This is a genomic window from Brevibacillus fulvus (assembly GCF_016908525.1).
GTDB classification, from domain to species: domain Bacteria; phylum Bacillota; class Bacilli; order Brevibacillales; family Brevibacillaceae; genus Brevibacillus_G; species Brevibacillus_G fulvus.
This window is the reverse complement of record NZ_JAFBEB010000003.1, coordinates 1-230,686: the sequence shown is the minus strand read 5'-3', so window position 1 is coordinate 230,686 and position 230,686 is coordinate 1. Positions and strand designations below refer to the sequence as shown.

General features: G+C 50.8%; 232 protein-coding genes, 2 pseudogenes and 2 riboswitches. Of the genes and pseudogenes, 36 read left to right on the top strand and 198 right to left on the bottom strand.

Annotation, left to right across the window (positions count from 1 at the left end; translation table 11 throughout):
• Positions 1-71 precede the first annotated feature (71 nt).
• The 7 genes from JOD01_RS06525 to JOD01_RS06495 all read right to left on the bottom strand — a co-directional run bounded on the left by JOD01_RS06525 (position 72) and on the right by JOD01_RS06495 (position 6,019).
• Positions 72-803, bottom strand: coding sequence for a ZIP family metal transporter (locus tag JOD01_RS06525; protein WP_204517453.1), 732 nt, complete (start codon positions 801-803; stop codon positions 72-74).
• Between the two features lie 154 nt (positions 804-957).
• Positions 958-1,740, bottom strand: coding sequence for an IucA/IucC family C-terminal-domain containing protein (locus JOD01_RS06520; protein WP_204517452.1), 783 nt, complete (start codon positions 1,738-1,740; stop codon positions 958-960).
• Positions 1,741-1,892: 152 nt separating this feature from the next.
• A complete protein-coding gene (locus JOD01_RS06515; RefSeq protein ID WP_204517451.1) occupies positions 1,893-2,408 on the bottom strand; it encodes a transcription repressor NadR in 516 nt (171 codons plus the stop codon).
• 36 nt (positions 2,409-2,444) lie between these two features.
• Positions 2,445-3,623, bottom strand: coding sequence for an MFS transporter (locus JOD01_RS06510; RefSeq protein ID WP_204517450.1), 1,179 nt, complete (start codon positions 3,621-3,623; stop codon positions 2,445-2,447).
• Positions 3,624-3,676: 53 nt separating this feature from the next.
• Entirely contained in the window at positions 3,677-4,204 is a 528-nt protein-coding gene (locus JOD01_RS06505) for a hypothetical protein (protein WP_204517449.1), read from the bottom strand.
• Complete coding sequence (locus JOD01_RS06500; protein ID WP_204517448.1) at positions 4,205-4,672, bottom strand: hypothetical protein; 468 nt, start codon at positions 4,670-4,672, stop codon at positions 4,205-4,207. It lies immediately after the preceding gene.
• Between the two features lie 147 nt (positions 4,673-4,819).
• Entirely contained in the window at positions 4,820-6,019 is a 1,200-nt protein-coding gene (locus JOD01_RS06495) for an ornithine--oxo-acid transaminase (protein WP_204517447.1), read from the bottom strand.
• Between the two features lie 219 nt (positions 6,020-6,238).
• Between JOD01_RS06495 and JOD01_RS06490 the strand changes: the two genes are divergently transcribed.
• Positions 6,239-7,657 carry a sigma-54 interaction domain-containing protein gene (locus JOD01_RS06490; protein ID WP_204517446.1) on the top strand — a complete coding sequence of 473 codons (1,419 nt, stop codon included), beginning with the start codon at positions 6,239-6,241 and terminating at the stop codon, positions 7,655-7,657.
• Positions 7,658-7,726: 69 nt separating this feature from the next.
• A complete protein-coding gene (locus JOD01_RS06485; protein WP_338028530.1) occupies positions 7,727-9,364 on the top strand; it encodes a putative polysaccharide biosynthesis protein in 1,638 nt (545 codons plus the stop codon).
• A 93-nt stretch (positions 9,365-9,457) separates the two neighbouring features.
• Here JOD01_RS06485 and pdxK read toward each other — a convergent pair whose 3' ends face one another.
• Positions 9,458-10,276 (bottom strand): pyridoxine/pyridoxal/pyridoxamine kinase, encoded by an 819-nt coding sequence (gene pdxK, locus JOD01_RS06480; protein WP_204517444.1) that lies wholly within the window; start codon positions 10,274-10,276, stop codon positions 9,458-9,460.
• Positions 10,277-10,453: 177 nt separating this feature from the next.
• A riboswitch (cyclic di-AMP (ydaO/yuaA leader) is annotated at positions 10,454-10,590 on the top strand.
• 141 nt (positions 10,591-10,731) lie between these two features.
• On the opposite strand from pdxK, the gene JOD01_RS06475 reads away from it, so the two are divergent.
• The 3 genes from JOD01_RS06475 (at position 10,732) to JOD01_RS06465 (ending at position 13,482) form a co-directional block, all read left to right on the top strand.
• A complete protein-coding gene (locus JOD01_RS06475) occupies positions 10,732-11,904 on the top strand; it encodes an ABC transporter ATP-binding protein (RefSeq protein ID WP_275581928.1) in 1,173 nt (390 codons plus the stop codon).
• Positions 11,864-12,511 carry an ABC transporter permease gene (locus tag JOD01_RS06470; protein WP_204517442.1) on the top strand — a complete coding sequence of 216 codons (648 nt, stop codon included), beginning with the start codon at positions 11,864-11,866 and terminating at the stop codon, positions 12,509-12,511. The genes JOD01_RS06475 and JOD01_RS06470 overlap by 41 nt, the downstream gene beginning before the upstream one ends.
• Positions 12,512-12,576: 65 nt before the next feature.
• Positions 12,577-13,482, top strand: coding sequence for an ABC transporter substrate-binding protein (locus JOD01_RS06465; RefSeq protein ID WP_204517559.1), 906 nt, complete (start codon positions 12,577-12,579; stop codon positions 13,480-13,482).
• 73 nt (positions 13,483-13,555) lie between these two features.
• Here the strand turns inward: JOD01_RS06465 and JOD01_RS06460 are convergent, their stop codons facing one another.
• The 3 genes from JOD01_RS06460 to JOD01_RS06450 all read right to left on the bottom strand — a co-directional run bounded on the left by JOD01_RS06460 (position 13,556) and on the right by JOD01_RS06450 (position 16,141).
• Positions 13,556-14,146, bottom strand: coding sequence for an acyltransferase (locus JOD01_RS06460; RefSeq protein WP_204517441.1), 591 nt, complete (start codon positions 14,144-14,146; stop codon positions 13,556-13,558).
• Positions 14,143-15,096, bottom strand: coding sequence for a Gfo/Idh/MocA family protein (locus JOD01_RS06455; RefSeq protein WP_204517440.1), 954 nt, complete (start codon positions 15,094-15,096; stop codon positions 14,143-14,145). Before JOD01_RS06455 ends, JOD01_RS06460 begins: the two co-directional genes overlap by 4 nt.
• A 154-nt stretch (positions 15,097-15,250) precedes the next feature.
• Positions 15,251-16,141 carry a DMT family transporter gene (locus JOD01_RS06450; protein ID WP_204517439.1) on the bottom strand — a complete coding sequence of 297 codons (891 nt, stop codon included), beginning with the start codon at positions 16,139-16,141 and terminating at the stop codon, positions 15,251-15,253.
• Between the two features lie 163 nt (positions 16,142-16,304).
• Between JOD01_RS06450 and JOD01_RS06445 the strand changes: the two genes are divergently transcribed.
• Positions 16,305-16,871, top strand: a complete 567-nt coding sequence (locus JOD01_RS06445; RefSeq protein WP_204517438.1) for a biotin transporter BioY — start codon at positions 16,305-16,307, stop codon at positions 16,869-16,871.
• 310 nt (positions 16,872-17,181) lie between these two features.
• Entirely contained in the window at positions 17,182-18,723 is a 1,542-nt protein-coding gene (locus JOD01_RS06440) for an ATP-binding protein (RefSeq protein WP_204517437.1), read from the top strand.
• Positions 18,724-18,778: 55 nt separating this feature from the next.
• On the opposite strand, the gene JOD01_RS06435 is transcribed toward JOD01_RS06440, so the two are convergent.
• The 6 genes from JOD01_RS06435 to speD form a co-directional block, all read right to left on the bottom strand.
• Entirely contained in the window at positions 18,779-19,243 is a 465-nt protein-coding gene (locus JOD01_RS06435; RefSeq protein ID WP_204517436.1) for a DUF6884 domain-containing protein, read from the bottom strand.
• A 130-nt stretch (positions 19,244-19,373) separates the two neighbouring features.
• A complete protein-coding gene (locus JOD01_RS06430) occupies positions 19,374-20,759 on the bottom strand; it encodes a DJ-1/PfpI family protein (RefSeq protein ID WP_204517435.1) in 1,386 nt (461 codons plus the stop codon).
• A 176-nt stretch (positions 20,760-20,935) separates the two neighbouring features.
• Entirely contained in the window at positions 20,936-22,231 is a 1,296-nt protein-coding gene (locus JOD01_RS06425; protein ID WP_204517434.1) for a sensor histidine kinase, read from the bottom strand.
• A gap of 43 nt (positions 22,232-22,274) precedes the next feature.
• Positions 22,275-22,955 (bottom strand): response regulator transcription factor, encoded by a 681-nt coding sequence (locus tag JOD01_RS06420; protein WP_204517433.1) that lies wholly within the window; start codon positions 22,953-22,955, stop codon positions 22,275-22,277.
• 254 nt (positions 22,956-23,209) lie between these two features.
• On the bottom strand, positions 23,210-23,857 hold the full coding sequence (locus JOD01_RS06415; RefSeq protein WP_204517432.1) for a nitroreductase family protein: 648 nt from the start codon (positions 23,855-23,857) through the stop codon (positions 23,210-23,212).
• A gap of 181 nt (positions 23,858-24,038) precedes the next feature.
• The gene (gene speD, locus JOD01_RS06410; RefSeq protein ID WP_204517431.1) at positions 24,039-24,848 is read right to left on the bottom strand and encodes an adenosylmethionine decarboxylase; all 810 of its coding nucleotides are present in this window, start codon (positions 24,846-24,848) and stop codon (positions 24,039-24,041) included.
• Positions 24,849-25,011: 163 nt separating this feature from the next.
• Between speD and JOD01_RS06405 the strand changes: the two genes are divergently transcribed.
• From JOD01_RS06405 to JOD01_RS06390, 4 genes are all read left to right on the top strand, one after another.
• Entirely contained in the window at positions 25,012-26,316 is a 1,305-nt protein-coding gene (locus JOD01_RS06405; RefSeq protein WP_204517430.1) for a helix-turn-helix domain-containing protein, read from the top strand.
• A gap of 213 nt (positions 26,317-26,529) precedes the next feature.
• Entirely contained in the window at positions 26,530-27,711 is a 1,182-nt protein-coding gene (locus JOD01_RS06400) for a M20 family metallopeptidase (RefSeq protein ID WP_204517558.1), read from the top strand.
• A gap of 15 nt (positions 27,712-27,726) precedes the next feature.
• Entirely contained in the window at positions 27,727-27,924 is a 198-nt protein-coding gene (locus JOD01_RS06395) for a DUF3311 domain-containing protein (RefSeq protein ID WP_239565250.1), read from the top strand.
• Complete coding sequence (locus tag JOD01_RS06390; protein ID WP_204517428.1) at positions 27,921-29,393, top strand: sodium:solute symporter family protein; 1,473 nt, start codon at positions 27,921-27,923, stop codon at positions 29,391-29,393. The genes JOD01_RS06395 and JOD01_RS06390 overlap by 4 nt, the downstream gene beginning before the upstream one ends.
• Before the next feature lie 183 nt (positions 29,394-29,576).
• Here the strand turns inward: JOD01_RS06390 and JOD01_RS06385 are convergent, their stop codons facing one another.
• From JOD01_RS06385 to JOD01_RS06250, 28 genes are all read right to left on the bottom strand, one after another.
• A complete protein-coding gene (locus JOD01_RS06385; RefSeq protein WP_204517427.1) occupies positions 29,577-30,161 on the bottom strand; it encodes a nitroreductase family protein in 585 nt (194 codons plus the stop codon).
• A 173-nt stretch (positions 30,162-30,334) separates the two neighbouring features.
• Positions 30,335-31,129 (bottom strand): sulfite exporter TauE/SafE family protein, encoded by a 795-nt coding sequence (locus JOD01_RS06380; protein WP_204517426.1) that lies wholly within the window; start codon positions 31,127-31,129, stop codon positions 30,335-30,337.
• 505 nt (positions 31,130-31,634) lie between these two features.
• Positions 31,635-33,188 carry a flotillin family protein gene (locus JOD01_RS06375; protein WP_204517425.1) on the bottom strand — a complete coding sequence of 518 codons (1,554 nt, stop codon included), beginning with the start codon at positions 33,186-33,188 and terminating at the stop codon, positions 31,635-31,637.
• Positions 33,189-33,199: 11 nt separating this feature from the next.
• On the bottom strand, positions 33,200-33,715 hold the full coding sequence (locus JOD01_RS06370; RefSeq protein WP_338028529.1) for an NfeD family membrane protein: 516 nt from the start codon (positions 33,713-33,715) through the stop codon (positions 33,200-33,202).
• Between the two features lie 86 nt (positions 33,716-33,801).
• Positions 33,802-34,812, bottom strand: a complete 1,011-nt coding sequence (locus tag JOD01_RS06365) for a FecCD family ABC transporter permease (protein WP_204517424.1) — start codon at positions 34,810-34,812, stop codon at positions 33,802-33,804.
• Positions 34,813-34,817: 5 nt separating this feature from the next.
• Entirely contained in the window at positions 34,818-35,849 is a 1,032-nt protein-coding gene (locus JOD01_RS06360) for a FecCD family ABC transporter permease (RefSeq protein ID WP_204517423.1), read from the bottom strand.
• Entirely contained in the window at positions 35,846-36,457 is a 612-nt protein-coding gene (locus tag JOD01_RS06355; protein ID WP_204517422.1) for a nitroreductase family protein, read from the bottom strand. Before JOD01_RS06355 ends, JOD01_RS06360 begins: the two co-directional genes overlap by 4 nt.
• 13 nt (positions 36,458-36,470) lie before the next feature.
• Positions 36,471-37,283 carry an ABC transporter ATP-binding protein gene (locus JOD01_RS06350; RefSeq protein WP_204517421.1) on the bottom strand — a complete coding sequence of 271 codons (813 nt, stop codon included), beginning with the start codon at positions 37,281-37,283 and terminating at the stop codon, positions 36,471-36,473.
• A gap of 40 nt (positions 37,284-37,323) precedes the next feature.
• Positions 37,324-38,280, bottom strand: coding sequence for an ABC transporter substrate-binding protein (locus JOD01_RS06345; protein WP_204517420.1), 957 nt, complete (start codon positions 38,278-38,280; stop codon positions 37,324-37,326).
• A gap of 213 nt (positions 38,281-38,493) precedes the next feature.
• On the bottom strand, positions 38,494-38,748 hold the full coding sequence (locus JOD01_RS06340; RefSeq protein WP_204517419.1) for a phosphopantetheine-binding protein: 255 nt from the start codon (positions 38,746-38,748) through the stop codon (positions 38,494-38,496).
• On the bottom strand, positions 38,749-40,506 hold the full coding sequence (locus JOD01_RS06335; RefSeq protein ID WP_204517418.1) for a CRTAC1 family protein: 1,758 nt from the start codon (positions 40,504-40,506) through the stop codon (positions 38,749-38,751). It abuts the gene before it with no gap.
• 9 nt (positions 40,507-40,515) lie between these two features.
• On the bottom strand, positions 40,516-41,499 hold the full coding sequence (locus tag JOD01_RS06330) for a DUF1702 family protein (protein ID WP_204517417.1): 984 nt from the start codon (positions 41,497-41,499) through the stop codon (positions 40,516-40,518).
• On the bottom strand, positions 41,483-41,728 hold the full coding sequence (locus JOD01_RS06325) for an acyl carrier protein (protein WP_239565280.1): 246 nt from the start codon (positions 41,726-41,728) through the stop codon (positions 41,483-41,485). Before JOD01_RS06325 ends, JOD01_RS06330 begins: the two co-directional genes overlap by 17 nt.
• Positions 41,729-41,754: 26 nt before the next feature.
• Positions 41,755-42,507 carry a 3-oxoacyl-ACP reductase family protein gene (locus JOD01_RS06320; protein ID WP_204517415.1) on the bottom strand — a complete coding sequence of 251 codons (753 nt, stop codon included), beginning with the start codon at positions 42,505-42,507 and terminating at the stop codon, positions 41,755-41,757.
• Positions 42,508-42,517: 10 nt separating this feature from the next.
• The gene (locus tag JOD01_RS06315; RefSeq protein WP_204517414.1) at positions 42,518-43,774 is read right to left on the bottom strand and encodes a beta-ketoacyl synthase N-terminal-like domain-containing protein; all 1,257 of its coding nucleotides are present in this window, start codon (positions 43,772-43,774) and stop codon (positions 42,518-42,520) included.
• Positions 43,761-44,612 carry a beta-ketoacyl synthase N-terminal-like domain-containing protein gene (locus JOD01_RS06310; protein ID WP_204517413.1) on the bottom strand — a complete coding sequence of 284 codons (852 nt, stop codon included), beginning with the start codon at positions 44,610-44,612 and terminating at the stop codon, positions 43,761-43,763. The genes JOD01_RS06315 and JOD01_RS06310 overlap by 14 nt, the downstream gene beginning before the upstream one ends.
• Before the next feature lie 10 nt (positions 44,613-44,622).
• The gene (locus JOD01_RS06305) at positions 44,623-45,468 is read right to left on the bottom strand and encodes an RnfABCDGE type electron transport complex subunit D (protein WP_204517412.1); all 846 of its coding nucleotides are present in this window, start codon (positions 45,466-45,468) and stop codon (positions 44,623-44,625) included.
• A gap of 9 nt (positions 45,469-45,477) precedes the next feature.
• A complete protein-coding gene (locus JOD01_RS06300) occupies positions 45,478-46,665 on the bottom strand; it encodes a beta-ketoacyl-[acyl-carrier-protein] synthase family protein (RefSeq protein WP_338028528.1) in 1,188 nt (395 codons plus the stop codon).
• Positions 46,666-46,679: 14 nt separating this feature from the next.
• The gene (locus JOD01_RS06295; protein WP_204517411.1) at positions 46,680-47,618 is read right to left on the bottom strand and encodes a tetratricopeptide repeat protein; all 939 of its coding nucleotides are present in this window, start codon (positions 47,616-47,618) and stop codon (positions 46,680-46,682) included.
• Entirely contained in the window at positions 47,615-48,280 is a 666-nt protein-coding gene (locus JOD01_RS06290) for a helix-turn-helix transcriptional regulator (RefSeq protein ID WP_204517410.1), read from the bottom strand. Before JOD01_RS06290 ends, JOD01_RS06295 begins: the two co-directional genes overlap by 4 nt.
• 312 nt (positions 48,281-48,592) lie before the next feature.
• Complete coding sequence (locus JOD01_RS06285) at positions 48,593-48,991, bottom strand: ApeI family dehydratase (protein WP_204517409.1); 399 nt, start codon at positions 48,989-48,991, stop codon at positions 48,593-48,595.
• Positions 48,988-50,055: a methyltransferase gene (locus JOD01_RS19975; RefSeq protein ID WP_204517408.1), complete on the bottom strand. Its 1,068-nt coding sequence runs from the start codon at positions 50,053-50,055 to the stop codon at positions 48,988-48,990. Before JOD01_RS19975 ends, JOD01_RS06285 begins: the two co-directional genes overlap by 4 nt.
• 21 nt (positions 50,056-50,076) lie before the next feature.
• Positions 50,077-50,499, bottom strand: coding sequence for a 3-hydroxyacyl-ACP dehydratase FabZ family protein (locus JOD01_RS06275; RefSeq protein WP_204517407.1), 423 nt, complete (start codon positions 50,497-50,499; stop codon positions 50,077-50,079).
• Entirely contained in the window at positions 50,496-50,840 is a 345-nt protein-coding gene (locus JOD01_RS06270; RefSeq protein ID WP_204517406.1) for a cupin domain-containing protein, read from the bottom strand. Before JOD01_RS06270 ends, JOD01_RS06275 begins: the two co-directional genes overlap by 4 nt.
• Positions 50,837-51,604, bottom strand: a complete 768-nt coding sequence (locus JOD01_RS06265; RefSeq protein WP_204517405.1) for a class I SAM-dependent methyltransferase — start codon at positions 51,602-51,604, stop codon at positions 50,837-50,839. The genes JOD01_RS06270 and JOD01_RS06265 overlap by 4 nt, the downstream gene beginning before the upstream one ends.
• The gene (locus tag JOD01_RS06260) at positions 51,597-52,946 is read right to left on the bottom strand and encodes an aminotransferase family protein (RefSeq protein ID WP_204517404.1); all 1,350 of its coding nucleotides are present in this window, start codon (positions 52,944-52,946) and stop codon (positions 51,597-51,599) included. The genes JOD01_RS06265 and JOD01_RS06260 overlap by 8 nt, the downstream gene beginning before the upstream one ends.
• 43 nt (positions 52,947-52,989) lie before the next feature.
• The gene (locus JOD01_RS06255; RefSeq protein ID WP_204517403.1) at positions 52,990-54,408 is read right to left on the bottom strand and encodes an AMP-binding protein; all 1,419 of its coding nucleotides are present in this window, start codon (positions 54,406-54,408) and stop codon (positions 52,990-52,992) included.
• A 12-nt stretch (positions 54,409-54,420) separates the two neighbouring features.
• Positions 54,421-55,329, bottom strand: a complete 909-nt coding sequence (locus tag JOD01_RS06250; RefSeq protein WP_204517402.1) for a glycosyltransferase family 2 protein — start codon at positions 55,327-55,329, stop codon at positions 54,421-54,423.
• Between the two features lie 159 nt (positions 55,330-55,488).
• Between JOD01_RS06250 and JOD01_RS06245 the strand changes: the two genes are divergently transcribed.
• Complete coding sequence (locus JOD01_RS06245) at positions 55,489-56,349, top strand: PDZ domain-containing protein (protein WP_204517401.1); 861 nt, start codon at positions 55,489-55,491, stop codon at positions 56,347-56,349.
• 95 nt (positions 56,350-56,444) lie between these two features.
• On the opposite strand, the gene JOD01_RS06240 is transcribed toward JOD01_RS06245, so the two are convergent.
• The 9 genes from JOD01_RS06240 to JOD01_RS06200 form a co-directional block, all read right to left on the bottom strand.
• Positions 56,445-57,434, bottom strand: coding sequence for a Gfo/Idh/MocA family protein (locus JOD01_RS06240; protein WP_204517400.1), 990 nt, complete (start codon positions 57,432-57,434; stop codon positions 56,445-56,447).
• Positions 57,431-58,342 carry a PDZ domain-containing protein gene (locus JOD01_RS19970; protein WP_204517399.1) on the bottom strand — a complete coding sequence of 304 codons (912 nt, stop codon included), beginning with the start codon at positions 58,340-58,342 and terminating at the stop codon, positions 57,431-57,433. Before JOD01_RS19970 ends, JOD01_RS06240 begins: the two co-directional genes overlap by 4 nt.
• Positions 58,323-59,513 (bottom strand): NAD(P)/FAD-dependent oxidoreductase, encoded by a 1,191-nt coding sequence (locus JOD01_RS06230; RefSeq protein ID WP_204517398.1) that lies wholly within the window; start codon positions 59,511-59,513, stop codon positions 58,323-58,325. Before JOD01_RS06230 ends, JOD01_RS19970 begins: the two co-directional genes overlap by 20 nt.
• Positions 59,514-59,587: 74 nt before the next feature.
• Complete coding sequence (locus JOD01_RS06225; RefSeq protein ID WP_204517397.1) at positions 59,588-60,109, bottom strand: hypothetical protein; 522 nt, start codon at positions 60,107-60,109, stop codon at positions 59,588-59,590.
• A gap of 106 nt (positions 60,110-60,215) precedes the next feature.
• Positions 60,216-62,420 carry a non-ribosomal peptide synthetase gene (locus JOD01_RS06220; protein WP_204517396.1) on the bottom strand — a complete coding sequence of 735 codons (2,205 nt, stop codon included), beginning with the start codon at positions 62,418-62,420 and terminating at the stop codon, positions 60,216-60,218.
• Positions 62,421-62,427: 7 nt separating this feature from the next.
• Entirely contained in the window at positions 62,428-63,294 is an 867-nt protein-coding gene (locus JOD01_RS06215) for an alpha/beta hydrolase (RefSeq protein WP_204517395.1), read from the bottom strand.
• Positions 63,295-63,296: 2 nt separating this feature from the next.
• Positions 63,297-64,106: an alpha/beta hydrolase gene (locus JOD01_RS06210; protein WP_204517394.1), complete on the bottom strand. Its 810-nt coding sequence runs from the start codon at positions 64,104-64,106 to the stop codon at positions 63,297-63,299.
• Between the two features lie 38 nt (positions 64,107-64,144).
• Positions 64,145-64,834: a helix-turn-helix transcriptional regulator gene (locus JOD01_RS06205; protein WP_204517393.1), complete on the bottom strand. Its 690-nt coding sequence runs from the start codon at positions 64,832-64,834 to the stop codon at positions 64,145-64,147.
• Between the two features lie 54 nt (positions 64,835-64,888).
• Entirely contained in the window at positions 64,889-65,710 is an 822-nt protein-coding gene (locus JOD01_RS06200; protein ID WP_204517392.1) for a phytanoyl-CoA dioxygenase family protein, read from the bottom strand.
• A gap of 203 nt (positions 65,711-65,913) precedes the next feature.
• Between JOD01_RS06200 and JOD01_RS06195 the strand changes: the two genes are divergently transcribed.
• Complete coding sequence (locus JOD01_RS06195) at positions 65,914-66,261, top strand: VOC family protein (RefSeq protein ID WP_204517391.1); 348 nt, start codon at positions 65,914-65,916, stop codon at positions 66,259-66,261.
• A gap of 21 nt (positions 66,262-66,282) precedes the next feature.
• Positions 66,283-67,092 carry a phytanoyl-CoA dioxygenase family protein gene (locus JOD01_RS06190; protein WP_204517390.1) on the top strand — a complete coding sequence of 270 codons (810 nt, stop codon included), beginning with the start codon at positions 66,283-66,285 and terminating at the stop codon, positions 67,090-67,092.
• 94 nt (positions 67,093-67,186) lie between these two features.
• Here JOD01_RS06190 and JOD01_RS06185 read toward each other — a convergent pair whose 3' ends face one another.
• The 13 genes from JOD01_RS06185 to JOD01_RS06125 form a co-directional block, all read right to left on the bottom strand.
• Positions 67,187-67,543, bottom strand: coding sequence for a VOC family protein (locus tag JOD01_RS06185; RefSeq protein WP_204517389.1), 357 nt, complete (start codon positions 67,541-67,543; stop codon positions 67,187-67,189).
• Positions 67,544-67,628: 85 nt separating this feature from the next.
• Positions 67,629-68,894 (bottom strand): alanine racemase, encoded by a 1,266-nt coding sequence (locus tag JOD01_RS06180; RefSeq protein WP_204517388.1) that lies wholly within the window; start codon positions 68,892-68,894, stop codon positions 67,629-67,631.
• 21 nt (positions 68,895-68,915) lie between these two features.
• Entirely contained in the window at positions 68,916-70,295 is a 1,380-nt protein-coding gene (locus JOD01_RS06175) for a preATP grasp domain-containing protein (RefSeq protein WP_204517387.1), read from the bottom strand.
• Positions 70,296-70,309: 14 nt separating this feature from the next.
• Positions 70,310-70,576, bottom strand: a complete 267-nt coding sequence (locus JOD01_RS06170) for a phosphopantetheine-binding protein (RefSeq protein ID WP_204517386.1) — start codon at positions 70,574-70,576, stop codon at positions 70,310-70,312.
• Positions 70,573-71,469, bottom strand: coding sequence for a hypothetical protein (locus tag JOD01_RS06165; protein ID WP_204517385.1), 897 nt, complete (start codon positions 71,467-71,469; stop codon positions 70,573-70,575). The genes JOD01_RS06170 and JOD01_RS06165 overlap by 4 nt, the downstream gene beginning before the upstream one ends.
• Positions 71,447-72,391 (bottom strand): 3-oxoacyl-[acyl-carrier-protein] synthase III C-terminal domain-containing protein, encoded by a 945-nt coding sequence (locus JOD01_RS06160; RefSeq protein ID WP_204517384.1) that lies wholly within the window; start codon positions 72,389-72,391, stop codon positions 71,447-71,449. The genes JOD01_RS06165 and JOD01_RS06160 overlap by 23 nt, the downstream gene beginning before the upstream one ends.
• 31 nt (positions 72,392-72,422) lie before the next feature.
• Entirely contained in the window at positions 72,423-72,668 is a 246-nt protein-coding gene (locus JOD01_RS06155; RefSeq protein WP_204517383.1) for an acyl carrier protein, read from the bottom strand.
• Positions 72,669-72,677: 9 nt separating this feature from the next.
• The gene (locus JOD01_RS06150; RefSeq protein ID WP_204517382.1) at positions 72,678-73,829 is read right to left on the bottom strand and encodes a glycosyltransferase; all 1,152 of its coding nucleotides are present in this window, start codon (positions 73,827-73,829) and stop codon (positions 72,678-72,680) included.
• Between the two features lie 17 nt (positions 73,830-73,846).
• Positions 73,847-74,947, bottom strand: a complete 1,101-nt coding sequence (locus tag JOD01_RS06145; RefSeq protein ID WP_204517381.1) for an aminopeptidase — start codon at positions 74,945-74,947, stop codon at positions 73,847-73,849.
• Positions 74,944-75,936 (bottom strand): hypothetical protein, encoded by a 993-nt coding sequence (locus tag JOD01_RS06140; RefSeq protein ID WP_204517380.1) that lies wholly within the window; start codon positions 75,934-75,936, stop codon positions 74,944-74,946. Before JOD01_RS06140 ends, JOD01_RS06145 begins: the two co-directional genes overlap by 4 nt.
• Positions 75,937-76,875 (bottom strand): BtrH N-terminal domain-containing protein, encoded by a 939-nt coding sequence (locus JOD01_RS06135; protein ID WP_204517379.1) that lies wholly within the window; start codon positions 76,873-76,875, stop codon positions 75,937-75,939.
• A gap of 21 nt (positions 76,876-76,896) precedes the next feature.
• A complete protein-coding gene (locus tag JOD01_RS06130) occupies positions 76,897-77,139 on the bottom strand; it encodes an acyl carrier protein (RefSeq protein WP_204517378.1) in 243 nt (80 codons plus the stop codon).
• A gap of 118 nt (positions 77,140-77,257) precedes the next feature.
• Entirely contained in the window at positions 77,258-78,289 is a 1,032-nt protein-coding gene (locus tag JOD01_RS06125) for a hypothetical protein (RefSeq protein ID WP_204517377.1), read from the bottom strand.
• A gap of 207 nt (positions 78,290-78,496) precedes the next feature.
• Here JOD01_RS06125 and JOD01_RS06120 point away from each other — a divergent pair, with 207 nt between their 5' ends.
• Positions 78,497-79,885 (top strand): MATE family efflux transporter, encoded by a 1,389-nt coding sequence (locus JOD01_RS06120; protein ID WP_204517376.1) that lies wholly within the window; start codon positions 78,497-78,499, stop codon positions 79,883-79,885.
• An 83-nt stretch (positions 79,886-79,968) separates the two neighbouring features.
• Here the strand turns inward: JOD01_RS06120 and acpS (JOD01_RS06115) are convergent, their stop codons facing one another.
• The 15 genes from acpS (JOD01_RS06115) to JOD01_RS06045 all read right to left on the bottom strand — a co-directional run bounded on the left by acpS (JOD01_RS06115) (position 79,969) and on the right by JOD01_RS06045 (position 93,157).
• On the bottom strand, positions 79,969-80,358 hold the full coding sequence (gene acpS, locus JOD01_RS06115; protein ID WP_204517375.1) for a holo-ACP synthase: 390 nt from the start codon (positions 80,356-80,358) through the stop codon (positions 79,969-79,971).
• Positions 80,359-80,370: 12 nt separating this feature from the next.
• Positions 80,371-81,558 (bottom strand): nucleotide disphospho-sugar-binding domain-containing protein, encoded by a 1,188-nt coding sequence (locus JOD01_RS19965; protein WP_204517374.1) that lies wholly within the window; start codon positions 81,556-81,558, stop codon positions 80,371-80,373.
• Between the two features lie 20 nt (positions 81,559-81,578).
• A complete protein-coding gene (locus JOD01_RS06105) occupies positions 81,579-82,334 on the bottom strand; it encodes a glycosyltransferase family 2 protein (protein WP_204517373.1) in 756 nt (251 codons plus the stop codon).
• Positions 82,331-82,690 (bottom strand): HAD hydrolase family protein, encoded by a 360-nt coding sequence (locus JOD01_RS06100; protein WP_204517372.1) that lies wholly within the window; start codon positions 82,688-82,690, stop codon positions 82,331-82,333. The genes JOD01_RS06105 and JOD01_RS06100 overlap by 4 nt, the downstream gene beginning before the upstream one ends.
• Positions 82,690-83,685, bottom strand: coding sequence for an aminoglycoside phosphotransferase family protein (locus JOD01_RS06095; protein ID WP_204517371.1), 996 nt, complete (start codon positions 83,683-83,685; stop codon positions 82,690-82,692). Before JOD01_RS06095 ends, JOD01_RS06100 begins: the two co-directional genes overlap by 1 nt.
• Positions 83,666-85,198, bottom strand: a complete 1,533-nt coding sequence (locus tag JOD01_RS06090) for a M2 family metallopeptidase (RefSeq protein ID WP_204517370.1) — start codon at positions 85,196-85,198, stop codon at positions 83,666-83,668. Before JOD01_RS06090 ends, JOD01_RS06095 begins: the two co-directional genes overlap by 20 nt.
• Positions 85,195-86,013: a sugar phosphate isomerase/epimerase family protein gene (locus JOD01_RS06085; protein WP_204517369.1), complete on the bottom strand. Its 819-nt coding sequence runs from the start codon at positions 86,011-86,013 to the stop codon at positions 85,195-85,197. Before JOD01_RS06085 ends, JOD01_RS06090 begins: the two co-directional genes overlap by 4 nt.
• Positions 86,010-86,852 (bottom strand): phytanoyl-CoA dioxygenase family protein, encoded by an 843-nt coding sequence (locus tag JOD01_RS06080; RefSeq protein ID WP_204517368.1) that lies wholly within the window; start codon positions 86,850-86,852, stop codon positions 86,010-86,012. Before JOD01_RS06080 ends, JOD01_RS06085 begins: the two co-directional genes overlap by 4 nt.
• A 13-nt stretch (positions 86,853-86,865) precedes the next feature.
• Positions 86,866-87,702: a phytanoyl-CoA dioxygenase family protein gene (locus JOD01_RS06075; RefSeq protein ID WP_204517367.1), complete on the bottom strand. Its 837-nt coding sequence runs from the start codon at positions 87,700-87,702 to the stop codon at positions 86,866-86,868.
• A gap of 41 nt (positions 87,703-87,743) precedes the next feature.
• Positions 87,744-88,574 carry a phytanoyl-CoA dioxygenase family protein gene (locus JOD01_RS06070; protein ID WP_204517366.1) on the bottom strand — a complete coding sequence of 277 codons (831 nt, stop codon included), beginning with the start codon at positions 88,572-88,574 and terminating at the stop codon, positions 87,744-87,746.
• A 34-nt stretch (positions 88,575-88,608) separates the two neighbouring features.
• Positions 88,609-89,418 carry a winged helix-turn-helix domain-containing protein gene (locus JOD01_RS06065; RefSeq protein ID WP_204517365.1) on the bottom strand — a complete coding sequence of 270 codons (810 nt, stop codon included), beginning with the start codon at positions 89,416-89,418 and terminating at the stop codon, positions 88,609-88,611.
• 15 nt (positions 89,419-89,433) lie between these two features.
• A complete protein-coding gene (locus JOD01_RS06060) occupies positions 89,434-90,393 on the bottom strand; it encodes a beta-ketoacyl-[acyl-carrier-protein] synthase family protein (protein WP_204517364.1) in 960 nt (319 codons plus the stop codon).
• 13 nt (positions 90,394-90,406) lie between these two features.
• Positions 90,407-91,363 (bottom strand): 3-oxoacyl-[acyl-carrier-protein] synthase III C-terminal domain-containing protein, encoded by a 957-nt coding sequence (locus JOD01_RS06055; RefSeq protein WP_204517363.1) that lies wholly within the window; start codon positions 91,361-91,363, stop codon positions 90,407-90,409.
• Positions 91,360-91,626, bottom strand: coding sequence for an acyl carrier protein (locus tag JOD01_RS06050; RefSeq protein WP_204517362.1), 267 nt, complete (start codon positions 91,624-91,626; stop codon positions 91,360-91,362). The genes JOD01_RS06055 and JOD01_RS06050 overlap by 4 nt, the downstream gene beginning before the upstream one ends.
• 127 nt (positions 91,627-91,753) lie before the next feature.
• Entirely contained in the window at positions 91,754-93,157 is a 1,404-nt protein-coding gene (locus tag JOD01_RS06045; protein ID WP_204517361.1) for a class I adenylate-forming enzyme family protein, read from the bottom strand.
• Positions 93,158-93,355: 198 nt separating this feature from the next.
• Here JOD01_RS06045 and JOD01_RS06040 point away from each other — a divergent pair, with 198 nt between their 5' ends.
• The 4 genes from JOD01_RS06040 to JOD01_RS06025 all read left to right on the top strand — a co-directional run bounded on the left by JOD01_RS06040 (position 93,356) and on the right by JOD01_RS06025 (position 97,341).
• Positions 93,356-94,285, top strand: coding sequence for a 3-oxoacyl-[acyl-carrier-protein] synthase III C-terminal domain-containing protein (locus tag JOD01_RS06040; protein WP_204517360.1), 930 nt, complete (start codon positions 93,356-93,358; stop codon positions 94,283-94,285).
• 16 nt (positions 94,286-94,301) lie between these two features.
• Positions 94,302-95,348, top strand: a complete 1,047-nt coding sequence (locus JOD01_RS06035) for a hypothetical protein (RefSeq protein WP_204517359.1) — start codon at positions 94,302-94,304, stop codon at positions 95,346-95,348.
• Positions 95,349-95,353: 5 nt separating this feature from the next.
• Positions 95,354-95,869, top strand: coding sequence for a chorismate pyruvate-lyase family protein (locus tag JOD01_RS06030; protein WP_204517358.1), 516 nt, complete (start codon positions 95,354-95,356; stop codon positions 95,867-95,869).
• Between the two features lie 125 nt (positions 95,870-95,994).
• On the top strand, positions 95,995-97,341 hold the full coding sequence (locus JOD01_RS06025; protein ID WP_204517357.1) for an esterase-like activity of phytase family protein: 1,347 nt from the start codon (positions 95,995-95,997) through the stop codon (positions 97,339-97,341).
• Positions 97,342-97,452: 111 nt separating this feature from the next.
• Here the strand turns inward: JOD01_RS06025 and JOD01_RS06020 are convergent, their stop codons facing one another.
• The gene (locus JOD01_RS06020; RefSeq protein ID WP_204517356.1) at positions 97,453-97,938 is read right to left on the bottom strand and encodes a restriction endonuclease; all 486 of its coding nucleotides are present in this window, start codon (positions 97,936-97,938) and stop codon (positions 97,453-97,455) included.
• A 353-nt stretch (positions 97,939-98,291) separates the two neighbouring features.
• On the opposite strand from JOD01_RS06020, the gene JOD01_RS06015 reads away from it, so the two are divergent.
• Complete coding sequence (locus JOD01_RS06015; protein WP_204517555.1) at positions 98,292-98,837, top strand: GNAT family N-acetyltransferase; 546 nt, start codon at positions 98,292-98,294, stop codon at positions 98,835-98,837.
• Here the strand turns inward: JOD01_RS06015 and JOD01_RS06010 are convergent.
• The 12 genes from JOD01_RS06010 to JOD01_RS05955 all read right to left on the bottom strand — a co-directional run bounded on the left by JOD01_RS06010 (position 98,834) and on the right by JOD01_RS05955 (position 109,099).
• On the bottom strand, positions 98,834-99,682 hold the full coding sequence (locus JOD01_RS06010) for an SDR family oxidoreductase (protein WP_204517355.1): 849 nt from the start codon (positions 99,680-99,682) through the stop codon (positions 98,834-98,836). The two genes, JOD01_RS06015 and JOD01_RS06010, sit on opposite strands and share 4 nt — an antisense overlap.
• Positions 99,666-100,754: a mannonate dehydratase gene (gene uxuA, locus JOD01_RS06005; protein WP_204517354.1), complete on the bottom strand. Its 1,089-nt coding sequence runs from the start codon at positions 100,752-100,754 to the stop codon at positions 99,666-99,668. The genes JOD01_RS06010 and uxuA overlap by 17 nt, the downstream gene beginning before the upstream one ends.
• Positions 100,755-100,779: 25 nt before the next feature.
• Positions 100,780-102,192, bottom strand: coding sequence for a glucuronate isomerase (gene uxaC, locus JOD01_RS06000; protein WP_204517353.1), 1,413 nt, complete (start codon positions 102,190-102,192; stop codon positions 100,780-100,782).
• 29 nt (positions 102,193-102,221) lie between these two features.
• Entirely contained in the window at positions 102,222-102,980 is a 759-nt protein-coding gene (locus JOD01_RS05995) for an SDR family NAD(P)-dependent oxidoreductase (RefSeq protein ID WP_204517352.1), read from the bottom strand.
• A gap of 24 nt (positions 102,981-103,004) precedes the next feature.
• Positions 103,005-104,285 (bottom strand): TRAP transporter large permease, encoded by a 1,281-nt coding sequence (locus JOD01_RS05990; RefSeq protein ID WP_204517351.1) that lies wholly within the window; start codon positions 104,283-104,285, stop codon positions 103,005-103,007.
• Positions 104,286-104,312: 27 nt separating this feature from the next.
• Complete coding sequence (locus JOD01_RS05985) at positions 104,313-104,822, bottom strand: TRAP transporter small permease (protein ID WP_204517350.1); 510 nt, start codon at positions 104,820-104,822, stop codon at positions 104,313-104,315.
• A gap of 12 nt (positions 104,823-104,834) precedes the next feature.
• A complete protein-coding gene (locus tag JOD01_RS05980; RefSeq protein WP_204517349.1) occupies positions 104,835-105,857 on the bottom strand; it encodes a C4-dicarboxylate TRAP transporter substrate-binding protein in 1,023 nt (340 codons plus the stop codon).
• 116 nt (positions 105,858-105,973) lie between these two features.
• Positions 105,974-106,654 (bottom strand): FCD domain-containing protein, encoded by a 681-nt coding sequence (locus JOD01_RS05975; protein WP_204517348.1) that lies wholly within the window; start codon positions 106,652-106,654, stop codon positions 105,974-105,976.
• Between the two features lie 187 nt (positions 106,655-106,841).
• Positions 106,842-107,330: a DUF3600 domain-containing protein gene (locus tag JOD01_RS05970; protein ID WP_204517347.1), complete on the bottom strand. Its 489-nt coding sequence runs from the start codon at positions 107,328-107,330 to the stop codon at positions 106,842-106,844.
• Complete coding sequence (locus JOD01_RS05965; protein ID WP_204517346.1) at positions 107,320-107,910, bottom strand: sigma-70 family RNA polymerase sigma factor; 591 nt, start codon at positions 107,908-107,910, stop codon at positions 107,320-107,322. Before JOD01_RS05965 ends, JOD01_RS05970 begins: the two co-directional genes overlap by 11 nt.
• A 139-nt stretch (positions 107,911-108,049) precedes the next feature.
• On the bottom strand, positions 108,050-108,649 hold the full coding sequence (locus tag JOD01_RS05960; RefSeq protein WP_204517345.1) for a GNAT family N-acetyltransferase: 600 nt from the start codon (positions 108,647-108,649) through the stop codon (positions 108,050-108,052).
• 75 nt (positions 108,650-108,724) lie between these two features.
• Entirely contained in the window at positions 108,725-109,099 is a 375-nt protein-coding gene (locus JOD01_RS05955; RefSeq protein WP_204517344.1) for a MerR family transcriptional regulator, read from the bottom strand.
• A 104-nt stretch (positions 109,100-109,203) separates the two neighbouring features.
• Here JOD01_RS05955 and JOD01_RS05950 point away from each other — a divergent pair, with 104 nt between their 5' ends.
• A complete protein-coding gene (locus JOD01_RS05950; protein WP_204517343.1) occupies positions 109,204-109,593 on the top strand; it encodes a carboxymuconolactone decarboxylase family protein in 390 nt (129 codons plus the stop codon).
• 315 nt (positions 109,594-109,908) lie between these two features.
• Here JOD01_RS05950 and dgoD read toward each other — a convergent pair whose 3' ends face one another.
• The 21 genes and pseudogenes from dgoD to JOD01_RS05845 form a co-directional block, all read right to left on the bottom strand.
• Positions 109,909-111,057 (bottom strand): galactonate dehydratase, encoded by a 1,149-nt coding sequence (gene dgoD / locus JOD01_RS05945; protein WP_204517342.1) that lies wholly within the window; start codon positions 111,055-111,057, stop codon positions 109,909-109,911.
• Positions 111,054-112,001, bottom strand: coding sequence for a fumarylacetoacetate hydrolase family protein (locus JOD01_RS05940; protein WP_204517341.1), 948 nt, complete (start codon positions 111,999-112,001; stop codon positions 111,054-111,056). Before JOD01_RS05940 ends, dgoD begins: the two co-directional genes overlap by 4 nt.
• A 54-nt stretch (positions 112,002-112,055) precedes the next feature.
• On the bottom strand, positions 112,056-113,216 hold the full coding sequence (locus JOD01_RS05935) for a UxaA family hydrolase (RefSeq protein WP_239565270.1): 1,161 nt from the start codon (positions 113,214-113,216) through the stop codon (positions 112,056-112,058).
• Complete coding sequence (locus JOD01_RS05930; RefSeq protein ID WP_204517340.1) at positions 113,185-113,523, bottom strand: UxaA family hydrolase; 339 nt, start codon at positions 113,521-113,523, stop codon at positions 113,185-113,187. Before JOD01_RS05930 ends, JOD01_RS05935 begins: the two co-directional genes overlap by 32 nt.
• A 43-nt stretch (positions 113,524-113,566) precedes the next feature.
• Positions 113,567-114,445 (bottom strand): fumarylacetoacetate hydrolase family protein, encoded by an 879-nt coding sequence (locus JOD01_RS05925; protein ID WP_204517339.1) that lies wholly within the window; start codon positions 114,443-114,445, stop codon positions 113,567-113,569.
• Between the two features lie 66 nt (positions 114,446-114,511).
• Positions 114,512-115,267 (bottom strand): IclR family transcriptional regulator, encoded by a 756-nt coding sequence (locus JOD01_RS05920; RefSeq protein WP_204517338.1) that lies wholly within the window; start codon positions 115,265-115,267, stop codon positions 114,512-114,514.
• Positions 115,268-115,324: 57 nt separating this feature from the next.
• A complete protein-coding gene (locus JOD01_RS05915) occupies positions 115,325-116,278 on the bottom strand; it encodes a U32 family peptidase (RefSeq protein ID WP_204517337.1) in 954 nt (317 codons plus the stop codon).
• Positions 116,279-116,282: 4 nt separating this feature from the next.
• Positions 116,283-118,478, bottom strand: coding sequence for a dihydroxy-acid dehydratase domain-containing protein (locus JOD01_RS05910; RefSeq protein ID WP_204517336.1), 2,196 nt, complete (start codon positions 118,476-118,478; stop codon positions 116,283-116,285).
• 37 nt (positions 118,479-118,515) lie between these two features.
• Positions 118,516-119,742, bottom strand: coding sequence for a nickel pincer cofactor-dependent isomerase, group 22 (locus tag JOD01_RS05905; RefSeq protein ID WP_204517335.1), 1,227 nt, complete (start codon positions 119,740-119,742; stop codon positions 118,516-118,518).
• 15 nt (positions 119,743-119,757) lie between these two features.
• On the bottom strand, positions 119,758-120,828 hold the full coding sequence (locus JOD01_RS05900) for a TRAP transporter substrate-binding protein (RefSeq protein ID WP_204517334.1): 1,071 nt from the start codon (positions 120,826-120,828) through the stop codon (positions 119,758-119,760).
• 13 nt (positions 120,829-120,841) lie between these two features.
• Positions 120,842-121,852 carry a C-terminal binding protein gene (locus JOD01_RS05895; protein WP_204517333.1) on the bottom strand — a complete coding sequence of 337 codons (1,011 nt, stop codon included), beginning with the start codon at positions 121,850-121,852 and terminating at the stop codon, positions 120,842-120,844.
• Between the two features lie 38 nt (positions 121,853-121,890).
• On the bottom strand, positions 121,891-123,168 hold the full coding sequence (locus JOD01_RS05890) for a TRAP transporter large permease (protein WP_204517332.1): 1,278 nt from the start codon (positions 123,166-123,168) through the stop codon (positions 121,891-121,893).
• Positions 123,169-123,179: 11 nt separating this feature from the next.
• Positions 123,180-123,728, bottom strand: a complete 549-nt coding sequence (locus JOD01_RS05885; protein WP_204517331.1) for a TRAP transporter small permease — start codon at positions 123,726-123,728, stop codon at positions 123,180-123,182.
• Between the two features lie 16 nt (positions 123,729-123,744).
• A complete protein-coding gene (locus JOD01_RS05880) occupies positions 123,745-124,770 on the bottom strand; it encodes a TRAP transporter substrate-binding protein (RefSeq protein ID WP_204517330.1) in 1,026 nt (341 codons plus the stop codon).
• A 103-nt stretch (positions 124,771-124,873) separates the two neighbouring features.
• A complete protein-coding gene (larC, locus tag JOD01_RS05875) occupies positions 124,874-126,181 on the bottom strand; it encodes a nickel pincer cofactor biosynthesis protein LarC (RefSeq protein WP_204517329.1) in 1,308 nt (435 codons plus the stop codon).
• A complete protein-coding gene (larB, locus tag JOD01_RS05870; RefSeq protein ID WP_204517328.1) occupies positions 126,178-126,858 on the bottom strand; it encodes a nickel pincer cofactor biosynthesis protein LarB in 681 nt (226 codons plus the stop codon). The genes larC and larB overlap by 4 nt, the downstream gene beginning before the upstream one ends.
• 40 nt (positions 126,859-126,898) lie before the next feature.
• A complete protein-coding gene (gene larE, locus JOD01_RS05865; protein WP_204517327.1) occupies positions 126,899-127,717 on the bottom strand; it encodes an ATP-dependent sacrificial sulfur transferase LarE in 819 nt (272 codons plus the stop codon).
• Positions 127,718-128,003: 286 nt separating this feature from the next.
• Positions 128,004-128,159 (bottom strand): annotated as a pseudogene (locus tag JOD01_RS19615) (NUDIX domain-containing protein); the annotation flags it as partial.
• Between the two features lie 97 nt (positions 128,160-128,256).
• Positions 128,257-129,630 carry an MFS transporter gene (locus JOD01_RS05855; RefSeq protein ID WP_204517325.1) on the bottom strand — a complete coding sequence of 458 codons (1,374 nt, stop codon included), beginning with the start codon at positions 129,628-129,630 and terminating at the stop codon, positions 128,257-128,259.
• On the bottom strand, positions 129,627-130,199 hold the full coding sequence (locus tag JOD01_RS05850) for an isochorismatase family protein (RefSeq protein ID WP_204517324.1): 573 nt from the start codon (positions 130,197-130,199) through the stop codon (positions 129,627-129,629). The genes JOD01_RS05855 and JOD01_RS05850 overlap by 4 nt, the downstream gene beginning before the upstream one ends.
• A 33-nt stretch (positions 130,200-130,232) precedes the next feature.
• Positions 130,233-130,685 carry a MarR family winged helix-turn-helix transcriptional regulator gene (locus tag JOD01_RS05845; protein WP_204517323.1) on the bottom strand — a complete coding sequence of 151 codons (453 nt, stop codon included), beginning with the start codon at positions 130,683-130,685 and terminating at the stop codon, positions 130,233-130,235.
• Positions 130,686-130,978: 293 nt separating this feature from the next.
• On the opposite strand from JOD01_RS05845, the pseudogene JOD01_RS05840 reads away from it, so the two are divergent.
• Positions 130,979-131,814, top strand: a pseudogene (locus JOD01_RS05840) (methyltransferase domain-containing protein).
• 20 nt (positions 131,815-131,834) lie between these two features.
• Here JOD01_RS05840 and JOD01_RS05835 read toward each other — a convergent pair.
• The 7 genes from JOD01_RS05835 to JOD01_RS05805 all read right to left on the bottom strand — a co-directional run bounded on the left by JOD01_RS05835 (position 131,835) and on the right by JOD01_RS05805 (position 138,444).
• Positions 131,835-133,148, bottom strand: coding sequence for a hypothetical protein (locus JOD01_RS05835; protein WP_204517322.1), 1,314 nt, complete (start codon positions 133,146-133,148; stop codon positions 131,835-131,837).
• Positions 133,138-133,614 carry a hypothetical protein gene (locus JOD01_RS05830; protein WP_204517321.1) on the bottom strand — a complete coding sequence of 159 codons (477 nt, stop codon included), beginning with the start codon at positions 133,612-133,614 and terminating at the stop codon, positions 133,138-133,140. The genes JOD01_RS05835 and JOD01_RS05830 overlap by 11 nt, the downstream gene beginning before the upstream one ends.
• A 42-nt stretch (positions 133,615-133,656) precedes the next feature.
• Complete coding sequence (locus tag JOD01_RS05825) at positions 133,657-134,031, bottom strand: HAD family hydrolase (protein WP_204517320.1); 375 nt, start codon at positions 134,029-134,031, stop codon at positions 133,657-133,659.
• Positions 134,028-134,624, bottom strand: a complete 597-nt coding sequence (locus tag JOD01_RS05820) for an SIS domain-containing protein (RefSeq protein WP_204517319.1) — start codon at positions 134,622-134,624, stop codon at positions 134,028-134,030. Before JOD01_RS05820 ends, JOD01_RS05825 begins: the two co-directional genes overlap by 4 nt.
• A complete protein-coding gene (locus JOD01_RS05815) occupies positions 134,621-136,129 on the bottom strand; it encodes a phosphotransferase (RefSeq protein ID WP_239565247.1) in 1,509 nt (502 codons plus the stop codon). The genes JOD01_RS05820 and JOD01_RS05815 overlap by 4 nt, the downstream gene beginning before the upstream one ends.
• 347 nt (positions 136,130-136,476) lie before the next feature.
• The gene (locus JOD01_RS05810) at positions 136,477-137,514 is read right to left on the bottom strand and encodes a Bug family tripartite tricarboxylate transporter substrate binding protein (protein ID WP_239565246.1); all 1,038 of its coding nucleotides are present in this window, start codon (positions 137,512-137,514) and stop codon (positions 136,477-136,479) included.
• Between the two features lie 39 nt (positions 137,515-137,553).
• Positions 137,554-138,444 (bottom strand): DUF1932 domain-containing protein, encoded by an 891-nt coding sequence (locus JOD01_RS05805; RefSeq protein ID WP_204517318.1) that lies wholly within the window; start codon positions 138,442-138,444, stop codon positions 137,554-137,556.
• A gap of 612 nt (positions 138,445-139,056) precedes the next feature.
• On the opposite strand from JOD01_RS05805, the gene JOD01_RS05800 reads away from it, so the two are divergent.
• The gene (locus JOD01_RS05800; RefSeq protein ID WP_204517317.1) at positions 139,057-139,437 is read left to right on the top strand and encodes a RidA family protein; all 381 of its coding nucleotides are present in this window, start codon (positions 139,057-139,059) and stop codon (positions 139,435-139,437) included.
• A 187-nt stretch (positions 139,438-139,624) separates the two neighbouring features.
• On the opposite strand, the gene JOD01_RS05795 is transcribed toward JOD01_RS05800, so the two are convergent.
• Positions 139,625-140,266: a GntR family transcriptional regulator gene (locus tag JOD01_RS05795; RefSeq protein WP_204517316.1), complete on the bottom strand. Its 642-nt coding sequence runs from the start codon at positions 140,264-140,266 to the stop codon at positions 139,625-139,627.
• A gap of 200 nt (positions 140,267-140,466) precedes the next feature.
• On the opposite strand from JOD01_RS05795, the gene JOD01_RS05790 reads away from it, so the two are divergent.
• Positions 140,467-141,099 (top strand): cupin domain-containing protein, encoded by a 633-nt coding sequence (locus tag JOD01_RS05790; protein WP_204517315.1) that lies wholly within the window; start codon positions 140,467-140,469, stop codon positions 141,097-141,099.
• 47 nt (positions 141,100-141,146) lie between these two features.
• Here the strand turns inward: JOD01_RS05790 and JOD01_RS05785 are convergent, their stop codons facing one another.
• Positions 141,147-141,989, bottom strand: a complete 843-nt coding sequence (locus JOD01_RS05785; RefSeq protein ID WP_204517314.1) for an aldo/keto reductase — start codon at positions 141,987-141,989, stop codon at positions 141,147-141,149.
• 280 nt (positions 141,990-142,269) lie between these two features.
• Between JOD01_RS05785 and JOD01_RS05780 the strand changes: the two genes are divergently transcribed.
• The gene (locus JOD01_RS05780; RefSeq protein ID WP_204517313.1) at positions 142,270-142,584 is read left to right on the top strand and encodes a hypothetical protein; all 315 of its coding nucleotides are present in this window, start codon (positions 142,270-142,272) and stop codon (positions 142,582-142,584) included.
• A 363-nt stretch (positions 142,585-142,947) separates the two neighbouring features.
• Here JOD01_RS05780 and JOD01_RS05775 read toward each other — a convergent pair whose 3' ends face one another.
• The 5 genes from JOD01_RS05775 to JOD01_RS19610 all read right to left on the bottom strand — a co-directional run bounded on the left by JOD01_RS05775 (position 142,948) and on the right by JOD01_RS19610 (position 145,438).
• Positions 142,948-143,592, bottom strand: coding sequence for a hypothetical protein (locus JOD01_RS05775; protein WP_204517312.1), 645 nt, complete (start codon positions 143,590-143,592; stop codon positions 142,948-142,950).
• A 49-nt stretch (positions 143,593-143,641) separates the two neighbouring features.
• Positions 143,642-143,845, bottom strand: a complete 204-nt coding sequence (locus JOD01_RS05770; RefSeq protein WP_204517311.1) for a hypothetical protein — start codon at positions 143,843-143,845, stop codon at positions 143,642-143,644.
• 48 nt (positions 143,846-143,893) lie between these two features.
• On the bottom strand, positions 143,894-144,433 hold the full coding sequence (locus tag JOD01_RS05765) for a cupin domain-containing protein (protein ID WP_204517310.1): 540 nt from the start codon (positions 144,431-144,433) through the stop codon (positions 143,894-143,896).
• A 124-nt stretch (positions 144,434-144,557) separates the two neighbouring features.
• On the bottom strand, positions 144,558-145,151 hold the full coding sequence (locus tag JOD01_RS05760) for a YdeI/OmpD-associated family protein (protein WP_204517309.1): 594 nt from the start codon (positions 145,149-145,151) through the stop codon (positions 144,558-144,560).
• 179 nt (positions 145,152-145,330) lie between these two features.
• Complete coding sequence (locus JOD01_RS19610) at positions 145,331-145,438, bottom strand: AsnC family protein (protein WP_239565245.1); 108 nt, start codon at positions 145,436-145,438, stop codon at positions 145,331-145,333.
• Between the two features lie 151 nt (positions 145,439-145,589).
• Between JOD01_RS19610 and JOD01_RS05750 the strand changes: the two genes are divergently transcribed.
• Complete coding sequence (locus JOD01_RS05750; protein ID WP_204517308.1) at positions 145,590-146,351, top strand: MBL fold metallo-hydrolase; 762 nt, start codon at positions 145,590-145,592, stop codon at positions 146,349-146,351.
• Between the two features lie 121 nt (positions 146,352-146,472).
• Here the strand turns inward: JOD01_RS05750 and JOD01_RS20030 are convergent, their stop codons facing one another.
• A complete protein-coding gene (locus JOD01_RS20030) occupies positions 146,473-146,595 on the bottom strand; it encodes a topoisomerase DNA-binding C4 zinc finger domain-containing protein (protein WP_204517307.1) in 123 nt (40 codons plus the stop codon).
• Positions 146,596-146,988: 393 nt separating this feature from the next.
• Here JOD01_RS20030 and JOD01_RS05740 point away from each other — a divergent pair, with 393 nt between their 5' ends.
• Positions 146,989-147,279 carry a hypothetical protein gene (locus tag JOD01_RS05740; protein WP_204517306.1) on the top strand — a complete coding sequence of 97 codons (291 nt, stop codon included), beginning with the start codon at positions 146,989-146,991 and terminating at the stop codon, positions 147,277-147,279.
• A gap of 203 nt (positions 147,280-147,482) precedes the next feature.
• On the opposite strand, the gene rlmD is transcribed toward JOD01_RS05740, so the two are convergent.
• A complete protein-coding gene (rlmD, locus tag JOD01_RS05735) occupies positions 147,483-148,862 on the bottom strand; it encodes a 23S rRNA (uracil(1939)-C(5))-methyltransferase RlmD (protein WP_338028534.1) in 1,380 nt (459 codons plus the stop codon).
• 127 nt (positions 148,863-148,989) lie between these two features.
• Positions 148,990-149,883 carry a diacylglycerol kinase gene (locus JOD01_RS05730; protein WP_204517304.1) on the bottom strand — a complete coding sequence of 298 codons (894 nt, stop codon included), beginning with the start codon at positions 149,881-149,883 and terminating at the stop codon, positions 148,990-148,992.
• Positions 149,884-150,024: 141 nt separating this feature from the next.
• Here JOD01_RS05730 and JOD01_RS05725 point away from each other — a divergent pair, with 141 nt between their 5' ends.
• Positions 150,025-150,990 carry an ROK family glucokinase gene (locus JOD01_RS05725; protein WP_204517303.1) on the top strand — a complete coding sequence of 322 codons (966 nt, stop codon included), beginning with the start codon at positions 150,025-150,027 and terminating at the stop codon, positions 150,988-150,990.
• A 56-nt stretch (positions 150,991-151,046) separates the two neighbouring features.
• Here the strand turns inward: JOD01_RS05725 and JOD01_RS05720 are convergent, their stop codons facing one another.
• The 27 genes from JOD01_RS05720 to JOD01_RS05590 all read right to left on the bottom strand — a co-directional run bounded on the left by JOD01_RS05720 (position 151,047) and on the right by JOD01_RS05590 (position 177,957).
• Positions 151,047-152,231 carry an ABC transporter permease gene (locus JOD01_RS05720; protein WP_204517302.1) on the bottom strand — a complete coding sequence of 395 codons (1,185 nt, stop codon included), beginning with the start codon at positions 152,229-152,231 and terminating at the stop codon, positions 151,047-151,049.
• Positions 152,228-152,959: an ABC transporter ATP-binding protein gene (locus JOD01_RS05715; RefSeq protein ID WP_204517301.1), complete on the bottom strand. Its 732-nt coding sequence runs from the start codon at positions 152,957-152,959 to the stop codon at positions 152,228-152,230. Before JOD01_RS05715 ends, JOD01_RS05720 begins: the two co-directional genes overlap by 4 nt.
• A gap of 174 nt (positions 152,960-153,133) precedes the next feature.
• The gene (locus JOD01_RS19960; RefSeq protein WP_204517300.1) at positions 153,134-153,901 is read right to left on the bottom strand and encodes a CbiX/SirB N-terminal domain-containing protein; all 768 of its coding nucleotides are present in this window, start codon (positions 153,899-153,901) and stop codon (positions 153,134-153,136) included.
• Between the two features lie 147 nt (positions 153,902-154,048).
• The gene (locus JOD01_RS05705; protein WP_204517299.1) at positions 154,049-154,399 is read right to left on the bottom strand and encodes a hypothetical protein; all 351 of its coding nucleotides are present in this window, start codon (positions 154,397-154,399) and stop codon (positions 154,049-154,051) included.
• Positions 154,400-154,455: 56 nt separating this feature from the next.
• The gene (locus JOD01_RS05700; RefSeq protein ID WP_204517298.1) at positions 154,456-155,139 is read right to left on the bottom strand and encodes an MOSC domain-containing protein; all 684 of its coding nucleotides are present in this window, start codon (positions 155,137-155,139) and stop codon (positions 154,456-154,458) included.
• A gap of 141 nt (positions 155,140-155,280) precedes the next feature.
• Positions 155,281-156,714 (bottom strand): Asp-tRNA(Asn)/Glu-tRNA(Gln) amidotransferase subunit GatB, encoded by a 1,434-nt coding sequence (gene gatB / locus JOD01_RS05695; protein WP_204517297.1) that lies wholly within the window; start codon positions 156,712-156,714, stop codon positions 155,281-155,283.
• 5 nt (positions 156,715-156,719) lie between these two features.
• The gene (gene gatA / locus JOD01_RS05690) at positions 156,720-158,189 is read right to left on the bottom strand and encodes an Asp-tRNA(Asn)/Glu-tRNA(Gln) amidotransferase subunit GatA (RefSeq protein WP_204517296.1); all 1,470 of its coding nucleotides are present in this window, start codon (positions 158,187-158,189) and stop codon (positions 156,720-156,722) included.
• 26 nt (positions 158,190-158,215) lie between these two features.
• Entirely contained in the window at positions 158,216-158,506 is a 291-nt protein-coding gene (gatC, locus tag JOD01_RS05685; protein WP_204517295.1) for an Asp-tRNA(Asn)/Glu-tRNA(Gln) amidotransferase subunit GatC, read from the bottom strand.
• A gap of 133 nt (positions 158,507-158,639) precedes the next feature.
• Positions 158,640-159,479, bottom strand: a complete 840-nt coding sequence (gene asd, locus JOD01_RS05680; protein ID WP_204517294.1) for an archaetidylserine decarboxylase — start codon at positions 159,477-159,479, stop codon at positions 158,640-158,642.
• Between the two features lie 155 nt (positions 159,480-159,634).
• A complete protein-coding gene (gene accC, locus JOD01_RS05675) occupies positions 159,635-160,981 on the bottom strand; it encodes an acetyl-CoA carboxylase biotin carboxylase subunit (protein WP_204517293.1) in 1,347 nt (448 codons plus the stop codon).
• A gap of 30 nt (positions 160,982-161,011) precedes the next feature.
• The gene (gene accB, locus JOD01_RS05670) at positions 161,012-161,518 is read right to left on the bottom strand and encodes an acetyl-CoA carboxylase biotin carboxyl carrier protein (protein WP_204517551.1); all 507 of its coding nucleotides are present in this window, start codon (positions 161,516-161,518) and stop codon (positions 161,012-161,014) included.
• 45 nt (positions 161,519-161,563) lie between these two features.
• Positions 161,564-162,559, bottom strand: coding sequence for an acetyl-CoA carboxylase carboxyltransferase subunit alpha (locus tag JOD01_RS05665; RefSeq protein ID WP_275581927.1), 996 nt, complete (start codon positions 162,557-162,559; stop codon positions 161,564-161,566).
• Positions 162,552-163,349 (bottom strand): acetyl-CoA carboxylase, carboxyltransferase subunit beta, encoded by a 798-nt coding sequence (accD, locus tag JOD01_RS05660; RefSeq protein WP_204517292.1) that lies wholly within the window; start codon positions 163,347-163,349, stop codon positions 162,552-162,554. Before accD ends, JOD01_RS05665 begins: the two co-directional genes overlap by 8 nt.
• 18 nt (positions 163,350-163,367) lie before the next feature.
• Positions 163,368-164,870: a phytoene desaturase family protein gene (locus JOD01_RS05655; protein WP_204517291.1), complete on the bottom strand. Its 1,503-nt coding sequence runs from the start codon at positions 164,868-164,870 to the stop codon at positions 163,368-163,370.
• Positions 164,851-165,927 (bottom strand): 3-oxoacyl-ACP synthase III family protein, encoded by a 1,077-nt coding sequence (locus tag JOD01_RS05650; RefSeq protein ID WP_204517290.1) that lies wholly within the window; start codon positions 165,925-165,927, stop codon positions 164,851-164,853. The genes JOD01_RS05655 and JOD01_RS05650 overlap by 20 nt, the downstream gene beginning before the upstream one ends.
• Positions 165,928-165,941: 14 nt before the next feature.
• Entirely contained in the window at positions 165,942-168,386 is a 2,445-nt protein-coding gene (locus JOD01_RS05645; protein ID WP_204517289.1) for a beta-ketoacyl-[acyl-carrier-protein] synthase family protein, read from the bottom strand.
• Between the two features lie 18 nt (positions 168,387-168,404).
• Complete coding sequence (locus JOD01_RS05640) at positions 168,405-169,685, bottom strand: beta-ketoacyl-[acyl-carrier-protein] synthase family protein (RefSeq protein ID WP_204517288.1); 1,281 nt, start codon at positions 169,683-169,685, stop codon at positions 168,405-168,407.
• Entirely contained in the window at positions 169,682-170,137 is a 456-nt protein-coding gene (locus tag JOD01_RS05635; RefSeq protein WP_204517287.1) for an ApeI family dehydratase, read from the bottom strand. The genes JOD01_RS05640 and JOD01_RS05635 overlap by 4 nt, the downstream gene beginning before the upstream one ends.
• Positions 170,134-171,399, bottom strand: coding sequence for a beta-ketoacyl-[acyl-carrier-protein] synthase family protein (locus JOD01_RS05630; RefSeq protein WP_204517286.1), 1,266 nt, complete (start codon positions 171,397-171,399; stop codon positions 170,134-170,136). Before JOD01_RS05630 ends, JOD01_RS05635 begins: the two co-directional genes overlap by 4 nt.
• Positions 171,396-171,848, bottom strand: coding sequence for a hotdog family protein (locus JOD01_RS05625; protein WP_204517285.1), 453 nt, complete (start codon positions 171,846-171,848; stop codon positions 171,396-171,398). The genes JOD01_RS05630 and JOD01_RS05625 overlap by 4 nt, the downstream gene beginning before the upstream one ends.
• A 5-nt stretch (positions 171,849-171,853) precedes the next feature.
• On the bottom strand, positions 171,854-172,234 hold the full coding sequence (gene acpS, locus JOD01_RS05620; protein ID WP_204517284.1) for a holo-ACP synthase: 381 nt from the start codon (positions 172,232-172,234) through the stop codon (positions 171,854-171,856).
• 7 nt (positions 172,235-172,241) lie between these two features.
• A complete protein-coding gene (locus JOD01_RS05615; RefSeq protein WP_204517283.1) occupies positions 172,242-172,643 on the bottom strand; it encodes an acyl carrier protein in 402 nt (133 codons plus the stop codon).
• Positions 172,644-172,687: 44 nt separating this feature from the next.
• Positions 172,688-173,461 (bottom strand): SDR family NAD(P)-dependent oxidoreductase, encoded by a 774-nt coding sequence (locus JOD01_RS05610; RefSeq protein ID WP_204517282.1) that lies wholly within the window; start codon positions 173,459-173,461, stop codon positions 172,688-172,690.
• Between the two features lie 12 nt (positions 173,462-173,473).
• Positions 173,474-174,427 carry an ACP S-malonyltransferase gene (fabD, locus tag JOD01_RS05605; RefSeq protein WP_204517281.1) on the bottom strand — a complete coding sequence of 318 codons (954 nt, stop codon included), beginning with the start codon at positions 174,425-174,427 and terminating at the stop codon, positions 173,474-173,476.
• A gap of 251 nt (positions 174,428-174,678) precedes the next feature.
• Positions 174,679-176,040 (bottom strand): MFS transporter, encoded by a 1,362-nt coding sequence (locus JOD01_RS05600; protein WP_204517280.1) that lies wholly within the window; start codon positions 176,038-176,040, stop codon positions 174,679-174,681.
• A 60-nt stretch (positions 176,041-176,100) separates the two neighbouring features.
• Entirely contained in the window at positions 176,101-177,342 is a 1,242-nt protein-coding gene (locus tag JOD01_RS05595) for an FAD-dependent oxidoreductase (RefSeq protein WP_204517279.1), read from the bottom strand.
• Between the two features lie 36 nt (positions 177,343-177,378).
• Positions 177,379-177,957: a TetR/AcrR family transcriptional regulator gene (locus JOD01_RS05590; RefSeq protein WP_204517278.1), complete on the bottom strand. Its 579-nt coding sequence runs from the start codon at positions 177,955-177,957 to the stop codon at positions 177,379-177,381.
• Positions 177,958-178,141: 184 nt separating this feature from the next.
• Here JOD01_RS05590 and JOD01_RS05585 point away from each other — a divergent pair, with 184 nt between their 5' ends.
• The 3 genes from JOD01_RS05585 to JOD01_RS05575 all read left to right on the top strand — a co-directional run bounded on the left by JOD01_RS05585 (position 178,142) and on the right by JOD01_RS05575 (position 180,313).
• Positions 178,142-178,723 (top strand): TetR/AcrR family transcriptional regulator, encoded by a 582-nt coding sequence (locus tag JOD01_RS05585; RefSeq protein WP_204517277.1) that lies wholly within the window; start codon positions 178,142-178,144, stop codon positions 178,721-178,723.
• 347 nt (positions 178,724-179,070) lie between these two features.
• Positions 179,071-179,706, top strand: a complete 636-nt coding sequence (locus JOD01_RS05580) for a LuxR C-terminal-related transcriptional regulator (protein WP_204517276.1) — start codon at positions 179,071-179,073, stop codon at positions 179,704-179,706.
• 19 nt (positions 179,707-179,725) lie between these two features.
• The gene (locus JOD01_RS05575) at positions 179,726-180,313 is read left to right on the top strand and encodes a TetR/AcrR family transcriptional regulator (protein WP_204517275.1); all 588 of its coding nucleotides are present in this window, start codon (positions 179,726-179,728) and stop codon (positions 180,311-180,313) included.
• 6 nt (positions 180,314-180,319) lie between these two features.
• Here JOD01_RS05575 and JOD01_RS05570 read toward each other — a convergent pair whose 3' ends face one another.
• From JOD01_RS05570 to JOD01_RS05525, 10 genes are all read right to left on the bottom strand, one after another.
• Positions 180,320-181,225, bottom strand: a complete 906-nt coding sequence (locus JOD01_RS05570; RefSeq protein WP_239565244.1) for an MraY family glycosyltransferase — start codon at positions 181,223-181,225, stop codon at positions 180,320-180,322.
• A gap of 196 nt (positions 181,226-181,421) precedes the next feature.
• Positions 181,422-182,969 (bottom strand): L-glutamate gamma-semialdehyde dehydrogenase, encoded by a 1,548-nt coding sequence (gene pruA, locus JOD01_RS05565; protein WP_204517274.1) that lies wholly within the window; start codon positions 182,967-182,969, stop codon positions 181,422-181,424.
• A gap of 218 nt (positions 182,970-183,187) precedes the next feature.
• Positions 183,188-184,261, bottom strand: coding sequence for a CamS family sex pheromone protein (locus JOD01_RS05560; RefSeq protein ID WP_204517273.1), 1,074 nt, complete (start codon positions 184,259-184,261; stop codon positions 183,188-183,190).
• A gap of 93 nt (positions 184,262-184,354) precedes the next feature.
• Positions 184,355-185,242: a hypothetical protein gene (locus JOD01_RS05555; protein ID WP_239565243.1), complete on the bottom strand. Its 888-nt coding sequence runs from the start codon at positions 185,240-185,242 to the stop codon at positions 184,355-184,357.
• Between the two features lie 37 nt (positions 185,243-185,279).
• Positions 185,280-187,301, bottom strand: a complete 2,022-nt coding sequence (ligA, locus tag JOD01_RS05550) for an NAD-dependent DNA ligase LigA (protein WP_204517271.1) — start codon at positions 187,299-187,301, stop codon at positions 185,280-185,282.
• A gap of 22 nt (positions 187,302-187,323) precedes the next feature.
• A complete protein-coding gene (gene pcrA, locus JOD01_RS05545) occupies positions 187,324-189,609 on the bottom strand; it encodes a DNA helicase PcrA (protein WP_204517270.1) in 2,286 nt (761 codons plus the stop codon).
• A gap of 183 nt (positions 189,610-189,792) precedes the next feature.
• A complete protein-coding gene (locus JOD01_RS05540; RefSeq protein ID WP_204517269.1) occupies positions 189,793-190,212 on the bottom strand; it encodes a DUF4395 family protein in 420 nt (139 codons plus the stop codon).
• 423 nt (positions 190,213-190,635) lie between these two features.
• Entirely contained in the window at positions 190,636-191,325 is a 690-nt protein-coding gene (gene pcrB, locus JOD01_RS05535) for a heptaprenylglyceryl phosphate synthase (RefSeq protein ID WP_204517268.1), read from the bottom strand.
• A 17-nt stretch (positions 191,326-191,342) separates the two neighbouring features.
• The gene (locus JOD01_RS05530) at positions 191,343-191,633 is read right to left on the bottom strand and encodes a YerC/YecD family TrpR-related protein (protein WP_204517267.1); all 291 of its coding nucleotides are present in this window, start codon (positions 191,631-191,633) and stop codon (positions 191,343-191,345) included.
• 101 nt (positions 191,634-191,734) lie between these two features.
• Positions 191,735-192,781: a DUF3048 domain-containing protein gene (locus JOD01_RS05525; protein WP_204517548.1), complete on the bottom strand. Its 1,047-nt coding sequence runs from the start codon at positions 192,779-192,781 to the stop codon at positions 191,735-191,737.
• Positions 192,782-192,959: 178 nt separating this feature from the next.
• On the opposite strand from JOD01_RS05525, the gene JOD01_RS05520 reads away from it, so the two are divergent.
• Positions 192,960-193,664, top strand: a complete 705-nt coding sequence (locus JOD01_RS05520) for a response regulator transcription factor (protein WP_204517266.1) — start codon at positions 192,960-192,962, stop codon at positions 193,662-193,664.
• A complete protein-coding gene (locus JOD01_RS05515; protein ID WP_204517265.1) occupies positions 193,661-195,079 on the top strand; it encodes a sensor histidine kinase in 1,419 nt (472 codons plus the stop codon). The genes JOD01_RS05520 and JOD01_RS05515 overlap by 4 nt, the downstream gene beginning before the upstream one ends.
• 114 nt (positions 195,080-195,193) lie before the next feature.
• Here the strand turns inward: JOD01_RS05515 and JOD01_RS05510 are convergent, their stop codons facing one another.
• From JOD01_RS05510 to JOD01_RS05495, 4 genes are read right to left on the bottom strand one after another with little or no spacing between them, the layout of a single operon-like run.
• Positions 195,194-195,901, bottom strand: a complete 708-nt coding sequence (locus JOD01_RS05510; protein WP_204517264.1) for an ABC transporter ATP-binding protein — start codon at positions 195,899-195,901, stop codon at positions 195,194-195,196.
• 17 nt (positions 195,902-195,918) lie between these two features.
• The gene (locus JOD01_RS05505) at positions 195,919-196,695 is read right to left on the bottom strand and encodes an ABC transporter ATP-binding protein (RefSeq protein ID WP_204517263.1); all 777 of its coding nucleotides are present in this window, start codon (positions 196,693-196,695) and stop codon (positions 195,919-195,921) included.
• A gap of 15 nt (positions 196,696-196,710) precedes the next feature.
• Positions 196,711-197,982 (bottom strand): ABC transporter permease subunit, encoded by a 1,272-nt coding sequence (locus JOD01_RS05500; protein WP_204517262.1) that lies wholly within the window; start codon positions 197,980-197,982, stop codon positions 196,711-196,713.
• 9 nt (positions 197,983-197,991) lie between these two features.
• The gene (locus JOD01_RS05495) at positions 197,992-198,945 is read right to left on the bottom strand and encodes a branched-chain amino acid ABC transporter permease (RefSeq protein ID WP_204517261.1); all 954 of its coding nucleotides are present in this window, start codon (positions 198,943-198,945) and stop codon (positions 197,992-197,994) included.
• Between the two features lie 537 nt (positions 198,946-199,482).
• Between JOD01_RS05495 and JOD01_RS05490 the strand changes: the two genes are divergently transcribed.
• Positions 199,483-199,974 carry a YgaP family membrane protein gene (locus tag JOD01_RS05490; RefSeq protein ID WP_204517260.1) on the top strand — a complete coding sequence of 164 codons (492 nt, stop codon included), beginning with the start codon at positions 199,483-199,485 and terminating at the stop codon, positions 199,972-199,974.
• A 12-nt stretch (positions 199,975-199,986) separates the two neighbouring features.
• On the top strand, positions 199,987-200,121 hold the full coding sequence (locus JOD01_RS19835) for an EYxxD motif small membrane protein (protein WP_275581925.1): 135 nt from the start codon (positions 199,987-199,989) through the stop codon (positions 200,119-200,121).
• 24 nt (positions 200,122-200,145) lie between these two features.
• On the opposite strand, the gene purD is transcribed toward JOD01_RS19835, so the two are convergent.
• The 9 genes from purD to purC all read right to left on the bottom strand — a co-directional run bounded on the left by purD (position 200,146) and on the right by purC (position 210,097).
• Positions 200,146-201,417, bottom strand: coding sequence for a phosphoribosylamine--glycine ligase (gene purD / locus JOD01_RS05485; protein WP_204517259.1), 1,272 nt, complete (start codon positions 201,415-201,417; stop codon positions 200,146-200,148).
• A gap of 14 nt (positions 201,418-201,431) precedes the next feature.
• Positions 201,432-202,976, bottom strand: coding sequence for a bifunctional phosphoribosylaminoimidazolecarboxamide formyltransferase/IMP cyclohydrolase (gene purH / locus JOD01_RS05480; RefSeq protein WP_204517258.1), 1,545 nt, complete (start codon positions 202,974-202,976; stop codon positions 201,432-201,434).
• A gap of 168 nt (positions 202,977-203,144) precedes the next feature.
• Positions 203,145-203,762, bottom strand: a complete 618-nt coding sequence (purN, locus tag JOD01_RS05475) for a phosphoribosylglycinamide formyltransferase (RefSeq protein ID WP_204517257.1) — start codon at positions 203,760-203,762, stop codon at positions 203,145-203,147.
• Positions 203,759-204,799 (bottom strand): phosphoribosylformylglycinamidine cyclo-ligase, encoded by a 1,041-nt coding sequence (gene purM / locus JOD01_RS05470; RefSeq protein WP_204517256.1) that lies wholly within the window; start codon positions 204,797-204,799, stop codon positions 203,759-203,761. The genes purN and purM overlap by 4 nt, the downstream gene beginning before the upstream one ends.
• Before the next feature lie 12 nt (positions 204,800-204,811).
• Complete coding sequence (gene purF / locus JOD01_RS05465; RefSeq protein ID WP_204517255.1) at positions 204,812-206,233, bottom strand: amidophosphoribosyltransferase; 1,422 nt, start codon at positions 206,231-206,233, stop codon at positions 204,812-204,814.
• The gene (gene purL / locus JOD01_RS05460) at positions 206,218-208,461 is read right to left on the bottom strand and encodes a phosphoribosylformylglycinamidine synthase subunit PurL (protein WP_204517254.1); all 2,244 of its coding nucleotides are present in this window, start codon (positions 208,459-208,461) and stop codon (positions 206,218-206,220) included. Before purL ends, purF begins: the two co-directional genes overlap by 16 nt.
• The gene (gene purQ / locus JOD01_RS05455) at positions 208,442-209,134 is read right to left on the bottom strand and encodes a phosphoribosylformylglycinamidine synthase subunit PurQ (RefSeq protein WP_204517253.1); all 693 of its coding nucleotides are present in this window, start codon (positions 209,132-209,134) and stop codon (positions 208,442-208,444) included. Before purQ ends, purL begins: the two co-directional genes overlap by 20 nt.
• 2 nt (positions 209,135-209,136) lie before the next feature.
• Positions 209,137-209,385 (bottom strand): phosphoribosylformylglycinamidine synthase subunit PurS, encoded by a 249-nt coding sequence (gene purS, locus JOD01_RS05450; protein WP_204517252.1) that lies wholly within the window; start codon positions 209,383-209,385, stop codon positions 209,137-209,139.
• Positions 209,378-210,097 (bottom strand): phosphoribosylaminoimidazolesuccinocarboxamide synthase, encoded by a 720-nt coding sequence (gene purC / locus JOD01_RS05445; RefSeq protein WP_204517251.1) that lies wholly within the window; start codon positions 210,095-210,097, stop codon positions 209,378-209,380. The genes purS and purC overlap by 8 nt, the downstream gene beginning before the upstream one ends.
• Before the next feature lie 234 nt (positions 210,098-210,331).
• On the opposite strand from purC, the gene JOD01_RS05440 reads away from it, so the two are divergent.
• Positions 210,332-211,534 (top strand): iron-containing alcohol dehydrogenase, encoded by a 1,203-nt coding sequence (locus tag JOD01_RS05440; protein WP_204517250.1) that lies wholly within the window; start codon positions 210,332-210,334, stop codon positions 211,532-211,534.
• A gap of 106 nt (positions 211,535-211,640) precedes the next feature.
• Here the strand turns inward: JOD01_RS05440 and JOD01_RS05435 are convergent, their stop codons facing one another.
• From JOD01_RS05435 to JOD01_RS05365, 15 genes are all read right to left on the bottom strand, one after another.
• Positions 211,641-212,204, bottom strand: coding sequence for a GNAT family N-acetyltransferase (locus JOD01_RS05435; protein WP_204517249.1), 564 nt, complete (start codon positions 212,202-212,204; stop codon positions 211,641-211,643).
• Positions 212,205-212,228: 24 nt separating this feature from the next.
• Positions 212,229-213,239, bottom strand: coding sequence for a LacI family DNA-binding transcriptional regulator (locus tag JOD01_RS05430; RefSeq protein WP_204517248.1), 1,011 nt, complete (start codon positions 213,237-213,239; stop codon positions 212,229-212,231).
• Between the two features lie 356 nt (positions 213,240-213,595).
• Positions 213,596-215,308 carry a GMC family oxidoreductase gene (locus JOD01_RS05425; RefSeq protein ID WP_204517247.1) on the bottom strand — a complete coding sequence of 571 codons (1,713 nt, stop codon included), beginning with the start codon at positions 215,306-215,308 and terminating at the stop codon, positions 213,596-213,598.
• A gap of 17 nt (positions 215,309-215,325) precedes the next feature.
• Complete coding sequence (locus tag JOD01_RS05420; protein WP_204517246.1) at positions 215,326-216,108, bottom strand: gluconate 2-dehydrogenase subunit 3 family protein; 783 nt, start codon at positions 216,106-216,108, stop codon at positions 215,326-215,328.
• A gap of 185 nt (positions 216,109-216,293) precedes the next feature.
• Positions 216,294-217,799 (bottom strand): ABC transporter permease, encoded by a 1,506-nt coding sequence (locus JOD01_RS05415; protein WP_204517245.1) that lies wholly within the window; start codon positions 217,797-217,799, stop codon positions 216,294-216,296.
• Positions 217,780-218,493, bottom strand: a complete 714-nt coding sequence (locus JOD01_RS05410; RefSeq protein WP_204517244.1) for a response regulator — start codon at positions 218,491-218,493, stop codon at positions 217,780-217,782. The genes JOD01_RS05415 and JOD01_RS05410 overlap by 20 nt, the downstream gene beginning before the upstream one ends.
• Before the next feature lie 80 nt (positions 218,494-218,573).
• Positions 218,574-219,071, bottom strand: a complete 498-nt coding sequence (locus tag JOD01_RS05405) for an RNA polymerase sigma factor (RefSeq protein WP_204517243.1) — start codon at positions 219,069-219,071, stop codon at positions 218,574-218,576.
• A 219-nt stretch (positions 219,072-219,290) separates the two neighbouring features.
• Complete coding sequence (purB, locus tag JOD01_RS05400) at positions 219,291-220,586, bottom strand: adenylosuccinate lyase (RefSeq protein ID WP_204517242.1); 1,296 nt, start codon at positions 220,584-220,586, stop codon at positions 219,291-219,293.
• A 3-nt stretch (positions 220,587-220,589) separates the two neighbouring features.
• Positions 220,590-221,735 (bottom strand): 5-(carboxyamino)imidazole ribonucleotide synthase, encoded by a 1,146-nt coding sequence (purK, locus tag JOD01_RS05395; RefSeq protein WP_204517241.1) that lies wholly within the window; start codon positions 221,733-221,735, stop codon positions 220,590-220,592.
• The gene (purE, locus tag JOD01_RS05390; RefSeq protein WP_204517240.1) at positions 221,732-222,217 is read right to left on the bottom strand and encodes a 5-(carboxyamino)imidazole ribonucleotide mutase; all 486 of its coding nucleotides are present in this window, start codon (positions 222,215-222,217) and stop codon (positions 221,732-221,734) included. Before purE ends, purK begins: the two co-directional genes overlap by 4 nt.
• A 198-nt stretch (positions 222,218-222,415) precedes the next feature.
• Entirely contained in the window at positions 222,416-223,786 is a 1,371-nt protein-coding gene (locus JOD01_RS05385; RefSeq protein WP_204517239.1) for a solute carrier family 23 protein, read from the bottom strand.
• Between the two features lie 292 nt (positions 223,787-224,078).
• Positions 224,079-225,617 carry a glutamine-hydrolyzing GMP synthase gene (gene guaA / locus JOD01_RS05380; protein WP_204517238.1) on the bottom strand — a complete coding sequence of 513 codons (1,539 nt, stop codon included), beginning with the start codon at positions 225,615-225,617 and terminating at the stop codon, positions 224,079-224,081.
• Between the two features lie 135 nt (positions 225,618-225,752).
• A riboswitch (purine riboswitch) is annotated at positions 225,753-225,854 on the bottom strand.
• A 23-nt stretch (positions 225,855-225,877) separates the two neighbouring features.
• Positions 225,878-228,139, bottom strand: coding sequence for a DUF4129 domain-containing transglutaminase family protein (locus JOD01_RS05375; RefSeq protein WP_420829071.1), 2,262 nt, complete (start codon positions 228,137-228,139; stop codon positions 225,878-225,880).
• Complete coding sequence (locus JOD01_RS05370) at positions 228,111-229,346, bottom strand: DUF58 domain-containing protein (RefSeq protein WP_204517236.1); 1,236 nt, start codon at positions 229,344-229,346, stop codon at positions 228,111-228,113. Before JOD01_RS05370 ends, JOD01_RS05375 begins: the two co-directional genes overlap by 29 nt.
• A gap of 11 nt (positions 229,347-229,357) precedes the next feature.
• Entirely contained in the window at positions 229,358-230,311 is a 954-nt protein-coding gene (locus tag JOD01_RS05365) for an AAA family ATPase (protein ID WP_204517235.1), read from the bottom strand.
• Positions 230,312-230,686: the final 375 nt, after the last annotated feature.

Below are 230,686 nucleotides of genomic sequence, written 5' to 3'. Positions count from 1 at the left end.
ATGCGTCTCTGCTTGTAGAGTGAGGCAAACGAGCAATTTTTATGCATGCCGTCAGCGGACCACGCCCAAAGCTAGCCCGCCCATTCGATCAGATAAATCATAATCAATAAACCGATAATAAACGAGAAAGTTGCGGAACGGGCATTGCCATCGCCATGACTTTCCGGAATAAGTTCCTTGTAAACAATAAACAGCATCGCACCGGCTGCAAAAGACAAACCATACGGCACCAACCCTTTGACAAAATTGGTCAGATAATAGCCGAGCAGGGAAGAAAAGATTTCGACCGTCCCCGTTAACGTAGCCAGCAGGAACGATTTGAACCGGCTCAAATTTTGGTTGATGAGAAACAGGGCCACGAGAAACCCTTCCGGCGCATTTTGCAAACCGATGGCAAAGGCGATCAATCCGCCTAACCCCTGTTGCTCACTCGAATAACTGACCCCTACCGACAATCCTTCCGGAATATTATGGAGTGTGATGGCTGACAAAATCAACAATGATTGGGTATCCATTTTTACATGCAATGAGGAATGATCCAGGTCAATATGCGGCACGATCATTTCCAACACGGTCAAGACAAGTGTTCCCAACAGTACTCCGGAGCAGAGCACCAACATATTGGAAGCGGCCAACGCCTGGGGTATCAGGCTAAACATCGAAGCGGCCACCATAATTCCCGCAGTGAGCGCAAGCAAAATATCGCGCCATCTGTGGGTCACTGATCTAAAAAACAGAATGGGGACGGCGCCCAATCCGGTCGACAAAGCCGATAATGTGCTGCCAATAATCACTTCGTTCATCCAATTTCCCTCATTTGCTTTCAAGGTTCGCTCGTTGTAAAACGGCTGGCATCTATAAACTTATGCAGTGCTAGCCAAATCATACCATGAGATCGTTTTGAGCTGCACTTTCCCAAACAAAAAAAGGTTGCCGCGATCATTTTCTCGGCAACCTTTAGCCTTTTAGCTTCCGCAATAGTTGTTCTTTCCGCTGCGTTTCATTCAGACGCGGGCATGTATAGCAGCAATTTCCTCCGCTGAGGCGATAGGCGAGACAGCATTGTTTGCGGAGCCGGATCATCTCGTTCGCTTCAACCGGGTGGGGCACATTCGCAAACGGGATATTCAACGGATTGCCGCTCTGTTCCCCAAACAACGCGGGAGGAGCATTGAGCAAACGTTGAAAATCGCGCTCGGATTGCTGGCGCAGGTCCGGTTGAACAGCTTTGCCACTCCATAACGAATAGTAGTGATGGACGATATAGGCGGTATGTGCCCAAAGGACGTTGCGCTGAAGACCGCTGGCCCCTGCCAAGACGCTGATCACCGGCTGTACCGTCTCAATGAACAACTGCCGCAGCACGTTCTCACGCCATGCATCCCGATCCAGCCATAACCGCTGTTGTTCGATCCGCTTCAAGAAAAAAACCGGCTTCTGCCATGTATCCTGAGCGAATAGCGTAATGTTGCCTGGGGCAAGATCCAGGGCGCATGAATGATGTGAGACACAATAGAGCCCGCCCGCGATTAGCGGGAGTAAGCGTTTATAAAACACCGATGCCGCCACTTTAACGGATGACGCTTGCAAGTCGCTTTGGACATCGCGCAAAAAACTTCGGCATGTTTGCAAATCAAGCAGATCAAGCAAAACAACCTGCTTGCTTTCCGCTGGGGGCGAATCTGGCTGGATGCGAAACTTTTCTTGCAAATCGTTCAGATCGATGGCAGAAGGGGTCATACACGCTCTCCTTTGAAAGCAGCTCAACGAACTATAATGATTTTCATTCTCAATTAATAGTATACCGTTTGCGGAAAAAGGTGTAAAGGTTGCAGCCCCAGATGCAAACAGGCATAAAAAAGCCTCCGCTTGAAGCGGAAGCGCTTTTCCAGTTACGCCATGACGCGAATCCCGTTTTTTTGCAATTGCTCGATCGCTTCTTGCAAGTAGGCAAACGAATTTGCCTGAATCGTATGCAAATGATAGCCATCTGTCAAAGTTGACAACAATGTCCCGGTGTTCGCTTCAATCTGCTTGAGAAAGTCCGCCACATCTCGGCGGGAAGACAGCTGCAGCGATCCGCGCAATTCTCCGTAAAACGGGTGTTCCACGATGACATCTTTTATCTGAAATCCGTAATCGACCAAAATTTGCAATTCCACTCCGGTCAGTTCCGGAGGATGGTACACAGACAGCACTCGTTCCTCCAGCCTTGGGCTTCGCTGCAGCAAATATCCCCGCGGGGTAGATACAATCGGTTCACCCGCTGCCCGAAGAATGGCGATATCGTGGACAACTACCTGACGTGTCACCTGACAGCGCTCGGCTAATTCGGAACCGGAAATCGCTCCATCGACAGATGCCAACTCGTTCAATAGTTTTTTTTGACGTTCGGTACGATCGCTCATGGAAAGCCCCTCCTGAGACTTATCCTACCTGAGCGGTCACTGCCGATCAAGTGAAATTCCTTTGGTTTCTTTGCCCCACAGGCCAACCACCGCAGCCCCAATCAAGGTAATACACAAAAAGATGCCGAAAATCCGGCCAAAGGAAAATTGGCTGGCCACAGCGTATCCGACGAAGAGCGGGCCCAAAATCCCCCCGACCCGGCCAACCGAGGCAGCAAAACCCGCACCTGTAGCCCGGATCACAGCGGGATATTGCTCCGGCGTATAGGCATACATCGCTCCCCATGCGCCCAAGTTAAAAAAGGAGAGCAAAATTCCGGAGATCATCAGGCCGGCCAATGATTCCGCCGATCCAAAAGCCCATGCACTGGCTGCAGAGCCGACCAGATAACTGACCAATACGAATTTGCGCCCCGCCTTTTCAATCAGCCAGGCGGCACTAAAATAACCGGGAAGTTGGGCAATGGTCATAATCAGGACATACTGGAAACTTTTAATTAAGGAATAGCCTTTCAGCACCATGACAGTCGGCAGCCATAAAAACATGCCATAATAGGAAAACACCACGGAAAACCAGAGGATTGCTAGCACGACGGTCGCCCGCAAGTAAGGCTTGGCCCAAATTCGCCCGATCGCTTCCCCGAAGGAGACCTTCTTGACTGTCTGCCTTTTCGTTTCCGGCAAGGAACTGCGGAGAAATACCGTATATAAAGCAGGTATGGCACAAATGATGAGTGCAACCCGCCAGCCGTAAGCGGGAATAACGAAATAGGCCAAAATCGCGGACAAAATCCAGCCGATAGCCCAAAAGCTTTCCAGCAGGACAACAGCCCGCCCCCTCGTCTCGTTTGCCTCGTGTTCAGCGATCAACGTTGAGGCAATCGGCAGCTCGGCTCCCAAGCCGACACCAATGAAAAACCGGAACAGCAAAAAGATGGCCAGACCGGTAGCCAACGCCGACAATCCGCTCGCCAGCGAAAAAATCAGCAAGGAAGCCAGCAACACCGGTTTTCTTCCCCAACGATCGGCAAACAGACCCGCCAGCATCGCCCCAATAGCCATCCCCAGCGAATTGATGCTGCCGATCCAACCTACCTGCTCCGAAGTTAACTGCCATTCTCCAACCAAAGCGGCGGCAATAAATGACACGATTCCGACATCCATCGCGTCAAACATCCAGCCCAATCCAGTCAACAGCAAAATTTTTTTATTCATTGTGACTCTCCCCTGTATACTAATGTGTATATACACCTTAATATACACCATTCTCAATCAAATGGTCTATCTTTTTCAGGACGCCCACGTTTGTTCTTTTCATATAGCTTTCTGATGTAGTCCACAAACAGCGTATACAGGTATATCAAGGGCAAATAAAAGTAGAAAGACCAGAGCAATTTCCAATGGTTATAGGTAAAAACGCCAAACAGAGTGGCAATCCATTCCAAAAAAACCGTCAGGCATGCCAAAATAAACGCCAGACCGAAACGCGCCCAGCCTTGCGGACGCCAGTAATCATAAAGCGCACTGAAAAAGTAACAGTACAATGGATAAGGAATGAGGTAAATAACCGCATCGATCCAGTCAAATTTGGGTGTATCAAAGGTATCGTATAAATCAAAAGGATAGTCGGTCCCCAAAATCCGATCGATCGTTAACCCCAAAAATGAACCTAACAGCATCACCAAGACGATCAATGCGGGAGGCATTTTGCGCGGAAGCTTGGCAAACAGCAGGAGCAGGAGCACAGAGATAATCAAAACCATCCATTCGTTGCTATCGAATTGGATGTCAGGCATTTATTCACTTCCTCTCCCCGGCAGCAAATTCTGGTAGTACTTATAAAATGCCAGACAAATCAGCAGAACAGCTACCCAATAAACAAGCAGCCCCCAAACCGGGAACGACCGAAAGACAATTACTCCCCCTCGATCGCCAATGTATTCCAGTCCCGTCAGCAAGAACGATATGACGAGGACCGATAAGATTCTGCTGAACCGTGTTGGCAAAAAACTGTAGTACTGAAAAAACAACACGACGAGCAAAGGAAGCAAGATGATTTGGCACAGGCAATGAGCCAAATACAAGCTCAAAACTTTCGTTGTCTTGATCAGCTGCATATTGTAACTAATAAAATTCATCACGATTTGCGTTACGATGGAAGCAAAAAGCAAAATGGCGATATTCTCCAATACCGACAGTATCCTGCCTCTCCAAAGGACAAATGAGGTGACGATGATGCAGATGATGATAAAGAGCAAAGCCATTTTTTTACACCTCTGGCAGCCGTCAGACTTTGAAAATGCTAATAAGCTTTTGGCTATATGTAACTAAAACTTGCGCCAATCTGGCAATTTTTATGCATGCGAACAAACAAAAGAGGGCATGATGAAAATGCCCCCTTCATGTATCGCTTATGCCGATACGGTTAGTACTTGTTTGATCCGCTCGATCGCCCAATCGAGCTCTTCCTGCGAAATAATCAGCGGCGGCGCGAAGCGGATCGTGTTTTCATGCGTTTCTTTGCAGAGCAATCCCAAACCTTTTAGCTTCTCGCAATACGGACGCGCTTTGCTGTTCAGCTCAACCCCGATGAACAAACCTTTTCCCCGCAGCTCGCGAATGTCCGGGTTGTCGATCTCCTTCAGTTTTTCCATGAAATAGGCGCCCAGCCGAGCGGACCGCTCCACCAAATTTTCTTCTTCGATTACTTCAAGCGCAGCGATGGCGACGGCGCAGCCCAGCGGATTTCCGCCAAATGTGGAGCCGTGCGAGCCCGGTTCAAAAACGCCCAAAACTTGCCGGTCTGCCGCAACTGCTGAGATCGGGAACACCCCGCCGCCCAACGCTTTGCCCAAGATGTACATATCAGGTTTTACCTCTTCCCAATCGCTGGCAAACAGTTTCCCTGTCCGGCCAAAACCGGTTTGAATCTCGTCACAAACGAGCAAGACTTGGTTCTCCCGGCAAATTTGTTGCGCCGAGCGCAAATAGCCCTCAGGCGGAATGAGAATGCCCGCTTCTCCCTGGATCGGTTCGACCAGAAAGGCGGCTGTATTTGGTGTAATCGCCTGTTTCAACGCTTCAAGGTCACCGTATGGAATGATTTTAAAACCAGGGGTGAATGGCCCAAAACCGCGCTTATACCCTTCATCGGAAGAAAAAGAAGTGATAGTCACGGTGCGTCCGTGAAAATTGCCTTCACACACAATGATTTCCGCTTGATTGGCCGGAACCTTTTTCACATCGTATGCCCATCTTCTCACTGCCTTCAAGGCTGTTTCCACGGCTTCTGCCCCCGTATTCATCGGCAAAATCATATCTTTTCCGGTCAGTTTGGCCAATTTTTCGTAGAACCGGCCCAGTTGATCGTTATGAAACGCGCGGGAGGTCAACGTGACCTTGTCGGCCTGCTCCTTTAATGCCTGAATGATTTTCGGGTGACGGTGTCCCTGATTTAACGCCGAATAGGCGCTCAGCATATCGAGATATTTGTGTCCTTCCGGGTCCTCGACCCAGACCCCTTCTGCCTTGGAGATGACGATCGGCAAGGGATGATAGTTGTTTGCGCCGTACTTTTCGGTTGTTTCCATAATCGTTTTGGAACTTTGCATGCTGGATTCCTCCTCGAGCTGTTGATGCTGCTCTCTCTTTCACAAATGATGCCAATGTTGCCGGCCGCTTGATGCGCCGCGATTTCAGGACATGTGCCACCCTATTATGCAAAATTGTTTTGCACCAAGCAAAAATATATGGCATTATCCGCAAAATCATTTTGCCCCTACCTTTGGCCGCATGGTAGAATGAGAGCGTTTGAAAGGCAGGTGAGACGGATGCTCGACAAATTTGAGCAAAGCAAGCTGCTGTTGTATTATGAACAAATTTTCGATCTGATCAACGAAGGAATCCATGTGATCGATGCCACCGGATGCTCTCTTCTCTACAATCAAAAGATGGCCCACCTGGAAGGAATGAGCAAACAGGAAGTTTTGGGGCAAAATGTTTCCGCTATTTTCCAATTCCCCCCCGGTCAGGAAAGCACTTTGCTGCAAGTGCTGCGAACCGGCCAGAGTATCCGCAATTCACGGCAAACATATTTCAACGATAAAGGGAAGCAGATTACGACAATCAACCACACATATCCGCTGTTTGCCAAAGAACAAATCATCGGCGCGGTGGAAATTGCCAATGACGTGACCAAAATGGAGCGATTGCTGCGGGAATCGCTGCGCGAACCGGAGAAAAACGGCACCCGCTATACTTTTGAGCAAATCGTTGGGGTCAGCGCCGCCATCCGCGAACTGATCGAACTGGCAAAACGGGCCGCCCGCACCAGCTCTTCCGTCCTGGTCGTGGGAGAAACCGGGACGGGCAAGGAGCTTTTTGTCCAGAGCATTCATAATGCGAGCGCCCGCAGTCAAGCCCCGTTCATTTCGCAAAACTGCGCGGCGATCCCGGAAAATTTGGTGGAAAGTCTCCTGTTCGGGACAGCGCGCGGTGCGTTTACCGGCGCGGTCGAACGGCCCGGCTTGTTTGAACAGGCGGAAGGCGGAACGCTGTTTCTTGATGAAATCAATTCGCTCAGTTTGCATTTGCAAACGAAACTGCTGCGGGTCCTGCAGGAAAAAACAGTACGGCGAATCGGCGACACCAAAGATCGATTGGTCAATGTCCGCATCATTGCCGCGATGAACGAAGACCCCATTGAAGCGATTTCGCAAAATCGGCTGCGAAAAGATTTGTTTTACCGCTTGAGCGTGGTCAGTCTGTTTGTTCCGCCGCTCCGCGAACGAAAAGAAGATATTCTCCCGCTCACCTTGCATTTTATCGAAAAGTACAACCAGCTGTTCCAGATGGATGTCAACGGAATCGAGCCGGAAGTGGAGCAATTTTTTCACCATTACGCTTGGCCTGGCAATGTTCGCGAACTGCAGCATTTTATCGAAGGGGCGATGAATTTGATGAATGGCGAAAGTTCGATTGCGATGGAACATCTCCCGCTGCAGCACACTGTCGGCAATGCCGCCGAGCATCGCTTGCTTGCGCCATCGCCTGCTGTCGACGCCGCTTCCGCGCAACCCGGCGCATCTTTCCGGCCGTTAAAAGAACAGATGGCCTTGCTGGAACAAAGCTATATCGAACAAGTCGTCAGCGCCGTACAGGGCAATATTTCACAAGCAGCCAAGCTGTTGGGCATCAGCCGGCAAAGCTTGCAATATCGGCTGCGGAAGTTTCGCGGAGTTTCGTCTTGAACATCGCCAAGCGGGACAAATATGTATATAATCGGTGTGATAAAGGTTACTACGGAAGAAGGAAAAACAGTGTCAAAGGATTCACTTGTCAAAGGTACAGCGATCCTCGCCATCGCTGCGTTAATCACGAGATTTATCGGTGTGTTTCAACGCGTTCCGCTCGTTCATCTGCTGGGTAACGACGGAATGAGCAGTTATACGATTGCCTTTAATCTCTATTCCAGTTTGTTGATTGTCGCCACTGCCGGGTTGCCGAGCGCGCTCAGCAAAACCGTCGCGGAAAAACTGTCGCAAAATCAGCGGCAGGAAGCGTTCCGTTTTTTTCAGGCGGCTGTGCTGTTTTCCTTGGCAATCGGTGTCGTCATGTGCATTTTGCTGTTCCTGCTCGCTCCCGGCTACGCCGCCGCCTCGGGTGATCCCCGGGCCGCTTTGGCGACCAGAGCGATTGCGCCGGCGATTTTGCTCTTCCCGTTGATCGCTGTTTTGCGCGGCTTTTCCCAAGGGAACCAATTTATGCTGTCCAATGGCGTTTCACAGGTGGTCGAACAAATTTTTCGGCTGGTCGCCTCAATCGGCCTCGCTTTCCTGCTGATCGGCTACGGAACAGACTGGGCGGCAGCCGGAGCGACGTTTGGCGGCGTGGTTGGCGGTGTCGCTGCCTTGCTGGTCATGCTGTACTACACGCGCAAATTGCTGGCTGAAACCAGGCTGAAGGCGGATTTCCCTGTCGGGAACGCCGCGTCATCTGACCGTAAAGGATTTCTCGCGCTTTACAAAACGCTGTTTCGCGTCTCCATCCCGATTGTGATCTATTCGATGGCCGTCACTTTGATCTATAACATCGACTCGTCGACGATTATCCCGCTGTTATCCGAGCAGATCGGCCTGCAAACAGCCCGCGAACTGAACGGCATCCTTGGCGGACAGGCCCAGCCTTTGGCCGGTTTGCCGATCATTTTGGCGATTGCCTTAAGCCAGTCGATTGTCCCGATTATTTCCGGAGCGCATGCCAAGGGCGATGTTGCCGAAGTGAAACAGCAGAGCTCACGCGTTTTCCAACTGGCGCTGCTCACTGGCTTGCCGATTGTCTTATTGATCAGCATCGGCGCCCGTCCGATCAGCGGTTTTCTATTCAACTACGGCGGCACGGCGATTGGCGAGCAGTACGCTCCGTCGATCATCGCTTTCGTGACAATCAGTTCGCTGTTTCAAATCATGATGCAAACTTCGGGAGCAATCCTGATGGGCATGGGCAGAATGAATGTGTTAATCGGGAGCGTGGCAGCAGGGATCAGCGTCAAACTGCTGGGGAATTATTTGCTGTCACCCGAGTGGGGCATCTATGGCATTTTGGCTTCGACCACACTCTGCTTTGTTGTGATGTGGCTGATCAACCTGGTTATTTTGAAGAAACAGGCCGCCTTCGCCATTTTTCGGCCGAAACGCTGGTTCAAGCTGGTGTTCGTGACCGCCGTGATCATCCTGCTCGGAGTTGGTCTGGAGACAGCCGCGCATTACCAGCTTCACCCGTTTGCGCAAGAGAAGCTGAACCAGGGGCTCAATGCGGTAGTCGTCTGCGGGTTTGTGCTTGTCGCTTATATGCTTCTGCTGGCCGCCACACGAATGATCGGCAGGCAGGAGTTGGCGCAACTGCCCGGTCCTTTCCGCAAATGGTTCAGGCAATCCAAACAAACGAGACGCGGCTAAGCGCAAAAAGATCGCCTCCCCCCCGACATCAAACGTCAGGATGAACGGCGATCTTTTGCTTTGTCTTTATGATAGTCCCGCTATTGCGATAATTTAGGCTTGCGCGCCTGGCCCAAATTTGCGGTAAGCGGCGTGATAAGTAGGCCCGGTGAAAGAGTTGAAGGCAAACGAATGGCGAATCGCTTCCGTGATAAAAGCTTTGGCCAGCTCTACCGCTTCGCGCACCGATTTCCCTTTCGCCAGTTCGGCGCAAATCGCTGCGGAATACGTGCAGCCTGCCCCGTGCGTATTGTGTGTATCGATTTTTTCCGAGACATATTCATCAAAGGTTTGGCCGTCATAAAGCAAATCGATTGCCTTATCACTGTTTTCCATTCGCCCGCCTTTAATCAGCACGTACGCGGGGCCGAGCTCATGAATTATTTTGGCCGCCTCTTTCATTTGTTCGACCGTTTCCACTTGCGGCAAACCGCTCAACTGGGCTGCTTCAAACAGATTGGGGGTTACGACTTTAGCCAATGGAACCAATGCTTTGCGCAAACTGTTGACCGTTTCCGGTTCCAGCAATTCTCCGCTCCCTTTGCAAATCAACACGGGATCGACCACGACATTTGTAAATTGATAATGGGCAATTTGCTCACCCACCAACTCAATAATTTCCGGTGTAAACAGCATGCCTGTTTTCAAGGCATCTACCCCGATGATCGACAGCGCGGTTTTAATCTGCGCTTTGATCGTATCCAGTTCAACCGGAAAAACATTATGGCCCCAGTTTTCATCCTGTGCCACAATGACCGTCAGCGCGTTCATCCCGTATACATCCCGTTCCTGAAACGTTTTTAAGTCGGCTTGGAGTCCAGCGCCGCCGCTGCTGTCAGAGCCTGCAATCGTTAATGCTTTGTAAATAGCCATGATTATCCCCCTCGGAAGAAATAGTGCCAATCAATTGTCTACTCTTATTTTAATGCTTGGGCGGTGCCGATTAAAGTCATAATTTTTATTCGGCGAATCCTGCAAATCCGGAAATGGGCTAAACTCAAACAACAAAAATCCCCTGGAAAGTTTGACAAATGATTTGATTTCGTTCATAATTTAGATACGCTTAATTCTCAATCATACAAATTGAGAAGCGGGGGAACCACTTTTTTGGGGCGTGTCGATACTTCGTAGGGAACCATCTTTCCCGAGCCCGTCAGCTAACCTCGTCAGCCGTTAGATGGGTCAAATTTGTTATTCCTGAGCTCTATATTTGTATTTTTGACCCTAAATTTGATTTAGGGTCTTTCTGCATTTTTGGCCCATTTTCTGGGTTATTTTTATACCCATCTAACTGTAAGGATTTACCAAATAGGAAGAGGGGGATGTTTTTGGAAAATGCAATCAAGTTTGAGCATGTCCGCAAGCAGTATGAAAACAATGTGATTATCGAAGATTTGAACCTGGAAATTCCCAAAGGAAACATCGTCGTGCTGGTCGGTCCTTCCGGTTGCGGCAAAACGACCACCATGAAAATGATCAATCGCCTGATCAAGCCGACCAGCGGGCGAATCATCGTCAACGGCAAGGATACGTCCGAGATGAACCCGGTTGAGCTGCGGCGAAGTATCGGCTATGTGATTCAGCAAGTTGGGCTGTTCCCGCATATGACGATTGCGGAAAACGTCGCACTTGTCCCACGATTGCGACAAGGCAAATCAGCGATAAATATGGCGAAGATTAACCAAATGCTTGAGCTGGTTGGCCTGGACCCCGATTTGTATCGAGACCGTTACCCCAACGAACTGTCTGGCGGGCAGCAACAACGGATTGGCGTAGCCCGCGCCTTGATGAGTGATCCCCCGATCATCCTGATGGATGAACCTTTCTCCGCGCTTGATCCGATTACACGCGAGCAATTGCAGGATGAACTGATCCGCTTGAATCAAACGCTCAACAAAACGATCGTCTTTGTCACGCATGATATGGATGAAGCATTGAAAATTGCCGACCAAATTGTGGTGATGCAAGGCGGAAAAGTGATTCAGCAGGCGACGCCCGACAAAATTTTACGTCACCCTGCCAACGACTTTGTCAAAGGATTTATTGGCGATAAGCGTCTCAACGGACATCTTTCCCAATTGGTCGATGACGTCATGCTAAAAACCCCTGTAACCATATCGCCAAACAAGGGATTAGCGGAAGCCGTTCAGCTCATGCACCGCAAGCGGGTAACCGGGCTGCTGGTCGTGGATAAGGAAGGCACCTTCCTCGGCATGGCCGATGCGTCTGACATTTACAGCCGCTATCAGGAAGAATCGACAGCGATCCGGGATGTCATCCGCACCAAAGCGACCACTGTTGCTCCCGGGACCCCGGTTACCGAAGCAATTTTGCTTGTTCAACGAGCGCCATACGGCTATGTGCCGGTTGTGGACGCAAACGGGAAACTGGTTGGTCTGTTGACGAGAGCCAGTCTGGTAGATGTGCTGGCAAAACCATATTTGGAGGGGATGGAAACGGATGAACGAAGTGATGAACGCGTTAGTCGATCGTTGGCCTGATATTTTGGATGCAACCTGGCAGCATATTATCCTGTCGATTATCTCACTGTTCTGGGCGACCGTAATTGCCGTGCCGACCGGAATCTTGCTGACCCGATTCCGCTTCTTGGCGGGACCGGTGTTAGGAATTGTGTCTGTCTTTCAAACGATTCCCAGTCTCGCTTTGCTCGGCTTTATGATTCCGTTCTTCGGGATCGGCCCGTTGCCCGCTATCATTGCGATGGTTGTCTATGCGTTGCTGCCGATCTTGCGCAATACTTATACGGGAATCATGGATGTGGATCGCTCCTTGCTGGAGGCGGGACGCGGAATGGGAATGACCAAAAGGCAGTTGCTATGGATGGTTGAGCTCCCTCTGGCTCGAACCGTCATCTTCGCCGGCATACGCACGGCAACCGTGATGACAATTGGGGTCGCTACGTTGGCCGCGTTTATCGGCGGCGGCGGATTGGGAGACCTGATCCTGCGCGGTATTGCCATGGTCGACAGCGGCATTATTCTTGCCGGTGCCATTCCGGCGGCAGTCTTGGCCATCTTGTTTGATTTGGCTCTTGCCTGGACAGATTGGCGCATTACTCCGAAAGGACTTCGGGTCCGCAAAAGCTGATTGCGCACAAGGAGAACATGCTTGTCAGTAAATCATTTGATTGTGAAGGAGAGGATTTTGTGAAGATGAGATGGCTTGGCAGGATTGGAGTAGGTGCTTTGGCACTGTCATTGGCGGTGCTGGGCGGTTGTTCCTCTCTAACCGGTTCTAAAGCGTCGGAGAAGATTACCGTAGTCGGAAAAAACTTCGTAGAGCAAGATATTATGGCAAACATGGTTGGGATTTTGCTGGAAAAAAACACAGATTTGGATGTCGATATTAAACCGTTTCTCGGTGGTACCGATGTATGCTTCAATGCAATGAAGACCGGCAATGCCGATCTTTACGTCGAATATACCGGAACCGGTCTGGTCAATATTTTAGGAATGCAAGCCGACAGCGATTCGGAAAAAGTGTACGACACGGTCAAGGCAGAATTCCAGAAACAATATCAAATGGATTGGCTGGAACCGATTGGTTTTAACAACACCTATGCCCTGGCAGTAACACAGGAAACCGCGCAAAAGTACAATCTCAAAACGATTTCTGACCTGAAAGAACACGCCGGTTCCTTAACATTGGGCAGCGATCAGGAATTTATCGAACGAGATGACGGATTGAAAGGCCTGGAAAAAACGTATGGCCTACACTTTACGAATACGAAAGCAATGGACTCCGGTCTTAAATATACAGCAATCAGTGCCGGCGAGGTGGATGTCGTCGATGCCTTCACTACCGATGGCCAGTTGATCAAACATAATCTGGTCATTCTGGAAGACGATCAGCAGTTCTTCCCGCCGTATTACGCTGCTCCGCTGGTGCGCAGCGACGTCCTCCAGCAGCACCCTGAAATCAAGGATGTGCTGAACAAACTGGCCGGCAAAATTGATGACAAGCAAATGGCGATGCTGAATGAAAAAGTGGATGTGGAAAAACAAAAAGCAGACGACGTCGCCGAACAATGGCTGAAAGAACAAGGATTGATCAAGTAAGAAGCGAAACACCAAAAAACGCAGAGGGCACCTCTTATGAGGCCCTCTGCGTTTTTGCTGTGCCTGTCTTTCTCTACTCTACCAATTTACGCACATTTTGCAGATCGACTTGTTCATATTTCCGCTGACAGGCCGGGCAAACTGCCTGATGATTGGTGAACTGCAGCGACTCGCCGCATTCACAGACCCAGCCGATGATTCTTGCCGGGACGCCGGCCATTTTGGCGTAAGCCGGCACATCTTTTGTCACAACGGCTCCGGCCGCGATCAAAGCGGCTTCGTGAATGGTCACGCCGCAGACGACGGTCACATTTGCTCCGATCGATGCTCCCCGTTTGACGATCGTCGCCATATAATCCGTACTCGTATTGCGCGGAAAAGCGGAACGAGGGGTTAAAACATTGGTAAACACCATGCTCGGTCCGCAAAACACATCGTCCTCCAGCACGACGCCCTCATAGACAGAAACGTTATTTTGAATTTTTACATTGTTGCCGATCTTTACCTGATTGGCGACGAACACATTTTGGCCCAATGTGCACCCTTTCCCGATCTCTGCTCCGCCCATCACGTGGGAAAAGTGCCAAATCTTTGTTCCTTCCCCGATCCGTGCACCTGGATCAATAACGGCTGATTCATGGACAAAGTAAACCTTTTCGCTCATACCTCCCCTCCTTTTTGCAAGAGACGTGTCGCTTCTGACAAAACGCGGATGACTGCCATTCCGTTCTTTCCGTCAGACTGCGGAGGTGTACGATTGGCCATACATTCCAGAAAATGAAGAGCTTCTCTTGTCAGCGGCTCTTGATCGCCACGAAACACCAGTTCGCTTCCTTCATCCTGGATCGTCAACGCCCCATCGACATACTTGCGATGCTTGATGACGGTTTGCTTCTGCTCATCATATTCCAGCATCCCTGCCGAACCGATCAAGATTGTTCGGCGTTCCCGTACCGGCCACAGCCAAGACATATGCAGATGGGCCTGGATACCTTTCGGGAAGCGCAAATGCAGATGCACCTCATCCTCGATCTGCGGTTGAAGCATCGCATGACCGCTTGCCATGATCCGTTCAGGCGTCGTTCCGATTATCGCCAACAACACCGCGATATCATGGACACCGAGGCTCCATAACACATTTTCCACCGTTCTGATCCGTCCCAACTGTTTGCGGTACTGGTGCAGGCTATACAGTTCGCCGAGGTTTCCTTCTTGAACATACTGCTTAATCCACTGTACCGCCGGTTGATACAACAGCAAATGGCCGACCATCAGAATCCGCTGCTTCGCTTGCGCCAACTGATCCAGTTCGCTTGCCTCGTCCACCGACAGCGTGATCGGCTTCTCCACAAATACATCTTTACCCGCCAGCAATGTTTCCCGGGCAATCTGATAATGCGTCTGCACCGGTGTAGCGATGACCACTCCCTCGACTTCGCTTTGCAAAAGCGGCTGGACGGAATCATAGACCGTTAACTCGGGATACAATGCTTTCAGTTGTAGGCGAAGCTCCTCGTTCATTTCCGCAACCGCAGCCAATTCCCCAAGGTCGCGGAAAGTCCGGACAAGATTCATTCCCCATTTTCCCGCTCCAACTATGCCAATTTTTTTCATCGCAACGCGATCCCTTCCTGACATAAGATGATTTTCGTTCGAAACCGCTAATGGTTTATTCCTAATAAATCATTTTATGTCAGTCTTTAAAAAGTTGCCTGGCCTCCTCACCTGATTCGCGCCAAGTACTTTTTGCGGTCGGGTCATGTTTGCTTCAATGGCTTAATTGTCTGCCTGCCGTTTTCAGTCGGGAAAACAACACACAGCCGACGATTACCAAAGCGCTGCCCGCCAGTTGCAGCCAAGTAAGCCGTTCATCCAACAGCAAAAAGGCGAGAATGCCGGTAAAAATCGGGTTAAAGTTGAGAAACATCCCTGCGGTGGTAGCTCCCAATCGCTGAACCCCGATGTTCCACATCACCATGCAAACAACCGTAGATAATACGCTTACATATAAGATCGACAGGCAAAAGGTGAGATCGACCTTCGTTACATGGAAATCACCCAGATTAAAAGGAAGCAAAAGCAGTACCCCGAACAAACCGGAATACAAGGTAGACATCATCGGCGATACCCATTTCATCGCCCACTTGCCGAAAACCGAATACAACCCCCACATGGCCACCGCCGCAACCATCCACAAATCACCGGTGTTAAACTGCAGAGCGACTAATTTGCCAATCTCCCCCTTGCATAAAACAATCAGCACTCCGATCAGGGATATCGCCATCGCCATTAGTTGAAACCGGTTCAGCCTTTCTTTGATCAGCAAAAACGAAAACAAGGCAATCGACACCGGATTCAAGGTAGAAAGCAAACCAACATTGGAAGAAGTTGTCCGCTGCAAAGCCCAAAACATAAACAGGTTAAAGAAGACAACCCCGGTAATTCCCATCAGAATTAAGGGGATAATCGCTTTTGCCGGTGGGATAATCCGTTTCTCCCGTATCCACACCAGCGGAACCAGGCACAGTACAGCAATAATCCAGCGCAGGTCAGTCAGCGTAATCGACGAGGCATAATCAACCAAAAATTTGCTGACCACGAAATTTCCCGCCCACAGAAAGCTGGTAAACAGCAGCAGCATAGTATACATGTATTTCATTTGGGGTACTCCTTTGCACAATGTAATTGTTCCGATTCTATCACTGTTCAAAAAAATCAGCCAGAGGCGGTTTTTTGTAAACCAAAAAGAAAAATTAGTTTACATATGAGGTGTTTCATAGTATCTTTTTGGTAAGAATCGTTAACAGAAAGGAGTGCTACACATGACGGAAACAAACCGTCGGTTGAAAAATTTCATTTTGGCTGCTTTGTTTGCCGCCTTGATCGCCATCCTGGCCCAAGTCACCATTCCTTTGCCGCTCGTCCCGATAACCGGACAAACTTTGGCGGTTGGTCTGACCGCCACTGTCCTGGGCAGCCGCTACGGAACGCTGGCAATCCTCATCTATATATTAATGGGAGTGATCGGACTGCCGGTCTTTAGTGAAGCCAAAGGCGGCCTGCCCGTTCTGATCGGTCCTACCGGCGGGTTTATCACCGGCTTTGTCGTAACGGCATATGTGACCGGACTTATTCTGGAAAAAAGCCGGTTTACCTTTTGGCCGGCTCTGCTCGCCAATCTCATCGGAATGGTGGTGACCTTGCTGTTCGGCTGGATTCAGCTGAAATATGTGATGAGCTGGGGCTGGGGCCAAGCATTGGCGGTCGGGGTCTATCCGTTTTTGGCGGTCGGGGTCATCAAAGCGGCTTTAGCTGCCTATCTCGGCGTACTCGTACGCAAACGCCTGGTTTCGGCCCGCCTGATCTCCTCGCCACACATAAGCCAATAGCTTTGGGCAAATGATTGTTCCACCTACGTTCCGCAAGGCCGGACAACCTGTCCATATACGCGAAAGTGAGCCAGCAGCTTTTTGTCTGGCTCTTTTTTTTCACTGCGTCACACGTGGCAAACAAATACAGGTCTTTTTTCTTATATTCCCCCCCCTGCCTTTGGACTAATCTTCCATATTGTTCAAAACTTCGTTATAATTTCTTTGATCTTTAACTAATTTTTATTTTTGCTCTTTTGTCTCTTTCATTCGTTAATTAATGAAAAAATATTGGGAAAAAGAATGAAAAGGATGGGGTGGATTGCCGGCAATGAATCAGGATAAACAAAACTTTCAAATATCACGGTTAGCTTCCGTGGGCCAAATTGCAGCTGGGATCGCACACGAGGTTCGAAATCCGCTGACAGCCGTCAAAGGATTTTTGCAATTGCTTCAGGAACAAGCCCCTCACACTTATCTGGATATCGCCCAGTCAGAACTGGACAATGCAATCGTTACATTGCAGAACTTGTTGAACGTGGCCAAGCCGGACATGGATGAAGAGCCTTTCGAAAAAATTAAAATTTGCACGGAAATCGAATCGATTTTGAATCTGTTTCAAGATCAGACATATCGCGTCACGATTATCAAGGATTTCAAACAAACCGAGACCGAATTGTTTGCAAAAAAGAATCAGATCAAAAAAGCGTTGTTCAATTTATTAAAAAATTCTTTTGAAGCCATCCCGGACAAGGGTGAAATTCGCATATCCCAGTATTGTTCGGACACTACCGTCTACATCATCATTTCCGATACTGGCATCGGTATTCCTGAAGAAAAACTGATCATGTTGGGTACCCCGTTTTTTACTACCAAAACCGACGGTACCGGTATGGGATTGGCACAAGTTTTTTCCACCATCTATCAGCATGGCGGAACGATCGAAGTACAAAGCGAGAAGGACCAGGGAACCACCTTTACCATACAGTTGCCGCTTGAGCTAGCCAAAGAAAAGAGGGTGAAACAGTTGAACCTACAGTATTCCGAAGATCAAACCCTTCAGGAATTTCTGCTCATCAATAAGGAGCAGTTTGAACAACACTTGCTCGCCGAAGCCTATCATTTGAAAGACTTGTTGAGTGAAGTAAAAAGAATCGGCAGTATTGATTTACTCAACAATGCCCACAAACTTGTCCATATGTTAATTGAAAACAAAGATTACGACATTATCAACTTCGGCAAACAGGAAGGGCAGATTTGGGCGAAGCATTCCACCCTCAATTTGGCGATCAAACTGGAGTGGTTCCAGGCTATCCGCAAAGTTCTATGGGACTTTTTGTACAACTTTGACCGCTTGAATCAAGTTCATAATAAACCGGAAGATTTCTACCAATTGGAGCGGCAAATCAATACAACGCTTGATATATTCTTACGTCACTTTTTCATGAGCTATACCGAATACAAAGATCAGTTGCTCAAAGGCCAGCGCGATATGATCGCCGATCTTTCCGTACCGATTATTCCGTTGTCTTCCACAATCTCCATCGTTCCCTTGATGGGCACAATCGACAACGACCGGGCGAACACCATTCAGCAAAAAGTGTTGGAGCAAATCGGAACAGCGCGGATTAAAACCTTGATCATCGACATGTCCGGGGTCGCCTATTTGGATGAAGAAATTGTTCAGCATTTGTTCAAAATTATCAAAGGTATCACCTGGATGGGCTGTACGCCGTTTATTACGGGAATTCGGCCGGAAATCGCCAACACAATGGTCAATCTCGGCATTGAATTCAACCAGCAGACACGGACGGTCGGTACCCTGCAGCAAGCTTTGGAAGAGCTTGGCTTTAAAGTCAACGGGAACGTCTAATTACGCTCATACATAGCTCCATGTTGTGAAGAAGAGGCCGGTTGCGCCTCTTTTTTTATGTCCTGCTTTGCGAAAGTTCTTGTCCGCTGGCGACTGCCTGATGCAACCGCTGCAGCATCTTCCCGATTCCGGGACAGCCTTGCAGCGGAAAGTCTGCCGGTGTCTGCGGGAAGACGGCAGCAACAATCGGACGGAACTTTTTTCCGCCCAGGATGACGAGTTGGTCAAATTGATAAAGTCCCTTTTCCGTCGCTTGTGTCCGCAACTGTTCGGCAGAGATTGTTTCCGGATGGCCCGAACCAAACGAGACATCGTAATTACCCGGAACCTGATCATCCGGAAGCAAAAACCCGTGTTTTGCCGAGAGAATCAGCCAATCTGTGAAAAACGCGCGGGCATAGCCCTGACAAGCCTGATGAAACGGACTGAGATAAGCCTGGTCCGCCCGGGTCGGTCCGGCGGCCGGCTGTTTGTCCCAAATTTTCTTCGCTCCGCATGGAATAATACACAGTCGTTTCATTGATGAAGCTCCTTTCTCTCTCCCCGCTTATCCATCCTGTTGTTGCGTCATACGTTGATTATGGACCAAACTGCCCGGACAAACCAGGTTTCATTTCCACCGCCAAAAATTGGCCTCGATTGATTCGTTGTTAATTCCGTTTCGGATACGTTTTGAAACCTGCCTTTTTCATGATAAATCGTCGATCGATCCAAAAAGCGACGAAAACGGAGAGGGCGGCAACAAGCAGGAGATGAGCATACGTCTCGTATGGAAGTGCCTTGCCTTGCAATTTGATGTTGCGGGCGCGGTATTCCAGCCGTTTCACGCCATGCTCGGCAGTGAACAAGTCTTCTTGTCTCGCCAAATCCTCCAACGGCGCTTCAAACACGTAGCGGTTCGGCGAATCACTGTGAATGAGCATCGTCTCAACATCAGCGCCATGTTCTTTCCAAAGTTCCATTTCTGCTGCAGCCAATGTTTTGGCATCATCGCCAGGGACGATCATTTTATCCAAATTCGGCGCATTGGTTATGGTATGTCTTGGCACGATATTGAGCTGATGTTTGGTCGACAGCGGAGCATCTGTGCCCGAAATCGTCAGTACCTGTGTTGTTCCGGTATCCGCGTACGAATCAAAAATCGAAGACAAGGCGATTTCATCCATATCGTTATACAGCAAAACCCCTGTTTTTGTCTTGGTCCAATGGAAAGCCGAATTCAAGATATAGGTAGAAAATTTCAAGTCGGGATAATACGGGTCCACCTGCGGGTTCGCAACCAGTTCGTAAGTAGGATAATGGATGTCTTTCGCTACTTTTGCAGCAACCGATTCCCCCAATTGTTGGGAGATCAAGTGTAAGACAGCGTCGATTCCCGCCGTTTGGCCGGCTGAGGTCAGAGTGTTCCCCTGATGCACATATCGCACATCCTCTTCCCACTGCGTGTCGGGATAGAGCCGTTTTAACGAACCGATCGCCTGCCAATGAGAGGTAGCTGATTTTCCTGTTAGGAGGCCCGCATCGGCAAGGTTGCCTGAACCGCCGCAAATGCTTAAGAAAGTGGTTTGACTGTTGCGGGAATGCTGTTGAATCCATTCTCGCGTAGGCTGATATTTTTCATTTAAGATCGGCATGAAAGGAACCACAATAATCTCGGGGCTTTTCCCCAGGAGCTGATCCAATTCGCGATACGAATAATGCGGAATGACATCGAGTCCACCCGATAATGATTTGACGCTCTTGTCCGGAGCGACAGCGAATACATTATACGCGTTTGTCATCGCGAACAATTCGTACGGAATCAGGAAATCGAAATCTTCCGTCGTGATCGACGAATCTCCCAAAACGACTGCCACCGTCGGTTTATGCGGATCATAGGCGGGAATTTTTACGCCTTCCAGCGAAGGAACAGGTTCAATGCGCAATGCTTCGTAAAATTCCTTTTGGGTATGAAGCATTCCGAGGAACCCGATCCCTCCCATAAAGATCACGAAACTGAATACATAGAGAGCTGCTCGCAATAACGTCTTCTTCATTTTATCCTCCTCGAACTTTAAAAAATTACTATACCACTGTACGGTATATTTCTTTCGCATTTACACTATAAACCATTTATTTGAACTCAATATGAACTGAGCCCCGGTCTTGAAGAAAAATTCGCGAAAAAAATGCCGCCTCAGTGGCGGCATTTTGAGGATGGATGTTCTTTGGCTCATTGCGGCAGGCTTACTTCAAATATCGCCCCGCTCCCCGGCTGCCCCGAAACTGCGATATCGCCGCGGTGCAAGTCGACAATTTGCTTGACTATGGCTAAACCGAGGCCATTGCCTTTCACAGATGAATTGCGGGCTTTGTCTACCTTATGAAACGGCTTGAAAATGTCCGTCCGTTCCTCCTCGGGTATGCCTATTCCATTATCGGCGATGATTACGGTGATCCGATTCTCTTTCTCGACCGTCTCGATCCGAACTTCTCCGCGGACCGGCATAAACTTGATGCTATTGCTGATCAAGTTGATCCACACCTGACTGAGCTGATCTTCGTCGGCCCGGATGGTCACGGGTTTCAGATTCAAATCGATGGCGATTTCTTTTGCTCCCCATTGCGGCTCTAAAGTGATCACAATTTTGCGAAGTTGTTCGTCGAGCCGGTAAGCGCTGACATGTAACGGACGATCGTTATGCTGCAAATGGGATAATTGCAACAAGTTTTGACTCAATCGGGACAAACGCTCGCTCTCCTCTTCGATAATGGTCAAATATCGCAGGCGGCTTTCCTCGCTTATTTGCTTTTGTTTTAACGCTTTGCTGAAACCGGAAATCGAGGTTAAAGGAGAACCAATCTCATGGGAAACGTTGGACACAAAGGCCCTGCGCATTTGATCCAGCTTAGCCAGTTCCTTTGCCATCTGGTTAAAGCTGACGCTCAGGATGCCAATTTCGTCCTTGCGTTTGGTCGGAAGTTCGACGTCAAACTGTCCTTTCGCCATTTTTCTGGTGGCTGCCGTCAGTTGGCGGATCGGGTTGACGATATAGCGCGCCGCGATGAGAATGAGGAAACTGCCGATAAACAAAATCAGCACATACAGCAGATGAATGGCATTCATCGCTCCATCGTCTGTCCCCTCCTTCGTCACGGTTAAAAACAAGGCATACGGCTGTCCATCAGCCTGCAAGGGAAGCCCGACCACAGGCTGGGCGGTATGGATCTGGTCGACACGGACAACTTTTTCTCCTCTCAGCACAGACTCGATCTCACCGGTTGACACTTGCACAGGCCACTCTTTGGCATCCAGCAGCGTTGTTCCGTTCCGGTCGTATAGCTGGATTTGCGTAAGAGAAAGTCCGGACAGATTTTGCATAAACGAAACAAGCTCAGCGGATGGCGTCGATTGAAATGTCTGGATGATTTGAGTGCCGTCCGTGGTCAGCATGTTTTGGATGAAGGCACGCGCCCGATCTTCATACATCCAGGAAGTCACAAAATAAGCGACAATCAAACTGAGCATGACAATACCGACAAAAATGAACACAATGCGCGTATATAACGATCTAATCTTGACTCACCTCTAATCGATACCCAAGACCGCGAATCGTCACAATCCGGAAATCAGACTCATGCGAAGCAAATCTTTCGCGAAGGCGCTTTATATGTACATCGACCGTCCGCTCATCTCCCTCATAATCAATTCCCCAGATTTGCTCGATCAGTGTATCGCGCGTAAATAACTGCCCGGCGTAGCTGCCTAACTTGTACAGCAATTCGAACTCTTTCATCGGCAACGTGAGCGCTTTGCCCTGCTCGTCGATAACGAGATAACGGGCGCGGTCGAGCGTGATGCTGCCCAGTTTGATCATATTGGAAGTGGAAATCCGATAGCGCTTTAACAGGGCCTTCACCCGCAACACCAATTCAAGCGGATCAAACGGCTTTACCAGGTAGTCATCCGTTCCCAACTTGAACCCATAAATTCGATCGGCCACTTCTCCTTTCGCCGTCATCATCAAAATCGGCATTTCGCCTAACTCGCGAAGTTTCGCGCATAACGCCCAGCCATCCATCTCCGGCATCATGATGTCCAGAATGACCAGATCGACATGATGATTCTCGGCATAAATCAGCGCTTCTGCGCCGTTGGATTTTTCCACAATTTCAAAGCCTTCATCTTTTAAATACAGCGCGGCCAATTCGCGGATGTGCGGTTCATCATCGACCAGCAATATTTTGGGCAAAATGATTCCTCCTCTTTGATTTTCGTCAAAACGAAAACAGCCTCGCTTTTCCTGCTTGTTTGCCAGCTTGCAAACTGACCACAGTTTTCTTTGTGTCGTTTAATTCTAAATCGTACAGCCGATTTCCTGTTGAACTCTCCGCCATTCTTGTTGTCGGCAGCTGTTTTGGAACATGAAGCTGCCAAAAAAAAAACAGCCAGTCCCGATTTAGCTTCGGAGACTGGCTGTTTGCCTGATCTTGCACTAGGCCATGCTTACATCACATAGCGAACGATTTCGCTGACTTCTTTGCGAGGCAGCTTTTTCGGAGATTCTTGCGGATAGCCGAGGGCGATCACCATGTTGATTTGTTTTTCCGGCTCGATTTGCAGATAGTGACGCAACTTGTCGGCAGCCAGCAATACCGGTCCCGTCATCGGGCACGTTCCCATGCCTTTGGCATATGCGGCCAGCATCAGGTTTTGCGCGGCCAGACAACTGCTCTTAATGCCTTCTTCTTCCCAAACCGATTCCGGCACCAATTGGATTGGTTCAAAAATCCGCTCGCGGAATTTGGACTGATACGGGGTAGCAAGGCAGACGATTAAAACCGGCGCGTCCGCAAAAGCGGTGGCATAAGGCCCAAAGGAGCGAACGAGCAATTTTCCTTCTTTCTCGAATCCTCGCGCTTCCGCTTGCTCCGCTTTCTCTTGCAAAGCCTGCAACGTCAGTTCGCGAATTTCTTTGATCTTTTCCCGATTTTTAATCACTACGAATTCCCACGTCTGCGAATTGGTATCACTGGGAGCATAACGGGCACAGTCAAGAATTTCTTCAATATCCTCGATGGAGACATCTTGTTCCGTAAATTTGCGAATGCTCCGTCTTCCGTGAATAATATCTTTAAAAGCACTGTAATCCATACGAATAAAGCTCCTTTATACCATAATTTAAGAAATACTCTCGTCTATTATAACTGAAAGTGTGCCAATACCAAACTATCTTAACCGCAGAACCGGATTTTCTTTGAGAAGGCAACGCTATGAATCCAAATGAAAAAAGGAACCGGCAGCCGCACAATGCCAGATTCCTCTTTCCGCTTCCTCAATCGTAAAGATTACGGCCGTAAAAAATTTCATCCATTTCTTCCTGCAGCCGTTGGGTAATTTCCGCTTGCTCGGCAGTACTCAGCCTATCTTTGGTATAGCCGAACAAATAGTTGTTCAGGTCAAAATTTCGCAATTTGCATTTTGTATGGAAAATGTTGGCGTCATACATGTTTACATCGATCATGTCATACAGCTCTTTCACTTCCTGGGGAATGTAATTTTGTATCGAGCTGATTTCATGGTCGATAAACAGCTTGTGCCCACTGATGTCCCGGGTAAACCCGCGAACGCGGTAATCAATGGTCATAATATCGGTATCAAACGAATGAATAAGATAATTTAACGCTTTGAGCGGCGAGATTTCCCCGCAAGTCGACACATCGATATCGGCACGAAAGGTACTGATGCCTTCATCCGGATGATATTCCGGGTACGTATGGACGGTAATATGACTTTTGTCCAGTTGCATCACCACCGAATCCGGAAGCGGCCCCGGCGATTCGGCAAACGACTCCGTTGGCACTTCCACAACCGGCCCTTCTGACACCAGCAGCGTCACACTGGCTCCCTGCGGTACATAATCCTGTTTGGCGATATTCAACACGTGCGCGCCGATAATTTCCGCCACCGCATTCAATATATTGGTCAAGCGTTCCGCATTGTACTGTTCATCTATGTATTCGATGTAGGCTTCCCGTTCCTCTTTCGTTTTCGTATAGCAAATGTCATACATATTAAAGCTTAACGTCTTCGTCAAATTGTTGAATCCATGCAATTTGATCCGTTGTTCCGGCGTCAGCACCATGCTGAAAACTCCCCCTTTCTCGACCGTCTCCCTTTTAATATTCCCTTTTCATAGCAGCCAATTCCCTTCAACGCTGCGCAATTCGCTTCCCGGCTATTGCGTGCCCCCGCTCGCCCGATTTGGTATAGTGAAACAAGAGATTGCAGAAAAAGAGGGATCGCTGTTGAAACTGAAACTAGGAGTAGTAGGGGCCGACGATTCATTGGCTGTCATCCAGTCGGTGGTAACGCAATTTTCTGAAATTGAATACCTCCCGATTGTTTACTGGAAAGAAGAAGAATTGTATACATTGCTTCCACCGCGCCTGGAGGAAGCGGATATGTGGCTGTTTTCCGGCCAGGTTCCCTATGCATTGGCGAAGGAATGGGGCATTACCGACAAGCCGATGGCCTACGTCCCGCACATTGGCGCCAGCCTGTACCGGACCTTATTTTCCTTGTCGCATCAAGATAAGCTTGCGGTCGAACAGCTTAGTTTCGACACCTTCCGTCCGGAGGAACTGAAGCAAATCATGGCGGAAGCAAACATTCACAGCCAGCCGCGTTACCTGAAATCTTACGAAGGAGCGATTACAGCCAGTGAATTAGCCGAGTTTCACTACCAATTATGGAAAAGCGGCAAAACGAAAGCGGCGGTTACTTGTTTGCGCACCGCTCATTTGGAGTTGCAGCGGCTGGGCGTACCGGTTTATCGGGTTTTGCCAACGTACAGCGGCGTACAATCCGTGATCAACATGCTGCTGCGGACACATGAAATGTACCGCTTCAAGGATACGCAAATCGCCGTGTTGTTGCTGGAAATCGACTCGTTTCGCGGATTGATCAACAAAACGTTTTCTACGGACGAACTGCACAAGCTGGAAATTAAAGCGACGGAGAAATTGCTTGCCTTCACCAAGCAGCTGCAGGGCTCGCTGAAATTGGCCGGCCCTGGCCGTTACGTCATTTTTACCACCCGCGGGATTTTGCGGGAGATGACGAACCAGTTCACCTCGATTCCTGACCTGGAAGGACAATACGGCATCGGCAATCAGCTGGTCACCTGCGGAATCGGCATCGGAAAGTCGGCTTACGAAGCGGAGATTCACGCCGGCAATGCGCTGCTGCATGCCAAAGAATTTGGCACAGGCACATGGATGGCTTTCTTTGACGACAAAACAATCGTCGGTCCATTGGGAAAACAGGAACAGATCAGCTTTTCCGTCTCGACCAAACAGCTCCAGGCGCTGAGCAAAAAAACCTCCCTCAGCGTCATGACGCTCAGCAAGCTGAATTCCATTCTGCACAAACTGGGGAGAACGGAGCTGAATGCCCACGAACTGGCCCAATATATGGGCATTTTGCCGAGAAGCGCCCGGCGTATCCTGATGGAGCTGGAAGCAAACGGACTGGCCGAAGTGATCGGAGAAGAGAGTCCGCACTCGCGAGGCAGACCGCGAAAACTGTATCGCCTGTTATTTCCATCCTAAATTTTCCTCAGTCGAAATCAAGCCTGTTCCCCCTGCGATTGGCTTTCTGTCAACGGCAGGGGGGTTTTTGGCTGGTTTGGGCCATTGTTAAATTGTTTGATAATTTCGTGTTTTTTGTCTTTTCAATTTACACAAAATGTTATAAAATTAGGGACATATCCTTAAATCAACCTTTATTTAACTTGACAGAAAAATAAGGAGGTATTTTGCATGATGACCGTAAGTGAACTGGAAAGTGCCGTTGAACAAATAAAAGATCAAGTGATCGAGTGGAGAAGATATCTGCACCGCAACCCGGAACTGTCCTTTCAGGAAGAGAAAACCGCACAATTTGTTTATGATACGCTGCTTTCCTTCGGCAACCTTGAGCTAAGCCGTCCTACCAAAACGAGCGTGATGGCCCGATTGATTGGCAATCGTCCGGGCAAGGTATTGGCGATGCGGGCCGATATGGATGCTTTGCCTATCACGGAAGAGAACGATTTTGAATTTGTCTCACAAAACGACGGGGTCATGCATGCCTGTGGACATGACGGGCATACAGCCATGCTGCTCGGAGCAGCCAAAATCCTCTCCGGATTGAAAGAGCAGCTCAGCGGAGAAGTGCGTTTTCTGTTCCAGCATGCGGAAGAGCTGTTTCCAGGAGGCGCGGAGGAAATGGTGCAAGCCGGTGTGATGGATGGGGTCGATCTCGTCATCGGCACACATCTCTGGGCCCCGATGCGTTACGGCAAGGTCGGCGTCATTGCCGGACCGATGATGGCCGCGCCGGACACCTTCTATATTACTGTCATCGGAAAAGGCGGTCATGCGGCGTTGCCTCATCAAACCGTTGACAGTATCGCCATCGCGGCGCAAGTGGTGACCAATCTCCAGCACATTGTCTCCCGGAATACAGATCCTCTGGACAACCTGGTGTTGTCTGTCACCCAGTTTGTCGGCGGCACGACTCACAATGTTATTCCGGGATCGGTCAGCATTTGCGGAACAGTTCGCAGTTTTGACCAAAAGCTGCGGGAATCGATTCCGCCGCTGATGGAGCGCGTCATCAAAGGGATCACCGATGCGCATGGGGCAACCTATGATTTTCAGTATGTATATGGGTATCGTCCGGTAATTAATGACGCTGAAGTGGCACAACTGCTGCAAGAAGTCGTACAGGAAACTTTGGGAGAAGAGTGGCTGGAACCGATGAAGCCAAATATGGGCGGGGAAGACTTCTCGGCCTATCAGCAAAAGGCTCCAGGCTGCTTTTTCTATATTGGTGCAGGCAACGAAGAAAAAGGAATTGTCTACCCTCATCACCATCCTCGCTTTACCGTGGATGAGGCTTCGTTGGAAGTGGGGGTGAAAATGTTCGTCAATGCTGCGCGCAAAATCCTGATTACAAGCTAAAAGGAGGAATTGCCATTGTTCCGATATATTTTGGCCGCTCTTCCCTTTATCGGCGTACTTGTCTGCATCCCGTTTGCCAATAAAGTGGAACCTTACGTTTTTGGATTGCCGTTTGTTTTGTTCTGGATCGTCATGTGGGTCGTCCTCACATCGATTTTGATGGGCATCATCTATAAGCTGGATCCGGCCAACAAGGAGGGGGAATCGAAATGAATATCGCCTTGGTCATTATTTTTCTCTTCCTGCTTCTCTCTCTGTACCTTGGCATACAGGCACGCAAGGGAAAAGATATGAACCTGGAACAATGGACGGTCGGCGGACGCGGTTTCGGCAGTGTGTTCGTTTTCTTGCTGATGGCTGGTGAGATTTACACCACCTTCACCTTCCTCGGCGGCAGCGGCTGGGCTTACAGCAAAGGCGGCCCCACTTACTATATCCTGGCCTACGGTTGTTTGGCCTATATCATGTCTTACTTTATGCTGCCGGTGATCTGGAGATACGCCAAGGAAAAGAAACTTGTCTCGCAATCCGACTTTTTCGTCAGCAAGTACAAAAGCCCCTATTTGGGTGTGCTGGTCTCCTTAGTCGGCGTCGTTGCGCTTGTTCCTTATTTGATTACACAATTAAAGGGGCTCGGCAGCATCGTGTCGGAAGCTTCCTACGGTTCGATCTCTCCGACCGCCGCCATCTGGATCAGCACGCTGGCGATCACGGTTTATGTAATGATTTCCGGCATTCACGGCTCGGCCTGGACGGCAGCGGTCAAAGATATCATGATTCTCGGCGTTGTCCTGTTTCTCGGAATTTATTTGCCTATTCATTATTACGGCGGACTTCAACCGATGTTCGAAGCCATTGATGCAGCCAAGCCCGGTTTTCTCACGCTTCCCGAAAAGGGGCAAAGTATTTCCTGGTTTGTCTCGACCGTTTTGCTGACCGCGCTCGGATTTTATATGTGGCCCCATTCATTCGGTTCTGCCTACTCGGCAAAAAATGAAGCCGTTTTTCGGAAAAACGCCATTGTAATGCCGCTCTACCAGTTAGTTCTGCTGTTTGTGTTTTTCGTCGGGTTCGCCGCAATCCTCCAGGTGCCGGGATTGGAAGGAGCAAACGGCGACCTCTCCTTGCTTCGTCTCTCTACGCAAACGTTTGATCCCTGGTTCGTCGGGGTGATAGGCGCGGCCGGGCTGCTGACCGCCTTGGTGCCAGGTTCGATGATTTTGATGGCAGCGGCGACCCTTCTCGCCAATAACATTTACAAAGTATTTGCGCCAAACGCGACCGATCAGCAAATTTCCCGTTTGGCAAAATATCTCGTGCCTGTGGTCGCCCTGATCGCTCTGTACTTCACCTTCCAGGGCGGTGCCGCCATCGTTGCCTTGCTGTTGATGGGATACAGTTTGGTGACCCAGCTCTTTCCGTCACTGCTGTTCAGCCTGTTCAAACGCAATTTTGTAACCAAACAGGGGGCTGCCGCCGGAATTATCGTCGGCGTGGCGACGGTTGCCTACATTACCGTGAGCAACAGTACGATTGGCACGATGTTTCCGTTCCTGCCGCAAGTGTTGAAAGATCTGAATGTCGGGATCGTCGCCATGGTTGTGAATGTGATTGCGATGATTCTCGTCAGTTTGGTCACAAGAAGTTCCGCGGTGGAAAGCGACCAGGCGAAAGCCGCTTGATCACCGAAGCAATTTGTTTCGGCACATCATATTTCTAACGCAAAAAGGCAGATTCACGCTGCGCTCCTTTTGTCAGACGCTCGTTGTTTGACAAAACGGAGTTGCATGTTGAATCTGCCTTTCGTTATATTTGCATTATGGCTGGCGCTTCACAGAAAAGCGGCCTTTTTCCGTACCTTTCCTTTACAACGCTGCTCTGCCAAATGTGCCTTCGAAGAGGGATTCTTTCAATGGCTGGCGATTGTTGGGCTGTTCGCGCTCCTGGAATTTCTCGGGCAGAGCATCCTTTTCCCCTTGATAGCCAATCGCGATCACCGCTTGAATGGCGTACTCTTCAGGCACTTGCAAGACTTCGCGGGCTTTCTCCGGTTCAAATCCGCCCATCGCATGGGTGATCAAACCTTGATGATGCGCTTCCAGTGCAAGATAACCCCAAGCGGTGCCCGCATCAAAAGCATGCCAGGCGTTTTCTCCTCGTTCGGTTGTTGTCTTCGACAGAAGAACAGCCAATACAGGAGCTTTTTTACACCATTCCAGGTTTCCGGGCAATATAAAGGAATGGAATTTTTCGCGGTCTTCTTCCGTACGGGCGATCACAAATCTCCAAGGTTGCAGGTTTGAAGCTGATGGAGCCCAACGCGCCGCCTCAAACACACTGTACAAAACATCATTCGGGATTTCCTTTTCCGCAAAAGACCGCGGAGACCAGCGTTCAATAAATTGCGGGGCTATGTCGAAATCAGGGTTGCGTGGATTGCTGACACTCATTGCTTATGATCCTCCTTAAACGACGCTTGCGAATTTAGGGTAACAATGAAAAACACTCTTTATGGGAGATTATAACATTGCCTCCAAATTGGTCACAAGCTTGCTGCTCTCTGCGGTATGCAGTCAAAAAAAATTTGGTTGGGTCACCAGGGACAAATTTCGCTCATACGCTGTTACAAGATCGTTGACCAAACCTTGATGGCTGTGATCGTGAGCAGGAGGACCAATCCATAACGCAGCAGCTTGACATCCAACTTTGCACTAACTCTCGACCCGATCGGTGCGCCCACAATACTGCCGATCACCACCAGGACGGTGGGCAGCAACGGGATGTGGCCAGCCGTTAATTTTCCGGTCACACCGCCAACTGCAGAGATAAACACGATCGCCAGAGAAGAGGCAATCGTCACCCTAGTCGGTATCTTCAGGACAGCAAGCATGAGCGGAATCAAGATGAACGCTCCGCCCGCCCCAACAATGCCGGAAACGATTCCCACCAGAAACGCAAGCATACTGGCCAACGTCTTGTTGAAGCTTACCTGCACACTTGTCTCGACCTGTTTTCCTTTCGACGGGATCAGCATCAAGAGCACTGCGATAACTGCCAATATGCCATAGATGAAATTGATCGTGTCGCTCGATAAATATTTTGAGCTTGCACTGCCCATCAAACTGCCGAGCAAAATACTGCCGCCCATATACAAAACGAGGCCGCGATGCACGAAAGAAGAACCGGATTTCTGCTGAAAACGATAAGCCAACACACCGGCCAAAGACGAAAAGAAGACCTGAAACATACTGATTCCCGATACCTCTTGTCCGCTAAACTGCGCGACGCCGACCATGGCCGGAATGAACAGCAGCAGCGGATAATTAATAATCGCTCCGCCGATCCCCAACAAACCGGAAAAAAACGAACCAATCAGGCCGAGCAGCGGCAGGACCAGATACAAATAAGCATGGCTCATCCCATCTCTACACTCCTAACTTGGCAAAACGCAAAATAATTGCCATTCACGCTATACGAATGATGCAAATCTGGGTACAATAAAACCAAGTAATAAAATCGGAAAATGGTGATTAAAACATGATTGCTTATTTCACGCATCTTTTTTCACCCGTATGCCCCGCTTGTCGACAACGGTTGCGCAGTGAACACACTGCCCTTTGTTCCGTAAAGCAATGCCCGGATGGCCACTATCGGGAAGAAACATATAGCCATTTGGGCGTGCGCATTGTTTATGAGGGCAATGACGGAACTGATTGAACCTCAACTCTCGTGTTCTCCTCTAAGTTTCCCATACGAACGACAACTTTTCCACTCTCGTTTCCATTTATTCACGCAGGCAGCAGTTCGTGAGTAGCTGTCAGTGGAAGTTTTTGTTTTTGCTGGCTTCATGCTGAGACAATGAAAAAAGCGTCTCCGTTTTTTTCAACGGAAACGCTTTTTTTCGCAACCACTCTTTCCTTTGCTTACGTTGCTGCATGATTGTCATCGAGTTCAGAATTCGATTTGACCGAAGCTTCCGTCTTTTCCTTCGGGCTGCCGGTCGTTGCCACAGCCGCTTCCCGCTGACCGCCAAACGATGTAATCATCTGGTTGAGATCCAGACCGGAAACATCTTTGAGCATCTCCGGCAATTGCGTCATCAGCTTGGTGACATTGGTACTGAATCGGGTAACACCGTCTCCTGACCCGGAACCGCTGTCAATAATCGTTACCTTATCAATCGCTTTGAGCGGTTCCGCCACTTTTTCTGCCAGCTCCGGCAACATTTTGGCGATAATATCCAATACGGCTGCCTGCCCGAATTTTTCGAACGCTTCCGCCAGCTTTTCTTTCCCCTCAGCTTCTGCGTTCAGCTTGAGTCGTATCACTTCTGCTTCAGCGCTTCCGCGAGCTTTTTCGGCTTCCGCAATGGCCAAACCTTCCAGGCGTTTTTGCTCGGCCAACGCCTTGGCTTCCGCTTCGATACGGTATTTCAGCGCATCGGCTTCCCGCATTTTCTTCGCTTTTTCCGCCTCCGCACTCTGTTCTACGGCATAGCGGTCAGCGTCCGCCCTTTTCTTCACTTCGGCGTCGTACTGCCGCTCGCGGCGCAGAATCTCCTTCTCTTCCAGTTCAATCTGTTTTTGCTTGCGCACAATATCAATTTTCATTTCTTCTTCGGTTACTTGTTGCTTGATCACCGCTTCCTGCAGCTTGTAGGCCTGATCGGCGGCAGCCCTGGCCCGGTCTTGTTCTTGCTTAAATGCGGCCACTTTCAATTCTTTTTCTTTTTCCGCTTCCGCAATATTCGTTTCTTTCAACAGTTCAGCCTTGCGCGCTTCCTCTTCGGCAATCGCCTGACGGATCCGCGCTTCCTTATCCGCTTCCGCCTGGGAGACGAGAGCGTCGCGTTTGACCGCAGCGATTTGCGGTATTCCCAACGCAGCCAAGTAGCCGTTTTTGTCGCGAACATCCTTGATTGTAAAACTGACCACATTGAGCCCCATCTTCTTCAAATCTTTTGCCGCCACTGCCTGCACTTCCTGGGCAAACCGCTCCCGGTTTTTATAAATTTCCTCCACGGTCATGCTGCCGAGAATGGCCCGCAAATAGCCTTCCAACACTTCTTGCGCTTCCGCTTTCAGAGCATCGTCCGCCTTGCCCATAAATTGTTCCGCCGCCGTGGCGATGTCCTCAATCGAGCCGCCTACTTTAATAATCGCCACGCCATCGGCCATTACCGGCACACCCTGTTCGGTATAAACCTCTGGTGTGGACACATCCAATTTGTGCGACAGCAGACTGATAAAATTGGCCTGTTGAAAAATCGGCAAAATGAACGATCCGCCGCCCCGCACAATCTTCATCTTGCGGCCCGCTTCATCGGTCAAAACATTTTTGTCTCCAAGCAAGCTCCCTGTCACAATCATCGCTTCGTCGGCACCCACCGTTTTGTAGCGCGCCCAAAAAGCAATGCCCAGCACGACCAAGATCCCCAGTACGGTGATCGCCATGGTCAAGATCAGCGTATTTTCCATAGAATCTCCCCCTAGTGAAAAAGTGCGACCTGCAACACATGGTCGCGGACGTCGACAACCACGACGCGGGTTCCCTCCGCTATTTCCGTCCGATCAACACTGACTGCCATATGACTGGTGGTTCCGCCTACCATCGTGACTACGACTTCGCCCAAGCCGTCAGCCGGAACCGTTGTCCATACATAGCCGATTTTGCCAATCAAATCGTTCATTGAGTAGCCGACCGAATTTTCGGCGTGCCGCATCGGGCGGACCAACAAAAAATAAACAGAAAGGGAAAGCACCGCCGCAATCGCCAAAGCGGCCAGGCAAACATAGATCAAGGCGAGATTGGCATATCGGTCAAGCAAAAAGCCGCTGCCGCCGAATGCGGTAACGCCGCCAACCAAAACAACCGGGTGCAATGGCGGGAGCACAAACCCATCCACCCAGCCCGTACTTGCATCCCCGAATAGCAAAAGCAGCAGAGCGTAAATGAGTCCGAAAGCAAAACAACCAAGAAAAAAAAGCTCTACCCCGCTCAGCAAAAAATCCTCCTTTCCGATAGTTGCCTACAATAAGACATACGGATGAAGAAGGATTTCGTTTCATGATTTTACAATTTCTGTATAACTTACAGCGATTTCATCAATAAATACAAGAAATACGGAGCGGCCAAAACAGAGAAAACGATCCCGACCGGCAATTCCGAAGGCATCACGATCACGCGCCCGATCATGTCAGCCAATAACAGGAATAACGCTCCCAGCAAGGCGCTGATCGGCAAGTAGCGCTGATGGCGCGCACCGACCAGCTTGCGGGCCATATGCGGCGCTACCAGCCCGAGAAAGGCAATATTCCCTCCGACAGCCACAGCCGCTCCCGTAATCGCGGCGGCAATGATTAAAAACAGCCAGCGTTCCCGCTCGACAGACAGTCCCAGCCCTTTGGAAACGGCGTCGCCCAACTGGATGAGATTGAGCGAACGCGCTCGGGAAAACACCAGCGGCAACAGCAGCAGAAACCACGGTAGCGTAACGAAAATGTACTCCCAGTTGGCCGTCCAGATGCTTCCCGACAACCAGACCAGCGCTTTGACAAAATCTTTGTCGGCCATTTGCAGTTGAAATATGATCAGCAAAGCGGACAGGATCGCATTAAAGGCGACGCCCACCAGCACGAGCCTAAGCGGCGAGATTCCCCGATTCCAGGCGAACAGGTAGATCAGCAAGGCGGCGAGAATCGCCCCCGCAAACGCGACAACCGGCAGAAGAACTTTTGAGGTGAACGGCAACACTTCGACCGTCCCGCCGGTCAAAAAGAGAAACGTCACAACAGCCAAACTGGCCCCTGTATTAATACCGATGATGCCGGGATCAGCCAGGTCATTTTGCGTCACGCTTTGAAAGACCGCGCCGGCAACGGCAAGTCCGCCGCCGATCAGCAGAGCCAGCACCATCCGCGGCAGGCGAAATTGAAAGAGAGTCAAATTGCTTTCATTGGTTCCCGAGCCAAACAAAGTCTGGAGCGCTTCCCACGGTGACAAGCGAATCACGCCAAGATTCAAACTGACAAAAAACAGGAGCAAAATCAGGCCGAAAATCAGACCAGCCAGCGTAGTCACAGACATGCGTCTTTGTTCCATCAGCCTCACCTCCTGCCTTCCCGCCGGGCCAAGTAGAGAAAAAACGGTCCGCCCAACAGCGTGGTGATCGCGCCGACCGGTGTTTCAAACGGCGGCTGAATCATCCGCGCCGCAATGTCGGCGGCGACGACCAACATCGCCCCCAGCAGCCCCGACAGCGGAAGGATCAAGCGATAATTCAGGCCGAATAACAGCCTGGTCACATGCGGCACGATCAAGCCGACAAAACTGATCACACCGGCAGCGGCAACAGAAATCCCCGTCATCAATAAAATCAAGACAATCGCCAGGCATTTGACCAGCATCAACCGCTGGCCCAATCCTTTGGCAACCTCCTCTCCCAGTGTCAACACCGTCAGGGCCCGGCCAAGCACGAGCAACAATGCGATCACGATCAACCCGATGACCAGCATCGGATAGACATAGGCCCACTTCATTCCGGAAAAACTCCCGGCAAAATAAAACTCGATTTGTTTGGCCAGATCTAAACGAATCGAGATCGCCGTTGACAGTGAGGTGAGCAGCGCACTGACGGCAGCACCCGCCAACGCCAATTTTACCGCGGTCAGACCGCGCTTGGACAGCATCCCGATGCTGAAAACCAACGCCGCTCCGCCGCAAGCACCTGCAAACGATAAGGCCATCAACGCGGGTGTCGATAATTGCGGAGCAAATGCGAAGCTTAAAGAAATGGCGAACGCAGCGCCGCTGGTAATCCCCATAATCGACGGATCGCCCAATGGATTTCGGGTAATCCCTTGCATCAATGTGCCGGACATCGCCAAAAACGCTCCTGTCAATGCGCTGGCGATCGTGCGCGGAAGGCGAATCTCCCGAACAATCGCCTGGTCGGTGAGCGCTGGATTGAACTGGAACAGACTGGTCCAAATCGTGTGGAACCCGATGGCGGCATTGCCCTGGCAAATGGAAAACAGCAGCAGTCCAAAGAACAGCACCATCAACAGCAGGATGAACCATCCTGTGGAAATCCGCAGCTTGCGGTTCGATAAAATGGGCGTTCGGCTTACTTCGTTCATGCTTCTCCCCGCCTTGCATGTCCAAGTTGGATCGGACGAACCCATGCCGTCAGCGGCCGCCGACTGAGCGGCTTTGGAACGTGTTTCTCTTCAAAATACCCCAAATGAAGGGAGCCAACGACTCGCTTTGTCTCCGGTATGCCAAATGCGGCAGCAAACTGGCGATCGAAAATGTATGGATTTGTTCTCCAGACAACGCCAATCTTCTTTTCCCAGGCAAGCAACTGCAAATTTTGAATGAAGGCGGCGGTTGCCCCCAGCGACTCCAAATTTTGTTTTTCGTCATCGAACAAATCTGCGGCGACGATCAGGTTGGCGCCTGTTTGAAAGAATGCCTTCTCATTGGCCTCCTTGATCTTTTCCAATTGTTGTTCGTTAAATTCAGCCAAAATATCGTTTCGTTCATAGCTCTCCAAGACACATTGCAAGAAATAGGCCTTCTCCTCGGCCGTGATCGCCATATAAACAGACCATGGCTCCGTTTTGCTGTGAAACGGGGCATACGCCGCTTTTTCCAGCAGTTCAAGCAAAAGCTGCCGGTCAATCGGTTGAGCGATTGTCTTGCGAATCGTCCGGCGGCCCGTCACGATCATCTCAAGCTCTGTCATCTTTTTACCCTCCTCAGCCCAATCGCTGCTGCTTGTTTTTAGTGTTGATCAAGTCGTAGGTCAGGCAGATCGGCCGTTTCAGCCGCGGATCTTCCACGATCTGCGCTTCAATCTGAAAGACGGTGCGCAAATGTTCGCGCGTCATCACTTGATGCGGGTCCCCTTCGCAGATGATCTGTCCGTCACGCATGGCGATCAAATGATCGGCAAACCGGGCGGCATGATTCAAATCGTGCAGCACCATGACGATCGTCCGCTCTTCTTGCCGATTCAATGTATACAAAATTTCCAATACTTCCAGCTGGTGTGCCAGATCGAGATAGGTAGTCGGTTCATCGAGCAAGATCAACTCGGTTTCCTGGGCAAGCGCCATCGCTATCCAGACTCGCTGCCGTTGTCCCCCGGATAAAGCTTCGATGGTGCGATGCTGAAAGTCGATCGTCCCGGTAATGCGGAGCGCCCATTCAATCATCCGCCGATCATGGGTTGTCAAGGTGCCAAATCCCTTCTGATGGGGAAAACGGCCGTAAGAGACCAGCTCGTAGACGGTCAACCCGCTTGGCGCCTCGGGAATTTGCGGCAAAATCGCCATCTGCTTGGCGATCTCTTTGGTCGACATTTGCGATAGCTCCTTCATATTGAGATAAATCGAGCCTTGCGTTGGTTTTACAATACGCGCCAACGTTTTCAACAAAGTCGATTTGCCGCAACCGTTCGGCCCGATGATCGTCGTAATTTTCCCCTTCGGTATCTCTACGTCCAGCTCCTTGATAATCGCTGTCTCTCCATAGGAAAACGTCAGCGCTTTGCCTTGCAAACTGTTCATCTCTCCATCCTCCAAATCGCTGATCGGATCAGCGGGTTTGTCAATGCTGGTGGCTCTCCGTTATTTTTTGCACCATGAGCTGCAGTTGGCTCTCCAAGGCATACGGATCGGCATAGTACATGGCGAAGTCCATCAGGAAAACTCGCTTCTGCTTGACGGCATCCAGACTGTTCCAGACCGGATTTGTCTGCAAATCGGCAAAACTGTCCGGAGCCGATCCTTTGGATGCTGCACTGTATGTTGTAACAAACATATTGTCAGCGGCGTATTCCGGCAACGATTCGATCGCCAATTCCTTATATTGCGTGCCTTGGCTGATCAGCTCGCGCATGATCGGGGGCGGGGACAGCTGCAGCGCCTTGTATAGCACTTGACCGCCGCGGCCCCAGTTGTCGCCGAACATCCAAACCTTCCCATCAGCCAATTCATACAGACCGAACGTTTCGCCTTCCGCTACGAGCGGCTCTATCTGTTTGCGCGCTTCCGCCGCCTTCTGTTCAAATGAAGCAATCCACTCTTCCGTCTTCTCTTGCTGACCGATGACGTCGGCTATTTTGCGCAATTCCCCGTAGAAATCGCCTTCGGATGCATACGGAATGACGACCGTTGGCGCAATCATGGACAGCTTTTCATAGTTTTCATCCGACTGTAAAATAATCAAATCCGGCTTTAAAGCAAGCACTTTTTCCACGGAGATCGGCGCTCCGATATCTTCGATACCTTCGATTTGTTCCTTTATGTAGGGGTTGCGCAAACTCCATTCGTTTGCTCCAACCGGCTTGATGCCCAACGCTAACACGTCGGCCAAATACAAGTCGGTCACAATCCGCTTCGGATGGACCGGAACGGTGACCTCTCCTTTGGCCGTTTGCACCGTGCGGGTCTCTGAGCCCGCAGCCGGTGCAGTTGAGCCGGCTTGCTGTCCGCAAGCGGTTAAAACAAGCAGCATGAGCAATGAGAAAATGCTGGCTATCATTTGTGTTTGTTTGTGTAACATGCGTATGTTTCGCTCCTTTCCAAACGATAATGAAAATCATTATCACTGGAATATTATCATGTGGTACCTTCGCTGTCTAGTGCAAAAATGCCGTCAGCAAATAAAAAGAAGCGCAGCAATTGGCCTGCGCTTCTGCTTCAGATAAAGCATTTGTCTCTGAGAATGGGCAATACCATAAGCTGCCCCTGCTCTGTTCCCGTTCTTCTCGATTGGTTACGTTTCTTTTGCCTCCAATGCTTTCTCGATCACCTGATGAATTTTTTCAACGTTACTGAAATTTTCGAGCAGTACCTCATTATCTTCAATCTCAATTTCCAAACGCTCTTCCAGCATCACGATCAACCGAACAAAGTTAATCGAGTCGATCCCAAGTTGCAGCAAATCGGTTGTACGAGAAACTTCCGCGCCAGGTGGAAGAAAGTTAACCAAGCATTCCATAATCGCTTTTTCATGGGGAAGTGTATCCATTTATTTCCTCTCCTCCTCTTTCATCGGCCCTGCTGCCTCGGTAATTTCGAGGATTTGATCGGCCGGTATATCCCGCAGCTCTTCTGTTCGTCCACTTGGCCAGTGAATCGTGATCTTGTCTACCTTATCCGCTTTCCCCAATCCAAAATGGATACGCGGATCGCTTTGCCCGCCAAAGCTGTTGCCTCCGTCACGTTCAACCAGCGTTTTGACACCGCTCACTTCAAAAATCACCTTTGCCCCAACTGCGTCGCGGTTGCTCGGCGCCCGCCCGGTCAATTTCAGTTTGATCCAGTGGTTTCCTGTGCGATTTTCGTTTTTGTAAACCCGGGCGGGAGCCCCTTGATTGGCAAAAACGAGATCGAGCACCCCTTTGTTTAACAAGTCGGCGACGGCAATGCCGCGGCCATCTTCCGTAAAGGTAATGCCGACATCTTGGGCGACATTGGTAAATGCACCGCCTTCGTTTAAAAACAAATACTTGCTCTCGTAACCCGATAGACTTTTATCGTTGAAAGCGGGCCAGTTTTTCGCATCTTCAATGACATTGGACGGCGTGGTCGCCAATGTCCCTAGATCGAACCAGTAATCGTGTTCCTTGCTTGCGGACAGAAATCCGTTCGTTACCATCAAGCTGAGCTGGCCGCTGTTGTTGGCGTCAAAGAAACGCGCACCCCAGCTAAATCCTGCCAAGTTGACTCCCATCTCTTCCGCACGGTCCACAAACGTTCCATCTGCTTGCTCGTGCCAAAGCTGGTTGCCTTCGAGTATATACCGTTCCTTGCTGACATTGCTGACATACATGCTGAGATGTCCGTCGTGAAAGACATCGGCGAAATCCACATTCATCCCTTTATATGTGTCATCACCTATGCCGCTGTGCTGAACAAGCTGTTTGAAGCCTTTCCCTTGATCGTTGAGATACAGCACATCGGGGCCGAAGTCGTTTGCATTGTAGAGGTCCGGCCAACCATCATTGTTGATATCGGCCGATCCGGTCGCCAATGTCCAACCGGTGTCTGCTACTTTCATTTCTTGGGAAACATCGGTAAACGTGCCATCGCCGTTGTTGCGCAGCAATATATTGCTTCCGCCGTTCCTCGCCCGCTCAAAATCGTTGTGCATAATTTTTGTCGTCTTCAAATTCCACAAGTCATGGCTGGGATGAAAATAACAGCCCAGATAAATGTCCAAATTGCCGTCGCGATTGTAGTCCAGACTGATCGCCTTGGAAACGTAGCCTTTCACCTGGATGCCCGCTTGTTCCGTAATGTCGGTAAACGTCCCATCACCGTTATTTTTAAATAGCTTGCTTTTCCCCCATTGTCCAACAAACAGACTAGGATATCCGGAGTTATCATAATCAAGCCAGAGAGGAGACGAGGAAACGCCGTCATGGTTAATATCCGCCAGTTTCAACTGTTCGGCCACGTCGGTGAAGGTGCCATCGCCATTGTTATGGTACAAAGCGTTCTTACTTCCTTTGCGAGAGTTGACGAAATATAAATCGATATAACCATCAAGGTCGTAATCGGCTGCCGCTACCCCCGCGCCCGTTGATTGCAGCCACGGCATTATATTGGCTACTTTCTGATCAAACACCGGCTTTTCATGGACAAAGCTGATCTTTGCCCTTTGGGTGATATCTTGATAGGAAAAGCCGTAATCCTTCTTTTTCTCACCATTGCTGCCCGAACATGCCGTACAGACTAATAACAACAATGCCGCACACCATCGAGAAACAGATCTCCACTGCATGGTCACTCTTCACCCCTTCATTCGTTGAAGACGTCGTCTCGTTTCATCCAACCATTTCGGATAAAAGGAGTCGTGGTCGGTCTGGTCAAAACAAGAGCGCACTTGATGAACCGTCTCAATGCCTCGTAACATCATCCGGCACTGCGAATCGGTGCAACGCGAAACCACTTCTTTCCAAAACATTGGATTTTGCAGCTTTCGCGCTTCCCATCCAAAGGCGAGCCCTTGCAAAAACGCCGCTTTATCCTTGTCCGGCACTTGCTTGAGAACAAGACAGACAAAATCCATCCGATCAAACATACTGTAAGCAATCGCGAGCCCAACACCGCTGTACGTATCCGCCCGGTACCGATCTGGCAGTCGCTCGATCTCCGCTGCGACCCGGGCAAAATCAAACTGGTAAAGAAACCAGAAACTTCGCCCCAATCCTTGAAAACAAACCCGTCGGTAATCGTGAACGAAGCCATTCCATTTTTCCAGGATGCGAGGATTCTGCCGGTAAAGGAACAGGCCAGTCCGAAACCCGACACCGTCAAATACGATCGGCCGATAACCCGGATGTAAGTTCGCCAGCCATTTCCGGTAGCCGGCCATGCGGAATCCGTAGCGAATGTGCAGCCACCAGCCAAGCCCGACATAATACTGGTAGACATATTCCGGAGCGATTCTTTGCATCTCCTGCTCAAATTGCGATTTGCCCCGCCAGACAACGGCCGAGCGAATGCCCAATCCCAGGCCGATTCCTTCAAAAGCAAATCCGCGGTAAAAGGCATCAAACCTTTGATCCAGCTGACAGCGGATTATTTCTCCATCCAACTGCGTATGCAGCACACTGTTACAACCGGTCAAAAAAGCTTGCAAAATCCGCGCAAATCGCTCGCGAAAAAATCGCGGTGCCGAATGATCGACAAATCGTCTGATCAGCCGATCCGGATTTTGCCATGCGAGCCGGAGAAGAAGGTCGCCCGGTTTTGCCTTACTCGTTTTTCGCATCGATCAATGCAAGCAGATCGGATAATTTGCTTACCGCAGCGATCTCTTCTTCGCTAAAATGGACGCCAAATTCCCGCTCCAGATGGACGGCAACTTGCAGAGACATCAACGAGTCCACTCCCAGAGCGGCAAACGGCTCATCCACCGCTTCCTCCCCGAGCGGCTGTTCGATCAGATCACCAATCAACTCAAGCAAACTCTGTTTGATTCCTTCCCGATTTTCCATCATCAACACCCACATCTCCTCTGAATTTTTTATAACAAGCCGCCATCTGCCACCAAGACTTGCGCCGTGATAAAAGAAGCTTGCTCAGACAACAAAAACAGGATGGCGGCAGCGATTTCATCAGCTTGGCCAATTCTCTTCAAGGCATTGGCGGCATATCGTTTCTTTTTCTTCTCTTCGGGTATGGCGGATACCATTTCCGTCTCCACATAGCCAGGAGCGACTGCATTGACACGAATCCCCAATCCTCCTACTTCCCGTGCCAGCGCCTTGGTGAAGCCAATCATTCCCGCTTTGGCTGCCGAGTAGTTCACTTGTCCGATCCCGCCGGCCATGCCGGCGACGGAAGCAACCGAAACGATGCTTCCCTGACTGCGGGACAGCGGACGAATCGCCGCCTTGGCAATGCCAAAGAAGGAATCAAGGTTTACCTGCAGCACTTCTTCCCATTGTGTATCCGTCATTTTATACAGCGGCGCATCGCTGAGCAGACCGGCATTATGGATCAAAAAATGCAGATGCGATTGCTGAGCAATTCGTTCCGCCAGACGCTCGCGATCGGCCTGCTCGCGAAAATTGGCCCGGATGGCCGTAATCTTGGCCGAACCGTTCCGGTAACATTCCTCGACAAGCTCATATGCCGCTTGCTCATGGCTGGCGTAAGTAAATATCACCTCCGCACCGGCGCGAGCCAACTGTTGGACACACGCCCGGCCAATTCCGCGCGATCCGCCCGTCACCAATGCCACTTTTCCGCTGAAGTCCCATTTGCAATCCGTCATGTTCCTCCTCCTATTCATCCCGTTGAAACAAAACCGCCGCGTAAAATCCCCCATAAGCCGAAACTGCCTTAAGCACGGTCCGCAGTTCCTTCTCAACCGTTTCTGTCACCAGCGGAAGTCCGATCTTCGGGTCGGGCTGGCGATAGTGAAGAGACGGCGGCAGCAGATTTCGTTTCAGGCTCTCCACAAGCAGAACAGACTCCACCAAACCGCTCGCCCCCAAAGTATGGCCGATGTAGCCTTTGAACGCGGTTACCGGAGGGATTTCGCGGCCCAATGCAGAAAACGCCTGGCGAATTTCGACCGCCTCGTACAGATCCCAAAGCTGACTGCCGGCCCCATGCGGAACAAGCAGATCGACAGGCATTGCTCCATTTTTGGCAATTACCCCGGCTATCACCTCGGAGTAGGCATGGTTGGTGACATCTGGCAAAGTCATCTTCCACGATTCCTGCTTGAAGTAACCGCCGGCATAGCTGCAGACAACCTTCGCCTTCCTTTTCCGCGCATGTTCGGCCGATTCCAGCACAAATGCGCCTGCACCGTCTCCTAAAATGGAACCATTCCGATTTTTATCAAATGGACGAAGCTCTCCGGTCGGCGAGATCAATCCTTTCTGTGCTAGCCACAAGTATTCGGTTACATGGCTGTAATCCGAGCAGACGACGATCACCACATCGGTTTGGCCGGATTGAATCAATCGGCTGCCTACTTCCAAACCGTAGAGCCCCGTGGCACAGGCATTGTTGATCGTAAGCGTCATTCCTTTCAGCCCAAGCGCCTTGGCCAAATAAAACAGATGCGGAAAGGATTGAATGTTGAAAAAATTTTCCTGATACTTCGCAAAAGAACGCAGGGTAAAAGCTTCCTCCTTTCCTCCATCTGCAGTGAGCAGCTTGTCGAGCAGACTGACGACCCCTAAATTTTCATGGCCCAGCACAAGCGAGACATGGGAAAAGTCATCTACCTGGAGATTGGCGTCGCGCAACGCCAGCATCGCAGCAACCAAAAGCAGGACAAAATCGGCGTCCTGATGAAGACCCGCTTCTTCGATCCAGCTATACGTCGGAGAAGGAAGCCAATCGCGCAGGTCAGGCAGTTGGATCGGATGGACAGGGTAACAAATGTGCTCGCGGTGATCGATATGATACGTTCGCTCTGATATTGCGTTCTGTTGCCGGAGCACTCCCTCCCAGACTTCGTCGTTGCCGATTCCCAGAGAGGTGAGCATACTCGTACCGGTTACACATACTTTAGCGGCTGACATCTGATCCCTCCCTCGTCAAGCGAACGTGATAGTTCCCTTCCCGGCCGCACGAAACAAGCAGACAACACTGCTTCTCCCGGTAATTCCGCAGCTTCTCCTCGGCGATCGCCACAGCCAACACCGTATGTTCGGGGGGGATACTGAGACTTTTCGCTGGCTCCGAATCGGAAACCAGCTCTACAGCCACTTGAACGGCCATGCTTGCTTGCGGGCACGTCTCTTGCCGCTCCAGGACGAGCGCGACCACTTGTTCAAAGGAGGGAAGAGTGTTGAATACCGTCTGTGCAAAGACATCCGGCGGCATGATATTGACAAGGCAAACGATGGCGCGATCGAGCTGCTTTCGCTCGAGCAGCAGGCAAGCGTAGTCCAGCGCTTTTATTGCGGATAGGTGACCGCAGGAAATCGTGACATTCGTCCCCGAGAAGCCAAAGTAGATAGAAGCATGACCGCCGATTACATTCAGCACCGTTTCCGGAAAAATGCCGGGGTTTACCTTCTGTACACCGTATTTTTGCGAGTCATCATACAAGCTGGCAATCGCCTCGAGGTTGCCATGGTTCGTTCCGATCAGCAAACCGACTCGATCTTGTTTGCCGTTTGGCTTGATCTGTCCGCCGGGAATGCCCGCAGGAAACAACGCTTGACCGATAGTCATACAGCCAACTTGCACGGAACGCGACAAGTTCTTCAACCCCCGCCAACCATAATCGGCTGGTGCAATCGCGGGGATGAGCGTCTGTCTCAGCTTGTCCAATTCCGCAATCTCCGGCAATTGCTTCACCCCAAATCCGTGTGTGGTCAAGACGCCTGTTCCGGTTACATATATTTTTTCCATACGTTTTCACCTAAGTTTCCCGAGCCGGGATATTTTGCAACTTTTTATCCATCCAATAGCGATACGGAATCATCAGCAGCAAGCATACAACGAATACCGCATAGAACTGCGGGTTTGTCACACGATTGACGCGCAAGATCGCGTCGATCATGGCGATGCAAAAGGCAACCGCGATTCTTGCCGGTCTGGTGGCTGGTGTTGTTTTAGGATCGGTAATCATAAAAAACGTGAACAGTTGCAAGGAAGCCCCCAACAGCGGGCCGAGCGCAGCCAGCAACGGAGCGCCAAAGAACCAGTGCCGCACGAACGCAAACAGCGTAAAGCTGCCCAGAAATGCCAGCACCGTATCGAGTCGGTTGGCGAAATAAGCGGCGATAAATCCGAAAACCAAGATGACAACCATTACCTCATAGCTATTTGTCCATTGCTTGGGGGTACTCACGGCATATTCAGGAAGCAGCAACAGCATGATCACCAGCGCCACATTGTTCGGATTGAAAACATGTCCTCCCTTGAAGCGTATGGCAAATTTCAAAACAATCGAGAGGATGGAAGTTACCACATAGGGCCAGATTTGAAAGGAGGACAACAGCAAGCTGACGCCGATTCCGGTGATGAACGCACTCAGCGGGAATTGCCATTTTTTTCGCAGAAGTCTGACCAATACCAATTCTGTAAGCGTCGTGGCCAAAACCGAGGCGATTACCGCATCCCATTTTTGGTAAAAACCGAGGTAGAGTTGACCGGCGGTGGCGAAGCTGGCGAGAAACAGCAGTATAAAAAAGCGGGGGTCCAGCTTGTAGTCCGCCCAGGAGGTAATCACACGGGATGTTTTCGCTTGTAAGTTGGTAAACATCGAAACACCTCAATTTTCTTTTGTTTTTCCGATCACGATGGAAGAATTAATTCCTCCGAATGCATAGGCATTGGACAGGATATATTCCACCGGTTTGCATAACGGCTCGTTTGCGATAACGTTAATGTCACATTCTGGGTCCTGTTCGCGGAGATTGAGCGTAGGTGGCAGTATGCCGGTCTCCAGCGCCTTCACACAGACAACCGCTTCAATGGCGCTTGCCGCCCCTAGCGTATGTCCAATATGCCCTTTGATGGAACTGACCGGAAGTTGCGGCGTTGTTTCCCCAAATACCGCTTTCAGCGCTTTTGCTTCCATTCGGTCGTTGGCTGGTGTCCCCGTGCCATGGGCGCTGACATAGCCGATACTCGCCTTGTCGAGCTGCGCCATTTTCAAAGCCGATTCAATTGAAGAAATCGCGCTTCTCGCCGCAGGATCAGGCTGCGTAATATGGTGGGCATCACAGCTTAGGCCGTATCCCATCAGTCGGGCGCGCGGACGATGTCCACGTCTGAGCAGATGTTCCTGCCTCTCCAGCAGCAACACCCCCGCTCCTTCACCCAGTATTAAACCTTGGCGGTGAATATCGAACGGCCGACATAAATCCGGCGTCATCGCCCGCAGGCTGCTAAATCCGGTAAAAGCGGCCCAGGAAAAGGCATCTACTCCGCCTACTATCATTATGTCAGCGCGGTTGGCCAATAGCTCCTCCATCGCCCGTGCAATTGCCACGTTGCCGGCGGCACAAGCATTGGTAATCGTCCATACCGGTCCGCTTAGCTTCAGCGTATCCGCGACATTCTCCGCAATCGCGTGCGGTCCACCGTTCACACCTTTCCCTTTGTTCATCAATGCCGCCTCAAGCGGTTCGATCTCTCCCATCGTGGTGCCAATACTAAGCCCCGTCCGCTCCCTGGCTAGCTCTTCTGCGGAAAGTCCGGCGTCACAGACCGCTTCTTCCAGGGCTAGCATAAAGATCCGAGTCGCCCTCCCCATGGTGCGCCCCGTCTCGAACAGCACCGGTTCACGAAGCGTGTCAATCTCACACCCATTTTTATTCTGGTGCCCAGACACATCAAAGCTCTTCACTCGCTTCACACCGGATTTGCCCGTCAAAAGTCCTTCCCATAACTCCTGAACATTTCCCCCAATCGGATTGATGGTCCCGATGCCGGTTACCATAATCTCTTCCAACACAGCTCACCTCTCCCTTATCTGCCGAGCGATTGCTCCCAGATCATGCTCAGATCAGTCAATTCCGGCTTGGGCCGCATAAAACTGTCCATGCCTCGCTCTGCTGTGACCAACTCTATCGCTCCCTCTTCCCCTGCCTCCACTCTTTTCTTCAACTCGGCGGAATCGGGAAACTTCCGGTACCCATCCTGCCAAACGGCATAACCTGCGCTTGCCTCCCCTTTTTTCACCAAAGCATCGCCATATGCTTCATAGGCCAATGGCCAAAAAGCAAACGTCTTGTTATCTGCCAGCTCGTAGGCCGCTACACAAAAACCGAGATCCTGGATTGCCGAATCAATTCGTTCCAGTCCAATCGGCCAGTACAAATTATTGAGGCCGCGTGCGTAATGAGCCGTCCAATCGTATGGCTCGGTCTGTAAGATGAGGTCGAGTTCACGGATCGAAAGGGCAGAACGTTTTCCCAGCGTCGCCGTCCCCACGTTTTTTTGCTGAAGCATGTCCACATAGGCGAGTGCCTTTTGCAAGCGGATCTCTCGTGTTTGCGGAACTTGCCGTTCTAACCAAGCGATCAACGCTTCTGTTTGATTGGCTTGTCCCATTTTGAGGCGAAGCGCATTGCTGTACACCATATTGTCCGGGTCTGCCTTGACAGCTGCTTGCAAATAGCCGATTTGCTTGTCCGGGTGATCCGTTAAAGACAGGGCATACGCATAAGCTACAGGAGCATTGTCCTTCGTGATTGATTCCGCCTCCCCTGAAAAACGGGCGGCGGCTTCCGGATTTGCCGCCTGCTTGACAGCGGCGATCTCGTCAGCAAAGTTGACGTGCAGCTGTTGTACCGAAACATCTGCGGAAATTGCCGGAAGCTCATAGCCATCCCGAACCTGTGCATAAAAGACAAGTCCCAATGCAACGGCGAGCACCGTCAATGCGGCTGCGGTTCGTTTGATCATGACGACCTCCCTCTGCTGCTTTCAGCTTTTTGCAAGCGATAAGTTGACGGGTTTACCCCCACTTTTTTGCGAAAGACGCGTGAAAAATGAGTGAGATCGTTATAGCCGACGGAGTAGCACACCTCTGTCACAAGCCTTCCTTTTTGCAGCAACGCTTTTGCCCGCTGGATTCGCTTCGTCATCACGTATTGTTTAAAACCTGTGCCCAGATACTTCTGAAACATGCGCGAATAGTGGCAGCGGCTCATATAGGCCAAGGAAGCGGCTTTGGTTAACGAAAGGTCATTCTCATGCAGATTTTCTTCGATGTACATCAGTGATTTGCGAAAGAGAGGATTATCTGTGGTGACATCAGTCTCTTCTTCAAACGTCTCGATGAACGAACGAAGGGAAAAAAGATTAAAATCTTTCGCACCAGCTAAAATGACCACCGGACTGTTGCAGCGGATTTCGTTGATCTTCCAGGTATCGGGGAACGACTCCGCGTACGTCATAATGATGACGATTTTATATTTGTGTTTCGCGACGATCTCACAAACTTGCACAAAATCGTCTGTCACTAAAACATTGACTTTCTTGGAAATTAATTCAATGGACTCTATCTGCGAATCGTCCAACTTCCCGTTGTTTACAACGACAACTAACTCATCCAAATGAATCATTCCTTTCTCATACAATGTTTCATGGAATTAATAAAATAAGACAAAAGTGAATATTATAATAAGATTAACTATTTTGAATTAATTACCTCCATATACAAAAATTTTATTTTATGGATAGGGCTCCCTTGTCATCATCTTACTGAATTATGAAAAAAATCACATATATTGAAAGTTACGTTTGCATAAGCCCTCTTTCACAGAGATAACACCCCTCCCGTCCACCTGTCGTATTTTGCCTGTGGGTAAAAAGCGTACGGAAAAAGGAAATCCTTGCAATAGCGATTGCTACCACAAGGATTCGACTTTCTTTTTCTACAAAATTTTCAGGTTGCATCGCAACACGACAATGTTATCCAATAGACCCACTGTAACCAAGTTCCCTTTCTGCTTTTCTTGATTGACCCAGTTCACTTGAAACCGAACCGCATCACCAGGCAAAATTGGCCGGAAAAACTTCGCTTTGAGCTCTGTTAGTTGAAACTCTTGCCGTTCATAACCGGAAGCGATCAGCAGCAGTTCGGCCGATTGCTTCGCTCCTTCCACCAGCAACATGCCTGGATAGATGCTGCGTTGGGGAAAGTGTCCCTGGACAAAAAAATCGCTGCTTGTGATATTTTTTTGTGCAACGAGAAAATCTCCCTCTTTCCACTCGATAACCTTATCCACCAATATCCAAGGTTTGCGGTTGGCCAGCATCTCTTCCGCTATCATTCGCGTACCCCCACGGCAATCGCTCCTCTTATGTTTCCGCCGGCATTGACAGAAATCTCAACATGACGGTAGCCGGCTCGTTGCAACAACCCTTGCCAATCCGCAGGTGTTAGAAAGCCGAAGGCAGGGTCGTCCGGTGAATGGTTGATCATTTCAAAACCAGGCATCAGTGAAAACATAAATTCCTGATGCAGCTTGTGCCCATAGCCGGACCGTACACATTCGGAAATGACAATCGTCCCGCCGGTGGACAGCATCCCGCGCAAATCCCTCAAAGTTTTTTCAATATCGCTTGCGCAATGCAACACATTGACCGCATAGATAAGATCAAACTGTTTCTCCGCGTGTTGCTCCAAACGGTTAATATCGATCGCAACCGATGTTATCACCGCTTCCTCTCTTTGCTTCAAGGCGTTTCGGGCTTTTCGCAGCAAGAACAGACTTTTGTCCGACAGCGTATATTCGATCTGAAGCTCGCGCAGCGCACATTCGGCGAGCAGCGCTTGAGTAGCGGATCCATAGCCTACACCCAATTCCAAAATTTTCGAGCGACCCTTCTGGATCAAATCTGCCAGTGTCTCGGCGGCCCACTGGTTATGCACGGCATACAAATCATGGCTATTGTTGAAGTAACGTTCCCATAGTTCTTCCCCCGACGCCCCGAACATCACCGGAAGGGCTTGCGCTTGACCGGTTACAATCTCAACCCAGGAACGTCCGACATGATCAATCAGTTGCAGAGACGGTTCAATGTTCACGCTTACCGAAGGCCGTTGCTTGGCAAAATTCTCGGCATAACCGGTTGTCTGCAGTACCCCTTCCTTCTCTTCCAAAAAATTTTGCTGAAGCAGAAAGGAAACAGCCCAGTAGACGAGCGACCGGTATTTTTCGACCGGCCGCAGCTGCTCGATCACTTCCCTTCGCTGATAACAATGCCTGGAAAAATGAATGCCGCCCGCTTGCAGACAGTCATAAATCACAGAAGCGACATAATCGGAAACATAGTTATATGCTTCGTGATAAACCGAGTTAAACAACGTATTGTCTCGATCTGTTTGGATCACATTCTCACCTCGCTTCCTGGTCTACGTTTGATAGGCGATCGCCACACCAATCATCGCCAACGCGATCTGCTGTCCGGTTGAATCAACCAAAGTGCCATCAAAAATTGCCCGCTTCTGCGCGATTCGCACTGGCTTAATCACATACGTTAACTGCTCGTCCCAATCGGCAGGGCGGATCAGGGACGCCTCGATGCTGCCCAGCAGTGGAAGTTCTTTCTGTTTCAGCGGCTCTGTTTCAAGCTGTGTCAAAATTACAGTGGCTTGTGCCAATCCTTCCAGCATGCAAGTTTCGGGGAAGTATCTTCCATTGCCGTAACACTGGCGCAAAGGAGCCGGTAAAAATTTGGCTTCCAACAGGCTTCCTGGCACATATCGCGTAACTTCATCGACAAAGCGAAAAGGGTATTGTTGCGGCAACAGTGTTAACAGCTCGTCCAGACTCAAGCTTCATCACCTGCACCCGTACTGTCCTGATCGATATACAGAAAAAACAGACAGCCCGTCTCGGTGTACACATCGTGAGACTCCCCCAGGCCAGCGGTCAGGAAGTCGCCTGCCTTCATGTAATCTTCGCCCAACCGCACCTCTCCTTCCAACAGCCAAGCAATTTCCCGCTGGGGATGATCGTGCTGAGGGATCATGCTTCCCGGGTGCATTTTCAGCAAAAAAGCCCGTTTGCCGGTCGCTTCGTCCGCCCACAGGTAGCACATCTCCGTTTTTTCATACAATCCTTCGCTCCATACCATTTTTTCCGCAGGAATTATCAAATGTTTTTGCGGTTTCATGTTTTGCCATCCTCCTTGCATGTCTTTTTCGCCCAGAGCGCCATTCGCGGACTTTGCGGGACAAGCGGTGAACGATCAAGCCCGCCGTAAATCGCTTCCACCCGCAAACCTGCCTGCGAGGTCAGCCTGGACAACTCCGTCGCGGTGTACAGTCTGACATCCAACACCGATTGCTTGAGCTCTGAACCCCTATACCAACGGATCGTCTCCCTCCATCGTCCGGTGACACAATCAAAGCCTCGCTCTGACCAAACCGGCTGACCGTGCATCTCCTCCCAGATTCGCGGTTTTAAGTGAAGCAAGCGAAAATCACGATTTTCGGTTTCCATCACAAAGTGTCCGTTTGGCTTCAATGCCGTGCAAATTCGCCGTAAAATTTCTGCATCGGCTTGTTCATCCTCCACATAACCGAAGGCGGTTCCAAGATTGAGCACAGCATCGAAGGTGTCGGCAAAAGCAAGCTCGCGCATATCCCCCAGCACGAAATCGATCTTTACTCCGGCGCTCTCGGCCCCATTCCTGGCTGCCTCCAGCAATACCGGTGAGCCATCGTAAGCCGTCACCTGATACCCTTGCTGGGCTAATGGGATCGACATTCTTCCTTGCCCACAGCCAAGATCAAGAATGCTGGCACCCGGCGGCAACTGCAGCATTTCCACTATTTGCTTCACTTCAAAGGCTGTCCGCTCGGGAGTCAGAATTTCATTGGAAAAATATAAATATTCCTCGCCAAAAAATGTTTGCCATTTTTCCTGCTCAGCCATGTTTCTCCTCCTTCGGCATCTTCGCCAACACATCAATCAGTCGGGTTACCAGATAATCCGCCTCGTCGTCAGAAAGCGTCAGCGGCGGATACATGGACAGCACGCCATTGAAGAAATTTGCCAGAATGCCCGCTTGGCGAAGGGTCGCTGTAAATGCCCGGCTCCACGCAAACGACACGCTTGTTTTCGTTTCGCGATTACTGACCAATTCGATTGCGAGCATCATGCCCATGCCGCGAATATCGCCAACCTGGGGATGATCAAGAAGCGACTGTTTGAGCCGATTTAAAATCCATTCGCCACGTTGACGCGCTTGCTCCAGCAGTCCGTCCTGCTCAATCATCTCCAGGATCGTCAAAGCGGCGACACAGGCGACGGGATGGCCGCACAAAGTAGATCCATGCAGAAAAATTCCGCCTTCCTTGTACAACTCGGCGATAATCTCCTCCGAAATAATCGTTGCTCCCATCGGAAAGTATCCCCCGGTCAATCCTTTCGACAAGGCCACCAGATCCGGCTTGATCCCATAGTGGTGACTGGCCAGCCAATGTCCTGTGCGTCCTAGTCCGGTCCCGACTTCATCAGCAATCAAGAGCAAATCGTATCGCCTGGCAATGCACTGTACTTTTTGCCAGAAATCTTGCGGGAAGAGAACGACTCCGTTTACGCCCTGAATCGGTTCGATCAATATCGCGGCAATCGTGTCCGCGCCCAGCGTAAGTATCGTCTTCTCCAATTGTTCCAGACAGTATTGTTCGAATGCCGCTTCATCTCCCGCAACCGGAGGACGATACAGATGAGGTGCCGGGATAGAAAAGCAACCCTCCAAACCGGGTCCAAACGATTCTTTTATCCCCATATGCGTCACCGAACCGGAACCAAACGTAGTGCCGTGATAGCTGCCCTCAAAAGAGAGAAACCGGGTTCTTTGCGGCTCCCCTTTGCTGCGGTAATATTGCCGAACCAGCTTCATGGCGGTTTCGACTGCTCCCGACCCATCATTGGAAAAAAACACCATCGCGTGTTCGTGATGAGCGATTCGGGTCAGACGCTCGCTAAGCTGATTCGCGAACGGATGGCCTTGTGCACACGTCGAGGCAAAGCTAAGCGTTTCATATTGTTCAGTCATCGCTTGAATGACGCGCCGGTTGCCCAGACCGACTGTGGGAACAGCCGTCGATAAATATAAATAACGGTTTCCCGCATCGTCATAGACCCATGCCCCCTCCCCTTTGGTCAAACAAGGATAAGTTTGACGCACTTCTTCTGCCGTTGCTTGCAGAGGGTTGTTCATGAAAGTAAACGGATGAAGAAAACGGTAACCCTTCGCTGATTGTTTCAAGGCGATCCCTTCTTTCCTGCGTAAATTGCCGCCGCGTTTTCGCTTAGCTTGGCCGCGGACGGATTAACTTGCCCGATTCGGTCTTGGGCAGTCTTGGCTTGATCGCAAGCACATCGGGCCAAAGTTTGCCGTCTTCGATCGTCTCCAAAACATATTTCCACAGTTCCCGCTCGCTCAATGTTTTTTCACCAACTACCCAGGCGTGGATCCGATGCCCCTTCTCGCCATCCCTTGTCCCGAAGACCAAAGCCTCCTGCACTTTCGGATGTCGCAGCAGCACCGCTTCGATCTCCTCCGGGTAAAGATTGTTTCCGGCGCGAATCAGCATGTGGTCGCTCCTTCCATACACGAAAAGCCGGCCGTCTCGCATGGCAGCCAGATCACCCGTGCGCAGCCAGCCGTTCTGTATTTTTTGGTGAGTCGCTGCCTCGTTCCGGAAGTATCCCTTCATCACATTGGGACCAGCCACCAGCAATTCCCCCGTTTCCCCGTCCGGCAGGCTATTCCCCGCGTCATCGACAATGCGAACTTGCACCTGGCGAAGCGGAGGCCCGACACAGGTATGGCCATTTAGCTCAAACGGCAAGGTTAAACAGCTGACTCTTGGCGAGGCTTCGGTCAAACCATACGCATGCCAGATACCGGCCTGGGGAAAAGCTGCGCGAACGCTATCCAGTTGCTTTCTGGTTGGAACCTCTCCACTGATCATGACGGTTTGCAAGGCCGTCTCAAAGCGCGGAGCAAAATGGGCGAGTTTGGCCGCCACGGTCGGGGTGGCGCCTAGTATCGTAATTCCCAATTGACTTAATAGTCGCAATGATCCGAGCGGTCCCATCTGCACCTCTTTGATGCACAATTGACTGCCGGCGAGAAGCCCCGCCAACAACTCACCTGTCAAAGCGGACGAATGCGTCAGCGGACGTATGATCAGGATTTTGTCCTTCGAACGGAATCGGGAGTAGGCGAGAATATCGCTGACATTGGCCCAAATATTGGCGCTGGTCAGCATCACCCCTTTTGGCTGACCGCTCGTCCCCGAGGTATAGAGCAAAAACGCCACATCGGCCAGCTCTCTGTGGCGGCCCACCGCGACAGAGGAAATCGCCGAGCTGATGATTTCGCCATTCCCCTGCACGGTTTGCCGATCAAACAAAAGCGCGGGCTTTGTTTCCTGCAAAATTTGTTTGGTCCGGTTGCTTCCGGAAGCAGCAGCGATCGGCAAAATGGCGAGTTCCTGCGCTAAGCATGCAAGAAAAATCGGAATACAACGCCAGCCTAGCGAGACATCCACCGCGATCAGCGTCCCGCCGTTCTTCCGGCCGCAGCCCAGCTTTGCCAAGATGGAGACGTTTCGTTCAACGACTTGCATCATTTCCGGGTACGTTATGTCAGCACCGGTCGGATTCAGGACGCAGATCCCCTGATGCCGCTGCAATACAGAGAGAAAGGTGTCTGTATCCACGTGCTCCCTCCCTCAAAAGTTTGTGATTCGCACATACAAGCTGGCGTGATCTTCCTGCTGCACCACAGATCCATATGCAGCCAACTGCTCCAGTTGGTTCATGCTCAATTTCCCAAGCATAAACGGGAGAAAGCTTTCGATCGCCGGATCGGGATGCTTTTGCAAAAAGTAGGCGTGACTTGCGCGAATCTTCTCTTCATAGGAAAAGCCTTCTCTTCGATGTGCCAGATGAACGTTGCTTGCCTGCGGTTCATAGACGAAGGAAAACTTTTGCCGATAAGCGCGATACCCTAATTCAAAATGTTCGAAGCCCCATTCGCGGAAATTTTCATCAAAGCCGCCTAACTGACGGAATCCTTCAACCGACAGCGACATATTGCCGCTGAACGTGGCGATCCAGCAAATGGGCGAGGCGGTTTGTCCGCGACTATCGAACAGTCGATAAACCAATTGGCAATATTGTGGAATCCTTTGATGCTTTTGCTGACGCAAATAAACGTCGACTCGCTGTCGATTTTTCGTCGGATCGGAAAGATACGTTTCACGCACTTGTCCGATAACAACTCGCTTCTGGCCGACTGGAGCCCGCTGATGAGCATCATAATGCGCCGCTAAAAAGTCAGGTGCCGGGATACGATCCGCATCACAGAAAACGAGCAGCCCTTTTTCCGCGCGGGAGCTGCCAAGATTACGCGCGACCGCTCTCCCGCTCCGCGATATTCGCACATAATCGATCCGCAATTTATCCTTGAACGCCTCGACAACCGCACGGATCGGCTGCGTTGAGCCGTCGTCCATCACGACAATCCGCGAATGCTGAAAAGGGGGCGTTTGTCCGGCAAACCCTTCGAGCGTCAGCGATAGCGCTTCGGCCTGATTGTAAACCGGGATAATCACCGTAACGTCATCTTGGACATTCATTTCGTTCCGCTTTTCCCCCTGTTCCTGTTCATTTTTACCATCATTATAAAGAGAAAGCGGATCGCCCTCTCGTGGTTTATTGCCCTTTATCCTGCATGGAAAGCCGAGCGATCGTCCCACTGGCAAACGGCATAATGGGGAAAAAGGAGATGGTGTTTGATGTTAGATGGCGACCGAACTACTACGGTCAATACAGAGTATATTGAGGCAGCGATTGAGGAGGTGTGGAGCTTGCTGGCAACTCCTGACGGAATGAATCGATATTTGACCGATAAAGTCGAGGTGGCTGGCGGAAAAGAACAGGTGCAGGCTGGAGATGCACTGAAAATTTATATCGGTGATCTCGTGAATCATGCGCTCTGCGTTCGCTGCAAGCCTCCTGTTGTTTTTCAGTTGGCAGATCGGTTTCAGCCGCTTCTTCCTGATGGAAGCTCATGGGAGTACCGTCTGACTACCGCGTTTTTTCTGGAAAAGCTAGGGAAGATGACCAAAGTTACGGTCAAAGTGGAAGGCTATACGGAGGAAGAATGGATGCAATGGATCAGACAATCGGGAGAAATGGGCTGGCGACAGTCGCTGTTTAACTTGAAATGTGTTTTGGAATTGGGGTTGGATTTGCGCAACGAAGTATTTGGCTATCCTCGCCTCGGGGTGAGCAACTATGCCGCATCCCCGCAGCAAATTGCAGGGATGGGGCTAAATCCTGACAGGATACGCGGCAATTACCTGATCGATGTTTTTCCGGGCAGCCCTGCTGCCAATGCCGGCTTACGGTCCGGAGATCTCGTCACCTGTATTGGCGGCAAAGCGGTTGATTCTTACCAAGCATTCGTCCAGGCTCTCGCGCTATCAGCTCGGCAAAATCGGCCGGTGACTATCACCTTTTATCGCGAGCGGCAGCTGATGCAAACCGAAGCTGTCTTGTCCTATCATGCGGACTATACCGGACTGATCGACCCGACAATCGTTTCGTTAGACGAGGTGGCCAGCGAGCGGCGAAAACAAAACGGTGAACGATGACCGGTTTGGTTTTCCGCAAAAAATCGCCATAAAAATAGTTCTCCACGATATCTTACGGGAGAACTATTTTCTGTTTGAACAGGGCGATGCTGCCCCTACCACGGCAGGGCACGAAAGATCGTCCGCATGGTCCGTACCGCTTCGCACCCGTCAATCAGCGGTCTGTCCCCGTTTTTGATGCAAGCGATAAAATGCTCGATCACCCCGGAGGAAAAATGGCCGTCTTGACGACGGAGCGGATACTGTTCCTCCTCCAGCACACGTCCGTCGTGATATTCCACTTTTATCCCGAACATCGTTTCTCCCGTTGTCAGGTTGCCGTGTTCGCCAAAAAGGACCATACGATGGTCTTGAAGCGGGTTGTTCCAGCTAAAGCTAAACGTTCCGACGATACCGCCAGCGGTTTTGCCAAGCATGACCGCGCTGTCTTCCACAACGCGCTTCCGTTGAAACGTTTCGGCAAAGGCTGTGAGCTGGGAAAACTCATCCGCCAAAAGCCACCTGATCAGATCGAGTTTGTGAACGCCCAAATCGGCTATAACGCCAAATCCTGCCTTTGTTTTGTCCGTAAACCAGGTTTGTTCCCCATCGATACTCCAGCCTTCCGGACCCCCGTGGTGAAAGTGGGAGGTGAATTGACAAATCTTGCCCAAGCTCCCTTCTTCCAGCAGTTCCTTGGCCCGCCGATAGACGGGAATGAAACGTTGGTTGTGACCGACGAGCAAAATTGTCTGTTGGCGCTCCGCTTCTTCGGCCAGCGCCAAGCAATCTTCCAGACGGATCGCCATCGGTTTTTCCAACAGGACATGTTTTCCTGCCTGCAGCGCTAACAGTCCGATTTCGGCATGAGTGGCATTGGGGGTACAGATGGAAACTGCGTCGATATCTGGGGAATCGAGTATCTGCCGGTAATCGGCATAGGCGCGAGGAATTTGCCAGGCAGCAGCAATCGACTGCGCACGAGCCAGATCAATATCGCTGACCGCGACCAGTTCTGCTAGCGGGTTTTCCTGATATTCAGGGATGTGTCGCCATTGGGCGATTTTGCCGCACCCAATCACTCCCACCCTTATTTTTTCACTCATCGCGGCTCCCCCGCATCTTCAGTTGGCTTTTTCCAGATTTGCCCTGAAGCGGAGCGCTGGCTAGCCAGATATTCCCGTTTCCGTTTCAGATTTTCATAGGAATCGGCGGTTAAATCGACCAAGCCTGTAAAGCGGTCATCAGTTGACAGATCGGCGGTGGTTTCATAGGTTATTCCATCGCGGAGATAAGTGATGGGCACCGGTCTGACTTGATCATAAAAGCGGGAAATGGCGCGTACGAATGCAGGGTAATTGGGGACCGGACAGCCGTCGATTTTTACGATCACGTCACCTGGGCGCAGACCAGCCAGATCAGCCGGGCTGTTTTGGTGAACTTCAATCAAGTAATTGCCTTGGCCAACCGGCACACCCGTCGCAGCGGTTTGAAATTCATTTACCGTGCAATTGGCAATGCCCAGCCGCGGATAACTGAACATTTCCTTGCGCAGATCAAGCCCCAGCTCCAACACCGATTTCAAATTCATCAGTGAACGGCGCCAGCCCATTTCCAAACATTCCCGTACCCATTGACCGGTAACGTCGTACCTGAATCCGACCACTTCGATCGTCAGTTTGACAAACCCATCCTCCATCTGTTCCGTGGTAAAGGTTGTTCGCAATTCAAACGTTTGGATCGTTCCGTCAGGATTCATCGATTTATATGAATCGGACAGGGCGAATAGGCGGTTCGGCTCGCAGGCCATAATCGTGGAATGATTAATAATATCGCCATAGTAAAGCGTATATTGATCACCTACCTGCGGGTTTTGGTAGGAGCCGGTGGTATATACCCGATCGGTCAGATAACTGTCCGATCCTTCCGGCGTTGCAATCGACCACCACACCTTCTCGAGCGGCGCCTCGATATACGTTACGTTGACAGTACGGTCATTCTTTTGCGATCTCACATGATTTCTCCTCTCTGCATAGAGATAAAACGGAATCAATCTGATTCGCCAATTGTTTCACCAGACTGGGAAAGGTACAAAGCATGCCGAGCGATTGGAGCCGCTCTGCGGATGGCTGCTGCTTCGTTTTTGCCAATGTTTGCAGTGATGCTTCCAGTTGTGGAACGATTCGCTGATCGCGCAGTTTCTGATAATCGGACATCGCTTCGGGCCATGACTTTTTTTGCGTGAAATATTGCTCAATCTGACCGGCCAAATATTGCGAACAACAGACAGCATTATCGATCCCAGCCCCGGTGATCGGATGAAGGTGAGCACTCGCATCCCCCACCAAAGCCCAGCCGTTTCCATATGGTTTTCGCATGAAGCTGGCCAATCGCCGGATGCCCCGTACTCTGTCTTGGACCTGAGCGTCCTTCAATCGTGGATGCAATGTTTTCACGGAAGAAAGATAGCGCAAAAATGCCTCAGACATCTCCTTGCCTGCAAATAAAGTGCTGTCTTGCGGGAGCATGATCGCGACACAGTGCAATGATCGGTCAAGCGGGTTGCAAATCAGCACGCTATCTCCATGCCAATACCACTCTACCGTTGGAGTCGGCAAAGGGATCATCCCGGACAAATAGGCGAAGTAAACACTATGATGATTTTGCTCCGTATAAAAAGTTGTTTCCGCTTCCACCTCTTCGGCAATCCGTGAATTTCGCCCATCGGCACCTATAACAACGCGTCCAAAGATGGAGCGAAACGTCCCATCCGCTTGCTGGCAATGAACACCCGTTACTTTATTCTGAGAGGACAAAACCGATACCACTCGGCAATTCAGGGCAACCTCAACTGTCGGCAGCCGAACCGCTTCATCCAACAAAATTCGGTCAAGCAATTCGCGGCGGAGGCTGATTGCACGCGGCGTAGTGATAATGTCGGATTCGAACACGTGACCAGCCAGGTCGACGCGAAAGCGGGTCATTGGCGGTGCCCCGGCTGATTCCATGCTTTTTCTGACCTGCAACTGCTCGTAAACCTCGGTTTCCCCAATAATATGCGTAGAAAGCGTCGGTCCTGGTGCGGAAAACTTGTCAAGCAGCAACACGCGATAGCCTTTTTGCCCTAAAAAAATTGCTAAGGAGGCCCCCGCGCATCTCGCACCGACGACAATGACATCATACATGCTTATCGCCTACTATCTTTTATCCGTATTTAGAAAGGCGGAGAGGCCGAATCGACCTCTCCTCCTTCGTTCGTTTAATTGGATTGTACGCAGCCGTAAATAGTTCCGACCAGTTCATCCTGATCATTGTAAAGCGGAATGACGCTGTCGGAAAAGAACGTTGCATCTTTTGGAGGCAACGATTTCAACGTGCCCTTCATATGAATCGGTTTTTTGTTGTGGAAAGTGCCTTCCGGAGTTTCCAGGTGCCAATACAACCAAGATTCCCCTTGGACCCCGTCAAAGATTTTTTTGCCGAGCGGAATCGCGGCTACCGCTTTCATTGCTTCCCCCTGACCTTGCAATCCGCCGCGAACACGGATTTTTTGACCAGGCCACAACACTTGGGAAGTGGCTTCCAAATCAACATTCATGATTTCCAACTCTACGGAAATACCCGATTTGATGCTGAATTCGGAATCGTTGACAGTGAATTGGGTAGGTGCGACTTGCGTGAATTGCAGCTCCTCCGAACGGCCGTCCAGCAATTCCAGCACTGTTTTGCTGTTAGAATTCTCCAGAGTCATGCTCACTTTCTTTTGAGATAAAATGTTCATTTGACATTCCTCCTCATTTTTGGTTGTCCCCGGGAACATCTTTATCATCTCATCTTTTCTCATACATCTCTCTGCTTTTGCTTGGCTGGCATTCGTCTTTGTTTGGTCAAGTTTGCATCAATGCTTTTCGATCGAGTTTTCCGTTTGGGTTCAGCGGCAACGATTCGCAAACAACCAATCTGGACGGGATCATGTAAGAAGGTAACCGTCCCCGCAAGAAACGGAAAATTTCTTCAGAGGTGAGCAGCGGGCTTTTGGGGACAACGTGCGCCACCAAGTGCATAGTGGTTCCTTCCGATGGGACTGCCACCACAGCTGCATTCCGTACTGCTTGATGCTGTTTCAGTACGGTTTCCACTTCTCCCGGCTCAACGCGGTGTCCCCTGATCTTCACCTGATAATCGGTTCGGCCCAAAAATTCGATCGTGCCATCGGCGAGAAACCGGGCGCGGTCACCCGTCTTGTATAACCGTCCAGTTCCGCCTTGGCTAAACGGATCAGGCACAAATTTTTCAGCGGTTAAGGATGGATTATTCACGTAGCCTTTGCCCAACGGAACACCGCCAATATATAGCTCACCCGAAATCCCGATTGGAACAGGGTTCATTTGCGAATCCAAAATGTAAACTCTTGTATTAGCAATTGGTTTGCCGATCGGAAAGTTGCGCGGTTTGCTATTGGCCGAATCCAGCAAGCCCAAGGTTGAGTAAATCGTACATTCCGAAGGACCATAAATATTAAAGATTTTTACTTTCCCCAGTTTCTGTTCGATCTCGACCAGTAGCGGCTCCCAAATCGATTCCACGCCAACCGCCAGCCGTTCGAGATCAGAGTGATTGCCCGGTTGCGCCAACCAATCGTTGAAATCACCGAGCATAAACGGCGGAAGGTAGGCGCTTTTGATCTGATGCTGCTGCATCCAGCGAAACAAACGATTACTGTCATAGCGGATACGGTTGTTTGGAACGATATGCAAAGTACCGCCTTCCGAGAGAGCGGTGAAAATCTCATAAATCGAGACATCAAAACTGAAACTGCTCCACAAACTGCACGCATCCCCCAGCGAGAGCGGCATGCGGTCTGCCAAATCAGAAAGCAGGTTGACAACACTGGTATGGGTACAGGCCGACGCTTTCGGCTTGCCTGTGGAGCCGGAAGTAAAAATCAGATAGGCTGAATTGGCGGGGGCAGCTTTGCCAGTCAAATTTGTTGCCGGATACTGCTGGCGAATCTTTGGCCAGACTTGTTCAAGTTCAATCATGTTTGCCGCTTCGAAAGACAACTGCATCGGTTGCGCATGGCGTGTGATGACGACAGGGGCTTGCACCGCTTCCAGCATGTAATGCAGACGTTCCGACGGATACTGTGGATCAAGCGGCAAATATACACCGCCCGCCTTTAAAACAGCCAGCAGGCTGACAATCTGATCAAGGCACCGGTCCATGCACACTCCGACCGGTGTTTCCGTATGGATGCCACGTTCAAGCAAATAATGCGCCAATTGGTTTGCTCTGCGATTTAACTCCTCATAGGTGAGCATTTCGCCATCATAGCAAACCGCCGGGAGCGCGGGATAACGCTCTGCTTGCTGTTCTACCAACTCGTGCACAAGTTTTTGCTGCGGGTAAGCCTTTTCCGTTTGGTTCCATTCCACCAAAATTAATTCCCGTTCTTGTCTGCTCAGTAGCGACAATTCGCTTACTTTCCGCTCTGGAGCAAGCATCATCTCGTTAAGAATGTTGTAATAATGAACCGGCATCCGCGCTATATCCTCTGCGGCAAAAAGCGCTGCATCAAATAGCAGATCGATGTTCAACTCACTGGCCGACCATCGAACGTGCCAAACCAATTTGCAATGGGGCAGGTCTGCCTTTGCTTCCCCTAAAATTTGGAACCCCAAAAAAGGACGACGTTGATCGCTATCCGTCGAATCAGCACCATAAACAAGCGGGAGGATTTCATCGACTGAATGCTTTGGCTTATCAGCGTTTTCCGATCTTTTCGTTTGCACAAATTCGATCAGTTGCTGACAAGTAGTCGCATGGCCCAACTCCGCCCGCACATAGGAATCCGGTAAAACGACAAAAATAGCCGGCTGTTCGCTGTAACGATACAACAGTATCAAATAAGCCGCTAACAACAATGAATCCGCTTGCGACTCACACTGCCTTCTGTCGAGGGGAAATCTGACCGTTTTCCACTCGGGTTGAAATGCCTCTGCACTTTTGCGGTTTTGTTCAAACGGCAATGTTTCCAAATACTCCCGAGTGGCAAACCATTCGCGCCAATCCTGCATGTCATACTCAACCATCGGCCATCTACCTTTCCTTTCTGTAATGGGAATCTTCTGTCAAAATCGTTCGAACAATTTCAATGAGTTGGTCCATCGCTGCCGGATGCCGAAAAAAGTGGGTCACATCGGAAAGACGATACAAGTTGACTCGCTCCAGCTTTCTCGCACTTTCCCATGTTTCCACATCAAGTTCCCCACAAATGAGATGAAGACCATGCTTATTTTGGTTGTACAACGAAACCGGTTCCAGTTCATCCAGCTCGTCCAGCATTCGTTTGCCGATGCATTGTCCGTGCAAATAGAGCAGATGGGCACCCAGCCGTGTGATGTAATCAAATTGCACCGGATCAAAGTCAGTGAGTTGGTAATAATCGAAGCCCGGCACAAGGATTTGTGAATCAATCACGCCTTCCTTTTCCAGGCGAGCCAACGTTTCCGCGGCAAACACTTCCTTCGCGGGAGGCAGCTTATCCAAAAAAGGCGAGATCAGTATTGGAACGCTCTCGATTTTCGTTCGCTCTTCCCAATGCAGCGCAACTGTTTGGGCGATTACGGCTCCAAGCGCATTGCCGATCAGATACACACGGCTCGGTTTGTCCACGAGCGTGATTTCTTCCAAAACAGTCAATGTATCATTCACCATACTCGATATGCTGGTTTCCCCTAGCTCACCGTAACTGTCACCATGTCCGCGATAGTCAAATTGCACAATCCAATGTCCATCCAGCGCCAGCCTTTTGCGAAGATTGGAGAAAAGATAGTTTTTCTCACTCATCGCTTGTCCCAAACCAGCCAACGTAACAACCAACGGTTTGGCTCCGGTACACATCTCCGGTTGCTCAACCACAGCATAGATGCCCCGATCAGGGCCAAAGCGTTTCTGGGTCCACATCGTTATCCCTCATTCGTCCGAAGCGCAAATTTTTTGCATAACCAATCCGCGGTATATCCCATTAAACGATCTTCCAAAGCACGGGAAGTAAACAGGTGGCCGGCACCCGCCACCTTGTAGACCTGATGGGCATCATCTCCCCGGTAGAGGTGACATGCTTCCGTTTTGAGATGGACAAATTCCTCGGCTATCAGCGGATCGTCATCGCCATACACAATCAATGATTCTCCCTGATAAGCATTGATCTTCTGCTCAATATTGATCGTTTTCAAATCGTAATAAAAATTCATGCCTACCCAGAGCCCGGCCCACGGCATTACCATCATCCGCGGATAAATCGGGTGACGCCAAAAGCGGGGAGGTTTATTGTTCGGATGATTTCCGGCAAATTCGTAAAACAGCGGACTCCATAAAGCGATCCGGTCTACACCGGTCTCAAGGGCAGCCATCAGGGCAATTCGTGCCCCGTCACTAAAGCCGAGATAAGCCACTTCATCGGGTAAAATCTCTGGCTGCAAGCGAATGTATTGAAACGCTTTTTTGATATTCGATACTTTCGTGCTGGTTGTCATCTCATGGTATTCGCCATCGCTCAGCCCCATTCCGTAATAGTCAAAACGGAGAAACGCAATGCCCAACTCCGCCAGTTGACGGGCAAATTTGACTGCCAAGCGGTGCACTTCATACCGTTCCCCATTTTTCCCTGGACAATAAATGACAATCGGACATGGCCGCATGGACGGTGGAGGCAAATGCAAAATCCCGGCCAGTTTGCCTTGATCGCTCAATTCAAAGAACGTTTCATAATACATCCGTTGTCCCCCTTGCAACTTTATCCCAATCGGTATTTCTAACCAGAGCGTTGTTTTCGCCGATATTTCTGCCGGAAGTCGGAAGGCGTCATCCCGACCCGTTGGCGAAAAATTCGGCCAAAGTGAGTCAAGTCTCCATAACCAACGGCATAACAGACATCCGTGATCGAGTCATCGCGTTGAAGCCGTCTTTTCGCTTCCTCGATCCGTTCGCGAATAATATATTCCCGAAATGTAACGCCGAGTTTCCGTTTAAACAGCTTGGAAAAATGCCATTTGCACACATAATTGAGACTGGCCACATCCTCCAGACAAAGATTGTTGTCAAACAAGTTTTCGTGAATATATTTCAGGGAATTGTTCCAATTGATTTGTCCGGTATCCGTACGGTCATCGACTCGCTCGCCTTCTTCTTCGACGGCAATAAAAGAAAAGTCGTTCGTCATCCATTGGTAAAGCAAAAAATGGAGGATGAGCTTCGCTTCTTTCTGCGCCGAAGTAAATAAATAAACCGCCGTTTTTGCGAAAAAGGCGGTTAGATCATAGTTGTCAGGCAGAGTATCGTTCGCACAAACGATCAATAACCGGCTGCATTCTCCCTCCTCCACGAGTTTTTTCACTTCCGCAAAGGAATGCACATATACAAATGGAGCCGTCTCATGCTGATTGACAGTCAGCGTTTCCTGCCGATGGCTGGCAGCTGAATCGACTTCCCAGATGACAAGCAAAACGATCCCCCCAAACGTTTGAGACAACCCGATTTCAATAGGAACGCTCCCCCTCTAGGGAGCCGAACTTGTGGTATAAACCAATGGATTGAGCGGACTGGCTGCTACTTCCCCAGGTCGCACTCCCGGAAAAAATTCCGCAAGATGTTTTTTTAGGTCAAAACCGATCTCTTCCTCCTCTGTAACGATTTTCGCCCGATCAGCAAAGTACATGATCGTTATGACCTCTCGTGTAATCTCGCTTGGGTTGCCGTTTGCACTGTGCAACGTCCAGCCATAGTGAAAAGTCACATCTCCCGCGTTCATCGCGCCATACCACGCAGTTGGCAAGTTTTGGCGAGTCGCTTTGCGCAGCTTTAGCATCGCACTTTCCGTACGGTTGTTTAACTTATGGGAACCTGAGATAAATTTCATTGAACCTATCTCTGCAGGAAGATCAACAAGCGGGATCCAAATGGTCACGATTTGGTCGGTATCGAGAGCAGTCAAGTCACTATCCTGATGCCAACGGGTGTAAACGGCTCCCGGCTTTTTGAAAATGGCGTTGTCGCGATAAATTCGCACGCCTTCTACGCCCAGCAGTTCTGCTGCCAGTTTAGCGAAACGACGGGCGGTCACGAATTGGTAATAACGCTCGTTTCGTTCCCTTAAATTGATCGGACCAAGCAGTTCCTCGTCCACTTCGCCTTTGGCCAGTTTGTCTTCTAATTCCCGTTGGCACATCTCTACTGTTTCTGTAAGATGCGGACGATAGGCTGCGATCTCCCTGGAAGACAGCACATTCGTCAGTAAAATATGCCCGTTTGTACGAAAGCTTTCGATTTGCGTTTCTGTTAATGCAACCGCTTCCGACAAGTTTGGCAGTTCTGTCGACATCTCCATCACCTCCTTATGTTCGTCCGAAGATACTTCCCATCTTACCGTCTGCCCATTTCCCGCACTCTTCTTTTTTTGACTTGCTTCTCTGGGTTTCTCTCGATTACGTGGCGTTAACGAACAATTTATGGCTTCTCCCTTGCGGAAACGCTATTTTGGTAAAAAGCGGGGTCCCCGTTTCCATATCGTGAGGAGGTAGATTCATGTCGGAGCTTTTTCAACGCATTGATACGGTTTTTTTGGAAGCAGCCGATTTTGAAGCATCGATCAAGTGGTACATCGAGAATTTAAATCTGTCCATTCGCTGGCGAGACGAACGAATGTGCACGTTTCATGCGGGTGGCCAAACTCCGTTCACCTTGCTCTGCAAAGACGCGATCAAAAATGGGGTCTATCCCGTCTTCAATCTTTATGCAAACGATATATACAAGGCGCACCGTGTTCTCTCTGCCAACGGCGTCGATGTAACGCCAATCAAAGATTACGGTTCGGTGCTGGCTTTCGATTTTAGAGACTTGCATGGAAATCTGTTTCATGTCTGTAATTTTTAAATGATGGAGTTGATCGATGGCATGACACATTACCAATACCAACTGTCGCAGGAGCAAAAAAACTTTTATGATGGGGAAGGATATCTAGTAGTAAAAGGAGCGCTATCCGCTTCGGAAGTGCTTGCGTTAAAAAGCGAGTGTTGCAAAGTATGGTCCGAGCAGGTGAAAACAGGGGCCATCGTACAAGATCCCTCCAATCCGCTGGACAGCCTGTTTGCCCGTCTCAACTACCCTCATCAAAAAAATCCCAACATCATCCCGTATATGATCCACCCGACGATCATGGATATCCTAGAGCAGATCAGCGGGGAAGAGATGTATGCCATCACTTCCTACTATTACTTTAAAACAGCGGGGAAAGCGGGAATTCCCAACCATCAGGATAATTTCTTGATTTCGGCCGATCCTGGAACCTGTTACTCTGTTTGGATCAGCATCGATCATACCAGCCGGGAAAACGGCGGCCTTTATGTCATCCCGCGAACACAGCAGTTTGCCATTCAGTATCCCACAGGGGAGACCAGCGGATTATACCCTGTGCTGGAAGTTCCCGAAGGCTACCAGATAGTCGATCTGACAACAGAACCGGGCGATGCCGTCATTTTCAACGGGAATCTTTATCATGGCTCCTACGACAACATCAGCGAAAATGACTGGCGACAAGTATTCTTGACGCATTACGTACCAGAAAGCGTCGAGAGAATGAGCATGTTCAATCGCGACCTTGTCTCGCGGACAGGCGAACGAAAACGCAGACGCTACTATATGAATGACAAACTTCCCTACGAAAAATACGGGACTCTCTCCAAATTGTCCGAGCCCAACAGGTGATTCATCCGTACCGATCGTAATCATAAGCAAAAACCCTTCCAACCAACATGTGGCGGAAGGGTTTGTTACTTTATAAAGACGTTTTGGCGATAAATCAGAAGGTCACGACATTTAAGGTATGCCCGTCCAAGTCTTTAAAATCAAACGTCCGCATATCACCATAGTCGCGGATCGGTCCCACGTCTACTTTTCGTTCCGTGAAATAGGCATGGGCAGCTTCAATATCTTCCGTGAAGAAATTAAATTGCGGATGCACCTCTCCCTCTGCCAACACATCGGCATTAACCAGAGTCAGCGCCGTATTGTCAGAACTGCCGACGTTAAACGCGGCAATTGCGTTGTTGCGAAAACGGATTTCCAGCCCAAGTGTCTCTGAATACCATGTAATGGCTTTCTCAAACTCTTTTACTACCAAAAACACGCTATCAATACGTTGCAATAGACGAGACATACGAATCACTCCCTAATCTTTCTTATATTTGTAAATTACTGTTAATTTTATTGCCACAGATTTGCTTCGTCAAGCGATCCTTCCGTCAGTCCGTGTTGCTCTCTTTGCGCAGCTTGGGAATGATATACTCATCGACATCGCGAATCAGCGTCACTTTTCCTCTCTCCAGCAATACTTCACGCGGCAAACGATGGCTTAAAAACAAGGCTGGACTGGCGGTCAGCCCGTATGCCCCGGATTTCAGCACGGCAATGTAGTCACCCGGATGCAACTCGGGCAGGCGAACCTTTTTGCCGATTAAATCATTGGGAGTACAAAGCGGACCGGCAAGTTCATATTCTTGTTCAGCTCTTTGTTCAGGAACGTAAGCAACAATCGGAAAGTTTTTCCGAAAAGCATTTCCTGAGCCGCCGGCCGCTGCATGGTGATGGGTGCCGCCATCTGTGACCGCAAAATGAACCCCTTGTGAACGCTTGGTGTATCTGACTTGGGCTACATAAGCACCGGCTTCGGCAACAAGGTAGCGGCCTGATTCCATCAAAATTTCCGTTTCAGGCTGCTTTTGCAGAAATTGTTCAACCGTTCCGTATGATGCTTGTCCCAGCTCGTCGAGATCCAGTTCCTTTTCTCCAGCAAAATAGGGAATGCCAAATCCCCCGCCTATACCGACAAAGTTTAGCTTCACCCCATACATTTCAATGATTCGCTCTGCAAAGGACAGGATGTACCGGATATTCTCGGCAATCGTATTCGCCGATAATATTCGCGTGCCATGATAGGTGTGAATCCCGCAAAGCCGCAAATGCGGCAGCACCTGCAGCTTTCGCAAAACATCGGGAAATTGCCCTTCGTCGATGCCGAACTGCCGGGCTTTCCCTCCCATTTGCAGCCTTGCCCCCCTGACCGCCACCTCCGGGTTGATCCGTACACCGATTGGGACTGTTTTCCTCTTTTCCTGAGCAATTTGCTCGATCAGCTCCAGCTCCTGAAGCGATTCGGCAACAAAGTACCGCACACCTTGATCCATGATGGTGCGAATTTCTTCAGCAGATTTCCCCGGCCCCAGGTACATCATTCGTTCCGCAGCCACACCAGCCGTTTGCGCTGCCGCCAACTCCAGCAGAGAACAAAGCTCAATATTCACCCCGGTTTGATAAATTCGTTGAACCAATGTCGGATTCGGATTGGCTTTCATTGAATAAAACAATTTGATGCTTGGGTGCATCTTGCTCCTGATTTTGTCAATCTGCCTCTGAACGGTTTCAAGATCGTATATATAGAGCGGTGTCGAGTAACTTGCGGCAAGCTCACGAATGAATGAATAGGTAAGACGTTCCCCTTTTTTCTCCATCGTTACTTTTCCCCTCCTCTTTTAGATGTCACGTCCGATCAACACCCCCTCCATCTGTTCCAATCGTGCAAGCAAAGATGCTTGCAGCTCCCGACACTCTTCCCGACTGCTCCCAACCAGCATCGCATATAACCTGCTGGAACTTATGCCCTTCTGCGTCTCTTCCAGATTTACCGTGGAGAATCCGTTAATGAACACGCCTTTTCCTTTCTCGCGGGTAAACAGCAAATCAGCCATCGCTGTCCGCAGGCGAGCAAACGGAATAGAATGCGTTTTACGAAAATGGTAGGCGCGAGCGATCACGAAGCTTTCCTGGGACAACCACTCAGAAAAAATTCGCGAATGGTATGTCGACATGTTAAAGCGAGCGTTGATTTCCAGGCAAGGGTAGAAAGTGCCGTCCTCCGCCAACATCGCATCTACACCTACTATTCCAAAATACCCCTCTCTCGCCAGTTCCCGCCCCAGCAGAAGAATCGTCTCCTCGATTTGCTTTACGACTGGTTCCGTCAGCTTGTGCGGATGCAGATGTCCCATATGGACGCCGTTGCTGACAAATGCCTCCAAAATGCAGCCCAGCTTAATTTGGCCCGATTTGGTGAGAAGAAAAGAGTAGTGGATATCTTTTTGCTTATTGATCCACTCCTCTAGCACCATCTGGACACGATCATGCCCTTTTTTCGCAGCGATCGATTGAAGCATTCGCAACACTTGCTCAAAACGTTGCTCACTGTCGATCAGCAGCATCCCTTTTCCGGAGACGCCCAAGCCATCTTTTAAAACAAATGCTGAACCGGCGGAAGCAGCCTTGATCATCCGAAACTGCTGCTGCAATGCCGTTAGCGAGTGGATGGCCGCTCCGAACGGCTGCCGGATACCGAGTTGTTCGCATACTTGGCGGCTGTATACTTTGCTGTTGATACGGGAAGCGACATGCGCCTTCACCGTGGCTAACGGGATGCCAGTTCGTTGGGACAGTTTTTCTTCCATCTGTGAAGTACCATGGGGAAGAAGAAGATACTGCTGAGCTGCAAGACGTTTCAGGTCCGCCACGGCTTGCTCGTTGTGCAAGTAAGTCGATGTTAACCTGAGAAGCGGTTCGGCGGTCCCCGCTATATAAATCGACGGCTGCGGCAAGCCGAGTTGCTGCAAATAGTAGAGATAATCAGGGTCTGGCGCTTTGTTCAACAGGACAAGATCATCGGCTTCCGCCAGCAGCAGAGCCTGTTCCGCCAAACTGTTGTTAACCAAATACGTATTGCGGTTTGCCAGTCCAGGAAGTGAAAGAATATCCGGGTCTTTCCAATCGCCTTCCACTTCAAAGTTTGCCAACCAGATGAAATGCCGAGCAGATTTTCGCTCCAAAAATGCTGCTCTGGCGGCGGACAGGAAGTTGTTCATGCTCTTCCCTCTTTTCAAAGGTTTTCCGCAGCTTGTACCCTGCAAAGAAACGCAACCAAACTATTGATACTCTGCAGATCTTCCGGTTCAATCTCGGTTTGATCGATCAAAATTGCCAACTTTTCCTCCAGCAGCAAAATCAGCTCAATCAACTGCGTCGAACCGATTCCATAGGCATCATCCAGCGATGCATCACATTCCCATGCAACCTGTTCGGGAGCGAGTTCGGCAATCTCGCTGATCGCCGTCTTGACGATATGTAAAACCTGTTCACGAGTCATCTCGTTTCCCTCCTTTCAACCGCGCAATCGCGTAGCAGAATGCAGCCGACACCAGCTGCCTGATCAGCAAATGTCAGCAATATATACTCCTTGTCTTTCTTCTCTTGGCCATAATATTCTTCCAAAGAATAAAACGGATCGGCTGTTAGCAGATTGTATCTGTCGGCTCTCACATAGACATGCGGGAATTGCCGCTGCAGCGCATAAAGAAAAGCGTCGCTGTGCAAATGGGCAATAATGGTTATCTCTTTCCGATCCAACCGACTCTGCTGCAATTGCTGTTCAATCAGTTGGCAGGTAAGTGCGGAAAGCTGCCGTTCGTCATCTTCCCCTGGCAAACCCGGAAAAAGCGTCCAATCATATCCGCATATTTCCAGCGGCCCTGGAGCTGATGAAAGTTGAAACATCGCAAGTGCGTCCGCCTTTGGATAGCCAGCGGTTTGACTTTCCTGGTAGTCGTAAATTTGTTCCAGACAAACGACGAGCGCCGTCGAATCCGTTGCCAGTGTCCATTCGATCGCCATCAGCGGGCTTAATACCCCTATATTATGCAGGGCAAACGCTTGTACATTTTTCAGCCCAAGCGATTTTAGGATTGCCAATGGCGCGCTGACCTTTTTGGTTAATTGGTATGTTTTGTAACAACACAGCAAATAATCAACTTTTGTTGAAAATTGCGTTTTCTCGTAAAGTGCCTCGGCCAGTAAACAAGGCTCATCATGAAAAAAAACAGGCGCAAGCGAAGGTTCGTGATTGCCGGGATCAAAGCCGTAGAGAGTGCGTATGTGCTGATATAACTTATATTCATAGGAGTTTAGACTCCTCTCCGCCACATACTGACGGTGAGTGACTGGCATAGACAAATAAAGACTATCCCTTGCGACAGACTGCACAGCCAACGCCTCCTCCGTTTCCAAGACTAAGCATTACGTAGACATCGCCGCTTGCCAGCAACCCTCGCTGACACGCCAAATCATAGTTCAACAACAAATCGCAATTGTTCATATGGCCAATCAGCTGATGACCTTCTGTAAAAAACCGGGAGGGTGGAACGCGCAGCAATTTGGCCAGTCCCAGCCAGGTAGACGGCGTTGTGTTGTTTGGGAGAAACAGCTTGACATCCTCCAGTTTTACGCCAGCCTCGCGGAGCGAATGATGCAAAGTCGTTGCCAAATTAATGAAAAACGCATAATCTTGAATCGAATCTTCTTTTTTGCGGAATTTTTCTGCCGGTATCGTCCGAATATCAATGTGATTTTTGCAGGCAAGAATTTGATCATGCTGGGGACCTTGTCCGATTACACAGGCCACACTCGCGTCACCAGTCAGAAAAGCGCTTCCTCCGTACCGTTGATCGTCCAGCAAGCATCTTTCCACTGAGAGAATGATGGCACGGCTGTCCGCTTCTCTTCCGTTTCGCAACAATTTCCACGCAATTTGCAATCCCATCAAAAAGTCGGAACAAAGCAATCCCTGAACAGCGAAGCAGGTGGTATCGGTTAACTCATACCGTTGACGGAGATAACGGAAAATATCAAACGAATAGGGAAACGAGTAGTACAGGTAAGGAGCGATCATATATTTGACCTTTTGCGGTTGAAGCTGTCCACGCGCAAACAGCTGGTCAAGCGTCAACTCCATTATTTGCAAAGTTGAGCGCTCCTGCTCTATCGGTACAGAGGTAATCCGTTGCGCCTGCAATTCCGCCCACTCTTTCGGCGAGAGCACTCCTGCTCGCAATAACCTTTCACCCGCTTCCCGCTGCTCGGGCAAATATACAGCGATCTGCTCAATCCCGTAATTAATTTTGTTCATTTTTCACCTCTTCGCCTGTCTGTGCGACTGCTCAACCGTTTGCCTTTTTCTCGACCAGCCGATTGATATAGTCATGCGCTTCTTGGACGGTTTGCAGTTCAAAAATATTTAAGTTTTCATCGAGTACATCGACATCAAAAATCATCTCAAATTCAATCAACATTTCCACAATGTTGGTCGAACTCATGCCTAGCTCCGCAAAAGAAGAGGACATTTCCGCCGTCGGCCTGCCGCTGATCTTTTTTACTATCTCTAAAATCTGTTCGGTTTGTATCATCGTATCACCTCATACCACAATTTTTGTTTCACCGAGCAAAGCTTCTACATAATCGGCGCTTGTTTTGCATGGAGCGTGGTCATAGATATAGGAAGCGATTCGCTGGGCATTTCGCCGATAAGAAGAATCGCCCAGGATAGACTTTACTGTTGCTTCCATCGTTGCCACGGTAACTTGTTCTGGCGTGAGCACTTTTGCCACCCCTAAACTTTCGCAATGTTCTGCCAAAAAAGGATGGTCGGCCCCAAGTGGAATGATGACCATCGGTACGCCGTATTTCAGCGATTTTTGCAAAGTGCCACACCCGCCATGTGTGATTACAATATCGGCCTGTGGCATCAGCCTGCTGTGAACCGGGTAGTCTGTCACCCATAATACGTTGTCAGGGAGCGGTTCCTCCCCCTGGTATGGTTCGTGATGGGTCACCACCAGTTTGTACGGCTTGTGGGAAAATGCCTCAACCGCGGTGTGAAGATAATGTTGAATCATTTGAACAAATTCAGCGCGTTGAACAGATGATGAGCAGACAAGGATGACCGGATCTTCGGAATCGAGGTCGATCCAATTTGATTCTTCGTCGCCATCATACGAACATATGCCTACAATCCGGCTAGGCTCGGGTAAATTGGCCCAATCCGGAATCATTTCTGGGATCACCATCAGCAAATGCAACTGCCCGGAAAGGCCGGCGAAGTCTCCCCTCGTTCGCTTTTTATCCGTAAGCGCCGGCAGTCCATGCTGCAGTCTGACGGTATTGAGCTGTTTCTCATACAACTCGCGCAATCTTGAGTTCAAACGTTCTCCGCCCGGTACAAGATGATCGGGAAGCGGCACGGTCGTTTGAAAGCTCACCCAGGGAATCCCGTGCAATTCCGCCGCATAGGCAGGAGCCGCCAACGCGGAATCGCAGATCAGCAGATCGATGCTCGTCCGCTTGATGAACTCGTCAACCTCTGCAAACAGTTCCCCAATATATTTGTGCGGAATGGTGTACAAACCGATCTCTACAAAGATAAGGCCCGCTTCCTCAATCAACCCTTGATGTTGCCGTGGTGCCAGTACCGATACTTGATGCCCGCGGCGTGCCAGTTCTGCCCCGAGGTCCAAAGCGGGTATCATATGTCCCAGCATGATTTGACTGACAAGTGCGATTCGTGCCATTCCCGTCCTCCTCTTTATCATCGGTTTAATCGCTGCAATTCCGGCGGCTGGAACATCCCGTCTTTGCGAATTAAGACATTGTCAAAAAAGAGAGATCCGCCTCCAAACTCGGGCAACTGACATAAAACCAGGTCTAAATGAAGGTTTGAGACATTCCCGTTTTCCGCCATTGGATATGCTTGTCCCAAAGCAAGATGAATACTTCCGGCCATTTTTTCGTCAAACAAGGTGTTATACATTGGCTGCCGGATGTAAGGATTCAGACCGATTCCGAACTCCCCGAGTTGTCTCGCCCCCTCATCGCAGCTGAGCAGCTCAGTCAGACGCGTCTCATCAGAGGAACGCACCCGGACAACTTTCCCTTGGCGAAACTCCAGCGAAACTTGTTCAAAAATGAGACCCATATAGGTAGCCGGCACGTTAAAGGTAATTTTCCCTTCGGCCGATTCCAGAAGCGGAGCAGTGAAGATCTCCCCATCCGGAAGATTATACTTGCCATCACAAAGATAGTGGGGAATCCCTTTGATTGAGAAATGGAGGTCCGTGTCCGGACCAACAATTCGGACGTGTTCGGTTTTTTCCAGCCATTGCGCCAAAGGTTGAACCATTTCCTGCAACTTTTGATAATCGAGATTGCACGCCGCCAAGTAATTTTGCTGCAATTGCGACAAACTCATTTTCGCCAGCTGAGCCATGCCATAGGTCGGATATTTCAGCAAAACCCATTTCTCCAGCTCTGCCATCGCAGCTTGCAACGGTTGCATATAAAGTTTTACATAACGGTTATATTGCTCTTTGGGCAGATCGCTGAACTCATACAGATTTTCATCTGCGCGAATGCCGATAAATCCATCCATCGTTCTTTGCCGCTCTACTTCGCGAGTCGCAAGCAAATGGAGCTGCCGCGAATCGGCGTGTAAAATGAGTGACCGCAACTCCTCAGTCGGATGGAAACGGAAAAACGGGTGTGCCCCTACGTCCCAAACGGCATGCACGATCGCATCAACCAGCGGCTCTGCTTGACCAACCACTTCGATCAGCACCCGCTGACCGCGCTTAAGACCAAGCGAGTGATGGACGATCGTTTCCGCCAACCGTGCCCACTCTTGCCGTTTCATCGAATTCCTCCGGCCAGCTTGCCAAGTTCGGCAAAAAAACGCTGTTCGTTCGCATAGGTTTGCCATAAGTAATTGACCAGTTTTTGATGATAATCCCGCTCTGGTTGACGTTTCCACTTCATTAACAAACCGACGACGAGTGACCATGCTCGGCAAAGCATTTGCAATTCCTCCATCCACGCTTCCCGCAAATATACAGCAGGAATGGCCCTCTGTTCCGCCGCGACTTTCCACAATTCGCGCAAACGACGATAATAATGAAGATCAAACTCCAACCGCTCCAATTCCTTCACCACTCTGCCGGTAGAGGTTTGTTCGAGTTCGATGATAAACTCGGCCAGTTGTGCGAGACCTCCTTGCTCCAACATTGCCGCAAGCGAAGCGTTGACAATCTGATGGAATTCTTCCGGCCAAGACGCTTGTGTGCCATTCGGCCGCAAAATTGTTGCCGCGCCTGCTGCCCCGCCCATTGCGCTTGCTTCCAGGAAGAGCCGCCAAGGAATTTTACCAACATAGCCGGAAAAATAAGCATCTGTTCCCGAGCTGTCCACAAGGGTCAACTGCTCCTCATCGGAATCAACCACGAGCGACCAGTGCACGACATCGTGAATGCCATAATAGGAATGAAACGGCATATAAAAGGCTTTGTAAAAGATCAATGCATATCCTTTTTCATCCAGCAAGGAACGAATCAATGGACGAAAATCGCGAACACTCGGCGTTGAGTATGGAACAATTCGCCAGCCACGTTGCAAGTTTGGTTCACTGCGCCGCAAAACCAGCCGGTGTGCCGAACAATCAAACGGATTCAAAAACAGCGGGATCACTTCGGTCTCTCCCTGCCACTTCAATACCTCACTGATCGCTAATTGGCGACAGTCAAGCGCTCTTTCACTCAAGCCATATTGATCGGGAAAACGCCAATCTGGAGGCGACTGTCGAATCAGTTTTTCAGCAAGGGAGTGCGGAGGATAGCACTTTTCCTTCACCTACTCAATCCCCCCTCTCAGAAAAAACTCATACACATCGTCAATCAGTTGTTTTTCCGCATCCACAACCTCTTCAAACAAACGGATCAGATTTGGAACCAAGTTCTTTTCTGTATGTTTTTGTTTGCGAATAATATTGTGAATTCTCTTCCACCCTGTTGCAGCACTTTCGCACTTTTCCACCAGTTGTTCATTTTTTAATTCCGCTTGGATATATTGGGTAAACCCGTGATGATATCGTTCAACGGCCAAACTGTTAATCAGAAACTTAAAAAACAATTGTCGCCGTTCCTCCACCGATACCTCGATCCACTGCTGCATGTCTTGTTGAAGACGAAGCATCCCTTGATAGCCCATGCTCACATCGGACGAGAGATAAAAGTCATGGTACAAACGTTCTGCCTGCCGTCTTAAAAAAGCTGTAATCGTTGCCCGATCAGGCGTAATCTGGCGCGAACGATCAAGCAAATAGGCGCAAGCGCCAAACGATAGCGCGGCCTGTTCAAATAACGCCCGGTCAATCTCACCGTCAAACGGGGGAACGCTGTCAAAAATCTTGAACGTATCCAGGTCTTGATTGTAAGACTGGCCGATCACAAAGTGCGCTGCGTGAATCTCAGCCAGATATTCTTCCCGATGCGGCAAGTAGTAAATATCGGTTTGCACAAGCGGATACTTGCCGTCGACAATGCATTGCTCAATTTCCTCAAACGAATTAATCTCCTGCAGGGTGATTTGATAAAGCTCCGCCAGTTGCTCCTCCAGTCTGGGAATCATGTCAAACTGAAAATCATCGAGTTTCTCGGAATACCGGAGATATTGGAAGCGCAGATTTCCTGACAACAGATAGTTTGTATTGAACTGATGAGCCTTGACAATGGTCAAAAGTGCGGAGTTCTTGCAATCACTGACACCGGTAAAAAACTCCAACTGCAGCACTCATCTCACCTCTCTTCTTCTTCAGACGTGTGCCGACTCCACCGCCCGAATGATTTCTGAAACGTTGGTTTCGGCTGAAATTTCCAGCATTTCATCTGGAAATGTGATGTGAAATGTCTCTTCCAGCAGCACAACCAGCTCCATATATCGCAGTGAATCAAATCCAATTTCCAAGAGCGACCGCTGCTCATGGATTTCTTCCGCCGGGAGCACTCCACATCCCTCATTGCTTACCAATCGAATCACCTGTTCGCGAACTGACATCAGCCATGACCTCCCCAACTGACTACCCTTTCCCATTTGCTAGTCTCATTTTAGAAAAATACTGCCGGGAATACTCGGCCTGGCTTGTCTCCTTCTGAGTCAAAAAGCCGAACAAGAGTCAGCCATTTAATTGATGCAAAACCAGAAATTCCATCAACAGTGCGGTCGCTCGTTTTTCTTGTTCATAAATATACTGAAATTGTTCACTTAGCCGTTTCAGCGCGTCACCATCGCCGGTTCGCTGATACTGATAAGACAACGCGCGGCTTTTCAAAAGCGCTTTGGAGGAGAACGCATAGTAATCTTTAATCTTGCTAACAATTTGTTGCTTGCCTTCTGGATCCAGATACTCCAGCCGTCTCATCATCAACTTTTTGTGATGAGCCATTTTATGGATCATAATATTCCAGCGGGTAAATTCTCTGGTCGGCAACCGGCGCTCTCCCGTAATGACCTGCCCAAAGTAATGAGCCAAATACAGATTGAGATCATAGCCCATCGCATATACTTCATAGCTGGATGGATTCGCTTTTACCCGGCCGCGATCCAATGAAAAAAAGAGCCGGCGCATATCCATGCTGGTCGGCAGTTGCTCCTTCAGCCGAATACGTGCGATCGGAAAGCCGAAATAGGCAAACCACTTTTGGCTGTGCATATCCTCCCGCCGGAGCCGGACAAACTCCCGCTGACAGTCCTCGTAAGATACCTCTAGTGCACCATAAATTTTTCCACCGACTTCAAAAGCCAACAGCTGAAATGCTTGCTTTTGATCGTCGTATCCATAGATCAACGCTTCGTGAAATAAATCGCGGACTTGATAATAATGGGAACCTTTGATGTGTTTCCAATTGAAATAAATGAGCACATATTCGCCTTGAGCAAGACAGCTGCGGATCAACTCCGTCCAATCGGGGGTATCCGGGATGCGTTCCTCTTTCAGTACCTCTGAATAAATTTCCAAATGTTCGGCGAAGTTGATCATGGGGAAATCGTCGGGCTCTTTGCCGATAAGGACAAGATTCGCGAAATGGCTATAATACCAGGGCAACAATTGATCGTTGCGCAACACGATGCTTAAGCGAAAATTATGGTAACACTCTGTTTCGAAACCGGGATTGGGGTGAACAGGGAGCTGCACTTGATTCGGCATGGATTGAACCACTCCTTTTTCTTGGTTACGGTCTCCGTACGTGCCCGTATTATCTCTACTGTACGAATTTCTCTGGCCAACACACTCTGCTTTTTTTTGCTGTTTTCTCAACGTTCTCTCATCGTTTGCCGCAAAGTTAGCCGAGCGTTCCCGACTGATTGGCACTATTGTTAGTGGTAATCCAGTGCGAGAGGAGTTTTGTTTGGTATGACAACCTCAGTCAAAAGAGACTTTACCCAAGGAGATTTGCAAAAACATCTAATTGCTTTTTCGACACCAGCAATCATCAGCGGACTGGCTTTTCAAATCAATGGAGTTTGGGATGCGTTCATCGTCGGGATGTTCTTGTCTGCGTCCGACATTGCGGCAATGACGATTTCCCTCAATGTTTCCTTTTTTCTGTTCACCCTGCTGTTAGGCTTCGGAGTAGCCAGTTCGATCCTGATCGCCCAAAGTTTTGGAAAAAAAGACAAGAAACAAACTTTTCAACTGATTGCCAACAGCAGTTTGCTCATGTTGACCATTAGTATGATCGCGGCCATCTTAGGCGAGCTGTTCTTGACACGCATCTTGCAATTGATGAATACACCGTTGGAAGTGTTCCAGCCCACCTATCGGTTTCTCGCCGTCTATCTGGCCGGCTTTCCCGCCATTACGATGCTCTTTCAATTCAGTCAAATTCAACGCGCCCTCGGCGATGCAACGACTCCGTTTCGGGCAACGATTTTCAGCATTATTGCCAATATGCTGTTTAGTCCTTGTTTTTTACTCGGCATCGGCCCGTTTCCGGAACTGGGAATCGGTGGGGTAGCCTTGTCCACTGTACTTGCCAACATCTGCGGGCTCATTTTCTCTTGTTTATCTTCGTTGCGAGCCCACCCTGAAGTGTTTGCGGGAGTACGTCAGGCGCACTTCGCACCGAAGCTGATGATCAACATCTCCAAACTCGGACTTCCCCTCGGTTTGAATCAGATGGTGCTCAGCATCTCAGTCGTTGCGACGACGACGATCGTCAACTCGTACGGACCGATCGTGATTAACGGGATGGGAGTCGGAAGCAGATTTGACAGTCTGATCACACAATTTATCATGGGGATCAGTTCGGGGATTTCCACAATGGTTGCGCAAAACATCGGGGCCAACCAGTTGCTGCGTGTAAAGGAAACGCTGCGGATCGGCTTGCGTCTGTTGCTGTTCGTTATGATCATTCTCGCTGCTTTCTTTTATGTCACCGCCCCCTATCTGTTGCGGTTGTTTTCCCAGGACCCCGCCGTCTTACAGCAAGCGGTTACCTATCTTCGCTACATTGCTGTCGGCTACATTGCTTTCGGCATCGCCAATGTATTCGAGGGAATTCTGCGCGCTTTTCAAAAAGTCCATCTGCTCTTGTTTACGACCCTTTTCACCGCATGGCTTTGCCGCATTCCCTTGATGGTATGGGGAGGCAGCACCTTTGGCATCGTCGGACTCTGGCTCGGCATTTGTCTCAGTTTCCTTCTCTCCGCCTTGACTCTCGGTGTGATCACGCTGCAGTTGTTCCGCCGATTGCCACAGGAAACAACGAAATCTCGGTTGTCTGACGACGTTCGCGCCTAATGTTTGGCCGCAGCAAGCTTGTTATCCAAAGAAAAAGCTCTCTTCCCTTGGATCGTCAGATCAGTCCAGGAAGAGAGCTTTTTTCAATTGCGTGTTTGACTGCTAATGAGAATCACTTGCCCAACAGCGTAATCCTCGGAATGGGATAGACTGACATATGGCTGCAGTCGAAATCGCGCACAGTCTTCGCGCACTTTTCCATAAAAAACAAGATACGGTTGGCCCGACGGTAAATGTTCCAGTTCCACATCAAGTAATCGGTAACCGTTTGCCACCCCTGTGCCCAGCGCTTTAAAAAAAGCCTCCTTTACAGCCCATCTGGCGGCAAAATGCTGTGCCGCTTTCAAGTGCTTGCGGCAATAGGCGATTTCGTTTTCGGTAAACACTCTCTCAAGAAAACGCTCCCCCAAACGTTCGATCATGCAGGAAATTTGCGTAACTCCCTGAATATCCACACCAAGTCCGTAAATCATATAATCCCCCCTTTAAAAACGATGCTGTTGGGCGATGTGCCGCTCCGCCAATTGGTAAACCCCCGCCGCCCCGGCATATTTTCGCTTCATGACTGTTTCCCGCAGTTCGATGGCACGGTCGCGGTATTGGTCCTCCATAATAAAAGTGGCCATTTGATTCAAATGATCCGCAGTAAAGCAGCCTGGCAATAAATATTCGCCTACACCAAGCTCCCAAACTTTTCGCGCATTGTACTCCCGCTCAGAATGGGTAGGTATCACCAACGAAGGAACACCATGCATGATCGCTGACATACAGCTTCCATGTCCGCCATGATGGATGAACAAGCGGGCGCGGGCCAACAATTCTGCAGAAAAAAAGCGAATTCGCTGAATGTTTGGCGGCAGACTGGCCAATACGTCCGCGGGCAGTTCTTCATTTGTTGACAAAAGGACACGGTAAGGCTGATCAGCCAGGGCGCGGATCATTGTTTCAATCAATTGCAATCCGGAGGAACCGGCAGAATCTTGCAATCGACCGGGATAAAGCAATATATCAGGAGCATCCTCTTTCAGCTCGCCTTGCATTTTTTGTTCAAGCGGTCCCACATAATAGGCTTGACCGCTTTGTATCGGGTCAAATTCCGGGATTCCCGGAACGATATTGAGGTCTCCCGCCAGCAACTCTTCCATTTGATGAATCCGCGGCATGTCCAGTAAATCCAGCACTTTGTTGATCACAGGCGTGACTTTCGGCAAATTCCGCGGAGCAGCAGACCAATGGCGGACTCGTTGGCCTTGCGGATGAAAACAAGCCTGCGTGATCGCGATCACCGGAATACCAAGATACCTGGCTGCCAAAACGGTTTGCGGACTCATATCAGCAAACACGATATCTGGTTGCAGCTGCTTTAGCATGTTGATCCGGTGAATGATCCATGCTTCGGCAAATCGTTTGTCCAACAGCCCCATTTGCGCGTAATAATGATCCATATCATAAAAAACGGGAGAACTTTCAATCAGTTTCAGCGGGTCCGGCATGGTTGGATCATCATCGCGAAGATGGCAATAGCCCGCATTTTCGATTAAGGCGATGGCATTTTCCCCGTAAATGCTAAAGCTTACTTCCGCTCCGGCCCGCTTGTAGAGATCAGCGATTGGCATACAGCGAATCACCGGACCAAGCCCCCCGCTTAGCCCAAAAAAGACGCGTCTCGTCACGGTCGATCCCTCCCCTTGGGTTAGATTGCGGCAACCTGCCTCTGCCGTTGCCGTCCCAGATTGCGTACATACCAGACAAATGACGCCAGCTGTTCGGGTGTCCCCAGCGGAAAGCAAGCATGCACCGGATCAATCTCAAAACGAAACCCTTTGTCGATCAGCCGGTTGTAGAGCGGCGCAATATAATACTCCCCCTTAATCCGATCGTGGCTGGCAATTGCCTCCTCTGCTGCTTCGACAAAGTACCTTGCTTTGGCGAATTGATAAAGGCCGGTCGTGGCATACGGAGAGATCACTTCTTTCTCCTTTACTTGCTTGACCAGCCCCGTTGGATCGAGTTGAACATAGCTGAAGCAATCGTCAGATGCGCGGAATACGGAAATAACTCCATCTGATCCGGTATTCCTTCTGGACCAAATCGGCGTCTTTCTCGTATACATAAATGTATCGCAATTGTAAATCAACAACGGTTCATCCGGTTTCATCAGCATTTTGGCCGCTAAGACCGTTTTCGCTTGCCCCTCCAACACACAATCAAGCGATACAATCTTGGCTTGCGGGCAATAACGGTAAATCGCATTTTTCAGCGGAAAAGCTTCGAGATGTTCCCGAAGGCAGACAAAAATCATCTTGTCGATCCTGACAAACGGGCGCAAACTATCAAGTGCCCAGTAAAACATCGGTTTTCCCAAAACATTGATCAACTGCTTTGGTTGCTCATATCCTGCCGCACGAAAGCGGTGGCCAAGACCCGCCATAGGCAACACAATGTTCATCCCGAGCCCTCCTCACGACGTAACTTTCGCAAAACTTCCTGCCAATTGGTAAAAGAGATCGCCAGGTCATCGATATAAACTTGACCGTATGGCTTGCCGAAGACAATTTCGTCATATTCAATTTGATGCTGCGCCAACCACTCCAACGTAGTTTTTCCTACATTGGCTATCACTTTGCCGGCATTTCCGCCTTCTGTTCGCATACTGCGCGCCGTGTAAATAATAATTTCATGTCCTTCCTGTTTTAACTGCCGAAGAGCCTCCGCCGCGCCCGGAATCGGCAAAACCTCCCCGTATGACTCTCCTCCCTGCTTTAACCTGCAAATGGTTCCATCCAGATCAACAACTATCCGCACTACTTGTCCTCCTTTTCCCCGGAAATGGCCTCGGTCAGCAACTGCGCACCCAAGGCATAGAGAGCCAGTTGCCGCTTCGGTTGATCGCGATGGAGCGGAAGCATGGACAGAAACAGAAGCGATTCAATCAGTTTGACTTCCGCCAGCGATGAACCAAGCCAGTCATCCCACATATGCTGCAATTGCTTTTGGATGGGGGTGAATGGCAGCTTCAGCTCCAACGCTTCCCCCGACAAAGTTGCCTCGTATCGATCCCGGACGATATGTTCGTAACCACTGAGACTATGCCGCATTTTAGCGAGGTCATACCGAACATCGCCATATGCACCCGCATTGCCGAAATTTCCGCGTGGATCGATGACTAGCAGTTGATTGCGCTCCGGATCGAAAAAAAGGTTGGAGAAACAGAGGTCACCGTGGATAAGCTGAAAGCGAATCGTTGAGATGCAGCGACGAATTACGAATTCGTGTTGTTCCAGCAAGCGCACCGGACAAACTAGCTGGCGGCCATTTAATTGAAAGCAGCCTTTGTGATAGATTCGGTTGGCCCATTTGCGTTCTTCCAGAAACCGGCTGAGCCGCTGCCACGTTTTGACGATATACATATCCTCAAGTGCCGAAATTGCGTCATGATCTTTGGTATACCGCGAAAAGTCACGCAGCAAAGCGAAAATATGGCCAAAAAACGACTGCCATTCGTTCATGGTTAACCCGTTGTCCAAATAAAGCTGTCCGACTGTCGGCAAATGAATATATTCCATTGTCACAAAAACTTGTTGAGAAAGAAGAGAATAATCTACGATTTGCGGAATGTACCGCTGCAATTCGGCAGGCAATTCCAAGTACCAACGAATTTCAGCGGATAATTTCTGCTCGTCAAGGCTGCGCTTCGTGACAGTTTGCCGTTTGGCATCATAGGTGATCTGATTGAAGTATCTCGACCGCATCGATGGGGGATTTGGGCGACGACCATTGTTATTTGCGCAGTTGCTCAACGATCGGCTCCGATTGTAGCGTACTGCCGCAGACTGTTTGCCAAATATCTGACCAGGTGTGACTGATTCCAGGAGAAAATACGCACTCCTGTACTTGCTGCATGGCTTCCCGTGTATTCCAGCATCCGTAGCGTTGGTTCAGCGAATCTTGCAGTTGCGCTGCGGCGCATTCTCCCAGGAGATAATTTTGGTAATACACAGGCAATGTAGTCAGATGCGGCTTGCACGCCCAATAAGGATAATCCCATTCAAGCGGTCGAGAAAGTCCCTGTATCTCTTCGACGAGATCCCACCATAATCGATTTAACGGCTGACCCGGATTTTCATAGAGTTGTCTCTCAAATGAAACCACGGTCATGGTCCAATATAAGCGAACCAGCAAATTGTTTTGCCATCTGCGGCGATAGGAGTCGGGTTGCACAATCTCGGTATCAAGCAACCAGGACAGCCAATGGGGATCAAGCGCCAATCGCTCCATTAAAGCTGCAACCGCTTCGCTCAAAAACAGCTGGGCAGGCTGCCGTAACAAAAACGGCAGCGTGCGATCAATTCCCTGTTCGTAAACAGCATGGCCCAGTTCATGCAGCAAAATGGCAATCCCCCTGACAGAAGGGTCGAGATTGCAAGAGATCCGTATATCCCCGGCTCGATCAATATGCAAACAAAAGTTGGTCTGCGCTTTTCCGTCCTGACTGGTCAAGTTCGCGTTTGCCAACATCTCGGCAATAGCGAACCCAAGGTTATGAAAATAATCGATCAGCTTGCTTTGGATGCTCTGCAAATCAACGGGTACGCTACTCTGTTCATCGCTGTAATATTCTTGGACAAACGGATGCGGATAGCGCCAAGGATACCGATCCTTTTTCGGAAGCTTCCATTTTGCGGCAAGCTCTTCGTCGATTTCCGCCATAATCGACTGATAACTGCTGTCCAACCCTTTTCGCAGCGCAGTAAAGAGGCTGTCAAGCAGATCGAGCGAGAGTTCCTGGCTTTCCAGCTTCATCACATAATAGTTGTCGAAGCCATTTTGTCGTGCCACCTGATTGCGCAATTCAACCAATTCCAGCAATTTGGGCGCAATGTGCTGGCCAATCCCCATGCTCGCTTGCCATAATTGCTTCCGATATGTTTGGTCGGGGCAATGCAACAGCTCCCGCAAAATCTGTTGTTCGGTCAGTTGCTTCCCGGAGCTTGTCGGCCGATAGGCAGCAAACTGAACATTTAATTCATTCCAAACTTGAGAAATCCGGCGGCGCGTCTCTGGCGAGGTTCGACTGTCCAGCCTCTCCCGCTCCAATATTTCCAGCTGGCGTCGTTCGCATCTGTTAGACTTTCCCGTTTGATCTGGCTGCCATTCCACTGCGGCCAATGCCTCCTGATAGGCGATTTCTTCTGCCTCGCAACGCTCTGCCCACTCCTTCCGCCCCGTTGTTAGAACCATCCATAAAGCATGCATGGAGGCAGTATGCAAACGTTGCAGTGACTCGTTCAAATTTTGTAAGAACGATTTCATCTAAGGACCACCCCATTGTTGCGCAAATATTGGATCGCTTGCAGTGCGCTCGACTTGGCAGAAGCGGCAGGTTTGTCAATCTCAATCGTCAAATAACCGTCGTACTTGCTTGCGCGCAAAAATTGCAAAATCGGCGCAAGTTGTAAATCACCAAAGCCTAATTCACAAAACTGTGTTTTGCTCAAGCCAAAAGAGCCAAACTTGACATCTTTCAAATGAATGCAGGAAATTCTGGGGAAATATGTTTCGAGCAGCGGCAGAAGGTCGTATCCAGCTTCCGCCGCATGCCCAACGTCCGGCACCAGGTAAATATCTTCGGCCACACGTTCCATTGCCATGTCGATCTCTTTTCTGGTAAAGATCGGTGAGCCTAAATGGGGATGCAGAGCGATACGAATGCCATAATGGCGATAGCGTTTGGCAATTTCCTCGATCATGCCCAGCATTTTGTGCCAATCATCCTGCTCAACTGACCGCTTCAGCTTCATTCCCGGTCCCAAAATAACCTGCGGGATGTTGGCTTGTTGCAAAAGCCGTGCAATGCTCTCATGCCGCAAAAACAATTCTCTCCGCTTCTTTTCGTTCATAAAATGACCGGTTTCATACGCAGCTGAGACCGTCAGCGGATAGCGGCCGATCATCGCCAGCCATGCTTCCATTTGCCGCGAGAAAGAAAGCAACGTCGTTCCTGCAATTTCACAAGCTGAAAATCCGCTTTCCGCTATCTCCGCCAATCCCTGCTGCCAATTTGTTCCCCATCCGATCAACTGACAGGAGAGCCGAAAGCTTTGTTTCCCCGCTTTGGTCACTTTCATCCCTTCACCTTGGAAAAAACTTGGTCGTGATAGGACAAGTTTTGATAGTTAAAGACAGTCCCGCTGATCTCAACAACTTTCGGCGAAGTGTTAATCGGCTTTCTCACCCGTTGGCCCTTTTTATTCATCAAATAGCTGTAATTGTGTGTGATTTTTTCCAAACTGCTCTTGGCAAAATGTGTCACAAACGCTTGACGATACCGATTCTCAGACCGATTGCGCGGCGAACCGTGCATCGTATATCCGGTGAAAATCACTACATCGCCCGGCCGTGTAGAAATTTGCACCCGCCTGAAACCAGGCGGAATCGGCGTCATCTCACCGGCATAGGCAGCACTGCTGCCAGGAACAAACTCGCAGGAAAGCAAATCAAGTTTATGCGTACCGGGAACGATCAGCAAACCGCCATTCTCCTCGTCGGTGGCGTCCAGACTCACCCAAACGGCATATGTCGTGCCAGGATGAACACCCACTGTATAATTATCCTGATGCAAACTAAGCCCGCGGGAGCCCGGCGGCTTGAAGAAGTAACTGGTCTGGATCACCAGCGGTTCTTCCTCCAGCAACTCCTCAAGCAGTTCAATTACGCGCGGGTCGAGGCTGAACCGGGCAATTCGCTCGTTTTCCCGATGAAAATCGCGAAATCGGTTGGGATACAAACTTTCCAATGGCCGCAACGGGTCCTGTTTGATTTCCCCGGAAGCGAGCATTTGCAACCAGATTTTTTCGTATTCGTTTTTGATCGCCGCTATCTCTTCCGGTTGAAACATTTCTTTTATGACCAAGTAGCCGGTTTCAGCAAAAAATGTTCTCTCACGCTCGCCAATCGATTTGCTCATCGCCAACTTCCTTTCACTTCTCATTCCGCTTGATGATTTGGTCAAAATAGGTCGCATTGCGGAATTCAAAGATGTTATTCTTCGTTTCCAACACTTTTGGTTCCGGATTGAGAAGTTTTCGTACCCGCTCGCCTCGTTTATTGATCAGGTAGTTGTAGTTTAAGGTGATCTTTTCCATGCTTTCGCGTGCATAGTGGGTAACAAGAACGCGCCGGAAGCGATGCCTCGAAAAATTTTCCGATGAACCGTGCAAAATATTGCCGTTAAAAATGACCACATCGCCCGGCTCAGTCGTAACCTCGACCGTTTCGTATCCTTCCGGAACCTCAATCATCTGCCCATAGACGCTTACCGTTTCCGGCACAACTTTGGGGGAAAGCAGTTCAAATTGCTGCGTTTTTCGCACGAAACTAAGCCCGCCATTTTCCTGATCAGACGGATCAAGGCTCACCCAGGCGGCATAGGTTGTGTCCGGAACTACCCCGATGCTGTAATTGTCTTGATGGTACGGCAAGCCTCGCGTTCCTGGCGTTTTAAAATAATAGCTGGTCTGAATAACCAGGATCGGCTCGCCAAGCAGGTACTCCATGATCTCCATCAAACGCGGATCGATAATGAACTTCGTAACCGTCTCGTTCTCCCGATGGTAATCCCGCAATCGGGGAAAAACGCTTTCCAGCGGTCGCTTGCTGTCTTGCTGAATTTTCCCGGATGCCATTAAATCAAGCCAAAATTTGAAGTATTCCTCGTTGACCTGCTCTACTTCCGCTCGCGAATACACTCCTTTGACAACGAGATAGCCTTCCTGTTCAAAAAACCGCTTTTGTTCTTCGCTTACATGAGTTCCCACTGCTCCCACCTCATCTCATCCTCATTTGTCCCTTCTATTACTTAGGTAGGTTTACAATTGTTGTTGGCGCTGACCCCGCTCCAAACTGTCTTGCGAAGGGAGGCTGTTTCCCAATTGACCGCTGTGTTGAATCTTCTGCGGACTTTTTCGCCCTGTTTGTTAAGCAAATGATTGTAATTCAGCACGACCTTCTCTGCGCTCACCCCGGTATAATGGGTCACAATCGCGCGGCGGAAACGGTTTGATGACAGGTTGGCAGTGGAACCATGCAACAGATTGCCGTTAAAAATAACCGCGTCTCCAGGTGCCGTTTGAATGAAAAGAGACTTGGCCCCTTCGGGAATCTCCAGCTTTTCGCCATACTCCGTATCGCTTTCCGGAATACTTTTCGGAGCCAATAACCCCATCTTGTGGCTTCCCGGTATAACGTACAGTCCGCCGTTTTCCTCGTCGGCCGCATCCAAACTGACCCAAACGGAACAAGTTGTTCCCGGTACAACTCCGATGCTGTAATTGTCTTGATGGAGCGGCAAGCCCCGCGTGCCCGGCCCTTTGAAGTAATAACTGGTGGAAATGACCAATGGTTCTTCACCGAGAAGCGCCTCCACGGTACCGATCGCTTTTTGCTCCAGGACAAATCGCAAAATCGCCGGATGTTCCTTGTGATAGTCACGCAGACGCGGAAACAAGCTCTCCACCGGTCGCTGTGGGTCTTGCACAATTTTTCTATCGGCGACCAAATTACTCCAAATATTCTGAAATTGCTCGATAAGCTGTTTTGCATCCGCTTGCGAGTAAAGTCCGGAAATTTTCAAATAACCTTCTTGTTCAAACCTTTCCTTGTCTTCCGCGGTGATTCTTGCGTTATTCATACGCCCACCTCTTGTTCATTTAATTGGTGTTGCTTCATTGGATCATCGCGCATTTTTTTTCCGGTTCAGGAAAACTGCTCAGCGGGTTGACTTTTTTGACTTTTGCTGTTGTACTGTAGCTTCTGGCCAACTCGGTCAAATAGTGGTTCTCTTCGCGGACCAGCGTATAGCCAACTCCTTTTAAATAGAAGATCAACGAGAAAGAATGCTTGTCCGTTTTCAGTTTTCGCCGCAATTTGTATATATATTGCCGAGCCGTTTCCGGTCCGGTATATTCGTCCCAAATGTTATGAAGAATTTGTTCGGTGGTGACAAACCGTCCCTGATTTTTGATGAAATACATCAAGAGTTGAAATTCTTTATCTGGTAACGGCTCCAGCTTTCCGTTCTTCAACAAACAGTGCAAGTGCGGCTTAAAAATAATGCCGGAGCAAATCTCTATATCTTGCGCATTCAGCTCCTCCGAAAACTTTTCCGGAACATTCAATGTATCAATAAATCGGCTGATTGCTTGCTGTACCTGTACCTCATTTTGCACCATGCATACAACATCGATTTTCCGTTGCAGACGCTCTCGCTCTCTCCCCGCGCACTCTTGTTCTTCTGCCATGACCATAAAGCGGACTTTTGGATATTGCCGGGTGATTTGTTCAAACAAGAACAGTTGCTCTTGCATTTGGCCAGAGAGATCCCAAATGACCGCCTGAACCGACACCGCCGGATTCAGCAAGTGTAACAGTTCGCTTGTTCCTGTCGCGTACAATACGGTGCAGTTTTTGTTCTCAACGGATTTTTTGACCCAACTAAAAATACTCGGATTTGAGGTAATTACAGCAATCATCATGCCTTGATTCCCCTTTCAATTGTTTTTTTGCAAGAGAAGAACCCCCACTCCATGATCGGGGCTTACAAACACTAGTGCGATGGTTTCACCTGCTTGAACCGTTATCTGACTGTCCATCTCTTGCAGGGTAACAAACGGGTCGCTGCCAAGGAAATTGATGTTTGCCCAACGGGTGCGTTGAAACAGCTTCTGGTCACAATTCCGCCACGCTCGCTCCAAGCCGGCTAAAAAACTGCGCGAGACACACTGCGCAATCGTCCAATCGATCCGTTGCTGTTTCCGGATTTCGCACAACAACAACAGAGCCTTGTCAATGAGCATCCGTTCCGCCCGTTCGTAATCGTCCGCCGTCCATTGATGCATGGAGACAGGAAGACAGCAGCCCCTTTGCCCCGCATACAACAGCTGATATGTTCCTTCGTCCCGCGTGAAGTGGATCCAGGCGGCGGCATCCCCTTTGGCAAACCCGCAAAACCGTTTGCGGGAAAATGGTGAAACCACATGATCGATCGTGAGCAGCAACGCATGTTGAACAGGCTCGGCGCGGAAAAAGCTTTGAACCAACTCAACCCCGCTGACACTGGCAAGGCTTCCCTGTTGTCCGACAGAAAACGGGAGGCAGTTCACCAAGCCAAGGCGTTTTTGAATTTTCCACGCTGGCAGCATGCCGGCGTTGCCCCCTACCGTTTCATGGCAATAACACAAAAGATCAATTTTCCGCTTCCCGTGACCATGTTCAGCCAGGAAGCGAACAGCGTCATCGGTGAAGTCCCCTCGAAAAGCGGGAATATGATCACGCTCTTCCGACAGGCCCGCTGCCAAATCTCCTTGTTGGAAGGAAAGCTGCCGATCGGCAAACAGACAAAACAGCGGATTGGCAGCCCCATATCCCTCCGAAAAGGAGGAAAGATAGTCACTCCCGGAAAGTGTGGTTGGCGCCACAGCGGCAAATACAGACAGAAATAGCTTGCTCAAGGGCGGCTCCCCCCTAAAATTGATGCAGCGCACATCCATAACTGCCGATGCCTACGGAAACCGTAAGATACAAATCGCCTTTTCTCAACCGCCCGTCAGCGACCGCCGCTTGCAGATTGTAGAGGATGTCCGAGCAATAGAGATGGCCCGCCTCAGCGATGGTCTCCGTGTAAAATTTATCTGGACGGAGTCTGAGCATCTCCGCTAAAACCTGCCAGGTCCGGTAGTTGACATTGCTCCCAATCAGCAATCTTACATCATCAAAAGCGAGCGATGCTTTGCGCAAAGTCGTCATAATAATTTGGCGCAACGCAAAGAAATATGTTGTTTGAAACCATTTCCAATCCTCCGCTTTGCCACTGATCCCGTCATAAAAGGTCGGATCGACCACATTTTCAATCAGCAGGGTACGGTGGAGTTTCCTGCCTCTGATCAAGTAGCAGGCACTGGCACAATCGCCCAGCAGCGAGTCAGGCAGTCTGCGAAAAAAAGGATGGATCGCTTTATCTGCCGAGACAAGCAAAATGCCGCTAGTGTACGGGTCCGTCCGGAACAGATTGCGTGCCATGCGCAGCGCCAGGTGAACAGAAGCGCAGTTATGCTGTCCGATGGCGTGGAATGGCCGTTCCTGCAATCCATACGTGTGGAGTACTTCACGAAGCATATTTTCATCGTGCCAAGACAGCTCGGAAGTCCGAACCATCAAAATTCGATCGATCGGCAAACTTTGTCGGCGCAACCGCTCCACTAGCGGATGACAAGCCTCCCGCAACATCTCCGGCAAACTTCGCTCTCTCTCTACCGGCACATGTGAAAAGCGATAGTCTGTCTTGAACCGTCGGATTTCTTCCCCGGAGAATACACCGCCGTGCTGCACAATTTCCGCAGCCAGACGTTCTACGCTGACACGCCTTGGCGGGACATAAACAGACAGATCATGAATGGAAAAATCATCAGTCGGGGTTCTCATTGCGTTTTCCTGGCCAGACAGCCTTCAATATAGTCAGTCAAGCTGCCGAGCGTAGGTTTCTCTGCGCCCAATGCCTCCGGATAGTTCAGTTCAATTTGAAACCGGTTCTCCAGATCAACCAAAAGCTTCATAAACAAAACCGAATCGATGGGAAAGTCAGGCGCATCCAATCGGACATCGAAGCTGAGCGCATCTGTATTTACGTTGTTTTCATTGAACACAGTCAAAATTTCCATGAACACTTCTTGCCGATTCCGTTTCATAACCCCCTCCTTGGCTGATGTGTTTATCTTTCACCACCAAAATATCGTTTTTTGCGGTAGGTTATCTCAACATTTTTTGTCACTTTTCTCAGTGTTTCTTGCTAATCTGTGGTCCTTGGTCATTTTTTTACGGCATTTCCCTATCTTGATGGACATATTGTTCTTTCCACGATCGCGGCAATTCAGCCGTCAGCTTTATCTCATGGGGGATTTTGTAGAAAGCCAAATGGCGAGCTAAAAAAAACCGAATGTCTTGCGGGGACACGGCGGCCTCGGCGACCACATAGGCGATTATTTTTTGGCCGTACAGACTGTCGTTCTCACCCACGACCTTGGCCTGAAGTATTCCCGGAAAAGAGCGGAGCACCTGCGCAATCTCGTTAGCATTCACCTTGCGTCCGGCCACATTGATAAATTCACTTTGCCGCCCTGTTAAAAAAAGCTGCCGACCCTTTATCATCCCGATGTCGGCGGTAACGTAGGCACCGTTGTGGAGCGGACTGACAAAGCCATGTTCCGCTGTAACATATCCCTGAAACAAACTGGGACTACGCACGACAATCACCTGCTGGTCGGTTAGTTCCACCTCTACCTCGGGAAGAATCGAGCCAACCGCTCCGTCCGTTTCTGCGCCGGTTGGATCGGTCGCGGCGATCGCACCTGTTTCCGTGCTGCCATAAACTTGTAAAAGACGTGCTCCAAACTTACCGTGAAACGCGGATGCAATAGCGGGGTCCAAACGGCCACCGGCGGAAATGGCCATACGCAGCGCAGACAACTGGTTGGATGTAATCATCTCCGCTTGCGTCAATAGTTGGTAAAGCAATGGAACGCCAAACAAAATTGTACTGCGAGACGCCAGCGCTTCGCTGGCCACTTTTCGCGGCGTCGGAGCGGAACAGATGCGCAGGGTCGCTCCCGCCAGCACGCTGCCCATCAACGAACCGGTCAATCCGTACATATAGTTGAGCGGAGTGGTAGTAAGAGCGATATCGTCTGCAGTAAAGTCGAACCACTCCTTGTAAACCAGCCCTTCCCGATACAAAACCGCATGGGTAAGTTGAGCAAGTTTCATCGGACCGGTTGAGCCGGAGGTGGGCAACAAAACCACAGCGGACGAAGCGGACAAGTCAGTTTCCGTTGCCCCGGTTTCCATCGACCGTGATTCCCCTTTGGCAAGCAACCGGGAATAGCTGATCGCCCGGTCGCCGCCGTCTGGCTTGATCCAGCGTCGAATGAAAGCCATTTTCGCCAGACGGTCTTGTTCCGCCTGCGTAGTTTGTTGGTCCAACGGCAAAAAAGAAACGCCGCCGTCAATCAGACTGAGGAGAATCAAAGCGGATGTTGCCGATTGATCAACTACAACCCCGACAGGTCGTTTACCGTTTTCCTCTTGTAACGTGGCCACGGCGTGCTGAATCGCGGCCATATACTTTGGCAATTCACCATACGTGATCGATTCCGTGCCATCGCTAATGGCTATCTTCTGCGGATGATCATGCTGCATGATCCAAGCGGACAAGCGCCCCATCGGCAGCCTCCTTTCGAACTCTAGCTGAGATACACAGCTTAAGCATACTTCCTGCCTATGCGATGTTCCTATTAATCCACCGTGAATTCACCGTATCAAAAGCGCAGACGGAAAAATAACGTCTGGATGATGTTCAACTTGCTCGAAACTTGTTAGTTATGAGTAAGGAGAAAACGGATAGAGGAAGGGAGTGGCTGCATGATTGGGATGGAAGCGTTTGCGACATATGTGCCGCAAAAGCGCAGCTCTGTCAAAGAACTGGCAACCGAATTGAGCCTGTCCGGCGAGGAACAAGCGCGGCTTCAAGAGTACGGCTTCGCTCACGTTGCTGTCGAACCGAAACGGCAGCTTCACCATCTGCTGGTTCAAGCCGCACAGCTGCTGTTTCACAAGCGGCCGGAAATTGTTTCACAGATTGGCGCGATCTTGTGTACCCATGCTTTCCTGACCAATTTTCCGTACTTATTCGATCCTTTGACACAACTTCAGCAGGAATACGGGTTGGACCATCTGCCAAAGATCACGTTCGCGCAAATGAACTGCGCCTCCTCCGATTTGTTGCTGTTTTTGGCCAGACGTTGGCTGGAAGCGCATCCGGACGTGCCGGGCGCGCTGTTGCTGATCGGAGATAAGGTGTTTATTCCGAAGCATCGCTATCTAAAAGACAGTACGATCTCCGGAGATGCGGCGGCCGCGGTCTTTCTTTCCCGTCATGCCCATCAACATCGCATACTGCACACCTCGATCCAGACGGAAGCAACCGTCTTTAACAGCGTACGATCGGATCCAAAGGAATGGAAATGGTTTCAGGCGACTTTTCCACTCGGATTGGTAAAAATCATCCGTTCAAGCTTAATCGCATGCCGGCTTGAAGCCGAGCAGCTGCGCTGGATTTTCCCCAACAATATTAATGAGGTTACATGGAATACCGTGGCGAAAGCACTGCATCTTCCCCGCGAGAAGTTTTATTATCCGACCTTGTCCACGGTTGGGCATGCGCAAAATGTAGACAATCTGTTGAATCTGCAAGCTGCGAAAACAAACGGACTCCTAACGACTGGGGATTATTATGCCACCCTGTCGCTGGGAATGGGCAGTGCATTTGGCTGCACCATTTTTCAATTTTAATCGAAATGGGCTGATCTTGTTGCAATTCAAACCGACCTTGTCTCTTTCATCTGTATCGGTGTGGCTGCCGGATACCCGCCTGTCGCTTGGCCAACTCTGGCAACAGCGGCGGCAAGCGATCCCGAACTGGCGGGAAAATCAATTGCAGCATCCATTGTATGCCCTTTACGAGGAGTACGGATTGCCCTTAGACGGTTCCCCATTGCCCTCGGCGAAGGAAAGCGAATGGGGGGATACCAAACTGCCCGTATCCTTCACACCAGGAGGCGCCGAACTTGCGCTTGCGGCTGTACGCCAACTGCTTGCCACATGCAACCCGACGCGACCCACGGTCAAATATTTGCTCTATGGCCACGAAACGCTCGAACCGAGCATCACGCTTACGCCCACACAAAAAATCAAAAAAATTTTGAAGCTAAAACATACTCTTCCCTTTTCCGTCTGCGGGCAAGGATCGATAACCGTCGCCAGCGCCTTGCGTATGCTGCACGTCCTTGAACAGACAGACGGCCAAGCGGGAGAAAGGTTGCCTTCCTTGCTGGTGACCACCGACCAAGTTTGTCCGCCACAGCCGCGCGCTTTTTTTCAGCAGTTTCCTAAAGGGGACAGCGCTGCTGCCTGTCTGGTCGCTCCGGATGAGGGGGAATGGACTATCCTTGACTGTCAATTCCACCATTGGGCACTGCATCACCCTAATCCGTATCATTGGACAATTAATGACTACCATCAGCATGAAGCGACTTTTTACAAGCAGCTGACGGCACTGCTGCCCGATTTTCTCAGCAAAAACGACATAGGCTTTCGCGATTTGGAGTGGCTGGTGCCGCAGCATCTCAGTGAGCGTTTTTTTCAGGAGACGGCCTGCTTGGCGCAGGGAGCTTGCCGACTCTATCGGCGCGAGCTTCTGCCGGAGTGCAATTTGCTAAACAGCGACTGTCTGATCTCCCTGCATGAACTGGATACCGGAAAACAAGTCAGCAGAGGAAGTTTTGTCCTGCTGGTGCCTGCCGGGCCGCTTGCTTCGCTGGGCTTTGTTTTATTGCAAAAAAACAAAAAGGAGTGAACGTCATGTTACAGTATGAACTGCCCAGCAAAGTGGGCACGCGGATGTTGCTTCGCAGCGACGGTTCCACCACACTATTGTTGGAAAGCCTGTTAAATACGTCGTTACAAGTTGCCGTACCCAGCCAGAAAGTCGTCCGGACGGATGAAGTTGAGGCAGACATTTTGCAGTGGTTGTGCGTAGAGAGCGGAGAGCCGCTGCTGGTACGTCATTCCGCATTGGTAACACCTGCTCAGGAAGTGGTCTCGCGCAATTACGTAGTCGCTCGCACCCAAATCGCAGAAAGTCTGTTGACCGGGATGGAACAGGAAGAACTGCCCTTGGGAAAATTGCTTTTGGGAGAAAGATGGCCGCAATACCGGCAGCTTCTTGGCCACGGCACCCGTGAATTCACTTTCGATGCAGTACCATCGACCTGTGCCTTCAAACACTATGTCATTTGGCTGGAGCAAAAACCGCTGCTGTATATCCGCGAGCTTTTTCACCCCAAGTTTGTCGCGGCACATGCGTTTGAAGAGTGAATAAAGCGGAACTCTCCCGGTTCTTTACAGAAATTTCCCACAAATCTCATAGATACTTCACAATTGATTGATACGATGTCCTCTGTAAACGAACTTATTCCTTACGGGAAGGGAGACTCTCCAATATGCACCAAAAAAAATGGATGATAGCCGCTTTGGCAGCGCTCACTTTTACATCGGTTTCAGGGACAAGCTCCGCAGCGCTGTTGGATCACACCACCAGCTTCAATTATGCGGACAGCGATGAAATTCGCGGTACGGTTACGCTGACGCCAAAGCCGGCATTGTTGGCGAAATACAGCTTGTCCGCTCCTGATTTGGCAGACGGGATCAAAATGGGCGTCGGTTCCTCTTTGGCCCATTTGCCCGGCGACCCGGACAATATTTTCTATACGACAGCAGACCGGGGACCGAATGGTGAAGTTGAAATCAATGGTCTGACGGTTCGCACTTTTCCGCTGCCCCATTACACACCGAGTATTTATAAAATTGAGTTGGCAGATGGAAAAATCAACATTCTGGAACAAATTAAGCTAAAGGTAAATGGCAAAGACCCTGTCTCTGGCACCAGTCAGGTAACAGGGCTGCCGAATATCAAAGGACGTGACGAGGTCCCTTTTAACCCGCAAGGAACAAAAGAATTGGCTTATGATCCCTACGGCCTGGATATTGAAGGATTGGCTTACAACGCCAAAGATGATTCGTTCTGGCTTTCCGACGAATACGGTCCCTCGATCGTTCATGTCAAACGAGACGGCACAATTATCGAGCGCATCGTGCCAAAAGGCTGGGCGTCACAAGTCTCCACTCCGCTTGTACCCGCCCGTGAAGTGTTGCCGGCCGTCTACAATCAACTGCGGCAAAATCGCGGTGCCGAATCGGTAGGCATTACGCCTGACGGCAAGTTCATGTTCATGGCTATGCAAAGTCCGCTGCGCAATCCGGACAAGTCGACCGACAACTCCCGCCAGCTGCGCATCATCAAAATCGATCTGCAAACGCTGCAACCGGTTGCCGCCTATGTCTACCTGACAGAGGATGCGTCCCAGTTCAGCGGATTGAAGCAGTCGGATATTGTGATTTCTGATCTGTTGGCCGTCAATGAACATACTTTGCTGATCGATGAACGTGACAAAAACGCGGGCGACGAGGCCCAATTGAAACGGATCTATTCAATCGACCTGTCCCAGGCGACAAACGTTCTTGGCGAATACGACAATCCGACGGCGGGCAAAACTCTGGAACAAATGACAATGGCTGAATTGAAAACTCACGGCATCATGCCGCCTGTCAAACGGACAATCCTTGATGCGGCAAGTTTCCAATTTCCCTATGAAAAAATCGAAGGAATCTCGCTGGTCAACGGAAATACGCTGGTCATCGTCAACGACAATGATTTTGGCGTAGGCAGCACGTCTCCCGGCAACGGTACCGAGCTGTGGACTTTCCGCCTGCCTTATACGATTCAGTAATCACACAGCAGCGGCAAAAGACAAAGGCAACAGGGCAAGTTTCTCTGTCATACCTTTCATCTTGACACGAAAAAAAGGAGAGGTTCGCTTGACGACCTTCTCCTTTTTCGATTACTTGGTTTTGTTTATCAGGCGTGTATATTCTGGATCGTCCCAAAAAGAGTAGATGATTCGTGGGTCTCGTTCAAGAATATTCTTTACCCATTCGACGTCATTTTTCCGCAAAGCATCGATCAGTTGAATCAAGTCATGACGATCCAATAACAACACCCCGTTTACACCGGCTAGCGTTTCCGCTGACTCCCTGTATGTAGAAGATGTGATGACCATCGTTTTCTTTGCCTGATAATAATTTTTGGCGGTATACACTTGCTGTACCGCTTCCAAATTTACGGGAATGTCTGTGTCGTATCGTTTTGTTTGAATAATGTTTCGTTGGCCAGATCGATCCGTAAATACCACATCGGCACCGTAGTCGCCCGTGACATGAGTCTGATAGGCGTCCACATACCCTGCTTCCCGCAAAACCCGGGTTATGTATTCTTCAAACTGCTGCCCCTCCATCCTGTCGATGTCTTGAATCGTAATGTCTCGCAATGCTACGCCTGAGTAGTTAGGTGAAGCAACAGTTTTGGGTCGGAGTCTGTGAAAAAAACGTAACGTCAAGAGTAACAAAAGAACGATGATACCTGCAATAATGATTGTATGTTCCAAATCTTCCTTCATCCTTATTGTTTTTATTTCATTTCTTACTTTATTTTTGGCACTTACCATTTTATCATAGTACGAATAAATAAAAACACCTTCATAAGATGCCGCCAAAACATAATGTACTGGCAGATCCTAACATGAAGGTGTTTTTTGTTGATTGGAAAACGACCGGCGAAATAGCATACAACCAACCTATTCGCTACAATGATCTTGTATTCAGTTTCGCAGAAAGGCAGGTGATCGCGATGATCGAAACTCCCCGGCTCATCCTCAGGCCGTATCAGGAAGATGATTTTGCCGCCGCGCATGCCATGTTCGCCGATCCGGAAACGATGCAGTTTTATCCCGCTCCCTTCAGCAGCCGGCATACGAAAGCGTGGATCAGCAGAAACCGCGAACGTTATGCGAAAGACGGCTTTGGCCTGTGGGCTGTTTGTTTGAAACAAAGCGGCATTATGATCGGCGACTGCGGTTTGATCAAGCAAAATTTGGCTGACCAGACCGAAGTGGAGATCGGCTACCATCTCAACAAAGCCTATTGGGGAAACGGCTATGCCACCGAGGCCGCCTTGGCTTGCAAACAGTACGGTTTTGAAACACTCGGTTTGCCACGCTTGATTAGCATTATTGTTCCGCGCAATCGGCCGTCGATCCGCGTCGCCGAACGAATCGGATTTTCATTTGAACGGATGTTTCATCTTTTCGGGAAAGACCATTGCATTTATGTCGGCATTCGCTCCGCTTTGCCAATGCCGCTGCCCCTGGACCGCCGGCTTGAGCGTTAAACGCCCGCGTAGGCCATAAATCCGCCATCAATCGGTATGGTAATGCCGGTAACAAAGCCGGACATTTGCTCATCCGCCAGCCAGATGACAGTCCCAAGCAGGTCTTCCGGTTTGCCGAATCTGCGCATCGGCGTATGTGTGAGAATTTTATGAGAGCGTTCCGTCAAGGAACCGTCCTCGTTCGTCAATAGATTTCGGTTTTGCTCCGTCAGGAAAAAACCGGGGGCGATTGCGTTGACGCGGATGCCGGCCTCGGCCATATGAACCGCCAACCACTTCGTAAAATTCTCGATCCCCGCCTTGGCAGCGCTGTAAGCCGGAACTTTTGTCATCGGAGAAGGAGCACTCATCGATGAGATGTTGATGACAATCGCTCCCTGCCGGTTGATCATCTTTTTCGTAAACACTTGTGTCGGGATCAATGTCCCGAGGATGTTCAAATTGAATACATAGCTGAATCCTTCTTCGGTCAGATCAAAGAAGGTGGCGATGTCCGGGTTGGCCAAATCGCCCTGTTCAAAAATTTCCTTGGTAGTCACACCTTTCGGATGGTTTCCTCCCGCGCCGTTAATCAAAATATCACAGGGGCCGTATGCGGCAAAAACGATTTCCTCCGCCTGTTTGACGCTCTCTGCATTCAGCACGTCACAGGCGACCGCCATCGCCTCGCCGCCTGCCTGCCGGATTTGTTCTGCTACCTTTTCGCCTTTTTCCGCCGTACGATTGAGGATCGCCACCTTGACGCCCTGTCTGCCCAATTCCCGTGCCATCGCACTGCAGAGCACCCCGCCGCCGCCTGTAACGACGGCAACTTTTCCTCGTAACCTTTCATTGATGGCCAGCATGGCTTTCCCCCTCCTTCGTTCGTTGCAGCGTATCCCAAATTCCCCAAAGATACATGATGCCCAGCGCCCGATCATAAAGACCGTAACCGGGGCGGCATTCTTCGTCAAAAATGTGCCGGCCGTGATCCGGTCTGGCGTAACCGGTATAGCCGATATCGTGATACGCTTTGACGATCCGGCAAATATCGAGCGACCCGTCTTGGGAGCGATGCGAAGTTTCCACAAAGTCGCCGTTTTCATACACTTTCACATTGCGAATATGAGCGAACGGAATGCGATCGGCAAATTCTTTGACCATCTCGACAATATCGTTTTGCGGATTGGCTCCCAACGCCCCGCTGCACAAAGTGATGCCGTTGTACGGACTGTCCACCAGTTGGAGGAACTTGCGCAAATTTTCCTGACTGGTCATGATTCGCGGCAACCCAAAGATCGGCCAGGGGGGATCGTCAGGGTGGATCGCCATCTTGATCTCGTTCTGCTCCGCTACGGGAATAATTTCTTCCAGAAAATATTTCAGATTTTCCCACAAATCCGCTTCGCCGACATGCTTGTAAGCAGCAAACAGACTCGTCAAATCCTGCAATCGCTCCGGTTCCCAGCCGGGCATCGTAAATTCCGGATTTCCGGCGATTTTGTTGACCAGCTCCATCGGATCGATGGCATCGATTTTGGCATGTTCGTAAAAAAGCGCGGTTGAACCATCGGGAAGCTCTTTGTACAGTTCGGTGCGCAGCCAATCAAAAACGGGCATAAAGTTGTAGCAAATCACTTTCACGCCGACCTTTGCCAGCTTTTCGATCGTCCGCTTGTAGTTTTCAATATATTGCTTCCTTGTCGGCAACCCCAGCTTGATATCTTCGTGAACATTGACGCTTTCCACCACATCGATATGCAAGCCGTACTTGTCGGCCTGTTCCTTTACTTGCAAAATTTTTTCCATCGGCCATTCTGCTCCGGCCGGAACATCATGCAATGCCCAAACAATACCTTCTACACCTGGAATTTGTTTGATATGGCGCAGCGGAATGCGATCATTCCCTTCCCCATACCAGCGGAATACCATTCTCAATATCGCAGCCTCCAATAACGTTGGTCTAGTCGTTCGAAAGTTCCATGTCAAGGTAATTACGGATATTTTCAAAGCAAATATTCCGGACAATTTGCTCCAAGAGCGCGAAGTCAGCGGGATACTCGCCCCGCTCTACCCAATCTCCCAACAAATTGCACAGGATACGGCGGAAATACTCATGCCTGGTAAAAGAAAGCAGGCTTCGCGAATCGGTCAGCATCCCGATAAAGCGGGAAAGCAGTCCGACATTGGCCAGCGCTTTCATCTGTTCCTTCATGCCATCGTGATGATCGTTGAACCACCAGGCGGAGCCAAACTGGAGCTTGCCCGGGACGCCTTCCTGAAAATTGCCGATCATCGCTGCGATCATATAGTTGTCCCGCGGATTGAGACAATACAGGATCGTTTTCGGCAAAGATTGGCGCTGATCGAGAGCGTCGAGAAAGCGGGCGAGATCTTCCGCGTAACAAAAATCGGCGATCGAGTCGTATCCGGTGTTGGGACCAAGCAAATGCAGCTTTCTGGTGTTTGCATTGCGCAATCCGCCAATATGCAATTGCATTGCCCATCCGTACTGATGATACCGCTGGCCCAAAAACAGCAACACCGCGGAGCGAAATTTCGCCGCTTCTTCGGGTCCTAGTATTTTCCTGTCAAGCTTTTTCCGGAAAATCGCGGACAGCTCCTCCTCCGTTGCTTCGCGATAAAAAGACGACTCGATGCTATGATCGGACAACCGGCAGCCTGCTTCGTGGAAAAATTGAATTCGCCGCGCCAGCGCCGTCAGAAAATCGTGATACGTGTCGATCGCCATGTCTGTTGCCTGCTCAAGCTGCTGCACCCAGGAAGGAAACGTCTCCTTTTCAATCTGATACGCCTGATCGGGGCGAAACGTGGGGAGCACCTGCACATCGAAAGCGGGATCGTCCCGCAGCTTTCGGTGATCGGCAAGCGAATCTGTCGGGTCATCGGTCGTGCATAAGGCGACGACATTCGACCGTTTGAGCAAAGCTCTCGGCGTAAACGCCTCATCTTGCAGCAAGGTGTTGCACCGTTCCCAGATGTTGTCGGCATTTTCGGCGCTTAATGGCTCCGTTATGCCAAAGTATCGTTGCAGCTCCAGATGCGTCCAATGATACAGCGGATTGCCAATCAAATACGGGACGGTTTCGGCCCACCTGACAAACTTCTCCTTGTCGCTTTTCTCCCCCGTGATATATTCCTCGCTTACGCCATTGCTGCGCATCGCTCGCCATTTGTAATGATCTCCGCCAAGCCAGGCTTCCGTAATATTGGCAAATTTCCGGTTTTCGGCAATCTCTTTGGCGCTCAGGTGACAGTGATAATCAAAGATCGGCATATCCTTGGCGTATTGGTGATACAGCTTTTTGGCGGTCTCGCTGTCCAGCAAAAAATCTTCATGCAAAAATGGTTTCACTACACTCCCCCCCAACCGTTGTGCACGTGCTAATCCATCAGCTGACCGCCGTTAATTTCAATAATTTCCCCCGTAATATAACTGGCATAGTCTGAAGCCAAAAATAACACTGCTCCCGCCGTTTCTTCCGGCTGTCCCTCTCTGCCGAGCGGAATTGATTGCAAATTATTTTGCCGCATCGGTTCCGGGGTAAAGCGATCGTGGAAAGCGGTGGCGATCACACCAGGTCCGATCCCATTGACCCGGATGTTGTATTCTTTCAACTCTTTCGCCAGGCCGCGGGTCAGTGTGCTCAAGCCCGCTTTGGCTGTCGCATACGCTACCGCGCCAAATCCGCCGCCGTTTCGCGCCGCAATCGAGGTCACATTGATGATCTGTCCCTGCTTTTGCCGTTTCATCAGCGGCAATGCCGCTTTCGTCACGAGAAAAGCGGACTTCAGGTTCACATTCATCACCTGATCCCACAGTTGTTCATCCATCTCTTCAATTTTGCAGCGTTTGAGCAGCGTACCGGCATTATTGACGAGAATATCCAACCGTCCAAACGAGTGTTCAATTTCCGCCGTCATCCGGTGAACATCCCCCGCATTGGCAACATCGCCCTGCACCAGCAACGCTCGGCGTCCTTGCCGTTGAACCTCCTCCATGACTTGCTTAGCACCGGCGATGTTGGAGTGGCCATGGACGATCACATCAGCTCCATGCTCGGCGAACGCCAGCGCGATCGCCCGGCCAATCCCTGAACTGCTCCCCGTGATCCAAGCCACCTTGCCTGCAAATGAATACATTGCTTCACGCCTCCCTTTTGTTCCTTACATCAGCCAATTCGGCACAAACATGACCAACTCGGGCACAAACAGCAAAATCAAGACCAGAACAAGAATCCCCGCGATAAAAGGAAGCGATTCCTTTATATACTCTTCGACGGAGACATTGGTTAAGGAGCAAGCCGTATACATCGTTACGCCGACCGGCGGAGTCATTCCCCCCAACGTGACGATCGTCATCATCAAAATACCGAAGTGAACCGGATCAACGCCAATCTGCTTAATGATCGGCAGGAAAATCGGCGTCAGCAGCAGGACAAGAACCGTTGATTCCACGAACATGCCCGCCACAACGAGAAACAGCAAAATGAGCAGCAGCAAAATCGTCGGATTGCTTGTCGTTCCCAGCATCAGTTCGGCAACCGTTTGCGGCAAACGGTCGTAGGTGATCAGATAGCCCAAAATCGAGGAAGTGGAGATAATCAGCAAGATCGTGGCGTTGTCGATGACGGATTGCTCAATCGCCTTAATAAACGTATGCCAATTCATCTCTTTATAGATGGCAAAACCAACGATAATTGCATACACGACCGCAAAAGCTCCCGCCTCCGATGCCGTAAAAATGCCAAAACGAATTCCCACCACAAGGATGACGGGAAAGAGCAATGCCCAAAAACTTTCTTTCGCTGACAGGAGCACTTCCTTCAACGTCGCTCTGCGCACCCTGTTGGTGGCATCGTAGCCGCGCTTTTTGGCAATCAAATAGCTGATGGTCATCAGCATGAACATCATCAAAATTCCGGGAACAATTCCAGCCAAAAACAGCTTGCCAATCGACACTTCGCCGACGAAGCCATAGAGAATCAAGCCGATGCTGGGCGGAATCGTCGCTGTAATCAGCGAGCCGACCGCGATTACCCCGACGGAATAGCCGCCGGAATACCCGCGATTGATCATTTGCACGCCCAGTATCCTGCTTTGCATCGCCGCATCCGCGTTTGCCGAACCGGAAATCCCCCCCATGATTGTGCTTAGCAGGATGGAAACGTGGGCCAATCCGCCGACCAAATGTCCGGTCAATGCATTGGAAAAGCGAATCAACCGGGTGGTAATGCCGGACGAATTCATCAGGTTGCCGGCCAGAATGAAGAAAGGCACGGCCAACAAAGGAAACGATTGAGTCCCGGCCACCATCCTTTGCGTCGTAATCGAGATCGGCAAGTTCGGCTCCACCATGAAGTAACTCAAACTGGCGATTCCGATCGCAAAGGCAACCGGCATGTTGAGAAACAAAAGGATAAGAAAAATGATCGCAACCGTTAACATAAAATCCCCCCTTTTTGCACCGGACAATCAATGCAGCGCGCGGTTTGCTTGCGCATCAGGCTTCTCCGTCTTTGTCCTTACAGGCCGCAGCAAGTTGACCAACTTGGCCAGCAGTGTCACAATCATCAACAGGCAGCCCATCGGTACAGACAGCGTGATGAACGAATAACTGATCGACATGTTGTTTACCAGTCTCCCGGAATTTTCCAAAGTCAATTGCAAGCCGTAACCGCCAACAAAGATCAGGAAAAACAGCATCAGCAGCTTCATGGCAATATCCAGCCAAAAAGCCGCTTTTTCAGGCAACCTTTTGGCAAGCATATCCACACCGATGTGGCTGTTCTCTCGTAACGCGCGGTTGGCTCCCAAAAAAATCACCCAGGCAAATAACAGTTGGGCAAATTCGACCGACCAGGCGATGGGATAGCCGACCCATCGCATGACCGCAGCAAAGAAGACAAACAACACGACGCCAAACATCAGCAAATTCGTGACGAAGCGTTCGACCCGAATATACAGGCTGGTTAGCTTTTCCAAAGAGACCACTTCCTATTTTCCGAGAATTTTATTGATTTGTTCCCGCAGCTCCCGGTAACCTTCAAACTTGTCGTAAACAACTTCCGTTTTCGCTTTGAACAAATTGACGTCAACCTCATGTACCTCCACGCCTTGCTCGATCATCTTCTGTTCAAAATCGTTCAACGATTCTTCCGTCTTTTTGGAAGCTTCGTCGCCAGCTTTCAGCGCCTCCTCTTTCACAATTTTCTGATATTCCTCCGGAAGTTGAGTCATCCATTTGTCGCTGGCGATAATGCCGGTCAACAATTGAAAGTGTTTTGTTTTGGAGATATGCTTGATCACTTCATACAATTTCGCTCCATAGGTGGCGGGATGCTGGGCTTCCGCTCCGTCAATTACTCCTTGCTGGATCGCGGGGTATACTTCCGACCAGGCCATACCGGTAGGACTGGCTCCAAGCGCTTTAATCGTCTCCAGCCAAATCGGAGCACCCGGTGTGCGCAATCGGACTCCTTGCAAATCTTCCGGTTTTAAAATCGGCTTATTCGTCAAAATATGCCGGTCTCCCTGATACCAGTTGAAGGACAGCACTTGCACGCCGTGATTTTTTTGCAGTTCTGCTTCCCACCCTTTAAACAAGTCGGACATTACCACTTGGCGGGCTTCCGCGTAACTGTCCACAATATACGGCGCGGTCAAAATCCCCATCTGCGGCACCATTTCCGCCAGGCGGCCCGAATCGACCAAAACCGCTACGTTGGCCCCTACTTTCGCTTGTTCGATAATATCCTTGTCTTCTCCGAGCGAACCGCTGCCATAGATTTCAATCTTTACCTTTCCATTGGTCCGCTCTTCCACCGCCTTTTGGAAGGATTGCAATCCCTGATAAATCGGATCGGTTTCCGTAAGTGCTGTTCCTACTTTCAAGGTGTAAACCTGTCCATCGCCATTCGCTGTATCACCTGCTGCCCCGCCGCCGGCCGCCTGCTGCCCGCAGCCTGCAGAGAACGCCAGCAAACAAGCCAGCAGCAATCCACAAACCGTTTTTTTCATCTTTATCCCCCTCGCTTTTTTAGAAATGCGGCTGTTGTTTCAACAATCCGCCGTTATTTAAGCGCTTTCATTTCCGTCTGGGAAAAGGCAGCCCGATTGCTGCACACTCCCTGGGCCTATTTGAAGTATTCGGGATACGCTTTTTTCAAATCTTCCTGTTCGGAAATGACCAGCGTTAAATGCTCCTTCATCACTCGGTCCGCCTTCTCCTGATCTTTTTCTTTGATCGCGTTGAGAATCTCGCGATGTTGCTGCAAAATGGTATCCCAATTGTAATTGGCAGCCAATCGCAAGATACGAATCCGATTCAGGTGAACATTGGTTTGCTGAATCACCGACCATACCCTGCTCTTGCCGCACCCTCTGGCAATTGTGGCGTGAAAATCCTCATCCAATGCAAACAGCTTCGTATAGTTCTTGTCTTGGACGCAAAGCTGTTGGGTAAGCAGATTGGACTCCAATTCCAGCAAGCTTTCGGAATCGATCTTTTCACACGCAAGAACGACCGTTGCCCGCTCCAAATGTTCGCGAATAAAACGGGCTTCTTCGACTTGGCCGAGATCGATCAGCGAAACAAACGTACCTTTCTGCGGATAAATCTCCAACAGTTCTTCCTGGGCCAGTTTGACAAAAGCTTCTCTCACGGGCGTTCGGCTTACTTCCAACCGGGCTGAAATGTCTTTTTCAGAAATATTTAAGCCGGGCCGCATTTGCAAACTCATAATATTTTCGCGCAACAATTGATAAATATGATCGCGGATCGAATTGCCGGGTCTTTTGTTCAGTTCAAAGTTCACGTATCTCTCGCCCCCCTTACCCACATGTTACCATATTAGTATACTTGTATGGTAGTATACATTCTTGATATTTTCCAACAATTCATGCCATTCTTCGACAATTTGCTGCTATGAAACCAAAAATAAACAAAGAAGCTGCGTGCCGAAATTGTCCGCAACTCCTTTGTTTGGCTTGCCTTCCAAAAATTTAATCAACGCTGCTGTTCAACTTGTCGAAGTATGGCTGTAATTGTTTGAGGATTTGTTCGTATTTTTCCCGATCGGCAGCGTTCAGACGCTCTGGATGCAAGTTCCCGTGTATATCGGCGATTTGCACGTTGTAATACGCCATATCTTTCAACAATAACATGAATTCGGCAAACTCTTTTGCGCTCAATGTTGACTTTGCTTGCTGCAGTTTGGATTCAAGATGGTCGTACTCCCTTTGCGTTGCCCCGAGATGCTTGATGGCATCCAAGGAGCCATAGAGTTGGTCGGCCAGATAAGCGTAGGCAAAGGCTCCCGTCGGAATCAGGAAAACCGCTGCCAATACGCCTGCCGCCAGCTGTCGTTTCCAGCTTCCTCTTTTCCGTTTGCCCATTGCCCGGCTCACGATTTTTTCTTTCCATTCCTCCGGCGGTTGCAAAGTTTGCGCATCTTCTTGCAAGGCGACGCGAAGTTGCTCTTCAAAATTCATGTTGACTCTCCACCTTTCCCCAATACTCCCGCGTACTCCCTTTTTTCTGCCGCAGCTTTGTCAAGGCCGCGTTGATCCGCGACTTGACCGTCCCAACCGGAATTTCGAGAATTTTGGCAATCTCCTCCTGCGTATATTGATTGAGATAATGCAGGATCAGCACTTGTTTCAATTTGAACGACAGCCGTTCAATTTCCCGCAGCAGCGGTTGGCTTGCCAGTTGATTCACCACACCTTCGGAAAAATCCGGTTCCGTCTCGCTTGGCGGGTGCAGCAAACTTTTATGGAGCAGCCGAATCCGCAGCCATTTTCTTCGGCGATGGGCGCTCACCTGCCGGATTACGATCCCCATCAGCCAAGCGCGCGCCGAGCGGGTTTGATCAAACCGGTTCAGCGATTTGTGCAACTCCAGATATATCTCCTGAATCACATCCTCCAGATCGGCTTTGTCTTCCAGCAAGTAATGGACTGTCTTGTAGACCGTGTCAATCGTTTGTTCATAAAGCTCCGCAAAAGCGTCACGGTTTCCCTCAGCCGCCAAGCTGATCAGTTGATTCAGTTCATGTGAATGATGATGCATCCTCACTCCCCCTCCAGTCATACACTGTATATTGGCTGAAAACGGGGAGACCGTTCGATTTTTTTCAATGCTTGCCCCCAAAAAAACAGAGCGAACCTTGAAAGGCTCGCCCTCTTGTCTGGCCGTTCTCCGCTATTTGCTATTTGCCCGTCAGGCTGTTTTCTTTTGATGCTACAGCTTCGTCATCCTTAAGCAGGCCATAAATCTGCAAATCAACGATGCCTTGGCCTGTCCAGAACGTTGCCTGCCGCAGCGTCCCCTCGTGCCGAAACCCGTTTGCCAGCAACACTTTCCGGGAGGCTTCATTCGCGGGCATGACTTCCGCCTGAATCCGGTTGGCCTGCGCTTCCTTCATCAGGAAGTCGACCGCCACTTGCACCGCTTCACGGGCTATTCCGCGTCCCCAATACGCTTCCGCCAAAAAGTAGCCGATTGTCACCATCTCGACCTTTGGCTGAAAATCAAACGCCTCCATAATGCCGACCAGCTTCTCCCGTTCCTGTTTGAGCAGAATCCCCCACTTGATTCGCGATTGTTTCCGGTAATCCCGGTCAAAATGGCCGATCATTTTTTTCACGGTTTGTTTGTTATGTTTCGGGATAATTCCGCAGTACGCAAAAACTTTGTCATTGCTGTAAATGTCATAGAGATCGTCAAGATGTCGTTCATCAATCCGTTCCAGCAGCAGCCGATCCGATTCCAGTCTAGGGAATTGTGCAAAAACAGCGTTCATATCCATTTGCCAAAAACCTCTCTTTTCGGCAAGAAGCCGTCAGACACGGTTGTTACTCGATTGCTGCCGTATTACACTGATCTATTGGTCTTCTTCCTCTAGTATCCGGTAATGAGTTATTTTCTCCTCAATGCTTCGCAAATTTTGCTGCAGCATGTCGATCTGAAGCACGATTTGGGCTTGATGCGCCTCCAGCATAGCTCGTCTGGCTGAAACAGTCGCTTTCCCCTGACTGCGCAAGTCGGAAAAGCGCTTCATCTCGCGGATCGGCATGCCCGTAGCGCGCAGGCGGAGCAAAAACGCGAGCCATGCCAGATCGGCCTGTTCATAGAGCCGGTAGCCGTGCTCATCGCGGGCAATGGCGTCAAGCAGCCCGATTTTTTCGTAGTAACGCAGCGTATGGACGGTCAATCCGGTAATGGTTGAAATTTGCTGAATCGTGTATCGATTTTCCATATCTTTCATTCTACCACAGAAAAAAACATTTGCATTAGAGCGCGCTCGAAACGATAAGATTTTTGACAGGTACGAAAAACCGCTTAACTTTGAGGAGGATAACGATGAGTACAGACAGTTACAAACGCGGCTGGGACAAGCTGATGGAAGTCGACGGGGAAGGAGGGCAGCGGGTCATTGACTCGTTGAAAGAGATCGCTCCCGATCTGGGACGCTACATAGTGGAATTTGCCTTTGGCGAGATTTACTGCCGAGACGGTTTGAACATCAAGCAACGCCAGTTGGTGACGATCGCTTCGCTAACCACCCAGGGTGGCTGTGAACCGCAGCTTCATGTGCATATCAATGCCGCATTGAATGTCGGACTGTCGGCGCGGGAAATTATCGAAGCGATTACCCACTGCATCCCCTACACCGGCTTTCCGCGTGTGCTGAATGCGGTGTTTGTCGCGAAGCGTGTGTTTCAGGAACGACAGGTGGAGGTGGCCGGTTAGAAAAAGACAGTCGTTATCGTGGCAACGCCGCTTTACTGACGTCTGAACAGCCATTTTTTGGCCGTATCGCTCTCCCTTTATTCCAAACCGACCATATGCCAAAACGCGGACACACCGGGGAAAAGGCGGCAACCCGTCTCGCTGCGCTTGCCAGCCATGTCAGCGTTGCCTCGGCGCTTTGCCTCCACCCCGGCGGATTGTTTTGGCATACTATCTTGCTGCTACCAGCGGTTTGCCAAGCGGGAGGATGAAATGTATCCGCCAGTTTTCTCCTGGTTCCCCGCCAGTCTGCCTATCGCGCGAGCACCGCTTCCTTTACCACTCGGCAATCGTCCCATCGGCATGCCGCCAGACGGGATTTTTCCAGTTGTGCCCAAGCTCGCTCATCTTTTTGACCTGCTCCTCGTCAATGGCAATCCCGAGGCCGGGGCCTTGGGGAATCTGCACCATACCATTCTCGTAGGCAAACACGTTCGGTTCCTCCAGGTAATCCAATAAATCGCTCCCTTTATTATAATGAATGCCCAGGCTCTGCTCCTGAATGACGGCATTGTGCGCTGTTGCGTCCACTTGCAGTGCCGAAGCCAAGGCAATCGGCCCCAACGGGCAGTGAAAAGCGATGGCCACATCGTAAGCTTCGGCCATGGCGGCGATTTTTTTGCACTCTGTAATGCCGCCGGCGTGGGACAAATCGGGCTGTAAAATATCAACATACCCGTCCGCCAGCACTTTTTTAAAATCCCAGCGCGAATACATGCGCTCGCCGGTCGCAATCGGGATCGTCGTATGGCGGGCAATCTCCTTCAACGCTTCGTTGTTCTCGGGCAAGACCGGTTCCTCGATAAACATCGGGCGCAACGGCTCCAGTTCTTTGGCCAACACTTTCGCCATCGGCTTGTGCACGCGGCCATGAAAATCGATGCCAATGCCGACCTGACTCCCTACCGCTTCCCGGACGGCTGCCACTCGCGACAGCACTGCTTCCACTTTGGCCAAACTGTCGATATACTGCAGTTCTTCGGTGGCATTCATTTTGACGGCGGTAAAACCGTTGGCAACCGCTGCTTTCGCCGCCGCGCCCACGTCTGCGGGACGATCGCCGCCAATCCATGTATACACTTTGATCGAATCGCGACAAGCTCCGCCCAACAGTTGATATATCGGCGCTTGATAATACTGGCCTTTGATGTCCCAAAGCGCCTGGTCGATCCCCGCAATCGCGCTCATCAAAATCGGGCCGCCCCGATAAAAACCGGAGCGGTACAATGTCTGCCAATGGTCTTCAATCCGCAGCGGGTCCTTGCCGAGCAAATAGCTGCCCAGTTCCTTGACGGCCGCCTGCACCGTCTCGGCTCTGCCTTCCACGATCGGCTCTCCCCAGCCGCAGATCCCCTCATCGGTTTCGAGTTTTAAAAATAGCCAGCGCGGCGGCACTTGATAAAGTTTGAACGCGGTGAGTTTCACCTCGCACGTTCTCCTTCCATCCCGGACGGCAAAGCGACAGTGGAGGTTTGTTCGCTGCAAAAGCTGTTGGTCAACGTGCCCAAACCTTCAATTTCCACTTCCACGACATCTCCGGGCGACAGCCAACGTTGTTGTTCCGGCGCTTGCCCCATGATGACGCCCTCGGGTGTACCGGTCATAATCAGATCTCCTGGCTGCAAAGTCATGTATTGGGACAAATAAGCAACAATTTCTGCACAAGAAAAAATCATATCGGCGGTATTGGAATCTTGCCGCACTTCCTGATTGACCCGCGTCATGATGCGCAACCGGTTCGGATCGGGGATTTCTTCCTTGCTGACCAAATAAGGCCCGATCGGGCAAAATCCGTCAGATGTTTTGCCGAGCAGCCATTGACTGGATTTAAACTGCAAATCTCTCGCGGAAACGTCATTTCCCGCGCAATACCCGTACACATAGGAGAGCGCCTCTTCTTTGGCGACGTTCTTCGCCTGTTTTTGCATGACGATCACAAGCTCTGCCTCATAATCAACCTGCCGGGCCAGCGTCGGGATGACAATCGGCTGTTGATGGGCGGACAAAGCATTGTGAAACTTGCTGAAAACGATCGGCTCCTGAGGAATCGCCATGTTCGATTCTTCAGCGTGTTTCCGATAGTTCAGGCCGATGCAGAGAATTTTTTCCGGCTGATCGACGCAAGGCCCAAACACCAGCTCCTCTTCCCGATAAAAAAAGTCCGCATCTTCCGTCTCCAATGCCGTCTGAATCAGCCCTTGCAACGCTTGCCGCTCCTGTTCATCTGCCGCTATCAACCTTTTGGTGCTGGCCGGCGCCAACGAATACCGGGAATAGCGCTGCATCGCCCGCTCCACATCAAGAATGCCCCGCTCGGTTTTGATGCCCAGCCTGGTTTGTTGATCTTTGATAAAAGTGACCGATCTCAAATTGATTCCCTCCATAATTTTGCGAATTTTGCGATAGCTAAAGTATAGCATGGATCAGAAAGTAGGACCAATGCGCCAGAGACCGAAATCGTGCTGCCGCAAAATTTCCGATTTCGTTTTTTTGCCCAGACAGGTCAAGACAATCTCATCGATAATCCGCTGCCCGACTTCTTCCACTGTTTCGGTTCCTTCGATGATCGTGCCGGCATTGATATCGATGTTTTCGCGCATTCGTTCAAATATCGCCGTATTGGTCGCGATTTTCAGAACAGGCGCGATCGGAGAACCGGTTGGTGTTCCGCGCCCTGTTGTAAAAAGAACCAACTGGGCGCCGCCGGCAACCATGCCCGTCAATTGCTCGATATCATGTCCGGGCGTATCCATCCAGACAAGTCCCTTCTTTGTCGGCCGTTCCGCATAATTGACCAGTTGCTGCAAAGGGCGGCTTCCCGCTTTTGCCGCCGCCCCCAGCGATTTTTCTTCCAGGGTGGTCAACCCGCCTTTCATATTGCCCGGACTCGGATTGCCGGTACGAATGTCCACCCCCATCTGAAATGCGCGATTTTCCATGGCCTGGATCACTTCATAGACCCTCTTCGCCACCTGGTCATCGGCCGCTCGCTGCGCCAGCAGATGCTCCGCACCGATCAGCTCTGTCGTTTCCGCCAAAATGGCCGTCCCGCCGAGATCGACGATTTTGTCGCTGACTGCTCCCACAGCGGGATTGGCCGACAGTCCCGAACAGGCGTCAGAACCGCCGCATTCTGTGCCGATGATCAATTCGTCGAAGCGAAACGGAACCCTCTGTTGCGCCGAGGCATCCTGCACCATTTGCGCCGCGATTTTCGCCCCTTCGGCAATCGCCGACAACGTGCCGCCATAATCTTGAATCGAGACGACTTCGACCGGTTTGCCCGCCTTTTTCAGTTCGCCGGCCACGCTGCGCGCCTGATGGGTTTCACAGCCGAGTCCCAGCACCACGACACCGTACACATTGGGGTTTTTGCCCAATCCGACATACGTGCGAAACGTTTGTTCATAATCGACCCCTACCTGAGCGCAGCCATGCTGGTGAATAAAGGTGACAGTGCCATCGACCAGCTCCGTAATCCTTTGTGCCGTCTGCGTCGCGCACGTGATCGTCGGCAAGATCAGCACATGATTGCGAATCCCGATTTGTCCGTCAGGGCGCCGATAGCCCATGAGCGGTTCCATTTTCTCTGCGGCCAATTTTATCCCCCCTGCCTCTTTTCCCTTCGACATTGTGCACATGCACATGCTCACCGACGGCAATATCCCGGGAAGCCATGCCGATCACTTCACCGTACTTGCGAACATCGTCTCCCTTGCGCATCGGCACGACGGCAAATTTATGGCCAAACTCAATCGAATCTTTCAGGACAATCTGGAACATCCGTTCCTGGAAAAAAACGGAGACAACGCTTCCCTTTTCCAGCTTTCGCAAAGCGACAGCCACCGAATCCGCCGCTTTTAGCATGAGCGCTTGCTTGCGGCTATCCATCCGCTTCCTCCTTCCGCTCAGTTGGCCGAACCGCATCGTTTGCCTAGGACTGGCTTTCCACCGGATTGCGCAGCAAGCCGATCCCGGGTATTTCGATTTCGACGCGATCGCCGGACTGTAAGGTAAACTCATTCGGCGGGACAATGCAGGTGCCGGTCAACAGCACAGTCCCCGGAAAAACAATGTTTTCTTTTACGAGATAGGCAACGAGTTCATCCAACGTGCGTTTCAGCTGACTTACCGGCGCTTGCTCGGCAAAGGCGAGTTTCTCCTCGCGATAAATGCGGCAAACGATTTGAAAATCGTAGGCCGACGTCACCGTTTCCGCCAAGCGAATCGCCGGGCCGATCGCACACGAATGCTTCCAGATTTTCGCTTGCGGCAGATACAGCGGATTCTCCCCTTCTATATCGCGGCAGCTCATGTCATTGCCGATTGTATAGCCAAGGATGGTCCCATCCCCGTCGAGAACCAGCCCCAGCTCCGGTTCCGGGATTTGCCAGCGGGAATCACTCCGTAAATAGACAGGCACCTCTGGCCCAACCGTTCGTTCAGCCGTCGATTTTAAAAACAGCTCCGGTCGTGTTGCCTCGTATACTTTGTCGTAAAAAGTGGCAACATCCAATTTGCCGCTGGTCGCCTCATAGTTGCGCGCTTCCTTGCTTCTTTCATAAGTCACTCCGCACGCCCAGACTTCCTTCGCTTCAATCGGCACCAGCAACGTCAACTCATCCAGGCTGTTTCGGACAGCGGCCGCCGCAAAATGCTCCTCGACTATCGCCAGCGGTGTTTTCCCCAGCCTTTTCGCCCGCTCGACCAGCCCAAGGAAATCGACATCGGGCAGATCGCAGACTTCCTGCCGATCATTTACTGCCGCCAGCCGAGGTTGTTTCTCCTTGTTGAGATACCGGATTACTCGCATAATTTCCCCCATTTCCGTTTGAAATGATAAAACCGTGTTTGCTTATGCCGCAATGCGCATGCTGTCCTACGCTTGATTGCCCATCTGTCGGGAGACGTTTCGCCCCAATTCCTTCAAGTGGACAATCATGTCAGGTAACTCGGTTTTGGCGCGCGGCGCAGGCATGGACAGGCTGATCGCCGCGATCACTTCATCTTTGTAGTCCCAGACCGGAACGGCGATGCAAACGACGCCAGGCTCGTTTTCTTCTTGATCCACGGCATAGCCTTGCTGTTTCACTTTGCGCAGTTCACGGCGAAAAGCGGCTTCGTTGGCAATCGTATTTTCCGTCTGTTTGATATAGCGATAGTTTTTTAAAATCTCGTTTAATTCCGCTTCCGCTTTAAAAGCGAGCAGCGCCTTGCCGACACCGGTCGAGTGCAATGGCACGCGCTTGCCAATCCGCGAGTAGACAATCGTCGCGGAAGTTCCCTGCACTTTGTCAATATAAACGCCTTCCTGCCCGCTTAAGACGACCAGATGGAGCGTATGCCCCGTTTTCACCGACAATTCCTGCAAATGTTTTTTGGCGATTGCCTGAATATCCAGGCTGTTGATCACCGTATTGCCTCGTTCAAACAGCTTCAGGCCCAAGCGATATTTGCCGGTGTCCCGATTCTGTTCGATATACTGATACTTTTGCAACGTTTTCAGCAATGAGTGGACCGTGCTTTTATTCAGCCCCAGTTCGCTGCTGATCTCCGTAATTTTCAGTTCGGATCTATGTTCGTCAAAAAGGTTTAAAATTTGTAATGCCCGCTCGACAGATTGGATGATTGGCATCGAATTCATTCCTTTGGACGTTGGCTTCGGCAAAACAAGCCGTTTTGTGAACTGGCATCAGCTGTCCGAATTGCGCTTTGCCGGCAAGACGGGCACGGCCAAATCGGCTGCCCCCGTTTCCGATGTTTTCAAATGCGGCGCATATCTTTGGATCATATCCAATCCCAGTTTGGCTCTGCGCACCCGTTCTTTGCTGAGCGAAACAGCCACCGCCTCGAGATGCGTTCCGGAGGGATAAAGATTGGGGGCATTGCGCAGCCCGAATTTAATATAAACGGGTGCCGCCACCCGAATAATTTCGGGTATCTCGTAATGGCGAATAAACCCTCCCATGTCATCCGGCACTTCCACATAAATATCGAGCGGCAGATCGACAGCTTGCCGGATTGTCGCCAAACGGGCGAGCGTCAGATCGCTCGGGACATTATACGTGCCCGCTCCTATCTGTTCCAGCAAGCGAATGGAGACAGGATTGGCATGGGCCATCTGGACGGAAATTTTCACGACCAGATCCGGCGGCAGTTCGCCTCGCCGCTTGCCCTCGTTGACCAGCCAGAGCAATCCTTCATCCGCGACCAATATACTGCGAATCCCCGCCTGGCACGCCCGTTTGATATCTTCGAGCGCGTAGACAAGCTGGTCGATTCCCGCACTGCGCAAACCGGCCACTTTGCCGCCGCTTGCCCATTGCATCGCATTGATATCCCATGTTCCCCGCGGCCCGACGAACAAACTCACTTCCAGCTGCTCGCTGCGGCCCATGTCCGCCATCGCCCGCAGCTCCTCATCGGTCAACAGCATGATGCCGCTTCCTTGCGAAATGCGGTGAATCTGTACCCCGTATTGCGCGCACGCTTCCATGACCGCCGCAAAGCAGGCCGGGCCTTCCACGCTGGGAATTTCCACGCGGTACTGCGCGCCATCGGGAAACGTTTTGGTCGAAGTGGGCAACTCGGCGCAATCCCGATCCGGAAAGCCCAACTCCCGCAGCAATTTTCTCGACTGTTCCATTTCGTCACTCCCCCTCGGGCGATTTGTCCGGATACACCACTGCTGTCCGATAATCCAGCACCGCTTCCTCATAAATCGGAATCGGCACAACCCCGTTGGCGGCATCGGTATGACCGTAAATCCGGTTGCTGGCGGCAACATCGCGTTGGCGTCGTTTCATCGCGGACAGCCGTTGTTCCGCGAGCGCCTTTCGCGCCGCCTTTACCGCGGCAAATTCGCAGACGAGCTCGCCCCGGCGAAAAGCTTGCTCATCCAAAAGGTGAATCTCGCCCTTGCGCAGTCGCAGATGGAGCAAATCGCCCGTCTGCAAATACAAAATTCCTCCTCCTTCGATCGCTTCAGGCGTCATGTGTCCGATCGCCGCTCCATACGTAACTCCGGAGTAACGGCCGTCGCTGATCACGGTCACCAACCGTTTCAACTGGCGATTGGCATTGATATGCTGCATCGGGGTGAACATCTCCGGCATCCCGTACGCAACAGGACCTTGCCCGGCAATCACCACGGCGACTTTTAATATTTCTTTGGCCAGCATCGCTTCAAACAGCTGTTCATACTCTAGCGCGTGCAAACTGGCATACTCCTGCGGGCAATTACACCGGACCATGCTCTGCAAATGCGCGTACGGAAAAACCTGCGCTCGCTTCAGCCTATCGATCAGATCGGCGTCCAGCAGCGAGTCATTGGCCGCATGCTCGTTTTCGAAGTAAAGGACAAAAGCGACCTTTTCATCAAATTGCTCCAGTTGATGGGTCGGCATGCCGCTGATCTTCACCACGGCTGTTTCAAAGAAGTTGCCGGTGAGCACGTCGACACCGCTGAAGCTGCGGCGCGGTTTGGCCAAAATGATCGGGTTATGCCGGACATTCTCGGCAGAAAGGGAGCGCCGATCGGCCAGCCGCTGCCGCCATGTCGTCCCGGTCACGGTTGGGGCGTCCACGTCCATCGGCACTCCGTTTTCCAGCAGTTCGTAAAACAATGTCTCCATGCCTCTGCTTGTGCCGGAACAGCATTGGCTCGCCAGGGCAAATATATCGCGGCCTTCTGTCAGACTGTAATCAAACAGATCGGGAATCGGATACTGATGGTGAATTTCGTCCAAGTCGTGCAGGCTGAATTTGTACCCTCCGTACAGCATCGCCGCGACGAGATGCATCACCAGATTGGTCGAGCCGCCCGATGCGCTGTGAATGCGCACGGCATTGCGGATATTGGCCGCAACCAGATTGGCCACGCCGTAGACCGGATCATTGATCATCGTCGCCAAACAATCCAAAGCTGCCTGTACTTGCTCTGCTGTCGGCGGAGCGGTGAGCAGTTCCAGGCGGGGATGAATCAGTCCCAAACCGGCCACCAGATGGCGCGAACTATTCCCCGTCCCGTTGAAGGCACAGACTCCGCCTTTTCCGTCACAGGTGGCAACGGCCAAGCGTTTTTCCAGCGCTTTTTGCTTCGCCTTGCTGATAATGCCTCGTTCAACCGCCCGGGTTAATACTCCTTGGAAAGCGGTATTGGACGTGCATTGCAAAATATAGGCCATGGCGTCGCGCACATCATAGGCGATATCGGTTTCTCCGCCTGCTTCTGCCTGCTTTGCCACTTCTTCCAGCTCCTGATACACCTCGGCCGGAATGGTGCCTCCCTGCAGCACATGGGCCGGAGCAAACGTGGCAAAAAAGGGCGCTTCCCCTCTCATGCGCCGGACACGGTCGACATGGGCCAACGCACTGACGACCCCTAACGGCTGCTTGTCGCAACCTTGAATGACAAACGCTCCGTGATAGCTGTGCGCCTCCAGCTGGTTGACGACCATTTGCGCCACGGCATTGCGACTTTGCAAGGAATAACTCATGCCCTGATTGCTCTGTGCCGTCCCGTCGCACATCACCGGGGTGGAAAAGGAAAAAGGAACGCCGCCGTTTTTCCAAATATGCAATGCCGCGTACGCCGACGTCTGGTAGTCCATGATGTGGGCGGGATGATCGGCAGAACCGCCGATGATCGCAATGCGCGGCGCATTCTCCTCCAACCGGTTGTAAATTTCCTCCAGCGTCCAATCGGGCGTGCCGACGGGATAGTGGGACTGCACAATTTGCTTGGCCCTGTCCAGCAATCCCGCCACCGTAATCGGCTCGTTTGCTTTTCCTTGAACGTTGTCCCGATAAGGGTTGACGCGACTGTCGATGCGCGGATAGATCATCAGCTCACTCCCTTTTTTTCAACCAACTTTTTTAAGTTCAGTCGATGACGCGGATTTGCGGATGCTGCCGCGCTTCCGCCAGCAGGCTTTCCGAAATCCAAATTTCCTTAAGCTCCAAAGTATTGCGGATACGAATCATCCGCGCCTTGGCCAAATCGGTCGCATTGCACGTTTTGATCGCGGCCTTGATCGCCAGCTCTTCCGTTTCCAAAAACATCGGGATGCGCACCGTATTGACGACGGTGCTGGTCAGCGCATTGGCATAGCCCTGTGCCAAATCCATCTGTTCAAACACTTTTTTCGTCGTCACATCAGCCAAGCCGATCCCATTGGCGTTGCCGCCGGTCTTGTCGGTGAGCCGCAGCACGACGACACGTGTCGCCTGAACCCCGCCGCTGGCGTACGGAGTAGCAAAGCGACCGGTAATATTCGGGTCCATCCCGTCGCCGGAAATATCTTTGCCAATCTCCTCGACGACCAGCACATCGAGCGGGTCCAGCAATATTCTCGGCATCAGCCGTTTCGCTTCCGCCAGCAGCGTCGGTTCGTCCTCATGCAGCCTTTCCGCCGGGATCGCAACGATTTTGGCCGGTCGGTCATGGGCGTTTTCGATCGTAGCCAACCCGAATATAATCGGCGCTTTTTGCAGCGCGATCCTGGCCATCGCCGGCACATGCTCAGCCATATGTTTAAAGCCAAACGAATGAGCAGCCTCCGCGCCTTTCTGCTTGCCCAGGCCGATGGTGATCATTTTCAGCAAGCCGCTCTCCACCGGTCCGCGAAATGCGGTATGCGGTTTGACCCGATTGATCACGATGACTTTGTCAGCCTGATAGGCATACCGATCGAAATAAACCGGCAAACCGTTGGGCAGTTCCCCCACTTTGACCACTTCCATACTGGAGCGAATCGGCGCCCCGACAAAAGACTCGGTGACGCCCAAATGCTCCAATACGCTGCGCTGCCCCTCGGCAGTCGCCCCGCCATGACTGCCCATCGCCGGCACGATGAACGGCGCGCCTCCTGCCGCCTTGACCAACGCAACCACTTCCCTGGCGATCAGCGGAATGTCCGCCACCCCGCGGCTGCCAACGGCGATCGCCACCTGATCCCCCGCCTGTATCCTGCCGAGCACACCCGCTTGCCCGACGGCTTCGCGTACGGCGAGCGGAACATCGGCGATTTCCGGTACGGGAAAATGCTGCTCCGCCTTGAACATCTTCGGAACGGGGACGTCCTGAAGCAATTGTCTGATCACTTCCACGCGATGTCCTCCTTGTTATTGCTTGCGAATTTCCGCCAGCTGTTGATTCAGCTGATCCACCAAATCGCGGCCAAATTGCTCCGAGTATTTGTCGATCACCGGCTGAATCACCTGCTTGATCCGTTCTTTTTCCGCATCGCTCAACTCATTGACTTTCATCCCTTCTTTGGTCAAAGCGTCAAGCGCTTCCTGATCGGCTTTCCGGCTCAATTCCCGCTGATATTTGCCGGCCTCGATGGAAGCTTCGCGGATGATCGTCTGTTCTTCCGGCGTCAGCTGATCCCAGAACGATTTGCTGATGAGGAAAGCAAACGGGGTATAAACGTGGCGGGTCATCGAAAGATAATCCTGCACTTCGTAATATTTGTTGGATAAAATCGTGGCGAGCGGGTTTTCCTGGCCATCGACCGTCTTCCCTTCCAAAGCGGTAAACACTTCGGAAAATGCCATTGGCGTCGGATTGGCCCCCAGCGCTTGAAAAGCGTCCAGGTGAACTTCATTTTGCATCGTGCGAATTTTTAAGCCCTGAAAGTCTTCCAGCTTGGCTACGGGATGCTGGTTGTTTGTCAGGTTGCGGAACCCGTTTTCCCAGTAGGAGAGGCCGACCAGATTGTGCTCGGGCAATTTTTCCAGAATTTTTTGTCCAATCGGACCGTCAAGTATCGCGTCCGCTTCCTCTCCGCTGTTGAACAGGAATGGAAAATCGAAAATGCCAAACTCTTTGACCGTACCGACAAGCGGCGAAGTAGAAGGAACAGTCACCTCCAATGTCCCTGCCTTCAGCGCTTCCGTCATCTGCTGATCGTCTCCCAGTTGGGCGGCAAAATAGGTCTCCACTTTGATTTTCCCGCCGGTTTTTTGCTCGACAATTTCTTTGAACTTCAAGAGCCCCTGCCCTTCCGGATGGTCTTCGTTCAAGCCGATTCCCGCCTTGATCACCCGCTGCGTTGCTGCCTGCCCAGCGGTTGCGTCATTGCCCCCGGCGCCGGTCGCTCCGTCTGATCCGTTGGCACCGCCGCACGCCGCCAATATCAACAGGCTCATGCCGGCCAGTGTGAGCGAGATCGTTTGCCATGCTTTCCTCATTTGTGTTCCCCCTTTATTTTGCTTTGTGTTCATGGACATCCGCTTGCGATTGGCTTCGGACTTGTTTGTTCACCAGGTACACAGGAGCGCGTTGCTCCAGCAGCACATCCCGGATGCTCTGCGCCGCTTTTGTGCGCATCTCTTGTTCCGCTTCTTCCGAATACCAGGCAACATGCGGTGTGAGGATCACGTTATCCATGGCCAGGAGCGGGTTTTGCCGATCAATCGGCTCTTGCTCGACGACATCGAGCGCCGCCCCGGCAATTTGCTGTTCGCGCAGCGCATCGATCAAAGCGATTTCGTCAATGACCGGACCTCTGGATGTATTAACAATTAACGCTTCCCGTTTCATCAGCTGAAATTGTTCGCGCCCGATCAGCCCGCGTGTTTCATCGGTCAATGGAGCGTGGACGGAAAGCACATCCGCCCGCCGGCACAATTCCGCCAGCGATACAAGCTCAACCCCATGCTCCCGGGCGGCGTCGGGCTGACAATACGGATCATAGGCAATTACCTGCAGGCCAAGCGGCTTGGCTTTCTCCGCCAGCGCACGCGGGATGTTGCCAAACCCGACCAGTCCGAGCGTCCGTCCTCGCAAGCGATAAATCGGGCGCGTCGCTTTAAAATCCCAACGGCCGCCGCGAATTTCCTGATGGGCGACAACGATTTTCCGCAACCAGCTCAACATCAGCGCCAACGCATGATCAGCCACCTCATCGCGGCAGTAGTCGGGCACATTGGCCACATAAATGCCTTTGTCCGTTGCCGCTTGCAAATCGATCGTATTGACGCCGACTCCGTAGCGAGCGATCACCTGGCAACGCTCCAACCGCTCGATCACCTTGCGGGTTATCGGAGCGTACTGGTTGAGCAACGCGTCCGCATCGTGCGCCGCCCGAATCACTTCTTCCTCTGTCGTGCATTGCGCTTCAACCAGTTCAAACTGGCTGGCCGGCAATACTTCGCGCTCATACTGCAATGTTTCAAACTCATAATCGGTCACGACCACTTTCCATTTGCGCAATCAAGCCCACCCCTTCGCAAACGTTTTCAATTCCTGTCTTACGTAAACCATTCAATCGGCACCAGGACCAAGGACGGGAACAAAACCAGCAGAATCAAAATGACAAGATGAATCAACAAGAAGGGCCAAATTCCTTTGACAAGGGTTATAATATCAATCTTGCTGATGCCGCAGCCGACGTAAAGCACAGTTCCGACGGGGGGCGTAATCAAGCCGATGCAAAGGTTGATCACCATCAAAATGCCGAAGTAAACCGGATCGATTCCCGCCAGCTTTACGATCGGCATAAGCACAGGCGTGAAAATCAAAATCGCCGGGGTGCTGTCCATCACCAAACCGATTGCCAGCAACAGCACCATGATCAGAATCAGCAAAAGTTTTGGCTGTTCGATCAACGGACCGAGCAGATTGGCCATATCAGCCGGCACCTGCGCCACGGTGATCAGCCAGGCCGAGACCATCGCGGCCGCCGCAACCAGCATGACGACACTCGTTGTTTTGGCGGCAGTGACGAGCACTTCGTAAAAATCAGCCAGCTTCAATTCGCGATAAAGAAACAGGCCGACAAGAATGGCGTAAAAAACAGCGACCACCGATGCCTCCGTCGGCGTAAAAATCCCGCCGCGAATTCCGCCGATGATAATGACCGGCAGCAGCAATGCCCAAATCGTATCCTTCGCCAGACGGAGAATTTCCCTGACACTTTTTCTTGGCGGCAGCTCGCTTTTATCTTTTCGCGCAATAAATGTCCAGACGATTGCCAAGCCCAAGCCCATGAACAACCCCGGCACGATCCCGCCCATAAACAGCTTGGTGATAGAAACGCCGCTGACGACGCCAAAGATGATCATCGGAATGCTTGGCGGAATCACGGGCGCAATGATTCCCGCCGCGGCAATCAGTCCGGTCGACTGCGCTTTGTCATAGCCTTTGGTGATCATCATCGGAATGAGGATGGCGCCGAGCGCCGCCGTGTCCGCGACCGCTGAGCCCGACAAGCCGGCAAACAGCACGCTGGCGATAATCGCCACATACCCCAGACCGCCGCGGATATGGCCGACCAACGACATGGCAAAGGCTACCACCCGTTTGGAGATACCGCCGGCATTCATCAGTTCGCCCGCCAGGATAAAGAACGGAATCGCCATCAGCGCAAAGTTGTTGGCGCCGTTGATCAAGTTTTGCGCGATAATCTGGCTGTCAAAACTCCCCAGCATCACCATCAGGGCGACCGCGCTGATCATCAGGGAAAAAGCAATCGGCACTCCCAGCGAAAGCGCGCCAAACAAAGAAACGAGAAACACACCTAACGCCATTTTCCTCCCTCCTATCCGTTTTGCACTTTGCCCGATTGGTCAGGCAACGCGTCGCTTGCTTGATTCCGGGAACCTTCGGCGGAATCGGTCGTTTTTTTGTTCCGCAAAACCGCAATCACATTGGCAATCACAATCAGGCCCATCGCGACGCTGGTGACCACGCCGATCCCGTAGACGAAGCCCATCGGCAGCTTGGTTGCCGGCGCCAAACTTTCCATGTTCAGAATGCTCATCTTCAGACTTCCGGTCATAATCAGCCACAACACATACAAAACGAGCAAATTTTGAATGACGTAGACGACTTTTTTCAGCCGCGGCGGCAAAAGGTTGGTCACCAGATCCATGCCGAGGTGCATCTTGTCTTTCAAAGCGGCAATCGCCCCTAAAAAAACCAGCCAGACAAACAGAAATCTCGACATTTCTTCGGACCAGGTGATGCCGGAATTGAAGGCGTAGCGCAGCACCACGTTGCCAAACACCAGCAAGGCCATAAACGACAAACATAAAGCAATGCAAAAATTCAGCACACGGTTGGCGTATTGGACCACTTTTTTCAGCATGCTTCTCCTCCTTTCTCTATTTCTCCGCTCTGATTCGTTTCACGAGATCTTCCGCCCATGGATACGTTTGATAATAACGTTGATATAATGGCTCGACGGCCTGCTCCATTTGCCGAAGGAAATCTTCACTGGGCGTGATGAATTTGATCCCCTTCTCCATGAGAAATTGCTTATCCGCCTCATAGCTTTTTTGCATCAGTTCCCACTCGTAATCAGCAGACGCTTTGGCCGCTTTTTCGATAATGCTGCGTTGCTGCCCGGTGAGGCTGTTCCAGAGATTGCTGTTGATCAAATAAAGATTCGGACTAAACATATGGTTGGATTCCAACACGTAGCTTTGCACTTCATACCAGCCGGACGCCCGCAAAGTCGCGATCGGATTGTCCTGGCCATCGACCACTTTTTGTTCCAGCGCGGTAAATACTTCCGAGATCGGCATCGGCGTAACCGTCATCCCGAGCGCCTTGCCCAAGTCGAGATAATGCTCGATGTTTGGCATACGCATCCGCAAGCCTTGGAAATCCGCCATCGACTGCAAAGCGTCGCGGCTGGAAAACATGCGAAAGCCGTTTGCGCTCCAGGCCAAAGCGTGCACGCCGTGCTTGCTTTCCAGTTCTGCCAGCATTTCTTCACCGAGCGGTCCATTCAAGACTTTTTTGGCATGTTCATAATCCCGAAACAGAAACGGCCATTCCGGAACGCCCAATTTTTCGATCGAAGACTGCATGATCATGCCGGGAATGCCCATTTCAATCGTCCCGTTGCGGACGCCGTCATAAAACTCCTGTTCAGCGCCCAACTGACTGTTGTCGTAAATTTCGACCTGCAAAGCCCCGTTCGATTCTTGCTCCACCATCGGCTTGAATTTTTCCCGCAGTGCCACGTTCTGCGGATGATCGGTGGCAAAATAATTGGCAATCTTCAGTGTGCGGGTCGCCCCGGAATCCGGCTTGACGCTTGCGCTATTCTGCTGACCGCATCCGGCAACGATCATCGTGATCGCGAGCGCTATGGAACCAATCGCAGCCCAACTTTTTTTCATCGTCACCCTTCTTTCCGTTTTACATTGTCAAACCGAGTTTCGGATCATGCCGAAAAGTTACCGACCGATTGTAAGCGCATACATTTCGAGGTGTTTGATATGCTCAAACCATGTTTTCGCTTTCCGCCAAACGTGATGCCAGTTCGCGTACAGACAGCTGTTGAACCGCGGCCAACCGAATCTGGAAATATACTTCCGCGAGCGGAAGCTGGCAGGTCAGGGCGATTTTTTTGGCCTCTTCATATTCGGGTGCGATTTGGTAAATCTTCTCTGCGTCATAAGCAACTTTGACCAACACATCTCCGTAGACGGTCGCTACCCGCTGAAAGCAGCGTCGCAGCGCAATTCTGCTCCATTCCGCCCTTCTTACCCCAAAGGTCGTCGTCTCGCTAAACAAGAGTTGCTCCAACTGACTGCTTCGATCCGGCGTGGTTAAGACCGTAATCAACACACCGGGGCGGCTTTTCTTCATCACGACCGGCGTATAATACACATCCAGCGCCCCTTCGGCCAAAAGCCTTTCCAGCAAATATCCGTAGCTTTCTCCCGTCATGTCGTCAATTTGGCATTCGAGCACCACCACCCTTTCCCGCTTGATCCGGTGCTGGTCTTGCAACAAAATCGCCCGCAATACATTGGGATGGGCAAAATGTTTTTTTCCCGCACCGTATCCGATCTTTTTCATCGTCAAGGCCGGCATGGGGCCAAACTCGCTTGCCAACGCTTTGACAAACCCTGCCCCGGTTGGTGTCGTCAGTTCGCCTTCTACATCAAATGCAAGCAGCGGCACTCCTGTTAACAATTCTGCGGTAGCCGGCGCCGGAATGGGATAGAGCCCGTGGGCCATCCTGACTTTTCCGTGACCGGTCGGCACAGGGGAGCAGATGATCTGATCAATTTGCAAATCTTCCAGCGCCAGACAACTGCCAATAATGTCGATAATCGAGTCCATCGCCCCGACTTCGTGAAAATGGACATCTTGCGCGGCAATCCCGTGAATTTTCCCTTCCGCCTGCGCAATCACCTCAAAAATCGCTTTGCTGCGCTGTTTTACGCGGGAAGGGAGATCAGACTGTTCAATCATGGCGATGATCGAGGAGGCGCGACGATGCGGGTGATGATGGTGGGAATGTTCATGGTCGTGGCTGTGGTGGTGGTGATGGTGGTGGTGGTGGTGATCGTGCGCATGATGTTGTGCAGCGCAATCGGGTGTGTCTTCAAATCTGATCGTGAGTTGTTTGGCCATGATCCCGCTTTTGTTCACGTCTTGCAGTTCAAGGCGAAACGGATCGATTGGCAGCGCTCTCAACTGTTCCGTAATATAATTCGCGTCCGCTCCCAAATCGAGCAGGGCGGACAAGGTCATGTCACCGGAGATGCCGGATTGGCAGTCCAGGTAAAGCACATTCATGTTTCCGCCCCCTCTGCTGCCAGCCGTAAAATTAAGGCAGCCTGGCAAGCTGCGCCATAGCCATTGTCGATATTGACGACACTCATGCCCGATGCGCAGGAACTGAGCATCGCCAGCAGCGGAGTGATGCCAGCGAAGTGGGCGCCATAGCCAACCGAGGTCGGTACAGCGATCACCGGGCGTTTGACCATTCCGGCGACCACACTGGCCAGAGCCCCTTCCATCCCGGCGACGACAATCAACACGCTTGCTTGCTGAATCGCCTCCTTGTGGGCCAACAGCCGATCAAGTCCGGCGACGCCAACATCGTACAACCGGTCGACACGGCAGCCCATCCACTCCAAGGTCAAAACTGCTTCTTCGGCCACTGGCAGATCGGACGTTCCCGCACAAACCACCAGCACTTTGCCAAACTTGACCGGATCGGCAACGCCATAGGTCAGGATTCGCGCGACCGCATCATATTTGGCCGCCGGAAAAACGTCCAGCAGCTCTTCCGCTTTATCCGCGGACAGTCTGGTGATCATAGCTTTGCCATGGGCGTAAAGAAGTCTGGACATAATCTCAATCATCTGTTCTACCGTTTTGTTTTCACCATAGATCACTTCCGGATAACCAGTCCGTTTTTCCCGATCAAAATCGACTTTGCAGAAGCCCAAATCTTCAAACTTTTCCATAAAACCTCCTGCTAACCGCTTGGTAAAAGAACGCGGTAAATTAGGTCGCCCTCGTCTCCCTGCGCAGCAACTGGTTCATGCTCCCGCTTTGGTAACCGAAAAGATCAAGCGTGACGTAGAGATAGCCTATTTGCCGCAATTGCTGATACACCTGTTGATGCCGCTCCAGCAAAATCGGCAGATCTGCCGGTTCCACTTCAATTCGCGCCAACTCCTGATGCGTACGGACGCGCACTTGACGGATTCCCAGCGAACGGATAAACCGTTCCGCTTGATCTACCCGATTCAACTTCTCGAGCGTAATTTGTTCGCCATAGGCGATGCGGGAAGACAAACAGGCCAGGGAAGGTTTGTTCCAGGTCGGCAACCCGAGCGCTTGCGACAATTCGCGAATCTCGCTTTTATACAAGTTAGCTTCCTGCAGCGGACCGCGTACCCCCAATTCCGCAGCGGCGCGGGTCCCGGGCCGGTGTTCGCCCAGATCATCGGCAATCAGGCCGAAGGCGATATTGTGATAGCCATGCGCTTTCAGCAACGGGAGCAAGTTTTCAAACAAATTTTTTTTGCAAAAATAGCAGCGATCACGCGTATTCTCCGTGTAGCCGGGGATTTGCAGTTCTGACGTTTGGATCACTTCATGGCGAATCCCGATCATTTGCGCCAATCGGCGCGCTTCTGCCAATTCTTCCCGCGGATACGTCTCCGAATCGGCGGTAACAGCCAGCACGTTCTCCTTGCCGAGCACGTCTGCTGCGATTTTCAATAAGAAGGTGCTGTCCACTCCGCCGGAGAAAGCGACGATCACTTTTTCCATGCCTTTCAAGATTTCCGCTAACTTTTCCAGTTTTTCCTCGATCATATTTCCCCCCCTCTATACTGATATGTGGCTGTCGAAAACTTATCACCGGAAGATGAGAAAGCGTTTGCACGACTTTTTAACTTCCGGGAAGACCGGCTGGTGTAACGTCGAACTGCCTTTCAAGAGGAGCAAAGCGGCACGCTTGCGCAGTCGCCAAAAAAAGGTCAACCAGCATTAACTACCGGTTGACCTTAACGTTTCGTGCCCGTCCGCTTGTTCGATGTCTTTGCGAGGCAATCCCCATGGGGAAGGTCCCCTCAGGGATGTTTCCGACGAGCTTTGCGCACACTGCGGAGTCCCGCAGTTCCTCTCTCTGTCCGCCCGGAATGCTCCATGTGTCTTTCTCCGGCTGGCGATTGCGCCAGACCAACAAAATCTCCGCGCGCTCGTTCACAATTACCGCTCCTACGCCGATTCTGGGAACTGCCGTGCCGATGGTCATCGTTTCCTCTCCTCCGTGCTTTTTGCAATTGTGCCGGTTTTGCATCAACCGGAACATTTCCGTTCACTTTGTGCCCGATGGTATGACTGCCTTCGTGTTATGAGGTTTGCAAGCCCGGTTTCGCTTCCCGCAGTTTCATGTTGACCAGGCAACTGAAAACGCTGACGGCGATCAAAATATAGGCAAGCACCCGGAAATGCGCGGCGCTGATCTGGTGGCTGAACACAAGCCCGAGCGCGACGGACGACAAAATCGAGCCCATGTAGCGGGAGGCTTGGAACAAGCCGGAAGTGGTGCCGATCATGCCGGGCGGTGTCAACTGTACCATCGCCGCCTGCAACGAAATGTTGCCAAGTCCGTAGCTGATTCCAACCAGAGCGAGGATACAGGCCATAACCGGGATCGATGCGCTGACAAACAGCGTCGCCAACAGGATTGCTCCGACCAGCATGCAGAGAGTTCCCGCAACCAGTGGTTTCTTGAAGCCGGAGCGGTCCACCCATCTGCCAGCGAACAGCGTAATCAGCATGGAAAAACCAGACAGAAGCAGCATCATGTACCCGCTCGCTTTCACCGTAAAGTGCAACTCGTCCTGGAAATAACTGGGCAGGCCGAAAAACAGCGCATAATTGAAAATATTCAACATAATAAACTGAACCATGACGAGTCCAAGCGACTGATTCGTTTGAAACATGCGAATATCGATAAAAGCGTGTTCCACGTTCCATTCCCGCCAAATAAAGACGCCTAGCAAAACCGCACCGCCAATTCCAGACAACGGATGCAGCTTGACCGTCAGCGACAGCAAAAACCAAACCAACAGCGCCATCCCGGCGGCAAACAGCAAGATGCCTGGAATATCCAGATCCCGCAAAACGCGCGTCAAAGGCTCTTTGTGTGAAGAGCGTTCATCCCGCGGAAAATAGATCATCCCCAATATGACACTGAGCAGCACGACCGGAAAATTAATGATAAAAATGGCGGGCCAATCTCCAAAATCGACGAGAATTCCGCCAATGGTCGGACCGAGGGCGGCGGTAGCTGACGTAAAGACAGAAATGACCGCCAAGGCGGAAGCCTGCCTTTCCCGGATATGCCCCCGCACCAGCCCCATCGCTGCCGGATAGATGGCGCTGCTGCCGACAGACTGGAGCAATCGCATAACCAGCAGCAGCATGAAGGTCGGAGCCCACGGGGCGCCGAGCGCAGAAATGGCGACAAGCAACAGGCCGCACATAAAAACGAATTTTTTGCCGAAATGATCACCGAGCTTTCCGATGATCGGCTGGGCGATCACGCTGGACAGGTAAAACGCGGAAATCAACCAGGAAACCGTCGAAAACGAGAGCTGAAAATCGGTTTGAATGCGGTTTAAGGCCAGCGAGATCATCGATGAATTTAATGGGTTGAGCATGACGCCGGTAGCGGCTGCCGTCAAAAACCAGAACCGGCTTGTTTTCCTTGCCGTCATTTCCATCCTTCCGTTTCAGCGAGAAATTGTTCCGTTGTCCGCAGTCTGCCGATCCGCGGGAAAATATATTTGCAGGAGGCTTCATGCTCTTCCGCAGTGACGGACTTCATCGCGTCGGTAATGAAATATTGCTGATAGCCAAGCTGGAACGCTTCCCTGGCCGTCATTTCCACCCCGATATTGGTGGCGATGCCCAGCAGCACGATCGTATCGATTCCTCTTCGCCGCAGCTGCAAATCGAGATCGGTACCGAAAAAAGCACCCCATTGCCGTTTGGTCACCACATAATCAGCCTCGTCAACGCCCAGCTCCGGAACGAATTCCGCCCAGTCAACTGGTCTTGCCCCTGCAGCCGCCGGTTGCTGGTCGGTGAGCGGTTTTAGCGCGTCCTTCCCATCATGGAAGTCGACCTTGACAAAAGCGATGAAGCTATTGTTTTGCCGAAAGCGCTCAACCAGCTTGACCGCTTTGGCCACGATCTCCTGTCCGCCAAAAGGATTGACAATACCTTTTTGCAAATCGATCAAAACCAATGCCGTTTTTTGAAAATCAACTGTTGTTTGGTCCATTTGGATTTCCTCCGTTTCATTTTTGGAAATGATTCAACGCAGCCTGCGGTAGCGTTCAATCGAGCGATTCAGCCTGGCGAACAGCGTGGAAAATGTCTGCAATTCCTCTTCTGTCCAGTCTTCCAGCAGTTTCCCGTAAATCTCCTGGCGCTGGGCTTTCGCCTCGTTGATCGTCGTTCTGCCCGCTTCGGTGATATGTACCTTGCTGACTCGCGCATCCGCCGGATCTGTATACCGCTCCGCCCATCCCTTCTTCTCCAGGGATGAAATTTGCCGGCTGATCGTCGAGTTATCGAGTTGAAACACGTCCGCGATCTCCCCGATTGCCGCGTCGCCCTCCTGCTCCAGCCATTTGAGCAGCAAATAAGCCGAACGATCCATGGTTGGCGGCGAGCCGGCCATCGTACGCTTAAAATCGGCTCGTCTCATCAGCATGATCACTTCATGCTCAATTTGTTCGCAGTAAAGCCGTTTTTTCTCCTCCATCCTGTTCACCCCTTGATTCAGCGTGAAGCGGTTTGCCTGGATCTGCTTGCAGTCTATCTGTATCATACAGATATTTACATGTATTGTACAGATTTCTCTGCCGCGCCCGCATTCATTGGAAAGAGTTCCACTAGACATGCTGTTTTTGCAAAAAAGTGGTACGATCGCCCCCCCAACAGCGAAGGGCACTCTGTTCAACTGACGGTTGAATTCGGCAAAAAATCAAACAAGCGGTTATTGTTCCCGGCGGCCAACTTCAATAAGATGGGAGTACATAAAGGAGTGTGAATCGTATGAAGGAACAATTAGCCAGAAACATCAGCATTTACCGAAAGGAGCAAGGGTTGACCCAGGAAGAGTTGGCCCAAATACTCAGGGTGTCCTTTCAGGCCGTCTCCAAGTGGGAAACTGCCCAGACAATGCCGGATATTTCCCTGCTTCCCCTGTTGTCAAGGACTTTGGGAGTCAGTGTCGACAAGCTGCTTGGCTATGCCTCGCAGGAACGGTTGATCAGTATTTATGAAGAAACTTATAAAACGGAGGATTATTACTGGGGAACGGAGCCAAACTCGGCATGTTATCAAGTTTTACAACTCATGCCGCCTGTGAAACATTTGAAACTGCTGGATATTGGTTGCGGCGAGGGGAAAGATGCCGTCTTTTTTGCCAGAAACGGTTACGATGTCAGCGCTTTTGATGTTTCCGACGCAGGGATTGAAAAAACCAGACGACTGGCGGACAAAGTCGGGGTGCATATTGATGTGTTTAAAGCCGACATCCTGGATTACCGCTTGGATACGTACTTTGACATTGTTTTTTCCAGCGGTGTTCTGCACTACATCAAACCGGAATTTCGTCAGGGAATTTTCGACAACTACAAGCAGTTTACCAACCCTGACGGCATCCATGTGTTCAATGTGTTTGTCAACAAGCCGTTCATTGCGCCTCCGCCCGAAAACGAGCCCAATGCGTACAATGGCACTCCGGCGAACTGCTTGGCTACTACCATGACTGGCTGATTGAGGAAAGTGCCGAAATCGTGTTCGACTGCAATTCTTCCGGAATTTTGCATAAACATGCCATGACGAAAATGATCGCCAAAAAAATCGCGGCGTTGGACGAAAATTGAGAGGCATCTTGCCTCTCAGGCTATCGGGAAAAATACCGCTTAACCTCTGCCAACACCGCTTCTTCCTCATCTGTATAATTGTATTCGATCTCCAACACATCTTCGGACAATCCCATATGCTTGAGACTAAAATAATCAAACGTCGAGGATTGAAAAAAGACCCCATCCTTTTCATAAAACACAACTTTCTTGCAGCTGGACTGGCTTACAATATCGCACAGTCCGCTCCTTACGCCGATGAAATATCCCGCCATATCCGTAAAAGCTTTTGCCTGAGTCAATGGAAAGAATACCGGCGTTGTTCCGCTTATCGGAGGTTCCTTTGGTCCGCTGCTGTTCGTGCAGACGGAGAAGCCTTGCTCCCGATAGTGGTCGGCAATCACTTCCCATAACCGCTGGGGAAGTTCAAACAGCGTATTGGAGTATGGGGAAAGGACAAGCGTTTTGCCGGGAGTCAGTCCATTCTCCTCAAATATCTGCAACACTTCCTGCTCCCCCGCAGTCTCTTGCGGAAACGCAAATGTAGCATCGTCCGGCAATTCAAAAACAAAATGCCGAAACATATCATTAAAGTTTAAGCCATTATGTCCTCTCAGCCATTGAATCGGATTGGTATAGACTGCAGTCCAACTGTCGTTGAGAATGATCAGTGAATCCAACTCATCGACAAACAGTCTGGCACGGATCATCTTGCCAACAGACTTGAAAGGCATGATCTCAATGTTTTGGATACCAAAGATTTGCGCAACCTTTTTGCAGGCTTGATTGACAACTACAAAGACATACTCGTTGATATTCTTTTGTCGGAGATATTGATAAAAATACAATCCGACGAGATAAACATCTCCCGTCCCGGTGTAAGGACATACAAAAATTTTATGATCTTGCGAATATTTTTTTCTGATTTGCTTATAGTACCGGTGCCCTTGAATGACATGTAACCCGTACCGGATCATGCTTGGCAGCGATTCATCGGAAAAAGAATCCTTCAAACTGACATTCAAAATTTGCTGGTCCTGGAAACCGAGTTTGCGCAACTGATGGGTCATTTCCTTCTGATACAGAGAGGAGAAAACAATCACTGTGTTGCTGATATCCCCTTTCAACAGATCCTCGGGTTTCTGCACCTTGATCCCCAGACAATTTTTGCCGATCTTGTTTGGATCATTGTCGATGATTCCGCTGACATGAACACCGTGCTCAAGAAGACAATCCTTTAATGTCTTTGCAATCGTGGCTGCGCCAAACAAAAGTACCGTTTTTTGCTGGAAACAACCTTTTGCATGCAGTTTCCGAATTTTTTTTTGCAAGATTTTCAAATCTTCATCGAGCATCTTTTAATACCTCTCGAACTTTCGTCACAGAGCGCAGATTATAAATGCCAAGGCAGACGACATCCTCTACCGTTACACCTGATTTTCCGACAATCATGGAACCACGGTTACCTTGGGGCTGCGTCATGGATACGATGATGAATTTATCGGTAAACTTGTAAAAACAATAATATTTCAGCAGATACCGGGCTAATTTCTCTGGATATTTCCGAACGGCGATAATCCGGTCCGAGTAAGCGGGCGCCGCTTGCACGACCCGATCATCCATCGCAAGGATCACAACACCTTCCGCAAACCGTCTATCGATAAAATCGTCCAAATGCAGCAACGCTTGTTCGTTCAGCTCCCAATCGTGTTCCGGCATAAGCAACACATAAATTTGTCGCTGCCTCATCTCATACTGCTTCAGCAATCTTTTCCACTCACGTCTTCCAATCCACGCGTTCCAAAAATGCTTGATGAGCATTCATTATTCCCGCCTTTATCAATTTCGGTTGCCGTCGGAAAGCTACAGACTATGATCGATTGTAATGTTCAGCTTGCAAAATTTGTCTCGCTCTGTATCGATTGCAAGCGAAGTTACCAATCCCGATGGCTTTCGATCATTGATCAGGATGCGTTCTCCATAGGGGGCGTTAAAAATAATCTGATTGTATCGAATATGATGATCGCGAAGAAACGCCTCCGTCGCCTCTCGTTCCTGATCTGTACGGGAAGTAAGAAAAATAACCATATCTTCTTCTGGAATACTTTTCAGAAATTCTTCCGCACCTTCCAAAAAAGTGTCGATTCCGTCTATCTTATAGCCATTATGTTTGAGAATCGTTCCGTCCAAATCGAGAATCCACGTTTTCGCTAATGCGGACAGTCTCAGCTCACTCATCCTACAATTACTTCCTTGCTTAATACCGCTCCAATATGGCCGCCGGGATGGTTCCGCTTGAACCGGTCAATTTGAATATTGAGTTCCTTCGCAATATGCATCACCAGTCCCTGCAGCACGATCAAATTAAGCGTCGTCGAATTGTTGGGCATGATGTTCCAGAGGTCTCCCTCATGCTTTAAATGTAAAATCAAACTGTTGGGAATCTTTCTTGTCAAACTGCTATCCGGGTTAAAAGACAAAAGCCACATCGTAATGTTCCGATCAGCCAGCAAATCGACCAAATATACGGATTCAGCCGTTTCGCCGCTTTTTGTCAGGATGATCACCAAATCTCCGTCCTTGATCACTCCCATATCTCCATGGATGGCAGAGTTGGTGTGCAAAAAGTAGGCATCCATCCCCAGGGAAAGCATCGAGCCGGTAAATTTTTCGCAGATGGGCACATTCTTTCCAAGTCCGGAAACGATAATTTTATGACCCGACTGGATCGTCCTTACGCTATCCTCCACCAATTTTCTGAAAACTCGTTCATCCATGGAATGGATCGCATCGTCGAGCGTCCCCATAAGTTCTTCAAAGTATTGAATCATAGCACTTCCTCCAAATAATAGATTCCGTTGTAAAAGGCACCGCAGATAGAGTCATAGTCCTGCCAGGCGTAAGTCGTCAATGACAGCCAAATTACGGCGTGGAGCAAGCGAATGATTTCCGGCTCGGCTCCGGTCAATTCGTAGAAATCAGTCTCCATGTCCTCCCAGCCATTCGATGCGATTTCAAGCTGAATATCCTGTTCCCCGATGGACAATCGGAACTCTTTCAAATTAAACCGGTCATAATTGCCTTTTATGGAATAGTAGAGTTTGGCCCAATCATACATCGGATCGCCGTATAGTTCCGTAAATCCGAAGTATCCCCGCGGATCAATGAGCACAGGCTCTTGATCATTTTTCAGCATCAGATTGGAAAAGGTACAGTCCCCATGGATAAACGTAAATTCGCGGCATTGAATACGCTCCAGCTTTTTTGCAAGATCGCGCTTGTAAAAAAATACATTGCGGCATTCCCGTCCGTTCACTGTAATCGTTTTCTGATCGGCAAATGGTATCAGGTCGCGAATTTTGGCAAGTCTGTCCATGGTCTTGTTGAAGTAAGCTTCTTCGATGCTGAACGAATCTGCAGGAATCTTGTCCAATTGATGAATGCCGCGCAGAGCATCCACCAGTTGGGCCAAAATTTGTTTCTTTTCTGCATAGGGGAAGTCGTATTCATAAATATTCCTGCCTTGGATACGTTCCATTTTCAGCGGATTGACACCGTATATTTTCGGGATATTTTTTACGCCCTTGGCCTGCGCCATCTCGTACCATCTATTTTCCCGTACCGCCAGCTGCTTCCCTTGGGCATCGATCCCTTCCTTGGTCAAAACGTCCCCGGAAACAGTAATTTTATTAAAGGGTCTGCACTTCTCCTGTCCCAGTTTTTCATATTCCGCCAGCAGACCGAATTCTTTTGTCCCTGCCAACCCCAGTTCACGATAAGTCAGCCCTTGCTCCTTCATCCAACGTACCAGTTCTCCGCTTTGCGGAACATTGGCAAGCGCAGACTTGTCCTGAAAAATAAACAGGCCGGCAACGCCGTATTCCTCCGAGCGTTCCTCTTCAAAAATCCCATTTCGGTAGCGCCACCTGCAGGGGAAGGTCTGGGAAATTCCGATGTAATCTCCTTTTTGCTCCGGCAGTTGAAAGCTCTCCGGAAGAATTAAATCCGACCAGATCAGCATGAACGGTTCCTGATCAGGAATTCGCTGAATCGCTTGTTGAATGCCCGAGCAGGTTCCAGTTCCTTCGGCGTCCACCACCTGATATTTCACATCCGCGAAGCAAGCCAGGTATTCCCGGAGGACTTCTTTCTTGTAATCGCCAATAATGATGAAGCGTTTATCCGGAAATTTCCGAAACAGATGAAACAGCATCGGAAGGTTCTCCACCGGGACAAGCGCTTTCGGTTTGTTTGCGGTCAAGTGTTCAAGCCTTGTCCCCTTGCCTCCAGCCTGGACAATAATATAATCAATTTTCATATTTTCTCCCTTATACATACCCATACTCCTATATTTGAGAGTGTTTTATGCTTCACGAAAAAATGGCCTCAGGCGATGTTACTTTCCAATTGCGACTAGATGGTTTCAACCAGATTAGTAGATTTCGCTATTATAATATCGGCGCAATATCCGATTATCTTAAGCGATTCGACAAATTTCACATTTTTTCCGTTTTTTCCTGTGCAGCTTTATTGGGCGAGGAAAAAAACCAGGAATGCACACAAAAAAAGAGAGTCTAACGTTCGACTCTCTTTTCTGCCGCTTTGCTTCTTCCCCGACTTCCCAAACTTTTGCACAGGCCATGTAAGGTATCCGATAAAAGCCAACACGGTCCCGCTCAGCCCCTAGTTTGCCATATCCATCGTTTTTAGCAATTCCTGAAGACTTCGGTTTTGCTCCTCCAGCACTTTGGTGAATTGCTCGGCAGTTTTATAATCCGCTTGCCAACTGTTATTTTGCAGTTCTTGTTTCCAGTTTTCCGACTCCGAAAGCTTCTTTAAGGTGTCTTCCCAAAACGCTTTCGCCTCCGGACTCATCTCTTTCGGCCCGAACACCCCGCGCCAAATGACCAATTCGGAATCAATCCCCGCTTCTTTGATCGTGGGAACGTCCTGAAAAGTTCCCCCCAGACGTTCGGGGGCGTCAATAGCCAACACTTTCACTTTTCCCGCCTTTAGATACTGCTCCACTTCTCCCGCCACGCTTGACAGAATATCGGCATTGCCGCCCAGCAATGCGGTCATGGACTGGGCTTTGCCATCATACGAAACATACTTGATCGTCTTGGGATCAATGCCATATTTATAAGCCGGCAACATAAAGGTCAGATGGTCGACCGAGCCTGGAGCCGAGCCGCCGGCAAGGGTCAAGCTTTTCGGGTCCGCTTTCAAATCGGCAAATAACGTTTGCAGATCATTGTATTTCGAATTCGCCGGAACAACGATCACACCGTAATCGCGATACAACTGGGCCAGAGGAGTTGTATCCTTGTAACCAAACGGCGAGTTTCCATCTTTCTTCAAGTTGTTGATTAACAAAGCGGGAGAACTGACAAATAGTTTGTAGTCATTCTTCGTTTCTTTCGTCGCGTATTCGGCTAAAAAGACGCTGCCCCCGCCCCCCGGCTGATTTTCAATCAAAATCTGCTGGTCGACCATCTGATTTTCCACCAACACTTTGGCAAGCGACCGCGCTGCTTTGTCAAATGCACCGCCGGCTCCTGAGGGGGCAACGATTGTCAATTGCTTTTCGGGATAGGTCTCCCCTGTTGCCGACGAGCCGGCTTGTTGTTCGCCGTTGCTTCCGCTGCTGCAAGCTGCCAGACTGACAGCCATTGCTCCCACCAAGGCCAAGCTTGCCCATCGAATCCGCCATTTCAACATGTCTCATCCTCCAGTCCCGCGTCTGCCTAAACCGGGCCTTTATTTTTGAAGCGCTGCGATCGCTTCCAAGACTCGACGATAATGATCGGGGGCTTTATGTTCAAAATAACCGTTTAAGTTGAGCTCAACCAGACTTTGCAGCTTGGTTTGTGTCGCCTGCGACATCGTGTAATCGAGATGCATCTCCTGCAATGTTTCGACCACATCTTTCATCTCGGAAACGCGACGTTCCGCATGAATAGCGGTGCGGGTCAACAGCAGGTTCATCAATTGCTCGACGGGTCCGCTGGCGAGCGTCTTGGAGATGGACGCCACAATTTCCTTTTCGACGCCTGCCTGATGGCTTGCCAGTAAAGTCTCCAGCAGCAGCGCGGTAAATCCTTTCATAAAGATGCTGCGGATCATCTTCATTGAGGAAGCGCTGCCTGCCTGATCATTGACTACCGTCAAATTCATTCCGGCTGGCTGCATAAACGCCTGAAACGCGACAGCCCCTTCTCCGCTTAACAATATCGGCACTTTATGACGAAGAGGAGGAACGGCCTCCATGACAGCTCCATCGACGAACAAACCGCCTGCCTGTTGGATAACGGAAGCGATTTCTCGTTTGACCTTGGGCGATGCCGCGTTCAAATCAACATAAATATGCCGGTTGCCGATAAACTCCGCAGCTTCTTGGGCAATGCCAAGCGCATATTTCGCACTTGTCGCGCAAAAAATCACTTGCGAATGTTCCAGCAATTCGCGCAAACTGTTATCCAGGGTAACAGCGATCGAGCTTGCCCGCTCCTTTATCTTGACGCCGAGCACAGCATCATTGGCCATCACGTCGAAAGCGCGAATCTGCTCTACGCCCTCCGACTTTAGACCGCTGCAGATATGAAACGCAGCTTCGCCAAAACCGATAAACCCGATTTTTCGATCATTCATTCTATCTGCCCCTTCCGTGTTCGGCCATTGTCATCGATCCGCCTCGAAGTCTGAATTGTTTCCTGGCCATCGCCAAGGTTGCCGGTTGACCATCCCGCATGCCCATTATTCTGTTGTTCCGCATTGGCAGCAAACGCCAAATTGAAAACGGTTGCAAAACTGGTTGAGTAAAAACAGTCGGCAAACTTTGGGTGATCAACAGACGGGTACGAACAAACAAACTCGTCCGTATCCCTCCTCTCTAATAACGGATCAATTAAGCTGTTCATTATTGTTCAACAAATTTGTTTATTGGAAAGTTTAGCTGATTTCTGATTCCATGTCAACCCAAAAACAACGATCGTTCCGGGAACTGATCCGGACCTTTGCAGAACCATTTCACGAATCCGGAGTCAGTTAACGAAAATTTCGGCTATTGACATGAATTGTGAACGTGCTTTATACTTCTTTATAAAACAATATTGTTTAACAATATTGGAAAACGTAATAGATTTACGCTCGGCATCTTTAAAAAGGCGGTGACGAGGAAATTCGCACAAGTCAGTTAATCGATGCATGACCGTAAAAAACGGCGTCAGAAGAAGCAAAAAGATGAAAAGGAGAAGATTTGCGATGGCAAAGCGAGAAGTTCTGCATGTGAAAGGATCTGCCCACCAAAATCCGATTCCAACCGCGATCAAGATCGGCAATATGGTTTACACTTCCGCGATCATCGGCTCGGACCCGGAAACAGGAAAAATTCCGGAAAAGGTGGAAGATGAAGTGGCCAACCTCTTTCATTATTTGCGCGAGATAATGGCGCTGGCCGGAGGTACTGTCGACGATATCGCGCATTTGAGTGTCTCTGTGACGGATCGTGAATACAAAAAAATTGTCAACGGAGAATGGCTGAAAATGTTTCCGGATGAAAACAATCGTCCGGCGAGACATACGACGGTCCAAGATCTCCGCGAAGGGCTGCGCGTGCAGATCGAGATGGTCGCTGTGTTGTAAATCCTCAAGCCAGTTGGCGGCGGTATTTTCATCGGACAGGGAGCCAGTGTTGCCGTTGCACCCGCGGATCGCCCTGCCGCTGCAAAAAGTTACGAACCTGTTTTGTCCTTGCTTCCTTTGCAGTAAGGACTTTTTTCTTTGCTTTTGATCTTGATTGGCATAAAAAAAGGCGAAGTTTCCCCCGCCCTTAGACCAAAAATGAATAATTGTCGTTGATTGTTGTCCGCACATTGGCAATATGATGCATGACCGTTTCTTCGGCCAATTTTTCATCCCGAACTTTTAATGCCTGATAAATTTTTGTGTGCTCCCGAAAAGAGTGCTCGTTTCTTCCAGGGATGAGGATGGTCCGAAAGTGATAGCGGGATAATTGGGTCCGAATGACATTAATAATTTCCACCGCTTGTTGATTTTTCGAAGCCTGATAAATGATTTGGTGGAATTCCTTGTTCAAGTTGGAGTATTCATCAAAGCGGTTCTGTTGCAAATGGGCTTCCATCTGTTGCAAGATCGCTTCCAACGTTTCCAGTTCAGATTCACTGATGTTTTTGGCAGCGGTGCGTGCCACCAATCCTTCCAACACTTCCCGGATTTCAAGATAATTCAGAATCTCTTCCAATGTAAACGATTTGATATAGGCCCCTTTATTATTTTCAATTTCCACCAAATTTTCCTGTTCCAATTTTAACAGCGCTTTTTTAATCGTATTCCGGCTGACCCCGATCGCCTCTGAAAGTTCAACCTCTGTTATTTTCTGGGACGGTTTATAACTGCCATCTAATATTCGTTCCTTAATAAATTGATAAGCATTTTCCATTGGTCTAGTCATAAAGAAATCCCTCTTTGTTTAAAGTTAATACTTATATTATATCATTATTGTTGAACAATCAATCGGGCAATTTCATACGCTTCCACCCAATGCATTGATCCAGGCGATTTGGTCGGCAGTCGACACCGAACATGTTAGGCGTACATACATTGCCTATATATACTTAGGATCGCTAAGGAAAAGAGGGGAAGCACACAAAGATGGTGGCAAACATTGATTATACGTCAGCATCGACGCAATTCACATTTGACCTGAATTACAGTCCTTTTTTTAAAAAAGATGACCGCAACTTTATCAACATCCTTGGTGTGGCGCAGTTAAATACGTTGGAAAATGTGTCGCTGTTAGACATTTTCCTGAGCGTCAGCAATGTCGTCGAACCGCACTATCACCAAAATGCGGCTGAGCTCGTCTATTGCATATCCGGCGCAATCACTGTGTCGATGCTCAACCCGTTTACAAAAAACATTCAAAATTACACCATAACGCCCGGGCAAGTGGTCAACATCCCGCAAGGCTGGTGGCATTATGAAATGGCTACTGCTGACAACACCCACATTTTGGCGATCTTTGACGCGCCAACACCACAGGTTATTTTAGGTTCAGACATATTAAAATTTACGCCTGCCAATATTATGGCGCATACTTACTGTCTGGATGAAACCAAATGGAGAGAAGCAATCGCACCGGTTCAACCGTCAACGTATATCGGTCCCTACGCTAATTGCCAGAATCAAAGCGCCGCAACGGCTCAACCGCAAGCGTCTCCCAGTCAACCGTATCTGCAGCCATACTACCTTCCGCAGTATCAGCAATATTGGGGCTACCGGTAAAAAGCGGCCCCCGGCTTCCAGGTCGGGGGCTGACATTTTGCACGATATTAAAATTCTTCGTAAACCGCCGGGTCTTGATTGCGCATCCGGCCGTCCGCGCGAGTCAAGCCTGAAATCATGGTCATTTCTGTTTCATCGAGAGCAAAGTCAAAGATCGAAATATTCTCAAGCTGGCGATAAGCCGACGCCGATTTGGGAATGGATACGGCCCCCAACTGATAATGCCAGCGCAACACCACTTGCGGAATCGACTTTTGGTGGCGGTCGGCAATTTGTTGAATGACCTCGTTGTTCATGATGTCATTTGCCTTGGCCAACGGACTCCATGATTCGGTAATGATGCCGTTTTCCGCATGCCATTGCCGCTGCTCAGCCTGATTAAAGAACGGATGCAATTCGATCTGATTCACACTTGGTTTGACGCCAGTTTCTTTGACCAAACGTTCGATATGTTCCGGTAAAAAATTGCTGACGCCAATCGAACGGACAAGCCCCCATTTTTGGGCATCAACCAACGCCTGCCAAGCTTCCACATACTGGTCCTGCTTCGGATTTGGCCAATGAATCAGATACAAATCATAATAATCGAGATTCGCCCGATACAGCGATTCCTGAATGGCAACCACCGCTTTGTCATATGTGTGGTAGCGGCCCGGCAATTTGGAAGTAATCAATAATTGTTCGCGCGGCACAGAGCTGCGTCTGACAGCTTCGCCTACCGTTCCTTCATTTTCATAATTGTAAGCGGAATCAATCAGCCGATAGCCGATGTCGATAGCGTTGACGATCGCATTGACCCCTGCGCTCCCCCTCATCGTATATGTACCCAGACCAACCACCGGCAATTTGAGCCCATCATTCAACGTAACTTCGGGAATGAGATTGCTCATCTTGAATCACTCCTTTCCGTAGTACTATTAGGTTATCATACTACCGCGTCAGCGTCATGATGTTCCATTTGCGGAAAGCGGTGGTCCAAACTGACAACGTAACTCGCCTGCATTCCAAGACAATCCAAAAGAAGCAGGAACAAAGCACCTTTTTCAAAACGTTTTCAAAGTTTAGAATGGAAGAGGCTTCCACATTTTTTAAAGGGGTTGTCCTGCATGAAAAAAAGAATCGCTTTGCTTTTGACAATGGTACCCGCTGATCAAAAATGAAGCCGTTGAAATGATCTCCATTGAGCCGAAATACGATTTCATCACGACGATGGACAAATCCGGACTTCTCGGCGGCATCAATCTGGACTTTGTCTACACGCTCACCCAGGATGTGCAGCGGCCGCCGGTTATCGTCATGGAGATGCTGAACAAGGATCGAACGGTGTTGGCGACCGAAACGAAGCTGCTGCGGACGAAAGCGGGGACTTACCAAGATTTTATCATCGGGGACAAAATCCGCTTGCCATACAATGTCGCCACCGATCGCGAAAAAGTGATAAAACGGCTGACGGACGATTACTACTACCGGATTACAGTGAAGTAACCACAAGGACTGCCAATGACAACCTCGTTGGCGGTCCTTTTCCTCATTTTTCATTCCTTGGCTTATAATTCCATCAATTTTTCTAGTAAACTAAATCAAACGATTTGATCCATTCTATTTGAAGGAAACTGCGGAGGTCATTCCAGGGATGAAGCGGATACTGTAACTCCGGACTGGACTCTTCCAACCAGTGAAAAGGTCGGCATAGCGGCTTATCCCTGAATTCCCGACCGATGCCGCTCCCGTATATAAACGAAGAGGGGTACTTCGCCCCTCTTTGCTTATTCCATCCATATAACTAGCACTGCAAATCGACCACTGACGCTGATGAATACCGGTTACCTACCTTCCCCGTTTTCCCCGTTACGGCTTTGCTCTGTTGACTTCAAACGGTTGCAGCGGATGTTGGCTCAACATGTCTTCCACTTCTTCATAGCCTGTCGGGAATGAGAAGTTGTAGCGTGCGGGCAGTGCAAAGACATAGCCGGAATTGCGCCCAAGCTCACTCGGACCAATCGGCGCCGCGCCAATATGGAACTTCTCCTGTTGCAGTGCATCCCATTGCGCAAGGGTGAAGACCATGATCGGAATGTCCTGTCTTGGATTTTCTTTTGTCCATTCCGGATGTCGGATGATGAGCAGCGGACCCGTCTCGACGACTTTATCGCCGTCTGCCTCTCCCACAGACAAGCCTTCCCACTTGTCCGTTACAATCGTATACCCTTGCCAGCTTTTCGGCAGGGTGAAACGAAAGCCGTATTGGCTATTTTCGTAGATCATGGAGCCGGACTCTTCCGCGGAAATGGAGTCTGCAGCGGCGGCCTTTTCATCCGTTTTTTCGACAGTTTCTTCATCCGTTTTTCCGACAGTTTTTTCGACAGTTTGCCCAGCGGAAACGTCGGTCTGTTGAACTTCCTCGTTCGCCACTGCCTTGGCGTTATCATGCGAACATCCCATCAGGGACACACAAAGCGTTAAAACAAGTGTAATCCATACCATTTTGTTCAATTTGCCCACCTCCGAAGATTGCCTTCATTGCTGTAAGACGAAAGCAAAATCAAATTGTTTCATCCACTTGGCAGTTGTCTCCGGCCGCTTGTCTTTTGTCCCTCCACCATTCCACCCTGCCCGTCATCATCTCAGTGTTGCCTTCCGCTCCACAGTTTGCCATTCCCTCGTAGTTTCCCGCCATATTTGCTCGATATTCTGCTGACGCTTCGATAAAAAAAGAAGCGGGGATTTTCCCGCTCCGTTGCGTCATCTGTCCATACATTTCTCCTATTCCCTGTCCCGGCTCAAGCGTGTGCCATTAACCCATACCTTGCGCGATCGCTTTCGTTTCCTGGACTGTACCGAATGGATGGTGAGGCGGGGCATAGATAACGTACACTTTCAGCGGGCGATTTCCGGTATTGGTTATATTGTGCCATGTCCCCGCAGGTATCATAATAGCGTAGCCGTCATAGGCCATCGCATGGAAATCGAGGTTGTCCCTGCTCGCCCCCATTTGAACAAGTCCCTGGCCTTCTTCAATTCGTATGAACTGGTCAGTTGTCGGATGGACTTCCAATCCTATGTCTTCCCCGACATTAATACTCATCAACGTGACCTGAAAATGTTGACCTGTCCATAAAGCAGTGCGGTAATTGTTGTTTTGCCTGGTCGCTTGGTCAATATTCAGTACAAAAGGTCTTGTTCCGTAATCTTGTAAGGTGATGGTTCCATAAGGAATATAGTTTTGCGTGTTCCAGCTGCCGGATGGGGCAGTCCAAGGATAACCCCAGTTGTTACTCCAGGCGGATTGCATTGAATTCGGCCATTGATACTGCAAGCATGGATTCGGGTACATACGCATTCTCCTCTCGCTGATCTCTTATCGACCATTTATTCTATGCAGCTGCCCAAACAGAGGTAAGCAAAATTGGGCCCTGCCGAAATTTCGCAAGCAGCATCAGACCTTGCTCTGCGAATCGCTAATCATGTAATCCTTTGCCCTCAAGAATGTGCTGCATATATTTTTCAACTCTCGAAACTCGCGTTTTGGCTTGTTTGGGTGCTGAAAAATAAAGAATGTATGCTCGTTGCCGCCCCGGCGTCAATGCTTCAAAAGCGGGTTTCAAAGCAGGAATTTCCGCGAATTTGCTTTGAAGTTCTTCCGGAATGAGCAAATCGGTACTCTTTTGAAAATTCACTTGCAAACCGGCTTTTTCCACTTCAATCGCTTCGTGAATATAAGCTTTCAGGATGGTTTCCATATCCGCAATTTGTTGCACATTGGTGAACCGAATCTGGCGAGCTGCCTGTACATTCTCCGTTTGCTGGATGAGCACCCGATGGGTATCTTGTAACAAGGCTCCTTTGTGAAACAGCAGCGCGCAATATTCTTTAAATCCATGTATTAAAACAATATTTTTTTGCGCATAAGTGTAGCAAGGATGCATCCACTTGAATTCTTCGGTCAGCTCACAATCAAGTACAATATTGCGCAGCTTTTCAAATTCTGTCTTCCACTTTTCGGCCTTGCTTAAAAATTCATCAACCTTTGGATTCGTTCGACGATTCACCATCGCGGAGCACCCCTTATTATTTTTTCGTCAGCCGACAGTCAAAAATGATCGATGCGATCTGTGCCAAATGCGATGGGCTTCAACTACCTCATTGCACTCTGTAATAAAACGAATAAACGAATCGTGATTCGCCGTTTTCATGTGAATCATGACAAACGCCGTACAAGCAAGCCCTACTTTCAGTTCATCGAAGTCATAGGAATCTGTTCCCCTAAGTCTTTCCAAGGAATTCGTGCGTTTTCGGAAAGTAACCGAAGAATCAGATAATCGGTTTGATCAAGTCGCATACAAAAATCCTACCGTGAAATGGTTTTCCAAAGATCGTTTTCATCGATGTATCGATTACACTCGCGCTGTCAGTTATCATTTTATTATACAGAAAGCCTTTACTACCAGCGGCATTTTCCTGCCCGCATAAAAAAAGGAGGTCGATTGCAGATGAACATACAACTGATTCGGAATGCAACGCTGGTTGTCCGTTATGCCGGAAAGAAGTTTTTAATTGACCCATTCTTGGCGGAAAAGGGCGCTTATCCCCCTTTCCGCAATTCGTTACGACAAGACCAAAACAATCCTTTGGTTGGCTTGCCAACATCCATTGACACCATGATCTGCAACCTGGACGCTGTGATCGTAACCCATCTACATTTAGATCATTGGGACGACGCGGCCAAAAAGGTACTGCCCAAAGATGTGAAAATATTTGTGCAAAACGATGCAGACGCGGCAGAAGTCGAAAAAGCCGGGTTTCGAAATATTGAAGTGCTGCAAGAAAATACAGTCTTCGCCAATATTCGTTTGATAAAAACCAAGGGCGAACACGGCAGAGGGGAACTGTTGCAACGGACCGGTCATGTCTGCGGTGTCATCTTGAAACACCCCGACGAAAAAACGTTATACATCGCTGGAGATACCGTTTGGTATGAGGGAGTGCGGGAAACAATCGAACTACACAAACCGGGAATCATTGTCGTAAACGGCGGAGATAATCAATATCTGCAAGGCGGTTCTCTGGTCATGGGGAAAGAAGACATCTATCATGTGACTCAGGCAGCTCCTCACGCCAAAATCATTTCTGTCCATATGGAAGCTGTCAACCATTGGACATTATCAAGAGAACAATTAAAAAGCTTCACCCAAGAAAAAGGAATTTCCTCCAAGGTTTTCGTTCCAAACGACGGCGAATCGTACACATTTTAATGGAGCGCTAAACGTTCCAAAATGAAGCCAAAACAGCTAACAAGACGCCATTCGGTCTCGTTAGGTGTTTTTAACGATTTACGCGAAGCTGCCAAATCTCTCATTGTTTTTTTGAGACAGCCTATCTGGAGGAAGTATTTTTCACAACGTATCGGCAACTCGGAAAATTAGAGCACCCGACAAAACTGCCGTATCGTCCGTGTCTTTGCGTTAACTTGCCTCCACAAGCAGGACAGATCTTCATTTTCACCTTCTCGTCAGTTTGCGTTAATTCTCTTTGAATTGCAGTGACGTGTTGCTTCCTGGCGTGTTTATCAGTGTTATTACTTGCAGTAAGTTTCTCGACTATCCTGTCAGGAGTTTATTTTGATTTTGTCAGGTGTTTATTTTGAATGTCAAAGATTTATTTTGTGGTTACATAGAGGGATTAGAGTTATCGAATGTAGAACATTAAATGTCTGCAATAAAGGACAATTCCGTTAAAGATATGCATACAAACAAAAAGACATTGGGGTAGCACTCCCAACGTCTTTTTTCGTTTATAAAATCCAGTTCCATTTTTATACTGAAATCTTCCTTAGTAGCCCCAAAAATTGCACTATAATCTTATAACAAAAATTGAATGGAGTGTATAGAAATGGATCATTACTTTAGGATTGAAGGTTGCAGGGAGACTGGTACTTACTTTGTTTACGAAATTACTAATGGTATAGCCAAAGAAATTTCTGAACCAGTCGTTGGTATGCGTACTGGTGGTTTGAAGAAGGCCAGACAAACAATTGGGCAATATTTATTGAAAAATGGCCACAGTTTAAGTTCATCATTTACCCATTATTGTATTAAACCCGGTAGGAAGAAAAATTATGTTCATAATTGGACAGTAGAGCAATATTTAGTCGGTGTTCCTATGGTTAATTCAATCGATTAACTGATTCTTCGCCCAATAAACTAGCGGTAGTATAGGACTTGGTTTCCCATCGTAATCTACCGCTGATTCGTTAATACTTGTTGCTTTATGCTCTGTTATTTTTATTTAACACATATTTTTACGGCAAATTTACGGCAACGTGTTAAACCCCTTTTGTTATACCAAAAATGAAAGTTCTGTATCAGTCTGCAACCCCATATAAATCACCACTTACAGACAGCTGTTTCTCTCTGCACCAACAACGCCGCCGATTCAACATGATCCGTATGCGGGAACATGTCGACTGGCTGCACTTCCTTCACTTCATACAAATCCGCCAGCACTTTCAGATCGCGGGCCAGCGTCGACGGGTTGCAGGAGACGTAGACGACGCGGTCGGGCTTCATCTGCAGGATGGTCGTCAGCAGCGCTTCGTCGCAGCCTTTGCGCGGCGGGTCGACGACGATCACGTCGGGGCGGATGCCTTCCTCTTTCCAGGCCGGGATCACTTCTTCGGCCGCTCCCGTTTTGAATGTCACATTTTCAAAGCCGTTCAGCCGGGCGTTGCGGTTGGCATCGGCGATCGCTTCGGGAACGATCTCCACGCCGTAGACGTGCTTCGCTTTTTGTGCCAAAAAGAGCGAAATCGTCCCGATGCCGCAGTAGGCGTCGACAACAATCTCGCCGCCGGACAGGCCGGCGTATTCCAGCGTCTTGTTGTACAAAATCTCCGTTTGGGCCGGATTGACTTGGTAAAACGAGCGGGCCGAAATGGCGAAGCGGATCGGACCGATATAATCGTAGATCACATCGTCGCCCCAAAGCGTAATCGTCTTGTCGCCAAAGATCACATTGGTCTTCTGCGGATTGATATTTTGCACGATGCTTTTGACCCCGGGCACTTCCTGGCGGATCGCTTCGATCAGCCGCTCCCGCTCGGGGATAAACAGCTCGGTGGTGATCAGGACGACCATCACGTCGCCGGTTCTCGCTCCGACCTTGGAGACGACATGGCGGAGCAGGCCGGTGTGGGAGATCTCGTCATAGGCCGGGATGTGCAGACGGCTGGCGATCCGCTTTACCGCCGCCACCACTTCATCGTTGGCTTCGTGCTGGATCAAGCAGCTTTCAATATTGACGATCTGATGTGAACGCTCGGCGTAAAAGCCGCCGATCAAGGCGCCCTCCTCTTCGCCGATCGGCACCTGCGCCTTGTTGCGATAGCGCCAAGGATTGTCCATGCCGAGCGTCGGATGGACGCGCACGGCATCCTCGCCGTCGACGGCAAACCCGCCGATGCGCCGCAGGTTGTCCTTGACGATCTGCTGTTTATGGCGCAGTTGTTCGGCATAAGCCAAATGCTGCAGCGAGCAGCCGCCGCACAGATCAAACACGGGACAGGGCGGCTTCACCCGATACGGACTCGGTTGCAGCACTTCCAGCAGTTTGGCGTAGCCGTAATTTTTTTTGGCATGGACCACCTTTGCCCGTACACGTTCTTCAGGCAACGCTTGCGGGACAAACAGCGTATAGCCTTCGTGTCTGCCCACGCCCGCGCCTTCATGGTTCAAGCCGGTAATCTCCAGTTCCAGTTCTTGCTCGATTGCGACCGGGTATTGCTTTTCCTCCTGCCGCTTGGTTTGTTGCCCTCGGTTTTGTCGATGAGGGCGTGGCGTTTTGCTTGACTTTTTCGACACTGTTGAAAATCTCCTTTATGCGTTGACGCTTGCTTTAAGGTACGAAAACTTCCACATGCCCTGGCAGCACCTGGCACTCGCAGGGCAGCTCGCCGCCCAACTCGCCGTCAAGATTGAGCTCCACGTGTTGCGAACCGGCAGTGGTCGCCTTCAGATAGTCTGTTTGAAAGTAAAAAACATTGGGATCTTTAATATGCTCCCCTCTGATCGCCAAGGTAGTCAGGCGGATGAATTCCGCCAGGTTGCACTTCTTGACCACGATGCAATCCAGCTTCCCGTCGGACAGCTGCGCTTTTGGCGCCAGCCGTTCAAACCCGCCGACCGAATTGCTGTTGGCTACCAGAAAGATCATTACTTCGTCGTCGATCACCACGCGATCGCGGGTTTCCAGCCGGATATGGAACGGATGTACCGACGGCAGTTTTTCCAAGCCTTTGACATAGTAAGCCAGCTGTCCGATCAAGGTTTTCAGTTTGCTTGGCACCTCATAGGTCAGGTTGGTCAAAAAGCCGCCGCCGGCAATGTTGATGAAATAGCGGTTGTTGACCCGCCCGACATCAATTTTTTGCGTTTTTCCTTCGGTAATGATTTTACAAGCCCGGCTGATCGATTTCATCGGCAATCCAATTGCCCGGGCAAAATCGTTGGTCGTTCCGCAAGGGATAATGCCTAATTTGGGCCGCGTTTTCCGCTCCGCTAGCCCATTGAGCACCTCATAGATCGTCCCGTCGCCACCGGCAGCGATGACGAGGTCATACCCGCTGCGGGCGGCGCGTTCCGCTTGTTCTGTCGCATCATTGGCACCCTTGGTGGCATAGCTCGAGGTCTCGTATCCTGCCGTTTCGAGCATATCCAAAATATCTGGCAACCGGCGGCGAATGATTTCCCGTCCTGAGCTGGGATTATAGATTAGACGCGCTTTCTTCAACTCTGGTCCCTTCTTCCATCATTACGCTCTTTATCCTACTAGTCTTATCATATCCTGTATAGCCATTTTTGGGAATCGCTATGCGGCCCGTTACATGGTAAGATAAAGAAAAATACCCGGATAAGTAGGGGGTTAAAAACAGTGGAAGTTTCAGCTATTGTCGGAGTTGATGTTGGCGGTACAGCGATCAAGATGGCGCTTTTGTCCCCCGCTGGGGAAATCCTGCATCAATTCCAGCAGCCAACGCCTGTCGCGCAAGGGGAAGACGGCGTAATTGAAAAGATCAATAACCTGGTAGATAAACTCCTTCAGGAAACCCAGACCGACAAAGCCAGCCTGGCCGGGATCGGGATTGGAGTTCCGGGTCCCATCGATGCGGAAACGGGCATAGTTCAGCAGGCGGTCAATCTCGGCTGGAAAAATACACGTTTGAAAGAAAAACTGGAAAAGTTGGCCCATGTTCCGGTATTCGTGGAAAATGACGCCAATGCGGCCGCTTTGGGCGAGATGTGGCGAGGCGCCGGCCAGGGAACGAAAGATCTGGTCGTGCTGACATTGGGCACCGGTGTCGGCGGCGGCATCATTGCCAACGGGAAAATCATCCACGGCGTCAATGGCGTCGGCGGGGAAATCGGTCACATGACGATGGAGCCGACCGGCGGACCGCAATGCAACTGCGGAAAAACAGGCTGTCTTGAAAACTACGCTTCTGCAACCGCTATCATCCGCGAGGGAACACTGGCGGCCGAGGCTGGAAAAAGCAAACCGTTGGCCGACTTGCTGCAAAAAAACGGCCAGCTGCGGGCGAAAGACATCTTTGACGCCGCGATGGCAGGAGATGAGACCTCGATTGCCATCGTCGATCAGGCGGCATTTTACCTCGGGTTGGCCTGTTCCCATCTGGCCAATCTGCTCAATCCGGGCAAGATCGTCATTGGCGGCGGCGTATCGCTGGCAGGCGAGTTTTTATTTTCACGGATTCGCCAGCACTTTCGCCGTTATGTGGCATTTCCCTTCGTCGCGGAATCGTGCCAAATCCTCCCGGCCACATTGGGCAATGATGCCGGCGTGATCGGGGCCGGCTGGCTCGTTCGTTCGCAACTGTAACAAAGCAAAACTTTACCGGAGCCACAGGAAGTCCATGGCTCCGGTTTTTTGCCTGCTCAGTGGATCAGCAGTTTTTCGCGGCGGAACAGAGCAGCGGCCAGCCAGATGACAGCGGCCACGTAGACGAGCGATGAGAGCAATGTGCATACGACGTGTAACGGTTGCACCTCGCCGAAGAAAATTTCCTTGCACAGCGCGGAGCCGTTAAAAATCGGCAAAACATAATAGAGAAGCGGAATGTCCGCCGGAACCAACGGCAGCATCATATACGAAGGGACCATCGCCGCGAACAACACCGGCGTCATATAAGTTTGCGCTTCTTTAAACGTTTTGGCCCACGTGCTGATCGCCAGCTCCAGCCCGGCAAACATCGCCGCCAGAAGCAGCAGGATCAGGACAAGCAGCAAAATGGACCCGATCCCCAAAAAGCCGAGGGCAAAACCGCCATCATTAGCGGAAAACGGCCCCACCTGGATAATTAAAGAAGAGCTGACCAAGGCCGCCACTGAACTTATCCCGCTCATCACCATCACGGTCAGCAGCTTGGCGGTCAGGATACTGCCAGCCGGTACTGGGGCGCTGATCAAGGCTTCCATTGTTCCGCGCTCTTTTTCCCCCGCCACCAGATCGGTAGCGGCGGCAATGCCTCCCGTGGCAAGCGAGAGGATCAGCATCAGCGGAACGATTCCGGACAACAGCTTGCCGGTCATTTTCGCCTCGCTCGCCACACTTTCTTCCACCAGTTCAAGCGGATGAATAACGGACGGCTCCAGCCCGGCTGCCTGCAGCCGTTCGGCGACGACTTCCTGTTCGTAATCGGCGATCACCCGCTGGATTAAATCATAGGCATAAACAGACTTGTCGTTGGCGGCGTCGTATCGCACGCGGATTTGCTCCGAGCCGTTTTGCCGGAGATGACGTTCCAGATCGTCCGGAATGGTGACGATCGCGCGGACTTCCCCCTCATGCAGACTGGCCAACGGATCGTCCGGCTGCAGCCGTTTGACGCCTTCCGTCTGCAACAGACGCTGTCCAAGCGGCTGTTCGACATCGCCCAGGATCACCAAGGAGACGTTGGCGCGGGCATCTTCCTCCACTCCGCTCATACTCACGCTCACCAAGAAAAAGATCGCCGGGATGACCGCTATCGGGATTACGAAAGCGCCAATGACCGTTTTCCGGTCGCGAAACAGATCGGTCAATTCTTTGCGGAAGATAAGCCAGATCAATGAGGCGTTCACCGCTCTCCCTCCTTCTCCAGCACTTGCAGAAACAGTTCATCGAGATCGGTAAAACCGTACATGGCCCGCAATCGCGGCAACGTCCCTTCATAGCACAGACGTCCGCAATGCATGATCGCCACCCGATCGCACAGCTTCTCGATCTCCCCCATATGGTGGCTGGAGAACAGGATCGTTTTCCCGGCTGCCTTCATTTGCCGGATGAGCGCGCGAAAGATGCTCGCGGCGCCGACATCCAGTCCGGTAGTCGGCTCATCAAGCAGCACAATTTGCGGATCGTGGACAAGCACGCGGGCAATCGCCACCTTTTGCTTCATGCCGCGGGAAAACCCGCCGACACGCCGGTCGAGATAATCCTGCATTTCCAGCATTTCGCTCAATTCTTCGATTCTCCGCGCCAGTCTGTCCGGGGCTATCCCGTAGAGCTGTCCGAAATAAGCGATATTTTCGCGGGCCGTCAGTCTGTTATACAAGCCGATCTCACCGCCAAACAAAATGCCGATTTGGCGCCGCACCTCGACCTGTTGATGGCGGACGGAAAAACCATTGATGACGATCTCCCCCTCTGTCGGTGTCAAGATCGTCGCCATCATCCGCATCAAGGTCGTTTTCCCGGCGCCGTTTTCCCCGAGCAAACCGAGCACTTCGCCGGATTGGATCTGCAAGCTGACCCGCTCGACCGCGGTCAATCGCTCAAACCGTTTTGTTACAGAGTCCAACTCAATCATTCGTTTCCTCCTTTCCTGCTTCAACCATACGTTGCCAGGGCATGTTCCGGTACAAAAGATCTGCTGGAAGCAAAACGTACAAAACGCCTCCGTTGTTCCTATGCAACGGAAGCGTTTTGCTGTGCGCTCGTTTTTTTACTGATATAATCTTGGTCGACGCGTCACTATTCCCGCTTATACGGTCTGCAAACTGCTGTTGGCCAGCTGTTCTTCGATCGTCGTCTGCAGCCAGCGGGTTACGGCAGGATGGGGCAAATAAGCTTTTCCATTATACAGATAAGACAATCCTTGCAGGCGGGAAGGCACGACCGTTTTCGTAAAATAGCCCTCGCTCAAAAACAAGGGCAGGACGATCATCCGGTTTTTGCGAGCGATTGCGCTGGCTCTTCTCGTCAAATTATCCGGATGCAGCGTTCCGTATGTAGCCGCCTTTAAGCCCAGCTCTTGCCGCAATTTTACCGCCAGACGCTGCAAGACGGCCTCCCACTTCGCATGGTTCTCCCCTTCATCGGCTCCGTGGCCGACCAGAAGAAGAGTCTCTTTTTCCGGCTGTTTGACCAACTCGCGGGCACGCTCCAGCAAAATCTCGACGATCAACGGATGATCGTCCATCGGCGGGCAAAAGATGATTTCCGCTTCGGTCTCGATCGGGACAATCTCTTCGTCCAGTCCTGCCGAATCGCGCACGCCGAGCAAACCGCCAATTTCATCAATATGTGTACTGCCGGAAGCCACAAACAGCGGCACGGCAATAATCTGGTTTACTCCCTGCTTCTCCAAAGCGCGAATACCGTCTTCAATCAAGCGGCCTTCGACCATTTCCAAAAAGGAGGCGACAACCGGCACAGGTACCTGAATTTGACTGACAGCTTCGTCCACGAGTTGTACCCAGGACGAACTGCTGGAACCATGACCAATGATAAGTACTCCACTTTTTTTCACGACGGTATCCTCCCTTAGCCTAGTACTTCCCTTGTTACTCTAGATTATAACGTTTCTAAATAAGAAATCATATGGCGAATTTGTGGAGAAACAGAACAGGTACCGGCTGACCGCAAATCCAGCGCAGGTACCTGTCTACCCTATGGGCTATGTGAATACAAGTTCGGCATGTCTGTTTTTCCAATCTGCAAGAGAAAAGCCGGAAAACAACTGAAGAAACACAGCTGCATCGCTCAAATAAAAACGGCTTTCCGAAAAATCCGGGTGTTGTTCGAGTACCAAAACGGCGGTAATCTGGTTCACGGGCACTCCGTCGCTTTGCTGATCATAGATCCCCTGCTCCGCCAGCAATTTTTCAAAATAAAGCGGGTAAGTCACGGTCAGCGTGCGGATTTGCCCTCCCCTCTCGTAAGTCGCAATCGAACGCGTAAAGCTGTCTTGCGGTGAACCGAGCTTCCCCGGCGGGATCGTTTCCCCCGCTGCCGAAAGGATTTTCATCGGCAAACCACCCTTTCCCTGATTATACAAAAACGGAAGCTGTCACTTCAATTGGATTATCCTTGCAGCCGTTTTTGGCTGTCGGTCGCTTCTCCTGACAATCGTCTTGTAAACGTGTGCCGCCAGCTCTGTGAAAGCTCCGCTATCTCCAATATACGCCTGATTTCCGGCAAATTATGTTTGTCCTGATGCATATAATGATTGGCTTGCGCGACGGTCACTTGCATCGGGTGGCGTTTGAGCAGCACAATCGACTCGTCGGGAGCGACCCAGCCTTCTTCGATCACACGAAAATAAAAGCCGGTATAGCCGGTATTTTGCAGACGGAGCGGCATATCGCGCACATCATAGCGTTTTGCCAGCTTGTGGCAGGGCTGGCGCGGTTGACTGACCTGAACCACCGCCTCGCCCAATTGATACAGATCGCCGATGCAGACATCCTGCTCGAGCAATCCGCTGACTGTCAGATTCTCCCCAAAGGCGGCAACCGACAGCGGCCGCTGCAATGCCTGTTCCCAATACGGATAGTGCTCATGGCTGTAGACACATACCGCCTTGTCGCTTCCCCCGTGGTTGATCAGATCAGCTTGCCCGTCGCCGGTGAAGTTTAATTTGGTCAAATACAGACGTTGTGCGACCGGCTCCTTGAAAATGCCCGTTTCCAGTTCCTTTCCCTGATAAACAAACATTTTCGGCTTCCCGATATTTAATGAGACAACTTTGCCCTCCGCTCCGTTCATACGGTTCCCTCCTGCGGTACTCTTTTCCCTATCCTACCATTATCCGGCAAAAGTGACTACGCCAGGTTTGCGGCAGAAAAAAAAGCTGTCCGGCAAGCAGTGAATCACCGCTTTGCGGAACAGCTCTTTTCCCAGAAAAGCTTATTTGTTTAGTTGTTCCATGATCAGTTTGTTGACCATCGCCGGGTTGGCTTTGCCTTTTGTCTGTTTCATCACTTGACCGACAAAGAAGCCGACCGCCCGATCGTTACCGGCCTTGTAGTCCTCAACCGCTTGCGGATTGGCGGCGATCGCATCGATGACGATCTGTTTCAAGGCACCTTCGTCGCTGATTTGCACGAGCCCTTGTTCCTCAACGATTTTGCCCGGGTCCTTTCCAGTCTCAACCATTTCCTTGAAAACGGTTTTGGCGATTTTGCTGGAGATTGTCCCTTTTTCAATCAGCTTGATCATTTCGCCCAAACCTTGTGGCGTAATTTTCACTTCGGACAGTTCCAGATTGTTGGCATTCAAATAGCCGAACAGATCGACCATCAGCCAGTTGGCGACTGCTTTCGGATCGGCGCCTGTCTTGACCGCTTCATCGTAAAAATCGGCGGATTCCTTGGTCATCGTAATGACGCCGGCATCCGTACCGGACAGACCGTACTCATTCATGTAACGGGCCTGACGGGCATCCGGCAGCTCCGGAATGCTGGCGCGAATGGACGCGATCCAGTCCTCGGAGATTTGCATCCGCACCAGATCCGGGTCCGGAAAGTAACGATAATCGTGCGCTTCTTCCTTCGAGCGCATAACCACAGTTTTTTTGTTGGCTTCGTCCCAGCGACGCGTTTCTTGGGTCACTTTGCCGCCAGCCAAGACCACTTCCTGCTGACGCTGTACTTCATATTCCAGTCCGACCTGAACATTGCGGAACGAGTTCATGTTTTTCAATTCTGTTTTCGTGCCCAATTCCGTTTGGCCAACCGGACGGATCGAGACGTTGGCGTCACAGCGCAGCGAGCCCTGTTCCATCCGAACGTCGGACACCCCGGTATACTGCAGAATCGCTTTCAGCTTTTCCAGATACGCTTTCGCTTCTTCCGGCGAACGCAGATCCGGTTCGGAGACGATTTCCACCAGCGGCACACCGACACGGTTGTAGTCAACCAATGTCCCGCCGCCGTATTCGGAGTGGGTCAGCTTTCCGGCATCTTCTTCCAGATGGAGCCGGTTGATGCCGATCCGTTTTTTCTCCCCATTCACTTCGATGTCGATCCAGCCGTTTTTTCCGATCGGCTGATCATATTGCGAGATCTGATACGCTTTCGGCAGATCAGGATAAAAGTAGTTTTTCCGGTCAAACTTCGTTTCCAGGGAAATCTCGCAATTGAGCGCCAACGCCGCTTTGATCGCGAATTCCACCGCTTGTTTGTTGACGACCGGCAAAACCCCCGGATGTCCAAGGCAAATCGGACAGGTATGGGTATTTGGCGCCGCGCCAAACTCCGTGCGGCAACCGCAAAAGATTTTACTGTTAGTCGATAGTTCGGCATGGACTTCCAGACCGATAACCGTTTCAAACTGGCTCATTTTGTTTACCCCCTCACCAGTTCAGGCTTGCGCTGATGATGGCTTGTCGCCTGCTCATAGGCGTGTGCGACCCGAAGAATCGTCGCTTCATCAAATGCTTTTCCGACCAGTTGCATCCCGATCGGCAGACCGTTGGAGGCAAAGCCGCAAGGAATGCTGATCGCCGGCAAACCAGCCAGATTGACCGGAATCGTGCAAATATCTTCGAGATACATTTTCACCGGATCATCGACTTTCTCGCCCAGTTTAAAGGCGGTCGTCGGTGTGGTCGGATGCAGGATCAGGTCAAAGTCGGCAAATACATTTTGGAAATCTTGGATGATCAGCGTTCTTACCTGTTGCGCTTTTTTGTAATACGCGTCGTAATAACCGGACGACAAGGCATAGGTTCCCAGCATAATCCGCCGTTTGACCTCGGAGCCAAAGCCCTGGCTGCGGGTTTCCTTATACAGCTCGATCAGGTTGTCGGCATTTTCGGCGCGCACGCCATAGCGGACACCATCAAAGCGAGCCAGATTGGAAGACGCCTCGGAAGAAGCCAGCAAATAATAAGTCGGCACCGCATATTCGGTATGCGGCATCGATACCTCGCTCCAGGTTGCGCCCATGCTTTCCAGTTGTTTCAGTGCGGCCAGCACGCTTTCCCGCACTTCCGGGTCAATGCCTTCGCCGATTAATTCTTTCGGTACGCCGATGCGCAGCCCTTTTACCTCACCGGTCAGGGCGGACAAGTAATCCGGCACTTCCACATCGGCAGACGTAGAATCGTACGGATCGTAGCCGGCGATCGCCTGCAGCACATAGGCAGCATCTTCGACATTTTTGGTAATCGGCCCGATTTGGTCCAGCGAAGAGGCAAACGCGATCAAACCGTAGCGGGAAACGCGTCCGTAGGTCGGTTTCAAGCCGACAACCCCGCAAAAAGCAGCCGGCTGACGGATAGAACCGCCCGTATCCGAACCGAGGGTAAAGAAAAATTGGCGCGCCGCCATCGCCGCCGCCGAACCGCCGCTGGAACCGCCCGGCACGTACTCGGTGTTCCAAGGGTTGCGGGTAGGGAAAAATCCGGAATTCTCATTGGAACCGCCCATGGCGAACTCGTCCATGTTCAGTTTCGCCACCACCACGGCATTGGCATCTTTCAGCTTTTGGCTGACGGTCGCGTCGTAGACTGGATCGTAATTGCCGAGCAATTTGCTGGCCGCGGTCGTCCGCAATCCTTTGGTGACGATATTGTCTTTCAAACCTGCGGTCAGGCCGTAGAGCAATCCCATTTCTTCCTCTTTGGCCAGACGCTCGTCCAATGCTTTGGCCTGCTGAAGAGCGGCTTCCTCATCCACATGGAGCACCGCTTTAATCGCGCCGTCCACGTCTTTGATCTGTTGCAGACTGGCCTCAACCAGATCGGTGACAGACAATTCACGCTTTCTCAATTGACTATGTACTTCTGATAATCGTTGATCAAATAAAGACAAGATAGTTCCTCCTTTCCGCCATTGTTCTACTCAAATACAGCGGGCACTTTAAATTGGCCGTCTTCATGGTCGGCCGCATTGCGCAAAGCTTCTTCCCGGGGAAGAGACGGACGGTTGGCATCTTCGCGCATCACATTTTTCACGTCGGTGGCGTGACTGGTTGGCTGAATGTTCGACGTATCCAATTCGTTCAATTTGGCAGCAAATTGCAAAATCGCGTTCAAATCTTTGGTGTAGCGCTCCGCCTCCGCCTCGGTCAGTTTCAGACGCGCCAGATCGGCGACATGTTCGACTTCTTTTCTCGTAATCTCACCCATTGTTCATTCACCTCCGTACGTTTTTGCGTTTACATCTTACTTGAATCCGATTCGGTTCGTCAATTTGGTTGCAGACGAATTATGTGAAAAATGAAAACAAGCAACAGAAGTGCGATGCTTGTTTCATCCCGTTCTATGTCCATTTTGCCAATGCCTGCCCCATCAACAGGGCGGCACCTACCCGGATCTCAGGCAGCCACTCGATTTGCTCCCGTTCAAACAGCAAAATCACTGTTGAACCAAACTCAAAATAGCCAAGTTCCTGCCCTTTTTGATACGCGGGCTGACCGGCAATTTCTCCGCTGTATGGACAACCTCGCTTGACATTGGTCGTCGCCGTGTTGTAAAGAACTTTCACGCTGCCGACAAACAAGGCCCCTACTTTGACCAGGGCAACATGGCGATTCGGCGGCGCTTCGATAAACGTCACCAGCCGCTCATTGCGGGCAAACAAACGGTCGACATGTTCCACTCCGAGCTGATTGACCGGATACAGCCGTCCGGGCATGTACGTATATTTCTTCAAGATGCCGTCAATCGGCATGTGAATCCGGTGGTAATCGCGAGGACTTAAATAAATGGTAATGAATTTGCCCCCGTCAAAACGGGCGGCCAGTTCGGGAGATTCCCCCAACAATTCCGTCACCCGATACTCTTTCCCTTTGGCCTGGATCAGTGTGCCGCCATCGATGTCGCCCAATTGGGAAACGGTTCCGTCAACAGGACTGACAATCACTTCGTTGCCCGGAGCAATCGTCCGCGCTTCCGGTTTCAGACGGCGCGTAAAAAACTCTTTCAGCGTGCGGTACTGCTCAACCGGTTTTTCCACTTGGGACAAGTCGATCTGATAATGTCGAATATAGCGTTTGATCGCAAGGCGGCTAAACCGTGATGCGGTAATCTTGCCCATCGTCCGGGACATCGCGTTTTGCGGCAGACGATGTATGATCCCCCGCAATAACCTCTTGCTCATACAAAACCTCTCCTTGCTTTTCCATCCCTGTTCATCTCTCCTTACTCTACCATTATCGACGGCTGTGAGCAAACTTTTCCCGGAGCTGCCCTTTGCCCGCAAAATAAAAAACGGACAGAAGCCAGTTCCCCTGTCCGCGTACCGCAACAAACGACTCACAACCCGATCGGATGCATCTCCAAAAACCTGGTATGAAGCGCTCCGTTCCGAAAGGCTTGATGATCCAGCAACTTTAAATGAAACGGGATCGTCGTCTCGATCCCCTCAACGACAAATTCCTCCAGCGCCCTTTTCATGCGGTTGATCGCTTCTTGCCGATCTTTGCCCCAAACAATCACTTTGGCCACCATGGAATCATAGTAGGGAGGGATCACATAGCCAGGATAAACGGCACTGTCTACGCGAACCCCAAATCCGCCGGGCAGCAAGCAAGCGGTGACTTTTCCCGGAGAAGGCAAAAAGTTTTGCGCTGGATTTTCGGCATTGATCCGACATTCGAGCGCCCAGCCGTTTAACCGGACATCGGTTTGCTCAAAGGAAAGCGGATAACCGGCGGCGACGGCAATCTGCTCCTTGATCAGGTCAATGCCCGTAACAAGTTCGGTAACGGGATGTTCGACCTGGATGCGTGTGTTCATTTCCATGAAATAAAATTGGCCATGTTTATCCAGCAAAAACTCGATCGTGCCTGCCCCACTGTAGTTGACCGCTTTCGCCGCTTTGACGGCAGCCTCCCCCATTTGACGCCGCAGCTGATCATGCATGGCGGGCGAAGGCGCTTCTTCCAGCAATTTCTGGTGTCTGCGCTGAATCGAACACTCCCGTTCTCCGAGATAGACCACCTTGCCGTAACGATCGGCCATTATCTGGATCTCCACATGCCTCGGCTCTTCCAAATATTTTTCCAGATATACGCCCGCATTGCCAAAGGCGATCTCCGCTTCTTTCTGGGCCTGCCGGATGGCTTTGTCGAGCTCTTGCGCATTCATCGCTACCCGCATCCCCTTCCCTCCGCCGCCGGCCGCCGCCTTGATCAAGACCGGATACCCGATCTGCGCTGCGGTCCGGGCTGCTTCCAGCGGGTCTTCGATCAAACCTGCCGTGCCGGGAATCGTCGGCACGCCAGCCTGTTTCATCGTCTCCCTGGCGACCGCCTTGTCGCCCATCCTGGCAATCGCCTCCGGATGGGGGCCAATAAACTCGATGCGATGTGCGGCACAGCTTCGGGCAAACTCGGCATTCTCGGCCAGGAAGCCGTATCCCGGATGAATCGCCTCCGCGCGCGTATATTCGGCGATACTAATGATATGCGGGATGTTGAGATAGCTCGCTTTGGCCAAATACGGGCCAATGCAATACGCTTCGTCGGCCAATTTGACATGGAGCGCTTCGCGATCGGCTTCGGAATAAACCGCGACAGTGGCAATCCCCAGCTCTTTGCAGGCGCGAATCACTCTGACCGCGATCTCTCCACGATTGGCAATTAATATTTTCCTGAACATCGACTCCCCCCTTTTCCGGTCCAAACCTGACTATTCGGCCTTAACGAGGAACAAGGGTTGCCCATACTCAACCAACTCGCCGTCCCGGACAAGCACCTCGACCAGCTCACCGGTTATTTCCGCTTCAATTTCGTTAAATAATTTCATCGCTTCAATGATGCACACGATCGTATCGGGTTTGACTTTGTCGCCTGGCTTGACAAAACTCGGTTCGTTCGGTTCCGGTTTGGAATAGAACGTGCCCACCATCGGCGAGGCAATAGGCTGAAGACTGCCCTGTTGGTCCGCTCTTTTTGACTCAGCCGCCGGGTTTGGCAGCGGACTGTGCTGTTCCGCCGGGATTTTTGCATTGGCACTCTGCCGCAGCGTTGTCTCGGGCAAGCGTTCTGTCTGTTCAGGCACTGCGTTTCCGGCAGGCGGTTGACGATCGGCCTTGCGGATCACGACTTTCGCGCCCCGGTCTTCCAGTTCTACGACATGGATGCTCGACTGATCCAACATTTTGATGATCTCTTTTAACTCATCGACTTTTATCATCGTCATTTCTCCTACTCCTGAATCTGATTTTTGCGAAACGCATGATCATACCAAGATGGAAGGTTTGGCGGAACTTGCGATCGTCTGCTCGCTCTCTGTGAACCGGACCATCTTCATAAACTTCTCATAACGTTGTTCGATCAATTCAGCGATTTCGCAGGAATGCAATTCCGCAATCGCCAGAGACAAATGTTGGCGAATCTGCTTTGCGGTATCGGTCAAGGAGAAATGTGCCCCGACTCCCGGCTCCGGAATTATTCCGTCAATGATTTGGTACTGAAACAGATCTTGGGCCGTAATTTTCAGCAATTCCGCCGCTTTCTCGGCCAAAGAGGCGTCTTTCCACAGCAGGGCGGCGGCACCATCCGGCGAAATGACCGAATAAATCGCATGCTCAAGCATATAGACCCGGTCGCCGATGCCCAGTGCCAGCGCGCCGCCGCTTCCGCCTTCGCCGATCACAATCGTAATGATCGGAACGCGCAGCCACGACATCTCCAGCAAATTGTTGGCGATCGCAAACGCTTGCCCTCTTTCCTCCGCCCCTACCCCCGGGTAGGCGCCCGGTGTATCGACAAAGCAAATGACGGTGCGGCCGAACTTCTCCGCCTGTTTCATCAAACGCAAAGATTTGCGGTATCCTTCGGGGTTCGGCATGCCAAAGTTGCGCTTAATGTTTTCCTTTGTATTTCGTCCCTTCTGCTGAGCGATCACCGTTACGGGCTCGTCGCCAAACCAGGCGATTCCGCCGCTGATTGCCGGATCATCGCCAAAGTAACGATCGCCGTGCATTTCCGTATAATCGTCAAACAGGTGCGGGATCAGATCGAGCGCCGTGGGCCTTTTTTGATGGCGCGCGATCATCACCTTCTCCCACGGGCTCAGTTCACCCAGCAACGGCTTTCTGAGATGCTCCAGTCTGTTTTCCAACACTTGCTTCTCATAGGAGAAATCCTCGCCGATCTCCTTCATACGGTGCTCAATCGTCATCATCAGTTCATACAAACGGGTCAATTCTTCCAGATCCAAAGCTTTAGCCAATCGCCCTCACCCCTTTGTGAAAATTCAGCAGCTTGAGCAATGTTTCCCGTAATGCCGGCCTCGACACGATCAAATCGAGAAAGCCTTTGTCTTGCAAAAACTCCGCGCGTTGAAATCCTTCGGGCAATTGCTGGCGAATCGTTTGTTGGATCACTCGCGGACCGGCAAAACCGATCAAAGCGCGCGGCTCGGCGATAATGATATCGCCCAATGCGGCAAAACTGGCAGTAACCCCTCCCGTTGTCGGATGCGTCAGTACCGATATGTACAATCCTCCAGCACGATGAAACTTGCCCAGTTCCATTGCGGTTCTGCCCATTTGCATCAGTGAAAAGATGCCTTCCTGCATCCTCGCCCCGCCTGAAGCGGAAAACACGATCAGCGGCAGTCTCGTGTCATGTGCGTAACGGATCGCCCGGACAATCGTTTCGCCTACAACCGATCCCATGCTCCCCATGCGGAAGCGCGTGTCCATCGCCGCCATCACCACCTCGTGTCCCCCGATGTTCCCGACTCCGGCCAGCACGGCTTCTTGCAAGTTGGTCTTGCGCCGATCTTGTTCAATTTTGTCCAAGTATTCGGGAAATTGCAGGCAATCTTCCGTGAGCAGTCCTTCCGCAATCGGACGAAAACTGTCCCGATCCAAAGTAAGCGCCAGACGCTCATCGGCGGTTAAAGGGAAATGATATTGACAAAACGGGCACATTTTCCAATCGTGATAAAGCTTCTCCCGATCAACCCTGCCATCACAATCCGGACAGTAGATCCCCTGATCTCTTCCTGGTTTCATCCGTATTCTCCACCTTTACTACCCATTTTTTACCGGTTGCGATTCGCTCATCTCGATCAGGCTTTCCGCTGTGAGGCGGCCTGACTTGCATACGCCGTAAACACCATGAGTACTCCGCGTCCAATGGCCGGCCAGATACAATCCTTTCACCGGTGTTCGCGGGCCCATCTCCGCCAGCCAGCGCTGCTGTTTGCCTTTCAGCCAGCCATAGATGGCTCCCTGGCTGTTCAGCGTAAATCGCTCAATCGTTCGCGGTGTGGCAAACTCAAATTGGACGATTTTCTCACGCAATCGCGGAAACTTTTGTTCGAGCAACCCCATGTAGTGTTCGCAAATAAATTCCTTGCCTTTCTCTTCCCTGATCTTTTCCATCGCCTCCGCATCGCACAAGGACATGAAAGAAAGGATCGCATAGCCTTCGGGGGCCAAAGCCGGCTCCACCGCCGTCGGACAGCAGACGGAAATCCACGGATCGGTGTCGCGGTCCAACGGGTTGTATAAATATTTTTGGTCGTCATCCAGTTCTCTATCCGGAAACAGAAACAGTTCGTGGGGGAAATCATCTTGTTCGCTTCGCTGCACTGCGGCGTACAGCAAGACAGCCGAATGGGAGCGGGTCAACTTGCGCAAGTTTTTCCGGTAAGAGTCCGGCAAATATTGCTCTCCCAGCAGATCGCGCATCGTTTTCAGCAGGTCGGCATTGGAAATAATCCGGGGGGCTAAGTGACGGGTTCCTTTGTGGTCAATGACGCCGTAGACGCGTTCCCCATCGCAAAGGATTTGTTCCACCTTGCGACGCAGACGGACGGAACCGCCGTGCGCAACAATATAGTCTTTTAACACATCGGCCAACCGTTGCGAGCTGCCCCGCGGATAATACGCCCCGCCGTTGTATGACATCATCGTGCTCATCAAATAAGGCGTCGAACATTCATTCATATTGACGCCAACGTAAGGATGCAGCGAGCTGATTACAAGCGCGGTGTGCGGATGGGCAAACCGATTGTGCAAATAGGCGGAAAACGGCACATCTTTCAATTCCAGCAGACGCTCCAAGATTCGCTCGTCCTGCTGGTAATTCGCTTGCAGGATCGCTGCTCCCAGCTCTTTGATTTCCTTGATTACTTCAGCGATCGCTTCCCGATCTTCCGGGAACCAGACGCTCATCTTTGCTTGCAAACGATCAAGGTTGGCAGGAATTTCGTACGTTTGCCCGCCAAGGCGCAGATGGTACATCGGGTCAACTTCCACAAACTCCAGCTGCTCCAGCAAACCCAGCTGTTCAAAAATCGCGTAGATCTCTCCGCCCGGTTCGCAGCCGCCGATCAAATGAACCGCCGCATCAAACAGGAACCGGCCTCGCCGAAACGTGCTGGCACAGCCGCCGACAACATAGTGCTGCTCGAGCACAAGCACCTTGTGCCCCGTTTGCGCCAACAACGCGCCTGCGGTCAATCCCGCCAGCCCCGCACCGATAACGATCACGTCATAGTGGTCTGCATTAATTCCCGTGCCATTCAAAGACAAGCCCTCCAAACAGCCATTTGCTCGTTTCAATCGCCAGAAACATCACCCGATCCCCCGCCTTTACCTTTCCTTCCCGAATCGCCTGCTCAAATGCCAGAAAAACGGCAGGGGAACCGGTATTGGCAACATAGCGAAGATTATCGTAAACGCAATGTTCCAAGTCCAGCCATTCCTCTGTCAAACATCCGGTTTTCTCCAGGTCGTTGCGCAAATAACCGGCATTGCCCTCCGGGATGATGCAAAGATCAATATCTTTTGCCTTGACCCCGGCCGCTTGCAACGTATCGAGCAATCCCTCTTTTAACACATAAGGGGTATGCTGCACAGAACCTTTAAAATCGACTTTCAAGGTAAACAGCCGCTCATCCAGCGCCTGGTGCGTCAGCGGAATCGCAGTGCCGCCCAACGGAACGTGCATTCCCACTTTTTTGTCCCCGCCTACACAAGCAATGCTGCTGCGTCCGATGATCGCTCCATTGGGATGCTCATCCGCCTGCAGCACCAAGGCAGCGGAACCGTCGCCAAACGAATAAACGGAAAAGGCATCCCGCAAGCGAATCGCTTCCTTGTCCCGCTCCCGATAAACGTTATACAAGACCGGGGAGATCACTTCTGTCCCGATGACCACAGCCGTCTTGTACTGTCCGCTGCTCAAATACATGTTGGCGATATCCATGGCCTGAATCGCCCCGGCGCATCCGGAGCAGACTTGCACGGTTGCTGCCCGGCGCAAGCCAAGCAACTCCTGTACCAGCGTGACGGAAGCGGGCAACAGATAATCGGGGCTGCAAGTAGACAACACCAGCAAATCAACATCTTCGGGAGCCAGATCGGCCTTCTCCAAAGCGCGTCTCGCCGCTTTTGCCGACATCTCGCTGTTCGTCTCCTTGATTTCTCCCGTCCACCGATCGATTAACCAATGCCGTCGATCCATGCTGGCATCGTCCAGCAAGTCTGACGCCAACGGGCCGATCAGTTCGGCCAAATCCTCATTGGTAATAGGCTCCCCCGGCAAATAGGAGGCACAACTCAACACATTGACATATCTCATGTTCCGTTCCTCCTTCACGTTTCGTATTTCGACAGAACCAGACTTACATTGGAGCCGGTCAAGGAACAGCTGTTGACCAGCACATGTTTCATCTGCTTCAATTCCGTTGTTTGGCTGACCAGTTTCAGGCGAGCGGCGGGCTGGGCGCCATGTGCCCGGGGCAGCACGCCTTTTTGAAGTGACAGCAAGGAACCGATGATCTGGAAGCCGTCCGCTACCCCTTGCGCTTCGCCAAATACCGCTTTAAGCGACGCAATGTACGGCAAATGCTGTTTTGGACCAAACGTTTTTTGGTAAGCCCGCGCCTCCATTGTGTCGATCGGGCGCAGCCCGTTTGCCGCGGCAAACACGGCATCGATGTCCGTTTCTGTCAGCTTTGCCTGCTGCAACGCCTGCTGCATGGCCCGTTTCAATCCTTCCCCAGTCGGGTCGACTTTGGCAAACCGTTTGCCGTCATACGTTTTCCCATATCCGCTCATCTCGCCGTAGACGCGCGCGCCCCGCTCTGCTGCCGCCGTTTCCCGTTCCAAAACCAAGGCGACCGCTCCCTCACTCAGCACAAAACCGGAAGAATTTTGCTGGTAAAGCGAGAGCGTTTCAGCCAATACGCCGTTCTGACGATACGCTCGAACGACTTCCGGTGTGATCACATCGGCGCCGATCACGACGATCTTCTCGGCATCGCCTTTTTTCAAATGTTCAAAAGCGGTACACATCGCTGCCGACAAGGAGGCGTGCCCATCCACAATCGTTGTGTTGATGCCGACCGCTTTCGTATGCGTGGCGGCCAACCCGCTTGCCTGGTTAAACACCATATTGGGAAAATGTACGGGATTGGCTCCTTGGGCCCCCTCAGCCAACAGCGGGGCATAGAAATGAACCAAGCTCTCCACCGTACCATTGGCGGTTCCGACAATGATGCCGACTCGTTGGCCATTTTCCTCATCCACTTCAATGCCGGCATCGGCAAGCGCCGAGATCGCTGCGGAAACGACCCGCTTTTCGAATTCGTCCATTTTTCTGGCATCGCGCCTGGAAATGTACGATTCGATTTGAAACTCTTGCACTTTCCCCACAGTCAACGCTTCTCCCGCTTCGCCTTCCAGCCGGCTGAACAAATTCCGGCCCTCCACCGCCGCTTGCCAAAATGCGTCCAAATCGGGACCTGCGAGACTCAATTGGCTGATGCCGGTGATCAAAACGCGCTCATCGGCAAAGTGCGTTGCCGGAGACAGATTTTCCTGATAGCGCGCGAAAAGAACGGAGCAGTTATTGCCGCCGAACGCGAAGTTATTGGACATGGCCAATTTGAGCTCAGGAGCATACAGCGCGTGATTGGGCACATAATCAAGGTCGCACTCCGGATCAGGCTGCTGGTAATTGGCCGTAGGCGGAATGACTTGTTCATACAGCGCCAATACCGTCACAATTCCTTCCACAGCCCCCGCTGCCCCCAGCAAATGACCAATCATCGACTTGGTGCTGCTTACCTTCAGTTGGTCAGCCGCCGGTCCAAATACCCGTTTGATCGCCTGCGTTTCCGCGCTGTCGTTTTTCACTGTTCCTGTCCCATGCCCGTTGATGTAGCCGATTTCTTCCGGGGCAACCCCGCTTTGTTCAAGCGCCATCCCGATCGCTCGGCCTGCTCCTTCCCCATCCGGTTTGGGCGCAGTCGGGTGGTATCCATCCGCCGACAGACCAAATCCGAGCACTTCGGCGTAAATTTTCGCCTGTCGTTTTCGCGCTCGTTCCTCACTTTCAAATACAAGCACGCCGGCCCCCTCGCCCAACGACAGTCCGGTCCGATCTTTGGAATAGGGACGGCATGGCTCCGCGGCCAGCGATTGCAAAGCGTGAAAGCCAGCCACGCCCATGTGTGCCAAAGCATCCGCTCCGCCAACCAGCATTACGTCCGCTTTTCCCTGGCGAATAAGATCAGCGGCAAACCCGATCGCATTGCCGCCTGCGGCACACGCGGTCGAAATGGTGAAAATCGGCCCTTTCAGTTCAAAGTGGCTCGCCAAAGATTCAGCGATGCTGTTGAACCGCCATTCCAGCGTAAGCTCTTGCTCGGCTTGTTCTGTTTGCAGCTGGTCCCGAAACCATTTTTCACCGCTGTTCATCCCGCCCAGGCATGTTCCCATGATGCAGCCGGTCCGCTCCGGCAGTTGTTCGGAACGCAAGCCGGCATCCGCCAGCGCTTCCTCCGCCGCTTTGGTCGCAAATAAAATTGCCCGGTCCATCGTCTGGCGAACATGGGCATGGGCCACGTCTGACAGCTTCCCTTTGACCTCTCCGGCAATCCGGGTCATATAGCCGGACATATCGAGCGACTCGACCGGATAAATTCCATGAGTCCCCGCTTTTACCGCTGTCCACAATGTTTCGACGTTTTCGCCGAGAGCCGTGACGGCTCCCAAGCCTGTTACCACCACTTTTGCACGAGCCGAATTTTTCATTCTTCTGTATTCACCCTTTTATCCAAACTTTGAAAACAGGAGGGCCGTATCCTGCCCTTCCAGCCCGCGGGCCAGCGACAAGACCGTTTCGACCTTGGCCTTGCGCGGTTCGTGTGTGACAAAATCTACCGACCAGCTTGGATCCGGGGTTTGGCAGTTCAGCGTAAATGGCAAGGTTTGATCGCGCAGCGCCAGCACGGATGCCAGCGCGTTAAACGCTCCGGCATTGGAGACCATGTGACCGGTGGTTGGCTTTACCGTACTGACTGCCACTTTTCCTTCCCGGCCAAACAGCTGTTCAATCGCGCGCGCCTCGGATTCATCCCCCCAGCGCGTACCGCTTCCATGCGCGCAGACATATCCGACTTGCTCCGGCTGGATGCCGCTTTCTGTTAATGCCTTTTTGACCGCAATTTGCAAGCCCGTGCCTTCAGGCGAAGGTTTTACCAGACTTCCCCGATCATAGCCGCTTCCGAATCCGACCACTTCGGCATAAATATTCGCTCCCCTGGCCTTGGCCCGTTCCAGTTCTTCCAGGACGAACATGGTTGCCCCTTCGGCAATGATCGTCCCGTTTCGTCTCACATCAAACGGCATGTAGGCCTTGGTCGGGTCTTCAGATGGTTTGCGATTCAAGACACCGAGCGCGTCCATTTTCATGTAATTCCACCAGGTCAGCGGATCGGCAAAGCCCCCGGCCAGCGCCACATCGGCTTCGCCGTAACGGATGGCGCGGAAGGCCGAGCCGATCGCCACAGCGCTGGCATTGGATGTGCCGACGAAATACGTGTTCGGCCCTTGGATGGAAAAATGGGCCGATAAATAAAACAAAACCGCCGATGGCAAACCTTTGACGAAAAACAGCGGCGGCAAAATTTGTTTCGCCGCCAGCGCAAACGCAGGTTCGCTGACGCCGCCTTCGCCTTCCGCTTGCCATACCGTTTCCACAAACTCTTGCGGCAAAGTATCCATTTCCTTGTTGCCGCCCACATATAAAGCAAAACGCTCCTTGCAAATTTCACTCTGCTCCAACCCGGCATCGCGATATGCTTTGAGCGACGCGGCAAAGCACAACTGGTCGCCGCGCGCCATCAGCTGCCGGTTTTTTCCTGAAGCGATATATTGTTTGGGGTCAAAATCGCGAATTTCACCGGCAAGCACCGTGTGGTATTTCTCCGCCTCCATCGAGGAAATACGGCCAATTCCGCTTTGTCCGGACAGCACCTTTTTCCACACTTCTTCCACCTCATGCCCCAGTGAAGTAAGCGTCCCTAACCCCGTGACTACCACGCGCCTCATGCTTCGCCTCCCCCTGCATATCCCCGTTTTTGCCAAAACATTTTCGTCCGGTCCCGATTTGCTTGCCCGCCTTCCACAAAGCGGAACGTCATTTCGCCGAAGGTGGCGACCGGCCTGTTTCCGACCGACACCTTCCCTTTGACCACCGCCCCGGCCTCATCCAGCGACAAGACTTGCACATCAATTCGCAATTGATCGCCGGGACTAATATATTTCCGCCATTTCACGTTGGCGATCTGGCTCAGTTCAACTTTCCGCGCAAAGCCCTCGGCGGATTCCAGCACGCCCGCGGCCAGCCGAATTACCGCTGACATCGTCAAGACGCCCGGCCAGATCGGCTTCAACGGAAAGTGTGTATCCAAAATGGGACTGGTCATGCCGATATTTTGCAGAGCGGCAGCTTCCTTTCCCGCCGACCATTCGACCACTTTATCGATCAAACCCCAGTTCATGTCCGATCCCCTTCCTGCCATTTCCGCACCGCGATACATGCGTTGGTCCCTCCAAAAGCAAAAGCATTGACCAAAGCGGCGCGGACTTCCTTTCTTCTGCTTTCATTTGGCACATAGTCCAAATCAAGCTTTGAGTCAGGGTGAAGCAGATTGATCGTCGGCGGAATCGCTTGATCGCGAATCGCCAGCAACGTGACCAGCAAGTTGATCGCTCCCGCCGCACTGGTGAGATGCCCGATCATCGATTTGATCGAACTGATCGACAGAGCATCGGCATGTTCGCCAAACGCTGCTTTAATCGCATTGGTCTCGCTAAAGTCGTTATAAGGCGTTCCCGTGCCGTGGGCGGCGATGTAATCGATCATCTCCGGCTCCAGCCCGGCATCGTTCAGCGCATTTTTCATCGCCGTGATGCATGATCCCCCATCCGGTGGAGAATCGGTAATGCGGTAAGCATTCATCGTGGACGAATACCCGACAACTTCTCCATAGATGGGAGCGCCACGGTTCAAGGCCGATTCCAGGCTTTCCAACACAAGCATCGCTGCCCCTTCGCCAATAACAAACCCGTCACGGTCGCGGCTAAACGGTCGGGAAGCCGCGGCCGGGTCGTCATTTCTTGTCGACAGCGCGCCTAACATGCCAAACCCGATCAAATCGATATAATTAATCATTGAGTCATAGCCGCCAGCGATCATCGCGGTTGCTTCCTTGCATTGCACGCGGCGGAAAGCCTCGCCAATGGCATGGGCGCTGGAAGCGCATGCTGTTGTCAGCGAGATCATCGGACCGGTCGCCTCAATCATTTCCGCCATCAGCGAAATGCCTGTCGTCAGATTGCGGCGCATGATCTCGTTTGGACTCATGTAGGACAGGGACTGCCCTTCCGCAAAGTAACCGTCAAAAATCTGTTTCATTTCCGCCAAATTGGGATAAACCAGCCCGCAGCCGATCGCCAGCCCGATCTCCTCCGAGGGAAGCGGCGCAGCCAGAAGTCCGGCGTCCGCAACCGCCTCTTGAAACGCTTGAATGCCGAACTGCAACGAGCGGTGCAGGTACCTTTTCTGCCGTTTGCCGAGTTCTGCCTCCAGCGTAAACTCCTTCACTTGCGCCGCGATTTTTGTATCAAAATGCTCCGTATCAAACAGATCAATCTTGCCAACACCCGATTGACCGGACAGCAGCTGATCCCACGTTGCGGCCACATTGTGGCCCACCGGCGTTACCGCTCCCAGTCCTGTTACGACCACCCGCTGTTTCATCCGCTTATCTCCCGCCTTAACAAACGAAACGTACGCTTGACATCCTCGGTTGCTTCCAACTCTTCAACCGGGATCAACGCACACATCATATAATGTAGTTCCAGCATACAAGCACCATTGACATACCCTTTTCCCGAAAATACAGCAGACTGTCCGTCAAGCGAATGCAGCTCCCCATGCAGCTGCAAAACATCGCCCGGCACCGCCCTGCCGTGGATGACGATTTGCTCTGCGCCCAACAGAACAGCGCGCTGCCGAAATTCGGTTGAATGCATGATCAGCCACGCGCCGGCCTGGCACAAGGCTTCCACCGCGATTCCTTCCCATAGCCCAGGCTCACCCGATACCGGATCGCAGGCGAACGGGTCGTCTCCGGTAATGAGCTTGCTGGCCTTTATTTCCTTTGCGGGCACAATTTCCTCAATCCGATCCACCATTAAAAAGCGCATGTTCCTCACTCCAAAAGTAGCGCTACTTGGGCTATCGCCAGCTCTTCCGTATGGGACAGCGACAAGTCGACGGAGACAATTTGCCGGCTGGCAAGCATCTCCTCCGCCTTGCCGGCAAGGTTCAGGTAGGGTCTGCCGGTTCGAAAGTGATTTCGCACTTCGATCTCTTTCCAGCCGATTCCGCCCCCGATCCCTGTGCCAATCGCTTTGAAAAAAGCTTCCTTGGCGGCAAATCTGGCCGCCAAATGTTCAAAACAACGCTTTTTTCCCAGGCAATAGCTTCGCTCTGTTTCGGTAAAGACTTCTTCCAAAAATTCCGGGCTGGATTCCGCCAGTTTTTTGATTTTGGCCACAAAAGCCAGATCGATTCCGATCTTGATCTCCATAACCGTTTTAGGACGCTTTAACCGAAATGCTTTGGACCACGAGATTGGTCAAATTGTCGACCGTAAACAGTGTCAAGACACGGTCTGCTTCAAATTTGCCGCGCAAGCTCTCCACATCAATTTGCGGCAAGCTTCTTTTCAACTGTTCCAGCCCTTTATCGGACAGCAAACCGTCCGCAGTTTCAAAATCTTCATCGGGAACCTCTCCCTGAATCATCGCGGTGATGTCATCCATCGTTACTTTTACGCCTGTTTTGCGGCTGATCCGGAACAGCACGTCAAGCAAATCCAAAGACTCTGCGCCCAAATCACCCAGCAGCGTTTTCTCCGGACCAATCTCTTCTTCGTCGACCCCGATCGCCTCCACCAATGCTCCTTTAATCAACTCATACACTTGTTCTTGTGTCATTTCGAACCCCTCCTATTTGGTTTATGGTTTGTTTCGTCTCTGCCTTACAGCGGTTTTCCGACTCCTACCAAGTTAAACAGACCGCCGTCGACGATCAGACTTGTGCCAGTAATATACGAAGCTTCATCAGAAGCGAGAAAAATCGCGGCATTGGCCACTTCTTCCGGATCGCCGGCGCGTTTTTGCGCAATTTGATTGGTAATCCGCTTTGCCTCTTTCATCTGTTGGCTGACCATGTCAGTTGAACAAAATCCGGGCAGAACGGCATTGACACGGATTTGAAACCGAGCCAGTTCCATCGCCGCCGTCCGCGTAAACGCATTGATCGCCGCCTTGGAAACGGCATAATTGGCCTGACCGACCCAGCCTCCTTCCCCCATCACGGAAGAGATATTGACAATCGCGCCTTGGCGCTGGCCCATCATCACTTCCAAAACCGCTTTGGTCGCATGAAAGGCACCGCCGAAGTTCACATGAAACACTTTCAGCAAATCCTCATACTCCATGTCAAAGACCAGCCGATCGTGGGTGATTCCCGCGTTGTTTACCAGGACATCAATCGTTCCGTATCGGGACAGCACTTGCTCAACCATCCGATCGACCTGTTCCCTGTTGCTGACATCCGCCTGAACCGCCAGCGCCTCTCCTCCTTGCTCGGCAGCAATATGCGCGACTACTTCCTGCGCCTTTTCCGCTCCGCTGTTGTAATTGACCACCACGCGGGCACCTTCGGCAGCAGCCTTGAGAGCAATCGCGCGTCCAATCCCGCGAGAGCCACCTGTAACCAGTACGACCTTCTCTTGTAATCGCAACTTCATCTTCCTTCCTTTTTATTGAGCAATCGATGTTTGCTGAAACTTTTCAATAAACTTCTCGAGTTTTTTCAGGGAGTCGATCTGGGAGATTTCCGCTTCGGGGTAGATACTGCGGACGAGTCCCGATAGCACTCTGCCCGGACCGATTTCTACAAAGTGGGTATGCTCCCAGCCGATCTTTGCCATCATTTCCGTCCAGCGGACCGCAGAAACGGTCTGTTGGACAAGTTCACGCTGAACGTCCGCTGTTGTCTGAATGATCTTGGCATCGGCATTGGAGATGAGCGGAACAGAGAGATCGGCGATTGCTGCATTCGCGATGCACTGACGGAGAGGCTCCATAATGCCGCGCATGAGCGGGCTGTGAAAAGCGGCTCCAACCGACAGACGAACCGCTTTCTGGGCGCGCCGTTTTCTCGCCAGCTCCATCGCCGCTTCAACAGCCGGTTCATCACCGGAGATGACCAACTGCTGGGGACTGTTATAATTCGCCGGAACGACCAGCCCGGAGGAGCGAGCCTGTTCACAAATTTCTTCTACCTGTTCAGCAGAAAGCCCGACAATTGCGGCCATCACGCCCGGCCGTCGACTTTGCGCTTCTTGCATCAATTGACCCCGCTTGGCAACGATCCGCAGCCCCTCTTCAAACGAGTAGCCGCCTGCCGCTGCCACAGCTGTAAACTCACCCAGGCTGTGTCCGGCCACCAACCCACACTTGATTCCGGCATCCGTCAGCAAAGAAAGCAATGCCATCGAAACAACGTAAATAGCCGGTTGGGCAATACTCGTATCGCGCAGTTCTTCCTCCGTTCCGAAAAACATCCGCTCGGTCAAGGAGAAATTCAGCGTTTCGTTGGCACATTCAAAAAAACGTTCTCGCAACGCTGCATTTTGCTGATACAAGTCCAAGCCCATCTGCACCCGTTGTGATCCTTGGCCCGGGAAAAGAAAGACGAGTTTTCGCTTCACAGACTCACCTCCTTGCATTGATTAATTCATCCTAGAAAATAGTTTAGTTGGAAAACTTTGTTCACACTATGAATAATCCCCTCTAATTTCTTTGGCCGAATACAACTAAACCCGTCTAGTGGACTCTCCTGCTTTTTATAGTAAATCTTTACTACTTGCCAACGCGCGAACACCAATCAAACACGATCCCGGCATCGGCGGACGGATGAAGCACAACAAAAAAACCCTGGCCGGTTCGGCAGGGTTTTCGGTTACGTCACATGTTCCGGGTGTTCCGCTGTCTTCTCCGACTGGCGCTGCAGCCACAACAGAACGAGGATCAGACAGGACATCAGCGCCATGATAACAAAGCTGTTGCTATAAACAGCGGGAGAGGTTTTGTTGAAAACATTCCACGTCACTTCCGTCTCCAGCTCCAAAAAACTTCCCATAAACGTCGGACCCGCCGTGGCGCCGAAGAAAAAAATCAGATTGTAGATGCCCAGGCCGGTATTCAACTGCTCTGCAGAAACGGTCCGCGGAATCAGATTGGGAAACATCCCTTGCGCATTGGTAAAGCCCAAATAGACCACGATCAAACAGAGAGCGATCGCCAGCGGAGAGGTGCCCAGCAGCGTGGACAGCAAGCTGTAACCAATCATCAACAAGCATGTAGCGTAAATGGCAATCCGGTAGTAGCCCAGCTTCTCGGTCAATTTTCCGACAACGGCGGCACCGATTAGCGAGAGAAGCGCTCCAGGCAATAAGATCAAGCCAATCATTCCGGAATCGAGATGATTGATCTTTGCCAGGAACAGCGGGGCAGCGAGCATCGTCGCATTGAGCGTAAAGATGGTCAGCGCGCCGCCGAGCGATAGGGAGAGAAAGCGCAAATTGGCCAGCAACTCCAACTGTAAAAATGGCGTGCGGCAACGGCGGCTGTGCAGCCAGAACAAAGCGGACAAAAGCAGGGCGGCCGCCAGCAGGTAAATGTACAGGTTGACGCCGAGGATGAAGGTGACAATGGCTGCCAAAAACAGACTTGCTCCCCGAAAGTCAAACGGTTCTTTTACCTGTTTCTGTTCCTTGGGCAGATAGATGCACAGCGGTGTCAGAAGCAGAATCAAGACCGTAATCCAAAAAACCGTTTTCCAACCGAATTGCTGCGCGATCAGTCCGCCGACAAACGGGCCCAATTGCGAGGCAATGCCAATCACCGGGCCAATCAAAGCCATGATTTTCCCCCGATCCTGTTCCGGAAAATGGCGGGTCACCAGAATCATTGCCAGAGGCGGAGCGGCTGAAGCGCCAAGTCCTTGCAGCATCCGGGCCACTACCAGCAGCCAATAGTGACTGGTCAACCCGGCAAAGATGGAGCCTGCGCCAAAACAGAGCATGCCAAACAGAAACAGGTTGCGAATCGGAAAAATGTTGGCCAGTTTCGCATAAAGCACGGCGCCAATCACCATAAACAATTCAACCGCGATAAACATCCAACTGGCTTCCGACGGCAGCAGTCCATAAGTATCAGCGATGGCGGGAAGTACCGGAATCGCCATCGCCCCGCCGAGCACGCCCAAAAAAACGGTGCCACAGACCAGCAAAATAATCGGCAATTTGTGAATTTCCGTCATGTCATCCCTCACTTCTGCAACCGCAAACGGCGTTCATGCTGCAAAAAAAGTGGCTTGGGCCTAACCAAGAGCGGTAGAGAGCTGTTTTTCAATAATGGGAACCTGCTTCATGCCCGAGATGCCCCGCGCCATTTCCGTACCCATTTTGTTGAGCAGTCCGGGAACCAGTTTCAAAGCGGAGAAGCGCAAAATCTTGGAGTTGTATTCCAACGGGGTTTTATTGTATACCATTGACGACATAAAATGCGCTCTGCCCATAATCTCTTCATTAATTGGCCGGCGGATATGTTCATACAATAACAAGGCATGGTCCAGATCCATGTTTCCCTCCAACGCTTCCTTGAGCAGGAGGCTTAGCACATCAGCGTCCTGAATAGCCATATTCATGCCCTGTCCGGAGGAAGCGTGCGTCAGATGAGCGGCATCCCCCACAAGCACCGCTCCGTTTTTGCTGTAGGAGATCGCGTGCATTCGGGTCATCTTGTAGGCGTGCTCATGCTCGCGGTATACTTCCAAACCTTTGAGGAGCGGCAAGCGTTCCGATACTTTCGCCATTAATTCTTCGTCGGTATATTTTGTCCAGGTGCTGATTTGGCCGGGCTCCAACACGACGGCCATGCGCATTTTCTGGTCGGGAAGCGGCAGCAGCACGATCGCCCCGTCTTTGTGCAAATAGACATGGTTGCGTAACTCACCGTACCAGGATGGCAGCGGCAAGTGGGCCACAATCAGCTGGTGATCGTATACCTCCTGCGTTGTGGGAATGTTCAAAGATTTCCGGACAAACGATTGACCGCCATCCGCACCGACGACGACTTTTGCCCTGATTTCCACCTGATCGCCGGAACGATCCTGCAAAATGGCGCCTTCCACTTTTCCGCTTTGGCCATACACCAGTTCTTTGGCTGTATAGCCTCTCCACATGTGGATGTGGTTGTGTTGGTCAGCCCACTCCAAAAAATGTTCTTCAATATAACGGTGCGGCATACTGAAAATATAGTTGTATTTCAGGTCTTTCAACTGTTTCATATCAATCAGAAGGACACGGGTGCCATTGGTGCGGCGAATATCCAGCCCGTAAGATTTGACAAAAGGATACTGGTGAAAATGTTCGAGCACTCCCCAGCTTTCCATGATTTCCTGAGTTCGCGGCTGCAAACCGTCCCCGCGGTTCAATCCGTTAGGTTCTTTGCGGCGATCGACAAGCGTGACATCGATGTTGAATCTGGCCAGAGCGCAGGCCATCGCGGAACCGGAAACCGCCCCGCCAATAATCAAGACATCCGTTGTTTTTTTCTCCAATTGACAGTCCTCCTTACACACTCACTTGTTCCTGGTTCATTTGTGCAATTTAATTCCGTCAAAGATGATTTGCTTCACGACTTCCACCGCCTGTGACCAGGTGAGATCGTATTGGTATAAAAATGACGCGGAAGTAGCCGTCAGCAAGGATGCATTGTACAGTTCAATCACGACCGCCGGATCAATCGGCTTGATCACTCCCCGTTCGATTCCTTCCCTGAGCAGGTTTGCATACCCTTGGATTCGCTTTTTGCGTTCGTCGTTTATCTTTTTCCACAATGCGGGAAATGACCTTTGCAGACTGGACGTCTGCATATTGGAAATCACTTTCAAGCTTTCCGCAACATTGGATGTCAATTTGTCCAGCTTTTGCAAAACATCCAGACGGTCGTCGCGAAAAATCGGTTCGATCTTGTCGTCGATTTCCTTGAACTTGAAGTCAATGCAAGCTTCCAAAATCGCCTCCTTATTCCGGTAATACTGATAAATTGTTTTTTTGCTGATGCTCATCTCTTTGGCAATCTGATCCATCGAGACGGAATCAAAGCCGTGGTTCATTCCCAAGTCAAAATAAACCTGCATGATGGTGTCCTTAAGCTGGTTTGCTTCAGTCATGTTGATCTCTCCCAAATTGCCTCTTGATGGAAACCGAAAAAAATATTATAGTTTCCTTAGTTCCAACCTTATCTTAAAGATTTCCCCAATATGTGTCAACAGCTTTTTCCATCAACTTTTGCCTTGATTTTGTATGGAGCAAACCGTACCCAAAATTTATAACGAAAGGAACCGGCTGAAGGACATGACAAATGAATTCAAAGAGCAAATTATCACTGCCTTTTATGAACTCGCCATGCAGCGCGGCTTTGCACGAGTCGAAATGACAGAAGTCTGTCGGCAACTGAACCTGGAGCCAGAAGCGCTCAGTCAGTTGTATCCCGATCGCGAAGCACTGGTGGAGGATTGCGTGATGAAATTTTTCGAAAACATTGACAAGCAAATTTCTCCACTGTTGGCCGATTCCCAATTGGACACGTTGAGCAAATGGAATCGGATCACCACCGTGGTGTCAAAAAATCTCGAGCAAATATCGCTGGAACAGACGCTTGAATTTCAGCAGCATTTTCCCGAACTTTGGGAAAAGGTGAATGTTGAACGAAAAAAACGAATCGGCGCGTACGAAAGGTTATTCGCTCAAGGGATCAGGGAAGGAGTCTTTCGTCCCTATCCTCCGCGGCTCATTGTCCGGCTGTACTTTCTTGCCCTGCAAGAATGCAGTTCCACCGCTTGGCTGCGCTATGACAAACTCACCTTGGCCGATTCGCTGAAAAAAATGCAACGCTTGCTCCTGTATGGGCTTCTCTCTCCCAAGCTGATCAAATAAGCGTCTCCGTTTCCCATCAACCGTTATTCTACTCGCACACCTGATCCCGACAGCAATTGCCCTGACAGTAAGCAAATCAAAACAAAATAAAATGAAGGATTTTCCATAATATACAAAAAAAGAATATGGAGGGCGAGGAGGTGATTGAAACGTATTTCAGGCAAATGCATTTGATTGAATCCGAAGTCCTTCGCACTGCATCGGTACCAGCCCGGCCAGGTCATCTTGCGGTTACATTTGTTGCCTATGGCAAAAATCTTTCATTCTTTTTCCGATTTTCTTGATTACATTTGTGAAACTGACAGAGGGGAATTAAAAAAATGGAGTGCGAGAGGGATAAAAACAATATGAGTAAAGTGATGCTTATTTCTTCTAAAAACTATATTTGGTGTCAGGGGATCAAGTTATTTATCAGCAAACTGCAATCCTATTCACTTGTGGCCGATCTCAAATTTGATGACCAAGTCAGCGAGCGCATGGACAGTCTCAAGCCCGATATCGTCATGCTGGACACCGGATTAATCGACTTGTTCGGTATCGATGTGCTGGAACAATTTTCCGAATCCCCTCTTCCCTTGCCCATTCTCTTGATTGGTGATCTGGAACAATGCGAAAAAATCGAGACGCTGTTTCACTATGGCGTAAAGGGGTATATTTCCAGCTCCTGCACCGAGGAGCAACTGCTTGATGCCTTGAATACCGTCAATCGCAATAAAGAATGGATCGCCCCCGAAGTTGCCTCGCGGGTGCTGGGAAGAATGTCGAAGCGAAATCGGCACCAGTCGATTCACTTTACACAGCGGGAACTGGAAATTTTATCGCTGATGGTCAATGGCTATAACAATACGGAAATCGCCGAACATCTGCATATCAGCGTCTACACGATCCAAAATCATATTTCCAATATTTACGCCAAAATCGGCTTGAATGAGCGGCTAAAAGTCGTCCATTATGTGATCCAAAACAGGATTGTCAACATATAAAACGGAAGGGAGCCCGTTAATGACTTGGGAAAAAACAGCGATCGCGGCCTTTATCGAGTGCGGGTATGAACAGGTCGATTTGACCAACTTGGCCGAAAAATGCGGACTCGAGTCTGCATATTTCACCAGCGGATTCAAAGATAAGTACCATCTGTTCCAGCATTTGATGGAAGCTTGTTTCTCATTGTTGGCCGAGCGGTTGGAGCGTGTTTTTCAGGAAAACGAACATCCGGTTGTCCGCTTGCACCGGCTGCTGCTCGCATTCGGGGAGTTTGGGATCGAACAACCCGAGTGTTATCAGATCGCCATGATGATCAGACCCGTTCATGAGCCGCAGCATTTTCCGGTCGAATCGGCGGTCCGGGTCCGCGGTATCTTTCGCAAAGCGTACCGGCAAGCCGCAAAAGCGGGATACGTCAGCGATGAAGTTCCTTTGGAACAGGCTGTGCAGGGATTGATGTGCGTCATCCACGGAACGGTTTCCTCCCTGCTGGTGCTCACGCGCATCAATATGACCGAACCGAGGCGGTTGCTTGCGTATGTAACCTCGAATTATTTGGCGGGAATGCTTTCCCCACAGAGCATACCCTTCTTACATAACAGGTAATCCTGTTTAGAACAGCAAAAACAAAAACAACGCCCCCGCTGAAAACAGAAAGCTGATCAAATACAGGATGAACACGGTTTGCCTCGCTGACAATCCTTTCGACATCAGCCGATGGTGCATGTGACGGCGATCCGCTTGGTACATCGGACTTCCCGCCAGCAATCTGCTGATCATCACCTGGGTCGTATCCATCAAAGGCAAGCCGAGGGCCAATATTGTCACGACCAGTGAAATCAAGGTTGCGCCTTTCATTGTTCCTTCCAGCGAGACGATCGCCAACGTATAGCCGAGAAAAGTCGACCCGGCATCTCCCATATACAGCTGTGCGGGAAAAAAGTTAAAGCGAAGGAATGCCAAGCTGCCGCCGGCCAACACCACCGCGATTAACGCAGTCAACTCTTGTCCCGTGACAAAGGCGACAAAAAACAAGGTCATGGCCGAAAATACCGTCACCCCGCCAGCCAAGCCGTCAACACCATCCAAAAAATTGACCATGTTGACGAGGCCCAAAATCCAGAAAAGGGTCAACAGAAAGGACAACCAGGTTGGCAATAGCAACAACTTGTCCGTATCGCCGCCAAACCAGGACAATCCGATCGAGCGAAAGCGGATGTCGAAAAAAAAGGCAAACACCGCCACCAGCAGCTGCACCAGCAGCTTGGGCAATACCGGAAATTCCTTCCGCTTTGCCTTGAACCAGTCATCCACGACGCCAATGCCGATCAGCGCGGCACCGCCAATGAGCAGAACCAGCACAAGCGGCTGCCACCCCGCAAACAAGACAATGACCAACATGATTCCAAGAAACATGGCAATTCCGCCGGAAAGCGGCATCGGTTTCCGATGAGCTTTCCGCCCGACCGGCAGATCGACGAGACCGACGCGTGTTGCCCAATGCTTCAGCCACGGCATCAATACATAGACAAGAAAAAAAGCGGCCAGAAAAGGTACCAGAAAGGAGACGATAAGCCTTCACCTACCACTGCAAGAGGTTGTAGTCTTAGTGTGGGCGAAGCTCAAGATTTTCAATCATGGGCCCGGCCGCCGGGCGCACGCAAAAAAACCGTTTGGCCAAATGGCCAAACGGTTTTTGCCTTGGTTTATCCACTTACAGCAGTTCCGAGACCGATTTTGCTTGGGTAAAGAGCAACAAATAGTCTGGACCGCCCGCTTTGGAATCCGTTCCCGACATATTGAACCCGCCGAATGGATGCACGCCGACCAGCGCGCCCGTACATTTGCGGTTGAAGTAAAGATTGCCGACATGAAACTCTTCACGCGCCTTTTCCAGATGAGCCCGATTGCGGCTGATCACGGAACCGGTCAGTCCATACTCGGTGTTGTTGGCAATTTCCAGCGCATGATCAAAATCACGCGCCTTGCAGAAGGCAACGACCGGGCCAAAAATTTCTTCCTGCATCAGACGGGCTTGCGGGTCAACATCTGCGAACACGGTCGGTTGAATGTAGTATCCGCCCTCCGGTCCTTTTTCGCCGCCTGCGACCAGCTTGCCTTCCTGTTTGCCGATTTCGATATACTCCAAAATTTTGTTGTACGCCTTGTCGTCAATCACCGGACCGGTATACGAGTCTGGGTTGGCGACATCGCCGATTTTCAGATTTTGCGTCAATTCCGTTACCCGCGCAAGCACTTGGTCGTACACGTCTTGATGGACGATCGCCCGTGAGCAAGCGGAACATTTTTGACCGGAAAAACCGAATGCCGATGTTACGATCGCTTGCGCTGCCAATTCCAGATCGCAATCGTTGTCCACAATAATCGAATCTTTTCCGCCCATTTCCGCTACCAGGCGTTTGATCCACTTTTGGCCCGGGCGATGTTTTGCCGCCAGTTCATTGATCCGCAACCCGACATCGCGTGATCCGGTAAAGCTGATAAACCGCGTCAGCGGGTGTTCCACGAGGAAGTCGCCAATGACCGAACCGCTGCCTGGCACAAAATTGACCACACCGGCGGGGACTCCGGCATCCTCAAGCACTTCCATAAATTTGGCGGCAATCACCGGAGTAGTGGAGGCTGGTTTCAATACGACTGTATTGCCTGCCACCAAAGCGGCTGTGGTCATCCCCACCATAATCGCCAGCGGGAAGTTCCAAGGCGGAATGACAATTCCGACGCCGAGCGGGATATAGTACAGTTCGTTGTCTTCTCCGGGAATTCGCGGCAGCGCATGACGTTCCGCCAATTTCTCCATTTGTCGTCCATAATACTCCATGAAATCGATCGCTTCCGCTGTATCAGCGTCCGCTTCCGCCCAACTTTTGCCCGCCTCTTTGACCAGCCAGGCCGAAAATTCATGTTTGCGCCGGCGCAAAATCGCGGCCGCTTTATACAGATAGCGCGCCCGTGCCGACCCGGGCACCTTTTTCCACGATTCAAAGGCCTGGGTAGCCGTTTGAATCGCCCGTTCAGCCAGCTCTTGATCGGCCTGCGAGACAATGCCAATCACTTGCGAATGATTTGATGGGTTAATCGAGTGAATTTTGCTTTCCGTTTTGATCCGCTCTCCGCCGATGATCAGGTCGTATTCCCGTCCCAGTTCGCTTTCCACTTTGGCCAGAGCAGTCTGAAACGCCTGTTTATTCTCCGGCAAAGAAAAATTGGTGAACGGTTCATTTTTAAAATCCACTAACATGCCAACGCCCTCCTTAACAATTCGAACTTGGTTCTGCTTGCTATTCTTTGCAAGGACCATACCAACTGCGAAAAGGCTGGAATTAGCAGCGGGCGTGGCGTCAGCTGAACAAATCTGTTCAATATGTGTTCAGGTTCTTCGCACATATTTGTCTAAATCAACAAAAAAACCATCCAACATTACAGCAAAGCTGCGCATGAATGGTTTTCATGAAAGGTTTAGTTGCGATAAATATGCATGTAAGGTTCACCGTTGGCAGGGCGAACGTATATCGCCAACGGCCGGTTAATCGACTGCACATACAGATTGACATGGACATCCTTGTCGATCAGTTGATTGATGCCATTGGCAGCAAACTGGGTAAACTGCAGCACTTCCGTTCGCGAGTCATACTCAGCGTTTGCGGTAATGGTCAACTCGGTCAGCTTGCCGTTCATAAACCTGCCGACACCGGTTATGCCCACATATTCTCCAAAGTATGACTGGGTTTGCCGCATCAGTTTGTCATATTGCAAATATGCTTGCGGATAATCTTTTTCTACCTCTTCACTCGGAAACAGATAGTATTGCTCATCGAGCATTTGCCATTTGGATACGGAACTTTCTTCTGCACCTACCGTTCCCGTCGCCAGAAAATGGCCGGGGATTAAAGTGGAATTTTCGTCAGGCACTTGATACAGGGCGATCACCATCGGAATACCGGGATTTTGCGCTTTTACTGTCTGCACGATCCGGGCGGCAAGCTGCTCACCCTTGGCAACGAGCTGCTCGGCAGTATATTGCTTCTCCTGCTCCGTTCCGTCCTGATAATCGGGAGACAAAGACAGCCCGACGACCATGCCCGCCAACTTTTGCTGATCTTTGTCCAGGTAATCATGCTCCAGTATGTTGACGAGGAGATTTGGTCCCTTGTTCGGATTTAACCCGGCCGGATTATCCTTTGTCCGGGCGAGCCATGCTTCCGCTTGCTCCCGTTTGATTTGCTGTCCTTCCTGAAAATAATAATCGGGAGTGGGGAAAGTTTCCTGGGCAATTTCCATCAAACCCAATTCGAGACGGCTGAAATCAATGCGATAGCCCGATCCTGACAGCATGCCTCTCGTTTGATTCTCCTTGTATGGCGGCATGCTCCCATAGTAATCTTCAGACACTTCAATGACCGGTGAAACAGACGGGGTAGCCGGCTCGGGAGCCTTTTTTGTAAAAACAGGCAAATAAGAACAGGCCGTGGCGACAAACGACAAAGTCAAGACCATTCCGGCAGCGATGAATCCTTTCGTTATCTTCCACATTTGAATAATCCTCTTCTCCCTTTCTCCACTCATTACTGCGTTTTTCTGTAAGTTCTTTTTCTCCGCATTTGTTCTAAGGACAGCGGCGGCTGACTATTCCAACTTTGACCACTTGCCATTGGAAAAAGTGTAAATAAAGGCGGATTCACCAATTCCGACCAACTCAAAGTTGCCCATACCCGAGGCAATCATGATCAATCTTTCCGGCGAAGGCGCAGAAATCCGCTTCCAACCCTCTTGCTGTTTTTGCAAAATCCCTCGTTCAGTGGCAATGTAGAGCGTATGATCCTGCTTGTTGACGGCAACCGAATAAATCTGTTCCGCATCGCCCGTCGGTTCCGTTTTCCAGGTTTGGTCCTCCTGGTACAGCAATCCGTATTGGGTCGCGACATAGATGCGCTGATCGGACGGATTGAAATCAGCCGCGTATACCTCCTGATCCAACGGCAACCACAAGGCCCAATGATCGCCGTTATCCGTTGACCGATAGACACCGCCTCCGGACACAAAGGCAAACAACTCCGCCTGATCTTGGTTAAACCGTCCGAAAAAGCTGCGAATATCAGGAGAAGCAGGCAGTCCCTCCATCACATCTTCCCAACTTTTCCCCTGATCGTTTGACCGTTTCACAAACCCGTTTCCGGCAACAAAAATTTGCTTCGGCTGTTTTGGATTCACAAACCAGCCGGTGACATCGGCTTGCTCCAGTTGCTTGAAAGTCAGCGCCCACAAGCCGTCGTTGGCGGATGTATAGAGGCCGGCATTGGTGCCCAACCAGATTTTGCGGCCGTCCGGCATCGCCACCGCCCGGACCGCTCCGCCTTTTTGCAACACATCCTGGTAGGTCAGATCCCCGGGAACATCCGGAGCAATCGCTTGTACCGGCTGCTGGTTTTGCGAATGGTTAGGCTCTGTTGTACTGCATCCGGTTGTGATGAGCAGCATTGCCGCTAGCAGCCACAACCCGAAATGTCGCTTCATTTCTTTCACTTCCTTGTCCGTAAAAACAAATGGTCGCTCAAGCCTGCGGATGTTCCGCCAGCAATTGCCGAAATTCGGCTTCATTCATTATCTGAATGCCCAGTTTTTCGGCCTTTTCCAGCTTGGAGCCGGCTTTATCCCCGGCAATCACCAAATCGGTCTTTTTGCTGACGCTGCCCGTTACCTTGCCTCCCAAACGGGTAATTTTCTCTTCCGCTTCCGACCGCGACATGTTTTCCAAAGTACCGGTCAAGACAACCGTTTTGCCAGCGAGCGGCAAGTCGCTTTCGCTATCGATGCGCAGGCCTTTGTATTCCAGATTCACTCCAGCTGTTCGCAATCGTTCAATCAATTCATGAACGGACGGCAAGGAGAAATACTGGACAATACTGTCGGCCATTTTCGGGCCGATTTCGTCGATCGCGGTCAACTCTTCCGCAGATGCTGCCATCACCCGATCGAGACTGCCGAAATGCTCGGCCAGCACTCTGGCCGCCTTGGCTCCGACCAGGCGAATCCCCAATCCAAACAATAGCCGTTCCAGCGAATTTTGTTTGCTGTTTTCAATCGCGGCCAGCATGTTGTCCACCGATTTTTCGCCCATTCTCTCCCGTTGCAGCAGCTGCTCACGAGATTTGTGCAAATCGTAAATATCGGCAACGTCCTTGATCAAGCCATCATTATACAGTTGCGTAATCACTTTCTCGCCCAAACCTTCGATATTCATCGCCTGACGGGAAACAAAATGGATCATCCCTTCGCGAATCAAGGCCGGACAGCTTGGATTGATGCAGCGCAAGGCAACTTCGTCCTCCAGCCGAACCAATTCGCTGCCGCATTCCGGACAATGGGTTGGCATGACAAACGGATATTCGCTGCCGGTGCGTCGCTCCGGCAAAACGCCGACAATCTCCGGAATGATGTCGCCCGCTTTTTTGACGATCACATGGTCGCCAATCAACAAGCCTTTTTCGCGAATAATATCTTCATTGTGCAGCGAAGCCCGTTTTACCGTCGTTCCGGCGAGGCTGACCGGTTTGAGCAAGGCCGTAGGCGTTACCGCTCCCGTCCTGCCGACCGTCACTTCGATTCCTTCCAAAATCGTGATCGCCTCTTCTGCGGGAAATTTATAGGCGATCGCCCAGCGCGGACTTTTCGCTGTATAGCCCAGTTCCTCTTGCTGGGCGTAACTATCCACCTTGATCACCATGCCGTCAATATCGTAGGCAAGCGTTGGCCGCTTCTCCACCCAACCGCCGATAAAGTCGATCACATCGTCGATCTGGTCAAATACCCGGCTCTCCGGATTGATCTTGAAGCCAAGCTGTTCCAACAAAGCCAGCGCTTTACTGTGTGAATCAACGCTTTCTCCCTGCAAGTCGCCCAGTCCGTAGATGAATGTATCCAACGAACGGGAAGCGGCGATTTTTGGGTCAAGCTGCCGAAGCGAGCCGGCCGCCGAGTTGCGCGGATTGGCAAACAGCGCTTCCCCCCGCTCCTCGCGCTCCCGGTTCAGTTTTTCAAAGGCCCGTTTGGGCATGAACGCTTCGCCGCGCACTTCCAGTGTCAACGGACGGGAGAGGCGCAACGGAATCGAGCGGATCGTCTTGAGGTTTTGCGTGATGTCTTCTCCGATCGTCCCATCGCCGCGTGTCGCCCCTTTGACAAAAATCCCGTCTTGATAATGCAACGAAACGGCCAAACCATCGATTTTCAATTCGCAGACATAGCGAACAGGTTGACTGCCCAACGCCTGGCGAACCCGCCGGTCAAAATCCCGCAGATCGTTCTCGTTAAAAGCGTTGCCCAAGCTCAGCATCGGTGTCTTGTGCTCCACTTTCTCAAAAAATGGCAGCGGCTGACCGCCGACGCGCTGCGTCGGAGAATCAGGCGTCACCAGATCAGGATACAAGTTTTCCAAGTCTTGCAGTTCCCGCATTAATTGGTCATATTCCTGATCCGTAATTTGCGGATTATCTTCCACATAATAGAGACGATTATGCTTCTCGATTTGCTGCCGTAGTTCATCGATCCGTTGTTCCGCCGCGATTCGCTCCATGCACTTCATCCTTCCCGTACAATTACGCCCGTTCGATCGGGGCGAATTTCGCTAACAATTTCTTGATACCAGTCGGGCTGGGGAACGCAATGTCCAGCTCCAGATCATCGCCGCTGCCCTTGACAGATACAACGGTCCCCGTGCCCCATTTGCCGTGTTTGACTTTGTCGCCCACTTTCCAATCGATTCCCGCACCGCCTCCATGATGGGCCAAACGGCCGGGCTGCGGAGCAGAAGGGCGGGCCATTCCGCCGGCCGTCCCAACGGCACCGCCGCGATTCGCCGTTCCGCCAAATATCCGCGGCTCGCTCCCCCGTCCCGGATAACCGCTGCGCGCATAGCCGCCATCGTTTTGGCCGAAGCTGCCTTCCAACAAATCCGCGGAAATTTCCGTGAAGAAGCGGGATGGCGCGTTGCTGTTGGTCCGTCCAAACAAGGTCCGCACGCGCGCCGCAGTCAGGAACAGCCGCTCTTCCGCACGGGTAATCCCGACATATGCCAGGCGCCGCTCCTCTTCCATTTCGCTGTCATCGAACAACGCCCGGCTGTGCGGGAAGATGCCTTCCTCCATCCCCGCCAAAAACACGACCGGAAACTCCAGGCCCTTGGCGCTGTGAAGCGTCATCAGCGTTACTTGTCCTTCCGGATTGGCCGTCTGCTCCTCCGCCTCGTCGAGCGCGTCGATATCGGCAATCAAGGCCAAATCGGTCAAAAATGCGAGCAGACTGCGGTCTTCGCTTTTCTTCTCGAACTCCTGCGTTACAGAGAGAAACTCTTCGATATTCTCCATCCGCGCCTGCGCTTCCAGCGACTTCTCTTCTTTCAGGGCCTCCACATAGCCGGAGCGTTTCAGCACTTCTTCCACCAATTCGGTGACGGTCAAATAATCGGTCATTTGCATCAGGTTGCTGATCAGCTCGTTAAAAGCGAAAATGGCATTGGTCGTGCGCGCCGCCAGCCCCATGTAGGCAACTTCCTGAATCGCGCCGTACAAGCTGGTCCCATGTGCTGTGGCATAGGCGAGCAGTTTTTCCACAGTAGTATCACCAATATTTCGCTTTGGTACATTGATGATCCGGGCCAGGCTCAGGTCGTCATCCGGATTGGAAATGACCCGCAAATAGGCGAGAATGTCTTTGATCTCCTTGCGATCGTAGAACTTCGTGCCGCCGACGATCGTGTACGGGATGTTGGACTTGATCAGCACTTCCTCGATTACCCGCGATTGCGCGTTGGTCCGATACAAAATGGCAAACTTGTCGTAGCGCCGGTAGCGAGCCAGCTGCTGTCTGATCGCATCGACAATAAAGTAAGCTTCGTCGTGCTCCGAATCTGCCTGATAGCAGGTGATTTTGTCGCCTGTCGGATTTTCCGTCCACAAATTTTTCTCCTTGCGCGTCACGTTATGGGCAATCACCTGATTGGCCGCTTGCAGGATCGTTTTGGTCGAACGGTAATTTTGCTCGAGCTTGATCAGTTTCGCTTCCGGATAATCCTTTTCAAAATTAAGGATAATCGAGATGTCTGCCCCCCGCCATTTGTAGATCGACTGGTCGGCATCCCCGACACAGCAAACATTGCGAAAGCGGGACGCCAGCATCGAAATCAGCATATATTGCGCCCGGTTCGTATCCTGATACTCGTCAACATGAATGTAACGAAACTTTTTCTGATAAAATTCCAGCACTTCCGGCACTTCTTTAAACAGCCGGACCGTAGACATGATCAAATCGTCAAAGTCGAGCGACTGGTTGCTGCGCAATTTCTTTTGATAGGCCTCATAAACACGGGCAACCGTTTTTTGAAACGGATCGCCCGCCAGTTCGGCATACTTTGCCGGTTCGGTCAATTCGTTTTTGGCACCGCTGATTTCCGCCAAAACCGACCGGGGTTCAAACTTTTTCGGATCTATATTTAAATCTTTCATGCACTGTTTTATGACAGACAGTTGATCTCCGGCATCCAGAATGGAAAAGTTGCGGTTGATGCCCAGGCGATCGATGTCACGCCGCAATATTCGCACACATAAGGAGTGGAATGTGGAAATCCAGATATCTTCCGCTTCCCGCCCTACAATCGAGGCCACTCTCTGCTTCATTTCACGGGCCGCTTTATTGGTGAACGTGATCGCCAAAATCGACCAGGGAGGCGTGTTCTTCTCTCCGATCAAATAGGCGATCCGCTGCGTGAGTACCCGGGTTTTGCCGCTGCCCGCACCCGCCAGAATCAAAACTGGTCCCTCGGTTGTCAAAACGGCTTCCTTTTGCTGCGGATTCAAACCTGCTACGATTTTTTCCATTGTCGACATCCTTCATTGCCACCCCTTCGCCTTGCTAAGAAAAAAGAAAGCATACGTTCTTATTTTGGCACAGATTACTTTGCGATTCCAGTCTTATACGCAAACTGGCAAAAATGTTCTAACCGCCTGCGCAAACAGCAGAACCCCGCCTCGGCAACACCATGGACGGGGACTGTCGATCCTTTCATTTTGTTATTGCGTGCGTCTCCATTTCCATTGCTTGAACTGAAAAAACAGAAAACAGCCGAAGCAAAAACCGCTGAGCGCAAGCAAGGCCGCTGCCGCATGAATTCCCGAGAAGACAAACCCCCACAGCGGAGCGTGCAAAAGATAGAAACTGCAAACCGCCAAAGTCTCGAGCAGCAAGGCGATGGCCGCATTGAAGCGGAATAAAGTCAGCGAATCGTACTGATCAAAAGGTTTTCGTTTGTCCAGCAGCGGTTTGACCAGGCAGACAAACAGATTGAACCGCCCGCCGCTGGCCAGGCTCACCAAATGAATCAGCCAAAGGGCGAGAATAAACAGCGGTTGCTGAAACAAGATCGCCAACAAAACAAGCATAATCACTCCGACATGGATGACGCTCACATAAAGCCGAGGAATTTCCCGCATGCTTTCACCTCCCGTTCACCGCACAGCCATCGTTCCTTCGGCGAGGAACTTGGTACATCATCAGCACATCGTTTTCCGTAAAACCTTCTTTCTCTTCTCTCCGGTCACCTTCATTTGCCTGTATCATTTTACCATATCTCTGCTTGCACCCGCCTGAAAATTGTTGCCGCCGGATTGGCCTTACATCGGCTGTTGCGCGACCATTCTCGCCATGATCAGTCTAGTCGCCGAAATTGTTTCTTCTGGGGCGGTCCCGGTGATCATCGCTGCGATTCATCTGGAAAAGAACAGCAGTTTCTCGCGATAACGGCGATCCAACCGTAAATAAAAAAGCCCTTTGACAAACAGGCGGCCCCAAACGGGTACCCTCTGTTCGCAAAGAGCTATACTTCGTAAACTGCCGAGTGGGTGTATCTGATAACGTCAACCGCGCTTCACGGCATCCACCGTTTTTAAAGCAGCCTGCAAATCTTCATAGATAATGTTCCCGACAACGATGGTGTCCGCAACCGCAGCCATGTTCCGCGCTTGTTCCGGCGTGCGAATTCCCCCGCCGTAGAACAGGTGGCACCCCTCCGCCGCCGATTTGCACGCTTTTACCAACTCCGGATCGCCGTATACACCGCTGTATTCGATATAAACGGTGGGCAGGCGACAAATCTTTGCGGCAACCCGCATGTAGGCTTTCGCTTCGTCCCGATCCGCAACCGGCTTCGCTTGGGTCAACTTCGCCACCGCAGCATCCGGATTGACGACAAGATAGCCTTCGCTGACGATGTCTTCCCAATGCAGATAGCTGCCAAAAGCCTGCAAGCCTTTTACATGCGGGGCGAAAATCCAGTCAGGATCTCCCGCGTTCAGGACAAGCGGAATGAAATACGCATCAAATCCCGGGACAATCGCCTGCAGCGAGGAGATTTCCAATACAGCCGGAACCGCATGACGGCGCACCCTCGACATCAGTTCAAGCGTATTGTCATAGGTAATTCCCTGGGTGCCGCCGATCATGATCGCATCGGTCCCTGATTCACATACTGCTTCCAGCGCCGCATCATCCAGTTCCTTGTCAGGGTCCAGCTTAAATACGTGGCGCCAACTGCTGTAATCGATCACAAATGTTGCCTCCTAGCTTATTTGCCGATCCTCTCCAAAGCAAATTGATAACCGTCATTGCCATAGTTCAGGCAACGTTTGACACGCGAGATTGTGGCCGTACTGGCACCTGTCTCCGCTTCAATCTGGTTATAGGTATAGCCTTTACGCAGCATTCTGGCTACTTCCAGCCTTTGTGCCAGCGATTGCATTTCATTGACGGTGCACAAATCATCAAAAAATCGATAACATTCTTCGATGTTTTCCAAAGAAAGGATCGCTTCGAATAACTGCTCAATGCCTTTCCCCTTTAACTTTTCCAATTGCATCCTATCACCCCATCGGTAAGGTGGTTTTTCACTGTAAAATTTTTATGCGTTAAAGCCTTACCAGTTTAATCTTAGGGGAATTACAAGGGGAATTCAAGTGTTTATTGATATGTAACTGCATCGGCCAGACCGGGTACCGTACTGACGATATTGACCCACGTATTGCCAGGCAATAACGGCAGTTCCTCACTGAAAGAAGCATCCGTATACGCCCGGATCATACCGCCTTCTCGCCGCCATTTGATTTTCCGTGCTTTTCCTTGTTGGAACAGATACCCGTCCCCCGGACCCACGACATCAACCGCTCGCCGGCCTTCTTTATCGAGAATGCGATGATTGGCGGCAATCACCAGCAAATTCGTCACCGAAAGCTGTTTGTTCGTGGTCAAGTCCATATGCGGCTGTCCGTCGCTAAAGCGCAGGTACCGCTTGCTTTGCGCATCGTATTCATAGGCAGCCTTGTTCAACCGATGATAAACAACATCGATGTGTGTGGCCGGTTCTCCATCGGTTATCTCAGCATCAGCCGGCAAAAACGGCAAATACGGCAACTCGGCTGTGGTCCGCATCTTTTTGTCCGCTATGGCTTGCTCGATCTTGTCCAGATTGGTGTAAAGATTATGGGGCGGCTTGCGAAAACTCTCTCGCCAAAAGTATTGCGAGTTGGAGATTTCGTTAATATTGCTGTAGTCGTGACTGGCCAGCGTGGCCAACGCTTCCGGACTGCCGCCCGCATGGACCAGGATCGCATCGAAACCTCTGCCGATCTCAATAAAATACGGGCGAATACTGCGTACCGGCCCGATCACTTCCGGCTTTTGGCTGTGATAGATGGCCAAAAAACGGGTCACTTCTCCCTCTGCCAGCACTTCATAAACGATGTCGGCTTTGTCCAATCCTGATTGGGGGCGAGCTTTCGGCAAATTGTTGACCATGACCATGATCGGCCGCTGATCGAGTTTTTGCTCGTTGCCCATCCCGGTTAACGGAGCCGTAAAAGGATACACCTCCACCGGTTCGGTCGGCTGCGGTTGGGGGTCCAGCTGCGGCGACGGAGCCGGGGGCGTTGGCATTACCGTTTCCTGGCTGCTGCAAGCCGAAAACAGCATGGAAGCGAGCAGCATGATTACCCATGAAGTTCGTTTCATTGACATTTGTTCCGCTCCTTTCCAGTTCTTCCTCACACTTCTGCAAAAACCGGCGGAATCCTGCTTACACAAGTTTCCCACATCTCTTCTATTGGCCTGCCACACAGCCAGATTTGCTCTATGTTAAAATGAAAACAAATGAATGAGAAGCCCTCACGGAAAGCGAGGAAAACAGAAGATGAATGCACTGCCTTATCAGGTTTATCTGGTGGATGATGAGACCAACTTGCTGGAGCTGCTCAAATCGTATTTGCAAAACGCCGGCTATGAAGTCAGGGCGTTTCAAAACGGCACCGAGGTGTTGCCTGTATTGGAAGAGCAACCCCCCCATTTGTGGATATTAGATATCATGCTTCCAGATATTGATGGTTATGAGTTGCTGCGGCTCATTCGCAGCAAATCCGATGTGCCGATCATTTTTATCTCCGCGCGAGATCAGGACATGGACAAGATTATCGGGTTGGAACTCGGCAGCGACGACTATTTGGCCAAACCGTTTTTGCCGCGTGAACTGGTGATCCGGGTGCAAAAACTGCTGCAGCGCACTTATGAAAAAAGCGGAAACCCGGTTGTATCACCGTCCACCGGCTTTCAGGACTGGGTACAAGCGGGGCCGTATTCCATTTCGGCAAAAGGGCGCCTGGTCAAAGAAGGGGAAACGGAGATTGAATTGACGACAAAAGAATTTGAGTTAATCTGCTACTTCCTGCAAAATCAAGGCATTGCGCTGCATCGGGAACAAATTTTGACCGCGATATGGGGAGATGACTATATTGGTTCCGATCGTGCTGTCGACGATCTGGTGAAACGAATCCGCAAAAAAATGCCGAAATTTCCGGTGGAAACCGTTTATGGGTTTGGCTACCGGATGACCCAGCCATGAGCAACCTGAAACTGAAAAATCTCCCCCTCTCCCGGCAAATTTTGCTGCTGTTCATGGTATTGACGATTGTTCTTGGTGTCAGCGTGGGGATTTTGTATCCGTTTGCCGTCAAGCAGTATTTGGTGAACAACACGTACACGCTGTTGGAGGATGAATTCGACACGCTCAGCAACCATATTTCCTTTAATGAAAACCATGTTCTCCTGCCGGTGCCGGCAGCTGCTCCTTTCTTTTTGCAACTGTTGCTGTCGCGCTACGAATATTCCTTTGACATGATTGTTTATGCGGAGAACGGCCAAGAATTGGGCAAGCGGATTTTGGAACCGATACCGAACGGAAGGGACGTTTCCCGCAAACTGTTTGAAGCAAGCGCTGCCTTCCAGGGAGGCACTTTGCAGCACGGCAGTCTGCGCGCCAGCGGGGAGACGTATTTTTTCGTCAGCAAAAAAATGAACTACCAAGGCTTCCCTTACTATTTAGTGTTATTCTCCAAATCGCAGGAACTTAATGAAATCAATTCCATTCTGACGCGACAGTTTTTTATCATTTTTGCCGCCTTGCTGCTGATCAGTTGGCTGTTTGCCGTTTGGTTCAGCCGCTATCTCAGCAATCCGCTGCGCCGACTGGAAGAGTCTTGTCAAAAAATCGCTCATCGCCAATTTGACATTCCCTTGACGATGGATCGTGAAGATGAAATTGGCCAGCTGGCCCGCTCGTTTGAATCGATGAAAAATCAGCTGAAAGAGTATGATGAATCGCAGCGCCACTTTGTGCAAAACATTTCGCATGAATTAAAAACGCCGATCATGGCGATCCAGGGGTACACGCAAGGCTTGATGGAGGGGATTTTTACCGGACCGCAGGCGGAAAAGGGCCTGCAGATCATCATGGAGGAAAGCAAACGGTTGGAAAAAGTCGTGGAACAGCTCCTCTACATTACCAAGGTCGAATCGATCTCGCAAATGCTGCAAATGGGACGGGTCGATCTGAACGAACTGTTTGCGCTGATCGAGCAGCGCCTGTCCGTCCTGAATCCGGAAGTAAAGTGGCAAATCAATTTGCCCGACTCCTTGATCATGGAAGGGGACGGCGAACAGTTAAGCACCGCTTTTCTCAACATTTTGGAGAACCAGCTCCGCTATGCGAAAAGCATGCTGGTCATCAACGTAACTTATCGCGATGGAGACAACAAGCTGGAATTATCGATGGCCAACGATGGTCCCCCGATCGAAGAATCGCTGATTCCCAATCTGTTCCAACGTTTCCGCAAAGGGAAAACCGGCAAACACGGTTTAGGGTTGGCGATTGCCCGTGCCGTATTTGAAGCCCATGGCGGTTCGATTCAGGCCAAAAACGAACCGTTCGGCCCCTGCTTCTATGTTCAGCTGCCAACAAAACAAAAACAAAAAAGCTGAGCTGCCGCTGCTTCAATCCACAAAGAGAGCACCTTTAAGGTGCTCTCTTCATTGTTAGAGTGATTAGCTGTCTGAATTTGCCCTTGAAGCAGACCAGCGACCGTTTGATGCAAGTTACGCGAGATACGCTTCTCTCACCTGCGGATTAGCCAAAAGCGATCTGGCGTCGTCTTTCAAAATAATTTCTCCCGTCTGAATGACGTAACCTCTGCTGGCGACCGACAAAGCCTGGTTGGCGTTTTGCTCCACCAGCAAAATCGTCATCCCTTCTTTGTTCAATTCATTGACAATATCGAAAATTTGTTCGACCAGAATCGGCGCCAAGCCCATGGATGGCTCATCCAGCATCAAAATTTTCGGCTTCATCATCAGGCCGCGGGCAATTGCCAGCATTTGCTGCTCGCCCCCGGACATCGTTCCGCCTTTTTGGTTGAACCGTTCCTTCAAACGAGGAAAATACGCAAACGCCCGTTCAACGCCTTCCTGAATCGTTCGTTTGTCCTGAACAGAGAATGCCCCCAGCTCCAGGTTTTCCCTCACCGTTAACTTTGGAAAGATCCGTCGTCCTTCCGGTACATGGGCGATGCCCAACCGAGCGATCTCATGCGGTTTCATGGCAGTAATCTCCTGCCCGTTCAAAAAGACCTTTCCTTCGCGCGCCCGCGTCTGCCCGCAAATCGTTTTCAATGTGGTCGATTTTCCTGCTCCATTGGAGCCGATCAAGGTTACAACTTCTCCTTTTTCCACCGTGAGCGAAATGCCTTTTAACGCATGAATGCCGCCGTAATAGGTGTGTACGTTTTGCAATTCCAACAAGGCCATCTCCTGATTCCTCCCCCTTACGACACTTCCGAGGCGCTCTTGCCGAGATACGCTTCAATCACTTGTTTGTTGGTGCGGATTTCGTCTGGCGTTCCTTCCGCAATTTTTCGCCCGTAATCCAGCACATGGATGTATTCGCTCAAGCCCATGACCAATTTCATATCATGTTCGATCAAAATAATCGTCAAGTTTAGCTCCGATTTCAACCGTTTGATAAACTCCGTCATTTCCACGGTTTCACGCGGGTTCATCCCGGCAGCCGGTTCATCCAGCAAAATAATTTCCGGATTGGTCGCCAGCGCGCGGGCAATCTCCAGACGACGCTGCAACCCATAAGGCAAACTGCCGGCCGCTTCGTTGGCAATTTGTTCGATCCCTACGTATTCAAGCAGCTTGTAGGCCTCTACCCTTGCCTTCTCTTCTTCCTCCTGCACCCGTTTCAGATTGAACAAAATCCCGAGCAATCCGGCCTTCAACCGGCTATGCACGCCAACCATCACGTTCTCCAGGGCGGTCATTTCTTTGAACAGGCGAATATTTTGAAACGTACGGGTAATCCCCCGCTCGGCAATTTGATCCGGGCGCAGTCCCTTAATGCTTTTGCCATTTAACAAAATTTCACCCTCGTCCGGCTCATAAAAACCGGTAATCATATTGAAAAAGGTTGTTTTTCCCGCCCCATTCGGGCCAATTACTGCGGCGATTGTTCCTTTTTCAATCTTGATTGTCACATTTTCATTGGCAACCAGTCCGCCAAATTTTTTCGTTAATCCGTTCGCTTCCAGCAATGCCATCTTTCTTCCTCCTCCCTACGACGGTTTATTCCGCGACAGCTTGCTCAAAATCCCCAAAGACTCGCTTGCATGCTTGCTTTGCTTGATCGCCTCGAGATCGTTTTTCTTCCGTTTGGCCGGAATCAATCCGTTTGGCCGGTACAAGGCGACCAAAATGAGCAACAGGCCAAAGATCAGCCGCTGGAATTTGGACGGGTCCAACTGGTTCGGCAAATTCAGCAAGCCGGACTGCTGTAAAGTATGCAAAAAGTTGGAAAATTCTTTTAACAATTGCACTTGCAAAATCGTCACGACCGATGCACCGAGGATGACGCCCGGAATGCTTCCGCTGCCGCCGAGAATGACCATGATCAAAATCCCGATCGATTCCATCATCGTAAAAGAAGTCGGGTCAATAAACGATTGCTTCGCCGCAAAAATCACGCCGACAATCCCGGCGAATGAAGCACCGGTCGCAAAGGCAGCCAATTTGGTATGAAGCAGGGAAATCCCCATCGATTGTGCCGCCAGCTCGTCTTCGCGCACGGCGATCCAGGCGCGCCCCAAGCGAGAATGTTCAAAGCGAATATTGGCCAGAATGATAAAGGCAATGACAACCAGCACGATAAAGTAAAAGTAAAAAGGAGTATCCAACCGCACACCGAACAGTTCCGGCGAGGCGATCGGTGTCAATCCTTGCGGTCCGTTGGTAATATTGATCGGCTTATCAAGGTTGTTAAAAATGATCCGGATAATTTCCCCGAAGCCCAACGTAACCATAGCCAGATAATCTCCTTTGACGCGCAGCACCGGCAATCCTAACAAAATTCCGAAAATTGCCGCAACCACCAACCCGACAATCAGAAACGGCCAGAACCATTCACCGCTGAGCGGAAACAGACCGCCAGGGATAAACTCGTTTGCCTGCGCGGTGGCGAAGATTGCGTAAGCGTAAGCCCCGGCCGCAAAAAAAGCGACGTAGCCCATATCCAGCAAACCGGCAAAGCCAACAACGATATTCAAACCCAATGCCATCGCCACATAGATGCCGACCTGGGTCGCTACCTCCATATAATAGCGGTTGCCGCCGGCTACCAGCGGAATAATCACCAGCAACACCAATACGCCCAGCAATATTTTCAGCTTTTTGCTCCCGCGTGTGTAATAAAGCAGAATCAGGGAGACGAGCATACCCATAAAGGCAATGACCGATTGATCAAAAAAATAGAGAGCCAACGCAAACAGAACAATCCACACAAGCGTAAAAAGAAGCGGGACACCGTTAAATTTTCCAAATCGTTTTGCCACTGTTGTCACCTACACTTTCTCTTTTACTGCTTCTCCAAAGAGGCCTTCCGGCTTAAACAGAAGCACGAGAATTAAGATTGCAAACGCAAAGACGTCCTTGTATTCCGCACCGAAAGCTCCATCGGTCAACGGGCCCATATAAGCGCCGGCCAACGCTTCCAACAGACCGAGCAAGACACCGCCGATCATCGCGCCGCGAATGTTGCCGATGCCGCCCAAAACGGCCGCCGTAAAAGCCTTCATTCCGAGGATAAACCCGATATATGGGTCGATCGTACCGTAATTTTGCGCAAACAGCACGCCGGTCGCGCCCCCAAGGCTGGAACCGATCAAAAACGTCAGCATGATCACCTTATCCACATTGATGGACATCAGCGAAGCTGTCGACTGATCCTGGGCAACTGCCCGCATGGCGATTCCCCATTTAGTCTTATTGACAAACATATTCAAGGCAAACATTAAAATAATCGCTAATACAATCACAATAATTCCTTTAATCGAAATGCTGACATTCCCCCCCAGCGGGATGGCGCCGCTGAACAAGGTCGGGCTGTTCAAATAAAATTCGTTTCGGGCCAACGCCTCGGTAAACCGCACCAGGTCCTGCAACAGAAAAGATACCCCGATGGCGGAAATCAACGGAACAAGCCTCGGCGCACTCCGCAGCGGCCGATAGGCGACTCGTTCAATCAAGACCCCCAGCGCCCCCGTGAAAATCATTGCGATTATCAGGGTGAGGAAAAGCGCCACAAACGGATTCATTCCCTGCAAGACCCCCAATGAGTCCGAGATGAGCAGAACCTCTGTCCCGACAAAAGCGCCCACCATAAAAATTTCCCCGTGAGCAAAGTTGATAAATTCGAGAATTCCATAGACCATGGTATAGCCTAATGCGACAACGGCGTACATAAACCCAAGCGTTAGTCCATCAACCAATACCTGAGGTAATATGCTTAGAAGCATGTCTCTGATCCCTCATTCCTTTTTAGTTCTCTATAACATCATCCGCCCGAGACAAGCGCAAACTTTGACAAAACAGTCCTTCTTTTCTGTTAAACCGAATACAGGCAACTTTCTGACTTTTTTCGACAAATTTTTTATCTGCCTGTTCAGCCAAACAAAAAAGGGAGCGAACACCATCGTTCCGCCCCGGGGTGGATGAGGCTACCACAGCTGTTTCGATTGCTTACGTTTACCAGATACTGCCTGACCGAGATTATTCTTATCATAGCAGAAGTATCCCGGTTATGACCATCCTCTCTTTTTCAGACCAATTTAGGCTGAAAGTTATCCCTTGTCAAGTCGAAAGAATAGGCCTTTGCTATTATTCATTTTATGAGAAAACGGAAAATTTACAAGAGAGAAAATTATGCAACAACACTAACTTGCACCTCGATATTTGGGCCAATTTGTCACTTACAGGAATTACCGCGTCTGTTTCTCCGCCTGCGACACAAACTAGAAAAGAGATTTCAACCCCGCACAAGGAGAGAGTGACTTATGAAAAAAAACATCGGCACGATTGACGCGTCCCTCCGCATTACGGTTGGCTTGCTGGGCCTCGCTTACGGGATCGGCAAGATGAACCGGCGTCCTTACCGCACTCCTTGGCTGCTGATGACCTTGTCCGCGATGAAAGTGGCGGAAGGCTTTACCCGTTTTTGCCCCATGCTGTATGCGATGGGCACCAATACCAAAAACGAGAAACAGATGGGCGACTTTATCACCAATATGGTGGCAAAAGGCGATATGATGCAAAACATGTCCAATCTGGCAAGCAAAGCGATCCCTGCGATGGGCAATGCCCAAGGGCAAAAGAAAGCCGCCAGCGAGCAACCGAAGCAAGAACCGACGATGAGCGAAGCGGAAAAAGCGATGGAACAGGAAATTCGCCAAATGGTCGGGGGCGTCGGCAATCGGCAACAGGAGAGCGCAAAACATCCTTCGTCCGGTTATCACCGGGACGAGTACCGATCCCACACCTATTCTTAGGAGGGTGTAACGATGCGTATTCTTGGACCCTCCGCCTACGAATGGGCTTCCCACAATTTTTTTCTGGCTGCGGCAGTGGTTGGCGTCGTTGTCGTCATGGCGCTGTTTCTGTACAATCGCACAAAAAAAGGGAGATACCGCCAATAGTCAGCGGATCTCCCTTTTGTCTTGTTACTTGACGCGGCGCAGCGCTTTGTCGGCGATGTCGTTCCGGTAATGGGCGCCAGCGAAGGAAATTTGCTTCACCGCTGCATAGGCAGCTTCCCGTGCCGCCAGAATCGACTCGCCCAGACCGGTGACTCCCAAAACGCGGCCGCCATCGGTGACAAGCCCGCGCTCGTCTCGGCCGGTGCCGGCGTGAAACACAATCGTGTTGGCAGGCGTTTGCTCAAGACCGGTGATCGGCGCTCCTTTTGGATAATCACCGGGATAGCCCGGCGCGGCCATGACGACACAAACCGCGCTTCCTGCTTTCCAGCGTACATCCAAGTCGGCCAATTCGCCGCTGATCGTGGCCAGTATCACATCAAGCAGATCGGTTTCCAACAGCGGCAAAACGACCTGCGTCTCCGGATCGCCAAACCGGGCGTTAAACTCGACTACCTTCGGGCCTTCTTCCGTAATCATCAATCCTGTATATAATACGCCTTTAAACGGGATGCCATCGCGGGCCATTCCGCTGGCAACCGGTTGAACTATCTTCTCCACAATTTGTCCGACCAGTTCGGCTGACATATGCGGTACCGGCGCATACGTCCCCATCCCGCCTGTATTCGGTCCTTTATCACCATCAAATACTTGTTTGTGGTCCTGGGAGGTAATCATCGGCTTGACCGTTTCCCCGTCGACAAACGACAGCAACGTCAGCTCTTCGCCGCGCATGAATTCCTCAATTACCACACGTGCGCCAGCCTGTCCAAAGGCACCGGCTTGCATAATCTCAAACAGCGCCTCTTCCGCTTCTTGCAATGTTTCCGCCACCACTACGCCTTTTCCGGCAGCCAAGCCATCGGCCTTGACGACGATGGGCGCTCCCTGCTGGCGGACATAGTCCAGCGCCGATTGATAATCGATAAATGAATTGTAGCGGGCTGTCGGGATGCCATAACGCGACATCAGATTTTTGGCAAACGACTTGCTTCCTTCAATCTTCGCCGCTTCCGCCGTCGGCCCAAAAATCGGCAATCCCCGCTGGCTGAAAAAGTCAACGATTCCGCCGAGCAAAGGACCCTCTGGCCCTACTACGGTCAGATCAATCCCTTCATCCTTGACAAATTGGGCCAAGCCGGCAAAATCATTAACGGATAACTGTACATTTTGCGCCAGCAGAGCGGTCCCGCCATTCCCCGGAGCACAATAAAGCTTTTCAACTTTTGGACTTTGCGCCAGTTTCCAGAGAATTGCATGTTCCCGACCGCCGCTGCCAATGACCAGTACCTTCATCCGTACCTTCCCTCCTAATGTTTGAAATGACGCACACCTGTAAATACCATTGTAATCCCAAACCGGTTGCAGGCGTCAATCGAATCCTGATCGCGAATCGAGCCGCCTGGTTGAATGATCGCCGTCACGCCCGCTTTAGCTGCTTCTTCCACAGTATCTGGCATCGGGAAAAAGGCATCGGAAGCAAGCACCGCTCCCTTGCTCTTCTCACCCGCCTGCTCAATCGCGATTTTCGCCGCGCCAACCCGATTCATTTGGCCAGCGCCGACACCGATTGTCATATTGTCTTTGGCCAGTACAATCGCATTGGATTTGACATGCTTCACCACTTTCCAGGCAAACGCCAACTGGGCCGATTCTTCCGGAGTCGGTTGCCGCTCGGTTACCACTGTCCATTCAGAAGGAGTCAGTTGTTTCGTATCATAATCCTGGATCAGCATGCCGCCGCGTACCGGAGCGATGCGAAACTGCCGTTGCTGGCTTTCTTGCTGCAGCGTCGCCAGCTGCAGCAAACGCAAATTTTTCTTTTCCATCAAGATCGCCTTGGCTTCCTCGGTGAAATCAGGCGCGATAATAATTTCCAAAAAGATTTCCTTTAGCTTGGCTGCTGTTTCTCGATCGATTGTCCGGTTCGCGGCGATAATTCCGCCAAAAATGGAGACCGGATCGGCTTCATACGCTTTTTCATATGCTTCCAAAACCGTTGCGCCGATACCGACGCCGCATGGATTGGAGTGTTTGACGGCAACGACCGCCGGATCGGCAAATTCGCGAACAATCCCGATCGCAGCGTCCGCATCATTGATGTTATTATAGGACAATTCTTTGCCATGCAATTGGATTGCTCCGGCAATACTGCCAGCGACCGGCAAAGGCTCCCGATAGAAAGCGGCTTGCTGGTGGGGATTTTCTCCGTAGCGCAAATCTTGAACTTTTTCATACGTCACTGTGTAGCTTTCCGGAAGCAGCTCGCCGACCTGGTCGCTTAAATAGCGGGAGATCAAGGCGTCATAGGCTGCCGTGTGGCGGAAAACTTTTGCCGCCAGTCTGCGCCGGGTTTGCAAAGTGGTATCGCCCTGCTGCTCAATTTCTGCGGCAACCTGCTCATAATCTTGTGCATCGACCACCACGGTCACAAACTGGTGGTTTTTCGCGGCCGAGCGAAGCATGGTCGGTCCGCCAATATCGATGTTTTCAATCGCTTCCGCATAGGCGACGTTTGGCTTTGCGATCGTCTCTTTGAAAGGATACAAGTTCACCACGACCAAATCAATCGGCTCAATCGCCAATTCTGCAAGTTGTTGTTGATGGGCTTCATTGTCGCGAACGGCCAGCAAGCCGCTGTGAATCGCGGGATGCAGCGTTTTGACCCGGCCATCGAGAATTTCCGGAAATCCGGTAACCTCGGAAATGCCGGTGACGGGAATGCCCGCATCCTTCAGCAATGCGGCTGTTCCGCCTGTTGAGATCATCTCAATCCCCTTCGCAGCCAAGCGACGGGCAAATGGAATCAATCCGGTTTTATCAGAGACACTGATCAATGCTTTTTTTATCGCCACTCGTTTGAACCTCCAAACTTTTCGGAAAGTATAAGCCAATCACGAACATTATATTTAAATTAAATCATAATTGTACGGCAATTTCAAGGTTAAGTCCCTTGTCCACAAACCGGAATATTTTGCGCGATTGCTTGATTTGACAAAGAAAAAACAGCCACTCGTGCCTGTTTACACGTCGGCTGTCAGTTTATGAGTGGTTCGCCCTTTGATGCGGATGCGGTCAAGAACAAGATCCTGCACGACCTCCACGAGCAGTTGCCGTTCCACCGCATGGATTTTTTCCGTCAAAGACTGATGCGTGTCGTTCGGTTCGACCCTAACCGGGATCTGGGCAATAATCGGACCAGAATCAAGGCCCGAATCGACAATATGAACGGTCACTCCCGTTACCTTGACTCCGTAGGCAAGCGCCTGGCCGACCGCATCTTTGCCGGCAAATGCCGGGAGCAGCGACGGATGCAGGTTGATCATCCGCCCTTGATAAGCGTTCAGCAGCGTTGGCCCAACCAGCCGCATATAGCCGGCGAGAACCACCAGAGAGATACCGTGCGCTTGCAGTTTGAAGACAATCTCTGCTTCACACGCTTCTTTGCTCGGATAACTTTTCGGTTCAAAGGCAAACACCGGCACTCCCAAGCGATTGGCTCGCTCGACACAGCGGGCAGACGGCCGGTCTGTGACCAGCAGCGATACTTCCGCTCCCGTCAGCCGCCCTGTGTCAACCGCTTGTACGATGTTCTCAAAATTGGAGCCATTTCCTGACGCGAAAACAGCCAGCTTTTTCACCGTACCACCTCATGGTAGCGTACTTCTCGCGCGCCGTTGTCAATTACCCCGATTTCATATGCCGGCTCGCCAAGTTCAGCCAACATCTCCAGCACATCGCTCGCTTCTTTCGCGTCAACAACCGCGACCATGCCGATCCCCATGTTAAACGTGCGGAACATGTCAGCTTGCGAAATCTGGCCGAGTTCCTGCAGCATGCTGAAGATTGGCGGGATGGGCCATGAACCGAGCGTAAGCTCCGCAGAGGTTTGTTCCGGCAATACGCGCGGAATATTTTCCGTAAACCCTCCGCCGGTAATATGCGCCAACGCCTTGATCTCGAATCGCTCCATCAACGCCAGCAACGGTTTGACATAGATTTTGGTCGGCTTCAGCAGTTCCTCTCCCAGTGTAGTGCCAAGCCTGTCGATATATTGGTCCAACGACAACCCATGATCGGCCAGCAAAATTTTGCGCACCAGCGAAAAGCCGTTGCTGTGCAATCCGCTTGAGCCGATCCCAATAAGCCGATCGCCGGGCCGGACCGATTTTCCGGTGATCATTTTCGCTTCGTCGACCACACCTACGGTAAATCCGGCAATATCATACTCGCCTTCGCCGTACATCCCCGGCATTTCCGCCGTCTCGCCGCCGATCAGCGAACACCCGGCCTCGGCGCAGCCTTCCGCAATTCCTTTGACGATCGCCTCGATCTTTTCCGGAACCACCTTGTCGCACGCCAAGTAATCGAGGAAAAACAATGGCTCCGCCCCTTGCACGACCACATCGTTGACACACATGGCCACCGCGTCAATGCCGATCGTATCGTGTTTCTCCATCAAAAAGGCAAGCTTCAGTTTCGTTCCGACTCCGTCCGTTCCGGAGACCAGCACCGGCTGCTTGTATTTGCTCGTATCCAGACGGAACAACGCGCCGAAACCGCCAAGTTCGGTCATGACTTCGGGGCGGAACGTCCGTTTGACATGTTTTTTCATCCGCTCTACCGCTTCGTTTCCCGCAGCAATATCTACGCCGGCTTGCTTGTAAGCTTCACTCATGGCTTTCCCCTCTCATTCGCACTTGTCTATTGGCAAGGCCGCTTCAAACTCGATTTCGGTCGGATACTGTCCGGTAAAGCAAGCCAGACAGTGGCCCCGGTTGGGCGAATCATCGTTGCGGCCGATCGCCTCGATCATCCCTTCTACTGACAAAAAGGCAAGCGAATCCGCTCCGATAAACCGCCGGATTTCCTCAACTGACTTGGAAGCGGCGATCAACTCTTCGCGCGACGAAGTATCTATTCCGTAAAAGCAAGGATTCATGACCGGCGGCGAGCTGATGCGCACATGCACTTCCTTGGCGCCCGCTTCCCGCAGCATACCGACGATCCGGCCGCTGGTCGTCCCTCTGACAATCGAGTCATCCAGCATGATTACCCGTTTCCCCTCGACGACTTTGCGGACCGCTGACAGTTTTAAATGAACCGCTCTCTCCCGCAATTCCTGGGTCGGCTGGATAAAGGTGCGCCCGATGTAACGATTTTTGATCAACCCGATCTCGTACGGGATGCCGGTCGCTTCCGCATAACCGATCGCTGCGGAAATGCTGGAATCAGGTACACCCGTGACGACATCGGCCTGAACAGGAGCTTCATGCGCCAGTTGTTTGCCGAGCCGTTTTCTGGCCAGGTGAACGTTGATCCCGTCAATATCGCTGTCCGGGCGGGCAAAATAAATGTATTCAAACGTGCAAAGCGAGCGGCTGACCTTTTCGGCAAACTGGCTTGTATGAACCCCGTGTTCGTCGATGACAATCAGTTCGCCGGGCTGCACATCGCGCCAATATTCCGCGCCAACGATATCGAAAGCGCACGTCTCCGAGGCAACACAGATGGCATCTCCGAGCAAGCCGAGCGAGAGCGGCCGCAATCCGTTTGGATCAAGCGCAATAATCAATTGCTTCTCGTTCATCACCAACAGCGCATAGGCTCCCTTGATATGCTGCAGCGCTTCTTTGACCGCTTCGGGGAGCTTTTCGCTTTTGGCCCGCGCGATCAAATGGGCAATCACTTCCGTGTCGCTGGTTGTCTGAAAAATCGAGCCTTTTGCCTCCAGTTCCTTGCGCAATTGCGATGCATTGACCAAATTGCCGTTGTGCGCCACCGCCATGCTGCCATAGGCATAGCGGAAAAACAGCGGTTGCGCGTTTTCGATTTTGCTAGAGCCTGCTGTCGTATAACGGGTATGGCCAATGGCGATGTGGCCGCGAAATTTCTCCAGATCGCCTTTGCCAAACGCTTCGTTGACCAGACCCATCCCGCGATGTTTATACCAGTTTTCCCCGTCGGATGCGCAGATCCCCGCGCTCTCTTGCCCACGGTGCTGCAGGGCGTGAAGTCCCAGATAGGTAACCTGTGCCGCATCGCGGTGCTGGTAAATCCCGAACACGCCGCATTCTTCATTTAATTTATCCCAGATTACCCGATCAAACATGGAATCGCATCCTTCCAAGCTGCTTTCAGTTCCGAAAGCGGCGAATTGATGACTTCCCCTCCGTTGATCGAGACAACTAACCGGTCACCACCAGTTGTTCCGATTGCCGCAGCCTTGACCTGAAGTTGTTCGGCCATTGCCAACACCTTCTCCGCGTTTTCCGGGGAAACACTAAGCAAAATCCGTGATTGTGACTCGCTGAACAGCGCAACGTCGGCACGCAATTCCGTCTGCAGCTCGATGGTTGCCCCGATTTCTTCCCCGAAGCAGCTTTCCGCAATCGCTACGCCCAGACCGCCTTCCGCCAAATCGTGCGCCGATTTGACCAATCCTTGGCGAATCGCTTGCAAAACCAGTCCCTGTACGGCTGCTTCCCGTTGCAGCTCGAGCTTGGGCGGACGTCCGGCAATGTTGCCTGTCGCTAGTTTTTGATACTCGCTTCCGCCTAATTCCGCAAATGTTTCCCCCAGCAGAATGACAATATCGCCCCCGGCCTTGAAATCTTGGGTCGTAATATGATCCGTATCGGTAATCAAACCGACCATGCCAACGGTCGGCGTGGGATAAATGGCGTCTCCGCTCCGTTCATTGTAAAAGGAGACGTTTCCGCCGATAACCGGCGTATTTAATACGCGGCACGCTTCACTCATCCCGTCCACCGCTTTTTCAAACTGCCAAAACACCCCTGGTTTATCCGGGCTGCCAAAGTTGAGGCAATCGGTGATCGCCAGCGGTTCAGCGCCGGAGCAAACAACATTGCGCGCCGCTTCCGCAACAGCGATCGCTCCGCCAACCTGCGGATCGAGGTACACATAGCGGCCATTGCAGTCCGTGCTCATCGCCAATGCTTTGCGCGTGCCGCGGATCATCACAACCGCCGCGTCCGAGCCTGGTTTCACCGCCGTTTGCGCCCGCACAATATGATCATACTGCTCATACACCCACTGCTTGTTGGCAATTGTCGGTTGCGCCAGCAGTTCTTTGAGCGTTTGCCGCAGATCTTGCGGCTCATCAATCACCGCCAACGGGTCCACTTGCTCGTTTTCCAGATAATAAGCTGGCACTTCCGAAGGTTTGTAGTAGACAGGCGCTTCCTCGGCCAAACTGTCAACAGGCACTTCCGCGACAACTTCACCTTTGTGCACGAGGCGCAGCAATCCATCGTCAGTCACCCGGCCGATCACGGCAGAGCGCAATCCCCATTTGTCAAAAATCGAGATGACTTCGGCTTCCCGGCCCTGCTTAGCCACGACCAGCATCCGCTCCTGTGATTCGGACAGCATCATTTCGTACGCGGACATCCCCGCTTCCCGCTGCGGCACTTGATCCAGGTCCAACTCGATCCCGTTGCCCGCTTTGGAGGCCATTTCCGCGCTGGAGCAAACCAATCCCGCTGCACCCATATCCTGAATTCCGACAATCGCGTCGGTTTCGATCAATTCCAGCGTCGCTTCCAGCAGCAGCTTTTCCATAAACGGATCGCCCACTTGCACGGCTGGCCGTTTTTTCTCCGACTGTTCATTTAATTCTTCGGAAGCGAAGGTCGCGCCATGAATCCCGTCGCGGCCTGTGCTGGCGCCGACATAAATCACCGGGTTGCCGATACCGGTGGCAACGCCTTTCTGGATCTTGTCATGGTCGATCAAGCCGACACACATCGCATTGACCAACGGATTCCCTTCATAGGTGGCATCAAACGCTACTTCACCACCCACAGTGGGAATGCCGATGCAATTGCCGTAGCCGGCGATCCCCTCAACGACATGTTCAAACAAATATTTGACACGCGGATTGGTCAATTCGCCAAAACGCAATGAATTTAACAAAGCAATCGGGCGCGCTCCCATGGAAAAAACGTCGCGAATAATACCGCCCACCCCGGTAGCGGCTCCTTGATAAGGCTCAATCGCTGAAGGATGATTGTGACTTTCGATTTTAAACACGACAGCCTGATTGTCGCCAATATCGACAATGCCCGCGCCTTCGCCTGGACCTTGCAAGACGCGTTCCCCTTTGGTCGGGAAACGGCGCAGGACCGGCTTGGAATTTTTATAGGAACAGTGTTCGGACCACATCACACTGTACAGACCGATTTCTGTCCAGTTTGGCTGACGGCCGAGCAGGTCAAGAACTCGTTGAAACTCCTCATCAGTCATCCCAAGCTCGCGATACAATTTTTGGTCGGCGATTTGTTCGGCGGTTGGTTCTTTATGCGTTAATTGCGGCACCGTTCTGCTCCCTCCAAGTCTTCAAGATCGAACTGAAAAGTCGCTTTCCGTCATCCGAGCTCATCCATTGATGGACAGCGCGCTCCGGATGCGGCATCATTCCCAGCACATTTCGGCGTTCGTTGCAAATTCCGGCAATATTTTCGATGGAACCGTTCGGATTTTCCCCTTCATAGGTAAACACAATTTGCTTGTTTGCTTTCAGGCGGGCCAACGTTTCCTGGTCACAATAGTAATTGCCTTCCCCATGGGCGATCGGGATCTGGATGATCTCGTTTTCCGCATAATCAGCCGTAAATGGAGTTTGGTTGTTTTCCACCCGCAGCGGCACCATTTTGCAGCGATATTTCAAGGAACGGTTGCGCAGCATCGCCCCCGGCAATAGCCCCGTCTCCAGCAGAATCTGGAATCCGTTGCAGACGCCAAGAATCAATTTGCCTGCGTCCGCCGCCTTGGCCACCTGTTCCATCACTGGCGAAAAGCGGGCAACCGCTCCGCAGCGCAAATAATCGCCGTAGGAAAAGCCTCCTGGCAATAAAATAACGTCATACGCGGCAAGATCGGTTTCACTGTGCCATACGTACTCGACCGGCACCTGCATGATGTCTTCTACAGCATTGAACATTTCCAGGTCGGCATTGGAACCGGGAAATACAATAACGGCTACTTTCATCATCAGCCCTCCACGATTTCAAAACGATAGTCTTCGATCACCGTATTGGCCAGCAGTTTTTCCGCCATTTCCCGCACGCGTTCAACCGCTTGCTCGCGATCATCCGTTTCCAGTGCCACTTCCATATATTTGCCGATCCGTACATCCGCAACTTCCGCAAAACCGAGCGTGTGAAGCGCTCCCTTCACAGCGCTTCCCTGCGGATCAAGAACACTTTCGCGCAAAGTCACATAAACGATTGCTTTAAGCATGAATATCTCCTCCCAATCGGTGCAGCATCTCCTGATATGCTTGTTCCACATTGCCCAAGTCGCGGCGGAAGCGATCTTTGTCCAGCTTTTCCTTGGTCTTTGCATCCCAGAACCGGCAAGTGTCCGGGGAAATTTCATCTGCCAACAGGATCCTTCCGTCTTCAGTGCGGCCGAACTCCAGTTTGAAATCAACCAGCAACACATTCCGTTCCGCCAAATACGCCTTCAGTATTTCATTAATTTCCAGACCTTTTTGTTCCAGCTCGGCCAACTCCGCGGAAGTGGCGATCTCCAACACCTTGATGTGCGAATGATTCACCAACGGATCGCCCAAGGCATCGTCTTTATAGTAAAATTCAACAACCGGCCGCGGCAGAGCAGTTCCTTCAGCCATCCCCAACCGTTTCGCCAGGGAGCCGGCAGCCAGGTTGCGAACAACAACCTCCAGCGGAATTATGTCCACTTTCCGTACCAATTGTTCGTTAGCTGACAATTCTTCAAGAAAATGGTTGTCAATGCCGCGATTTTTCAGCAAGCGAAAGAAAATCGAGGTAATCCGGTTATTCAGCGTGCCCTTCCCTGCGATCGTCCCCTTTTTTTCGCCATTAAAGGCAGTGGCGTCGTCTTTATACGCGACCCAATACTTATCCGGATCAGAAGTGCGAAAAATCTTTTTGGCCTTCCCTTCGTACAGAAGTTCCTGTTTTTCCACCGCAATATTCTCCTTCCCAGCTAAAAGGATTAAATTATCCAGCATTTCACGAACATTACATACAAATTAAAACACAAATATACGCTTTTTTCAATGGAAGATATCGAGTGTGAATTCGACAAATGTTCGGTTTTTTGAGTTTGCCCTTTACAGCAAGGAAATGGTTCCCGTTCGTTTATGTGGTACACTGTTTATAAAAAGCGAGGAAGTCCAAGAGAGAGGAAGCTGTGAAGGATGTATTCATTTGAAGTCTTGTTTCCGACACGAATTATTTTTGGTGTCGGCGAATTAAATCGATTAGGCCAAGAAGCAAAAACGCTGGGCAAAAAGGCTCTGCTCGTTACCGGCGGAACCTCCGCCAAAAAAACCGGGTTGTTGCATCGGGTGGAACAACTGCTGCAAGCTGCCGAAGTTCCTTTTGTCTTGTTCGACCGCGTAGAGCCCAATCCACGAACAACCACGGTCGATGCAGCTGCCCGGTTGGCCCGGCTAGCAGATTGCGATTTTCTGATCGCTGTCGGGGGAGGTTCGGTGATGGATGCGGCCAAAGCGATCGCGGCTGCCGCTTATTCCGGCAAACCTATCTATGACTATATGCGGGGCAATCCAGCGAATGTCGGGAAGGAACTCGTGTCGATCAAGGAGGCGCTTCCGCTGCTGACTGTGCCAACCGTTGCGGCCACCGGTTCGGAGGCAAATGGAACCAGTGTCCTGACTCACTGGGAAACACATGAAAAATCATCGATCAATGGCCCAGGCTTAATTCCGAAGATCTCGATTCTCGATCCTGCGCTCACCTACACGGTGCCGGCGCATGTAACAGCCGAAGCTTGCGCTGACATCTTCTCCCACATTTTTGAAGCTTATTTAATCAGCAAAGGCTATACGCACATCCAGGACGGCTTGGCGGAAACGTTGATCCGTGAGTTGGTTCGTTTCTCGACGGTGGCCATAAACGACCCGTCCAATGAAGAAGCTCGCGCCACTCTGCTCTGGACAAGCACCTTGGCGATCAGCCCGTTTACGCTCGGCGGACGCGGCGCGGGTTTCCCGCTGCATAAACTGGAACACACCTTGAGCGGTTATCATGACATCGCGCATGGCCGCGGCTTGGCGATTTTGGCGATTCCCTACTTCCGGCAAGTCATCCTGCAAGATCGCCCCGATCGACTGGCGAGAATGGGCCGAAACTGCTTCGGCATCACCGAACAAGATGACCGCACCGCGGCCGAAGCCGCCATTGAAGCGGTCAGCCGCTGGTTTGAGCAGCTGGGCATCACGCAAAAGCTGTCCGATTTCGGCATGTCCAGAGACGAACTTTTGCCGATGGCAAAGGACACGATCCGCATCAACGGGCAAGGCACTGATCATATCGTCAGTTCGCGCCCGTTGCGTGTACAAGATGTGCTTGCGATTTATGAAGCTTGCTATGAATAAAAGGCAGTCTCATCCTAAGAAGAAGCTGCGCTGCACAGAACAAAAGGCAATAAACAAACAGAAGAGAGCACCCATATATGAGTGCTCTCTTTCAAATTCATCCGGCTTACAAGAGGTTTTTCACCATGTAATGGTATTTCCCCCCGCTGATTACCTTGTCTTTTCGCGTACGATACCCCAGCTTTTGATACAATTGATAGGCCCGGATGTTTCCATGCTCCACATTCAGGGCAATCGTTTCAAATCCGCGTTGCCTCGCTTTCTCCTCAACCGCCCGGATCAATTGCGAACCGATCCCTTGACCGCGGACATTGCGGTCGACACAAAGCGCATCAATGTAATAATCATCGAGATCGGCTTCCCGATCGATCGTGATGGCGGAATCCTGCTTCAACCGTCGCAAGCGCTCCACAATCGGCTGATCGAGCATTTCCGCTTCACTGCCGTGATACGAGACGACCATCCCGACCACTTTGTCCCCTTGCACTTTTACATCAGTCTGCCGGTAGCTGAGCCGGTTTCGTTCTGCAGTAAAAAAGGACTGCAAAATTTGCTGTTTTTCCACTGGCTCAGCCGTTCCTGCAAGTGTCGTGCCGATATGCTCCAGCACTTCCGCAAGCAGCAGTGCCGCTGCTGCCGCATCTTCTTTTTTTGCCTGTCTGATGCACATATCCGTTTCCTCTCTTACTGTTCCCTATCCGGAACCGCGTACGATCAGTTCCGGGTGGAAAATCACTCGCTTCGGTTCATCCTGTAAACCATGAATTCTCTGATGCAAAAGTTCGGCTGCATAAGTACCGATCAAACGCGGAAAACCGGAAACTGTCGTTAATCCCGGCGGAATCATCGACGATTCAGGAATATTGTCAAATCCGACAACCGGAAATTCGGCCCCCGGAGTCAAGCCGACCTCCCGCAAGCGTGTCATCACACCAAAAGCGACCAAATCGTTATAACAAAAAACGGCAGTAGGCGGATTAGGCAATTCAAGCATGTCACGGATCAGTTGATAACCGCCTGCGGCCGAAGCCGGTCCTTCTTTGACCAACTGTTCGTCAAATTCAATGCCCGCTTCGTCCAGAGCCTGGCAATAGCCCTCTCTTCGCTCCCACCAGGAAGAAGCTGCGGTTGGCCCGCCAATATAGGCGATCCGCCGATGACCTTTGTCGAGCAAATGCTTGACCGCGATTTTCGCCCCTTCCAAGTAATCAATCCCTACATAATCATATCCGTGATTGGCGATTCTTCGCGTCGCCAGCACGATCGGAATATGAAACCGCTGGAGCAATGCGAGCGTCTTCTCCGAGCTTTCCAGCACCGGACTGATAATAATCCCGGCGATCCGATACTCCAGCATCGTAGATAGAAGCATTTCCTGCTTTTCCAAAGAATCCTGGGTTGTTCCCAGAATGACGTTATATCCTTCCTTGTCCAAGGCGCGGTGAACGCCAATCAGTAATTGCGAAAAGTAAGGATTGCCGATATCGGTGATGATCAAAGCGACCGTGTTCGATTGATTGGACCGCAGATTGGCGGCTGTTCTGTCGTAGACATAGCCGAGTTCCTCTATCGATTTTAATACTTTTTGACGGGTCGTTTCCGAAACGTTATTCGCTCCCCGTACAATCAATGAAGCTGTCGCCCGCGACACCCCTGCATGGTTGGCAACATCCTGCAAGGTGACTCGCGATCGTTTTTTTGGCATCCGTCCATCTCACCCACTTGCTACTTATCGTACTTCTCTGCTGCTCGGAACCATAGTTTTTACATTTCTTACAAGTATAAACCCAACACCGGTTTTGTCAAATCATCAGGATTTTTGCCGAAAAAAAAGCCAAACAAGAAGTCGCTTCCCGTTTGGCTCATCTATGGACAAATGTTGATCGTATTTCCTCTCAGCAGAAGGTCTGGCTAAAAACCATGCTGAGCAAGTACGTATGGCAGTACGCACTTAACATAATAGAAGAAAGGAACAAGTTCATGACGAAGGCATCATGCACAGAACTAACAGATTGACAATCAGATGGCTGCTTCATTGAAGCAAATGCCGTTCAACCGATGTTATACCAAAGGACCGCCTGTTTTCAAATACTTTTCAATCCCCTCAGCAGCACGATAAGCCAAAGCGGCTACAGTACCGGTAGGGTTGGTAGCGGAGTTGTGAGGGAACGCATTTGCTCCAGGAACGAAGACGTTTTCGCAATCCCACATTTGCAAGTAATTGTTCAACGCACTTGTTTCCGGATCAGCACCCATGATCGCGCCGCCAACGTTGTGCGTCGATTGATAACTGGTGGAATCGTAATCTTTCAGTTTACCACCTTGTTTGACTTCTTTCGCTCCCATTTGTTTGGCAACAGCCGCTGTTTTTTCACCGAGGAATTTGACCAAGTTTCGATCCTGATCGGTCCAGTTGAAAGTCATGCGCAAGATTGGATCACCATACGCATCGCGATAGGTTGGGTCCAAATCGAGATAGTTGTAGCGGTTTGGCATACAGGAAGCCGATGCGCCAATGGCAATCGATTTGTTGGTGTACTCCAAAGATTTTTCTTTGAATTCTCTGCCCCAACCAGGTGTGCCGTCAGGAACATTGTTCGTTTTGATTGGCAAGTCGCCTTTTGCACTCAGCTTAATTTGTCCGCCGTGAATAAAATTAAGTTCACTATGGTCGAACAAATCGCCATTGAAGTCGTCAGCAGCCATGGCCAGCGCACCGGTACCGGCATACAGATTGAACTGTTGATCAAAGAAAGCTGTTGATTTACCGGCGGTCGATTGATAAGTGTAGTTTTTCCCGATAACACCTTGGCCGGTAGTCGGATCATAAGGACGGCCGAGTTTGGAATTGAGCAAGATTTTCACGTTCCCGAATGTCCACGCACTCAGCACAACAACTTCCGCTGGTTGGATAAATTCTTCGCCAGTCAACGTGTTGATATAAGACACGCCCGTTGCTTTGCCGTCTTTGTGCAGGACGCGGCGAACAACACTGTGGGTTCTGATTTCGTAGTTTCCGGTTTTCTTCGCGACAGGGACAACCGTAATCGTAGGATCGGATTTTGCGCCGTATTCGCAACCGAATCGTTCACAGAATCCGCAGTATTGGCATGCATTGATCGTCATTCCATCAGGATTGGTGTAGATTTCCGACAAGTTGGCCGAACCGGAAATGTATGGGTGCATTTTCAAATCAAGCGCCGCTTTTTTGAACAGTTCCATAATCGGCGTCATCATCATCGGTTTGGTTGGCCATTTGAACTTCGGCAAACCTGGATGCGGATTTTCTTCCCCGGAAATCCCGGAAGTTGCTTCCCACATTTGGTAATATTTTTCTAATTCCTCATAAGTAATACCCCAGTCTTGCACGGTCATGTCTTGCGGAATTTTCGCTTTGCCATAACGGTCAACGGTTTGCGAATAGATTTCAAAGTCATACGGCAAAAAGCGAGTAACCGAACCGCTCCAGTGGTTGGCAGAACCACCCACTCCATCGCCGATCAGGAAAGAACCCCACTCACGCATCGGCAACGCTCTTTGCTTCATGTTGTGACGGATACTGACCGTATCTTTGGAAATATCGGTCATCAATTCATATCTTTCCGAATAGCGCAATTCGTCATGTCCGAAGAAGTAGTCAGAGGTGGAACGTTCTCTTCCGCGTTCGATCCCGACCACTTTATAACCTTTTTTGGTCAATTCAGCGGCGATAATACCGCCAACCCAGCCAACGCCGACCGTAACGATATCTACTTTTGGCAGTGTTTTAGCCATGGTAACATCTCCCCAAATTATTGTTTATGTTGCGAATGCAAACTTTGCGGGTCCATTTTGACAAACTCTTTGCTGGTGACAACTTTCGTATAGTTCATTTGGTGGCCAGGGAAGTTTTTCATTTTCCAGCCTGCCATATCCTTATTGCCGCCATACATTGGGTCGGCATAGACACCTTCCATTGTCAGCCCTTTCAGCAAATCAAAAAACATGCTGGCATTCGCCGCGCCGTTCAATTTGACTTTGTCATCTTCCACATCTTTCAAAATTTCGATTTGTTGTTCTTCGGTCAAATCGTAAAACTTTACATCCGCTTTTTCTTTCGTGGAAAAACGCTTGGCCGCTTCCGCATTCAACGCTTCCAATCCCAACAAAAAGATTTGCTGCCTGTTCAAGTGGGTTTGGTACCCTTGTTCGGGCACGGCTTCCGCAAAATAGAACGGACCGCTCATATATTCTTTCGTATTCAGGCCGTATGCTCCGCCCAATTGATGGTCCATGTAGTAGGCAACCAACAATTCTTTTGCGCCAGGGCCGGATTCCGTTTTTGGAAAAATCACTTCCGCAGCCGCTTCAGCGATTTTGAATTGTTCCTGGTTAAAGAACATTAACGCTTGATTGTAGTTTTCCGCAGTTGTTGCGGCAGCATGCTCATGCTCCTGGACAGCCGGTTGCTGCCCGTTCTTGCCCATCAAGGCACCGCCGACAACCCCGCCAACAACGAGGCCTCCTATTGCGAGACCAGAATTTTTGAGAAATTCACGTCGAGAATTGCTTTTTGCTTGTTTTTCGTCTCCCACAGCAGTTCCTCCCTCTTCCCGATTCAAAAATAATATCTGTCTATATAGCTCTACAAAACACAGCTCTATAAAACTGTCATTAGATCGATCTAATAGATCAGTCTAATTTAACAACATTAAAATATTATTCCCAAAGTTGAAAGTTTGTCAAACTCTTTTCTTTGGGATTAAAAGGTGTTACTCCGTTAGCGAATTGCCTGCTTCAAATGCTGTAAATATCTGGAGCGAATCAGCCAAAAATAGATGATTTGCACAACGAGAAAACTGGCCAGCACCATTGCCGCCGGCTGGAAGATAGAAGTTACCCCCAGAAGCTGCAGCATGTTCTGCAAGGAAACAAAGGCGACCGCACTATGAATGACCGCCACCAGGATGGGAATGAAAAACAGCAAAGCAATCTGGGTGGAAACGATCCGCGACAGCTCCTTTTCCGTCAGGCCCAATTTCGTGATCGCGCTGTATTGTCGTTGGTCATTTGGCAAATCGGTAAACAGCCGGAAGTAGAGAAAACTGCTCGCCGCCACAAAAAACAAGACGCCGACAAACAGCATCATGTTGGCCATTTGCTTCATTGGGTAATATGTCCCCGCTCGCGAGTCAAAGTCTATCTGATATTCCTCACTCGGCCGAATCAAGGTTTCCATTTGCTTTTCCAACTCCAGCGTCTCCGGCCAGTTGTCTGTCTCGTAACCGACAAACACTCGCTCGCGATCGGCAGCAAGCCGATGATAGGCTTCATCGCTGACTAGATAAGTCGCCGAGCCAAAAGCGCCCACTTGGTAAATATTCCGTTCTTTACCGATTACCATCAATTGGCTTCCGTCCGATAAGGTGAGCTGATTCGGTTCATCTCCGCCGATCGCATTGCTTAGGCGAATCGTTTCCACTGGCCCCAACCGGGTCGGAAGGACGCTGGGCGCCGCATTCGCCGCTTGCAAATAATCAGAGAGTTTGACGAACGATGCGGACGCTTCTCCCCCCTCAATCTCCTGCATCCGAAGCGTTGCCGTATATCGCGTAAAAGCAAAACCTCTTTGCCGCAAACCATTTTCAATTTCGCTCAGATGGGCCGCTTCCCAAGGATTTCCTTTAAGGGAAGAATAGGAGAACGCAAATGGTACCATCTGCTCAGCCGAAGTTTTGATGGAAATCGCATAACAGGCCAAAGTGCCGATTGCACAAAAAGCCACGGTGGAGACGATACTGACCAGAAAGAACATCCGGGCATTGTCCTTCATTCGATATGCCAAATCAGACAATGTGATCAAATGGGTGCGCCGCCAAAACAGAGCGCGATTCCGCTTTAACAAGCGAATCGCATACACGCTGACCTGGGTAAACAGAAAATAAGTGCCCACGATGACAAGCGTGCAAACCGGAAACAGCAACAGGGGTACATAGGCCCCCTCCGCTGTGATCGCTAATACCGCTGCCAAGAGCGGCGCATCTCCCAACGGCTGCATCAGCTCCTCAAGCGACTGAGCTGGGCGGCTTAGCCGCCGGTAAAGTTCGCGGTGGCGCAAATAGCGGATCACGAAGAAAGCGCCGCAAAAAAACAGCGCCAAAAAAGCCGTATAGCACACAATCGAGAGATGCCAGTAACCATCCAGCCAAAAAATAAACAAAAACAAAAACAGTTGCAGAAGAAATAAGGCCATAAAGCCGAGCTGATCACGAAGAAACAGTTTCATCCGGGTCCCTCCAAACCGCCTTCAATCGGTAACCGGAACCGCGTACGGTCTCAATGACCCCCTCCAGCGAAAGCTCTTTCAACTTGTTGCGAACGCGAGTGATATATACATTTAAGGTATTTTCATCGACAAACTGTTCGTCCCAAAGCTTTTCCAGCAGCCGCTCCCGGCTTGCCACCCGGGGATACTGGCTTAGCAGCACTTCCAGCAGCAGCGCCTCTTTCTTGCTGACTTCCACTTTACTCTGCCCAAACACCAGCTCCATGCGTTCGGGAAAGAGGACCAATCCGGCCACTTCAACCTTGCGTTCCTTGTCGATGAACGAATATTGCCCATAGGCGCGGCGAAGCTGACTGTTGATTTTCGCCAGGAGGATATCATAGTCAAACGGCTTCGTCACATAGTCATCGGCTCCATTTTCCAGAGCCATCACCTGATCCATCTTGCTTTCCCGCGCGGAAATGACCACGATCGGGCAATTGGAAACCGTCCGTATCTGCCTGCACCAATAAAAGCCATCGTATTTCGGCAGGTTAACATCGAGCAATACCAGCTCGGGGCGGGTTGCTTTCACCTCATTCAGCACTTGATCAAATCGGATCACCTGGACAGTGCGGTACCCGTATTTTTCCAGCTGTTCCCGCAGCAATTGGACGATTTTGCTGTCATCTTCGACAATCATGATGGTCGCCACTCTCACCATCTCCTTCCCTGTTCATTTCCTCTTCCCCCGCTCTATCAAAAAAGGGATGGTTCCCGTTCGGCCATCCCGCTTCAGTTCGTAATCATCGTTTGTAATTTTTTCATCGCCCGATAATGGAGCAATTTGACCGCAGAATGGCTTTTCCCCAATATTTCGGCGATTTCTGCCAGCTTCAGTCCTTGCTGGTAACGTAAGGCTAGCACCTGCCGGGTATCCTCCGACAAAGCGGAAACCAGCTCCCATAGCCGGGCGGATTGTTCCTTTTCCAACAGCCGCTGCTCCGGTTGATGCTGCTCCTCCTCAGCAATTCGTCCGAAAGATTCCTCTTTGGCGGGAATCTCTTTTTTTCGGCGCAAATAGTCAATAAATGTATTGTGCGCAATCCGAAACAACCAGGCTCCAAAAGGATTCTCCCGGTTATATTGATCCAGTTTGGCAAATACCTTCACAAAAACAGCGGTCGTCAAATCCTCGGCATCCCAGCGATTGCCGACCCGGTTGGCAAAGTAGCGGTAAACACGCGCCGAATACGCGGCGTAGATCTGCTCGTAGTGAAGCGTTAAACTCATTTTCCTGCTCCCTTGTTTTTTTCCCATTTTAATGGAAAAACCCGTATGAAGCCAGCGAGTTATATTTCAGCATCCTTACAGGATTGTAAGGTTTCTTTTCTCGTTTCCGGCAAGCTCTCAGGCGATTGCACATGTATCTTACTTATTTTAGCAAAAAAATAGAGGGAAAGATCCCTCTATTTTTTCGCAGTCAATCCTGTTTTGTTGTCAACAAGCGGTTTACAGCAAGCCTAACCGTTCAAAGATCATATCGACATGTTTTAAATGGTAGCGGTAATCGAAGCAGTCATCAAGTTCTTCTACTGTCAACAATCTTTTTACCGTCTCGTCTTGCCCGATGATTTCTCGGAAAGAGCGTTGTTCCTCCCAAGCCTGCATCGCTCTTGGCTGTACGGTGTCATACGCCTGCTCCCGGCTTAATCCTTTGTCAATCAGTTTCAACAGGACTTGTTGCGAGTAGATCAAACCAAAAGTGCGATCCATATTGCGTTTCATATTTTCCGGGAAGACCGTCAAATTTTTGACGATATTCATAAAGCGGCGCAGCATATAGTTCAGCAATTGCGTTGCGTCAGGCAAAATAACCCGTTCTACGGATGAGTGGGAAATATCCCGCTCATGCCACAGTGGAACATTTTCGTACGCAGACAGCATATGTCCGCGGATGACGCGGGACAGACCAGAAATATTTTCGCAGCCGATCGGATTGCGTTTGTGCGGCATGGCCGATGAACCTTTTTGCCCTTTGGCGAAAGGTTCCTCCACTTCACGGATTTCGCTTTTTTGCAGACCGCGAATTTCGGTCGCAAACTTGTCCAGCGAAGTTGCGATCAAGGCGAGTGTGGCCATATATTCGGCATGACGGTCACGCTGCAGCGTTTGCGTCGAGATGGGAGCAGGTTGCAAGCCCAACTGTTCGCAGACGTATTTTTCAACAAACGGATCGATATTGGCATACGTCCCCACCGCGCCGGAGATTTTGCCGTAAGCGACTTCTTCCTTCGCCTGGCGGAAACGTTTCAGGTTGCGCTTCATTTCTTCGTGCCAGAGCGCCAGTTTCAAACCAAACGTGGTTGGCTCGGCATGAACGCCATGCGTACGCCCCATCATCACCGTATCTTTATATTCACGCGCTTTGTCGGCGAGAATGGCGATGAAGTCCTCCAAATCTTTTTCCAAAATACGGTTTGCCTGCAGCAGCAAATAGGACAGCGCGGTATCGACTACGTCGGTTGACGTCAAGCCATAATGCACCCATTTCTTCTCTTCGCCCAATGACTCCGACACGGCGCGGGTAAAGGCAACCACATCATGTCTCGTCTCCGCTTCAATTTCATAAATGCGCTCTATTTGAAAACTGGCCTTTTCCCGCAGTTTCTGGACGTCCTCGGCCGGAATTACCCCCAGTTTCGACCATGCTTCACAGGCCAAAATCTCCACTTCCAGCCATGCCTTGAATTTATTTTCTTCGGTCCAGATAGCCCGCATTTCCGGCCGCGAATACCGTTCGATCATCGATTAATCCTCCTCCCAAATTTGCAAAGCAGAAATGGCCGCCAGCGCATCTTCGACAGAATCGGCCAGTACATTGAAATGTCCCATTTTTCGTTTAGCCTTTGCTTCATCTTTTCCATATAAGTGAAGTTTACCAGAAGCCGGCAGATTTGCCACGTTTGCCAGAACCGCTTCAAGCTGCTCCCCCAAAATATTGACCATAACGACAGGAGACAGCAGCTTGGTTGAACCAAGCGGAAGATCGCAAATCGCTCGCACATGCTGCTCAAATTGCGAAGTGACACAAGCGTCCATCGTATAATGGCCAGAGTTATGCGGACGCGGTGCCAGTTCATTGACATAAATCGTTCCGTCAGCGGTTAGAAACATCTCCACGGCAATCAATCCGACCACATTCAGTTTTTCGGCTATTTCACCGGCGATTTTTGCCGCCCGTTGCAAAACTTCCGCGGATGTTCGCGCCGGAACGATGGACATATGAAGAATATTTCCGCGATGGATGTTTTCAGCAGCAGGAAACGTAGCCATTTCCCCGGAAACACTGCGTGAGGCAATTACGGACAATTCCATGACGAACGGCACGAATTGCTCTACAATCAGCTCTGCTCCACTGGCAGCCAGCAATTCATACGCCTCGGCAACCTGATGCGATTCTCGCAAAACGTACTGGCCTTTTCCGTCGTAGCCGCCCGTTGCTGTTTTCAAGACGGCCGGCAAACCGAGCTCGGCAATCGCTTGGGCCAACTCGTCCTGACTGGCGATAACGCGAAACGGAGCGACCGGAATGCCCAATGACTGAATCGCTGTTTTTTCCTTGATCCGGTTTTGCGTAATGCGCAGCAACTGGCTGCCTTGAGGCACAAATGATTCGGCTTCGAGCACTGCGGCCACCTCGGCGTCGACATTTTCAAATTCATATGTGATGACATCACTCAGCTCCGCCAGGCGCAGCGCCCCCTGCACATCATCATACCTGGTGACAATCTGCTGATCGGATACTTGTCCACAAGGTGAATCAGCGGTCGGGTCAAGCGTAACAAAGCGGTATCCCATTGCCCGCCCTGCCAGCGCGATCATTCGGCCCAACTGTCCGCCGCCCAAAATGCCGATCGTGGAACCCGGTTTGGTTACTTTGCTTCTCCCGTTCACAGTTCGCCCGCCTCCAGCACTGTTTGTTTCACTGCCTCGCGTCTTGCGGTAAAACGCTGTTGTATATCAGGATATTTAATCCCCAAAATTTGGGCGGCAAGCAGTCCGGCATTGATCGCTCCGGCTTTGCCGATCGCAACGGTCGCCACAGGCACTCCCCCCGGCATTTGCACGATCGAGAGCAGGGAATCCAGCCCATTCAATGCCGCTGATTTAACCGGAACACCGATGACCGGCAGCTCTGTTTTTGCCGCAACCATGCCCGGCAGATGAGCGGCGCCCCCTGCCCCAGCGATAATCACTTCCAACCCGCGCTCTTTCGCCGACGCTGCATATTCAAACATCAAATCCGGCGTGCGGTGAGCGGAGACGACCTTTTTTTCATAAGGAACTTGCAGTTCATCAAGGATCGAGCACGCCTCCTGCATCGTTTCCCAATCAGAGGTACTGCCCATGATTACCCCAACCAAGGGTTTCGTCATGTAGATTTTACCCCCTTCTTTTGTAATTCATAAAAAAATGAGTCCCTCCGTAGTGTAACAAGCAGCAGAAGCGACTGTCAACGCTGTTTCCGAACAATCTGTTCGAAATAGAAAGTATTATTCGGTATTTATCCCAACAAAAAAACGCCTCCGTATTTTTCAACGGAAGCGTTTGACCAATCGCGCAATCGCAGTTGCCTATTCGCGCAGCCAGATAAAGTAGATCAAAAAGATAAAGAACAGGACATACATAACTGGATGTACTTCTTTTGCTTTTCCTTTGAAGATCATGGTGATCGGATAAACGATAAAGCCGGTGGCAATTCCGGAAGCGATGCTGTAAGTGAGCGGCATCATCAAGACCGTCAGAAATGCAGGCAAAGCCACTTCCATTTCATCCCAAGCAATTCGCGCCAGATTGGAAGCCATCAGCACCCCGACGATGATCAACGCCGGTGCGGTCACCGCAGACGTGACCACGGTAAGCAGCGGTGAGAAAAACAATGCGACCAGGAAGAGAATCCCTGTGACCACGGACGTAAAACCGCTGCGGCCGCCCGCTGCTACCCCTGCCGTCGACTCCACGTAACTGGTGGTGGTTGATGTGCCAAGTATCGAGCCCGCCAAACCGGCGATCGCATCGGAAGCCAGCGCCCGTCCCGCTTGAGGCAGTTTGCCGTCTTTCAGCAAACCTGCCTGGCTGGCCACGCCCACCAGTGTACCGGTAGCATCAAAGAAATCAACAAACAGGAATGTAAAGATGACGATCAGCATTTTGCTGCTGAACAGGGTGGACCAATCAGCCAGGTAAGGAAACGCTGCGCCAAACGTCGGAGCGAGACTTGGCGGTGCGGAAAATACTTGTTTCGGCAGATCCACCAAGCCGAAGATCATTCCGACAATCGCCGTTATCACCATGCCGATAAAGACAGCGGCATTGACTTTGCGAGAAATCAAGATCGCTGTGACGACGATGCCAAAAACGGCAAGCAGCGCATTTTTTGCCGCAAGAATTTGTTCCGGTTCCATCCCTTGATGGAAAGAAAGATGGCCCAAAGCGACAAACGTGGCCGGATCAGCGACAACAATCCCGGCATTCTTCAAACCGATAAAGGCGATAAACAGTCCGATTCCTGCAGAAGTGGCATATTTTAAGCTTTGCGGGATCGAATTGATGATTTTTTCGCGAACACCTGTCAAGGACAAAATCAAGAAGATCGTACAGGAGACAAAAACGCCGGCCAACGCCTGTTGCCAAGGAATCCCCAGCGTCAAGACAACCGTGTAAGTAAAAAATGCATTAAGACCCATTCCCGGCGCTTGCGCGATCGGCAATCGCCCGACAAAAGCCATCACCAATGTCCCGATTGCTGCCGCCAGTGCTGTTGCAGTAAAGACCGCATCAAACGGCGGATAATTGGCTTTAACGCCAGCTGGCAAATCGGCTCCGCTCAGTACAAACGGATTTACTGCCAAAATGTAAGCCATGGCAAGAAACGTCGTAATGCCGGCGATGATTTCCCGCCGATAGTTGGTGCCCAACTTGTCAAACTCAAAATATTTACGCACCTGGTCCTTCCCTCCATTTTTGCTTTTCCGTAAAAAAGAAAAAAGGTCGAGCGCAGGAGATCAGCTCGACCCAACAGAAAACACCCGGGGATATTGATAAGATAAATGCATGAAACGTCCCATTGTGGTTTCTGTCCGCAGCCAACCTGCTCCTCTCAAGCGTATTCTTGAGATCATACGAACCTTCAATCCTCTTTACTATTCACAATGAGAAGTGTACCAATACATTTATCAGCTGTCAATGAAAAACACGAACAATTTACAATATCCTGATGTTTAATATTCGCTTATTCTATTCCCACTCAATCGTTGCCGGCGGCTTGGAGGTAATATCATAAACAACGCGGTTGACATTTTCCACTTCATTGACAATCCGTGTGGAGATCTTCTCCAATACCTCCCACGGGATTCGCGCCCAATCCGCGGTCATTCCGTCAATGGAAGTTACTGCGCGAATGCCGACGGTATAAGAATACGTCCGGACATCCCCCATCACCCCGACGCTTTTCATCTCCGGCAACGCGGTGAAATATTGCCAGATCTCCTTGTCCAAACCGGCCTTGGCGATCTCATCCCGCAAAATCGCATCGGATTCACGAACAATCGTTAATTTTTCTTCCGTTACTTCCCCAAGCACGCGGATACCCAGACCTGGTCCCGGGAAAGGTTGACGCCAGACAATTTCATCCGGCAAGCCCAGCTCTTTGCCCAATTTGCGCACTTCGTCCTTGAACAGCGTCTTGAGTGGTTCAATCAAGGTAAAACGCATATCTTTCGGCAATCCGCCAACGTTGTGGTGCGATTTGATTGTATGGGCGGTTGCCGTCCCGCTTTCTACAATGTCGGTATATAAGGTTCCTTGTGCCAAGAAATCCATATCGGTCAATTTCGCCGCTTCTTCATCGAACACATAAATAAACTCGTTGCCGATAATTTTCCGTTTCTGTTCCGGATCGGTTACACCGCGCAGTTTATTCAGAAAACGTTCGCGGGCATCGATCTTGATCACCTTCATCGAGAACTTGCCGACAAACGTTTCCATTACACTTTCCGCTTCCCCTTTGCGCAGCAGACCGTGATCAACAAACATGCACGTCAGCTGATCGCCGATGGCCCGGTGAATCAGTGCCGCGACCACGGAGGAATCCACGCCGCCGCTCAACGCGCAGAGCACTTGCTTGTTGCCCACTGTCTCGCGGATACGCTTGATTTCATCCTCAATAAAGCTGGTCATGCTCCAGTTGCCGCTGCAGCCGCAAACATTAAACAGGAAGTTGGCGATAAATTCATTTCCTTTTTGCGTATGCCGCACTTCCGGGTGAAACTGAACGCCGTAAAATTTGCGCGCCTGGTCGCTGATCGCGGCGATCGGACAAGCGTCGCTGACCGCATCAATCTGGAATCCGCTCGGCAGCTCGACCACCTTGTCGGAGTGGCTCATCCAGACCACTTCGTTTTCATTCCACTTTTCATAAAGGCTGTGCGGTTGATGCAAACGGACTTCCGCTTTGCCGTATTCGCGCACCCCGGCCCGCTCAACCTTGCCGGACAGCAGATGGGTCATCAGCTGCATTCCATAGCAAATTCCCAGAATCGGCACTCCGAGTTCAAAAATCGCCGGGTCGACGTGAGGCGCTCCTTCTTCATATACGCTGTTAGGGCCGCCGGAGAAAATAATTCCTTTCGGCTGCAATTCCTTGATCTTGTCGACTGAAGTGTTGTACGGCAACAACTCGCTGTATACTCCCAAATCGCGGACGCGGCGGGCGATCAACTGATTGTACTGCCCTCCGAAATCAATGACCACGACCATTTCCAAAGGCTTGTCCATGGAATAAATCCTCCTTGTTCCGTTTCCTTGCTTTCAGATTGGATCATCCGTCCTTACGGCATTCAGCCAAAAAAAAACAGGGTGCCTACTCCCGGAAGAGAGGCAGAGTCCCCGTCTTTGTACTTTTTGTACATCCAGCCGCAGCACTCCCCTCGTAGTCGTCCAATTTACGGTCAGACGGTAGAAACTTACAGGCCATATCCCTGAGATTATACGAGATGATCTATTGATCGTCATTCTAGCAGACTGCGGGTAAATGTTCAAGGTTTCAATTGTTGCGATAATTGTTCCAAGATTTTGTTGGCAATGGCCCTTGCCTTGCCCTCCATTTGTTTGGTGCCATATTGCACGCGCTCGTACATTTGCGTCAAATACCATAAATCTTGCCGCTTTTCGCCGGAAACAGACAAGCGGTTTACATATTCCCGCAACGTCTCTCCCTCATGGCGCGTATAAAAAATCCGTTCCAGCATTTTGAGCAAGACCTGGTACTTTTGCGTAAATTGCTCTTCCTGATACTCGCTCAACTGTCGTCTCAGCCACCAAACGAGCAAATGGCGCCGTTTGATCCAGAGCAGAATGACGCCGGCGATCGCCGCGACAAGCGGGATCGCGATAAACGGCCAGGAGTGGCTTTGACCAGAAGCGGCGGTGTCCGTCATCGCTTCCAGCTCCTCCAGCCGACCGTTGCTTACGCTGTCTCGATCTTGGTCATTCAATTGCGGCACCGGCAAATTTTGCTGCTGTTGCTCATTTTGCAGATCGTGATTGATGCGGATCGGCGAACTAAAGGTGGCAGTCGCTTCAAACGGAATCCAGCCGTAATTCGGAAAGTACACTTCCACCCAAGAATGCGCGTCCCGATTCTGCACCTCGATGATCTCTGTGCCGTCCCCTTCTGTTTGCACGCTTGTTCCCGGCGCAAAGCCTTTTACCCATCTGGCGGGAATCCCGATCGTACGCAGCATCACTGCCATCGAGGTGGAAAAATGATCGCAGTAGCCGCGATAGCTTTCAAACAAGAACTGATCGACAAAATCCTGTCCTTCTTCGGGAATGGGCACATCCTTCGTTTCATAGCGATACTTGCCGCTGTTGCGCAAATACGTGGATACCGCTTGCACCTTTTCATAGGGAGTTTTCGCTTTTTGCGTGATCTGCTGTGCGAGTTGTTTGACGCGCGGCGGCAGAGTGGCAGGCAGCTGCAAGTAATGCTGTTTGATCGATGCGGGATAGTCGGTCCCCGCCTCCAGCATGTTTTTCTCGCTCAAAATCGGCACTTCCGCCGTCAGCCGGTAATTGTTCAATTTCAGCCGCACAGCGCTGGGCTTTTCCACTTGCTGCTGGCGCTGTTGTTCGCGCAGCTCTCGCGAACGGATACGGTACATTTCCGTCCCGTTCCTTATGTCCAGCGATTGGCTGATCCGGTCATACAAAATCGTCGCGTGCTGCGGCGTATAGTGATCCAGTTTGGTCAGTTGACCGGGATAAAAAATCGTCGAATATTTTGCCTCCCCATGAAAATCAAGCGTGGCGTGAACTTCTTTCGTCTCCATATTTTCAAACAGTTGATCCGTCCAGGTATATTCATTTGGCTTCAAAATCGCTTCCCGATCGGAAACCGCTTTTTGCCAGCCTTTCCCGGTATACATATCCTTGGAATCGCCCCGCCAGTACGTACGCTCATTGCTGATCGCCGTAAACACAGGGGTGTTATCCTGAATAAACGGTCCGCCCAGTTGCTCGTCATTGTTGTCGTAGCCAACCTTGCTCATATAGACAGTATTGTCCGCCTGTTGCTTGGTGAAATACGCAACCGGATCCGGCCAACTAGGCGCTTTCTTGGGACCGGCATAAGCCAGGCCGACCGTGATCGCGATAATGAGCAAAGGAGCCAGCAATGCCCCCCAAAAACGAAAGCTTTTGCTTTTGGAACTCGCGGCCAATTTGCCCATCGATTGCAGATGAAGCACCGCGATCAGCATAAAGCCGAGCACAAGCGTGCGCATGATCGAGCCATCCGCGTCATATGGCATAAAAGTATCCAGCGTGGCCAGGTAAGCTTCTTCCAAAAAGACAAACCATAGCCCCTGTTTATGCCCCAAGACGAGAAAGGCCAGCAAGGAAACCAGCGCGGCCAGCAGAATATAAAACAGCAGATTGCGGGAAATCAGGCTCATCTCCGTCCAGTGCATCTGAAACAGAAAAGGCAAGTCATGCGACAGCCGTGCCGCCACCGCCTTCAACCAGGCCAGTTCCCAAAACGGTGTGACAAAATAATTGTAGTAGAGCAAGGTAAAGATACCGAGCAGTTTGATAATAGCCGTAAACCAGCGCCATTGCACCAGCAGATCAAGCAGCAGCACCCCTGCGATGAGCACCAGGAACTCGCCAAGATCGCCCGTATCGGTTAAAGCGTTCAGCGGAAGCAGCCATTCGCGGAGCAGCCAGAAAAACAGAAACGCGGCTGCCCACTCCAATGGTTGAAACGGTCTAAGAAACGGTCGCGCCAAATTGAGCACCTCCCACATTTCTCAGTTGTTCATAATCGCGGTAATAAAGCGATTTACAGCTGATTCTGCTTGCTTCCAACAGTTGCAGCATTTTTTTCTCCCCTTGCCCCAGCGTTGGCTGCTCATGGAGCAAAAACAACTGGATTTTCCGTCCACTAGCAGCCAGGCCAAGCAAGGCGCTGATCAACGGTTTTTGCAAGGAGGCGGTGACTACGACGAGCGAGACTCCATGAGCCAACTCCAGCGACTGGCTGCTGATCAATCGGGCAAAAGAGGCTTCCCCGGTCGGCATCACTCTGGCCAACTGGTCAAATATGCGGAAATAGTGAGTTTGCGTATTGGCAGGAGGAATGATCGTCTTTTCCTGCTGCTGACAGATCAATCCATAATGATAATTTTGCCGGCTGGCGAAATCGACCAGGCCCGCTGTCAATTTCACTGCCACTTCAAATAAACGGTTTGGGTCGGTCGCCGCCGGAAAAGTCCGCTTTTCCACATCAAGGAAAAAGACCAGTTGATTCATCACCTGCTGCTCAAATTCTTTCGTCTTCAAGCCCAAGCCGCGGGCCGTTGCTCGCCAGTGGATTTGGCTCAACCGATCACCGCGCTGGTATTCGCGTATTCCGCGAACGGAGGCGACATCATCCGAACGGCGATGCGAGACGTGTATATGCCCGCTCATTTTGCCATCCTCTGTCGGCCAATGACCGATCTGGCGAAATTGCGGATAAACGAGAAAGTCATTGTCGATTTTCACCAATTTCCTTCGTTGAAAAAAGCCAAAGTAATCCCCGGCAAGAATCGTACATTCCCGCAGTTGATAATAGCCGCGGGGAACGTTGGGAATCAGATAACGAATCTCGATCTCCCGGCGAAACCAGGGAAACAGCAGGTGGCGATGTTCTTCATATACACCGGCCAACCGTTCGGGCAAACGGTCAATGACAACGTTCCAGCCAAGCGGAAACCAGATCTTCCTTTTCAACCGGATGGTCACCGTCAAATCATCGCCATCCCGCAAGCGATTTCGTTCAATCGTGCGGGTTACCTCCAATGTCCGAAAAGCCAAAACATAAGCAAGCGACTCATAACAGAACAACGACAAGCTGCTGTAAAACAAAAACCAGCTGGCAAATCCCCCCTGAAATTTCGCAAAAACATAAGTGACCGCTAGCAGCAAAATGATTTTTGTCTTGCCATATTTAAATTGTCTCATCATTTCACCGCCTAGTTCATCGGTACACGCGTGTCTGCCAGCAACCCTTCAACCAAGCGTTCCGTTGTCATCCCGTCCAGTCGTGCCTCCGGTTTAAGAATGATCCGATGCTTGAAAATAAACGGAGTCAGCTCTTTTACATCATCCGGAATGACATAGTCCCGTCCACGTACCAAAGCCAATGCCTGAGCCGCTCGATACAAAGCAAACGTTCCGCGCGGGCTGACCCCGAGATAGACGTTGCTGTGTTGTCGGGTGCGCTGGCAAAGTCTGATCACATACTCCTTGATTCCTTCACTGACTTGAATCAGCGCCGCTGTTTGCTGGAGCTGAATCAGTTCCTCCACGGAAACAATCGGTTCCAGCGATTCAATCGGATGCTGGCCTGATAAACGGGTCAGCATGGTCAATTCCTGTTCCGGCGTGGGATAGCCTAATTGAAGCTGCAGCAAAAATCGGTCCAACTGCGCTTCCGGCAACGGGAACGTCCCCTCATATTCAAGCGGATTTTGTGTAGCCATGACGAAAAACGGCTGATTTAACGGATAAGTAGTCCCGTCGATCGTAACAGAATGCTCCTCCATCGCTTCCAGCAAGGCTGACTGTGTTTTCGGAGACGTTCGGTTGATCTCGTCAGCCAGGATGACATGCGCAAAAATCGGTCCCGGGCGGAATTCAAATTCCAGCGACCGTTGATTAAAAATGGATACCCCTGTCACATCTGTGGGCAATAAATCGGGAGTGAACTGAATCCGTTTGAACTCCCCTCCGATAGAGCGAGCTAGTGACCGTACCAGCATCGTTTTTCCTACCCCTGGGACATCTTCCAGCAAAATATGACCTCTGGCCAGTAAAGCGACAATGCTCATCTCAATGACATGCCGCTTGCCGATTAGCACTTTTTCAATATTATCGATCAGGTTTTCAATCACTTCCCGAGAATGATCCACTTTCACCATCGCCATGCCAACAACTCCTATTCATCTTTTGTTTCTTCTTATTATTCGTATAATTTGATACTTATAAACAAAACGGAGTGATTTGCTGAACTTGTATTGTAAGCCCATATATATGTGCCATCGAACGGAAAAATGGATTCGAAAATTTGCTCGATAATTTTAAAGTACTGGAACAGCCACTCCGTTACAAGGGAAAATCCAGTTATATTTTCAAAATTTGAACATTTCCCGTATTGTTTGGTCGATCGCTCGAAAACCTTTTGTATATATGAGCCATTTGCATAAATCTAAACCCTTGAGCAACAAGGTTTTCTGAGCATAAAAAAAGGACTTCACCCCGACTTGGAGAAGTTTTTCGGTGACCAAACCAAAAACCCCAGA

Excerpts from the sequence above, each read along its gene's own strand:
- JOD01_RS05970 (WP_204517347.1), bottom strand. The coding sequence starts at position 107,330 with ATGAATTTTGAAGAGCAACTTCGCGTCGCCTTGCAAGAAGATGCGCAA.
- JOD01_RS05495 (WP_204517261.1), bottom strand. The coding sequence starts at position 198,945 with ATGCTTCTAAGCATATTACCTCAGGTATTGGTTGATGGACTAACGCTT.
- JOD01_RS05890 (WP_204517332.1), bottom strand. The coding sequence starts at position 123,168 with ATGGCGTTAGGTGTGTTTCTCGTTTCTTTGTTTGGCGCGCTTTCGCTG.
- JOD01_RS06350 (WP_204517421.1), bottom strand. The coding sequence starts at position 37,283 with ATGAACAGTTTGCAAGGCAAAGCGCTGACGTTTTCCTATGGAGAGACA.
- JOD01_RS06385 (WP_204517427.1), bottom strand. The coding sequence starts at position 30,161 with ATGAGTGTCAGCAATCCACGCAACCCTGATTTCGACATAGCCCCGCAA.
- JOD01_RS05530 (WP_204517267.1), bottom strand. The coding sequence starts at position 191,633 with ATGCAATTGGAAAAGTTAAAGGGGAAAGGCATTGAGCAGTTATTCGAA.
- JOD01_RS06460 (WP_204517441.1), bottom strand. The coding sequence starts at position 14,146 with ATGAGCGAAAAGGTTTACTTTGTCCATGAATCAGCCGTTATTGATCCA.
- JOD01_RS05915 (WP_204517337.1), bottom strand. The coding sequence starts at position 116,278 with ATGGAACAGTCGAGAAAATTGCTGCGGGAGTTGGGCTTTCCGGATCGG.
- JOD01_RS06305 (WP_204517412.1), bottom strand. The coding sequence starts at position 45,468 with ATGTTTACCAACTTACAAGCGAAAACATCCCGTGTGATTACCTCCTGG.
- JOD01_RS06040 (WP_204517360.1), top strand. The coding sequence starts at position 93,356 with ATGATTGGGATGGAAGCGTTTGCGACATATGTGCCGCAAAAGCGCAGC.
- JOD01_RS05820 (WP_204517319.1), bottom strand. The coding sequence starts at position 134,624 with ATGATTCAATACTTTGAAGAACTTATGGGGACGCTCGACGATGCGATC.
- JOD01_RS05835 (WP_204517322.1), bottom strand. The coding sequence starts at position 133,148 with ATGCTCGATGAAGATTTGAAAATCTTGCAAAAAAAAATTCGGAAACTG.
- JOD01_RS06500 (WP_204517448.1), bottom strand. The coding sequence starts at position 4,672 with ATGGCTTTGCTCTTTATCATCATCTGCATCATCGTCACCTCATTTGTC.
- JOD01_RS05980 (WP_204517349.1), bottom strand. The coding sequence starts at position 105,857 with ATGAAAAAAACGGTTTGTGGATTGCTGCTGGCTTGTTTGCTGGCGTTC.
- accD (WP_204517292.1), bottom strand. The coding sequence starts at position 163,349 with ATGAAACCAGGAAGAGATCAGGGGATCTACTGTCCGGATTGTGATGGC.
- JOD01_RS06245 (WP_204517401.1), top strand. The coding sequence starts at position 55,489 with ATGTTAGATGGCGACCGAACTACTACGGTCAATACAGAGTATATTGAG.
- JOD01_RS05615 (WP_204517283.1), bottom strand. The coding sequence starts at position 172,643 with ATGACACAAGAACAAGTGTATGAGTTGATTAAAGGAGCATTGGTGGAG.
- JOD01_RS06365 (WP_204517424.1), bottom strand. The coding sequence starts at position 34,812 with ATGGAACAAAGACGCATGTCTGTGACTACGCTGGCTGGTCTGATTTTC.
- JOD01_RS05925 (WP_204517339.1), bottom strand. The coding sequence starts at position 114,445 with ATGCGAGTAATCCGGTATCTCAACAAGGAGAAACAACCTCGGCTGGCG.
- JOD01_RS05515 (WP_204517265.1), top strand. The coding sequence starts at position 193,661 with ATGAGCAACCTGAAACTGAAAAATCTCCCCCTCTCCCGGCAAATTTTG.
- JOD01_RS05780 (WP_204517313.1), top strand. The coding sequence starts at position 142,270 with ATGATCTCCATTGAGCCGAAATACGATTTCATCACGACGATGGACAAA.
- JOD01_RS06510 (WP_204517450.1), bottom strand. The coding sequence starts at position 3,623 with ATGAATAAAAAAATTTTGCTGTTGACTGGATTGGGCTGGATGTTTGAC.
- ligA (WP_204517271.1), bottom strand. The coding sequence starts at position 187,301 with ATGGAGCGAATCGCGGCGGAACAACGGATCGATGAACTACGGCAGCAA.
- JOD01_RS06125 (WP_204517377.1), bottom strand. The coding sequence starts at position 78,289 with ATGCCGAATCAAGTGCAGCTCCCTGTTCACCCCAATCCCGGTTTCGAA.
- JOD01_RS06355 (WP_204517422.1), bottom strand. The coding sequence starts at position 36,457 with ATGACAGAGCTTGAGATGATCGTGACGGGCCGCCGGACGATTCGCAAG.
- acpS (WP_204517375.1), bottom strand. The coding sequence starts at position 80,358 with ATGATTTACGGACTTGGTGTGGATATTCAGGGAGTTACGCAAATTTCC.
- purF (WP_204517255.1), bottom strand. The coding sequence starts at position 206,233 with ATGTTTGATCGGGTAATCTGGGATAAATTAAATGAAGAATGCGGCGTG.
- JOD01_RS06175 (WP_204517387.1), bottom strand. The coding sequence starts at position 70,295 with ATGAACAACTTCCTGTCCGCCGCCAGAGCAGCATTTTTGGAGCGAAAA.
- JOD01_RS06080 (WP_204517368.1), bottom strand. The coding sequence starts at position 86,852 with ATGAGCAAATCGATTGGCGAGCGTGAGAGAACATTTTTTGCTGAAACC.
- JOD01_RS05750 (WP_204517308.1), top strand. The coding sequence starts at position 145,590 with ATGAACATACAACTGATTCGGAATGCAACGCTGGTTGTCCGTTATGCC.
- purM (WP_204517256.1), bottom strand. The coding sequence starts at position 204,799 with ATGAGTGAAGCTTACAAGCAAGCCGGCGTAGATATTGCTGCGGGAAAC.
- JOD01_RS06520 (WP_204517452.1), bottom strand. The coding sequence starts at position 1,740 with ATGACCCCTTCTGCCATCGATCTGAACGATTTGCAAGAAAAGTTTCGC.
- JOD01_RS05430 (WP_204517248.1), bottom strand. The coding sequence starts at position 213,239 with ATGCCAAAAAAACGATCGCGAGTCACCTTGCAGGATGTTGCCAACCAT.
- JOD01_RS05805 (WP_204517318.1), bottom strand. The coding sequence starts at position 138,444 with ATGAATGATCGAAAAATCGGGTTTATCGGTTTTGGCGAAGCTGCGTTT.
- JOD01_RS06105 (WP_204517373.1), bottom strand. The coding sequence starts at position 82,334 with ATGAACATTGTGTTGCCTATGGCGGGTCTTGGCCACCGCTTTCGTGCG.
- JOD01_RS05990 (WP_204517351.1), bottom strand. The coding sequence starts at position 104,285 with ATGTTAACGGTTGCGATCATTTTTCTTATCCTTTTGTTTCTCAACATG.
- JOD01_RS06195 (WP_204517391.1), top strand. The coding sequence starts at position 65,914 with ATGTCGGAGCTTTTTCAACGCATTGATACGGTTTTTTTGGAAGCAGCC.
- guaA (WP_204517238.1), bottom strand. The coding sequence starts at position 225,617 with ATGGACAAGCCTTTGGAAATGGTCGTGGTCATTGATTTCGGAGGGCAG.
- JOD01_RS05590 (WP_204517278.1), bottom strand. The coding sequence starts at position 177,957 with ATGACTGAAGCAAACCAGCTTAAGGACACCATCATGCAGGTTTATTTT.
- purQ (WP_204517253.1), bottom strand. The coding sequence starts at position 209,134 with ATGAAAGTAGCCGTTATTGTATTTCCCGGTTCCAATGCCGACCTGGAA.
- JOD01_RS05415 (WP_204517245.1), bottom strand. The coding sequence starts at position 217,799 with ATGAAACTGTTTCTTCGTGATCAGCTCGGCTTTATGGCCTTATTTCTT.
- gatB (WP_204517297.1), bottom strand. The coding sequence starts at position 156,714 with ATGAGCCAGTTTGAAACGGTTATCGGTCTGGAAGTCCATGCCGAACTA.
- JOD01_RS05705 (WP_204517299.1), bottom strand. The coding sequence starts at position 154,399 with ATGAAAATCCTTTCGGCAGCGGGGGAAACGATCCCGCCGGGGAAGCTC.
- pruA (WP_204517274.1), bottom strand. The coding sequence starts at position 182,969 with ATGTTAGTGGATTTTAAAAATGAACCGTTCACCAATTTTTCTTTGCCG.
- JOD01_RS05540 (WP_204517269.1), bottom strand. The coding sequence starts at position 190,212 with ATGCGGGAAATTCCTCGGCTTTATGTGAGCGTCATCCATGTCGGAGTG.
- JOD01_RS05625 (WP_204517285.1), bottom strand. The coding sequence starts at position 171,848 with ATGCGCTTTTTAATGGTGGATCGGATTGAGGAAATTGTGCCCGCAAAG.
- JOD01_RS05585 (WP_204517277.1), top strand. The coding sequence starts at position 178,142 with ATGACAAATGAATTCAAAGAGCAAATTATCACTGCCTTTTATGAACTC.
- speD (WP_204517431.1), bottom strand. The coding sequence starts at position 24,848 with ATGGTGCTGACGCCGGAACAACGGATCAAATTGCATGGATTCAACAAT.
- JOD01_RS06070 (WP_204517366.1), bottom strand. The coding sequence starts at position 88,574 with ATGAATAACGCAAGAATCACCGCGGAAGACAAGGAAAGGTTTGAACAA.
- JOD01_RS05610 (WP_204517282.1), bottom strand. The coding sequence starts at position 173,461 with ATGAAGTTGCGATTACAAGAGAAGGTCGTACTGGTTACAGGTGGCTCT.
- JOD01_RS05505 (WP_204517263.1), bottom strand. The coding sequence starts at position 196,695 with ATGGCATTGCTGGAAGCGAACGGATTAACGAAAAAATTTGGCGGACTG.
- JOD01_RS06450 (WP_204517439.1), bottom strand. The coding sequence starts at position 16,141 with ATGAAATACATGTATACTATGCTGCTGCTGTTTACCAGCTTTCTGTGG.
- accB (WP_204517551.1), bottom strand. The coding sequence starts at position 161,518 with ATGATAAAAGTCGATGAGTTAAAAGAGATCATCAAAATGTTGGATCAG.
- JOD01_RS05795 (WP_204517316.1), bottom strand. The coding sequence starts at position 140,266 with ATGACTAGACCAATGGAAAATGCTTATCAATTTATTAAGGAACGAATA.
- JOD01_RS06225 (WP_204517397.1), bottom strand. The coding sequence starts at position 60,109 with ATGAACATTTTATCTCAAAAGAAAGTGAGCATGACTCTGGAGAATTCT.
- JOD01_RS05960 (WP_204517345.1), bottom strand. The coding sequence starts at position 108,649 with ATGGATATGAACGCTGTTTTTGCACAATTCCCTAGACTGGAATCGGAT.
- JOD01_RS06285 (WP_204517409.1), bottom strand. The coding sequence starts at position 48,991 with ATGATAGCGGAAGAGATGCTGGCCAACCGCAAACCTTGGATATTGGTG.
- JOD01_RS05760 (WP_204517309.1), bottom strand. The coding sequence starts at position 145,151 with ATGGTGAATCGTCGAACGAATCCAAAGGTTGATGAATTTTTAAGCAAG.
- JOD01_RS05640 (WP_204517288.1), bottom strand. The coding sequence starts at position 169,685 with ATGAGGCGCGTGGTAGTCACGGGGTTAGGGACGCTTACTTCACTGGGG.
- JOD01_RS06250 (WP_204517402.1), bottom strand. The coding sequence starts at position 55,329 with ATGAATGTCCAAGATGACGTTACGGTGATTATCCCGGTTTACAATCAG.
- JOD01_RS06400 (WP_204517558.1), top strand. The coding sequence starts at position 26,530 with ATGACCGTAAGTGAACTGGAAAGTGCCGTTGAACAAATAAAAGATCAA.
- JOD01_RS06170 (WP_204517386.1), bottom strand. The coding sequence starts at position 70,576 with ATGACTCGTGAACAGGTTTTACATATCGTCAAGACGGCGATCAGCGAG.
- JOD01_RS06435 (WP_204517436.1), bottom strand. The coding sequence starts at position 19,243 with ATGAAACGACTGTGTATTATTCCATGCGGAGCGAAGAAAATTTGGGAC.
- pdxK (WP_204517444.1), bottom strand. The coding sequence starts at position 10,276 with ATGGCTATTTACAAAGCATTAACGATTGCAGGCTCTGACAGCAGCGGC.
- JOD01_RS05510 (WP_204517264.1), bottom strand. The coding sequence starts at position 195,901 with ATGGCCTTGTTGGAATTGCAAAACGTACACACCTATTACGGCGGCATT.
- purS (WP_204517252.1), bottom strand. The coding sequence starts at position 209,385 with ATGCTTAAAGCAATCGTTTATGTGACTTTGCGCGAAAGTGTTCTTGAT.
- JOD01_RS05425 (WP_204517247.1), bottom strand. The coding sequence starts at position 215,308 with ATGGCTAAAACACTGCCAAAAGTAGATATCGTTACGGTCGGCGTTGGC.
- JOD01_RS05800 (WP_204517317.1), top strand. The coding sequence starts at position 139,057 with ATGGCAAAGCGAGAAGTTCTGCATGTGAAAGGATCTGCCCACCAAAAT.
- JOD01_RS05700 (WP_204517298.1), bottom strand. The coding sequence starts at position 155,139 with ATGAACGGAGCGGAGGGCAAAGTTGTCTCATTAAATATCGGGAAGCCG.
- JOD01_RS05810 (WP_239565246.1), bottom strand. The coding sequence starts at position 137,514 with ATGTTGAAATGGCGGATTCGATGGGCAAGCTTGGCCTTGGTGGGAGCA.
- JOD01_RS05635 (WP_204517287.1), bottom strand. The coding sequence starts at position 170,137 with ATGAACTGGGGTTTGATCGATAAAGTGGTCGAATGGTCGGCGGGAAAG.
- JOD01_RS05715 (WP_204517301.1), bottom strand. The coding sequence starts at position 152,959 with ATGATTGAGTTGGACTCTGTAACAAAACGGTTTGAGCGATTGACCGCG.
- JOD01_RS05630 (WP_204517286.1), bottom strand. The coding sequence starts at position 171,399 with ATGAAACAGCGGGTGGTCGTAACAGGACTGGGAGCGGTAACGCCGGTG.
- JOD01_RS05580 (WP_204517276.1), top strand. The coding sequence starts at position 179,071 with ATGAGTAAAGTGATGCTTATTTCTTCTAAAAACTATATTTGGTGTCAG.
- JOD01_RS06010 (WP_204517355.1), bottom strand. The coding sequence starts at position 99,682 with ATGCTGGCCATCAATGAAAGGTTACGAGGAAAAGTTGCCGTCGTTACA.
- JOD01_RS06470 (WP_204517442.1), top strand. The coding sequence starts at position 11,864 with ATGAACGAAGTGATGAACGCGTTAGTCGATCGTTGGCCTGATATTTTG.
- JOD01_RS05575 (WP_204517275.1), top strand. The coding sequence starts at position 179,726 with ATGACTTGGGAAAAAACAGCGATCGCGGCCTTTATCGAGTGCGGGTAT.
- pcrA (WP_204517270.1), bottom strand. The coding sequence starts at position 189,609 with ATGTCGACAATGGAAAAAATCGTAGCAGGTTTGAATCCGCAGCAAAAG.
- asd (WP_204517294.1), bottom strand. The coding sequence starts at position 159,479 with ATGAGCAAGAGGTTATTGCGGGGGATCATACATCGTCTGCCGCAAAAC.
- JOD01_RS06050 (WP_204517362.1), bottom strand. The coding sequence starts at position 91,626 with ATGAAACGGAATCGGCAAGAAGTGTTCATGGAAATTTTGACTGTGTTC.
- JOD01_RS06210 (WP_204517394.1), bottom strand. The coding sequence starts at position 64,106 with ATGTATTATGAAACGTTCTTTGAATTGAGCGATCAAGGCAAACTGGCC.
- JOD01_RS06425 (WP_204517434.1), bottom strand. The coding sequence starts at position 22,231 with ATGCTCAGTTTGATTGTCGCTTATTTTGTGACTTCCTGGATGTATGAA.
- JOD01_RS06240 (WP_204517400.1), bottom strand. The coding sequence starts at position 57,434 with ATGAGTGAAAAAATAAGGGTGGGAGTGATTGGGTGCGGCAAAATCGCC.
- JOD01_RS06320 (WP_204517415.1), bottom strand. The coding sequence starts at position 42,507 with ATGACGGATTGCAAATGGGACTTCAGCGGAAAAGTGGCATTGGTGACG.
- JOD01_RS06190 (WP_204517390.1), top strand. The coding sequence starts at position 66,283 with ATGACACATTACCAATACCAACTGTCGCAGGAGCAAAAAAACTTTTAT.
- JOD01_RS05855 (WP_204517325.1), bottom strand. The coding sequence starts at position 129,630 with ATGACGGCAAGGAAAACAAGCCGGTTCTGGTTTTTGACGGCAGCCGCT.
- gatC (WP_204517295.1), bottom strand. The coding sequence starts at position 158,506 with ATGGGTGAGATTACGAGAAAAGAAGTCGAACATGTCGCCGATCTGGCG.
- JOD01_RS05845 (WP_204517323.1), bottom strand. The coding sequence starts at position 130,685 with ATGGAGGAGAAAAAACGGCTTTACTGCGAACAAATTGAGCATGAAGTG.
- JOD01_RS06045 (WP_204517361.1), bottom strand. The coding sequence starts at position 93,157 with ATGGGGCGCTTGTCCGCTTGGATCATGCAGCATGATCATCCGCAGAAG.
- JOD01_RS06380 (WP_204517426.1), bottom strand. The coding sequence starts at position 31,129 with ATGAGCCATGCTTATTTGTATCTGGTCCTGCCGCTGCTCGGCCTGATT.
- JOD01_RS05765 (WP_204517310.1), bottom strand. The coding sequence starts at position 144,433 with ATGTACCCGAATCCATGCTTGCAGTATCAATGGCCGAATTCAATGCAA.
- JOD01_RS05435 (WP_204517249.1), bottom strand. The coding sequence starts at position 212,204 with ATGTGCATCAGACAGGCAAAAAAAGAAGATGCGGCAGCAGCGGCACTG.
- JOD01_RS05570 (WP_239565244.1), bottom strand. The coding sequence starts at position 181,225 with ATGCCGTGGCTGAAGCATTGGGCAACACGCGTCGGTCTCGTCGATCTG.
- JOD01_RS05405 (WP_204517243.1), bottom strand. The coding sequence starts at position 219,071 with ATGAGTTTAACGCTTCACTACGAGCAGATCTACGCCGCGTATTCGGCG.
- JOD01_RS06150 (WP_204517382.1), bottom strand. The coding sequence starts at position 73,829 with ATGGCACGAATCGCACTTGTCAGTCAAATCATGCTGGGACATATGATA.
- JOD01_RS06340 (WP_204517419.1), bottom strand. The coding sequence starts at position 38,748 with ATGGATACACTTCCCCATGAAAAAGCGATTATGGAATGCTTGGTTAAC.
- JOD01_RS05520 (WP_204517266.1), top strand. The coding sequence starts at position 192,960 with ATGAATGCACTGCCTTATCAGGTTTATCTGGTGGATGATGAGACCAAC.
- JOD01_RS05650 (WP_204517290.1), bottom strand. The coding sequence starts at position 165,927 with ATGAGATATGTCAATGTGTTGAGTTGTGCCTCCTATTTGCCGGGGGAG.
- JOD01_RS05555 (WP_239565243.1), bottom strand. The coding sequence starts at position 185,242 with ATGAAGCGACATTTCGGGTTGTGGCTGCTAGCGGCAATGCTGCTCATC.
- JOD01_RS05885 (WP_204517331.1), bottom strand. The coding sequence starts at position 123,728 with ATGCTGAAAAAAGTGGTCCAATACGCCAACCGTGTGCTGAATTTTTGC.
- purB (WP_204517242.1), bottom strand. The coding sequence starts at position 220,586 with ATGATCGAACGGTATTCGCGGCCGGAAATGCGGGCTATCTGGACCGAA.
- JOD01_RS06505 (WP_204517449.1), bottom strand. The coding sequence starts at position 4,204 with ATGCCTGACATCCAATTCGATAGCAACGAATGGATGGTTTTGATTATC.
- JOD01_RS05525 (WP_204517548.1), bottom strand. The coding sequence starts at position 192,781 with ATGAAACGAACTTCATGGGTAATCATGCTGCTCGCTTCCATGCTGTTT.
- JOD01_RS06160 (WP_204517384.1), bottom strand. The coding sequence starts at position 72,391 with ATGAACAAAATTAATTACGGGATTGAGCAGATCGCTGTATATTTGCCC.
- JOD01_RS05965 (WP_204517346.1), bottom strand. The coding sequence starts at position 107,910 with ATGCATCATCATTCACATGAACTGAATCAACTGATCAGCTTGGCGGCT.
- accC (WP_204517293.1), bottom strand. The coding sequence starts at position 160,981 with ATGTTCAGGAAAATATTAATTGCCAATCGTGGAGAGATCGCGGTCAGA.
- JOD01_RS06430 (WP_204517435.1), bottom strand. The coding sequence starts at position 20,759 with ATGAAGAAGACGTTATTGCGAGCAGCTCTCTATGTATTCAGTTTCGTG.
- JOD01_RS06415 (WP_204517432.1), bottom strand. The coding sequence starts at position 23,857 with ATGGATTACAGTGCTTTTAAAGATATTATTCACGGAAGACGGAGCATT.
- JOD01_RS20030 (WP_204517307.1), bottom strand. The coding sequence starts at position 146,595 with ATGAAGATCTGTCCTGCTTGTGGAGGCAAGTTAACGCAAAGACACGGA.
- JOD01_RS05900 (WP_204517334.1), bottom strand. The coding sequence starts at position 120,828 with ATGAGGAAAGCATGGCAAACGATCTCGCTCACACTGGCCGGCATGAGC.
- JOD01_RS05930 (WP_204517340.1), bottom strand. The coding sequence starts at position 113,523 with ATGGATAGCCGCAAGCAAGCGCTCATGCTAAAAGCGGCGGATTCGGTG.
- JOD01_RS05880 (WP_204517330.1), bottom strand. The coding sequence starts at position 124,770 with ATGAAAAAAAGTTGGGCTGCGATTGGTTCCATAGCGCTCGCGATCACG.
- JOD01_RS06215 (WP_204517395.1), bottom strand. The coding sequence starts at position 63,294 with ATGTGGACCCAGAAACGCTTTGGCCCTGATCGGGGCATCTATGCTGTG.
- larB (WP_204517328.1), bottom strand. The coding sequence starts at position 126,858 with ATGGAAAAGTTTGAAGATTTGGGCTTCTGCAAAGTCGATTTTGATCGG.
- JOD01_RS06030 (WP_204517358.1), top strand. The coding sequence starts at position 95,354 with ATGTTACAGTATGAACTGCCCAGCAAAGTGGGCACGCGGATGTTGCTT.
- JOD01_RS06465 (WP_204517559.1), top strand. The coding sequence starts at position 12,577 with ATGAGATGGCTTGGCAGGATTGGAGTAGGTGCTTTGGCACTGTCATTG.
- JOD01_RS06145 (WP_204517381.1), bottom strand. The coding sequence starts at position 74,947 with ATGAAACGGCAAGAGTGGGCACGGTTGGCGGAAACGATCGTCCATCAC.
- JOD01_RS06375 (WP_204517425.1), bottom strand. The coding sequence starts at position 33,188 with ATGGAAAATACGCTGATCTTGACCATGGCGATCACCGTACTGGGGATC.
- JOD01_RS06180 (WP_204517388.1), bottom strand. The coding sequence starts at position 68,894 with ATGGAGAAAAAAGGGGAACGTCTTACCTATTCATTCATTCGTGAGCTT.
- JOD01_RS05850 (WP_204517324.1), bottom strand. The coding sequence starts at position 130,199 with ATGGACCAAACAACAGTTGATTTTCAAAAAACGGCATTGGTTTTGATC.
- JOD01_RS06065 (WP_204517365.1), bottom strand. The coding sequence starts at position 89,418 with ATGATGATTGCTGTAATTACCTCAAATCCGAGTATTTTTAGTTGGGTC.
- JOD01_RS06360 (WP_204517423.1), bottom strand. The coding sequence starts at position 35,849 with ATGAACGAAGTAAGCCGAACGCCCATTTTATCGAACCGCAAGCTGCGG.
- JOD01_RS05370 (WP_204517236.1), bottom strand. The coding sequence starts at position 229,346 with ATGAGACAATTTAAATATGGCAAGACAAAAATCATTTTGCTGCTAGCG.
- JOD01_RS06390 (WP_204517428.1), top strand. The coding sequence starts at position 27,921 with ATGAATATCGCCTTGGTCATTATTTTTCTCTTCCTGCTTCTCTCTCTG.
- JOD01_RS05815 (WP_239565247.1), bottom strand. The coding sequence starts at position 136,129 with ATGTATAAGGGAGAAAATATGAAAATTGATTATATTATTGTCCAGGCT.
- JOD01_RS05440 (WP_204517250.1), top strand. The coding sequence starts at position 210,332 with ATGTATTCATTTGAAGTCTTGTTTCCGACACGAATTATTTTTGGTGTC.
- JOD01_RS06130 (WP_204517378.1), bottom strand. The coding sequence starts at position 77,139 with ATGTCAGTTCGCGAACAGGTGATTCGATTGGTAAGCAATGAGGGATGT.
- JOD01_RS19610 (WP_239565245.1), bottom strand. The coding sequence starts at position 145,438 with ATGCGACTTGATCAAACCGATTATCTGATTCTTCGGTTACTTTCCGAA.
- JOD01_RS05600 (WP_204517280.1), bottom strand. The coding sequence starts at position 176,040 with ATGACGGAAATTCACAAATTGCCGATTATTTTGCTGGTCTGTGGCACC.
- JOD01_RS06200 (WP_204517392.1), bottom strand. The coding sequence starts at position 65,710 with ATGTCGACAGAACTGCCAAACTTGTCGGAAGCGGTTGCATTAACAGAA.
- JOD01_RS05785 (WP_204517314.1), bottom strand. The coding sequence starts at position 141,989 with ATGAGCAATCTCATTCCCGAAGTTACGTTGAATGATGGGCTCAAATTG.
- acpS (WP_204517284.1), bottom strand. The coding sequence starts at position 172,234 with ATGGAGATCAAGATCGGAATCGATCTGGCTTTTGTGGCCAAAATCAAA.
- JOD01_RS06315 (WP_204517414.1), bottom strand. The coding sequence starts at position 43,774 with ATGTCAGCCGCTAAAGTATGTGTAACCGGTACGAGTATGCTCACCTCT.
- JOD01_RS05910 (WP_204517336.1), bottom strand. The coding sequence starts at position 118,478 with ATGATCTATCCGCGCATCGACAGTCGCGTCAACCCTTATCGGGACAAC.
- JOD01_RS06445 (WP_204517438.1), top strand. The coding sequence starts at position 16,305 with ATGACGGAAACAAACCGTCGGTTGAAAAATTTCATTTTGGCTGCTTTG.
- JOD01_RS06290 (WP_204517410.1), bottom strand. The coding sequence starts at position 48,280 with ATGATTCATTTGGATGAGTTAGTTGTCGTTGTAAACAACGGGAAGTTG.
- JOD01_RS06295 (WP_204517411.1), bottom strand. The coding sequence starts at position 47,618 with ATGATCAAACGAACCGCAGCCGCATTGACGGTGCTCGCCGTTGCATTG.
- JOD01_RS05770 (WP_204517311.1), bottom strand. The coding sequence starts at position 143,845 with ATGACGCAACGGAGCGGGAAAATCCCCGCTTCTTTTTTTATCGAAGCG.
- JOD01_RS05365 (WP_204517235.1), bottom strand. The coding sequence starts at position 230,311 with ATGGCGATGGTGAAAGTGGATCATTCTCGGGAAGTGATTGAAAACCTG.
- JOD01_RS06440 (WP_204517437.1), top strand. The coding sequence starts at position 17,182 with ATGAATCAGGATAAACAAAACTTTCAAATATCACGGTTAGCTTCCGTG.
- purD (WP_204517259.1), bottom strand. The coding sequence starts at position 201,417 with ATGAAGGTACTGGTCATTGGCAGCGGCGGTCGGGAACATGCAATTCTC.
- JOD01_RS05490 (WP_204517260.1), top strand. The coding sequence starts at position 199,483 with ATGAAAAAAAACATCGGCACGATTGACGCGTCCCTCCGCATTACGGTT.
- JOD01_RS05825 (WP_204517320.1), bottom strand. The coding sequence starts at position 134,031 with ATGAGTGAGCTGAGACTGTCCGCATTAGCGAAAACGTGGATTCTCGAT.
- JOD01_RS05950 (WP_204517343.1), top strand. The coding sequence starts at position 109,204 with ATGAGTACAGACAGTTACAAACGCGGCTGGGACAAGCTGATGGAAGTC.
- larC (WP_204517329.1), bottom strand. The coding sequence starts at position 126,181 with ATGAATGTGCTTTACCTGGACTGCCAATCCGGCATCTCCGGTGACATG.
- JOD01_RS06345 (WP_204517420.1), bottom strand. The coding sequence starts at position 38,280 with ATGTTACACAAACAAACACAAATGATAGCCAGCATTTTCTCATTGCTC.
- JOD01_RS06490 (WP_204517446.1), top strand. The coding sequence starts at position 6,239 with ATGCTCGACAAATTTGAGCAAAGCAAGCTGCTGTTGTATTATGAACAA.
- JOD01_RS05740 (WP_204517306.1), top strand. The coding sequence starts at position 146,989 with ATGGATCATTACTTTAGGATTGAAGGTTGCAGGGAGACTGGTACTTAC.
- JOD01_RS05830 (WP_204517321.1), bottom strand. The coding sequence starts at position 133,614 with ATGCTCATCAAGCATTTTTGGAACGCGTGGATTGGAAGACGTGAGTGG.
- JOD01_RS06325 (WP_239565280.1), bottom strand. The coding sequence starts at position 41,728 with ATGATGGAAAATCGGGAAGGAATCAAACAGAGTTTGCTTGAGTTGATT.
- JOD01_RS06495 (WP_204517447.1), bottom strand. The coding sequence starts at position 6,019 with ATGCAAAGTTCCAAAACGATTATGGAAACAACCGAAAAGTACGGCGCA.
- JOD01_RS06155 (WP_204517383.1), bottom strand. The coding sequence starts at position 72,668 with ATGATACAAACCGAACAGATTTTAGAGATAGTAAAAAAGATCAGCGGC.
- JOD01_RS06185 (WP_204517389.1), bottom strand. The coding sequence starts at position 67,543 with ATGTCTCGTCTATTGCAACGTATTGATAGCGTGTTTTTGGTAGTAAAA.
- JOD01_RS06270 (WP_204517406.1), bottom strand. The coding sequence starts at position 50,840 with ATGAAACCGCAAAAACATTTGATAATTCCTGCGGAAAAAATGGTATGG.
- JOD01_RS06120 (WP_204517376.1), top strand. The coding sequence starts at position 78,497 with ATGACAACCTCAGTCAAAAGAGACTTTACCCAAGGAGATTTGCAAAAA.
- JOD01_RS05955 (WP_204517344.1), bottom strand. The coding sequence starts at position 109,099 with ATGGAAAATCGATACACGATTCAGCAAATTTCAACCATTACCGGATTG.
- JOD01_RS05920 (WP_204517338.1), bottom strand. The coding sequence starts at position 115,267 with ATGCCAATCATCCAATCTGTCGAGCGGGCATTACAAATTTTAAACCTT.
- JOD01_RS05645 (WP_204517289.1), bottom strand. The coding sequence starts at position 168,386 with ATGAAAAATTCGGCTCGTGCAAAAGTGGTGGTAACAGGCTTGGGAGCC.
- JOD01_RS05790 (WP_204517315.1), top strand. The coding sequence starts at position 140,467 with ATGGTGGCAAACATTGATTATACGTCAGCATCGACGCAATTCACATTT.
- JOD01_RS06055 (WP_204517363.1), bottom strand. The coding sequence starts at position 91,363 with ATGAGAACCCCGACTGATGATTTTTCCATTCATGATCTGTCTGTTTAT.
- purE (WP_204517240.1), bottom strand. The coding sequence starts at position 222,217 with ATGACGAAACCCTTGGTTGGGGTAATCATGGGCAGTACCTCTGATTGG.
- JOD01_RS06310 (WP_204517413.1), bottom strand. The coding sequence starts at position 44,612 with ATGGAAAAAATATATGTAACCGGAACAGGCGTCTTGACCACACACGGA.
- JOD01_RS06265 (WP_204517405.1), bottom strand. The coding sequence starts at position 51,604 with ATGGCTGAGCAGGAAAAATGGCAAACATTTTTTGGCGAGGAATATTTA.
- JOD01_RS06090 (WP_204517370.1), bottom strand. The coding sequence starts at position 85,198 with ATGAAATCGTTCTTACAAAATTTGAACGAGTCACTGCAACGTTTGCAT.
- JOD01_RS06455 (WP_204517440.1), bottom strand. The coding sequence starts at position 15,096 with ATGAAAAAAATTGGCATAGTTGGAGCGGGAAAATGGGGAATGAATCTT.
- JOD01_RS05995 (WP_204517352.1), bottom strand. The coding sequence starts at position 102,980 with ATGTATTCATTTGCAGGCAAGGTGGCTTGGATCACGGGGAGCAGTTCA.
- JOD01_RS05560 (WP_204517273.1), bottom strand. The coding sequence starts at position 184,261 with ATGTGGAAGATAACGAAAGGATTCATCGCTGCCGGAATGGTCTTGACT.
- JOD01_RS19835 (WP_275581925.1), top strand. The coding sequence starts at position 199,987 with ATGCGTATTCTTGGACCCTCCGCCTACGAATGGGCTTCCCACAATTTT.
- JOD01_RS06525 (WP_204517453.1), bottom strand. The coding sequence starts at position 803 with ATGAACGAAGTGATTATTGGCAGCACATTATCGGCTTTGTCGACCGGA.
- JOD01_RS06335 (WP_204517418.1), bottom strand. The coding sequence starts at position 40,506 with ATGCAGTGGAGATCTGTTTCTCGATGGTGTGCGGCATTGTTGTTATTA.
- JOD01_RS06085 (WP_204517369.1), bottom strand. The coding sequence starts at position 86,013 with ATGAAAGTGACCAAAGCGGGGAAACAAAGCTTTCGGCTCTCCTGTCAG.
- JOD01_RS06230 (WP_204517398.1), bottom strand. The coding sequence starts at position 59,513 with ATGTATGATGTCATTGTCGTCGGTGCGAGATGCGCGGGGGCCTCCTTA.
- JOD01_RS06515 (WP_204517451.1), bottom strand. The coding sequence starts at position 2,408 with ATGAGCGATCGTACCGAACGTCAAAAAAAACTATTGAACGAGTTGGCA.
- JOD01_RS06330 (WP_204517417.1), bottom strand. The coding sequence starts at position 41,499 with ATGCGAAAAACGAGTAAGGCAAAACCGGGCGACCTTCTTCTCCGGCTC.
- larE (WP_204517327.1), bottom strand. The coding sequence starts at position 127,717 with ATGATCGAGGAAAAACTGGAAAAGTTAGCGGAAATCTTGAAAGGCATG.
- JOD01_RS06025 (WP_204517357.1), top strand. The coding sequence starts at position 95,995 with ATGCACCAAAAAAAATGGATGATAGCCGCTTTGGCAGCGCTCACTTTT.
- JOD01_RS05935 (WP_239565270.1), bottom strand. The coding sequence starts at position 113,216 with ATGGAACCGCTCATGGGCTATCGGCGCCCTGACGGACAAATCGGGATT.
- JOD01_RS06220 (WP_204517396.1), bottom strand. The coding sequence starts at position 62,420 with ATGGTTGAGTATGACATGCAGGATTGGCGCGAATGGTTTGCCACTCGG.